The 224,960-nt window shown below is 65.5% G+C and carries 212 protein-coding genes, 9 tRNA genes and 1 riboswitch (2 of these 222 cut by a window edge); of the genes, 121 read left to right on the forward strand and 100 right to left on the reverse strand.

What is annotated here, in order from left to right; genetic code table 11:
• Positions 1–3,813, forward strand: partial view of a DNA-directed RNA polymerase subunit beta' gene (gene rpoC, locus E7T10_RS07990; protein WP_137721397.1) — the 3' portion only. The gene continues 384 nt to the left of window position 1, outside the view; the window shows 3,813 of its 4,197 coding nt (coding positions 385–4,197); the start codon falls outside the window, past its left edge; its stop codon occupies positions 3,811–3,813.
• 122 nt (positions 3,814–3,935) lie between these two features.
• Complete coding sequence (locus E7T10_RS16025) at positions 3,936–4,067, forward strand: hypothetical protein (protein ID WP_256371837.1); 132 nt, start codon at positions 3,936–3,938, stop codon at positions 4,065–4,067.
• A gap of 3 nt (positions 4,068–4,070) precedes the next feature.
• On the opposite strand, the gene E7T10_RS07995 is transcribed toward E7T10_RS16025, so the two are convergent.
• Positions 4,071–4,826: a hypothetical protein gene (locus E7T10_RS07995; protein ID WP_137721398.1), complete on the reverse strand. Its 756-nt coding sequence runs from the start codon at positions 4,824–4,826 to the stop codon at positions 4,071–4,073.
• 454 nt (positions 4,827–5,280) lie between these two features.
• Here E7T10_RS07995 and rpsL point away from each other — a divergent pair, with 454 nt between their 5' ends.
• The 4 genes from rpsL to tuf all read left to right on the forward strand — a co-directional run bounded on the left by rpsL (position 5,281) and on the right by tuf (position 9,735).
• Positions 5,281–5,655 carry a 30S ribosomal protein S12 gene (gene rpsL, locus E7T10_RS08000; protein WP_008260482.1) on the forward strand — a complete coding sequence of 125 codons (375 nt, stop codon included), beginning with the start codon at positions 5,281–5,283 and terminating at the stop codon, positions 5,653–5,655.
• An 81-nt stretch (positions 5,656–5,736) separates the two neighbouring features.
• Positions 5,737–6,210 carry a 30S ribosomal protein S7 gene (gene rpsG / locus E7T10_RS08005; RefSeq protein ID WP_017506744.1) on the forward strand — a complete coding sequence of 158 codons (474 nt, stop codon included), beginning with the start codon at positions 5,737–5,739 and terminating at the stop codon, positions 6,208–6,210.
• 146 nt (positions 6,211–6,356) lie between these two features.
• Entirely contained in the window at positions 6,357–8,435 is a 2,079-nt protein-coding gene (gene fusA, locus E7T10_RS08010; protein ID WP_039248504.1) for an elongation factor G, read from the forward strand.
• A gap of 109 nt (positions 8,436–8,544) precedes the next feature.
• Positions 8,545–9,735, forward strand: coding sequence for an elongation factor Tu (gene tuf, locus E7T10_RS08015; RefSeq protein WP_017506879.1), 1,191 nt, complete (start codon positions 8,545–8,547; stop codon positions 9,733–9,735).
• A 264-nt stretch (positions 9,736–9,999) separates the two neighbouring features.
• On the opposite strand, the gene E7T10_RS08020 is transcribed toward tuf, so the two are convergent.
• The 3 genes from E7T10_RS08020 to E7T10_RS08030 all read right to left on the reverse strand — a co-directional run bounded on the left by E7T10_RS08020 (position 10,000) and on the right by E7T10_RS08030 (position 14,046).
• The gene (locus tag E7T10_RS08020; RefSeq protein ID WP_137721399.1) at positions 10,000–10,887 is read right to left on the reverse strand and encodes a pentapeptide repeat-containing protein; all 888 of its coding nucleotides are present in this window, start codon (positions 10,885–10,887) and stop codon (positions 10,000–10,002) included.
• 81 nt (positions 10,888–10,968) lie between these two features.
• On the reverse strand, positions 10,969–11,460 hold the full coding sequence (locus tag E7T10_RS08025; RefSeq protein WP_137721400.1) for a pentapeptide repeat-containing protein: 492 nt from the start codon (positions 11,458–11,460) through the stop codon (positions 10,969–10,971).
• 57 nt (positions 11,461–11,517) lie between these two features.
• Positions 11,518–14,046, reverse strand: a complete 2,529-nt coding sequence (locus tag E7T10_RS08030) for a TSCPD domain-containing protein (protein ID WP_137721401.1) — start codon at positions 14,044–14,046, stop codon at positions 11,518–11,520.
• A 205-nt stretch (positions 14,047–14,251) separates the two neighbouring features.
• Here E7T10_RS08030 and E7T10_RS08035 point away from each other — a divergent pair, with 205 nt between their 5' ends.
• The 3 genes from E7T10_RS08035 to E7T10_RS08045 are packed head-to-tail and all read left to right on the forward strand — an operon-like array spanning position 14,252 to position 15,659.
• On the forward strand, positions 14,252–14,644 hold the full coding sequence (locus E7T10_RS08035; protein WP_039247905.1) for an NADH:ubiquinone oxidoreductase subunit NDUFA12: 393 nt from the start codon (positions 14,252–14,254) through the stop codon (positions 14,642–14,644).
• A gap of 2 nt (positions 14,645–14,646) precedes the next feature.
• Positions 14,647–15,294: a DUF2155 domain-containing protein gene (locus E7T10_RS08040; RefSeq protein WP_246845965.1), complete on the forward strand. Its 648-nt coding sequence runs from the start codon at positions 14,647–14,649 to the stop codon at positions 15,292–15,294.
• Positions 15,295–15,320: 26 nt separating this feature from the next.
• Positions 15,321–15,659, forward strand: coding sequence for an EF-hand domain-containing protein (locus E7T10_RS08045; protein WP_055808511.1), 339 nt, complete (start codon positions 15,321–15,323; stop codon positions 15,657–15,659).
• On the opposite strand, the gene lepB is transcribed toward E7T10_RS08045, so the two are convergent.
• The 5 genes from lepB to aroQ all read right to left on the reverse strand — a co-directional run bounded on the left by lepB (position 15,656) and on the right by aroQ (position 19,653).
• Positions 15,656–16,420 (reverse strand): signal peptidase I, encoded by a 765-nt coding sequence (gene lepB, locus E7T10_RS08050; protein WP_137722589.1) that lies wholly within the window; start codon positions 16,418–16,420, stop codon positions 15,656–15,658. The genes E7T10_RS08045 and lepB overlap by 4 nt on opposite strands.
• 78 nt (positions 16,421–16,498) lie before the next feature.
• Positions 16,499–17,179: a leucyl/phenylalanyl-tRNA--protein transferase gene (gene aat, locus E7T10_RS08055; protein WP_137721403.1), complete on the reverse strand. Its 681-nt coding sequence runs from the start codon at positions 17,177–17,179 to the stop codon at positions 16,499–16,501.
• A gap of 132 nt (positions 17,180–17,311) precedes the next feature.
• The gene (gene accC / locus E7T10_RS08060; RefSeq protein WP_137721404.1) at positions 17,312–18,664 is read right to left on the reverse strand and encodes an acetyl-CoA carboxylase biotin carboxylase subunit; all 1,353 of its coding nucleotides are present in this window, start codon (positions 18,662–18,664) and stop codon (positions 17,312–17,314) included.
• A 3-nt stretch (positions 18,665–18,667) separates the two neighbouring features.
• Complete coding sequence (gene accB / locus E7T10_RS08065) at positions 18,668–19,159, reverse strand: acetyl-CoA carboxylase biotin carboxyl carrier protein (RefSeq protein WP_055808514.1); 492 nt, start codon at positions 19,157–19,159, stop codon at positions 18,668–18,670.
• A 47-nt stretch (positions 19,160–19,206) separates the two neighbouring features.
• On the reverse strand, positions 19,207–19,653 hold the full coding sequence (gene aroQ / locus E7T10_RS08070; RefSeq protein ID WP_137721405.1) for a type II 3-dehydroquinate dehydratase: 447 nt from the start codon (positions 19,651–19,653) through the stop codon (positions 19,207–19,209).
• 351 nt (positions 19,654–20,004) lie between these two features.
• Here aroQ and thiS point away from each other — a divergent pair, with 351 nt between their 5' ends.
• Both thiS and E7T10_RS08080 read left to right on the forward strand, forming a co-directional pair.
• Positions 20,005–20,205, forward strand: a complete 201-nt coding sequence (thiS, locus tag E7T10_RS08075; RefSeq protein ID WP_210416065.1) for a sulfur carrier protein ThiS — start codon at positions 20,005–20,007, stop codon at positions 20,203–20,205.
• Positions 20,206–20,266: 61 nt separating this feature from the next.
• Positions 20,267–21,049: a HisA/HisF-related TIM barrel protein gene (locus E7T10_RS08080; protein WP_039247919.1), complete on the forward strand. Its 783-nt coding sequence runs from the start codon at positions 20,267–20,269 to the stop codon at positions 21,047–21,049.
• A 128-nt stretch (positions 21,050–21,177) separates the two neighbouring features.
• Here E7T10_RS08080 and udk read toward each other — a convergent pair whose 3' ends face one another.
• The gene (udk, locus tag E7T10_RS08085; protein ID WP_039247924.1) at positions 21,178–21,825 is read right to left on the reverse strand and encodes a uridine kinase; all 648 of its coding nucleotides are present in this window, start codon (positions 21,823–21,825) and stop codon (positions 21,178–21,180) included.
• A gap of 170 nt (positions 21,826–21,995) precedes the next feature.
• Between udk and E7T10_RS08090 the strand changes: the two genes are divergently transcribed.
• Positions 21,996–23,624 (forward strand): long-chain-fatty-acid--CoA ligase, encoded by a 1,629-nt coding sequence (locus tag E7T10_RS08090; RefSeq protein ID WP_137721406.1) that lies wholly within the window; start codon positions 21,996–21,998, stop codon positions 23,622–23,624.
• Between the two features lie 18 nt (positions 23,625–23,642).
• Positions 23,643–24,311, forward strand: a complete 669-nt coding sequence (locus tag E7T10_RS08095) for a DUF1499 domain-containing protein (RefSeq protein WP_137721407.1) — start codon at positions 23,643–23,645, stop codon at positions 24,309–24,311.
• On the opposite strand, the gene E7T10_RS08100 is transcribed toward E7T10_RS08095, so the two are convergent.
• Entirely contained in the window at positions 24,308–25,210 is a 903-nt protein-coding gene (locus E7T10_RS08100) for an MBL fold metallo-hydrolase (protein WP_137722591.1), read from the reverse strand. The genes E7T10_RS08095 and E7T10_RS08100 overlap by 4 nt on opposite strands.
• 65 nt (positions 25,211–25,275) lie before the next feature.
• Here E7T10_RS08100 and E7T10_RS15735 point away from each other — a divergent pair, with 65 nt between their 5' ends.
• A complete protein-coding gene (locus E7T10_RS15735) occupies positions 25,276–25,422 on the forward strand; it encodes a hypothetical protein (RefSeq protein WP_165116191.1) in 147 nt (48 codons plus the stop codon).
• A 4-nt stretch (positions 25,423–25,426) separates the two neighbouring features.
• Here the strand turns inward: E7T10_RS15735 and E7T10_RS08105 are convergent, their stop codons facing one another.
• Positions 25,427–25,966: a hypothetical protein gene (locus E7T10_RS08105; protein ID WP_137721408.1), complete on the reverse strand. Its 540-nt coding sequence runs from the start codon at positions 25,964–25,966 to the stop codon at positions 25,427–25,429.
• A 253-nt stretch (positions 25,967–26,219) separates the two neighbouring features.
• On the opposite strand from E7T10_RS08105, the gene E7T10_RS08110 reads away from it, so the two are divergent.
• Both E7T10_RS08110 and E7T10_RS08115 read left to right on the forward strand, forming a co-directional pair.
• Positions 26,220–29,177, forward strand: coding sequence for a TonB-dependent receptor domain-containing protein (locus E7T10_RS08110; protein WP_371275310.1), 2,958 nt, complete (start codon positions 26,220–26,222; stop codon positions 29,175–29,177).
• A gap of 142 nt (positions 29,178–29,319) precedes the next feature.
• Positions 29,320–29,874, forward strand: a complete 555-nt coding sequence (locus tag E7T10_RS08115; RefSeq protein WP_055808523.1) for a hypothetical protein — start codon at positions 29,320–29,322, stop codon at positions 29,872–29,874.
• Positions 29,875–29,919: 45 nt separating this feature from the next.
• On the opposite strand, the gene metH is transcribed toward E7T10_RS08115, so the two are convergent.
• Genes metH through E7T10_RS08135 form a run of 4 tightly spaced genes read right to left on the reverse strand, consistent with a single transcriptional unit; the run spans position 29,920 to position 35,593 of the window.
• The gene (gene metH, locus E7T10_RS08120) at positions 29,920–32,586 is read right to left on the reverse strand and encodes a methionine synthase (RefSeq protein ID WP_137721410.1); all 2,667 of its coding nucleotides are present in this window, start codon (positions 32,584–32,586) and stop codon (positions 29,920–29,922) included.
• Entirely contained in the window at positions 32,587–33,681 is a 1,095-nt protein-coding gene (locus E7T10_RS08125) for a homocysteine S-methyltransferase family protein (protein WP_137721411.1), read from the reverse strand.
• Entirely contained in the window at positions 33,678–34,634 is a 957-nt protein-coding gene (metF, locus tag E7T10_RS08130) for a methylenetetrahydrofolate reductase [NAD(P)H] (RefSeq protein WP_137721412.1), read from the reverse strand. Before metF ends, E7T10_RS08125 begins: the two co-directional genes overlap by 4 nt.
• Positions 34,634–35,593 (reverse strand): metalloregulator ArsR/SmtB family transcription factor, encoded by a 960-nt coding sequence (locus E7T10_RS08135; RefSeq protein WP_137721413.1) that lies wholly within the window; start codon positions 35,591–35,593, stop codon positions 34,634–34,636. Before E7T10_RS08135 ends, metF begins: the two co-directional genes overlap by 1 nt.
• Positions 35,594–35,712: 119 nt before the next feature.
• Here E7T10_RS08135 and E7T10_RS08140 point away from each other — a divergent pair, with 119 nt between their 5' ends.
• On the forward strand, positions 35,713–36,102 hold the full coding sequence (locus E7T10_RS08140; RefSeq protein WP_137721414.1) for an EF-hand domain-containing protein: 390 nt from the start codon (positions 35,713–35,715) through the stop codon (positions 36,100–36,102).
• A 2-nt stretch (positions 36,103–36,104) separates the two neighbouring features.
• Here the strand turns inward: E7T10_RS08140 and E7T10_RS08145 are convergent, their stop codons facing one another.
• The gene (locus E7T10_RS08145; protein ID WP_137721415.1) at positions 36,105–37,031 is read right to left on the reverse strand and encodes a 2-hydroxyacid dehydrogenase; all 927 of its coding nucleotides are present in this window, start codon (positions 37,029–37,031) and stop codon (positions 36,105–36,107) included.
• Between the two features lie 29 nt (positions 37,032–37,060).
• Positions 37,061–38,728, reverse strand: a complete 1,668-nt coding sequence (gene ettA / locus E7T10_RS08150) for an energy-dependent translational throttle protein EttA (RefSeq protein ID WP_017506497.1) — start codon at positions 38,726–38,728, stop codon at positions 37,061–37,063.
• Positions 38,729–38,948: 220 nt separating this feature from the next.
• Here ettA and E7T10_RS08155 point away from each other — a divergent pair, with 220 nt between their 5' ends.
• On the forward strand, positions 38,949–40,352 hold the full coding sequence (locus E7T10_RS08155; protein WP_026108432.1) for a Do family serine endopeptidase: 1,404 nt from the start codon (positions 38,949–38,951) through the stop codon (positions 40,350–40,352).
• Between the two features lie 4 nt (positions 40,353–40,356).
• On the opposite strand, the gene E7T10_RS08160 is transcribed toward E7T10_RS08155, so the two are convergent.
• Positions 40,357–40,779 (reverse strand): VOC family protein, encoded by a 423-nt coding sequence (locus E7T10_RS08160; RefSeq protein ID WP_137721416.1) that lies wholly within the window; start codon positions 40,777–40,779, stop codon positions 40,357–40,359.
• Positions 40,780–40,853: 74 nt separating this feature from the next.
• On the opposite strand from E7T10_RS08160, the gene E7T10_RS08165 reads away from it, so the two are divergent.
• The 8 genes from E7T10_RS08165 (at position 40,854) to E7T10_RS08200 (ending at position 47,724) form a co-directional block, all read left to right on the forward strand.
• Entirely contained in the window at positions 40,854–42,170 is a 1,317-nt protein-coding gene (locus E7T10_RS08165) for a replication-associated recombination protein A (RefSeq protein ID WP_137721417.1), read from the forward strand.
• Positions 42,171–42,241: 71 nt separating this feature from the next.
• Positions 42,242–42,685: a hypothetical protein gene (locus E7T10_RS08170; protein WP_137721418.1), complete on the forward strand. Its 444-nt coding sequence runs from the start codon at positions 42,242–42,244 to the stop codon at positions 42,683–42,685.
• Between the two features lie 39 nt (positions 42,686–42,724).
• Positions 42,725–43,447 carry an RluA family pseudouridine synthase gene (locus E7T10_RS08175; protein ID WP_137721419.1) on the forward strand — a complete coding sequence of 241 codons (723 nt, stop codon included), beginning with the start codon at positions 42,725–42,727 and terminating at the stop codon, positions 43,445–43,447.
• A gap of 64 nt (positions 43,448–43,511) precedes the next feature.
• On the forward strand, positions 43,512–44,000 hold the full coding sequence (locus E7T10_RS08180; RefSeq protein WP_039247208.1) for a hypothetical protein: 489 nt from the start codon (positions 43,512–43,514) through the stop codon (positions 43,998–44,000).
• Positions 44,001–44,040: 40 nt separating this feature from the next.
• Positions 44,041–44,436 carry a fluoride efflux transporter CrcB gene (crcB, locus tag E7T10_RS08185; protein ID WP_137721420.1) on the forward strand — a complete coding sequence of 132 codons (396 nt, stop codon included), beginning with the start codon at positions 44,041–44,043 and terminating at the stop codon, positions 44,434–44,436.
• Positions 44,433–45,458, forward strand: coding sequence for an RluA family pseudouridine synthase (locus tag E7T10_RS08190; protein ID WP_137721421.1), 1,026 nt, complete (start codon positions 44,433–44,435; stop codon positions 45,456–45,458). Before crcB ends, E7T10_RS08190 begins: the two co-directional genes overlap by 4 nt.
• A complete protein-coding gene (locus E7T10_RS08195; RefSeq protein WP_137721422.1) occupies positions 45,455–46,954 on the forward strand; it encodes a putative 2OG-Fe(II) oxygenase in 1,500 nt (499 codons plus the stop codon). Before E7T10_RS08190 ends, E7T10_RS08195 begins: the two co-directional genes overlap by 4 nt.
• Before the next feature lie 17 nt (positions 46,955–46,971).
• Positions 46,972–47,724 (forward strand): ATP12 family chaperone protein, encoded by a 753-nt coding sequence (locus E7T10_RS08200; protein WP_137721423.1) that lies wholly within the window; start codon positions 46,972–46,974, stop codon positions 47,722–47,724.
• A gap of 23 nt (positions 47,725–47,747) precedes the next feature.
• Here the strand turns inward: E7T10_RS08200 and E7T10_RS08205 are convergent, their stop codons facing one another.
• Positions 47,748–48,527 (reverse strand): pseudouridine synthase, encoded by a 780-nt coding sequence (locus E7T10_RS08205; protein WP_137721424.1) that lies wholly within the window; start codon positions 48,525–48,527, stop codon positions 47,748–47,750.
• A gap of 366 nt (positions 48,528–48,893) precedes the next feature.
• Between E7T10_RS08205 and E7T10_RS08210 the strand changes: the two genes are divergently transcribed.
• Positions 48,894–49,298, forward strand: a complete 405-nt coding sequence (locus E7T10_RS08210; RefSeq protein ID WP_210416066.1) for a hypothetical protein — start codon at positions 48,894–48,896, stop codon at positions 49,296–49,298.
• On the opposite strand, the gene E7T10_RS08215 is transcribed toward E7T10_RS08210, so the two are convergent.
• A complete protein-coding gene (locus tag E7T10_RS08215) occupies positions 49,299–49,934 on the reverse strand; it encodes a DUF938 domain-containing protein (protein ID WP_137721425.1) in 636 nt (211 codons plus the stop codon).
• A gap of 195 nt (positions 49,935–50,129) precedes the next feature.
• Here E7T10_RS08215 and E7T10_RS08220 point away from each other — a divergent pair, with 195 nt between their 5' ends.
• Both E7T10_RS08220 and E7T10_RS08225 read left to right on the forward strand, forming a co-directional pair.
• Complete coding sequence (locus E7T10_RS08220; RefSeq protein ID WP_137721426.1) at positions 50,130–51,977, forward strand: phosphoenolpyruvate carboxykinase (GTP); 1,848 nt, start codon at positions 50,130–50,132, stop codon at positions 51,975–51,977.
• Positions 51,978–52,025: 48 nt separating this feature from the next.
• A complete protein-coding gene (locus E7T10_RS08225) occupies positions 52,026–53,039 on the forward strand; it encodes an FAD-binding oxidoreductase (RefSeq protein WP_246845966.1) in 1,014 nt (337 codons plus the stop codon).
• Here the strand turns inward: E7T10_RS08225 and E7T10_RS08230 are convergent.
• Complete coding sequence (locus E7T10_RS08230; RefSeq protein WP_137721427.1) at positions 53,036–53,770, reverse strand: TonB family protein; 735 nt, start codon at positions 53,768–53,770, stop codon at positions 53,036–53,038. The two genes, E7T10_RS08225 and E7T10_RS08230, sit on opposite strands and share 4 nt — an antisense overlap.
• A gap of 166 nt (positions 53,771–53,936) precedes the next feature.
• On the opposite strand from E7T10_RS08230, the gene E7T10_RS08235 reads away from it, so the two are divergent.
• Together E7T10_RS08235 and E7T10_RS08240 are read left to right on the forward strand one after the other, a co-directional pair.
• The gene (locus E7T10_RS08235; protein WP_137721428.1) at positions 53,937–54,734 is read left to right on the forward strand and encodes a transglycosylase SLT domain-containing protein; all 798 of its coding nucleotides are present in this window, start codon (positions 53,937–53,939) and stop codon (positions 54,732–54,734) included.
• Between the two features lie 88 nt (positions 54,735–54,822).
• The gene (locus tag E7T10_RS08240; RefSeq protein ID WP_137721429.1) at positions 54,823–55,962 is read left to right on the forward strand and encodes a DUF2336 domain-containing protein; all 1,140 of its coding nucleotides are present in this window, start codon (positions 54,823–54,825) and stop codon (positions 55,960–55,962) included.
• A gap of 53 nt (positions 55,963–56,015) precedes the next feature.
• Here the strand turns inward: E7T10_RS08240 and E7T10_RS08245 are convergent, their stop codons facing one another.
• The 3 genes from E7T10_RS08245 to E7T10_RS08255 form a co-directional block, all read right to left on the reverse strand.
• Positions 56,016–56,492: an Hpt domain-containing protein gene (locus E7T10_RS08245; RefSeq protein WP_168189913.1), complete on the reverse strand. Its 477-nt coding sequence runs from the start codon at positions 56,490–56,492 to the stop codon at positions 56,016–56,018.
• 61 nt (positions 56,493–56,553) lie between these two features.
• Entirely contained in the window at positions 56,554–57,306 is a 753-nt protein-coding gene (locus E7T10_RS08250; protein WP_137721431.1) for an NAD kinase, read from the reverse strand.
• Positions 57,307–57,379: 73 nt separating this feature from the next.
• On the reverse strand, positions 57,380–58,504 hold the full coding sequence (locus E7T10_RS08255) for a DUF2336 domain-containing protein (RefSeq protein ID WP_137721432.1): 1,125 nt from the start codon (positions 58,502–58,504) through the stop codon (positions 57,380–57,382).
• 173 nt (positions 58,505–58,677) lie between these two features.
• Between E7T10_RS08255 and E7T10_RS08260 the strand changes: the two genes are divergently transcribed.
• From E7T10_RS08260 to E7T10_RS08275, 4 genes are all read left to right on the forward strand, one after another.
• Positions 58,678–59,442 carry a class II aldolase/adducin family protein gene (locus E7T10_RS08260; protein ID WP_137721433.1) on the forward strand — a complete coding sequence of 255 codons (765 nt, stop codon included), beginning with the start codon at positions 58,678–58,680 and terminating at the stop codon, positions 59,440–59,442.
• A 38-nt stretch (positions 59,443–59,480) separates the two neighbouring features.
• Positions 59,481–60,212, forward strand: a complete 732-nt coding sequence (locus E7T10_RS08265) for a hypothetical protein (RefSeq protein WP_210416068.1) — start codon at positions 59,481–59,483, stop codon at positions 60,210–60,212.
• Between the two features lie 112 nt (positions 60,213–60,324).
• Positions 60,325–61,428 carry an efflux RND transporter periplasmic adaptor subunit gene (locus E7T10_RS08270; protein WP_137721434.1) on the forward strand — a complete coding sequence of 368 codons (1,104 nt, stop codon included), beginning with the start codon at positions 60,325–60,327 and terminating at the stop codon, positions 61,426–61,428.
• Positions 61,428–64,634, forward strand: coding sequence for an efflux RND transporter permease subunit (locus E7T10_RS08275; protein WP_210416227.1), 3,207 nt, complete (start codon positions 61,428–61,430; stop codon positions 64,632–64,634). Before E7T10_RS08270 ends, E7T10_RS08275 begins: the two co-directional genes overlap by 1 nt.
• 4 nt (positions 64,635–64,638) lie before the next feature.
• Here the strand turns inward: E7T10_RS08275 and E7T10_RS08280 are convergent, their stop codons facing one another.
• Positions 64,639–65,142 carry a cytochrome c family protein gene (locus E7T10_RS08280; RefSeq protein ID WP_137721436.1) on the reverse strand — a complete coding sequence of 168 codons (504 nt, stop codon included), beginning with the start codon at positions 65,140–65,142 and terminating at the stop codon, positions 64,639–64,641.
• Positions 65,143–65,293: 151 nt separating this feature from the next.
• Here E7T10_RS08280 and E7T10_RS08285 point away from each other — a divergent pair, with 151 nt between their 5' ends.
• From E7T10_RS08285 to E7T10_RS08295, 3 genes are read left to right on the forward strand one after another with little or no spacing between them, the layout of a single operon-like run.
• Complete coding sequence (locus E7T10_RS08285) at positions 65,294–65,560, forward strand: FeoA domain-containing protein (RefSeq protein ID WP_137721437.1); 267 nt, start codon at positions 65,294–65,296, stop codon at positions 65,558–65,560.
• Positions 65,560–67,428, forward strand: a complete 1,869-nt coding sequence (locus E7T10_RS08290; protein WP_137721438.1) for a ferrous iron transporter B — start codon at positions 65,560–65,562, stop codon at positions 67,426–67,428. The genes E7T10_RS08285 and E7T10_RS08290 overlap by 1 nt, the downstream gene beginning before the upstream one ends.
• A gap of 33 nt (positions 67,429–67,461) precedes the next feature.
• Entirely contained in the window at positions 67,462–68,226 is a 765-nt protein-coding gene (locus E7T10_RS08295) for an A24 family peptidase (protein ID WP_137721439.1), read from the forward strand.
• On the opposite strand, the gene E7T10_RS08300 is transcribed toward E7T10_RS08295, so the two are convergent.
• Entirely contained in the window at positions 68,223–68,849 is a 627-nt protein-coding gene (locus tag E7T10_RS08300; protein WP_137721440.1) for a TetR/AcrR family transcriptional regulator, read from the reverse strand. The genes E7T10_RS08295 and E7T10_RS08300 overlap by 4 nt on opposite strands.
• 21 nt (positions 68,850–68,870) lie before the next feature.
• A tRNA-Thr gene (locus E7T10_RS08305) sits at positions 68,871–68,946 on the reverse strand.
• A 211-nt stretch (positions 68,947–69,157) separates the two neighbouring features.
• Between E7T10_RS08305 and uxaC the strand changes: the two genes are divergently transcribed.
• The 3 genes from uxaC to E7T10_RS08320 are packed head-to-tail and all read left to right on the forward strand — an operon-like array spanning position 69,158 to position 73,542.
• Entirely contained in the window at positions 69,158–70,573 is a 1,416-nt protein-coding gene (gene uxaC / locus E7T10_RS08310) for a glucuronate isomerase (protein WP_137721441.1), read from the forward strand.
• Positions 70,570–72,039 (forward strand): mannitol dehydrogenase family protein, encoded by a 1,470-nt coding sequence (locus E7T10_RS08315; protein WP_137721442.1) that lies wholly within the window; start codon positions 70,570–70,572, stop codon positions 72,037–72,039. Before uxaC ends, E7T10_RS08315 begins: the two co-directional genes overlap by 4 nt.
• A 3-nt stretch (positions 72,040–72,042) precedes the next feature.
• On the forward strand, positions 72,043–73,542 hold the full coding sequence (locus E7T10_RS08320) for a UxaA family hydrolase (protein ID WP_137721443.1): 1,500 nt from the start codon (positions 72,043–72,045) through the stop codon (positions 73,540–73,542).
• A gap of 117 nt (positions 73,543–73,659) precedes the next feature.
• Here E7T10_RS08320 and E7T10_RS08325 read toward each other — a convergent pair whose 3' ends face one another.
• The 8 genes from E7T10_RS08325 to rhmD all read right to left on the reverse strand — a co-directional run bounded on the left by E7T10_RS08325 (position 73,660) and on the right by rhmD (position 85,448).
• Positions 73,660–76,416: a TonB-dependent receptor gene (locus tag E7T10_RS08325; RefSeq protein ID WP_168189914.1), complete on the reverse strand. Its 2,757-nt coding sequence runs from the start codon at positions 76,414–76,416 to the stop codon at positions 73,660–73,662.
• A 206-nt stretch (positions 76,417–76,622) separates the two neighbouring features.
• Positions 76,623–78,074 carry an oligogalacturonate lyase family protein gene (locus E7T10_RS08330; RefSeq protein ID WP_137721445.1) on the reverse strand — a complete coding sequence of 484 codons (1,452 nt, stop codon included), beginning with the start codon at positions 78,072–78,074 and terminating at the stop codon, positions 76,623–76,625.
• 29 nt (positions 78,075–78,103) lie between these two features.
• The gene (locus E7T10_RS08335) at positions 78,104–80,386 is read right to left on the reverse strand and encodes a hypothetical protein (RefSeq protein ID WP_246845967.1); all 2,283 of its coding nucleotides are present in this window, start codon (positions 80,384–80,386) and stop codon (positions 78,104–78,106) included.
• Positions 80,386–81,651, reverse strand: a complete 1,266-nt coding sequence (locus E7T10_RS08340; RefSeq protein WP_137721446.1) for an MFS transporter — start codon at positions 81,649–81,651, stop codon at positions 80,386–80,388. The genes E7T10_RS08335 and E7T10_RS08340 overlap by 1 nt, the downstream gene beginning before the upstream one ends.
• A 60-nt stretch (positions 81,652–81,711) precedes the next feature.
• Complete coding sequence (locus tag E7T10_RS08345; RefSeq protein ID WP_137721447.1) at positions 81,712–82,614, reverse strand: amidohydrolase; 903 nt, start codon at positions 82,612–82,614, stop codon at positions 81,712–81,714.
• 9 nt (positions 82,615–82,623) lie between these two features.
• Positions 82,624–83,376, reverse strand: coding sequence for an SDR family NAD(P)-dependent oxidoreductase (locus tag E7T10_RS08350; RefSeq protein WP_137721448.1), 753 nt, complete (start codon positions 83,374–83,376; stop codon positions 82,624–82,626).
• A complete protein-coding gene (locus E7T10_RS08355; protein ID WP_137721449.1) occupies positions 83,373–84,221 on the reverse strand; it encodes a fumarylacetoacetate hydrolase family protein in 849 nt (282 codons plus the stop codon). Before E7T10_RS08355 ends, E7T10_RS08350 begins: the two co-directional genes overlap by 4 nt.
• A 30-nt stretch (positions 84,222–84,251) precedes the next feature.
• Positions 84,252–85,448, reverse strand: coding sequence for an L-rhamnonate dehydratase (rhmD, locus tag E7T10_RS08360; protein ID WP_137721450.1), 1,197 nt, complete (start codon positions 85,446–85,448; stop codon positions 84,252–84,254).
• Positions 85,449–85,588: 140 nt separating this feature from the next.
• Between rhmD and E7T10_RS08365 the strand changes: the two genes are divergently transcribed.
• Genes E7T10_RS08365 through lldD form a run of 3 tightly spaced genes read left to right on the forward strand, consistent with a single transcriptional unit; the run spans position 85,589 to position 88,324 of the window.
• On the forward strand, positions 85,589–86,395 hold the full coding sequence (locus tag E7T10_RS08365) for an IclR family transcriptional regulator (protein WP_137721451.1): 807 nt from the start codon (positions 85,589–85,591) through the stop codon (positions 86,393–86,395).
• 24 nt (positions 86,396–86,419) lie between these two features.
• A complete protein-coding gene (locus E7T10_RS08370; protein ID WP_137721452.1) occupies positions 86,420–87,181 on the forward strand; it encodes an SDR family NAD(P)-dependent oxidoreductase in 762 nt (253 codons plus the stop codon).
• A 9-nt stretch (positions 87,182–87,190) separates the two neighbouring features.
• Positions 87,191–88,324, forward strand: coding sequence for an FMN-dependent L-lactate dehydrogenase LldD (gene lldD / locus E7T10_RS08375; protein WP_137721453.1), 1,134 nt, complete (start codon positions 87,191–87,193; stop codon positions 88,322–88,324).
• Between the two features lie 59 nt (positions 88,325–88,383).
• Here lldD and E7T10_RS08380 read toward each other — a convergent pair whose 3' ends face one another.
• From E7T10_RS08380 to kduI, 4 genes are all read right to left on the reverse strand, one after another.
• The gene (locus E7T10_RS08380) at positions 88,384–90,027 is read right to left on the reverse strand and encodes a pectate lyase (protein WP_137721454.1); all 1,644 of its coding nucleotides are present in this window, start codon (positions 90,025–90,027) and stop codon (positions 88,384–88,386) included.
• 159 nt (positions 90,028–90,186) lie between these two features.
• Positions 90,187–91,230, reverse strand: coding sequence for a sugar kinase (locus E7T10_RS08385; protein ID WP_137721455.1), 1,044 nt, complete (start codon positions 91,228–91,230; stop codon positions 90,187–90,189).
• Positions 91,231–91,251: 21 nt separating this feature from the next.
• Positions 91,252–92,010, reverse strand: coding sequence for a 2-dehydro-3-deoxy-D-gluconate 5-dehydrogenase KduD (gene kduD / locus E7T10_RS08390; RefSeq protein ID WP_137721456.1), 759 nt, complete (start codon positions 92,008–92,010; stop codon positions 91,252–91,254).
• 22 nt (positions 92,011–92,032) lie between these two features.
• Positions 92,033–92,878: a 5-dehydro-4-deoxy-D-glucuronate isomerase gene (gene kduI / locus E7T10_RS08395; protein WP_137722596.1), complete on the reverse strand. Its 846-nt coding sequence runs from the start codon at positions 92,876–92,878 to the stop codon at positions 92,033–92,035.
• A 172-nt stretch (positions 92,879–93,050) separates the two neighbouring features.
• Here kduI and E7T10_RS08400 point away from each other — a divergent pair, with 172 nt between their 5' ends.
• On the forward strand, positions 93,051–93,713 hold the full coding sequence (locus E7T10_RS08400) for an RpiB/LacA/LacB family sugar-phosphate isomerase (RefSeq protein ID WP_045811471.1): 663 nt from the start codon (positions 93,051–93,053) through the stop codon (positions 93,711–93,713).
• Between the two features lie 40 nt (positions 93,714–93,753).
• On the opposite strand, the gene E7T10_RS08405 is transcribed toward E7T10_RS08400, so the two are convergent.
• Entirely contained in the window at positions 93,754–94,803 is a 1,050-nt protein-coding gene (locus E7T10_RS08405; protein WP_246845968.1) for a LacI family DNA-binding transcriptional regulator, read from the reverse strand.
• 137 nt (positions 94,804–94,940) lie between these two features.
• Here E7T10_RS08405 and E7T10_RS08410 point away from each other — a divergent pair, with 137 nt between their 5' ends.
• The 3 genes from E7T10_RS08410 to E7T10_RS08420 all read left to right on the forward strand — a co-directional run bounded on the left by E7T10_RS08410 (position 94,941) and on the right by E7T10_RS08420 (position 98,237).
• A complete protein-coding gene (locus tag E7T10_RS08410; protein WP_246845969.1) occupies positions 94,941–95,777 on the forward strand; it encodes a 2-keto-4-pentenoate hydratase in 837 nt (278 codons plus the stop codon).
• A gap of 89 nt (positions 95,778–95,866) precedes the next feature.
• Positions 95,867–97,153, forward strand: coding sequence for an MFS transporter (locus E7T10_RS08415; RefSeq protein ID WP_137721459.1), 1,287 nt, complete (start codon positions 95,867–95,869; stop codon positions 97,151–97,153).
• 382 nt (positions 97,154–97,535) lie between these two features.
• The gene (locus E7T10_RS08420) at positions 97,536–98,237 is read left to right on the forward strand and encodes an alpha/beta hydrolase (protein ID WP_246845970.1); all 702 of its coding nucleotides are present in this window, start codon (positions 97,536–97,538) and stop codon (positions 98,235–98,237) included.
• Here the strand turns inward: E7T10_RS08420 and E7T10_RS08425 are convergent.
• Entirely contained in the window at positions 98,234–99,796 is a 1,563-nt protein-coding gene (locus E7T10_RS08425; RefSeq protein ID WP_137721460.1) for a carboxylesterase/lipase family protein, read from the reverse strand. The genes E7T10_RS08420 and E7T10_RS08425 overlap by 4 nt on opposite strands.
• A gap of 862 nt (positions 99,797–100,658) precedes the next feature.
• On the opposite strand from E7T10_RS08425, the gene E7T10_RS08430 reads away from it, so the two are divergent.
• Positions 100,659–104,852 carry a glycoside hydrolase family 99-like domain-containing protein gene (locus E7T10_RS08430; protein ID WP_137721461.1) on the forward strand — a complete coding sequence of 1,398 codons (4,194 nt, stop codon included), beginning with the start codon at positions 100,659–100,661 and terminating at the stop codon, positions 104,850–104,852.
• On the forward strand, positions 104,845–105,945 hold the full coding sequence (locus tag E7T10_RS08435; RefSeq protein WP_137721462.1) for a polysaccharide pyruvyl transferase family protein: 1,101 nt from the start codon (positions 104,845–104,847) through the stop codon (positions 105,943–105,945). The genes E7T10_RS08430 and E7T10_RS08435 overlap by 8 nt, the downstream gene beginning before the upstream one ends.
• A gap of 981 nt (positions 105,946–106,926) precedes the next feature.
• Here the strand turns inward: E7T10_RS08435 and E7T10_RS08440 are convergent.
• The 8 genes from E7T10_RS08440 to E7T10_RS08475 all read right to left on the reverse strand — a co-directional run bounded on the left by E7T10_RS08440 (position 106,927) and on the right by E7T10_RS08475 (position 112,640).
• Positions 106,927–108,116 (reverse strand): IS3 family transposase gene (locus E7T10_RS08440; protein ID WP_137721463.1). Its coding sequence is split into 2 segments (ribosomal slippage): positions 106,927–107,864 and positions 107,864–108,116, totalling 1,191 coding nucleotides; the frame shifts between segments, so codons are not numbered across the junction.
• Positions 108,117–108,344: 228 nt separating this feature from the next.
• Positions 108,345–108,434, reverse strand: a tRNA-Ser gene (locus E7T10_RS08445).
• Between the two features lie 87 nt (positions 108,435–108,521).
• Positions 108,522–109,454 carry an NAD regulator gene (locus E7T10_RS08450; RefSeq protein ID WP_137721464.1) on the reverse strand — a complete coding sequence of 311 codons (933 nt, stop codon included), beginning with the start codon at positions 109,452–109,454 and terminating at the stop codon, positions 108,522–108,524.
• A gap of 4 nt (positions 109,455–109,458) precedes the next feature.
• Positions 109,459–110,100, reverse strand: a complete 642-nt coding sequence (locus tag E7T10_RS08455; RefSeq protein ID WP_137721465.1) for a YfbR-like 5'-deoxynucleotidase — start codon at positions 110,098–110,100, stop codon at positions 109,459–109,461.
• 94 nt (positions 110,101–110,194) lie between these two features.
• A complete protein-coding gene (locus E7T10_RS08460; protein ID WP_137721466.1) occupies positions 110,195–110,992 on the reverse strand; it encodes a methyltransferase type 11 in 798 nt (265 codons plus the stop codon).
• Positions 110,993–111,065: 73 nt separating this feature from the next.
• A complete protein-coding gene (locus tag E7T10_RS08465; protein WP_017505219.1) occupies positions 111,066–111,926 on the reverse strand; it encodes a MoxR family ATPase in 861 nt (286 codons plus the stop codon).
• A 63-nt stretch (positions 111,927–111,989) separates the two neighbouring features.
• Positions 111,990–112,184, reverse strand: coding sequence for a hypothetical protein (locus E7T10_RS08470; RefSeq protein WP_137721467.1), 195 nt, complete (start codon positions 112,182–112,184; stop codon positions 111,990–111,992).
• A 12-nt stretch (positions 112,185–112,196) separates the two neighbouring features.
• Positions 112,197–112,640 (reverse strand): hypothetical protein, encoded by a 444-nt coding sequence (locus E7T10_RS08475; protein ID WP_137721468.1) that lies wholly within the window; start codon positions 112,638–112,640, stop codon positions 112,197–112,199.
• A 156-nt stretch (positions 112,641–112,796) separates the two neighbouring features.
• Between E7T10_RS08475 and flbT the strand changes: the two genes are divergently transcribed.
• Positions 112,797–113,219, forward strand: a complete 423-nt coding sequence (flbT, locus tag E7T10_RS08480; protein ID WP_045811316.1) for a flagellar biosynthesis repressor FlbT — start codon at positions 112,797–112,799, stop codon at positions 113,217–113,219.
• A complete protein-coding gene (gene flaF, locus E7T10_RS08485; RefSeq protein ID WP_039247294.1) occupies positions 113,179–113,544 on the forward strand; it encodes a flagellar biosynthesis regulator FlaF in 366 nt (121 codons plus the stop codon). Before flbT ends, flaF begins: the two co-directional genes overlap by 41 nt.
• Positions 113,545–113,795: 251 nt before the next feature.
• Here flaF and E7T10_RS08490 read toward each other — a convergent pair whose 3' ends face one another.
• The 7 genes from E7T10_RS08490 to E7T10_RS08520 all read right to left on the reverse strand — a co-directional run bounded on the left by E7T10_RS08490 (position 113,796) and on the right by E7T10_RS08520 (position 119,218).
• Complete coding sequence (locus E7T10_RS08490; RefSeq protein ID WP_210416069.1) at positions 113,796–114,560, reverse strand: exopolysaccharide biosynthesis protein; 765 nt, start codon at positions 114,558–114,560, stop codon at positions 113,796–113,798.
• 99 nt (positions 114,561–114,659) lie between these two features.
• The gene (locus tag E7T10_RS08495) at positions 114,660–114,845 is read right to left on the reverse strand and encodes a DUF3008 family protein (RefSeq protein ID WP_137721470.1); all 186 of its coding nucleotides are present in this window, start codon (positions 114,843–114,845) and stop codon (positions 114,660–114,662) included.
• A 29-nt stretch (positions 114,846–114,874) separates the two neighbouring features.
• Complete coding sequence (locus tag E7T10_RS08500; RefSeq protein WP_039247299.1) at positions 114,875–116,044, reverse strand: isovaleryl-CoA dehydrogenase; 1,170 nt, start codon at positions 116,042–116,044, stop codon at positions 114,875–114,877.
• Between the two features lie 43 nt (positions 116,045–116,087).
• Positions 116,088–117,233 carry a lysozyme gene (locus E7T10_RS08505; protein ID WP_137721471.1) on the reverse strand — a complete coding sequence of 382 codons (1,146 nt, stop codon included), beginning with the start codon at positions 117,231–117,233 and terminating at the stop codon, positions 116,088–116,090.
• A gap of 78 nt (positions 117,234–117,311) precedes the next feature.
• The gene (gene mgtE / locus E7T10_RS08510) at positions 117,312–118,730 is read right to left on the reverse strand and encodes a magnesium transporter (protein ID WP_091747315.1); all 1,419 of its coding nucleotides are present in this window, start codon (positions 118,728–118,730) and stop codon (positions 117,312–117,314) included.
• A 65-nt stretch (positions 118,731–118,795) separates the two neighbouring features.
• Positions 118,796–118,880: transfer RNA gene (locus E7T10_RS08515), tRNA-Leu, on the reverse strand.
• 86 nt (positions 118,881–118,966) lie between these two features.
• Positions 118,967–119,218 (reverse strand): FliM/FliN family flagellar motor switch protein, encoded by a 252-nt coding sequence (locus E7T10_RS08520; RefSeq protein ID WP_017505209.1) that lies wholly within the window; start codon positions 119,216–119,218, stop codon positions 118,967–118,969.
• A gap of 65 nt (positions 119,219–119,283) precedes the next feature.
• Between E7T10_RS08520 and lipB the strand changes: the two genes are divergently transcribed.
• The 4 genes from lipB (at position 119,284) to E7T10_RS08540 (ending at position 122,819) form a co-directional block, all read left to right on the forward strand.
• A complete protein-coding gene (gene lipB, locus E7T10_RS08525) occupies positions 119,284–120,000 on the forward strand; it encodes a lipoyl(octanoyl) transferase LipB (protein ID WP_137721472.1) in 717 nt (238 codons plus the stop codon).
• Between the two features lie 127 nt (positions 120,001–120,127).
• Positions 120,128–121,612 (forward strand): hypothetical protein, encoded by a 1,485-nt coding sequence (locus E7T10_RS08530; RefSeq protein ID WP_137721473.1) that lies wholly within the window; start codon positions 120,128–120,130, stop codon positions 121,610–121,612.
• Between the two features lie 76 nt (positions 121,613–121,688).
• Positions 121,689–122,183 (forward strand): peptide-methionine (R)-S-oxide reductase MsrB, encoded by a 495-nt coding sequence (gene msrB / locus E7T10_RS08535; protein ID WP_045811309.1) that lies wholly within the window; start codon positions 121,689–121,691, stop codon positions 122,181–122,183.
• A 48-nt stretch (positions 122,184–122,231) separates the two neighbouring features.
• Entirely contained in the window at positions 122,232–122,819 is a 588-nt protein-coding gene (locus E7T10_RS08540) for a hypothetical protein (RefSeq protein WP_210416070.1), read from the forward strand.
• 67 nt (positions 122,820–122,886) lie between these two features.
• On the opposite strand, the gene E7T10_RS08545 is transcribed toward E7T10_RS08540, so the two are convergent.
• Positions 122,887–122,961 (reverse strand) — tRNA-Thr (locus E7T10_RS08545).
• A gap of 119 nt (positions 122,962–123,080) precedes the next feature.
• On the opposite strand from E7T10_RS08545, the gene E7T10_RS08550 reads away from it, so the two are divergent.
• The 14 genes from E7T10_RS08550 (at position 123,081) to E7T10_RS08615 (ending at position 131,763) form a co-directional block, all read left to right on the forward strand.
• Complete coding sequence (locus tag E7T10_RS08550) at positions 123,081–123,269, forward strand: hypothetical protein (protein WP_246845972.1); 189 nt, start codon at positions 123,081–123,083, stop codon at positions 123,267–123,269.
• A gap of 102 nt (positions 123,270–123,371) precedes the next feature.
• A complete protein-coding gene (murA, locus tag E7T10_RS08555; RefSeq protein ID WP_137721475.1) occupies positions 123,372–124,661 on the forward strand; it encodes a UDP-N-acetylglucosamine 1-carboxyvinyltransferase in 1,290 nt (429 codons plus the stop codon).
• Positions 124,651–125,136, forward strand: a complete 486-nt coding sequence (locus E7T10_RS08560; RefSeq protein ID WP_017505202.1) for a DUF2948 family protein — start codon at positions 124,651–124,653, stop codon at positions 125,134–125,136. Before murA ends, E7T10_RS08560 begins: the two co-directional genes overlap by 11 nt.
• Complete coding sequence (locus E7T10_RS08565; RefSeq protein ID WP_039247308.1) at positions 125,133–125,600, forward strand: UPF0262 family protein; 468 nt, start codon at positions 125,133–125,135, stop codon at positions 125,598–125,600. Before E7T10_RS08560 ends, E7T10_RS08565 begins: the two co-directional genes overlap by 4 nt.
• A gap of 103 nt (positions 125,601–125,703) precedes the next feature.
• Positions 125,704–125,922, forward strand: coding sequence for a translation initiation factor IF-1 (gene infA, locus E7T10_RS08570; RefSeq protein WP_008261544.1), 219 nt, complete (start codon positions 125,704–125,706; stop codon positions 125,920–125,922).
• Complete coding sequence (locus E7T10_RS08575; protein WP_137721476.1) at positions 125,923–126,504, forward strand: nucleoside triphosphate pyrophosphatase; 582 nt, start codon at positions 125,923–125,925, stop codon at positions 126,502–126,504.
• Positions 126,501–127,535 (forward strand): ribonuclease E/G, encoded by a 1,035-nt coding sequence (locus E7T10_RS08580; protein ID WP_137721477.1) that lies wholly within the window; start codon positions 126,501–126,503, stop codon positions 127,533–127,535. The genes E7T10_RS08575 and E7T10_RS08580 overlap by 4 nt, the downstream gene beginning before the upstream one ends.
• Positions 127,536–127,538: 3 nt before the next feature.
• Positions 127,539–127,739 carry a DNA gyrase inhibitor YacG gene (locus E7T10_RS08585; protein ID WP_137721478.1) on the forward strand — a complete coding sequence of 67 codons (201 nt, stop codon included), beginning with the start codon at positions 127,539–127,541 and terminating at the stop codon, positions 127,737–127,739.
• Between the two features lie 35 nt (positions 127,740–127,774).
• Positions 127,775–127,850 (forward strand) — tRNA-Phe (locus tag E7T10_RS08590).
• 533 nt (positions 127,851–128,383) lie between these two features.
• Positions 128,384–129,265 (forward strand): MotA/TolQ/ExbB proton channel family protein, encoded by an 882-nt coding sequence (locus E7T10_RS08595; protein ID WP_017505197.1) that lies wholly within the window; start codon positions 128,384–128,386, stop codon positions 129,263–129,265.
• 5 nt (positions 129,266–129,270) lie between these two features.
• The gene (locus tag E7T10_RS08600; RefSeq protein WP_017505196.1) at positions 129,271–129,705 is read left to right on the forward strand and encodes a biopolymer transporter ExbD; all 435 of its coding nucleotides are present in this window, start codon (positions 129,271–129,273) and stop codon (positions 129,703–129,705) included.
• A gap of 14 nt (positions 129,706–129,719) precedes the next feature.
• Entirely contained in the window at positions 129,720–130,439 is a 720-nt protein-coding gene (locus tag E7T10_RS16070; protein WP_017505195.1) for an energy transducer TonB, read from the forward strand.
• A gap of 150 nt (positions 130,440–130,589) precedes the next feature.
• Positions 130,590–130,666 (forward strand) — tRNA-His (locus tag E7T10_RS08610).
• A 110-nt stretch (positions 130,667–130,776) separates the two neighbouring features.
• Positions 130,777–131,763: an aldo/keto reductase gene (locus tag E7T10_RS08615; protein ID WP_137721479.1), complete on the forward strand. Its 987-nt coding sequence runs from the start codon at positions 130,777–130,779 to the stop codon at positions 131,761–131,763.
• Positions 131,764–131,836: 73 nt separating this feature from the next.
• On the opposite strand, the gene E7T10_RS08620 is transcribed toward E7T10_RS08615, so the two are convergent.
• Together E7T10_RS08620 and ligA are read right to left on the reverse strand one after the other, a co-directional pair.
• Positions 131,837–132,259: a DUF2147 domain-containing protein gene (locus E7T10_RS08620; RefSeq protein ID WP_091747281.1), complete on the reverse strand. Its 423-nt coding sequence runs from the start codon at positions 132,257–132,259 to the stop codon at positions 131,837–131,839.
• A gap of 116 nt (positions 132,260–132,375) precedes the next feature.
• Complete coding sequence (gene ligA, locus E7T10_RS08625) at positions 132,376–134,715, reverse strand: NAD-dependent DNA ligase LigA (RefSeq protein ID WP_210416071.1); 2,340 nt, start codon at positions 134,713–134,715, stop codon at positions 132,376–132,378.
• 120 nt (positions 134,716–134,835) lie between these two features.
• Here ligA and E7T10_RS08630 point away from each other — a divergent pair, with 120 nt between their 5' ends.
• From E7T10_RS08630 to E7T10_RS08640, 3 genes are all read left to right on the forward strand, one after another.
• Positions 134,836–135,792, forward strand: a complete 957-nt coding sequence (locus E7T10_RS08630; RefSeq protein ID WP_137721481.1) for a M28 family peptidase — start codon at positions 134,836–134,838, stop codon at positions 135,790–135,792.
• Positions 135,793–135,803: 11 nt separating this feature from the next.
• Positions 135,804–136,286 carry a hypothetical protein gene (locus E7T10_RS08635; RefSeq protein WP_246845973.1) on the forward strand — a complete coding sequence of 161 codons (483 nt, stop codon included), beginning with the start codon at positions 135,804–135,806 and terminating at the stop codon, positions 136,284–136,286.
• 79 nt (positions 136,287–136,365) lie between these two features.
• Positions 136,366–137,028: a sugar transferase gene (locus E7T10_RS08640; RefSeq protein ID WP_210416072.1), complete on the forward strand. Its 663-nt coding sequence runs from the start codon at positions 136,366–136,368 to the stop codon at positions 137,026–137,028.
• Here E7T10_RS08640 and rpiA read toward each other — a convergent pair.
• Complete coding sequence (gene rpiA, locus E7T10_RS08645; protein ID WP_137721483.1) at positions 137,025–137,708, reverse strand: ribose-5-phosphate isomerase RpiA; 684 nt, start codon at positions 137,706–137,708, stop codon at positions 137,025–137,027. The genes E7T10_RS08640 and rpiA overlap by 4 nt on opposite strands.
• Positions 137,705–139,057 (reverse strand): bifunctional UDP-N-acetylglucosamine diphosphorylase/glucosamine-1-phosphate N-acetyltransferase GlmU, encoded by a 1,353-nt coding sequence (gene glmU / locus E7T10_RS08650; RefSeq protein WP_137721484.1) that lies wholly within the window; start codon positions 139,055–139,057, stop codon positions 137,705–137,707. Before glmU ends, rpiA begins: the two co-directional genes overlap by 4 nt.
• Before the next feature lie 64 nt (positions 139,058–139,121).
• On the opposite strand from glmU, the gene E7T10_RS08655 reads away from it, so the two are divergent.
• The 3 genes from E7T10_RS08655 (at position 139,122) to E7T10_RS08665 (ending at position 141,356) form a co-directional block, all read left to right on the forward strand.
• Positions 139,122–139,835 carry an HAD-IA family hydrolase gene (locus E7T10_RS08655; RefSeq protein ID WP_137721485.1) on the forward strand — a complete coding sequence of 238 codons (714 nt, stop codon included), beginning with the start codon at positions 139,122–139,124 and terminating at the stop codon, positions 139,833–139,835.
• Between the two features lie 100 nt (positions 139,836–139,935).
• A complete protein-coding gene (locus tag E7T10_RS08660; RefSeq protein ID WP_137721486.1) occupies positions 139,936–141,225 on the forward strand; it encodes a dicarboxylate/amino acid:cation symporter in 1,290 nt (429 codons plus the stop codon).
• Positions 141,226–141,281: 56 nt separating this feature from the next.
• Positions 141,282–141,356 (forward strand) — tRNA-Val (locus tag E7T10_RS08665).
• A gap of 13 nt (positions 141,357–141,369) precedes the next feature.
• Here E7T10_RS08665 and E7T10_RS08670 read toward each other — a convergent pair.
• Positions 141,370–142,308 (reverse strand): ROK family protein, encoded by a 939-nt coding sequence (locus tag E7T10_RS08670; protein WP_137721487.1) that lies wholly within the window; start codon positions 142,306–142,308, stop codon positions 141,370–141,372.
• Positions 142,309–142,551: 243 nt separating this feature from the next.
• On the opposite strand from E7T10_RS08670, the gene E7T10_RS15740 reads away from it, so the two are divergent.
• From E7T10_RS15740 to E7T10_RS08685, 4 genes are all read left to right on the forward strand, one after another.
• The gene (locus E7T10_RS15740; RefSeq protein WP_168189915.1) at positions 142,552–142,692 is read left to right on the forward strand and encodes a hypothetical protein; all 141 of its coding nucleotides are present in this window, start codon (positions 142,552–142,554) and stop codon (positions 142,690–142,692) included.
• 66 nt (positions 142,693–142,758) lie between these two features.
• The gene (locus E7T10_RS08675; RefSeq protein WP_045811290.1) at positions 142,759–144,129 is read left to right on the forward strand and encodes a class II 3-deoxy-7-phosphoheptulonate synthase; all 1,371 of its coding nucleotides are present in this window, start codon (positions 142,759–142,761) and stop codon (positions 144,127–144,129) included.
• 90 nt (positions 144,130–144,219) lie between these two features.
• Complete coding sequence (locus E7T10_RS08680; protein ID WP_137721488.1) at positions 144,220–144,795, forward strand: prephenate dehydratase domain-containing protein; 576 nt, start codon at positions 144,220–144,222, stop codon at positions 144,793–144,795.
• A gap of 318 nt (positions 144,796–145,113) precedes the next feature.
• Complete coding sequence (locus E7T10_RS08685) at positions 145,114–145,836, forward strand: chorismate mutase (RefSeq protein WP_231868790.1); 723 nt, start codon at positions 145,114–145,116, stop codon at positions 145,834–145,836.
• A gap of 42 nt (positions 145,837–145,878) precedes the next feature.
• On the opposite strand, the gene panC is transcribed toward E7T10_RS08685, so the two are convergent.
• Positions 145,879–146,751, reverse strand: coding sequence for a pantoate--beta-alanine ligase (gene panC / locus E7T10_RS08690; protein WP_137721489.1), 873 nt, complete (start codon positions 146,749–146,751; stop codon positions 145,879–145,881).
• Positions 146,752–146,826: 75 nt separating this feature from the next.
• Between panC and E7T10_RS08695 the strand changes: the two genes are divergently transcribed.
• The 11 genes from E7T10_RS08695 to E7T10_RS08745 all read left to right on the forward strand — a co-directional run bounded on the left by E7T10_RS08695 (position 146,827) and on the right by E7T10_RS08745 (position 157,254).
• Positions 146,827–147,486, forward strand: a complete 660-nt coding sequence (locus E7T10_RS08695) for an SPOR domain-containing protein (protein ID WP_137721490.1) — start codon at positions 146,827–146,829, stop codon at positions 147,484–147,486.
• Positions 147,487–147,615: 129 nt separating this feature from the next.
• Positions 147,616–148,452, forward strand: coding sequence for a division plane positioning ATPase MipZ (locus E7T10_RS08700; protein WP_137721491.1), 837 nt, complete (start codon positions 147,616–147,618; stop codon positions 148,450–148,452).
• A gap of 7 nt (positions 148,453–148,459) precedes the next feature.
• Positions 148,460–148,888: a molecular chaperone DnaJ gene (locus E7T10_RS08705; protein ID WP_137721492.1), complete on the forward strand. Its 429-nt coding sequence runs from the start codon at positions 148,460–148,462 to the stop codon at positions 148,886–148,888.
• Positions 148,889–149,019: 131 nt separating this feature from the next.
• The gene (fabD, locus tag E7T10_RS08710) at positions 149,020–149,976 is read left to right on the forward strand and encodes an ACP S-malonyltransferase (protein ID WP_137721493.1); all 957 of its coding nucleotides are present in this window, start codon (positions 149,020–149,022) and stop codon (positions 149,974–149,976) included.
• A gap of 81 nt (positions 149,977–150,057) precedes the next feature.
• Positions 150,058–150,798: a 3-oxoacyl-[acyl-carrier-protein] reductase gene (gene fabG / locus E7T10_RS08715; protein ID WP_055808649.1), complete on the forward strand. Its 741-nt coding sequence runs from the start codon at positions 150,058–150,060 to the stop codon at positions 150,796–150,798.
• A gap of 171 nt (positions 150,799–150,969) precedes the next feature.
• Entirely contained in the window at positions 150,970–151,209 is a 240-nt protein-coding gene (locus E7T10_RS08720; RefSeq protein ID WP_008264317.1) for an acyl carrier protein, read from the forward strand.
• Positions 151,210–151,360: 151 nt separating this feature from the next.
• The gene (gene fabF / locus E7T10_RS08725; RefSeq protein ID WP_137721494.1) at positions 151,361–152,632 is read left to right on the forward strand and encodes a beta-ketoacyl-ACP synthase II; all 1,272 of its coding nucleotides are present in this window, start codon (positions 151,361–151,363) and stop codon (positions 152,630–152,632) included.
• A gap of 1 nt (position 152,633) precedes the next feature.
• Entirely contained in the window at positions 152,634–153,794 is a 1,161-nt protein-coding gene (gene mltG, locus E7T10_RS08730) for an endolytic transglycosylase MltG (RefSeq protein ID WP_137721495.1), read from the forward strand.
• Positions 153,791–154,675 (forward strand): YicC/YloC family endoribonuclease, encoded by an 885-nt coding sequence (locus E7T10_RS08735; RefSeq protein ID WP_137721496.1) that lies wholly within the window; start codon positions 153,791–153,793, stop codon positions 154,673–154,675. The genes mltG and E7T10_RS08735 overlap by 4 nt, the downstream gene beginning before the upstream one ends.
• On the forward strand, positions 154,665–155,306 hold the full coding sequence (gmk, locus tag E7T10_RS08740) for a guanylate kinase (RefSeq protein ID WP_039247959.1): 642 nt from the start codon (positions 154,665–154,667) through the stop codon (positions 155,304–155,306). Before E7T10_RS08735 ends, gmk begins: the two co-directional genes overlap by 11 nt.
• Before the next feature lie 196 nt (positions 155,307–155,502).
• Complete coding sequence (locus tag E7T10_RS08745; RefSeq protein WP_137721497.1) at positions 155,503–157,254, forward strand: ATP-binding protein; 1,752 nt, start codon at positions 155,503–155,505, stop codon at positions 157,252–157,254.
• An 11-nt stretch (positions 157,255–157,265) separates the two neighbouring features.
• Here the strand turns inward: E7T10_RS08745 and E7T10_RS08750 are convergent, their stop codons facing one another.
• The 7 genes from E7T10_RS08750 to E7T10_RS08780 form a co-directional block, all read right to left on the reverse strand.
• A complete protein-coding gene (locus tag E7T10_RS08750) occupies positions 157,266–158,390 on the reverse strand; it encodes a pyridoxal phosphate-dependent aminotransferase (protein WP_137721498.1) in 1,125 nt (374 codons plus the stop codon).
• On the reverse strand, positions 158,387–159,196 hold the full coding sequence (gene rsmA, locus E7T10_RS08755) for a 16S rRNA (adenine(1518)-N(6)/adenine(1519)-N(6))-dimethyltransferase RsmA (protein ID WP_137721499.1): 810 nt from the start codon (positions 159,194–159,196) through the stop codon (positions 158,387–158,389). Before rsmA ends, E7T10_RS08750 begins: the two co-directional genes overlap by 4 nt.
• A gap of 8 nt (positions 159,197–159,204) precedes the next feature.
• A complete protein-coding gene (pdxA, locus tag E7T10_RS08760) occupies positions 159,205–160,209 on the reverse strand; it encodes a 4-hydroxythreonine-4-phosphate dehydrogenase PdxA (protein WP_137721500.1) in 1,005 nt (334 codons plus the stop codon).
• A complete protein-coding gene (locus tag E7T10_RS08765; RefSeq protein ID WP_246845974.1) occupies positions 160,206–161,573 on the reverse strand; it encodes a peptidylprolyl isomerase in 1,368 nt (455 codons plus the stop codon). The genes pdxA and E7T10_RS08765 overlap by 4 nt, the downstream gene beginning before the upstream one ends.
• 72 nt (positions 161,574–161,645) lie before the next feature.
• On the reverse strand, positions 161,646–164,084 hold the full coding sequence (locus E7T10_RS08770) for an LPS-assembly protein LptD (protein WP_137721501.1): 2,439 nt from the start codon (positions 164,082–164,084) through the stop codon (positions 161,646–161,648).
• Between the two features lie 33 nt (positions 164,085–164,117).
• Positions 164,118–165,254, reverse strand: a complete 1,137-nt coding sequence (gene lptG, locus E7T10_RS08775) for an LPS export ABC transporter permease LptG (RefSeq protein ID WP_137721502.1) — start codon at positions 165,252–165,254, stop codon at positions 164,118–164,120.
• Entirely contained in the window at positions 165,251–166,387 is a 1,137-nt protein-coding gene (locus E7T10_RS08780; RefSeq protein WP_137721503.1) for an LptF/LptG family permease, read from the reverse strand. Before E7T10_RS08780 ends, lptG begins: the two co-directional genes overlap by 4 nt.
• Positions 166,388–166,530: 143 nt before the next feature.
• On the opposite strand from E7T10_RS08780, the gene E7T10_RS08785 reads away from it, so the two are divergent.
• The 4 genes from E7T10_RS08785 (at position 166,531) to E7T10_RS08800 (ending at position 169,118) form a co-directional block, all read left to right on the forward strand.
• Positions 166,531–168,006, forward strand: a complete 1,476-nt coding sequence (locus tag E7T10_RS08785; RefSeq protein ID WP_137721504.1) for a leucyl aminopeptidase — start codon at positions 166,531–166,533, stop codon at positions 168,004–168,006.
• Between the two features lie 21 nt (positions 168,007–168,027).
• Positions 168,028–168,486: a DNA polymerase III subunit chi gene (locus E7T10_RS08790; protein WP_137721505.1), complete on the forward strand. Its 459-nt coding sequence runs from the start codon at positions 168,028–168,030 to the stop codon at positions 168,484–168,486.
• A gap of 101 nt (positions 168,487–168,587) precedes the next feature.
• Entirely contained in the window at positions 168,588–168,800 is a 213-nt protein-coding gene (locus E7T10_RS08795; RefSeq protein ID WP_039247977.1) for a hypothetical protein, read from the forward strand.
• 21 nt (positions 168,801–168,821) lie between these two features.
• The gene (locus tag E7T10_RS08800) at positions 168,822–169,118 is read left to right on the forward strand and encodes a hemolysin (RefSeq protein WP_137721506.1); all 297 of its coding nucleotides are present in this window, start codon (positions 168,822–168,824) and stop codon (positions 169,116–169,118) included.
• A gap of 3 nt (positions 169,119–169,121) precedes the next feature.
• Here E7T10_RS08800 and E7T10_RS08805 read toward each other — a convergent pair whose 3' ends face one another.
• Positions 169,122–170,048, reverse strand: a complete 927-nt coding sequence (locus tag E7T10_RS08805) for a LysR family transcriptional regulator (RefSeq protein ID WP_137721507.1) — start codon at positions 170,046–170,048, stop codon at positions 169,122–169,124.
• A 120-nt stretch (positions 170,049–170,168) separates the two neighbouring features.
• Between E7T10_RS08805 and E7T10_RS08810 the strand changes: the two genes are divergently transcribed.
• Complete coding sequence (locus E7T10_RS08810) at positions 170,169–170,882, forward strand: pirin family protein (RefSeq protein WP_137721508.1); 714 nt, start codon at positions 170,169–170,171, stop codon at positions 170,880–170,882.
• Positions 170,883–170,954: 72 nt separating this feature from the next.
• Positions 170,955–171,353 carry a DoxX family protein gene (locus E7T10_RS08815; RefSeq protein WP_055755196.1) on the forward strand — a complete coding sequence of 133 codons (399 nt, stop codon included), beginning with the start codon at positions 170,955–170,957 and terminating at the stop codon, positions 171,351–171,353.
• 47 nt (positions 171,354–171,400) lie between these two features.
• Here the strand turns inward: E7T10_RS08815 and pip are convergent, their stop codons facing one another.
• From pip to E7T10_RS08840, 5 genes are all read right to left on the reverse strand, one after another.
• Complete coding sequence (gene pip, locus E7T10_RS08820; RefSeq protein WP_137721509.1) at positions 171,401–172,381, reverse strand: prolyl aminopeptidase; 981 nt, start codon at positions 172,379–172,381, stop codon at positions 171,401–171,403.
• A 26-nt stretch (positions 172,382–172,407) separates the two neighbouring features.
• Positions 172,408–172,770 (reverse strand): DUF423 domain-containing protein, encoded by a 363-nt coding sequence (locus tag E7T10_RS08825; RefSeq protein ID WP_091747203.1) that lies wholly within the window; start codon positions 172,768–172,770, stop codon positions 172,408–172,410.
• Between the two features lie 48 nt (positions 172,771–172,818).
• Positions 172,819–173,424 carry a hypothetical protein gene (locus E7T10_RS08830; RefSeq protein WP_137721510.1) on the reverse strand — a complete coding sequence of 202 codons (606 nt, stop codon included), beginning with the start codon at positions 173,422–173,424 and terminating at the stop codon, positions 172,819–172,821.
• 72 nt (positions 173,425–173,496) lie between these two features.
• Positions 173,497–176,079 (reverse strand): tipN, encoded by a 2,583-nt coding sequence (locus E7T10_RS08835; protein WP_137721511.1) that lies wholly within the window; start codon positions 176,077–176,079, stop codon positions 173,497–173,499.
• 139 nt (positions 176,080–176,218) lie between these two features.
• On the reverse strand, positions 176,219–176,401 hold the full coding sequence (locus E7T10_RS08840; protein WP_137721512.1) for a hypothetical protein: 183 nt from the start codon (positions 176,399–176,401) through the stop codon (positions 176,219–176,221).
• 157 nt (positions 176,402–176,558) lie between these two features.
• On the opposite strand from E7T10_RS08840, the gene E7T10_RS08845 reads away from it, so the two are divergent.
• The gene (locus E7T10_RS08845) at positions 176,559–178,037 is read left to right on the forward strand and encodes a phospholipase D-like domain-containing protein (RefSeq protein ID WP_137721513.1); all 1,479 of its coding nucleotides are present in this window, start codon (positions 176,559–176,561) and stop codon (positions 178,035–178,037) included.
• Here E7T10_RS08845 and E7T10_RS08850 read toward each other — a convergent pair.
• The 5 genes from E7T10_RS08850 to folD form a co-directional block, all read right to left on the reverse strand.
• Complete coding sequence (locus tag E7T10_RS08850) at positions 178,022–178,759, reverse strand: endonuclease/exonuclease/phosphatase family protein (protein WP_137721514.1); 738 nt, start codon at positions 178,757–178,759, stop codon at positions 178,022–178,024. The genes E7T10_RS08845 and E7T10_RS08850 overlap by 16 nt on opposite strands.
• Before the next feature lie 72 nt (positions 178,760–178,831).
• Positions 178,832–179,509 carry a TPM domain-containing protein gene (locus E7T10_RS08855; protein ID WP_246845975.1) on the reverse strand — a complete coding sequence of 226 codons (678 nt, stop codon included), beginning with the start codon at positions 179,507–179,509 and terminating at the stop codon, positions 178,832–178,834.
• Positions 179,509–180,324 carry a YgcG family protein gene (locus E7T10_RS08860; protein WP_137721516.1) on the reverse strand — a complete coding sequence of 272 codons (816 nt, stop codon included), beginning with the start codon at positions 180,322–180,324 and terminating at the stop codon, positions 179,509–179,511. Before E7T10_RS08860 ends, E7T10_RS08855 begins: the two co-directional genes overlap by 1 nt.
• Entirely contained in the window at positions 180,321–181,004 is a 684-nt protein-coding gene (locus E7T10_RS08865) for a LemA family protein (RefSeq protein WP_137721517.1), read from the reverse strand. Before E7T10_RS08865 ends, E7T10_RS08860 begins: the two co-directional genes overlap by 4 nt.
• Positions 181,005–181,065: 61 nt before the next feature.
• Positions 181,066–181,989, reverse strand: a complete 924-nt coding sequence (folD, locus tag E7T10_RS08870) for a bifunctional methylenetetrahydrofolate dehydrogenase/methenyltetrahydrofolate cyclohydrolase FolD (protein ID WP_137721518.1) — start codon at positions 181,987–181,989, stop codon at positions 181,066–181,068.
• Between the two features lie 91 nt (positions 181,990–182,080).
• Between folD and E7T10_RS08875 the strand changes: the two genes are divergently transcribed.
• Positions 182,081–183,979 carry a PPC domain-containing protein gene (locus tag E7T10_RS08875; protein ID WP_137721519.1) on the forward strand — a complete coding sequence of 633 codons (1,899 nt, stop codon included), beginning with the start codon at positions 182,081–182,083 and terminating at the stop codon, positions 183,977–183,979.
• Positions 183,980–184,026: 47 nt separating this feature from the next.
• A riboswitch (yybP-ykoY riboswitch) is annotated at positions 184,027–184,170 on the forward strand.
• A gap of 27 nt (positions 184,171–184,197) precedes the next feature.
• Positions 184,198–184,770 (forward strand): manganese efflux pump MntP family protein, encoded by a 573-nt coding sequence (locus tag E7T10_RS08880; protein ID WP_137721520.1) that lies wholly within the window; start codon positions 184,198–184,200, stop codon positions 184,768–184,770.
• Positions 184,771–184,776: 6 nt separating this feature from the next.
• Here E7T10_RS08880 and hutH read toward each other — a convergent pair whose 3' ends face one another.
• The 3 genes from hutH to hutG are packed head-to-tail and all read right to left on the reverse strand — an operon-like array spanning position 184,777 to position 188,789.
• A complete protein-coding gene (hutH, locus tag E7T10_RS08885; protein ID WP_137721521.1) occupies positions 184,777–186,306 on the reverse strand; it encodes a histidine ammonia-lyase in 1,530 nt (509 codons plus the stop codon).
• A gap of 3 nt (positions 186,307–186,309) precedes the next feature.
• Positions 186,310–187,974, reverse strand: a complete 1,665-nt coding sequence (hutU, locus tag E7T10_RS08890) for a urocanate hydratase (RefSeq protein ID WP_137721522.1) — start codon at positions 187,972–187,974, stop codon at positions 186,310–186,312.
• Complete coding sequence (hutG, locus tag E7T10_RS08895) at positions 187,971–188,789, reverse strand: N-formylglutamate deformylase (protein ID WP_137721523.1); 819 nt, start codon at positions 188,787–188,789, stop codon at positions 187,971–187,973. Before hutG ends, hutU begins: the two co-directional genes overlap by 4 nt.
• Before the next feature lie 77 nt (positions 188,790–188,866).
• On the opposite strand from hutG, the gene E7T10_RS08900 reads away from it, so the two are divergent.
• The 3 genes from E7T10_RS08900 to hutI are packed head-to-tail and all read left to right on the forward strand — an operon-like array spanning position 188,867 to position 192,167.
• Positions 188,867–190,243, forward strand: coding sequence for a formimidoylglutamate deiminase (locus E7T10_RS08900; RefSeq protein ID WP_137721524.1), 1,377 nt, complete (start codon positions 188,867–188,869; stop codon positions 190,241–190,243).
• The gene (gene hutC / locus E7T10_RS08905; RefSeq protein ID WP_137721525.1) at positions 190,240–190,965 is read left to right on the forward strand and encodes a histidine utilization repressor; all 726 of its coding nucleotides are present in this window, start codon (positions 190,240–190,242) and stop codon (positions 190,963–190,965) included. Before E7T10_RS08900 ends, hutC begins: the two co-directional genes overlap by 4 nt.
• Positions 190,962–192,167, forward strand: a complete 1,206-nt coding sequence (gene hutI / locus E7T10_RS08910; RefSeq protein WP_137721526.1) for an imidazolonepropionase — start codon at positions 190,962–190,964, stop codon at positions 192,165–192,167. The genes hutC and hutI overlap by 4 nt, the downstream gene beginning before the upstream one ends.
• Here the strand turns inward: hutI and E7T10_RS08915 are convergent.
• Together E7T10_RS08915 and E7T10_RS08920 are read right to left on the reverse strand one after the other, a co-directional pair.
• Positions 192,164–192,541 carry a response regulator gene (locus E7T10_RS08915; protein ID WP_137721527.1) on the reverse strand — a complete coding sequence of 126 codons (378 nt, stop codon included), beginning with the start codon at positions 192,539–192,541 and terminating at the stop codon, positions 192,164–192,166. The two genes, hutI and E7T10_RS08915, sit on opposite strands and share 4 nt — an antisense overlap.
• Positions 192,538–194,034 (reverse strand): PAS domain-containing sensor histidine kinase, encoded by a 1,497-nt coding sequence (locus E7T10_RS08920; protein WP_246845976.1) that lies wholly within the window; start codon positions 194,032–194,034, stop codon positions 192,538–192,540. Before E7T10_RS08920 ends, E7T10_RS08915 begins: the two co-directional genes overlap by 4 nt.
• Positions 194,035–194,165: 131 nt before the next feature.
• Between E7T10_RS08920 and E7T10_RS08925 the strand changes: the two genes are divergently transcribed.
• The gene (locus E7T10_RS08925; RefSeq protein ID WP_137721529.1) at positions 194,166–195,686 is read left to right on the forward strand and encodes a carboxylesterase/lipase family protein; all 1,521 of its coding nucleotides are present in this window, start codon (positions 194,166–194,168) and stop codon (positions 195,684–195,686) included.
• A gap of 9 nt (positions 195,687–195,695) precedes the next feature.
• Here the strand turns inward: E7T10_RS08925 and gor are convergent, their stop codons facing one another.
• From gor to E7T10_RS08940, 3 genes are all read right to left on the reverse strand, one after another.
• On the reverse strand, positions 195,696–197,078 hold the full coding sequence (gene gor, locus E7T10_RS08930) for a glutathione-disulfide reductase (RefSeq protein ID WP_137721530.1): 1,383 nt from the start codon (positions 197,076–197,078) through the stop codon (positions 195,696–195,698).
• Between the two features lie 107 nt (positions 197,079–197,185).
• On the reverse strand, positions 197,186–198,697 hold the full coding sequence (locus E7T10_RS08935) for a tryptophan halogenase family protein (protein ID WP_137721531.1): 1,512 nt from the start codon (positions 198,695–198,697) through the stop codon (positions 197,186–197,188).
• Between the two features lie 181 nt (positions 198,698–198,878).
• Positions 198,879–198,954: transfer RNA gene (locus E7T10_RS08940), tRNA-Lys, on the reverse strand.
• A 158-nt stretch (positions 198,955–199,112) separates the two neighbouring features.
• Here E7T10_RS08940 and E7T10_RS08945 point away from each other — a divergent pair.
• Positions 199,113–200,525 carry an amino acid permease gene (locus tag E7T10_RS08945; protein ID WP_137721532.1) on the forward strand — a complete coding sequence of 471 codons (1,413 nt, stop codon included), beginning with the start codon at positions 199,113–199,115 and terminating at the stop codon, positions 200,523–200,525.
• A complete protein-coding gene (locus E7T10_RS08950; RefSeq protein ID WP_137721533.1) occupies positions 200,525–200,878 on the forward strand; it encodes an Hpt domain-containing protein in 354 nt (117 codons plus the stop codon). Before E7T10_RS08945 ends, E7T10_RS08950 begins: the two co-directional genes overlap by 1 nt.
• A 214-nt stretch (positions 200,879–201,092) precedes the next feature.
• Here E7T10_RS08950 and E7T10_RS08955 read toward each other — a convergent pair whose 3' ends face one another.
• On the reverse strand, positions 201,093–201,425 hold the full coding sequence (locus E7T10_RS08955; RefSeq protein WP_091747140.1) for a chorismate mutase: 333 nt from the start codon (positions 201,423–201,425) through the stop codon (positions 201,093–201,095).
• 41 nt (positions 201,426–201,466) lie between these two features.
• The gene (locus E7T10_RS08960; protein ID WP_055809056.1) at positions 201,467–202,282 is read right to left on the reverse strand and encodes a ferredoxin--NADP reductase; all 816 of its coding nucleotides are present in this window, start codon (positions 202,280–202,282) and stop codon (positions 201,467–201,469) included.
• Positions 202,283–202,391: 109 nt separating this feature from the next.
• Between E7T10_RS08960 and E7T10_RS08965 the strand changes: the two genes are divergently transcribed.
• From E7T10_RS08965 to egtB, 6 genes are all read left to right on the forward strand, one after another.
• Positions 202,392–204,641: a S9 family peptidase gene (locus tag E7T10_RS08965; RefSeq protein ID WP_137721534.1), complete on the forward strand. Its 2,250-nt coding sequence runs from the start codon at positions 202,392–202,394 to the stop codon at positions 204,639–204,641.
• A complete protein-coding gene (locus E7T10_RS08970) occupies positions 204,575–206,068 on the forward strand; it encodes an amidase (RefSeq protein WP_137721535.1) in 1,494 nt (497 codons plus the stop codon). The genes E7T10_RS08965 and E7T10_RS08970 overlap by 67 nt, the downstream gene beginning before the upstream one ends.
• Before the next feature lie 72 nt (positions 206,069–206,140).
• Positions 206,141–206,419, forward strand: coding sequence for a SemiSWEET family sugar transporter (locus E7T10_RS08975; protein ID WP_137721536.1), 279 nt, complete (start codon positions 206,141–206,143; stop codon positions 206,417–206,419).
• A gap of 86 nt (positions 206,420–206,505) precedes the next feature.
• On the forward strand, positions 206,506–206,811 hold the full coding sequence (locus E7T10_RS08980) for an SCP2 sterol-binding domain-containing protein (protein ID WP_039243606.1): 306 nt from the start codon (positions 206,506–206,508) through the stop codon (positions 206,809–206,811).
• Positions 206,812–206,916: 105 nt separating this feature from the next.
• The gene (locus E7T10_RS08985) at positions 206,917–208,128 is read left to right on the forward strand and encodes an acyl-CoA dehydrogenase family protein (RefSeq protein WP_017506190.1); all 1,212 of its coding nucleotides are present in this window, start codon (positions 206,917–206,919) and stop codon (positions 208,126–208,128) included.
• Between the two features lie 102 nt (positions 208,129–208,230).
• Positions 208,231–210,390: an ergothioneine biosynthesis protein EgtB gene (egtB, locus tag E7T10_RS08990; protein WP_137722600.1), complete on the forward strand. Its 2,160-nt coding sequence runs from the start codon at positions 208,231–208,233 to the stop codon at positions 210,388–210,390.
• A gap of 83 nt (positions 210,391–210,473) precedes the next feature.
• Here egtB and E7T10_RS08995 read toward each other — a convergent pair whose 3' ends face one another.
• Positions 210,474–210,695, reverse strand: a complete 222-nt coding sequence (locus E7T10_RS08995; protein WP_039243609.1) for a general stress protein — start codon at positions 210,693–210,695, stop codon at positions 210,474–210,476.
• A 116-nt stretch (positions 210,696–210,811) separates the two neighbouring features.
• The gene (locus E7T10_RS15745) at positions 210,812–210,973 is read right to left on the reverse strand and encodes a hypothetical protein (protein ID WP_168189916.1); all 162 of its coding nucleotides are present in this window, start codon (positions 210,971–210,973) and stop codon (positions 210,812–210,814) included.
• A 104-nt stretch (positions 210,974–211,077) separates the two neighbouring features.
• On the opposite strand from E7T10_RS15745, the gene E7T10_RS09000 reads away from it, so the two are divergent.
• Positions 211,078–211,371 carry a hypothetical protein gene (locus tag E7T10_RS09000; protein WP_137721537.1) on the forward strand — a complete coding sequence of 98 codons (294 nt, stop codon included), beginning with the start codon at positions 211,078–211,080 and terminating at the stop codon, positions 211,369–211,371.
• Between the two features lie 18 nt (positions 211,372–211,389).
• Here E7T10_RS09000 and E7T10_RS09005 read toward each other — a convergent pair whose 3' ends face one another.
• Positions 211,390–212,091, reverse strand: coding sequence for an MBL fold metallo-hydrolase (locus E7T10_RS09005; protein ID WP_137721538.1), 702 nt, complete (start codon positions 212,089–212,091; stop codon positions 211,390–211,392).
• 191 nt (positions 212,092–212,282) lie between these two features.
• On the opposite strand from E7T10_RS09005, the gene tig reads away from it, so the two are divergent.
• The 4 genes from tig (at position 212,283) to E7T10_RS09025 (ending at position 215,773) form a co-directional block, all read left to right on the forward strand.
• Entirely contained in the window at positions 212,283–213,629 is a 1,347-nt protein-coding gene (tig, locus tag E7T10_RS09010) for a trigger factor (RefSeq protein WP_082064461.1), read from the forward strand.
• 104 nt (positions 213,630–213,733) lie between these two features.
• Positions 213,734–214,639 (forward strand): hypothetical protein, encoded by a 906-nt coding sequence (locus tag E7T10_RS09015; RefSeq protein WP_137721539.1) that lies wholly within the window; start codon positions 213,734–213,736, stop codon positions 214,637–214,639.
• A gap of 93 nt (positions 214,640–214,732) precedes the next feature.
• Complete coding sequence (locus E7T10_RS09020) at positions 214,733–215,380, forward strand: ATP-dependent Clp protease proteolytic subunit (RefSeq protein WP_091747119.1); 648 nt, start codon at positions 214,733–214,735, stop codon at positions 215,378–215,380.
• Positions 215,381–215,452: 72 nt separating this feature from the next.
• The gene (locus E7T10_RS09025; RefSeq protein ID WP_045811236.1) at positions 215,453–215,773 is read left to right on the forward strand and encodes a hypothetical protein; all 321 of its coding nucleotides are present in this window, start codon (positions 215,453–215,455) and stop codon (positions 215,771–215,773) included.
• Positions 215,774–215,776: 3 nt separating this feature from the next.
• On the opposite strand, the gene E7T10_RS09030 is transcribed toward E7T10_RS09025, so the two are convergent.
• Positions 215,777–216,424: an HAD-IB family hydrolase gene (locus tag E7T10_RS09030; protein WP_210416073.1), complete on the reverse strand. Its 648-nt coding sequence runs from the start codon at positions 216,422–216,424 to the stop codon at positions 215,777–215,779.
• 194 nt (positions 216,425–216,618) lie between these two features.
• Between E7T10_RS09030 and clpX the strand changes: the two genes are divergently transcribed.
• A complete protein-coding gene (gene clpX / locus E7T10_RS09035) occupies positions 216,619–217,887 on the forward strand; it encodes an ATP-dependent Clp protease ATP-binding subunit ClpX (RefSeq protein WP_039243616.1) in 1,269 nt (422 codons plus the stop codon).
• A 71-nt stretch (positions 217,888–217,958) separates the two neighbouring features.
• On the opposite strand, the gene E7T10_RS09040 is transcribed toward clpX, so the two are convergent.
• The 3 genes from E7T10_RS09040 to E7T10_RS16030 are packed head-to-tail and all read right to left on the reverse strand — an operon-like array spanning position 217,959 to position 218,484.
• The gene (locus tag E7T10_RS09040) at positions 217,959–218,153 is read right to left on the reverse strand and encodes a hypothetical protein (protein ID WP_137721540.1); all 195 of its coding nucleotides are present in this window, start codon (positions 218,151–218,153) and stop codon (positions 217,959–217,961) included.
• Positions 218,150–218,359, reverse strand: a complete 210-nt coding sequence (locus E7T10_RS09045; protein WP_055753481.1) for a hypothetical protein — start codon at positions 218,357–218,359, stop codon at positions 218,150–218,152. The genes E7T10_RS09040 and E7T10_RS09045 overlap by 4 nt, the downstream gene beginning before the upstream one ends.
• Positions 218,356–218,484, reverse strand: coding sequence for a hypothetical protein (locus tag E7T10_RS16030; RefSeq protein WP_256371838.1), 129 nt, complete (start codon positions 218,482–218,484; stop codon positions 218,356–218,358). The genes E7T10_RS09045 and E7T10_RS16030 overlap by 4 nt, the downstream gene beginning before the upstream one ends.
• 281 nt (positions 218,485–218,765) lie before the next feature.
• Between E7T10_RS16030 and lon the strand changes: the two genes are divergently transcribed.
• From lon to E7T10_RS09065, 3 genes are all read left to right on the forward strand, one after another.
• Positions 218,766–221,162 (forward strand): endopeptidase La, encoded by a 2,397-nt coding sequence (lon, locus tag E7T10_RS09055; RefSeq protein WP_137721542.1) that lies wholly within the window; start codon positions 218,766–218,768, stop codon positions 221,160–221,162.
• A gap of 105 nt (positions 221,163–221,267) precedes the next feature.
• Positions 221,268–221,543, forward strand: a complete 276-nt coding sequence (locus tag E7T10_RS09060; RefSeq protein ID WP_017504003.1) for an HU family DNA-binding protein — start codon at positions 221,268–221,270, stop codon at positions 221,541–221,543.
• Positions 221,544–221,578: 35 nt separating this feature from the next.
• Positions 221,579–221,655: transfer RNA gene (locus E7T10_RS09065), tRNA-Val, on the forward strand.
• 58 nt (positions 221,656–221,713) lie between these two features.
• Here E7T10_RS09065 and E7T10_RS09070 read toward each other — a convergent pair.
• Positions 221,714–224,960: the 3' portion of an autotransporter outer membrane beta-barrel domain-containing protein gene (locus tag E7T10_RS09070; protein ID WP_137721543.1), read on the reverse strand. Its footprint extends 47 nt past the window's final position; 3,247 of the gene's 3,294 nt are visible here — the last part of the coding sequence; its start codon lies beyond the right edge, outside the window — the gene reads right to left on this strand; it ends in the stop codon at positions 221,714–221,716.

Consider the following 224,960-nt stretch of genomic DNA (forward strand, 5'->3'; position numbering starts at 1 on the left):
CTGGACATGGCGCTGAAGGACGTCGAGCGCGTCCTGTACTTCGAGAACTACATCGTCACCGAGCCGGGGCTGACCCCGCTGAAGCAGAACCAGCTGCTGACGGAAGACGAGTTCTATCGCTACCAGGAAGAGTTCGGCGATGACGGCTTCACCGCCGAAATCGGCGCCGAGGCCGTCCGCAACCTGCTGATGGGCATCGACCTGAACGCGGAAGCCGAAAAGCACCGCGCCGAGCTGGCCGACAATCCCTCGGAAATGAAGGCCAAGAAGGCGTCCAAGCGCCTGAAGCTGATCGAGGCCTTCCTGGAATCGGGCAACAAGCCCGAGTGGATGATCCTGACGATCGTGCCGGTCATTCCGCCGGAACTGCGTCCGCTGGTGCCGCTGGACGGCGGTCGTTTTGCGACCTCCGACCTGAACGACCTGTATCGCCGCGTCATCAACCGCAACAACCGCCTGAAGCGCCTTATGGAGCTGCGCGCGCCGGATATCATCATCCGTAACGAAAAGCGGATGCTGCAGGAGTCGGTCGACGCCCTGTTCGACAACGGCCGTCGCGGTCGCGTGATCACCGGCGCCAACAAGCGTCCGCTGAAGTCGCTGGCCGACATGCTGAAGGGCAAGCAGGGTCGCTTCCGTCAGAACCTGCTGGGCAAGCGCGTCGACTATTCGGGCCGTTCGGTCATCACCGTGGGTCCGGAACTGAAGCTGCACGAGTGCGGCCTGCCCAAGAAGATGGCGCTGGAGCTGTTCAAGCCGTTCATCTATGCGCGTCTGGACGCCAAGGGCCTGTCGGGCACTGTCAAGCAATCCAAGCGCATGGTCGAGCGCGAGCAGCCCGCCGTTTGGGACATCCTGGACGAGGTCATCCGCGAGCACCCGGTTCTGCTGAACCGCGCGCCGACGCTTCACCGTCTGGGCATCCAGGCGTTCGAGCCCAAGCTGATCGAGGGCAAGGCCATCCGCCTGCACCCGCTGGTCTGCACCGCCTTCAACGCCGACTTCGACGGCGACCAGATGGCCGTTCACGTCCCGCTGAGCCTCGAGGCCCAGCTGGAAGCGCGCGTCCTGATGATGTCGACCAACAACATCCTGTCGCCCGCCAACGGCAAGCCGATCATCGTGCCGTCGCAGGACATCGTCTTGGGCCTGTACTATCTGTCGCTGGTCAAGGACGGCGAGCCGGGCGAAGGCAAGCTGTTCGCCAACATCGGCGAGATCGATGCGGCGCTGGACGCCAAGGTCGTCACCTTGCACACGCGCATTAAGGCGCGCTGGACGGAACAGGACGCCGAAGGCAAGGAGGTGACCAAGGTCATCGACACCACGCCGGGTCGCATGAAGCTGGCCGCCCTGCTGCCGCGTAACCCGAACGTCGGCTATCGCCTGCTCGAGAAGAACCTGACCAAGAAGGAAATCGGCAATCTGATCGACGTGGTCTATCGCCACTGCGGTCAGAAGGCGACGGTCATCTTCGCCGACCAGATGATGGGCCTGGGCTTCCGCGAAGCCGCCAAGGCCGGCATTTCGTTCGGCAAGGACGACATCGTGATCCCGGCCAAGAAGGTCGAGCTGGTCGCCGAGACCCGCACCCAGGTCGAGGAGTACGAGCAACAGTACGCCGACGGCCTGATCACGCGCGGCGAGAAGTACAACAAGGTGGTCGACGCCTGGTCCAAGGCGACGGACCGGATCGCCGACGCCATGATGGGCGAGATCGCGCAACCGCGCGTGCTGATCGAGGGTGAAAACCCCGACATCAACTCGGTCTTCATGATGGCCAACTCCGGCGCTCGGGGTTCGCAGGCGCAGATGAAGCAACTGGGCGGCATGCGCGGCCTGATGGCCAAGCCGTCCGGCGAGATCATCGAGACGCCGATCACCTCGAACTTCAAGGAAGGCCTGACCGTCCTTGAATACTTCAACTCCACCCACGGCGCCCGTAAGGGTCTGGCCGACACCGCGCTGAAGACCGCCAACTCGGGTTATCTGACCCGTCGTCTGGTGGACGTGGCGCAGGATTCCATCGTCACCGAGCAGGATTGCGGCTCGACGCGCGGCATCACCCTGCGTGCGGTGATGGAAGGCGGCGACGTGCTGGTCTCGCTGGGTCAGCGCATCCTGGGTCGCTATGCGGCCGAGGACATCAAGGAGCCAGGCACAGACACCGTCCTGTTCCCCGCCGACACCTATCTGGTGGAAGAAATCGCCGAGGCCGTCGAGGCTGCGGGCGTCCAGTCGGTCAAGGTCCGTTCGGCCCTGACCTGCGAGGCGGACGCCGGCATCTGCGCCCACTGCTACGGCCGTGACCTGGCGCGCGGCACCAACGTCAACATCGGCGAAGCGGTCGGCGTCATCGCCGCCCAGTCGATCGGCGAGCCGGGCACTCAGCTGACGATGCGGACCTTCCACATCGGCGGTACGGCCCAGGTGGCGGAAACCTCCTTCATGGAGGCGACCAACGCCGGTACGGCCAAGGTCACCGGCCCGACCGTCGTCGCGGCCCACGGCGACCTGGTGGCCATGAGCCGTAACGTCATCGTGACCGTGGTCGTGGACGGCAAGGACCGCGAGACGCACAAGGCTCCTTACGGCGCCCGCATCCGCGTCAAGGACGGCGACGAGGTCAAGAAGAACCAACGCCTGGCGGAGTGGGACCCCTACACCACCCCGATCCTGACGGAAGTCGGCGGCGTCGTGCGCTTCGAGGACCTGGTCGAAGGCCTGTCGGTCATGGAAGAAACCGACGAAGCGACGGGCATCGCCCAGCGCGTCGTCAGCGACTGGCGCGCCAGCCCGCGTGGTTCGGACCTGCGTCCGGCCATGGGCGTCACCCTGGGCGACGCCTACGCCAAGCTGTCGTCCGGTTCGGACGCCCGCTATCTGCTGCCCGTGGGCGCGGTTCTGTCCGTGTCGAACGGCGATGAGGTCAAGCCGGGCGAGATCATCGCCCGCGTTCCGACCGAAGGCGCCAAGACCCGCGACATCACCGGCGGTCTGCCGCGCGTCGCCGAACTGTTCGAAGCGCGCCGTCCGAAGGACTGCGCGGTCATCGCCGAGATGGATGGTCGCGTCGAATTCGGTCGCGACTACAAGAACAAGCGTCGCATCAAGATCACGCCCGAGCCCAACGCCGACGGCGTGCAGGGCGAACCGGTCGAGTTCCTGATCCCGAAGGGCAAGCACATCTCCGTCCACGACGGCGATCTGATCCAGAAGGGCGACTACATCATCGACGGCAACCCGGATCCGCACGATCTGCTGCGCATCCAGGGCGTCGAGGCGCTGGCCGAGTATCTGGTGAACGAAGTGCAGGAGGTCTATCGACTGCAGGGCGTGCCGATCAACGACAAGCACATCGAAGTCATCGTGCGTCAGATGCTGCAGAAGGTGGAAGTGCTGGATTCGGGTGAAACCACCCTGATCCGCGGCGACACCGTCGAAGTCGCCGAAGCCGTTCTAGAAAACGCCAAGGTCGAGAAGCGCGGCGGCCGTCTGGCCACCACCCAGCCCGTCCTGCTGGGCATCACCAAGGCGTCGCTGCAAACCCGCAGCTTCATCTCGGCGGCGTCCTTCCAGGAGACCACCCGCGTCCTCACCGACGCCTCGGTCCATGGCAAGAAGGACATGCTGGAAGGCCTGAAGGAAAACGTCATCGTCGGCCGCCTGATCCCGGCCGGCACCGGCGCCTACCTGCGCAGCCTGCAGAAGATCGCCAACGCGCGTGATGCGGAACTGACCTCGGCCCTGGAAGAGGCGATCGAGCCGCTGCCGGCCGATCTGCAACTGGAGCTGGAGAGCAGCGAGAGCTGATCTTCCGCTTCCCTAGCGAAGACCTGAAGAGGGCGGCGCCGGCGACGGCGCCGCCCTTTTCCTGTGACTTGACGCGTGCCCGGATTGCGGTGTGCTAAGTCAGGGTTGTGTGGAGGGTCGCCATGACGAAAGCCGACAAGGTGCTGTGGGGCCTAACGGCTGTGATGCTGTCGCTCCTAGTCGTCGTGGAAGCCAAGACGATGATGATCAACCTCGGCGCGGCCATGCACGACGCCTATTGCCAGGATCACTAAGGGTCAGTCTTCCCTACCTCCGATTTGAAGTCCTCCGACGCTTGCAGAAAAACCCTGGCGGCGGCGTTCGCCTCGATTGATCGTCGTCTCCGCGCCTTGACGCATGTCAACGCCGGGGACGTCAGGCAATAGGGCGCCGGCGCAGCCCGTGCCGAAGTTAGAGCCGACGCAGTCCGCCGGACCCACCACGCCGACACCGCCGGACAGAGGACGACGTCGCGCCTCCCATTCGGCCAGACGCCGTGCGCCCTCGCGCGCAAAGGCGGCGTCGCGCTCGGGGTTGCCCGTGCCGGTGATCGGGGCGGCGTTCATGCCGCGTCGCATGGCGTCCTCGCGGCAATGGGCGCGCTCGGCGGCGTTGAGCTGTTGCGGCGTGGTGCAGCCGATCAGGCCCTGACGCAGGACGCGGGACATGGCCCCGGCGCGGTCGTTCGGATTGACCGTCCAGGCATCCGGCGGCGCGGGCGCGCCCTGAGGGGTGGGCGCGGCGATCCGCGGACGGATCGGAGACGGGCGGACATCCTGCGGCGTCTGTTGAAGGGAAGGGGGCGTTTGAACCGTCGGGCGCGCGTTCCGCGCTGCGGCCGCCACGTCGTTGATTGCGCGCGCCTGGACCGGCGTTCTAGGCCGCTCGTCGGGCAGCAGGGGGCGGGGCGTGATGTCGACGTAGATCGGCGGCTGTTCGGGCGCGACGAGGTCTCCCTCTATGCCTAGGGCCGTGAACGACAGGATGGCGATCAGCGCGGTGTTGATCGCCACCGACGCCGTCGCCAAACCCGCTTTTCGCCAGTCGAGGCGTCGGTCGGGTCGCGTCACCTGTGCAAACGCCAATGCGTCGTCCCCCTTGCTCCAATGCAAGCTGTGCTAGAAGCATGGCCGCTTTCGGGCAGAAGGCGAACCGACGACAAGGGAAGCAACGCCTGGTTTCTGCTCTGAAGATGAGCGTCGCCTTGACCTTCGCGCCCATCGCGCGTAGAAGCCGCCCACTTTCGAGGCGTGACCGGTTCGCCGGTCACTGAGATCGTGACAATCTAACGGACGGGCTGTGCCCGCCGGAACGCCCAAAGCGCGCGTTCCGGTTTTTCTGTTTGGGTGGTCGCGCGATCAGTCTCGATGACACCCGGGCGAGGGGATGGTCCCCCGTTCACAAGAAGGCGAGAGGCGCTTCGGTCGAAAGACACACGCCTCCATCAGAAGTCGAGACGAGTTTCGAATGCCTACGATCAACCAGCTGATCCGCAAGCCGCGCAAGCCCAAGCCCACCCGCAACAAGGTGCCGGCTCTGGAGGGTTCGCCCCAGCGTCGCGGCGTCTGCACCCGCGTTTACACCACGACCCCGAAGAAGCCGAACTCGGCTCTGCGTAAGGTCGCCAAGGTCCGTCTGGCCAAGAACGGCTACGAAGCCGTGTGCTACATCCCCGGCGAAGGCCACAACCTGCAAGAACACTCGGTTGTTCTGATCCGCGGCGGCCGCGTGAAGGACTTGCCCGGCGTTCGCTACCACATCCTGCGCGGCGTTCTGGATACCCAAGGCGTCAAGGACCGCAAGCAGCGTCGTTCGCACTACGGCGCCAAGCGTCCGAAGTAAGCCATTCTTCTCCGGGCCGTCGCGCCCGGAGGCCTTTTCGAGATCATCCCGGCGCTGGTCGGGCACTGCAAGGAATACCCCATGTCGCGTCGTCACCGCGCCCAGAAACGTGAAGTTCTGCCGGATCCCAAGTTCGGGGACCTGGTCGTCACCAAGTTCATGAACTACGTCATGTACGAAGGTAAGAAGGCCGTCGCCGAGAACATCGTGTACGGCGCCTTCGATATCCTGGCCGAGAAGAAGAAGGACCAGGAGCCGGTCGCGACCTTCCACGCCGCTCTGGAAAATGTCTCTCCGTCGGTCGAAGTGCGCTCGCGTCGCGTCGGCGGCGCCACCTATCAGGTGCCCGTCGAAGTCCGTCCGGACCGCCGCCGCGCCCTGGCTATCCGCTGGCTGGTGAACGCTGCGCGCAAGCGTGGCGAGAACACCATGACTGAAAAGCTGGCCGCCGAACTGCTGGACGCTTCGAACAACCGCGGCACCGCGGTCAAGAAGCGCGAAGACACCCACAAGATGGCCGAAGCCAACCGCGCCTTCAGCCACTATCGCTGGTAATGCCTTCAAAGCGTCATCTGCGCTGACTATCTAAGGGTTTCCGGTGCGGGCGGTTTGAGCTAAATCGCCCGCACTCGCTTATCCGAACACCGACATCCTTCCGTGGGCGCCCTTAAGCGTCCTGAAAACTTTCAAGGCACGTTTCCATGGCACGTACGCACGCGCTCCAGGACTACCGCAACTTCGGCATCATGGCCCACATCGACGCGGGTAAGACGACGACGACCGAGCGGATCCTGTATTACACCGGCAAATCCCACAAGATCGGCGAAGTCCACGACGGCGCCGCCACCATGGACTGGATGGACCAGGAGCAGGAGCGCGGCATCACCATCACGTCCGCCGCGACGACCGCCTTCTGGCAGAACAAGCGTCTGAACATCATCGACACCCCAGGCCACGTGGACTTCACCATCGAAGTCGAGCGTTCCTTGCGCGTCCTCGACGGCGCCGTGACGGTGCTGGACGGCAACGCCGGCGTCGAGCCGCAGACCGAAACCGTCTGGCGCCAGGCTGACAAGTACAAGGTTCCGCGCATCGTCTTCGTCAACAAGATGGACAAGATCGGCGCCGACTTCGACGCCTCGGTCGAGTCGATCCGCGACCGCCTGGGCGCCAAGGCCGTGCCGATCCAGTTCCCGATCGGCGCCGAATCGTCGCTGTCGGGTCTGGTCGACCTGGTCCGCATGACCGGCGTGGTCTGGGACAACGACGGCCTGGGCGCTTCCTACAAGGACGTGCCGATCCCCGACGACCTGATGGAAAAGGCGGTCGCCGCGCGTCAGTACCTGATCGACAACGCCGTCGAGCTGGACGACGAGGCGATGGAAGCCTACCTCGAAGGCAACGAGCCCGACGAAGCCACCATCAAGAAGTGCATCCGTAAGGCCGTTCTTACCGGCGCCTTCTATCCGATCCTGTGCGGCTCGGCCTTCAAGAACAAGGGCGTGCAGACGCTGCTGGACGCCGTCGTCGACTATCTGCCGTCGCCGCTGGACATCCCGCCGACCCCGGGCATCGACTTCAAGACCGAAGAGCCCGTCGTGCGTAAGGCCTCGGACGAAGAGCCCCTGTCGGTCCTGGCCTTCAAGATCATGGACGACCCCTTCGTCGGCTCGCTGACCTTCTGCCGCCTGTATTCGGGCAAGATGGAAACGGGCATGAGCCTGCTGAACTCCAGCCGCGACAAGAAAGAGCGCGTCGGCCGGATGCTGCAGATGCACTCCAACAACCGTGAAGACGTCAAGGAAGCCTACGCCGGCGACATCGTCGCCCTGGCCGGCCTGAAGGAAACCCGCACGGGCGACACCCTGTGCGACCCGATCAAGTCGCCCGTCATCCTGGAGAAGATGGAATTCCCGGCGCCGGTCATCGAGATCTCGGTCGAGCCCAAGACCAAGGGCGACCAGGAGAAGCTCGGCGTCGCCCTGGCCAAGCTGGCCTCGGAAGATCCCTCCTTCACCGTCTCGACCGACCACGAGTCGGGCCAGACGATCCTGAAGGGCATGGGCGAGCTGCACCTGGACATCAAGATCGACATCCTGAAGCGCACCTATAAGGTCGAGGCGAACATCGGCGCGCCGCAGGTCGCCTATCGTGAATCGCTGGGCCGCAAGGTCGACATCGACTACACGCACAAGAAGCAGACCGGCGGTACGGGCCAGTTCGCCCGCGTCATGATCACCTTCGAACCCGGCGAGCCGGGCTCGGGCTTCGTGTTCGAGAACTCGATCGTCGGCGGCGCGGTGCCGAAGGAATACATCCCCGGCGTCGAAAAGGGCCTGAACTCGGCCAAGGACAACGGCCTGCTGGCCGGCTTCCCGCTGATCGACTTCAAGGCGACCCTGACGGACGGCAAGTTCCACGACGTGGACTCCAGCGTGCTGGCGTTCGAAATCGCGGCCCGCGCCGCCTTCCGCGAACTGAAGGAAAAGGGTTCGCCCAAGCTGCTCGAGCCGATCATGGCGGTGGAAGTCGTGACCCCCGAGGAATACCTCGGCTCGGTCATCGGCGACCTGAACGGCCGTCGCGGCATGATCCAGGGTCAGGACATGCGCGGCAACGCCACCGTCGTGAACGCCTTCGTGCCGCTGGCCAACATGTTCGGCTATGTGAACACGCTGCGCGGCATGTCGCAGGGCCGCGCCCAGTTCACCATGCAATACGACCACTACGAACCGGTGCCGCAACACGTCGCCGACGAAGTGATCAAGAAGTACGCCTAAGCTTTCCCTTTTCGGAAAGCCCGCCTATATGCGCCCGGACCGTAAGGACCGGGCGTCCTTAACCCCCAAACTGCAGGAACCCCGGTTCGGGGACCTTAGGAGCTAGAAAATGGCCAAGGAAAAGTTCGAACGGACGAAGCCGCACTGCAACATCGGCACGATTGGTCACGTTGACCACGGCAAGACGACGTTGACGGCTGCGATCACGATGACGCTGGCGAAGGCCGGCGGCGCGAAGGCGATGAACTACGCCGACATCGACGCTGCGCCGGAAGAGAAGGCCCGCGGCATCACGATCAACACCGCGCACGTGGAATATGAGACGGCCAACCGTCACTACGCCCACGTCGACTGCCCCGGCCACGCCGACTATGTGAAGAACATGATCACCGGCGCCGCGCAGATGGACGGCGCGATCCTGGTGGTGTCGGCCGCTGACGGCCCGATGCCGCAGACCCGCGAGCACATCCTGCTGGCCCGTCAGGTCGGCGTGCCGGCCCTGGTGGTCTTCATGAACAAGGTCGACCTGGTCGACGACGAAGAGCTGCTCGAGCTGGTCGAGATGGAAGTGCGCGAGCTGCTTTCGTCGTACCAGTTCCCCGGCGACGACATTCCGATCACCAAGGGTTCGGCCAAGGCCGCGACCGACGGCGTGAACCCGGAAATCGGCGAACAGCGCGTTCTGGCCCTGATGGAAACCGTCGACGCCTACATCCCGCAGCCGGAGCGTCCGGTCGACCTGCCGTTCCTGATGCCGGTCGAAGACGTGTTCTCGATCTCGGGCCGCGGCACCGTGGTCACGGGCCGCGTCGAGAAGGGCATCATCAAGGTCGGTGAGGAAGTCGAGATCGTCGGCATCCGTCCGGTCCAGAAGACGACCTGCACGGGCGTGGAAATGTTCCGCAAGCTGCTGGACCAAGGTCAAGCGGGCGACAACGTCGGCGTGCTGCTGCGCGGCACCAAGCGTGAAGACGTCGAGCGCGGCCAAGTGCTGTGCAAGCCGGGCTCCATCACCCCGCACACCAAGTTCCTGGCTGAAGCCTACATCCTGACCAAGGAAGAAGGCGGTCGTCACACCCCGTTCTTCACGAACTATCGCCCGCAGTTCTACTTCCGCACGACGGACGTGACCGGCATCGTTCAGCTGAAGGAAGGCGTCGAGATGATCATGCCGGGCGACAACGCCGAGCTGAACGTCGAGCTGATCACCCCGATCGCGATGGACCAGGGCCTGCGCTTCGCCATCCGTGAAGGCGGCCGCACCGTCGGCGCCGGCGTCGTGGCCAAGATCATCGCCTAAGACGGCATCCCTTCGGCCTAACGCGCTCACGCGCTGCTTGAGGCCGGTTGGATACAGAGTAGCGTAACAGAGCGGCCCCCGGAGCCATCCGGGGGCCGTTTTGCTGTCTGGGCGATCGGCGGACTGAATGAGCGACGGCGGCCGCCAAGACGGCATTGAGCCGCGTCTTGCTGCAGTCCGGCTAGGCTTGGGGCCGCGCCGGCTTCTGGATCGCTGACAATCTTGGTGAGCGGGTTTCGCCCTGAGGCGAGGAGCGCCTGGGCGCTAGTTCTGCGCGTTGACGAAGTTGCGCACGCGGGGCGGGACCGGCGGCGTGGGCGGAGCGCGGATTACGCGGATCGTGCTGCTGCGGCAGGCCTGGGGCGTCAGGCGGCCGGGCAGGCGGGTCGAGCCGTCGCCGCAGGCCTCGCTGATCTGCTCCTGCGTCAGGCCGCGCGCGCCCGACAGGTCGGCGCCGCGAATGTCTGTGCGACGCAGCGAGGCGTTGGAGAAGTCGGCGCGAGCGAAGGTTCCGCCGGTCAGACGAGCTCCATCCAGACTGGCGTTCGGGAAGTGGGCGCCGGTGAAGTCGCCGCCCGACAGATTGGAAGCGTTGATCTCGGCGTTGGAAAAGTTGGCGCCGGACGCCCGAACATTCGCCAGGGTGGCGCCGAACAGTTCAGAGTTGGAGAAGTTGGCGCTGGCCAAGGTGGCGCCGGTGAAGTTGACCCCGTGCATCTCGCCGCCCGACAGGTCGGCTCGGCTCAGATTGGCGCGGACGAAGGATGATCCCTGGGCTTCAGCGCCGACGATACTGGCGCCGGTGAAGTTGGCCAGGGTGAAGTTGGCGCCGACCATCTCGACGCCGCCCATGTTGGCGCGGCTGAAATCACTGCCGGTGAAGTTGGAGCCCATCATTTCGGCGCCACGCAGATTGGCGCCGACCAGGGTGGCGTTCATGAAGCTGGCGCCGGTGAAGGTGGCGCCCGACAGATTGCGGCCGGACAGTTCGCAGCGGTTGCAGGAGCCGCCCAGCGACACCGAACGGGCCACGTCGCGGTCCTGCATCGACATCTCGACCCCGGCGAAGGCGGGGGAGGCGGCGAGCGCCAGTCCCAGCGTCAGCAGGGCCAAGGTGGGGCGGACCCGGATATGTTCAGCGATCTGTTTCACGCACTCTGAATGCCTCGAAAGCCCGGCGGCACCTACTTAAATCGAGGTAACTTCATGAAATCGAGGTAACGTCGGCGCCGCTCAGCAGGCCGGAATGCGCAAGCCCCGAGGCAGGACGGTGGAGCCGTCGCCGCAGGCCCGGTTCAGTTGGGCCTGGGTCAGGCCGGTGGCCCGCGCCAGCTGGGCGCCCGACAGATTGGTCCCCGAAAGGGTCGCGCCGGCGAAGCTGGCGCCCTCCAGATAGGCGCCGACGAAACTGGCGTTGGTCAGGTTGGCGCGCGAGAAGTTGGAGCCGGAGAAGACGCCGCCGTAGGCCTCGACGTCGCGCATGTCGGCGTTGGAGAAGCGCGTGCGGTTCATGACGCTGAGGCTGAGGTCCGCCTGACGCAGGCGAGCTCCGGCTAGGTTCAGGCCCCGCGCCTCCAGCCCCGAAAAGTCACCCTGAAAAAGATTGCAACCGGCGCAGGAGGCGCCGCGTCGCACGCTGGCGATCTGGCCCGCGTTCTGGGCCAGCGCAGGCGCGGCGACGGCCAGCAGGGCGGCGATCAGGCCGAGAGAAAGTGTGCGTTTCATGGACCGGGCTCCGACGTTCGATCGTCTGTCAGCAAACCCTAGGCCATAACCCTTAACCTAGCCCTGATCGCCGCCCTGAAGCGCCGGGGCCGCCCCGCAGGTGTCGCAGACCCAGGCGGCGCCGCGTTGCTGCAGGCTGAAATCGCCGCAGGCGGGGCAGGCGACGGCCTCGCTGTTGGCGGCGGCGCGGGCTTCCGGCTCGCCCTTCTTGCCGAAGGGCAGGACGACCAGATTGTCGGGCGCGGAACCGCGAGCGAACCCTTTGGAGATGAAGCGGGCGGCGGGCACGGCCGCGTTGGCGTCGGGCTTTCCGTCGCCCAGATCGTCGGGGTTCTGCGACTCCGTTTCGGCGTTGGCCAGCTCGACGCGGTCCAAGTAGGAGACGCCCAGTTCGCGGAAGATGTAGTCCAGGATGGAGGTCGCCGACTTGATGGAATCGTTGCCAGTGACCCGGCCGGCGGGCTCGAACCGGGTGAAGACGAAGGCGTCCACGAACTCGTCCAGCGGCACGCCGTATTGTAGGCCGATCGAGATGGCGATGGCGAAGTTGTTCATCAGGCTACGGAAGGCGGCGCCTTCCTTATGCATGTCGATGAAGATCTCGCCCAGTTCGCCGTCTTCATACTCGCCGGTGTGGATATAGACCTTGTGGCCCCCGACGGCGGCCTTCTGGATATAGCCCTTGCGCCGGTCGGGCAGTTTGCGGCGCGCGCGTTCGCGCTCGACCACGCGTTCGACGACCCGTTCCGTCGGAGCCGGGCGGGGCGCTTCGCGGGCAGGTTCAGGGCGGACGGCGTCGAGCGGCGGCAGGGAGAGCAGCGGGCCGGCGGGCGGCGCGGCGCGCGACAGGCGAAGGGCGCGACGGCCGTCCAGGGCCCCCTGGCTCAACAGGCGCGCGGCCTGGGTGGAGGTCGTGCGCCAGTCCATCGATTCGATCGCGAGGTCCGGCATGTCGCTGAACGGCTCGACGGCGCGCCGCAGCTCGGCCGCCGCCGCCGCCGGATCGGCCAGCAGGGCGGCGACGCTGCCCGGCGCCTCGGGCCAGTCGCGCAGATCGCCATGACCGAAGACCCAGCGCGTCGCCGCCGTCTCCGCCTCTTCCGACACGCCCAACAGGGTCAGCAGCAGACCATCGCCGTCTTCCACGCCCAGGACGTCGCGGATAAAGCCGGGGTCCAAGACGGGGGCGGCGAAGACCGTGTCGAAATCCTCGGCCCAGCCCAGGGCGGTCTCGATGGCGGCCAGTTCGATGTCGGTGAAGCCCAGGGCGCGCAAGGCTGTGTGGTCGATGCCTGGCGCCTCGACCAGGGTGCGGCGACCGAACGTCCACCGCTCCGCCGCCTGGACATCGCCGCCCGCCGCCATGATGGCCGCAGCAAGCGCGGGGTGCAGCCGGCGACCGATCTCGCCGTCCGCCGTCTGGAACACGTCGACCGCCGCGACGCGGCCCAGGCCCAATCGCAGCCGCGCCTCTGCATCGTCGACGAGCAGGCCGATGGCCGAATGGCGACGCGGCGTCTCCGGGTCTTCCCAGTCGGGGTAGGGGCCGCGCAGGCTCGCCAGTTCGGAGGAGGTCTGGGCTGCCGTCGCCGCAACCAGTTCCGCGAACGTCTGCGCCTGAGACGTGCGGTCGTCGTCTGCCGCGAGGGCCTCCAGCAGGCCGTCCAATCCCAGCGCGATGGGACCGGGGTGGGCGGACTGTAAGTCCAGCGCCACCGTCAGCAGGCGGATCAGATCCGCCAGATTGGTCGGCATGTCTCCGTCGAGCGCCAGGACGGCGCCTAGGTCGATCAAGGCCCGCGCAGTCTGCGCCGTCGCGGCCTCCGCATCGCGCGGATCGAAGGCGACGATCAGACCGCCGTCCAGCGCCGCCGCGGCTGCCAAGAAGGCTTCGGGCGCGCCCGCCGCGATCTGGGTCCGGTCCGCCAGGGCGACCAAAGGCGCGCCTTCGGCGATCGGCTCCAGGGCCAGCGCGGGCCGTTCGCCGTCGATGGCTCTCAGGATATCGGCGTCGCTGGCGCCGCACCGCCGCGCCAGGGCCGCGGCACGGCCCAGGGCCGGATTGCGCGAAGGGTCGCCGCAGTCGCCGCGCGGGCCTTCGCAGCGATCGACCGCATCGGCCACGCCGGCCAGCGCCTCGGCCAGGGCGTCGGCCGCCCGGGCCCCCAGACGCGCGGCCGCGCGCCGCCCGGCGTGCGCCTTGAGCCGCGCCGCCGCTCCGGGATCGTTCAGGTCGACGACGCCGACGGCCGCAGGTCCGGACGCCGCCGGCGCCGCCAGGCCCAGTCTGAAGACACCCGACAGCTCTTCGACGAACGCGGCGGCCTCGGCCCGGTCGAACACGCCCTCGGCCACGCCTGTCGCGGCCAGTCGCTGCGCCCAGGCGTCGACGCCGCCGTTCAGCCAGTCGCCGGAAAGGGGCGTTGCGAACCCTTTCGCCTCGATCCAGTCCAGCCAGGCCTCGATCCGGACGTCGGACCAGCCGGCGGGGGTCAGGACCTGTTGCACGCCGGATGGGCGCTCGATGGCGCGGGTCTCCATCGCGACTCGTTCGGCGCGAGCGGCGAAGCCGGATTGAAAGCGCATGGCGGCGTCTCTCCGAAAGGTTTGGAGAAGCCTAAGATGCACACGCGACTTAGCCAATACATCTGGTGTCGCAGGGCGGGTTTGCCCACAAGATATCGATTCACCGCAAGTCGCTTGAACGCTGGACGAAGAGGGCGTGGGTTTCTATGATCCGCACCAGACGCCGCTCCCTTTCCGGCGACCCCTTACGGTTGGATTCCACGACGTGTTGAGCAAGATTTTCGGCTGGTGGGAGGGCGCCACGATCGGCACCCGGTTCACCATCGCCAAGCGCGGTCGCTTCGTCGGCCAGGACGAGAACGGCAATCGCTATTACGAGAGCCGCGACAACGTCAGCTACGACGGCCGCAAGCGTCGCTGGGTCATCTACGACGGCTATGCCGAGGCGTCCAAGGTGACGCCCGACTGGCACGGCTGGCTGCACTACACCTTCGACCAGCCGCCGACCGAGCAGCCGCTGCCGCGTCGCGCCTGGGAGAAGGAGCATCTGCCCAATCTGACCGGCACGCCCCTGGCTTGGCGTCCGCCCGGCTCGCTGGCCGGCGACGCCAAGCGCCCGGCCGCGACCGGCGACTATCAGGCCTGGACGCCCGAGTGAAAATGCGCCGCATCCTGTTGGGCGCGGCGTCCGTCGCGGCCGTGCTGAGCGCCGGCGCGGTGACCGCCAGCGTGCTTCAGGACGCGCCGCGCGATGCGCGTCCGGTCCAGGATCCGATCGGCGACATTCTGCGCACCACCCCGGCCCAGCCCTCGGTCCCGACCGAGACGCCGCCTGCGGGCGCGCCGGCTCCGCGCTCTCCGGTCGCCGTGGCCCCGCCGCCCAACGTCGTCATCGCCGAGGACGCCGCCGTCGAGGAAAAAGCCGAGGCGGAGGTCGCGGCCGAAAAGCCCGTCGCGACCAAGGCCATTGACCAGCCCGCCACGCCCGCGCGCCGCCAGCGTCGCAAGTTCGCGATCATCCAGGCCATCGACAAGGTCACCGCCGAGACGATGAAGTTCGAGGTCGAGGTCGGCGGTCGCCCCGTGCGCTTCAACCAGAATCTGATCTTCGCGGCCCGCGCGTGCGAGGTGACGACGCCCGACGAACTGACCGAAGACGCCATCGCCTATATGGACGTCTCGCTTCAGGCGCGCGGCCGGCAGGAAGGCCGCCAGATCTTCCGCGGCTGGATGTTCGCCTCGTCGCCCGCCGTCAGCGGCATCCAGAACCCCTACTACGACGCCTGGGTCGTCGGCTGTAAGAACTAAGCTCTGACGCCGCGAGGAGGCGCGCCATGGATCGCAACAAGCCGCCCAAGAAGACCGAAACGGTCGAAATCCGACTGCCTCACGCGACCAAGACCGCCTTCATGGCGCGGTGCCGTGACGAGGGGCGGACGGCCAGCGACGCCATTCGCCGCTTCATAGACGCCGAGTTGAACGCGACGTCATCCGCGCGTCCTCAGCCCCGCCTGAGCTGGCGACCTTTGCTGGCCGCCGCCGTCGCGGGCTTGGCGCTGGGCGCCGTCGCCGCGCCCTCCCTGGCCCAGTCGTCGCCCACCCGCGCCGATTTCGACCGGCTGGACCGCAATCACGACGGCGTCGTCAGCTTCGATGAGTACCGCGCACGCTAGCGGATGCGGACCAGGAATCGGTCCCACTGAAGGTTCAGCCACGTCCAGGGCTTGAACAGGCCTGCGCCCGGCTTCCATGAGGCCAGCACCACCTCGGCCCGGCCGATGATGTTTTCGGCCGGCAGCAGGCCGACGCCGATCTCGGGCGGCCAGCGGCTGTCCAGCGAGTTGTCGCGATTGTCGCCCATCATCAGATAATGGCCCGCCGGCACGCGGCGCACAGGCGTGTCGTCGCCCGGCAGACCCGGCCCGCCGTCGTAGGTGACATAGGATCGTCCATCGGCCAGGGTCTCGCGCACCTGCTGGACCCGTCGCTGCGGCGCATCGTGATCGGCGACGATATCCAGCCGGGTCTGGCGCACCGGATCGCCATTGACGAAGACGACGCCGCCCCGCACCTGAACCGTATCGCCCGGCAGGCCGACGACGCGCTTGATCCAGGCCTCGCTGGGGTCGCGCGGCAGGCGGAACACTACCACGTCGCCGCGCCTCGGTTCGCGTCCGAATAGCCGTCCCGGCGACATCGCCGGATTGAACGGCAGAGACGCCGTGCTCCAGCCATAGGGATATTTCGACACGACGATGTAGTCGCCGGTCACCAGCCCCGGCTCCATCGACGACGAGGGGATGGTGAAGGGCTGGAACAGGACGATGCGGATCGCGAGCGCCAGGATGATGGCGAAGACCAGCGTCAGGGCGATCTCTCGCACCTCGCGAAGAAAGGACGGGCGAAGCGGGGCTTTGGGCGGGGTCTGGGTCATGCCGCCATTGACCGTCAGACCGTGAGAAGACGCCAATCCGAACCTGTCGGGACAGGCCTCAAATCGTGTCCGGACAGACTAGGCGCTGGCCGAGGCGACGGCTTCTGCGCCGGTCAGGGGCGCGCGCAACGCTCTTTGGTTCGGCCTGACCGAAAGCGCCGGTTGAAGCCGCTCCAGATAGGCCGCCTGTGAGGTCTCTACCGCCCCGAACTGGCTGAGATGGTCGGTCAGGAACTGAGCGTCCAACAGGGTCCAGCCGCCCTTTCGCAGGCGCGCGACCAGATGCACCAGAGCGACCTTGGAGGCGTCGCGCTCGCGGCTGAACATGCTCTCGCCGAAGAAGGCCCCGCCCAGCGACACGCCATAAAGCCCGCCGACCAGCCGCTCGTCACGCCAGCACTCGATGGAATGGACGAAGCCCATGGCGAACAGGGCGGCGTACAGCCGCCGGATCGGGCCGTTGATCCAGGTGTCTTCGCGATCCGGCCCTTGCGCCGCCGCACAGCCGTCCAGCACCGCTTCGAAGGCGGTGTCGACCCGCACCTCGAACGGTTCGCCCCGCACGGTGCGACGCAGGCGGCTGGGGATGTGGAAGGCGTCCAGCGGAATGACGCCCCGCTGTTCCGGCTCGATGATGAAGACGCGCGGATCGTCGCGCGCCTCGGCCATCGGAAACACGCCCCGGGCGTAACAGGCCAGCAGGTCCTCGGGGCCGAAACCGCCGAAAGGCCCGCTGGCGCTGAAATCGGGGTCGGTCATCGCCTATTCCTAAAGGCCGTCATCCTCGCCCTTGTGGCGAGGATCCATACGCCCGGTGCTGCGAGCGGCACACCGCGTCGAAGACGGAGTTTATGGATTCTCGGCACAAGGCCGAGAATGACGAAAAGAAAATCAGGCGTCGCCCTTCTGACGGGCCGCCCATTTCTCCAGCCAGTGGATGTCGTAGTCGCCCGACAGGATGTCCGGCTCGGCCAGCAGCTTCTGGAACAGGGGGATGGTCGTATCGACGCCGCCGATGACGACCTCGTTCAGCGAACGCTTCAGGCGCGCGATGGCCTCTTCGCGGTCGCGACCGTGGACGATCAGCTTGCCGATCAGGCTGTCGTAATAGGGCGGGATCGAATAGCCGGCGTAGATGGCGCTATCCAAGCGCACACCCAGGCCGCCCGGTGCGTGGAAGTCGGTGATCTTGCCCGGCGACGGGGTGAAGGTCTCCGGGTTCTCGGCGTTGATCCGCACCTCGATGGCGTGGCCCTCGAAGTGGATGTCCTCCTGGGTGAAGGACAGCGGCAGACCGGCGGCGATGCGCACCTGTTCACGCACCAGATCGACGCCGGTGATCATTTCCGTGACCGGATGCTCCACTTGCAGGCGGGTGTTCATCTCGATGAAGAAGAACTCGCCGTCCTCCCACAGGAACTCGATGGTGCCGACGCCCAGATAGCCGATGGCGGCGATGGCCTTGTTGACCGTCTCGCCGATCTTCTTGCGACCCTCGGCCGACAGGGCGGGCGAGGGGGCCTCTTCCAGCACCTTCTGGTGACGGCGTTGCAGCGAGCAGTCGCGCTCGCCCAGGTGCACGACATTGCCGTGGCTGTCGGCGATGACCTGGATTTCGATGTGGCGTGGCTTCTGGAGGTAGCGCTCCATATAGACGGCGCCGTTGCCGAAGGCGGCCAGAGCTTCCGACTGGGCGGTCTGGACCGCCTCGACCAGATCGTCAGGCGTCAGGGCGACCTTCATGCCGCGTCCGCCGCCGCCCGCCGCCGCCTTGACGATCAGGGGGAAGCCGATGGACTTGGACGCCTCGATCGCCGCCTCGACGGTCTCGACCTCGCCATCCGAGCCGGGGACGACGGGGATGCCGGCGTCCTTGACCGTTTGTTTGGCGCTGATCTTGTCGCCCATGACCCGGATATGCTCGGGCTTGGGACCGATGAAGGTCATGCCGTGGGCCTCGACGATCTCGGCGAAGCGGGCGTTTTCGGACAGGAAACCGTAGCCGGGGTGGATCGCCTGGGCGCCGGTGATTTCCGCTGCCGCGATGATCGAGGGGATGTTCAGATATGACTTGGCGGCCGAGGCGGGGCCGATGCAGACGCTCTCGTCGGCCAGCCGCACCCACATGGCGCCGCGGTCGGCTTCGGAGTGCACGGCGACGGTGGAGATGCCCATCTCCTTGCACGCCCGGTGGATGCGCAGCGCGATCTCGCCGCGGTTGGCGATCAGGACCTTCGTGAACACGGCTTAGGCTTCCAGCAGGACGAGGGGTTCGCCGAACTCGACCGGCTGGGCGTCGCCGACCAGGATTTCGGCCACAACGCCGTCGCGCGGCGCCTGGATCGGGTTCATCGTCTTCATGGCTTCGACGATCAGCAGGGTCTGGCCCTTCTTGACCTTGTCGCCGGGCTGGACGAAGGCCGGGGCCTCCGGCGAGGCCTGCAGATAGGCGGTGCCGACCATCGGCGACTTCACCTCTTCGCCGGCGCGGGCGACGATCGTGGCGGGATCCGACGGCATGGCGGCCGGCGCAGCAGCGGCGGCGGGCGCAGCGGCGACCGGAGCGGGGGCGGCGGCGTACTGAACCGGGGCGGCGTTGACGGTGACTTCGCGCGCCACGCGGATGCGCAGTTCGCCGCGCTCGACTTCGACTTCCGTCAGATCGGTCTCGTTCAGGATCTCGGCCAGCTGGCGAACCAGGGCGGCGTCGATTTCGGCGTGTTTCTTGTCATCGGCCATTGCAGTTGCGCCTTGTCTTTCGTGGTCTTTGATAAACGGGACGGGGCTCAGCCGCGTTCCCGAACCTGGGTGAGGGCCGCCTGAACGGCCAGTTCATAGCCCGCCGCGCCGAAGCCGGCGATGACGCCGGTCGCTGCGGAGGACACATAGGAGTGATGGCGAAACGCCTCGCGCGCCGCCGGATTGGACAGATGCAGCTCGATCACCGGGATCGACAGCGTCTTCAACGCATCGTGCAGCGCGACCGACGTATGCCCATAGGCCGCCGGATTGAGGATCAGGGCGTCCGCGCCTTCGCGCGCTTCCTGGATCCAGTCCACCAGCACGCCTTCATGATTGGTCTGGCGAAACACGATCTGCGCCTTGCCGGCCGCCCGGACGCAGCGCTGCTCGATGTCCGCCAGGGTGTCGCGGCCATAGATGTCCGGCTCCCGAACCCCGAGCAGGTTCAGATTGGGGCCGTTCAGCACATGGATGACGGGCGTTTCGGCCATGGTTCCAGAATCGATCCGGCGCAGCGCGGCGCAAGAGGGGCCTTTTAGCGGACGCAGGGCGTGGGTCAAACGCTCGCGGCGTCGAACCTTCCCCAACGTTATGTGCGATGGCGTGGATTTCGCAGCGCCGGCCGCCATCGTCCCTGGTCGGGACAGCCTGAGGGAAGCGCCGAGGATGCGCCAGGACGGCAAACTGATCCTGAGAACCGTGGTGGCGACCTTCGCGGCCCTGGCCGTTGCGGTCGGCGCCTTCCTGTTCGAGGCGGGCTGAGCGCACAGTCTGGCGAAGCGGCCTGTCACCGTCTATCTGACGCGCGACGGTCGGCGAGGCGAAGGTCAGGGAGAACGCGCGTGCACCAGATCCATCTCAACGGCGAGCCGTGTCAGGTCCAGGCCGCCACCATCCTGGCCCTGGTCGAGGAACTGTCTTTGGATCCGCGCAAGGTCGCCGTCGAACGCAATCTCGAGATCGTGCCCAAGTCCCTGTACGCCGCCACGCCGGTGGCCGCAGGCGACCGTATTGAACTGGTCCAGTTCGTCGGCGGCGGGTGATCAGATCAAATCCGGCTACGACGGGTTCCCCCGCGCGCCTGAGAGGCCTAGGTCAGCACCTATGACCGATACAGCCAATGAAACCTGGTCCGTCGCCGGCCGCACTTTCAACTCGCGCCTGATCGTGGGCACCGGCAAGTACGCCGACTACGCCCAGAACGCCGCCGCCGCCGAGGCGGCCGGGGCCGAGATCGTGACCGTCGCCGTGCGGCGTGTGAACCTGTCGGACCCGACCCAGCCGATGCTGGTCGATTATGTGAAGCCGGACCGCTTCACCTTCCTGCCCAACACCGCCGGCTGTTTCACGGGTGAGGATGCGGTCCGAACCCTGCGCCTTGCGCGCGAGGCCGGCGGGTGGAGCCTGGTCAAGCTGGAGGTGCTGTCCAACACCGCCCACCTTTATCCCGACATGATCGAGACCCTGCGGGCGTTGGATCTGCTGATCAAGGACGGCTTCGACGTCATGGTCTATTGCACCGACGACGTGGTGATGGCCAAGCGGCTGGAAGACGCCGGCGCCGCCGCCATCATGCCCGCCGCCGCCCCGATCGGCTCAGGGCTCGGCATCCAGAACGAGGTCAATGTTCGCCTCATCGTCGAACAGGCCAAGGTGCCGGTTCTGGTCGACGCGGGCGTCGGCACGGCCTCCGACGCGACCCGCGCGATGGAACTGGGCTGCGACGCCGTCCTGATGAACACCGCCATCGCCGGGGCCAAGGACCCGATCCGCATGGCCCGCGCCATGAAGCACGCCGTCATCGCCGGCCGCGACGCCTATCTGGCCGGCCGGATGGCCAAGCGGATGTATGCCGACCCGTCGTCGCCGCTGGCGGGACTGATCTAAGCGGTCCTCACTCCACACAGGAGAAGTGGGCTGGCGTGACGACGGTTGAGGGGGCTGCTAGGGCGCAGTTTCATCGTCACGATCACGCGGCGTGCAGATAGGCCAGACCGCATCTGAGACCTGTAATCCTAATCGTCCAGCAGGGCCTGCAGCAGCGGATGGGCCAGGACCGGTGCAGCCAGACGCACCACGGCCTGCGGGTCTTCCAGGCGGACGGCGGCTGTCGCGTCGGCGACGATGAAGTCGGCGTGTGTGCGGGACGGTTCGGTCAGGCGCTCGTGGCCCGGACGCACCGTGGCCAGATATTGCGCCACGACCGAATCCGCCGACCGGCCCCGCTCGGCCTGGTCGCGCAGCAGGCGGCGGATGAAGCGGATGTCGGCGGGGGTGTCCACGAAGACCCGGATGTCGAACAGGGCGGTCAGGTCGGGGGTGCACAGAACGTGCGTGCCCTCGACGATCACCACCTCGGCCGCCGGGATCGGCTCGCCGCCCGGCTCGCGGCCGTGGTGGATGAAGGAATAGACCGGCGCCGTCACCGCGCGCCCGGCCTTCAATGCCTTCAGGTCCGCGATCATCAGGTCGTGATCGCGCGCCGTCACATCGTCGAAGTCGAAGGTCGCGGCGTCGAAGCCGGGCAGGGAGGCCGCGTCCTTATAATAGCTGTCCTCGCGCACCAGCACGGCCGACCCTTCGGGCAGGGCCGAAACCAGCGCCTCCGCCAGGGTGCTCTTGCCGGAGCCGGAGCCCCCCGTGATCGCGATCAATATGGTCATGGGCGGCCTTCTAGAGCGGTCGCGCCGCCAGCGCCACCGGCGACGATCCGCCGCGCCGCGGCTGACGCCCCAGTTGACGTTGGGTCACGTTGCTTATCGCCGATCACCGATGTTAGCGTCGGTGCAAGCGTCGCATCAAAGCAGACGCATCCAAGGGACAAGGATACGACATGCTGGGCTTGATGCAGGACTGGCCGCTGACGGTCGACAAGATCATCGACCACGCCAAAAACTGGCATGGCGAGCGCGAGGTGGTGACGCGCTCGGTCGAGGGGCCCATCGTCCGCACGACCTACGCCCAGATTCACGACCGGGCCAAACGCGTGTCCAGCGCGCTGAAGGATTGGGGCGTCCAGCCGGGCGACCGCGTCGCCACCCTGGCCTGGAACACCGCCAACCACATCGAGGCCTGGTACGGCATCATGGGCATCGGCGGGGTGTGCCATACCCTGAACCCGCGCCTGTTCCCCGAACAGCTGGTTTACATCATCAATCACGCCGAAGACCGGATCATTTTCGTCGACCTGACCTTCGTGCCGCTGCTGGAAGCGATCCTGCCGCATATCCCCAAGGTCGAGCGCGTCGTCATCATGACCGACGCCGCCCATATGCCGCAGACGAAGCTGCCCAAGGCCGTCGCCTATGAGGACGCGATCGCCGGTCAATCGACCGACGTGGTCTGGGGCGACTTCGACGAACAGACGGCCTGCGGCCTCTGCTACACCTCCGGCACGACGGGCAATCCGAAGGGGGTGCTGTATTCGCACCGCTCCAACTTCCTGCACACCTTCATGGGCCTTCAGGCCACGGTGATGGGCGCCACGCCTAAGGAGGTGATCCTGCCGGTCGTGCCGATGTTCCACGCCAACGCCTGGGGCATCGCCTTCGCAGGCCCCGCCGCCGGCACCAAGCTGGTGATGCCGGGCGCCAAGATGGACGGTCAGTCGATCTATGAGCTGATCGAACAGGAGGGTGTCACCTTCTCGGCCGCCGTGCCGACCGTCTGGCAGGGACTGTTCGCCCACATGAAACAGAACGGTCTGGGCTTCTCGACCCTGAAACGCGTGCTGATCGGCGGCTCGGCCTGCCCCGAAAGCCTGATCCGCGGCTTCCAGGACGATTTCGGCGTCGAGGTGACTCATGCTTGGGGCATGACCGAGACCTCGCCCATCGGCACCATCGCCAACCTGCCGCCCGAAATCCTGAAGCTCTCGTACGACGAGCAGATGAAATACCGCCTGAAGCAGGGCGTGCCGCCGCTGGGCGTCGAGTTGAAGCTGAAGGACGAGGCGGGCGCCGAACTGCCTCACGACGGCGCGACCTTCGGTCGTCTGATGGTCAAGGGGCCGACGATCAGCCGCGCCTACTTCAAGGAAGACGGCTCGATCCTGGACGACGAAGGCTTCTTCGATACCGGCGATGTGGCCACGGTCGACGACCTGGGCTTCATGCAGATCACCGACCGCGCCAAGGACGTGATCAAGTCGGGCGGCGAGTGGATCAGCTCCATCGAGATCGAGAACATCGCCGTGGGTCACCCCAAGGTCGAGATCGCCGCCGTCATCGGCGCGCCTCACCCCAAATGGGACGAACGGCCCGTGCTGATCCTGAAGCTGAAGCCCGACGAGACGCTGGACAAGCAGGAGCATCTGGACTTCCTGACCGGAAAGATCGCCAAATGGTGGATGCCCGATGACGTGATCGCCGTGGACGACATCCCGCTGGGCGCAACCGGCAAGATCGACAAGAAGCTTCTGCGCGACCGGATGAAGGACTATCGTCTGCCGACCGCTGCCTAAGTGAGAACCGGAGCCTGAATGCCGACCAGAAAGCCCGTTCCCGCCATTCTGCCCTGGCTGACGGCGCTTGCGGCGGCGCCCTTCGTGCTGGTCGTGGCGGCCGTTACGGCGACGCGGTTCGGCGGGCTCGATTTGGCGATCGGCTATGACCTGCTGACCTGGACCGTGGCGCGCCTCCTGGCCTGGGTCGGCTTGGCGGCGGCTCTGACGGCGGCGGTGCTGGCGCTGCGCGATCTGAAGGGCAGGGGGATCTATGCGTTGGCGGCGCTGGTTCTGGCGGGCGGGACCGTCGCCGGCTTCGTGCTGCGTCAGGGCCAGGATGCGACGCCTCATCCACGTGACGTCAGCACCAATCTAAATGAGCCCCCCGCCCTGCCGCGCGCCGCCGGCGTGCGCAGCGGCGCGCCGCAGACCTGTGACGGCGTGGACGCCATCCCGACCCAGGTTCTGGCCCAGCAGGCGACCTCGGCGCTGGTCGACGCCGGCTTCGTCGTCACCCGCGCGACAACCTTCCAAGTCGAAGCCGTGCACGCCGGCGCCTGGTTCGGCTTCGCCACCGACGCGGTCGTTCGGATCCGCCCCGGCCGCACCGACATCCGCGTCGCCGCACGCGGCAGCCGTCCCGACGGCGGCGCCACCTGCCGCCTCGCCGCGAAGATCACCCGAAACCTGGAAGCGGCACGCTAGGCAAGCCGGAACTGCGCCGACAGGCCGGGCGCGCCGTCGCTGATCGCCGCGCCGTCCTCGACCAGCTTGATCAGATGCGCCAGGACCGACAGCGACGCCGCCGGCCACAGCCTTTGATCCACGGCCGCATAAAGGACCGGGATCATCTCGGCGATCATGCGATCCCCCGCCGCCAGCCGCTGAAGCACTTGCGCCTCCCGCTCCAGCCGATGCGCGCGATAGGCCTCCAGAAACGGCCGCACCTGCCTCACCGGCGCTCCATGCGTCGGCCACAGCACGTCGAAGTCGCGTGCGATCACCGCGTCCAGGCTGGCCATATATTGGCGCATGCTCCCATCCGGCGGGGCCACGACCGTCGTCGACCAGCCCATGACATGGTCGCCGCAAAACAGCGCGTTCTCCTCGCTCAGAGCGAACGCCATGTGATTTGACGCATGGCCGGGCGTGAACATCGCCTCGATCGTCCAGCCGTCGCCCGCGATCATCTCGCCGCCCGTCAGCACCACATCGGGCGCGAAGTCGGCATCGTCATCTTCATCGAGCGCACCCGACGCATGCGTTTCCCGCACCGGAGGCCGAGCCGCCCCAATCTGTGCTCCGGTCGCCTCGGCGAACGGCCGGGCCAGCGGCGCATGATCCCGATGCGTATGCGTCACCAGAACATGGCTGACGCGCCGCCCCTCGACCGCCGCCAACAGCGCCGCCAGATGCGCTTCATCCAGCGGCCCCGGATCGATCACCGCGACCTCGGCGCCTGCCTCCGGCCGGCCGACGATATAGGTCCCCGTCCCGGTGAAGGTGAAAGGCCCCGGATTGTCGGCGATCACCCGCTGGATCAAAGGCGACACCTGATCGCGCCGCCCATAGGCGAAGTCGAACGTCCTTACGAACGGGATCATCGTCACGGCCGCGTTTGGCGCAGAGCTTGCGTTAACGTCTCGGTAATCATGCCTGGAGCGCCCCAATGGCCCGTTCGATCGCCAACGCTGTATCAAATCGGCTTCCGTTCGTCGCGGCGGCGATCCTGTGTCTCGCCGCGGTGCAACTGATCGCCGCCTCCTGCACGCCGGAGCCCGCACCCTATGCGGCGCGAGTGATGATCCAACGCTAGCGACCTATTCGCGGCGGACCCGGAAAGGCGGATCGTTCGCCACCTTCATCATGTAGCTTCCCAACGCCGCCCTGCGCACGGTCACCGGATACTGCCGGTTCGCCGAAAATAGCACATCCACGCCGTCGGTCTTTCGCCATACCGAGCCATCATCCAGCGTGATGGACCATTCGCCCCGGCCGAGGTTTCGGGCTGATGTCATCGTCGCCGAGATGGACTGCAATTCTTCGGATTCTCCTGAGCCGCCGAAGGGGTTCAAGCCCGTAACGTTGAAGCCGAACAGTCGACGTTGATTCTGTTCCACATCCTGCCGGCTGACGATCGCAACCTCGCCGGCGGCCGACAATCGAGCCGCGGCGGCGTCGAAACACGCCAGTCGGGCGGCATCGGCCGCGATCGTCGTGCATTGCGTCACGGCTCCGACCAAGTCGCTCCCTGACGAAGAAAAACCTTGCTGCGCTAGAGCTTGGTTTGACGCAAAAATAACCGATGCAACCGATAGAACGGCGATTTTTTTGGCGTGTCTTTCGTATGGACGGGGCATAATCTTCTTCGTCTGATTAAGTTGGCGGCCAGTATATCACTAGAATTCGGGTCGTGTCCGATGTCGCTGTGGCGACTATGGTGTGTCGTCTTTGCGACAGGCGTGTCTCCAATGTGTTCAAGCGCCACCTTCTCGCTGGACTTGCTGCCTGCGTTGGTATGCTCTCGCGCCCAACCGATCGCATGGTCGGCAAATGGCTAATGTATTGAGCAGTTCGTTTCTTACGATCTTGGCTCTTCTGGGAGAACAAGCCTTGAACACCAACAGATATCGTCGCGGCCTGCTGGCAACCACGATCATCGGCGGCGCCGCCTTGGCGATGGCCGCTACGCCCTCGTTCGCACAGTCGGCTGACGACCAAGCGACCGACGTCGGCGAGATCGTCGTTACGGGTTCGCGCATCGCGCGTCAGGACTATCGTTCGACCAGCCCGATCGTCACCGTCGATGCCCAAGACTTCCAGGCGACGGGTTCGGTCACGATCGACACCCTGATCAACGATCTGCCGCAGTTCACACCGTCGATCTCGTCGACCTCGAACAACCCGTCCAATGGCGGCCAGGCCAACATCAACCTGCGTAACCTCGGCTCGAACCGCACGCTGGTTCTGATGAACGGCCGTCGCGTCGTGCCGTCGAACTCGGACGGTTCGGTTGACGTCAACCTGATCCCGACTGCCCTGATCAAGAACATCGAAGTCATCTCGGGCGGCGCTTCGGCGGCCTATGGTTCGGACGCCCTGGCTGGCGTCGCGAACTTCATCCTAGACGAGAACTTCTCGGGCGTTCAGGTCGACGCCCAATACGGTGAAACCGATCGCAGCGACGGCAAGACCGAAAGCTACTCCGTCACCGTCGGCGGCAACTTCGACGATGACCGCGGCAACATGGTGCTGTCGCTCGGCCGTTCGACCCGCGACGTGATCTTCAACGCAGCACGTGACTTCTCGGCGGTGTCGGGTCCTTCGGGCACCTCGCCCCTGGGTTCGACGATCTTCGATAGCAACAACCTGCCAAGCCTGGCTTTGGTCAGATCTTACTTCAACAGCCCGACCCTGGTCGAAACGGGCGCGTTCGGTTTCAACGATGACAACACCCTGTTCTCGTATACCGGCAAGCTGAACGTCAAGAATCCGGCTGGAGCCGGCGCGGAATACACGGCGCCCGGCGCCAACTATACGTTCAACACAGGTCCGCTGAACTATCTGCAACTGCCGCTTGACCGTTACAACGTCTACGGTGGCGGCCGTTACAAGATCAATGACAACGCTGAGGTCTATGCCAATGCGCTGTTCACCCAGTATGTCGCCGACACCGAACTGGCGGCTAGCCCTGCGGCCAGCGGCACCGGCTTCCGCGTCCCGGCGACTAATCCGTTCATCACGGCTGATCTCCGAACGTTTTTGAATTCCCGTGCCAATCCGAACGGCTCCTTCCTGCTGAACAAGCGCTTCACCTCGCTGGGCGGTCGCCACTCGACGGAAGAGTACAACATTTATCAGATCACCACGGGCGTCCGTGGTCAGGTTCCGCAAAGCACCTGGACTTACGACGTTTACGGTTCGTATGGCCGCGTTTCCAATACGACCACTCAAACCGGCAACGTGTCTCGCTCGTCGGTTCAGCGACTGCTGGACGCTGCGGACGGTGGTCGCAGCCTTTGCGCGGGCGGCTTCGATCCGTTTGGCGTGACGGACCTGTCGGCGGAGTGCATCAACTACATCGGTCGTTCGGCGCGTAACTCGACCGTGACCGAACAACGCGTCATTGAAGCGTCGCTGCAAGGCAAGGCGTTCGATCTGCCGGCCGGTGAAGTTCGTGTCGCCCTCGGCGCTCAGTATCGCCAAGACGACTTCGCCTTCGGCGCGGACTCCTCGCTCGCTCAACAGAACGCCGTCACGCCTCACTTGGGCGCAAATGGCCAGCCGGACGGCGGCAACGTCGGTGGTTCGGAAATCGCCGGCTTCAACCCGACGCCTTCGCTGAGCGGTGGTACGAACTCCAAGGAACTGTTCATCGAAGCGCTGGTCCCGCTGCTCTCGGATCTGCCTTTTGTCGAGCAACTGGATCTGAACCTCGGCTATCGTTACGCCGACTACAGCACCGCTGGCGGTACGCAGGCCTATCGTGCGGAGCTAGACTGGACTGTCGCTGGCGGCCTGCGCGCACGTGGCGGTTATAGCCGCTCGGTCCGTGCACCTTCGATCGGCGAACTGTTCGCCACCGCAAGCACGAACTTCCCGAGCATCGGCGCGCCGTCGGCGACGGGCACGGGCGGTGATCCCTGCGACATCCGCAGCAGCTTCCGCCAGGGGTCGAACGCCGCCGCCGTCCGTGCACTGTGCTTGGCGCAAGGCATTTCGGCTCAGGCGATCGATCGCTACACCTTCTCCAACAACCAGGTCGAAAGCCGCACCGGCGGTAACCCGAACCTGTTTGAAGAGACGTCGGACAGCTGGTCGGCCGGTCTGGTGTATCAATCGCAGTTCGCGTCGCCCTGGCTGTCGGGCTTCTCGGCTTCGATCGACTACTACAACATCGAAATCACCGACGCGATCGGATCGATTGCGGCCGACGACTCGCTGGCCGGCTGCTTCAACGTCACCGGCGAAAACCCCACCTTCAGCAACGCCAACAGCTATTGCCAGCTGTTCAGCCGCGATCCTCTTTCCGGCAACATTGTCGGCGCGATTGAAAATCAGGCCAACCTTGGCATGATCAAGACGTCTGGCGTCGACTTCCAGGCCGACTGGGCCGTCAACATCGCCGACATCGGTGGTGGTGACTGGGGTCGTCTGAAGTTCAACACGGTCATCAGCTGGCTGGAGAACTATGAAGACAACGTCGTCGAAGGCGGCGCCTTCACTGACCGTACGGGCACCATCGACAGCACCTTCGGCAACACCTTCCCGGAATGGAAAGCCCTGACCTCGGTGACCTGGGCGAGCGGTCCGTTCTCGGTCGGCGCACGCTGGCGTCGGGTTGGCGAAATCACGGTGATCAACACCACCGAGGTTCTGCCTTCCATCGACTACTTCGATCTGAACGGTTCGTGGTCCATCAACGACACGGTGTCGCTGCGTGGCGGTGTGAACAACCTGACCGACGAACAGCCGAACGTCTTCGTTCCGGGCGTTCAGGCCAACACCGACCCGTCGACCTACGACGTGCTGGGTCGCCGTTACTACGTCGGTCTGACCGCCAAGTTCTAAGGCCGGTCAACGACACAAGACTGAGGCGGCGGAGCAACGCTCCGCCGCCTTTTTCGTTTAAGCGGCGCCGTAGAAAAACCATTCGGGCAGGCGAGCGTTATGGATCGTCGCCTGTTTGCGGCGCGCTCCTTCAAGGAAGATCATGCTGAAATTTGTCGTTCCCGGACTGTCGGTCCTGTCGCTGCTGGCTGCCGGCGCGGCGGTCGCTCAAACTCAGGACGGACCGATCGTGACGGGTAATCGCTCGGGCGAGACGGCCGACGCGTTGAAGACGCGCGAAGCCATCGCCTATGCACGGCCGTTGCCGCGGGGCGCGCCGAGCGCCGACTATCCGCTGGTGGCGTGGTGCGATGCCCTGGTGACGGGCCATGCCGATCTGGGCGAGACGCTGACGTCGCGCGCGCCTGAGGATGTCGAGCTGGTGCGTCTGGGCCGTCTCGAAGCCCAGGATTTCCGCAGCGCCCTGGCGGCGGCCGCGCCGCGCCAATCGGCGGCTTCGAAGGCCGAGGCCGAGCAGGCCGTCGCCGCCGTCAAGGCGCAGTGGGCCCCGCTGATGGCGAACCCCGACGCCGAGGCGCGCAGCCAGTCGTTCGGCCTGTTCTTCGGTCTGCCGGGCCGCTGCGAGCACGCCGCGCGCCGCCTGCGCGACAACATCACTACGCCGCCCGCCACGCTGGAGAGCGTCGGCATCAACTGACCGGTTCGGCGGTTACCCGATGACAGACGGCGGCTTGAGCCCGGCTCAAGCCGCCGTTTCGCGTTTGGCGGCGTAGGGATCGTAGTTGAGGATGGGCGCCAGCCAGCGCTCAGCCGTGGGGACGTCCCAACCCTTGCGGCGGGCGTAGTCCTCGACCTGGTCCAGATCGATCTTGCCGACGCCGAAATAGTGGCTGCCGGGATGGCCGAAATAGAGGCCCGACACGGAGGCCGGGGGCGTCATGGCGAAGCTTTCGGTCAGGGCCATGCCGGCGTGGTTTCCGGCGTCGAGCAGGCGGAAGAGGGTGGCTTTTTCCGTGTGATCGGGCTGGGCCGGGTAGCCGGGGGCAGGTCGGATGCCCTGATATTGTTCGGCGATCAGAGCATCGATATCGGCCGTCTCATCGGCGGCATAGCCCCACAGGGTGGTGCGGACCTCTTTGTGCAGCCGTTCGGCGAAGGCCTCGGCCAGACGGTCGGCCAGGGCGGTGGCGAGGATGGCGGAATAGTCGTCACCGGCGTCCTTGAACCGTTTGGCGATTTCCAGCTCGCCGTGACCGGCGGTGACGGCGAAGGCGCCGATATAGTCGTCGCCCTCATCCGCGATGAAGTCGGACAGAGCCAGGTTCGGTTTGCCGTTCGACTTCTTGATCTGTTGGCGCAGGGTATGGAAGCGGGCGATCTCGGCGTCGCGGCCTTCGTCGGCGAAGACGATGACATCGTCGCCGTCGGCGCGCGCAGGCCAGAAGCCGACGACGCCTTTGGCCGTGAACCACTTCTCGTCGATGATCCGCTTCAGCATGACCTGCGCGTCGGCGAACAGGTCGCGCGCGGCCTCGCCGACGATCTCGTCGTCCAGGATCAGCGGATAGCGGCCGATCAGCTCCCAGCTGGCGAAGAAGGGCGTCCAGTCGATGTGGTCGGCCAGATCCTGCAGGTCCCAGGCGTCAAACGCCTTCACACCAAAGAAGGCTGGCTTGCCGGGCATGGGCTGGGCGGGGTCGATGCGGAAGCGGTTCTCGCGCGCCTGAGCCAGGGTGGCGCGGGCCTTCACCTCCTGGCCGCGGGCATATTGCTCGCGGATGCGAATGTATTCGTCGCGGGTGGCGGCTTCGTTCTTCGCGCGCTCGGTCTTGGACAGCAGGCCCGAAACGACGCTGACGGCGCGCGAAGCGTCGACGACATAGGTGGTCGAACCCCGGCGGTAGGCGGGCTCGATCTTGACCGCCGTATGTGTGCGGCTGGTGGTGGCGCCCCCGATCAGCAGGGGTATGTCGAAGCCGCGCCGCTCCATTTCGGCGCCGACGAAGACCATTTCGTCCAGCGACGGCGTGATCAGGCCCGACAGACCGATGATGTCGACGTTGTGAGCCTTGGCCTCGTCCAGGATGCGGTCGGCCGGGACCATGACGCCCAGGTCGATGACCTCGTAGTTGTTACATTGCAGCACGACGCCGACGATGTTCTTGCCGATGTCGTGGACGTCGCCCTTGACGGTCGCCATCAGAATTCGACCCGCCTGCTCTCGCGGCTTGCCGGCCTTTTCGGCCTCCATAAAGGGCTCCAGCCAGGCGACGGCCTGTTTCATTACGCGGGCGGACTTCACCACCTGCGGCAGGAACATCTTGCCCGAGCCGAACAGGTCGCCGACGACGTTCATCCCGTCCATCAACGGGCCTTCGATGACGTGCAGCGGGCGCTCGCACGCCAGGCGCGCCTCTTCGGTGTCGGCCTCGATGAACTCGGTGATGCCGTTGACCAGGGCGTGTTCGATCCGCTTGCCGACCGGCTGCTCGCGCCATTTCAGATCGACGACGCGGGCCTGGCCCTTCTCGCCCTTGTAGCGGGGCGCCATGTCGACCAGCCGCTCGGTGTTCGAGACATTGGTCCGCTGCGGCCGATTCAGGATCACATCCTCGACCGCCTCGCGCAGCTCGGCCTCGATGTCGTCATAGACCGGCAGGTCGCCGGCGTTGACGATGCCCATGTCCATGCCGGCGTTGATGGCGTGGTACAGGAAGACGCTGTGAATCGCGCGGCGCACCGGCTCGTTGCCGCGGAAGCTGAACGAGACGTTCGACACCCCGCCCGAGACGCGAGCATAGGGGAGAGTGCGTTTGATCTCCCGCGTCGCCTCGATGAAGTCGACGGCGTAGTTATCATGCTCCTCAATCCCGGTCGCCACGGCAAAGATGTTGGGGTCGAAGATGATGTCCTCGGGCGGGAAGCCGACCTCGTTGACCAGAATGTCATAAGCGCGTGTGCAGATTTCGATCTTGCGCGCGGCGGTGTCGGCCTGGCCCACCTCGTCGAAGGCCATGACCACGACGGCGGCGCCGTAGCGCAGGCATTTGATCGCATGGTCGCGGAAGGCCTGTTCGCCCTCCTTCATGCTGATCGAGTTGACGATGGGCTTGCCTTGGACGCACTTAAGGCCCGCCTCGATCACCTCCCACTTGGAGCTGTCGATCATCACCGGCACGCGGGCGATGTCGGGCTCGGCCGCGATCAGGTTCAGGAAGGTCCGCATGGCGACGACGCCGTCCAGCAGCCCTTCATCCATGTTGACGTCGATGATCTGGGCGCCGGCTTCGACCTGTTGGCGGGCGACGTCCAGCGCCGCCGAATAGTCGCCCTCGACCACCAGCTTGCGGAATTTGGCCGAACCGGTGACGTTGGTGCGTTCGCCGACGTTGATGAAGACAGGACGCACTTACGCTACCAATTCAAAAGGTTCGAGGCCGGACAAACGCAGGGCCACCGGTCGTTCCGGGATGGCGCGGGGCTTCAGCGGCGCGACCTCTTCGGCGACGTGACGAATGTGGTCCGGCGTCGTGCCGCAGCAGCCCCCGACGATATTGACCAAACCCGACGCGGCCCATTCCTCGATGAAGTGGGCGGTCTCGTGCGGTTCTTCGTCGTACTGGCCCATGGCGTTGGGCAGGCCGGCGTTGGGATAGGCGGCGACCAGGGTGTCGGCGACGCGGCTCAGCTCGGCGATGAAGGGGCGCATCAGGTCGGCGCCCAGGGCGCAGTTGAAACCGACGGCGAAAGGTTTGGCGTGGCGCACGCTGTTCCAAAAGGCCTCAGCCGTCTGGCCCGACAAGGTGCGGCCCGAGCGATCGGTGATGGTGCCGCTGATCCAGATGGGCAGGGCGTCTAGCCCCTCGTCTTCCAAATCCTTGATCGCCTTGATCGCGGCCTTGCAGTTCAGCGTGTCGGTGATGGTTTCAATCAGATAGAGATCGACCCCGCCTTCGTTCAGCGCCTTCACCTGATGGCGATAGGCCTCATAGACCTGGTCGAAGGTCACGCTGCGGGCGCCGGGGTCGTTCACGTCGGACGACATCGACAGCATCTTGTTTAGCGGGCCGATGGAGCCGGCGGCGAAGCGCGGCTTGTGCGGCTCTCTTTCCGTCCAGCGATCGGCCGAGGCGCGGGCGAGCTTCGCGCCCTCCAGATTGATGTCCCATACCGCCTGGGCGTCTAGGGCGTAGTCCTCCTGGGCGATGGTGGTGCCGGAGAAGGTGTTGGTTTCGCTGATGTCGGCGCCGGCGGCGAAATACTGGTCGTGCAGGTCGGCGATGACATCGGGCCGGGTGATGCAGAGGATGTCGTTGTTCCCCTTCATCTGGTGTTTCTCGTCATAGCCGTTGGCGGCGACGAAGCGGTCCGCACGAAAGTCCGCCTCGTCCAGCCCGCGACGCTGGATCATGACACCCCAACTGCCATCGAGGACCAGGATGCGTTCCTTGGCCGCCTGATGCAGGGCGGCGATGCGTTCTGCCCGAGTTAGAGAAGCGGTCATTGAGCTGCCGCCGTCTCGCGCACGCCCAGAACGCGACAGATCGCATAGACCAGGTCGGCGCGGTTCAGGGTGTAGAAGTGGAAGTCCGAGAAACCCTCTTCCTGCAGGCGCGCGCAGGTCTCGGCGGCGACCGAGGCGGCCAGCAGTTTGCGGGTCTCAGGATCGTCGTCCAGGCCGTCGAAATGCGCTTTCAGCCAGTCGGGAATGCTGGCGCCGCACGCGCCGCACATCCGCTGAAGACCGGCGAAGTTGGACACCGGCATGACGCCGGGGATCAGGGGGATGGTGACGCCCGCCGCCCGCACCCGGTCGCGGAACCGCAGGAAGGCGTCGATATCGAAGAAGAACTGGCTGACCGCGCGCGTGGCGCCGGCATCCACCTTGGCCTTCAGCACCTCGATGTCGTAGTCGATGGATGGGCTTTCGGGGTGGCGTTCGGGATAGGCGCCGACCGTGACGTCGAAGCCGCCGATGCGGTTGATGGCGGCGGTCAGTTCGGTGGCGTTGGCATAGCCGTCGGCGCGCGGCTGATAGACCCCGCCGATGCCGGCGCCGCCGGGCGGATCGCCGCGCAGGGCCACGATGTGGTCGACGCCGATAGTCTTATAGCCTTCGATGACCTCGTCGACTTCTTCCCGGCTGGCCTCGACGCACGTCAGGTGGGCGGCGGGGCGGAGCGAAGTTTCCGTGATGATGCGCTGAACTGTGCGGTGGGTCCGCTCGCGTGTCGAACCGCCGGCGCCGTAGGTAACCGAGACGAAGGCGGGGATGAGAGGCTCCAGACGGCGGATCGCCTTCCACAGATTGGCCTCGGCCTCATCGGTCTTGGGCGGAAAGAATTCGAACGAGACACGCACGGCGTCGCGGTTCGATCCGGCGCGGGCGACGGGGCCAAGCGGCGACAGCAACAGGGCGCGGGCGTCGGCCAGGTTGAGGGAGGCGGAGGAGGCCATCAGGCGGTCTTTCTGTCCTGGACGCGGCGTTCCGCCGTCCAGATGGTCACGGTCAGGCCCTCGGCGTCGTGGGGCAGGGCGATGGGGGCCGATGGCGTCAGGCCGCCGTCGACCAGCCAGCCGTTGATCTCGCTGTCGGAGAAGCCCAGGCGGCGATGCTGATGCGCCTCACGCATATGTTCGAAGTCGTGCGGGGCGAAGTCGATGATGACCAGGCGGCCGCCCGGGCTGACCAGACGCGCGGCCTCGGCGACGGCGGCGGACGGATCGGACAGGTAGTGCAGCACCTGATGCACGATTACCAGATCGGCGCTGGCGGCAGGCAGGCGGGTGGCGAAGATGTCGCCGTGGCGCAGTTCGACCTGCTCCACGCCCGCCTTGGTGACGTTGGTGCGGGCGATGTTGAGCATGTTCTGGCTGAGGTCCAGCCCGACCGACATCTTGGCCTTCTTGCCGAACAGGGTCAGCATCCGACCCGAGCCCGTGCCCAGATCGACGACGCGTTCGAAGGGGCCGGGCCCCACAGCCTTTTCCAGCGCCGCCTCGACAGCGCTTTCGCTTACGTAGAGCGAACGCAGCCGGTCCCACTGGGGCGCGACCTGTTCGAAATAGCTGGCGGCGGCTTCCTCGCGGTCCTTGCGGACTTCGTCCAGTCGCCGATGATCGGCCTCGCCGGCATCCTCGGCCAGGATGTCCAGCACCGTGTCGATCAACCGGCGCGCCTGGGCGTCATGCGACAGACGGTAATAGACGCGGGCGCCGTCGGGAAAGCGCTCTATCAGCCCGGCGTCGGTCATCAGCTTGAGATGGCGAGACACCCGAGGTTGGCTCTGGTCCAGAATGCGGGACATTTCCATGACCGACAGTTCTTCGCTCGCGAGCAGCGACAGAAGGCGTAAACGGGTGGGTTCGCCGGCGGCGCGGAGGGCTTCGACAGTCTGATCGGCGGACAAGCTCATATGCTCATATAAAGATATCCTTATATGATTTGGCAAGTGAAATCGGTTTCTTGGAAACGCGTCGACGGGAATGGTTCGTGCGCGCGTTAAAGCCAGCAGACCCGTCTTGGAGTGATCTCATGCGTAGCCTGTTTATCGCCGCTCTTGCTGTCGCCGCCGCCGGTCCGGCGTTGGCCCAGAGCGACTTTCCGGAAACGCCGGCCTCTGAAATGTCAGGACGGCCCATGGGCGGACAGATGCGGCCGCCGGAGCGCGAAAATCTTGCCCAGATGCAGGCGCGCATGACCCAGATGTTCAACCGCCTGGACGCCAATGAAGACGGCGTGGTCGACGCCAGTGAACTGGCCAATGCGCGCGGCGGTCGGGTGCTGGCGCGCTTCGACGCCGATGCGGATGGACGCATCACTCGCGAGGAATTCGATGTGGGCCTCGCCGCGGCCTTCAAGGCGATGGACAAGAACGGCGACGGCGTGGTGACGGCGGACGAGCGGCCTCAGCGTCCCCGCTGAACTCAGACGACGGGCGTCTTCAGCGGTTCGCCCGCGAAGTGCGCCTGCAGATTTTCGATCAGCAGCATCAGCATGCCCTGCACCCCGGCGGTCGTTGCCCCGGCGGTGTGGGGCGTGAGAATGACATTGGGAACGTCGGCCCAGCGGGCTGGATCTGTCGGCTCCTCAATGAAGACATCCAGGGCCGCCTGACCCAGTGTCCCTGATTTCAGGGCGGCGATCAGGGCGTCTTCGTCCACGACCTGGCCGCGCGAGACGTTGACCAGCAGGCCGTCGGGGCCAAGCGCCTCGAGGATGTCCCGTGAGATCAGGCCGCGATTGGTCTCGTCCGCCTTGCAGGCGACGACGAGGATGTCGCTGGCCTTGGCGAGCGTTAGCAGGCTGTCGGCGCGTGGCCATTCGGCGTCGTGCGGCCGCGGCCCCCACCAACTGACCGCCATTCGGAAGGCCTCGGCGCGATGGGCGACGGCCTTGCCGATGTGGCCCAGACCGACGATGCCCAGCTTCTGCCCGGCGAGCGACGTCGTGATGGTGCGCGTCTCGAAGGTCCAGCCGCCGGCGCGGACCTGACGGTCGCCGGAGGCGATCTGGCGACGCGCGGCCAGGATCAGGCCCAGGGCGTGATCGGCGACATCCTCGTGATTGACGCCAGGCGCGTGGGTGACGGGCAGGCCGCGCCGGCGGCACCAGTCGATGTCGATCCCGTCATAGCCGGAGGTGAAACAGGCGATCAGGTCGAGATTGGGCAGGCGTTCGATCAGCGCCTTGTCCAGCGGCGCCTCGCCGGCGACGACCATGACGCGGATGTCGTGGGCGGCCTCGATCGGCGGACCTTCCCAGAAGCGATAAACATCGTAGGCGCTCTCCAGAAATCCCGAGAGCGGGGCGAGATGCCGCTGCATGATGAGAACGGCGGGGCGTTGGGTCATGCAGCGGCTCCTCTTGTCAGGTCAGGCGATCAGCGGCCGAACTTCTGGTGCTGGATGCGCTTGGGAATGATGCTGTCGGCGCCCAGGCGACGCATCTTGTCCTGTTCGTAGGCTTCGAAGTTGCCCTCGAACCATTCCACATGGCCGTCGCCCTCGAAGGCGAGGATGTGGGTGGCCAGGCGGTCGAGGAACCAGCGGTCGTGGGAGATGACCACGGCGCAGCCCGCGAACTCTTCCAGAGCCTCTTCGAGGTTCTGCAGCGTTTCGATGTCCAGGTCGTTGGTCGGTTCGTCGAGCAGGATCAGATTGCCGCCCGAGGCCAAGGTCTTGGCCAGGTGGACACGGTTGCGCTCACCGCCGGACAGCTGGCCGACCTTCTTCTGCTGATCGCCGCCCTTGAAGTTAAAGCTGCCGACATAGGCGCGGGTGTTGATCTCGCGCTTGCCGACCATCATCACGTCGGTGCCGCCCGAGATGGCCTGCCAGATGGTTTCGTCTGGCTTCAGGTCGTCGCGCGACTGGTCGACATAGGCCAGTTTGACCGTCTCGCCGACGCGGATCGAACCGCCGTCTGGCTGTTCCTGGCCGGTGATCAGCTTGAACATGGTCGACTTGCCGGCGCCGTTCGGGCCTATGACGCCGACGATGCCGTTGGGCGGCAGTTTGAAGGTCAGGTTGTCGAACAGGGTCTTGTCGCCGAACGACTTCTGCAGACCCTCGACTTCCAGAACGACGTTGCCGAGGCGCGGTCCGGGCGGGATCTGGATGTGAGCGTGCGTCTGGGCGCCGCGCATCGATTCCTGTTCCTCGACCATCCGTTCGTAGGCGGCCAGACGGGCCTTGGACTTGGCCTGACGGGCCTTGGCGCCTGAACGGACCCATTCCAGTTCGCGGGTGAGGGCGCGCTGACGCGCTTCGGATTCCGACTGCTCCTGCACGACGCGCTTCTGCTTGGCTTCCAGCCACGAGGAATAGTTGCCCTCGTGCGGGTGGCCCTTGCCGCGGTCCAGCTCCAGCGTCCACTTGGTGACCTGATCCAAGAAGTAGCGGTCGTGGGTGACCAGGATGACGCAGCCGGGGAAGTTTTCCAGGTGGTGCTGCAGCCAGGCGACGGATTCGGCGTCCAGGTGGTTGGTCGGTTCGTCCATCAGCAGCATGTCGGGCTTGGACAGCAGCAGACGGGCGAGCGCCACGCGGCGCTTCTCACCGCCGGACAGGTTGGTGACTTCCCAGTCGTCGGGGGGGCAGCGCAGGGCGCCCATGGCCTGGTCGATCCGGGCGTCGATGTCCCAGACGTCGCCGGCGTCGATCTTTTCCTGAAGGGAGGTCATCTCCTCCATCAGTTCGTCGGTGTAGTTCTCACCCAGTTCGGCGGCGACTTCGTTGAAGCGGTTGACCCATTGCTTCTCTTCGCACCAGGCCTCGACGTTCTGGCGCACGTTCAGGGCCGGATCGAGCTGGGGCTCCTGCTCCAGATAGCCGCGCTTAATGCCGTCGGCGGCGCGGGCCTCGCCGTTGAACTCGTTGTCCAGGCCGGCCATGATCTTCAGCAGGGTGGACTTACCCGAGCCGTTGACGCCGACGACGCCGATCTTGGCGTCGTTGTAGAAGCTGAGCCAGATGTTCTCGAAGATCTTGCGGCCGCCGGGGAAGGTCTTGGTCAGACCCTGCATCTGGAAAATATATTGCTGCGCCATGAGGTGCGGTGCGCCCTTCGGGTTTCGTCGGATTGGGAGGTTTGGCCGGATGTAGCGATCCTGCGCGCGAAGGGCAAATATGGCGGGCAGGGGGCCGAACGGAACGGCTGTAAAGCTTGTCCGTTGATGACAGTCCAACGCCTTGATCCGGCCCGAAACCGGGTGCGGAATGTCGTCGCTTTACGCCTGCCAGTCTCGGATGCCCCAGTTTCGGATGCCCATGAAGACCCGATCGATCGTGCTCGCCGCCGCCTTCGCCCTGTCGGCATGCGGCAATCCCTCGAACTCCAAGGCGCAGGAGGGCGAGTTCGCCCAGCCGACGCGCACCGCCCCGGCGGATGCGGCGGGAATGAAGTCCAGTTTCGCACCTGTGGTGCGATCCGCCGCGCCGGCCGTGGTCAATATCTCGGCACGTAGCGTGCAGCGGGTGCAGGCCGATCCCTTCTTCCAATTCTTCGGCGGCGGCATTCCCCAGGCGCGGGTGGCCGAGTCAGTGGGCTCCGGCGTCATCGTCCGCTCGGACGGGATCGTGGTGACCAACAACCACGTCATCGACGGCGCTCAGCAGATCAAGGTCGTCCTGAACGACCGGCGAGAGTTTCCCGCCACCGTCATCCTGGCCGACGAGCGCAGCGACATCGCCGTGCTGAGGCTGGAGAACGTCAGCGACCGCCTGCCGGTCTTGGCTATCGACGATCAGGAAGAGCAGCAGGTCGGCGATCTGGTCCTGGCCATCGGCAATCCGTTCGGCGTGGGCCAGACGGTGACCAACGGCATCATCTCGGCCCTGAACCGGACCGAGACCGGCATTTCCGACAGCGGGTCCTTCATCCAGACCGATGCGGCCATCAATCCCGGCAACTCGGGCGGGGCGCTGGTGGACATGGACGGCGACCTGATCGGCATCAACACCGCCATCTTCTCGCGCTCGGGCTCCTCGGCCGGGGTTGGCTTCGCCGTGCCGGCGGCCATGGTCAAGCGGGTCGTCGACAGCGCCCTGGGCGGCGCGACGGCTGTGGTTCGGCCGTGGCTGGGCGTGAAGGGCGATACGGTCACCGGCGACATCGCCGGCAGCCTGGGCCTGAGCCGGCCGCAGGGACTGGTCGTCACCGACGTCTATGCCAACGGCCCGGCCGCGCGCGCCGGTATTCGTCAGGGCGACGTCATCACCGCCGTCGATGGTCAGGAGATCAACGACCAGAACGGGCTGAACTACCGCGTCGGTTCGCGCAATCCGAACGATCAGGTGCAGGTGTCCATCCTGCGCGACGGTCGGGCTCAGACCTTGACGGCGCGAGTGCAGACCCTGCCGGGCGACGCCGATCCGAAGCAGGGGGTGACGATCCAGTCCGGTCCCTTCGCCGGCGCCGAGGTCGTGGCGCTTAGTCCCGCTCTGGCGGACCGCCTGGGCGGCGATCCGTTCGCGACGGGCGTCATCGTGACTGGCGTGTCCGGCCGCGGCTATGCGGCGCGCGCCGGCTTCCGTCAGAACGACCTGATCGTCAGCATCAACGGCCGCGCCATCGGCTCGGCCCGTGATGTCGAGGCCGCCAGTTCCGGTCGCGGCCCGTGGGAGGTCGTGGTCAACCGGGGCGGCCGTCAGATTCGCGGCGTTCTGAGATAGGTCGTCAGGCCTTCGTCGGCCCGCCGATCGACCAGGTGTGGCCGAAGGGATCGCGAAGGACGCCGTAGCGGTCGCCCCAGAACTGATCGGCCAGGTCCAGGACGGGTTCCGCGCCGCCGACGGTCATGGCGCGCGTCCACCAGGCATCGGGATCGGCGACTTGAAGGTGCAGGGTGACGCCGGCAGGGCGGACATTCTGGGAACCGCCGTATTCCGGAAACTCGTCATTCAACATGACACTGGCGCCGTTGATCTTCAGGTGGGCGTGCATCAGTCGCTCGCCGTCATCGGCCAGTCGACGGTCCAGCACCTCGGCGCCGAAGGCGATGATGTAGAAATCGATCGCCGCAGAAGCGCCGCGCGACGGGATGGTCAGGTGCGGCGTCACGCCAGAAGTCGGACCCTGGTTCGGATTGGCGTCGGTCATGGGGCGGTCTCCGTGGCGGTTCGCCATACTAACGCGTGAAAAGCCTTTGGCGAACGCCTACATAGGTCGCACCCATGAGCGACCTGTTCGAAGCCTCCGGCATTCTGCCCCCCGACGCCCCTCTGGCCGACCGCCTGCGTCCGCGCACGCTGGACGAGGTGGTGGGGCAGGATCATCTGCTGGGGCCAGGCGGGCCGATCAGGCGCATGATCGAGGCCGGGCGGTTGGGATCGATGATCCTGTGGGGCCCCCCGGGCACGGGCAAGACCACGATTGCGCGGCTGCTGGCCCAGGCCGCGGGCTATGAATATCAGGCGATCAGCGCGGTGTTCTCGGGCGTCGCCGACCTGAAGAAAGCGTTCGAGGCGGCGCGGATGCGGCGTGCGGCGGGACAGAGCACGCTGCTGTTCGTGGATGAGATCCACCGTTTCAACCGCGCCCAGCAGGACGGTTTTTTGCCGTTCGTCGAGGCGGGCGTCGTGACCCTGGTCGGGGCCACGACCGAGAACCCCAGCTTCGAGTTGAACGGCGCCTTGTTGTCGCGCAGTCAGGTCTATGTGCTGAAGCGGCTGGACGATCATGCCCTGGATCAGCTGCTGAGCCGGGCCGAGACGCATATGGACCGGACCCTGCCGCTGACGCCGGAGGCGCGGCAGGCGATTCTAGCCCTGGCCGACGGCGACGGGCGGTATCTGCTGACCATGTCGGAGGTGCTGTTCGACCTGCCGGACGGCGAAAAGCTGGACGTTCAGGGGCTGGCGGGCGTGCTGCAACGCCGGGCGCCCGCCTACGACAAGAGCCGAGAAGAACACTACAACCTCATATCCGCCCTGCATAAATCGGTTCGGGGCTCCGATCCCGACGCGGCGCTCTATTGGCTGGCGCGCATGCTGAACGGGGGGGAGGATCCGCTGTATCTGGCGCGGCGGATCGTGCGGATGGCGGTCGAGGACATTGGCGAGGCCGATCCGCTGTCGATCCTGGTCGCCAACGCGGCCAAGGACACCTACGATTTCTTGGGCAGCCCCGAGGGTGAACTGGCCCTGGCCCAGGCCGTGGTGCATCTGGCCACGGCGCCCAAGTCGGTCGGGGTCTATGAGGCGTTCAAGGCGGCCAAGAAGGCGGCCTATGAGACGGGTTCGCTGATGCCGCCCGCCCATATCCGCAACGCCCCGACCAAGCTGATGAAGTCGCTGGGGTACGGCAAGGGCTATCAATACGACCCCGACACGCCCGAGGGCTTCTCCGGCGCGAACTTCTTCCCCGACGAGATCGACCGTCGCACCTTCTACAAGCCCAAAGGCGAGGGGCACGAGGAGAAGGTCAAGGCGCGTTTGGAGCGCTGGGCCGAGATGCGAGCACGGCTGGCGGCGGACGCGTCCGGCGACTGACTGAACGCTGTTCATTGTCGCCAGTTGATAAGGCGGTTAGCGTTCCGGCCTGACATCCTTGGGAGGGGACGATGATCGAGACGGTGAAAACGCCCTGGCATCTGTGGCTGGTGGGCGTGTTGTCTTTGTTGTGGAATGGGTTCGGCGCGTTCGACTTCATCCAGACTACGACGCGGGGCGACGCCTATATGCGGGCGGCGGGTTTCGACGACGCCATGGTCGCCTATTACGAGGCCATGCCCGGCTGGATGTATGTGCCGTGGACGCTGGGGGTCTGGGGAGCGGTGATCGGCTCTGTGATGCTGCTTTTGCGCCGGCGTTGGGCGGTTCCGGCCTTCGGCCTTTCGCTGCTAGGCGCGTTGATCAGCCTGATCTATGGCAAGTTGATCGATCCTCCGCCGCCGGCGCCGCCCGAACTGGCGGCCATGAGCTGGATGCCGATCGTCATCCTGCTGATTGCGGTTCTACTGTTTGGTTATGCGTTCAATATGCGCAAACGCGGCGTGCTGCGCTGATGGGCTGACGCAGGGCGCGCCGTCGCGTATGGACGCGCCGTGACCCGCGTTCCTGCCGATCTTTCATCCGATGATATCGCCGCCGTCCGGTCGTGGGTGATCCACGAGGATGCGCACGTCATCGCCTTCTCAAAGCCGCCGGGCCTGTCCAGCCAAGGTGGGCGGATCAAGGCGCATACGCTGGACGATCTGCTGTGGGCGTTCGCGCGGTCGAACGGCAAGCGGCCGGAGCTGGTGCATCGGCTGGACCGCGACACCTCGGGCGTGATCCTGGCGGCCAAGACCAAGCCGGCGGCGAGTTTTCTGGGCAAGGCGTTGCAGATGCGGCGGTTCAGGAAACAGTATCTGGCCCTGCTGTCGGCGGCGCCTGAGCCCAAGGCGGCGACCATCGACGCGCCGTTGCGCCGCGAGGAGATCGGGCGCGAGAGTTATATGCGGGTCGTCGCCTTTGACGCGCCGGGCGCGCAAGGGTCGCAGAGCCGCTATCGGACCTTGGCCGCGGGACCGGAAGGGGCCGTGGTCGAGCTGGAGCCGCTGACCGGGCGGATGCACCAGCTTCGTGTCCACATGGCCCATATCGGTCGACCGTTGATCGGGGACGTGCGCTACGGCGGCGCGCTGACCACGTCGGTCGGGCCGGCGCCGCGCCTGATGCTCCACGCTTCCAAACTGAGCTTTCCGCATCCCGAGGGCGGGACGACGACCGTCGAAGCGCCGCCGCCCGAGGATTTCGCGACGCTGAGAACGGCGCTGGGTCTTTAGGGCGCGGGCGCTTCAGGGAACGCCGTGCGCGTTTTGGCGCTATGTCGTTGAAAGGATACCTTTGATGAAGCGTCTCGCCCTCGCCCTGACCGGTCTTTCCGCCCTGGCCCTGACCGCCTGCGCCAGCCTCGCCCCCTATGGCGCTCAGATGGGGCCGAACGGGCAGGGGTATTCGGAGCAGCGGATCGAATCCAACCGCTATCGTGTCACCTACAACGGCGTCGGCGCCGCGGGCCGTGTCGCTGATTGGGCGCTGGTGCGCGCCGCCGACCTGACCACGGAACAGGGCTACGACTGGTTCGAGGTGACGCAGAGCTGGACCGATGGTCGGCCGGGTGGCGCAGGCGGCGTCAGCCCGAGCGTCTCCATCGGCGGCGGCAGCAGCCGATATGGCGGCTATTCGGCCTCGGGCGTCGGCGTGGGCGTCGGTCTGAACTTCAGCGGACCGCAGCCAACCTCGACGACGCTGGAAGTCGTTTTGGGACGCGGCCAGAAGCCGGATCGTCCGAACGCCTATGACGCGCGCGCGGTCCAGAGCTCCATCCCGCGCTGACCATCGCTTTCGGCGCGGGCGGCGTATATATCGCCGCACGATGACACGTTTTCTTCTCGTTGCGGCAGGTGGCGCCATCGGCTCCATGGCGCGCTATGGCCTTGGCCTCGCTGCCGGGCGGCTCGCGCCCAATGCCGGTTGGCCCGTGGGCACCTTCGCCGCCAACGTCGCCGGAGGGCTGCTGATGGGTCTGCTCGTCGGCTGGCTGGCGTTCCGGGGTGGGGCGCAGCAAGAGATGGTGCGCCTGTTCGCCGCCGTCGGCGTGTTGGGCGGGTTCACGACCTTTTCGTCCTATTCGCTGGAAGCGGCGCAGATGATCGAGCGCCGCCAGATCGGCCTGGCCGCCGCCTATGTGATCGGCTCGGTGGTTCTGGCGATCGCGGCCCTGTTCGTCGGGCTGATGGTCGCCCGCCGCGCCTTTGGAGTTCCCGCTTGACCGATCAGCCGCCCGCAGCAGATACGCCCAAGCGCGAAGTCCTGACGATCTATGTCGCCGAGGACGAGGACGGCATCCGGCTGGATCGTTGGTTCCGCCGGCGCTGGCCGCACCTGTCCAACATCCAGGTGCAGAAGATGGCCCGCAGCGGTCAAATCCGCGTGGACGGCGCCCGTATCAAACCCGAAGGCCGGCTGACCGCCGGCGCCGCCGTGCGCGTGCCGCCGATCCCCAACGACACTTCTCGCCAGGCGGGCGACGCCCACACCTTGTCCGAAAAGGACATCGCCTTCGCCAAGTCGCTGGTCCTGTACGAAGACGACATGGTCATCGCCTTGAACAAGCCGCATGGCCTGGCGGTGCAGGGCGGGACCAAGACGAGCCGTCACGTGGACCGTCTGCTGTCGGCCTGGGGCGAGGGATTGGAGCGGCCGCGACTGGTCCACCGGCTGGACCGCGACACCTCGGGCGTTCTGCTGCTGGGCAAGGGGCCGGAGGCGGCCAAGCGATTGGCGGGCGCCTTTGCGCGGCGGCAGGCCAGGAAGACCTATTGGGCCATCGTCATCGGCAATCCGAAACCCTATTCGGGCCAGATCGACATGCCGCTGAAGAAGACCGGCATCAACGACTTCGAGATGATGCGCCCGGCCGAACGCAAGGACCCACGCGCCGAACCGGCCGAGACGGCGTTCTCGACCATCAGCCGCGCCTCGCACCGGGCGTCATGGATGGCCCTGCGCCCCTTCACCGGACGGACGCACCAGCTGCGCGCCCATATGGCGGGCATCGGCCACCCCATTTTGGGCGATCCGAAATACGGCGACGAGAAATCGCGCGAACTGTCGGGCCCGCTGAAGCTGCAACTGCACGCCCGCAGCATCGAACTGGACCACCCGCGCGGCGGCGTTCTCAAGGTCACCGCTCCTTTGAGCCCCGAGATGAAAGCCGGCTTCGCCCACTTCGGCTTTTCCGAGGACGAGGCCGAAGACGATCCGTTCCTGGGCGTGAAGCGAATCCGGTGACGTCGGGCCTCCAAGCGCAGGTTTGGCAGGCTACGGTCGAAAGGGCCAAGGCTCTGGCCGCCGCCGGGCGGCTGAACGCGGCCTTGGATATGCTGGCGCCGATAGCGCAGCAGGCCGATGCGCCGTGGCAGGCCTTGTCAGTGCAGGCCGATCTGATGAAGCGGGCGGGGCGTCTGGACGACAGTGCGGCGCTATCGCAGCGCCTCGTCGCCGTTCGGCCGCAGAGCGTGCCGGCGTGGCATAATCTGGCGTCCACCCTCGGCGATCTTGGGCGGGCGGCCGGGGCCGAGGTCGCCTGTCGCGCCGCCATGTCGATCGGCGGCGATGCGCCCGAAACCTGGCTGGTGCTGGCGCGGGCGTTGCAAGCGCAAAGCCGGTTCGACGAGGCCGAGGACGCCTATCGTCAGGCGCTGCTGCGGCGGCCCGGCTATGGCGACGCGCTGCGCGATCTCAGCCAGTTGATCTGGATGCGGGATGCCGATCTGGAAACCGCCTGCGCGCCGCTGGACGCCGCCATCGCCGTTTCGCCAACGACGCCTTTGCTGCGCCAGATCAAGGCGAAGCTGCTGGAATATGCAGGGCAGGGCGAGCGGGCCTACCACACCCTGGTCGCCGGGCCGCTGGATGGGCCGGGGGAACTGGCGGCGGCGCAGGCGTGCCTGACGCGGGACCCGAGCCGGGCGCTGGACCACGCGAACCGGGCGGCGGCTCTGGCCGGCGGCGAGGTCGCGGCGATCATGGTGACGCAGGCCGAATGCCTGCTGGCGCTGGGGCAGGCTAAGGCGGCGCTCGCTACCATTGAAGCGCTTAGGGCGCGCGAGCCGCTGAACCAGCATGTGCTGGCCTTTCAGGCGACGGCGTGGCGGATGCTGGGCGACCCTCGATACCGTGATCTTTATGACTACGACGCCTTCGTGCGGCCGTATCGGCTGGAGGCGCCGGAAGGGTGGGCGTCGCTGGAGGCCTATCTGGTCGATCTGGCGAAGGCGCTGCACGATCTGCACACATTGAAGACCCATCCGGTAGGCCAGTCGCTGCGCGGCGGATCGCAGACCAGCGCGTCTCTGACCCAAAGCGACGATCCGGCCATTCGCGCCTTCTTCCAGGTCATCGACAAGCCGATTCGCGACTATATGGCGGCGTTGGGCCGGGGCGACGACCCGCTGAGAGCACGCAATACGGGCCACTATCGCATCCAGGGCAGTTGGTCGGTGCGGTTGAGGCCGAACGGATTTCACGCCGACCATATTCATTCGAACGGCTGGCTGTCCTCGGCCTGCCATATCGAACTGCCGCCGGCGGTGCAGGGTGAGGGGCGCGAGGGCTGGTTGCGGTTCGGTGCGCCGCCCGGCCTGCCGAGCTTGGCGGCCGAACACTATGTGCAGCCCCAACCCGGCACGTTGGTGCTGTTTCCTTCCTATATGTGGCATGGCACCCAGCCGTTCGGCGGCGAGGCGTCGCGTCTGACGCTGGCGTTCGACGTCGTGCCGGCCTGATTCCAACGGACCCTCTGATGACCGATCAACCCGCCCCGCATCGCCCGCGTTTCGTCGAACAGTCGCCGGATCGCATCTCGCGTTTCTGGACCGAGGCGGGCGTCGGGCCGCATGCAGACGGGGGCTGGGCCGTGCTGTTAGATGGCCGTGCGCCCAAGACCCCGGCCAAAGCGCCGCTGGTTCTGCCGAACCAGGCTGCGGCGCAGTTGGTCGCGGACGAATGGGCGGCGCAAGGGCAGTTTCTGGATCCGTCGACCATGCCGGCGACGCGCTTGGCCTCGACCGCGATCGACCGGATCGGTCAGGCGCGCGATGCGGTGGCGGACGAGATCGCCGCCTATGCCGGATCGGACGTGGTCTGCTATCTGGCTGAGCATCCGACGCCGCTGGTCGAACGGCAGGCGCGGGAGTGGGGTCCGTGGCGCGATTGGGCCGCGCGCGAGATGGGTGTGGTGCTGGAGCCGGTTGAAGGCATCGTGCATCGGCAGCAGTCCCCTGACGCCATCGCAAAGGTGAAAGCGTATGCCCTGTCGCTGGACGATTTCCGCCTGACCGGTCTGGCGACGGCCGTGCCGCTGTTGGGGTCGGCTGTACTGGCCTTGGCGGTGGAGCAGGGGGCGTTGGATGGCGGGGCGGCGTTCGACCTGTCGCGGATCGACGAGCTGTTTCAGGAAGAACAGTGGGGCGTGGACGCCGAGGCCGCCGAACGCACCGAGGCGCGCCGTGCGGAGGCCCAACTGCTGGACCGGTGGTTCAGAGCGCTTGATTAGGGCGCTCGATCAGGGCGCTCGATTTAGGGCGCTGGCGGCGTCGTCGAGGCCGCGATCAGCATGGCACGTTCCTGATTGGTCAGGTGACGCCAGCGGCCTTCAGGCAGGTCGCCCAGCTCCAGCGGGCCGATGCGGATGCGATACAGATCCACGACCTCCAGACCGACCAGTTCGCACATGCGGCGGATCTGGCGATACTTGCCCTCCGTCAGGATAAAACGCAGGCTTTGCGGACCCGTCTGGGTGACGCGGGCGGGCTTTAGCGGCTTGTCGTTCAGCGACAGGCCGTGGCGCAGCTTGCTGAGATTGCCTTCGGTGATCTGGCCTTCGACGACGACCAGATATTCTTTGTCCAGTTCGGACGCCGGGCCGATCACCGCCTTGGCGACGACGCCGTCCGATGACAGCAGCAGCAGGCCGCGCGAATCTTCGTCCAATCGACCGATCGGGGGAAGAGAGGCGTCGCGGGCAGGCGTGTCGCCCTCGCCGATACGATTGGGCGTCTTCAGCAATCGCACGGCCGGGATCTTGCCGGGATCGGGCTGGCCCGAGACGTAACCTACCGGCTTGTGCAGCACCAGCGTCATGCCCGTCGCCAAGGCCGCCTGGGCGGTGTCGTTCAGGGTCAGGGTTTCGCCGGGTTGAATCTTTCGGCCGGCGTCGCTGATCGTCTCGCCATCGATGGAGACCAGACCATTGGCGATTAGGGTATCAGCCTCGCGCCGCGAACAGACGCCGGTCTGGCCCAGCCACTTGTTCACGCGAACGGGTTCGTCGCCGTCATAGGTGCGGGTGAAGGCCATGCGATTCCGTCGTCCAGTCGATGCGGCTGTCTAGAGCCGGGCGGGATCGCGAGCAAGCGGGTCGCCGTTTTCAGGATCAGCAAGGCGAGTCTGTTCGAACTGGCAGGTTGATCCGGACGAGATCATCACTATATCTGGCGGCATTCCACAAATGATCCAGAGTGCGGGACGACACGCGTCGGGCCCGTCGATTTTCGTTTTTCTGGTCATCGGCGTGGGTGGTTCGACAGCGTCGCTTGTCGGATCTAGATCAGTATTTAAACATCTCAAGGAGACGTCTTGTTCGCTCAAAACAAATCTTCCGCAGGCCCCCGTCGCACTGGCTACAACCGTCCTGTTCCTACCCGTCTGCGCATGGGGCTGGTGATGCGGCGTGACATGGCGTTTGGCGAGTTAGGCGACGTGGAGGGCGCGTTGCGGGCCGAGGGCGTGGGCCTGGCCCCGATCTCGACGGGCGACGCCAGCCTGATCGCCGGCGGCGTGACCGTGCTGGCCACCGCAACGGCCAAGGACATCGCCGAGGGGCGTCTGAAGGGTCTGGTCGTGCCAGGCGGTTCGACGGACGAGGCGTCGCTGGCGGCCGTGCGGTCGCTGATCGACCTGGCGCGCGCCAACGGCCTGACGGTCATCGCCTTCGCGGACGGCGTCGCGCTGGCGGCCGATAGCTTCGGCGTGTCAGTCAATGCCGAGGGCGCGGTGTTCAAGGACGGGGGAGTGACCCTGCTGAACGAGCGAGCCGAGTTGTCGAAGCTGGTCGGCGCGATCGTCTGATCAGACGGCGCGAAACAGCAGGATCAGGTTGTTCGCCGGCATCTGAACCCGCAGCGTGGCCGCAAGGCCATGCGAGCGTGCGAGGGCCTCGACCATTTCGCGATCACGCAAACCCCAGTCTACGTTTCGCGCCTTCAGACTGGCGTCGAAGACCGCGTTCGACTCCGCCAGCGGAACCTCGAACTCGCGGTAGGGGCCATAAAGCGCCAGCAGGCCGCCGGGGCGTCTCAAGACCCGACCGGCCAGATCCATCAGCCCCTCGGTCGCCGACCAGGGGCTGATGTGCGTCATGTTCGCACAATAGAGAGCGTCGAACGTCTCGGTCGACCAAGTCATCGGGTCGCCGGCGTCGAGGGCCAGCGGCGGGTTCAGGTTCGACGCAGCGAGTTGGCGGCTCCAGGCGGCGATGCTGTCGCGGGCCTGGTCGCTGGGGTCGCTAGGCGTCCAATGGAGATCCGGCAGGGCGGCGGCGAAGGCGGCGGCGTGTTCGCCCGATCCGGACGCGATCTCGAGCACCGATCCACGCGCCGGCAGATGGGCGCGGAGCACGCGAAGAATCGCCTCGGCGTTTCGGCGCGCGGCCGGCGAGGTAAGCGCGCCGTCAGGCAGGACAGTGAGCGAATCCAGTGTTTGCACAGGCCCTTCTATCGCTCCGACGGCGCTCTCGCATCTGCGATCTTTTGCCGAAGACACCGGTGGACATCGGCGCTTTCGTGCGTGGTTTGACGTGGCGGAAACGACGGCGCATTCCGCTTGTAACAGTGCGTGATCGTTATGTGTCGAGTCATGGCGGCGTCAGATCGCCGGGCTCTTTTTGCTCAGGAGACGTCCTTGTCCAATCCTTCCACGCCCGGCTTGCGCCCGGCGCCCACCGCTCATGCCGGGCTGATCGCCTGGGTCGAGCAGATCGCCGCCCTGACCAAGCCCGCCAAGGTCCATTGGTGCGATGGCTCCGAGGCCGAGAAAGACGCCATCACCGCCGACCTGCTGGCCAAGGGCACGCTGAAGGCGCTGGATCAGACCAAACGGCCGGGCTGCTACTACGCCGCCTCCGATCCCCGCGACGTCGCGCGCGTCGAGAGCCGCACCTTCATCTGCTCGGATGACCAAGCTGACGCCGGCCCGACCAACAACTGGGCCGATCCGATCGAGATGCGTGAGCGTCTGGACGGTCTGTTCGACGGCTGCATGGCCGGGCGGACGATGTATGTCGTCCCGTTCTGCATGGGCCCGCTGGGGTCCGAGATCAGCGCCCTGGGCGTCGAGATCACCGACAGCGGCTATGTCGCCCTGTCGATGGGGGTGATGACCCGGATGGGCAAACCGGCGCTGGATCAGTTGGGCGACACGGGCGTCTTCGTACCGGCCGTCCATACGCTGGGCGCGCCGCTGGCCGACGGTCAGGCGGACGTCGCCTGGCCGTGCAACGACGACAAGTGGATCGTGCATTTCCCGGAGACGCGGGAAATCTGGTCCTACGGTTCCGGCTATGGCGGCAACGCCTTGTTGGGCAAGAAATGCTACGCCCTGCGCATCGCCTCGATCATGGCCCGCGACGAGGGGTGGCTGGCCGAGCACATGCTGATCCTCAAGCTGACGGATCCGAAGGGCCGGGCGAAATACGTCGCCGCCGCCTTCCCCAGCGCCTGCGGCAAGACCAACTTGGCCATGCTGCAGCCCAGCCTGCCTGGCTGGACCGCCGAGACCATCGGCGACGATATCGCCTGGATGCGGTTCGGCGATGATGGGCGGCTGTATGCGGTCAATCCCGAGGCCGGCTTCTTCGGCGTCGCGCCGGGCACCAGCCGCAACACCAACCATAATGCGCTGGAGACCTTGGCCTCCAACACCATCTTCACCAACACCGCCCTGACCAGCGATGGCGATGTATGGTGGGAGGGTCTGACCAAGGAGACGCCCGAAGGCCTGACCGACTGGAAGGGCCGTCCGCACGATCCCGCGTCCGGCGAACCCGCCGCCCACCCCAACGCCCGTTTCGCTGCGCCCGCCAGCCAATGCCCGGCTATCGCGCCCGAGTGGGAAGATCCCAAGGGCGTGCCGATCGACGCGATCCTGTTCGGCGGCCGCCGCGCCAGCGCCGTGCCGCTGGTGACCGAAGCCTTCGATTGGGAGCACGGCGTCTTCATGGGCTCGACCGTGGCGTCTGAAGGCACCGCAGCGGCCGAGAATAAGGTGGGCGAACTGCGCCGCGATCCTTTCGCCATGCTGCCCTTCTGCGGCTACAACATGGGCGACTATTTCGCCCACTGGCTGAAGATGGGGCAAGGGCGAGACGCCTCGAAACTGCCGCGCATCTTCTTCGTCAACTGGTTCAGAAAGGATCAGGACGGCCGCTTCGTCTGGCCCGGTTTCGGCGACAATGCGCGCGTGTTGAAGTGGATCAGCGAGCGGATCGACGGCGAGGCCGAGGCGGTCGATACGGCGGTCGGGCGCGTGCCGTCAGTCACGGCCTTGGACCTGTCAGGCCTGGACCTGACGCCGGCGCAGTTGTCGACCCTGCTGGACGTGGATGCGGCCGTCTGGGCCGAAGAGGCGGCGCTGATCCCCGACTTCTATCGCCAGTTCGGCGATCGACTGCCGACCACCCTGTGGAACCAGCACGCGGCCCTGGTCGCGCGTTTGGATGACGCCGGCGCGGCCTCGATGGCGGCGGAATAGGCGAAAGCCATCTTGCAATAGGGGCGTCGCGGGTCGATCAGACGGCCCGTGACGTCTTCCTCTCCCATCGTGATTATCGGCGCGGGCGTGCTGGGCCTCTGCACGGCGTTCGAACTGCATCGGCGCGGGCGGACCGTGTTGGTGGTCGATCCCGGCGAGGTGAACGCCTCGCTCGTGGCTGCGGGGATGATCGCCCCGGCGATGGAATCGGCCATCGACGACGCGTCGGTTGATCGCGCGCGGCTGTTTAGGGCAGGCCGTGATTTGTGGCCCGCGTTCGCGACGGCGGCCGACATCGCTCTGGCGCATCGACCCGCCGAATGGCGAGGCGGCGATGTGAAGGGGATGGAGACGCGGTTGCGCGCGCTGGGCTTCGACGCGCGGCGCGATGGCGCCAGCGTCACGACCGATGACGATTATCAGGTCGAGCCGACACAGGCTCTGGCGGCGCTAAGGCAGGCGCTGGGCGAGGCTGTCGTAGCTGGGACGGTGACGGCAATCGCCCGCACCCATGGCGGCTGGCGGCTCGAAGTCGGCGATCAGTGGCTGGATGCGGAGGCGGTCGTACTGGCCACCGGCGCCGGGGACGCGATCGCCGGTCTGCCCCAGACCGCGCGCCGTTTGATCGCGGAGATCCAGCCGATCCGGGGACAGATCGGCGTGGCAGCCGGACATCTTGTCGATCATGTCTTGCGCGGGCCGGGCGCCTATGTCGCGCCAATGGCGTCTGGCGCGGTCATCGGAGCGACGATGGAGCCGGGGCGGCGGGACACGGCGCCGGACGCCGAGACGTCCGAACGCCTGACCCAGGCGGCTTGGGCTGCGCTGGGTCGGTCGCCTGAGCCGCTGTCTATCGAATGGCGCGTCGGCATCCGGGGCGCGACGGCGGATGGTCTGCCGCTCGCGGGCGCGGCGCCTGGTGCAGAGGGTCTGTTCATGGCCTTGGCTCCGCGTCGAAACGGCTGGCTGCTGGGGCCCTTGGTCGGCGCCGTGGTCGCCGATGCGATCGAGGGGCGGACGGCGTCGCCGCACGCCCGCGCCCTCGACCCTGGTCGGTTCTAGCCCTCCATCGCGAACCGGACGGTGAAGTTGACGGTCGCGCCGTCGACGGGGCGACCGTCCACGGTGCGCGGGTTCATGCGGAACGACCGCGTCAGGCTCTGCGCGGCGCGGCCGAAGCCCTGGCCGCTCGGTGTCTCTCCCACGACCCGGCAGCCGTTCAGGCCGCCGTCTGCATTGACCACGCAACTGAGCGTGGCTGAACCCGGCGTGCCGTTCTCTGCGGCGCGGGTCGGATAGGCGCGCGCCATCTGCGCCGCCGAAGGCCGGCTGGCCCAAGACGGATTGTTGATCACCGACGGCGGACGCGGCGGCGTCTCGACGGTCGCCGTGCCGCCCTCGACGCCGGTGGGGGCAGTGCTGACGATCACTTGTCCGGGCGGCGCCGTGTTGAACGAGTTCTCTGGCGGGGTGAGTGCGATTGTCGGCACATCGACAGGAACGGTCAGCGCCGGCTTGTGGATTGGCGTCGGCGGGGCGGCCGTAACCGTGGGTGGGAGCGGCTTGGGCTCTGGCAGCCTTTGGAAGACGATATCGATGGGATCATCGGGCTTCACTGTTGGCGTCAGCCCGCTCAGCTCGAACCGTTGATTATAAAGCGCCACCCCCGCCGCAACGTGCAGGACCACCGAGATGCCGATGGCGCCCAGCATCCATCGCGGGATAGGTTTCTTGCGTTCCCCGAAGTCGATCGGGCTGATCAAGCCGGGACCACCGGCAGCACGGATCATCATAACGTCACTCCCTCGTTCACCGCCCCCGCAGCGCCCGTAACTGGAAGTTGAGCGCGCAGCTTGTGGCGGCTTTACGGCGAAGTTTTCGCGTTCGACGAAGGTCGAGGCGTTAACGCGGCCGTTAAGAATTAAGAGTTGGTTAACTACGTTCGCCGACTCTTCGCACATGGGTATCGGAGCGATTCCATCGACAGGCGGGGTAGAGGCGGCCATCCGGCGCGCGTCGAACACCGTCGGCGTGGACTATGACTTCCTTGTCAAGACCGCGCGGCGCGAGAGCGCGATGAACCCATCGGCCAAGGCCCCGACCTCGTCGGCCGCCGGCCTGTTTCAATTCATCGAGCAGACCTGGCTGGGCACGGTCAAGCAGCATGGGGCCCAGCACGGCTATGGCCAGTACGCCGATCTGATCCATCGCGGGTCGGACGGACGTTGGCGCGTCGAGGGTTCGGCGCGCAACGTGGTGTTGGACCTGCGGTTCGATCCCCATGCCGCCTCGACCATGGCTGCCGAGTTGACGGCGTCCAACGCCGCCTATCTGCGCGGCCGCACGGGCAAGGAACCGGGCGCGGGCGATCTGTATGCGGCTCATTTCCTGGGACCCGCTGGGGCCGCCGGGTTGATGGAGGCGATGGATCGCAATCCGGGCGGCAGCGCCGCAGCCCTGTTCCCGGACGCCGCGCGGGCCAATCGCAGCATCTTCTATCGCAATGGACGCGCCGCCACGGTCGCCGAGGTCCACGCCAATCTGCAGCGCACAGCCGGCGACGGCGCACCCGCAGCGGGGGCGGGCGAGGCGAAATACGCCGTGCCGAACCTGAGCGACAAGGACCAGATGCTGGCCGCGCGTCTGGATCGGCTGAAGCAGGATCAAGGGCTGCTTGCGCTACTGCTCGGTCAGGACGGATCGTCGAGCAGCGGCTTCGGCGGCGCTTTCTCGCCAAATGGCAAGGGAACAACCTGAGTCGTTGCATTGCAACCGATGGTAAACCGCCCGTTAAGCATGGCAGTCTCATTCTGGGATCAACGTCCGATTCCATCATGAGCCGTCCATGACCGCCTTCCGCGCCCGCCTGACAGAAGTGGACATTCGACGCCTGATTAAGGCGACGGACGACGATGAGCGGGCCGAGGCGGCGCACAAGCTGTGCCGCAACATGGAGCGCGCGGAACTGAATGAGGACGACCGGGCGGCGGCGCAGAAAATCCTGCGTCTGCTGGCCAATGACGCGGCCGAACTGGTGCGTCGCGCCATGGCCGTCACGCTGAAGGCGTCCGATCTGATTCCCAATGACGTGGCCCGCAAGCTGGCCGGCGATCTGGACAGCATCGCCCTGCCGATCATCGCTTCCTCGCCGGCGTTCAGCGACGAGGATCTGATCGAGATCGTGCGCGCCGGATCGGTCGTGCGTCAGGTCGCCGTGGCGGGGCGGGCGCGGGTGTCGCGCGATGTCGCGACCGTGCTGGCGGCCGAAGGATGTGAGCAATCGGTTCGCACCCTGGCGGCCAACGACAACGCCGACCTGTCCGAAGGCGCGCTGGCCACCGTCGTCGATCGTTTCGCCGAAGCGCCCGAAGTCCTGACCGCCGTGGCCTATCGCCAGGTCCTGCCGCTGCATGTGACAGAACGGTTGATCCAACTGGCCAGCGAGGCGGTGCGCGAACATCTGATCAGCCATCACGCTGTGGCGCCGGAAACCGCGATCCGTCTGGCCCAATACTCTCGTGAGCGGATGACGGTGGATCTGGTCGATCAGGCCAGCGTCAGCACCGATCTGGCGGCCTTCATGGCCCAGCTGAACGCCCGTCGCGTCCTGAACGCTTCTCTGCTGTTGCGCGGACTGGCGCGGGGTCAGATGGCGATGTTCGAATATGGGCTGGCCGAACTGGCCAACACGCCGCACCACCGTGCCTGGTTGATGGTGCATGACGCCGGTCCGCTGGGGCTGAAGGCCATCTATGATCGCGCGGGTTTGCCGCCGCGCCTGTTTCAGGCCTTCCGTGCGGGCGTCGACACCTGGCGTGCGCTGGCGGCGGAGGGGATCGATACGTCGAGCGCCTATTTCCGTGATCAGATGCTGGAGCGGTTCCTGACCCAGCGTCCGGCCGTCCTGCGGGATGATCTGGCCTATCTGATGGAGCGGCTGGATCAGTCGCCGTCGCTCAGCCTGGCCGCCGCCAACGCGGCCTAAGAAAAAAGGCCCGCCGGAGACGACGGGCCTTTCGCAAACGGCTGGAGGGACGATCAGCCTGCGAGGTGATCTGCGACGCGGGCTTCCAGAGTCTCGGCCAGAGCGCGGCCGGTCGGATGTTCGTCGGTCTTGATCTGGTCGCGGACGACGGCGCGGATGGCGTCGATGTGCGCGTCCAGGATGGCGATGGGCGCAGTCATGCGGCGATCGGCGTCGTCCAGCATCTTGCACAGCGAACCGGCGATGCGCGTCACCAGCGGATACTCATAGGTCGTGCCCAGGCCCTTCAGATCATGAGCGCGGAAATACAGGGCCTCGGCGGTGGCGGGGGTGTAGCCCTGCTCACGGATGTCGGCCTGGGCCTTGTCCAGCTTGACGATCTCGTCGTTCAGCCATTGGCCGAACTGGGCCGACATGGCTTTCAGCGCCTCCTCAGCCTTGGCGATGGCGTCGGCGTTGATGCCGAAGCCGCCGCCGACCTTGAGCCGCAGCGAGTTGGTCGGAGGGGTGATCTGCGCCGGATTGCTCATGGCGGGCTCCATAGGACGTTCAGGCCAAGATACGGTAGCGGGCTTAAGAAGCCGTGACCAATCAGTTGGCGAACTGTTCGGCCATCACCCGTTCGTCGAACGACCGGCCCGCATCGAAGAGCATGGTCAGGGTGACGTCACGACGCTCGCGCACCTCGACGCGGGCGACGCGGCGGACCTCGAAGTTGTCGGCGGTCGCCGAAACCGGGCGTTTGTCGGCCTCCAAGACCTCGAACCGCACCTTGGCGCCGTGCGACAACAGGGCGCCGCGCCAGCGACGGGGCCGGAAGGCGCTGATCGGCGTCAGGGCCAGGATGCGGGCGTCCAGAGGAATGATCGGGCCGTGTGCGGACAGATTGTAGGCGGTGGATCCCGCCGGCGTGGCCACAAGGCAGCCGTCGCAGGACAGTTCTTCAAGCCGCACGCGCTCATCGACGGTGATCCGCAGTTTGGCCGACTGGCGTGTCTGGCGCAGCAGCGAAACCTCGTTGATGGCAAGGCCGGTGTGGACCTCGCCGCTTTCGGTCCAGGCGTCCATCTGAAGCGGGTGGATGACCGTTCTTTCGGCCGTCGCGATCCGCTCCAGCAGACCGTTCTCGTCATAGTCGTTCATAAGAAAGCCGACGGACCCCCGGTTCATCCCGTACACCGGCGTGCGCATGCGCAGGTTACCGTGAAGGGTTTCCAGCATCTGCCCGTCGCCGCCCAGGGCCACGATCACATCGGCCTCGTCTTCGGGCACGGCGCCATAGCGAGCGATCAAAGCCTTGCGCGCCGCCTGGGCTTCGGGCCGGTCGCTGGCGACGAAGGCCAATCGCGGCGATGACGGCAGGGGAGTGGAGCTTGACTGAGTCACTTGGCGACGTGGCCCGAGCTTGGGCGCAGAGTCAAACGGTCGCGGGCTTGTGCATCATCTGATGGAAGGCGCGAGAGGCGGCGTGCGCGCTCATCGGCGTCGCCTTCCAGCCGCCGTCGGCAGGCATTCCGCCCGAAAGCTTGCGCACCTCGACCAAGAGGGAGGCGAAGACGGCCTTGTCCACGCCCACGGCGATGCAGGCTAGGTAAAGCGGCTCGGCGGTCGGCGCGCGGATGGCGTGATGCACCTGGGCCTCGCTGAAGCCGCCCAGGACCGCCAGGGTTTGTTCAAACAGTTCGAAACGCTGTTCTCGCAGCGCGCGGACCAGCAGGCCGGGACGCAGCTGGCCGGCGGATTGAAGCTTTTCCACCAGTCGTCGTTCCGCGTCGATACGTGTGCGATCCTCGGTCATCCGGGCGGGCATGGCGCGCCAGTCCGGGCTGCCGACGGCCTTCGCCGCCGCGTCCTGAACCGCCGCGTTCAACTGGGCGTCGTCGATGCGGAAGCGTTCGCCGATCGATTGGCGCAGAGTCTGGCCGACCCATTGATAAAGCTGCTGAGCCAACTGTTCGTTCAGCCTGGGGTGGCGCGTCAGCGGCGCGCGCAGGCCCGCGATGCGGCGGGAGTGATCGACCAGCTTGCGCATGGCCTCCTCGCCAATGTCGGCCGTGCGGTTGGACGCCAGCGCCGTCATGGTGACGGGTTCGGCGCGATCGACGATCGTGTCCACGACCGGCCGCGCCAACTGCGGGCGCCGGGCGACGGCGATCTGATGCTCCAGCGTCGCCTCGATCAGCAGGCGTATCAGGTCGGCGTTTTGAAGAAGCGGGCTGGAGGTGATGACCGGGCGGGCGATCTCGATTTCATCCAAGGCCAGCATATTGACCAAGGCGGGCGGTGCCCAGTCGACGCCCGCGATCCGTTCGGACAGGGCCAGTCGAATATCCCGCTCGGCCTGGGCCGTCAGAGCGAGGAAGATGTCACTGAGAAGCGGCGCGACCTTGGGCGGCGGCGGATTGGATTCACACAGCGCGGTGACCTTCAGCAGCAAGCGCTGACGGTCGTCGGCCGAACGGCTGCTGGCCAGCGCCAGAAGCTCAGACACAGTCCGGTCGTCCCAGGCGTCGCGGGGCGGCTCCAGTTGAACGACAGACAAGGCGGCTCCCCGAACCGACGACGATGCTTAACCATATGCTTGCGTGATGAAGACCGGGTTAAGCAAGGCGGCTGCAGCGGGTGACGTGACGTCAACGGCGGCCGTGTCGGCTTGACGACGCGACCGCGCGGGGTGACGGTTTGTGAAAGCCCATCCAGAGGCAGGAGGAAATCATGGCGGACGGCACCAGTCCCTCGATCAAGTCGCGCGTGTCCGAAGCTGAATGGCAGGTCCGCGTCGAGCTGGCGGCCCTCTATCGGCTCGTCGCCCTGAACGGTTGGGACGACATGATCTTCACCCATATCTCGGCGCGCGTGCCCGGGCCGGAGCATCATTTCCTGATCAATCCCTACGGCTTCTACTTCGACGAGATCACGGCCTCGTCGCTGGTGAAGGTCGATCTGGAAGGGAATATCGTCCAGGACACGCCCTATTTCATCAATCCGGCAGGCTTCACGATCCACTCGGCCGTACACGCCGCGCGCGAGGACGCCAAGTTCGTCATTCATCTGCATACGGTGAACGGGGTGGGCGTTGCGGCTCAGGCTGATGGTTTGCTTCCCGTCAGTCAGAACGCGTGTTTACTACAGCATCAGGTTGCGTATCATGGGTACGAGGGGTTGGCCCTGAACCATGACGAGCGCGAACGTCTGGTCGCCGACCTGGGGGACAAACCGCTGATGCTGCTGCGAAACCACGGCACGCTGGCGGTCGGGGAAACGGCGGCTCAGGCATGGATCGGCATCTTCTTCCTGGAGAGGGCCTGCGCGCAGCAGGTTGCAGCGCTATCCGGCGGGCGCGAGCACATCTTGTTGGCGCCGGACGAGGCGCAGGCCGAGACCAAGGAACAGGGGCGCGGCATCGGCTTCATCTCTTCGCTGGCTTGGCCGGGCGCGCTGCGCCAGCTGGATCGCAAGTCGCCGGGCTACGACGCCTAAATCCCTTCGTCGCGGGGGCGCTGGCCCTTGCGGCGTTGATGCCGACCCAAGCGCTCGCCGGCGCCTGGACCCAGCCGAAGGGCAGGGGCCAGGCAATCGTCAAATACGAGCGGCTGAGCGCCGACACCGGCTTCGACGCTGCTGGCGAGGAACGTGATCTGCCTGGGCGGCGGCGTGACGCGACATTGGGCGTGTTCGCCGAATACGGCGTGTCGGATCGGCTGACGCTTCAGCTGAAGGCTGACTGGCAGGACGGCGAGGACGCCTTCGTCGATTACAGCGGGCGCGGCCCCATCGAGATCGGCGCGACCTGGCAGGTCTGGCGCGACGATCGAAACGCGGTCAGCCTTTACGGCGGCTATACCCAGGCCGGAGAGGGGCGCAATGCCGGCTATGCCGCGCCGGGCGTCGGCGATCACGATTGGGAAGCGCGAGTCTCGGTTGGCCGGTCCCTCGGCGACATGGGCGAGCGCTGGGGAATGGACGGCGCATTCGTCGAGCTTCAGGCCGCACGCCGTCTTCGCGACGGCCTGCCGGATGAAACCCGTATCGACGCCACGGCGGGCGCCCGGATCGGCGAAGATTGGATGGTGCTGGGTCAGGCGTTCGGCGGCGCGGCCGACGGCGGCGCGCGTTGGCTGTCGCTGGAAGCCTCGGTCGTGCGCGATTTCGGTGCGTGGAGCATGCAGGCCGGATGGAGACAAACCGTCGCAGGCCAGGAGATCCCCATCAGTCGCGGGCCCGTTCTTGCGATCTGGCGAAGATTTTAGGGAAGATTTCTGCGACGGAAAATGTGATCCGGCACGTTACTGATACGTAACATTGCGCGCACTTCATTACCCGGTAATGCATGCGGCGTCCCCCTGATCGAGAGACCCCCGCGTGATCAAACGTCACTTCTTCCTTGTCGCCGCCGCTGTCTTGCTTGCTCTGATGGTCGTCGCCGCCATCGTCAAAGTCTCCGCTGGAGATGAAAAGAAGGCGGCAGGGCCGGGCGGCGGTCGCGGACGCGGGGCGCAGCAGGTGTCCGAGGCCGTCGTGGCGCAGCGACCCTTCTCGGACCAGGTTCGCGTCTTGGGCGTGGCGCGCGGCGAGCGCTCGGTGAACGTCACTTCCTCGACCACCGAACTGATCACCCGCGTCCTGTTTGCGGACGGCCAGTACGTCTCGGCCGGCGCACCGTTGGTCGAGCTTCAGGCGCGCGAGGAAGACGCGGCCATTATCGAGGCCCGCGCCAACGTCAATCAGGCCCAGCGTGAATACGATCGTTACAAGGCCTTAGCCGACCGGGGCGTCGCGCCCCAGGTCATGCTGGAACAGGCCGAGACCGCGCTCGAAACCGCCCAGGCGTCGTTGCAGGCGGCCCAGGCCCGTCGCGGCGACCGGGTGATCCGTGCGCCCTTCTCCGGTCGTGTCGGTCTGACGACGGTGACGCCCGGCACGCTGATCAACCCGGGCGCGGTGATCACGACGCTGGATGACACCTCGACGATCCGCGTCGATTTCCCCCTGCCTGAGCGTTATCTGAACCTGCTGCGTCCCGGCGCCCAGTTGACCGCGACGGCAGACGCGTATGGCGACGAGCCGTTCACGGGTCGGATCGCCCTGATCGACACGCGCGTCAACGAAACGACCCGCGCCGCAACCGCGCGCGCGGAGTTCCCCAACCCCGGCGGTCGCATCCGTCCCGGCATGTTGATGCGTGTGGCGGTCCAGCAGGGCCAGCGTCAGAGCGCCGCCGTGCCCGAGTCGGCCGTGCAATATGAAGGCGCCGGCGCCTTCGTCTATCGCATCGCGCCCGGCCAGAACGGCTCCACCGCCCAGCGGGTCGAGGTCGAGACCGGGGCCGTCGAGAACGGCTTTGTTGAAATCCTGTCCGGCATAGAGGCCGGCGACCGCATCGTCGGATCGGGCCTGAACCGCATTCAGCCGGGCGCGCCAGTCAGCGTGGGCGGCCAGGGTCGCAAGTCGGGCGCCGGCAAATGATGCTGTCCGACGTCTCGGTCCGGCGGCCCGTCTTCGCGGCCGTCGCGGCCATCGTGCTGTGCGTCATCGGCGCCGCGGCCTTCTTCTTCCTGCCCGTGCGCGAACTGCCGGACGTCGATCCGCCCATCGTGTCGGTCAACACCAGCTACGCCGGCGCCTCGGCCGAGGTCATCGAGAGCCGCATCACCGAGCCGGTGGAGCAGCAGATCGCCGGCATCCAGGGCGTCGAACGTATCAACTCGACCAGCCGCGACGGACGCTCCAATGTGAACATCGAGTTCTCGCTGGACCGCAATATCGACGACGCCGCCAACGATGTGCGCGACCGCGTCAGCCGCGTGGTCGGCCGCCTTCCGGACCAGGCCGACCCGCCGGAGGTGGCCAAAGCCGATTCCGACAGCCAGCCGATCATCATCGTCTTCCTGCGCTCGACCAGCATGAACCGGCTTCAGCTGACCGATTACGCTGACCGCTATCTGATCGACCGGATGGCGACGGTGCCCGGCGTGGCCCAGGTCAACATCTATGGCGAGCAGCGCTATTCGATGCGCATCTGGCTGGATTCCGCGGCCATGGCGGCGCGGGGTCTGACGGTCAACGACGTCGAGACGGCCCTGACGAACCAGAACGTCGAACTGCCCGCCGGCTCGCTGGAATCAACAGACAAGGACTACACCGTCCGCGTGGCGCGCACCTACGCCCTGCCGGAGGACTTCCGCCAACTGCCCATCGGCACGCGCGGCGCGGCCTCGACCTCGGCGACGGTCGCCACAGGAACGGGCAGCGGATCGTCGGCCATCATCCAGGGGCAGCCCACCTATGTGACGCGGCTGGGCGATATCGCCCGCGTCGAGGAAGCGCCAGAGGAAGACCGGCGTCTGTTCCGCGGCAACGGCATGGATCAGATCGGCTTGGCGGTGACTCGTCAGGCGCAGTCGAACGACCTCGCCATCTCGGACGGGGTCCACAAGATGATCGAGGAAATCCGGCCGACCTTGCCGCCGGGCGTGACCATCGAGGTCGGATCCGACAACTCGGTCTTCACCTCGCACGCGATCGACGAGGTCTGGATCACCATCGGCATCTCCATGGCCCTGGTGGCCCTGGTGAACTTCATCTTCCTGGGCAGTCTGCGGGCCGCGCTGATCCCGTCCATCGTGGCGCCGATCTGTCTGCTGGCGACCTTCATCGTCCTGGCGCCTCTTGGCTTCTCGCTGAACCTGCTCACGCTGCTGGCCCTGGTTCTGGCCATTGGTCTCGTGGTCGATGACGCCATCGTGGTTGTCGAGAACATTCAGCGTCGTCTGGACCACGGCGAGCCGCCGCTGGTCGCCGCCGAGCGTGGCGCGCGCCAGGTCTTCTTCGCGGTCGTGGCCACCACCATCGTCCTGCTGTCAGTGTTTGCTCCGCTGCTGTTCCTGCCGGGCTATGTCGGACGTCTGTTCGTCGAACTGGCCGCAGCGATCGCGGCGGCTGTGGCCTTCTCCGCTTTTCTGGCCCTCAGCCTGTCGCCGATGCTGGCCTCCAAGATTCTGCGACCTGCACATGGCGGCGGCTGGGTGGCGCGCAGGGTCGATTGGGGCATGGATCGGCTGAAGTCGTCTTATGGTCGGTCGCTGGACATGCTGTTGGGCCGTCGCATCGCCGTGATCGGCGTCGGCGCCCTGATCCTGCTGGTGGCCGCGGGCGCGGGCGGCATCTTCCTGACCCTGCCCAACGAACTGGTGCCGGACGAGGATCGCGGCCGGGTCACCGTGCGCGTCGCCGGTCCCGAAGGCGCGGGCTTCGACTACACCCGCAAGATCATGCTGGGGCTGGAGCCTCTGCTGGCCGAATACAAGACCAGCGGCGAGGCCGACAGCTATCTGGTGTCCGCGCCCGGCTTCGGCGGCGGCAGCTTCAACTCCGGCAACGCGGTCCTCACGCTCGCCGACTGGTCCAAGCGCGACCGCTCGGCGGCCGAGATCGCTCAGGAACTGAACGGCAAGCTGCGCGGCCAGACGGGCGCCCAGGTCAACGCCTCGACCCCCGGCGCCTTCCAGCGGGGCGGCGGCAACTCCAACTCCATCGAGCTGATCGCGACCGGCAGCGACTATCAGCAGATCTACGCCTGGCTTCAGCCCATGCTGGCCGCCGCCCAGGCCAACCCCGGCTTCTCGCGTCCACGCTTGAACTATGAGCCGAACTCGCCGCGTCTGCTGGTCGATGTCGATCCGCAGAAAGCCGCCGCGCTGGGCGTTTCGTCCCAGTCGATCGGCCGCACGCTGGAGACCATGTTCGGCTCTCGCCGCGCCACGACCTACATCAAGGGCGGTCAGGAATACGATGTCATCCTGCAGACCGAGCGCGACAATCGTCGCGAGGTCGCCGATCTGGAAGCCCTGTATGTCGCGACCGGGGGTGGCCAACTGGTGCCCCTGTCGGCCGTCGTCACGACCAAGACCAGCGGCGACACCCCGGACCGTCGCCGTCTGGATCGGCAGCGCGCGATCTCCCTGCAGGCCGACCTCAATCCCGGCACCACGATCGACGACGCGATTCAGTTCCTGAACGCCGAGGCTGCCAAGCAGCCGCAAGGCGCCGTCGTCACCCAGTGGGGCGGCGCGGCGCGCGACCAACAGGAGGCGGGCGGGGCGGTGCTCGCGGCCTTCGGTCTGGCGCTTTTGCTGGTCTTCCTGGTTCTGGCGGCCCAGTTCGAAAGCTGGATCACGCCTGCGGTCATCATGCTGACGGTGCCGCTGGCGGCGGCGGGCGGGCTTTTCGGCCTGCTGATGGCGGGCTCCAGCCTGAACATCTACAGTCAGATCGGCCTGATCATTCTGATCGGGGTGGCGGCCAAAAACGGCATTCTGATCGTCGAGTTCGCCAATCAGCTGCGCGACCAGGGCCGCTCGATCCGTGAGGCGATCATCGAGTCGTCGTCCTTGCGTCTGCGTCCGATCATCATGACCTCGATCGCAACCGCATTCGGCGCCCTGCCGCTGGTGCTGTGGCAAGGCGCGGGCGCAGGCAGCCGTCAGACAATCGGCGTGGTGATCTTCACCGGCGCCATCTTCGCCACCGTCCTGACCCTGTTCGTGGTCCCGGTGATCTATGGCGTTCTGGCGCGCTTCACCAAGTCGCCGGAATGGACCGCCCGCAAGATCGAGGAGTGGGAAGCCCAGGAACTGCGCGAAGGCGGCCCCAAGGAACTGCCCGAGGCCTGACGGATCAGGAGGCGGGCGCCGGCTCTGCCTTGTAGCCCGTCTCCACCTTCAGGAAGGCGATCACGTCGCGGCGATCCGTGGCGTCGGGCAGGCCCGGGAAGGTCATCTTGTTGCCGGGCAGGAAGGTGCGCGGGTTTTCCAGCCAGTGATCCAGCTTCTCAGCGTCCCAGGTGAAGGTCGCCGTGCGCATGGCGTTGGAATAGTTGTAGCGCGGACGATCGCCCGCCTTGCGGCCGAACACGCCGTACAAGTTCGGACCCGCCATGTCCGGCCCGCCTTCGCCAATGGTGTGGCAGGCGCGACAGCGCGCAAACGCCCGACGCCCGTTCTCGAGATCGCCCGCATTGTAGGGGGCGGGAAGGGAGGCCAGCAGTGTCGCCTTTTCCGCATCCGTCAGCACGTGAACTGGCGCGGCAGGCGTGGTCGCGGACGGCTCGCCCTGGCCACAGGCGGCAAGGGTCAAAAGCGGGGCCAGAAGAAGGGGGGCGACGAGGGCGTGGCGGGTCATGGCGGCTTCCTGTTTGCCTTGTGATAGCGCAACGCACCGGCGCGGCAATTGGTCAAGCTGTCCTGCTGGACGTAGCCCCCTCGCACCTGATAATCAGTGTCAAAGAAACGCGGAGCCGTGGGGGAGCGGCCTCGCCCGTGCGAGCGTAGAATTGACCGACACCATCAAGTTGAGCCAGGCCCGACGCGGCGATCGCGGCGTCATCGTTCAGGTGGGCGCCCATTGTCACCATCAGGGCGAGGCGGTCGAGCTGGAACGCCGTCTGCTGGAACTGGGCTTTGTCGAAGGCGCGCAAATCGAACTGCTGCACGAAGGTCTGTTCGGACGCGACCCCATCGCCATGAAGGTGGACGACATGCGCGTGGCCCTGCGTCGCCACGAGGCGGAAAGTCTGTCGATCCGGCTGGACGCCGCCTGATGGACGTTGCGCTGAAGACGGCTCGCGTCGCGCTGGTCGGCAATCCCAATAGCGGAAAGACGGCTCTGTTCAACGCCCTGACCGGCGCCCACCAGAAGGTCGCCAACTACGCGGGCGTGACGGTGGAGCGCAAGGAAGGCCTGATCCGCGCCGCCTCGGGCCGCACGATGTCGGTGCTGGACCTGCCCGGCACCTATTCCCTGCGCGCCCGCAGCCCGGACGAGGAGGTCACGCGCGACGCTGTGCTGGGGCGATTGGTCGGCGAGACGCCGCCCGACGTGGTGGTCTGCGTCGCCGACGCCACCAATCTGCGCCTGGTCCTGCGCCTGATTCTAGAACTGAAGGCCGTCGGTCGGCCGATGGTTCTGGCGTTGAACATGTACGACATCGCTCAGCGCCAGGGCCTGCGCATCGATCTGGATCGACTGCGCGCCGAACTGAGCGTGCCGATCATCACCACCGTGGCCACGCGCAAGCGCGGCATCGACGATCTGGTCGCCGCGATAGAGGACCAAGCCGCCGTCGCGGCCGTGACCGAAAGCGAATGGCGCAGTCCGGACGCCGCCGAACTGCGCGCCGCCGCCCGCGAAGCCGAGCGCATCATGAAGGCCTGTGTCCGTCCGCCTGAACGGCCGGATACGCTGACCGGCAAGATCGACTCGGTGCTGCTGCATCCGGTCGGCGGGCTGCTGATCCTGTTCGCCCTGCTGTTCGTGATGTTCCAGGCCGTGTTCAGCTGGGCCGCGCCCGTAATGGACGGGATTGAGGCCGGCATCGCCGGGTTGGGCGGCTTGGTCGCCAACGTCCTGCCTGACGGTCTGCTGCAAAGCCTGATTGTGGACGGGATCATTTCCGGCGTCGGCAGCGTGCTGGTGTTCCTGCCGCAGATTCTGATCCTGTTCCTGTTCATCATCGCGCTGGAAGACTTCGGCTATATGGCCCGCGCGGCCTTCCTGATGGACAAGATCATGGGCGGCGCGGGGTTGCACGGTCGGGCCTTCATCCCGCTGCTGTCCAGTTTCGCCTGCGCCATTCCCGGCGTCATGGCGGCGCGGGTGATCGATTCTCGGCGCGACCGCCTGACCACCATCCTGGTCGCCCCGCTGATGACCTGCTCAGCGCGCATCCCGGTCTATACGCTGATCATCGCCGCCTTCATTCCGAATGAGACGGTCTGGGGCTTCGCCAATCTGCAGGGCGTTGTGATGTTCGGCCTCTACGCCGCCGGCATCGTCAGCGCCCTGATCGTCTCCCTGCTGATCCGCAAAGTGTTCTGGCGAGGGGCGGTCGAGCCCTTCATGATGGAGCTTCCGGCCTATAAGACGCCGGACCTGCGCAGCGTCGGCTTCAATCTGTGGCTCCGGGCCAAGATCTTCCTGAACCGCGCGGGCCGCATCATCCTGCCGTTGGTGATCATCTTGTGGGTGCTGGCGACCTTCCCCTATCCGCCCGAGAACGCGACCCTGCCGGCCATCGACTATTCGTTCGCGGGCATGATCGGCCGTGCTCTGGAGCCGATCTTCGCGCCCATCGGCTTCAACTGGCAAATGGTGATCGCCCTGATCCCCGGCATGGCGGCGCGCGAGGTCGCGGTGGCGGCGCTGGGCACGACCTACGCCATCGCTGACGCCGAGAATGCGACGGGCCTTCTGGCTTCGACACTGGCGTCGCAATGGTCGCTGGCGACAGCCTTGTCGTTCCTGGCCTGGTACATCTTCGCGCCCCAGTGCGTGGCGACGCTCGGCGTCGTACGGCGCGAGACCAACTCGCTGAAATGGACCTGGATCATGATCGGCTACATGTTCGGTCTGGCCTATCTGGCGTCGCTGGTGACCTATCATGTGGCGGTGGCGCTCGGAGGCGGTTAAGCCTGAGCGGTTCGTTGCCGTCTGGACGCCCTGATGAATCCTGTACTCGCCGCCGCCGTCATGGGCGGGCTGGGCCTGATTGTCGGCAGTTTCATCGCCGCCGTCAGCGTTCGCCTGCCGCGCGACGAGGACATCGTCGTCGCCCGCTCGCGATGCCGGGGCTGCGATCAGACGCTACGTTCCTGGGAGCTTGTGCCGGTCTTCAGCTGGCTTGGTTTGCGCGGGCGGTGTGCGCGATGCCACACGCGGATTTCGCCGCGTTATCCGCTGATCGAGTTAGCTTCGGCCGGCGTCGGCATCTGGGCCGGGGTGTGGGGCGCGACAGGCGGCGCCTCGACATTCATGATCGCCGCCACGGCCGTTCTGGGTTGGCAGCTGTTGCTGATCGCCATCGTCGATGGCGAACATTTCTGGCTGCCGGATAGTCTGACGCTGCCCTTGATCTCGACCGGCGTCACGGTCGCGCTGATTCTGGATTGGGGCCTCGGCTTTTTCCATCTGATTGGCGCGGCGGTCGGTTTTGGCGGACTTTGGCTGGTCGGTTGGCTGTACCAACTCGTCCGCAAGCGTCAGGGACTGGGGGGAGGCGACCCCTTCCTGTTCGCGGGGGCAGGGGCCTGGGTCGGCTGGATGGGCCTGCCCAGCGTGCTGCTGTGGGCCTGCGCGGTCGGGCTCAGTCTCGTCTTCGGTATTTTGGTGGTCCGGCGCAGCGTCAGCGGATCGGAGAAGCTGCCCTTCGGCGTCTTCCTGGCCGTCGGAATCTGGTTGACCTGGCTTTATGGGCCCTTGGGCCTCTAGCGTCCCGTCGTCAGCTTCACGATAATGATGGCCGCCGTATCCAGAATGGCCTCTGGCGTATCGGCCCGCCGCAACAGATCGAAACTGGCCGCCGTCGATTCGGCGATGGAGGCGATCTGGTAGGACGCCAGACGTGGATTGTAATCCCTGGGATGGAGGCCGCTGGCGTGGGCCTGGGCCACGCGCCGTTCGATGGACAGGTGCAGCCGGCGCAAACGGCGCACCCGGCTTTCGACGAAGGCGGCGTCGCCATTGTCGGCCAGCATATGTTCGACACGCAGCACCTGACCGTGGCTGCGCCAGATGGCCATCACGTCCAGAATGAAGGCGCGCGCGATGACGAAGGCCTTGTCGCCCGGCCAGTCGGCCTGGAAATGCGCCGCCAGCCCCTGAAAATCCGTCGCGGCGATCTCGCACAACGCCAGAACAGGTTCTTCGACCGTCTTGAAATAGGTGTAGAAGTTGGAAGGCGATACACCGGCGGCCGAGGCCAGATCGGCGACGCGGATTTCACCGTAATGCCGCTCGTTCAACAGGCGTTGGGTCGCGTCGAGGATCGCCTGGCGGGTTCTGCCCCCTCGCGCACCGATCTTGTGGCCCAGCTTGTTGGTGGTGTCGGCCATGTCCCCGATGGTCGAAAGGCGTGGTGCCGGCTGCAGGAATCGAACCCGCGACATCCAGTTTACAAAACTGGCGCTCTACCAACTGAGCTAAGCCGGCCCGCACGGGCGGTGAGCGGCCCTTATGTCCAGCCTCGCGCCCGGACGCAAGGCGCCAGCGCAGGCTTGCGAAAAATCCGACGTACGACGCTCAATAACAAGCTGAGGCTCGATGAAGGTAACCGGTGTCTTTTTGAGGCCCATGTTGTAGGTTTGTTGGATCAAGATCGAGAGGCGAACCAAGCCTCCGCCACGAGGCCATGAGGAACGCTATGGTTCATCCGCTCAAACTGAACCCCGATCGCCTGTTTCCGGCGGAAGCCGACACCCGGGCGATCGCGCGTCGTCTGTATGGTGAGATCAAGGGGCTGCCGATCATCAGCCCGCATGGCCATACGGACCCGAGCTGGTTTGCGTTGAACGAACCCTTCGCCAATCCGGCCGAACTTCTCATCACGCCCGACCACTACGTCTTCCGCATGCTGCACTCGCAGGGCATGGCGATGGAGGATCTGGGCGTGCCGCGCGCCGATGGCGGGCCGGTCGAGACCGATCCGCGCAAGATCTGGCGGCGCTTCGCCGAGAACTATCACCTGTTCCGGGGGACGCCTTCGCGGATGTGGCACGATTGGGTCTATGCCGAGGCCTTCGGCATCGACGTTCGCCTGTCGGCCGAGACAGCGGATCACTACTACGACGTGATCGATGCGACCCTGAAGACGGACGCCTTCAGGCCGCGCGCCCTGTTTGATCGTTACAATATCGAGGTCCTGACCACGACCGAGAGCCCGCTGGACACGCTGGAGCATCACAGGACCATCGCAGCCTCGGGCTGGAAGGGAAGGGTGCTGACCGCCTATCGCCCGGATCCGGTTCTGGATCCAGACTATGAAGGTTTCCGCGACAATCTGAAAATCCTGGCCGAACAGACCGGCCGCGATACGCTGAGCTGGGACGGATACTTGCAGGCCCTGCGCGACCGGCGCGCCTTCTTCATCGAAATGGGCGCCACCTCGACCGATCACGGCCACCCGACAGCCTTCACTGCCGATCTGCCCAAGGCCGAAGCCGAGGCCCTGTTCCGGCGTGTCTCGACCGCCCCTGCCAGCGCCGCCGACGCTGAACTATTCCGCGGCCAGATGCTGACTGAAATGGCCGCCATGTCGGTCGAGGATGGTCTGGTGATGCAGCTTCACCCCGGCAGCTTCCGTAACCACTCGGCCACCGTCTTCAACCGCTTCGGCCGTGACAAGGGCTGCGATATCCCGACCCAGACCGATTACGTCCGCGCGCTGAAGCCGTTGCTGGATCGGTTCGGCTCGGACAACCGTCTGTCTTTGATCCTGTTTACCTTGGACGAGACCACTTACAGCCGCGAAATTGCGCCGCTTGCCGGCCACTATCCGGCGCTGAAGCTGGGGCCCAGCTGGTGGTTCCATGACAGTCCCGAGGGGATGCGTCGCTTCCGCGAACAGGTCACCGAAACGGCAGGCTTCTACAATACGGTCGGCTTCAACGACGACACTCGCGCCTTCCTGTCCATACCCGCCCGCCACGACGTGGCGCGGCGCATGGACTGCGGCTTCCTGGCCAAGCTGGTGGTCGAACACCGGATGGAGGAGGACGAGGCCCACGAACTGGCTCACGCTCTGACCTATGGCCTGGTCAAGGCGGCCTACAAGCTGTGAGCAGACTGAACCAGGCCACTCTGACGGGTCTGCCCGCCGACGTCGCCGTCCCCGGCTACGACCGCGCCCAGGTGAAGACGGGTGTCGTCCATCTGGGCATCGGCGCCTTCCACCGCGCCCACCAGGCGGTCGTGTTCGATGATGCGATCAGGTCGGGCGATCTGCGCTGGGGCGTGCTGGGCGCTTCGCTTCGGTCGCCCGGCGTACGCGATCAGCTGAATCCGCAAGACGGGCTGTACACCCTGGTCGTGCGTGACGGATCGAACGAGCATCTGCGGGTGATCGGCGCCTGTGCGGGCGTGATGGTCGGGCCGGAGAACCCCGCCGCCTTGGTCGCCGCCATGGCCGACGCCGATGTCCATATCGTCACCCTGACCGTGACCGAGAAGGGCTATCGCCTCGATCCGGCGACCGGCGACCTGCTTTTGAGCGACGCTGATGTCTCGGCCGATCTGGTTGACATCGCCGCGCCCCGTACCGCGCCTGGATTCATCGTCGCGGCGTTGCAGGCGCGAAGGGCGGCGGGGCGGAAGCCCTTCACCGTCATCAGTTGCGACAACCTTCCCCATAATGGCAAGCGTATCCGTGCCGGAGTCATCGCCATGGCGCGCCGGATCGACCCGTCGCTGGCGGACTGGATCGAGGCCGAGGGAGCCTTCCCCCAGACGATGATCGATCGGATTGTCCCGGCGACCACCTCCGACGACATCGTCCGGCTGACCGCGCGTCTCGGAGTCGAGGACCGGGGCATGGTCAAGGCCGAACCCTTCACCCAGTGGGTGATCGAGGACTGGTTCGCCGGCGAGCGGCCCGACTTCGCGTCTCTCGGCGTGCAACTGACCGACGCGGTCGAGCCGTGGGAGGACGCCAAGCTGCGCCTTCTGAACGGCGCACACTCAGCCATCGCCTATCTGGGCGCCTTGTCGGGCTATGAACATGTCCACGAGGTTGTCGCGGCGCCGGCTTTTCGCGCCTATGTCGAGGCCCTGTGGGACGAGGCCGAAACCACGCTAAACCCGCCGCCAGGTCTGGACATCCCCGCCTATCGTGAGGCGCTGATGGCCCGGTTCTCCAATGCGGCCCTGATGCACCGCACGCGCCAGATCGCCATGGACGGCTCGCAGAAACTGCCCCAGCGCCTGCTGGCCGGGGCCGCCGAACGTCTGGCGGCGGGGCAGGGTATCGACGCCATGGCCTTGGGTGTCGCCGCCTGGATGAAATGGCAATTGGGCGTGACCGAAAGCGACGAAATCTTCGTCGTCGACGATCCTCTGGCGGGCAAAACCTCTGAACTGTTGGCCGACGCTCACACTGATCAAGCGCGCGTTTCGGCCTTACTGAGCTTGTCCGCCGTCTTCCCGCCCGCGCTGGCGGGTGGCGACCGGTTCGCCGTAGCGGTCACGTCCGCCTATCTGTCGCTCAGCCAGAACGGCGCCGCCGAGGCCGCGCGTCTGGTCGCGGAGTAGTCTATGTCTCGCGTCCTGATACTGAACCCCGCCGATGACGTCGCCATCGCCCTGGACGACATCGCCAGCGGCGATACGCCCGATGGCCTGAACGCCTCGGCGCGCGCTGACATCGCGACCGGCCATAAGATCGCCCGTCACGCGGTGGAGCCGGGTGGTCTGGTCCGCCGCTACGGTCAGGTGATTGGGCGCGCGAAGGTCGCCATCGCTGCCGGCGATCATGTCCATATTCACAACCTGGCCATGGCCGAGGAAGGACGTGAAGCTGAGGTCGGGGCCGACTTGCGTCCGCCGGCGCCGTTGTCTGGCGCGACGTTCAACGGCATCGTTCGCCCGGACGGTCGAGTCGGCACGCGCAACTACATCGGCGTCCTGACCAGCGTGAACTGTTCGGCCACCGTGGCGCGCCGCATCGCCGACGCCTTCCCGGACTCCAGCCTGCCTGCGGGCGTCGATGGCGTGGTCGCATTCACCCATCAGGGAGGTTGCGGCGGCTCGTCACTCAGCAGCGACGTGACGCTGCTGCAGCGGACTTTAGCGGGCTATGCGAAGCATCCGAACTTTCATGCCATCCTGATCGTGGGTCTGGGCTGTGAGGCCAATCAGATTCCCGCTTGGCTGGCTAACGAAGGCCTTCAATCCGGCCCGCGGCTGCGCACCCTGACGATCCAGGAGGCGGGCGGCACGGCCCGGGCGATCGAGGCCGGGATCGACATCGTTCGCGACCTGGTCGCCGAGGCGGCGCAAGTCCAGCGCCAACCTGTTTCCGCATCTCACCTGACTGTCGGTCTGCAATGCGGGGGTTCGGACGGCTGGTCCGGCGTCACCGCCAATCCGGCCTTGGGCGCAGCTGTCGATCTGCTGGTTGCGCACGGCGGCTCGGCCATGCTGTCGGAAACGCCCGAGATCTGGGGGGCAGAACATCTGCTGCTTAGGCGTGCGGCGTCTCAGGATGTGGCGGACAAGCTGAACGCGCGTCTGGCGTGGTGGCGCGATTATGCGGATCGCCATCAGATGGAGCTGAACAACAATCCGTCGCCCGGCAATCTGAAGGGCGGCCTGACGACCATTCTTGAGAAATCGCTAGGTGCGGTGGCCAAGTCCGGTTCGACCCCGCTGGACGACGTGATCGGATACGCCGAACCGCTTCAGGCCAAGGGCCTCAGCTTCATGGACAGCCCCGGTTACGATCCGTGCTCGGCGACGGGCCAGATCGCCTCGGGCGCGAATCTGATCGTCTTCACCACCGGCCGGGGCTCGGTCTTCGGCGCCAAGCCCGCCCCGTCGATCAAGGTCGCCTCCAATGCCAAATTGGCGAACTGGATGGACGAGGACATGGACATCGACGCCTCGCCCGTCCTGACCGGGACTAGCCTGGCCGAGGCCGGCGAAGTCATCTTCCGCAAAATGCTCGATGTCGCGTCAGGCGAGCCGTCCAAATCCGAGGCCCTCGGCATCGGCGACAACGAGTTCGTGCCCTGGCAGGTGGGAGCGTATTTGTAGAGGCGGCGAGGGATCCGAAAACCTCAATCGTCGCTTTTTGCCTGAGTAAAAAGAAGGCCCGGAGCCGTTCGCTCCGAGCTTTTAGTTTGTCACGCTGGAGGCGTCAGGGAGGGAAGCTCAATACTTCCAGCGCAATCCCACGGCGATCTCTCGGCCGGTGTGACGGTAGTCGGACACGCGGTTGGTCACGTCGACATAACGGTCGGTATAGGCGTCCGTCAGATTGATGCCTTCAAGCGAGAAGGTCAGGTTCGGCGTGAACTCGTAGGACATGGAGGCATCGACATTGGTGGTGTCGTTGACGCCTTCTTCGGAGTTGCCGTTCGCGCCGGGGAAGGACAGCAGATACTGGCTGCGGTGTGCGATCGAGACGCGGGCCTGGAACGGGCCATCCTCATAATACAGGGTCGCGTTGGCGGTGTTCTTCGACTGGCCCGTCAAACGGTTTTTGCCGGCCGAGCCGTAGCTGACTTCGGAATCAACCCATGTGACGTTTCCGGTGAAGCCGAAGTTGGACCAAAGACCGGGCAGGAAGGTGAAGGGTTGCTGATACTGGATTTCGATCCCCTTCAGCGCGCCGCCTTCGCCGTTCAGGCGGCGTGTGACCTGGAAGATATCGGTCGGGCTTGCAGCGCCCTGAAGCAATTCGTTGGGCAGGCCCAGCTGGTTGTAGGGGATGCCGACTGTTTCGGATGTGATGAAGCTGTCGATGTCTTTGTAGAAGACGGCGGCGGCCAAAAGGCCCTCAGTCTGGAAATACCACTCGACCGAGAAATCGTAGTTGGTGGCGCGGAACGGGTCCAGAAGCGGATTTCCGTAGGACACGGTGCGGGTGGTCGGTGAGACGCTGCCGCCCGGGGTCAGATCGCCGAGGGTCGGACGGGACATCACCTTGGCAGCGCCCAGGCGAATCACCACGTCGTCGCGCGGCTCCAGCGCCAGGTTGAAGGACGGCAAGACGTCGTCATAGTCGTTGTCGGTTGTCACATAGTCATAGGTCGTGACCGGCGGCGTCCCCACTGCGATGGTTTGCCAGCCTTTGGCCGTGACCTCGGTCTGGGCGTAGCGGATGCCGGCATTGCCGCGCAGGACCATGCCTCCGACAGTCGTATTGAAGTCGGCTTGGAAGAAGACGCCCTTATCCGTTTCGTCCACCTCACGCTCGCTGCGATTAGCGACCAAGGGATCGTCATAGAAGCTGAGGAAATCAGCAATCTTGGAAATGTCCGGAACGATGAAGCTGAGATCAGAGCGTAAGCCGGCGCTTACTCCATCCCCGATGCTGACGACGCGTCCGATGCTGTCGACCCCGGTCAGTCGATCGGCGCCGGTCGGAGACGTTTTGGTCCGCGTCAGGCCAAAGGTCTCGAACCCATAGGTGCGATACTCGCCGCCGATCTTGAAGGTCAGGGAGTCGGACCAGTCGTAGGCCAATGAGCCGGCGCCGACCTTATTGTCAAAGTTGCCGCCGGCGTTGCTGCGCGTCGCATTGACCAAGGTGAAGCGTTGACCCGAAGTGACGTCAAAGCCGTAGTTGATGCGGGGCCGGCGATCGTCCTCGCGGAAGTCAAAGGTGTAGCCGTTCACGCCCGCGGCCTCGAACGCATAGGCGACATTGAGCGGCGTACGGGCTTCGGATCGGTTGGCGCCGACCTTCAGATTGCCATGCAGCCGGTCGCTGAAATCGTGGCGGACGTTCAGAGAGGCTTGGTAGAAGTTGCTTTCGTTGCGGGTGAAGCCGTTTTCGGCGCGCACCAGCATGTTGTCGAAGACGCCGTAGGACAGGATGTTCTTGTCGGCGTCGATCGCATAATCGCGCACGACGACGCTGTTGACGTTGGCGCGACTGAACGACCAGGCTTCGATGTTCGGGCTTTCCAGTTCCGAGTTGAACCGCGACCACAGGACGTCCAGCACCGCCTCGGTGCGGTCGCTTGGCCGCCATTGTAGTGCGCCCGTCATGCCCAGGCGGTCTTCCTGAGTATTGCCCAAGGTGTAGCGCGGGATGCGGGGATAGAAGGCGTTCAGCACGGCGTCACGTTGCGCCGTCGTGGTGCAGGGAATGCAGCCGCCAAAGTTCTGGCCGCGCCCATAGGGGTTGCCAGCGGCGTTGACGTTTGACGGGTCGCCCTTTTGCCAACGCGTCGTGTTGAAGCTGCCAAGGATTGGCGACCGCTCGGAGTAGGCAACCGAAACCAAAGCGCCGAAAGTCCGGTCCTCGTTCGACCAGCTCAGCAGACCCGCGAGCCGCGGCACCGTCTTCTCAGACAGATCGTTATAGGAGCCCTGTACAGACAGGGCGGAGTTCAGGCCGCTGCCGCCGAAGTCCAGGGGGCGACCCGTCTGCAGATCGACCGTGGCGCCCAGCGAGCCCTCCTCGATTTCGGCCGATTGCGTCTTGCGAACCTTGATGCTGTTGAACAGTTCGGACGCGAACATCGAGAAGTCGAAGCTGCGGTTGCGGTTGCCGCCAGACGCAGCCTGGGCTTCCAGGCCGTTGATGCGGGTGCGGGTGAAATCGGAACCCAAACCACGCACCGAGATGGTGGTGCCCTGGCCGTTGACGCGGTCGATGGTCACGCCGGGCAGGCGCTGGATCGCTTCGGCCAGGTTCTGATCGGGGAAGTCGGCCATGTCTTCAGCCAGGATGGCGTCCACCGCTCCGGCTTCGCGGCGCTTGATGTTCAGCGCCTGTTGCAGGCTGGACCGGAAGCCGGTGACGACGATTTCATCGACCACGGTTGCATCTTGGGCGGCGTCTTGCGTGATGGGTTCTGAGGCAGGAACCGCCTGAGCCGCAGCCGCCGACGCACCCATCAGGGCCGCCAGGGATACGCCAACCGCGCACAGGGTCCGGGTGTTGATCCGTCGCATTCGTTCTCTCCCCATCCCGGCGTCCGTCTGGCACCGGTGTCATTTTGTGGCATGCCGTCGCGTATATTCGGATTGGCGACGTGTCGTTTATTGCAACAGCTTCCCGCATTTTGCAACAAAATGATGTGGGGACGAGAGATTCCGCTGAGTACGTCGATAAATCCTCGACATCTCAGGCTTTAGGAGCCGAGCGATTGGTGATGTCTCTAAGCGCTACGGTCGATTTCGACAGCATAGACGTGGTTGGCGCCGTGCATGTTCGACACGAAGACGATCCATTTTGCGTCCGGCGTGAAGGTCAGATTCGGCTCCAGCCGGTAGTCGTGGTTGGACAGGTCCACCAGACGTTCCGAGCGCAGATACTCCACGAAAATCTGGTCGTCCTTGTCGCTGGACGGATCTTCATCGACGATCGGTTCGGGGCGCAACAGGACGAGCCATTTACCGTCGGGCGCATGAGCGACCATGTCGCCGTCGCCGCCGTCGCCAGCGAACAGGCTGCCGTCCGGCGAGACGTTGTAATGGACCGACCAGTCATTCTGCTCGACCTTGCGATAGACCCGGCGGCCCGTCTCCAGATCGACCGAGGCGACCCAGAAGACCTGGCCGCGCGGGGTTTGCAGGTCATAGAGCACCTGTTTGCCGTCCGGGCTAAACCATTCGTGGCCGAAGATCTCGAAGTTCATCGTCCGCTGATGGGTCTTTCTGAGGCCCGTGCCATCGGCGCGGATAGCCCACATTCGATCCACGCGGTGCCAAGGCCCTTCATGGCAAAAGATGATCTGCTGGGGGTCGGTGGGGGAGAACTGCGTGTGGCCGATCCATTCGTTGGTCTTGTGGATCACGCTTCGCTCGCCCGTGGTCAGGTCGATGACGAAGATTTCCATCGGATAGCGCGCGGCCCAGCGTTGAAGCATCCGGACGCCCTTGGCGCGGGCGAAGTTCAGCGGCTTTCCGTCCGGCCCATCAGCTTCGTATTCGGCCTGATCGAAGCGGCGGTTGCGCGGGTCGGGCACCGTCGGCTGTAGCGGTTGGCTGTCATAGGCCACGAAGCCCAGGAGCAGGCTCTCATCGGCATTGACCGAATTGATCTGACCGTTCGGTATCCGGCCGATCTCGCGACGGTGCTTGGTGTCGACGTCGATGACGAACAGGGTCTTGGCGCGGTCCATCAACTGGCCTTCGCCAGGCGCGGTCACCGAATAATAGACGTTTCGCCCCTTGCGGCCCGTGAACATCAGGTCGGCGTCATGGCCGGGCACCAGAACCTCGACGGCCCAGGTCGCCAGATTGACGGTCGAGATGCCCTGAGGCGTCGAGATGACCATCAGGTCGGGCGCCCCGACCTCCTTGGGCAAGAACATGTTCTTGTAGAAATAGGGCTTTCCGCCCCCGCCATCGGGCGAGACGCGGCGGATGCGATGGCCGGTCTTCGGATCGACCCACTCGGTAGGCACCGGGCCGTCCCAGCGCGGCCGCTCGACCGGCGTCTCTTGAGTCGAGGGCGGGGCGGTGTTGGGCGCGGGCCAGGCGGGGGTCTGTCCCGGCGCCGGTAGGACGGCCGGTGTGGCCTGCCCGTGAACGGTCGTCGTGGCGAAGGCGCCGACGGCTGGGGCGCTGAGCAGGGCCTTCAGGGCGGTGCGTCTCGAGGTCGTCATCGGGGCGGTCCTCTCGGGTTTTTTATGGATTACGGCGCGGGGGTCAGGCCTTCGACGCGGACGGTCCAGCCTTCCTTTGGGAAACCGGGCGCGTGGCCGCTGGACCCGTCCCAACCCGACGCCATCAGACCGACGGCCATCAGCAGCGACCCGTTGGACGGGAAATAGGTCTCGGCTGCGCGGCGATAGCCCGGACCATCCGGATTGACCGCCATCGTCACGCCGCCGGCGCCGGCCGAGACGGGGACCAGTTCGTCGGCGTGTTCATCCAGGTGAACGCGAGGCGTCATGCCGGTCACGCCCCATTGATTGTTCTTCAGGTCGGCGAACAGCCAGTTCACCGCCTTGTCCGGTTCGCCAAGGCGAGCCGCCGTCATCGCCATCATCGGGAAGTCCCAGCCCCAGGTCTGACGGACGTCCCAGTTCTGCTCCACCGCTTCAAACGTGCGGCGCATGGCGGCTGGATCGATCCGCGCGCCCGGAATGAAGCCATAGGCCATCAGGAAGGAGGGATGGTCGCGGTTCTTGCACTGAGCCGCCGCTGCGTGTCGGCGACAGGCGTCGGACATGGCCGTCTCCCAGAAGTCCGGCACGCTCTCGACGGGCAGATACAGGCCGTCCTTCATCGGCGGCGGCGCGATCTTGGCTAGGGCCTGATCCCAGTCGGCGCGGCGGGCCTGACCCCTGCGTTCGCGCCATTGCTGCGCGGTTTCGAGAGCCCAGCGGAAATACTCGACTTCGAACGTCGGGTTCACAGTGGTCAGGGGATCATAGTTCTCCTGCGCCGGGATCATCGGCGTGCCCAGGTTCAGCCGGCCGTCGCGTTCGATAGGCCAGGTGGCCAAAAGATCGGCCGTGGCTTCGACCACCTCGCCGTATCGATCCAGCACGGCAGGATCCTTGTCGGCCCGCCAGACCAGTTCGGCCAAAAGGATTGGATGCGGCTGCTGCCACATGATGAAGGGCGAGACCAGGCTGGGACTATTGCGACCCTCTGGCCCCCCCATCTTGGGCCACCAAGCGCCCTTGACCTGGTGACGGGCGGCCTCGGCGCGCGCGTTGTCCAGATTGCCGACGTACCAAGGCAGGCTGCGTTCAAGCATGTCGGGGTGGCCCCACATGGCCTGCCAGCCAGCGTGCCAGGGGTGCATTTCGAGGTGGAACTTGCCGTACCAGCTGTTGGAGAACAGGCCTTCTTCTTGCGGCGGCAGTTCGCCGGCGCCGTTCACCGCTGACAGGTACTGCGACAGGACGACGCGACGTTCGAGTTCTGCCGCTCGCGGATCGGTAGAGCCCGTGAAATCAACGGCGCCGCCCTGGGTCCAGAAACTGTTCCAGTGTGCAGTCGTCGCCTGGACGCTGGCGGAGTAAGCAGGCGTCTTCTCAACGGGCTCTTGCTCACCGAAGCGGACCATGACGGTCAGCCTGTCGCGACCAGCAGCGCCCACGCGAAAGGCGTCGGGGCCGCTTTGTTCGATCTTACCGGATGCGGTGATGCCGGAATAATAGGTGGTGTCGTCCAGGGTGCGGCGAATATGGACGTCGCCTGTGTCGGAGGCGACGATGTTCAGGCTCTGGTCGCCATCGCGGTCGAACGTCGTCGGGTCTGGATTGATGGCGGGGTTCACGCCCGGATAGCGGACCTGGACGCCCAGGCCCTGAGAGGAAACGAGAGGCGAGGCGATCTCGACCATGACCATGTCCAAGGTCGGGTGGACGCGGGTCACGATCTCGACCGACTGGCCATCGTAGGTGAAGCGGCTGGTCAGGGCGCCGGACCACAAGTCTAGCGTCTGGTGCGTGCCTGCAATCTTTGCAAAGTCCAGCGCTGTGCCGTCGGCGAAGGTCAGGCCGATGCGACTAAGCGAGAACCGATGCGGATTGGCCCGCAGCCAGGTGTAGGCGGGTTGCGTCTCGGCCACGGACCACGACTTCATCCAGGCATAGGGCTGTTCGCCCCGGCCCGGCACGGGCACATCGATCAGGCCGTCCTGTTCCGTATAGCCGTTCGGATTAGGAAAGCTGTGCCAGGCCCATTGGGCCATGGTCAGCAGAGGCGCGAGTTCCGAATACTGCTCGGGAAAGGTTTGAAGCCCGGTGATGTCGGCGGTGAAGCCCAAGTCGCCGTTGCCCAGCATGATCGGGGCATGGCGATCGACGGCGGTCAGAGTCACGTTGTGGCGCGTGACCAGGGCGTGGCGGTCGATGGGAGACGCCGGCGCCAAGGCGGCGGTGGGTGCGACCGTTTCGGCGCAGGCGGTCGTGGAACTGGCTAACAGCGTGAAGGCGAGGAGGGCTGTGCGAAGACGCATCACTTCGCCTCCGCCTTCAGCCCCAGTCCCGCACCTTTCCAGCCGTACCAGGCGACGACGGCGAAGCAGGCGGCCGGCAGCAGGAAGGCGACATTGGCGCCGTAGAGGTCGGCGATCCTGCCCATGGGCCAGGGCAGCAGAACGCCGCCGCCGATCGCCATGACCATGAGGGACGAGGCCTTCTTGGTGCCGGCGCCCAGGCCGGCGGTACCCAGGGCGAAGATGGTCGCGAACATGGTGGACATGAAGAAGAAGACGGCCAGCAGGGCGATGGGCGAGACCTTGTCGATACCGGCGGCGACAATCAGCGTCAGCACGACATTGATGACGCCGTAGGCCGTCAGAAGCACGCGTGGCTTGATCTTCAACAGCAGGGCGGTGGCGAAGAAGCGCCCGACCAGATAGCCGATCGCCGCCAGCGACAGCATGAAGGCGCCCTGCTGCGACGTCAGACCCTGCCAGTTGTGCGTCACCAGATTGATGAAGTAGGCGCCGATGCCGACCTGGGCGCCGATATAAAGGGCTTGGGTAATCACGCCGGCGACGAAGTGCGGCTGCTTGGACAGGGGCAGGGCAGGGGCGTCGCCTTGCATCGCGCCGCCGTGGTCGGACAGGCCGGTCTCCGGCAAACGGGCGCGCCAGACGGCAAGGGCGAACAGGACCACGCCGACGGCGATCAGCCCGTAGACAATCTGGATCGACCGGGTCGCGCCGCCCAGGGCTTCGGTCGTCGTCGGGCTGAAAAAGACCGCGCCGCCGATCAGGGGACCGAAGAAGACGCCAAGCGCATTGAACGACTGGGCCAGGTTCAGCCGCTGTGAGGCCTTGGCCGGATCACCCAGGACGTTGACGTAGGTGTCCGCGCTGGTCTCGAGGATGCACAGACCGGCGGCAAGAACGAACATCGAGCCGACGAAGGGCAGGAAGGCGCCGGCGCCCGCGGCCGGGATGAACAAAAGGGCGCCGACGGCGGTGACCGCCAGGCCCGACACGATGCCGAACTTGTAGCCCCGCGCATGCAGCAGCATGCCTGCCGGAATCGACAGCAGCAGATAGGCTCCGAAATAGGCGATCTGCAGCCAGGCGCTGTCAGCCTGGCTGATGCTCAGCGTCTCCTGGAAATGCTTGTTCAGCACGTCCAGCAGACCATAGGCCAGGCCCCAGATCAGGAAGCAAGCGATGGCGAAGGCCAGCGGGCCCTTCAGCGACCCGGCGGGCTTGGCCAAGCCCCCGGGTGGGTGGGCGGCGTCGGTCTCGATGACCATGGGGGTACTCTCCTGGTGTTCCTCGGGCCTCGCCGTCTTGGTGCGGCTTTGGCGGATGGGTCAGATACGGTAGATCGCCTCGGCATTGGCGGCGAACAGGCGGTCGCGTTCGTCGGCCGAGAAGTCGGCCGTGATCGCGTCGAAGGTGGAATAGAAGGCGTCGAAGGTTCCGTGGACGCTTTCGACGGGAAAGTCCGAGGCGAACATGGCGCGCTCGGTGCCGAAGGCGTCGATGCATTCGAGGACGGTCGGGCGGATGCTGTCGGGCGTCCAGGCACGGTCGGTGATTCCCAGGCCCGAGATCTTGATCGAGACCTGCGGCTGGGCGGCGAGCAGGCGCAGACCTGTGCGCCACCGCTCCATCCCCGCCGCGTTCCGGTCGGTCGGCAGGCCGGCGTGGTTGACGATCATGGGTATGTCGGGGTGGCTCGCGGCGATGATGGCGGCGGTCGCCATCTGTGCCGGATAGAGCTGGAGGTCGAACGACAGCCCATAAGGCGCCAGCTTGGCGAAGCCCTCGACCCATTTCGGATCACGCAACAGATCGCGGTCGGTGTAGGTCTTCAACGGATCCTCGTGCCAGCAGACGATCTGGCGCACGCCGCGGACGTTCGGCCGGGCGGCGTGGGCCTCCAGCAGGGCGTCCAGATCGGGATCCAGCATATCGGCGCCGGCGACGATGGCGTGTGGGTAGCCGGTGTCATCAGCGATCGACTGCAGCCAGTCGGTCTCGGCCAGCTGCTTGCCCACAGGCTGGCCGGCCTCGACGTGAACGATCTTGTCCACGCGCCAGCCCGCCGTGTCCGCCAGGTAGTCGTCCAGCAGATAGTTTGCGTTGGCGATGGGCGACATGTCTCCCGCCGGATTGTTCGGCAGGGGGGCGTCCTGAAGCCAGCCATAGCGCGCACGCGACAGGTCCCACAGGTGGACGTGCCCGTCGACGATGCGAAGGTCCGAAGCCACGCGTGCGTCCTAATAGGTCGTTCTGCCGCCCGACGTGTCGAACGTCGAAGCGGTGGTGAAGCTGCACTCTTCGGAGGCCATGAAGCAGACCATGGCGGCGCTCTCCTCGACCTCGCCCAGGCGTCCCATGGGGATCTTGGAGCGCATGTAGTCGACCTGGCTCTGGGGCAGCTGCACCAGGATCGGGCTTTCGAAGGTGGCGGGGGTCAGGCTGTTGGCGACGACGCCCTTGCCGGCCAGTTCCTTACCCAGCGACTTGGTAAAGCCGATCACACCGGCCTTGGAAGCGGAATAGGCTGAGGCATTGGGGTTGCCTTCCTTGCCCGCGACCGAGGCCACATTGACGATCCGGCCGTAACCGTTGGCCAGCATGAAGGGCACGATGGCGCGCGAGCAGTAGAAGACGCCGTTCAGATTGATGTCGACGACCCGCTTCCAGCTGTCGATCGGAAACTCCTGCACCGGGACGGTGGCGCCGGTGATGCCGGCCGAGGCGACCAGGATGTCGATTCGGCCCTCCAGCACCTGGGCCGAGGTCTCCGCGGCGGCGGCGACGGCGTCGGGGTCGGCGACGTCCAGGGCCATCACATGGGCGGCCCCCACCTCGGCGGCGGCGGCCGTCAGCGCCTCGGCGTTGAGGTCCCACAGCACGACCTTGCCGCCCTCGGCGACGATGCGGGCGGCGGCGGCCTTGCCGAGGCCAGAGGCGCCGCCGGTGACGACGGCGGTGCGGCCCGCGAAACGGCCCTGATAGGCGCTCATCGGGTCCACTCCACGAAGGTCTGACCCTGTTCACCCAGCTTCTGGATGCCCAGACGGACCGTGTCGCCAGCCTTGAGATAGAGCGGCGGCTTCTGGCCCAGACCCACGCCGGGCGGGGTGCCGGTGGTGATCAGATCGCCGGGCTCCAGCGTCATGAACTCCGACAGATACGACACGATTTCGGCGACCCCGAAGATCATGGTCCGGGTGTTCCCGGTCTGCATCCGCTTGCCGTTCAGATCCAGCCACATGTCCAGGTTCTGCACGTCGCCGACCTCGTCGGTGGTGACGATCCAGGGGCCGACGGGGCCGAAGGTGTCGCAGCCCTTGCCCTTGTCCCAAGTGCCGCCCCGCTCGGTCTGATAGGCGCGCTCGGACACGTCGTTGATCAGCACGTAGCCGGCGACGTGATCCAGGGCCTCGGCCTTGGAGACGTAAGAGGCGGGCTTGCCGATGACGATGCCCAGCTCGACCTCCCAGTCGGTCTTTTCCGAGCCGCGCGGGATGACCACGTCGTCGTTCGGTCCGTTCAGACAGGTGATGGCCTTGGTGAACAGAACCGGCTCGGCCGGGATCGGCAGGTTCGATTCCGCCGCGTGGTCGGCGAAGTTCAGGCCGATGGCCAGGAACTTGCGCACGCCGGCGATCGGCACGCCATAGCGCGGCTGGCCCTCGACCAGGGGCAGGGTGGTCGGGTCGATGGCCTTCAGTGCCTCAAGCGCCGGGCCATGCAGTTGGTCGGGCGTGATGTCGGAGATAGCGCCCGACAGATCGCGGATGCGCCCCTCGGCGTCCAGCGTGCCCGGCTTTTCCTGGCCCTTGGGGCCGTAACGCAGCAATTTCATAGTGGCGGAGAAGCTTTCGTCTTGGCGAAGTTAAGGTCGCGCGTACGGGCGATGCAGATCGATGTCGGGGTTCAGTTCGACGCCGAAGCCGGGGGTTTCTGGAACCTTCAGGCGGCCGTTTACGGGGACGGGTTCGCCGATCAGTTGCGGATGGAACATCGGCACGACCTCGTCGGCGCCGGGGGCCATCATAAGGAACTCCGCGAACGGGCTGTTATGGCGCGTCACCACGAAGTGGTAGGAATAGACCGACGAGCCGTGAGGGATCATCAGCACGCCCTTCGCGTCCGCCAAGGCCGAAATCTTCTGCAGTTCGGTGACGCCGCCGCACCAGCCCACGTCCGGCTGGATGATGTCGCAGCATTCCATTTCCAGCAGCATGCGGAAGCCCCAGCGGGTGGCCTCATGCTCGCCGGTCGTGACCAGCATTCCCTTGGGGGCGTTCTTCTTCAGCGCCTGATAGCCCCAGTAGTCGTCGGGGCTAAGCGCCTCCTCGATCCACTTCAGACCCAGCTTGTGGGCTTCGTGGGCCAGACGTGTGGCGTAGTTGAGGTCCAGCGCCATCCAGCAGTCGAACATCAGCCAGAAATCGTCGCCGCAGGCGTTCCGCATGGCTTCGAGTTCAGCGATGTTCTTGTGCAGGCCTTCTTCGCCCTCGGCCGGGCCATGGTGCAGAGGCATCTTGCCGCCGATGAAGCCCAGTTCCTTGGCTTTGTCGGGTCGCGCGCCGGTGGCGTAGAAGGTCAGTTCGTCGCGCACCGCGCCGCCCAGCATGGCGAATACCGGCTCCTGACGCAGACGACCTAACAGATCCCACAGCGCCAAGTCGACGCCGGAGATGGCGTTTACCACCAAGCCTTTGCGGCCATAATACTGGGTCGAGAAATACATCTGGTCCCAGATCTTCTCGACCTCGGACGGATCGCGCCCTTCGAGGAAGCGGGCCAGGTGTTTCTCGACGATATAGGCCGCCGGTTCGCCACCTGTCGTGACTGCAAAGCCGACGACGCCGTTCTCGGCTTCGATCTCGACCACCAGGGTGCCCAGGACATTGATGCCAAAGCTGCGGCGGCTCTGGCGATACTCGGGATATCTCGCCATCGGCGTGGCGATGTGGTCGTCGATCCAGTGGCCGTCGCCCTGATCGTGATAGTCGGCGCCGCCGCCGGTTCCGTCGTTTTTCACGACGAAGGCGCGGACGTGTTTGATGCGAGGCAGGCGGCTCATGGCATAATCACCAAAGACTGGTGATCCGCTCCCATAATGCGGGATTTCACTGGCTTTCCTCCGTGCGTCACGTCAATGTCCCCCGTGTAGCCCCAAACGACTTGCGCGTTTTGCTACATTCTGAGAATGAGGATTACGAAATGGGACGATCGGCGTCAATCAAGACCGTGCAGGTTGATGGGGAAGAAGAGGCGGGGGCCAAGGCGTCCGGCAGCCAGACCCTGCTGCGCGGTCTGGACGTCATCGACGCCCTGATCGACGGCGCCCTGCCGCTGGCTGAACTGTCGGAAAAGCTGGAGCTGACGCGCAGCACGACCCACCGTCTGGCCTCGGCGCTGGTCGAGCGTCGCTTGCTGTCGTTCCGCCCGCGCGAGGGCTATTCCCTCGGCCCCAAACTGCTGGAACTGGGCCACGCCGCCAGCCAGCAGATGCATCTGCCGCGCGTGGCCCGGCCTTGGCTGGAGCAACTGTCGGCCCAGACGGACGACACGGTGCACCTCGGCGTGCTGGACGGCCGCCATGCGCTCTATCTGGACAAGGTCGCCGGCCGGCGTCGCATCAACATCGGCTCGCGTCTGGGCGAGCGGCACCCCATTGCCTCGACAGGGCTGGGCAAGGCGCTGATTCTGGACAAGACCGAGCCGGAATGGATCGACTTCTACGCCGAGCCGGGTGCCGCCTTCGACTCGTCGGCCCGCGCAGTCTGGCTTGAGCGGATGCATGGCTACGCCCGGAAGGGCTACGCTTTCGATCTGGAAGAGAATGAGGATCAGATCCGCTGCGTCGCCGCTCCGATCCGGTCGGTGAACGGACAGATCGTCGCCGCCCTGAGCGTTTCCTCGGCCGCGCAATACATGTCCGATGCGCGGATGGCCGAACTGACCAAGACCGTCACCGACGCCGCCAACGCCATCAGCGCCGACCTCGGTTGGTCGCCCAAATCCTGAAACCGATCTACCGCCGGAGCCCGCATGCTGCTTGAAAACAAGGTCGTCCTGATCACGGGCGCATCGCGGGGCATCGGGCGGGCGACGGCGATCGAGGCCGCGCGTCAAGGGGCGGATGTCGCCCTGAACACCTTCCGAGACGAGGCAGCCGCCACCGAGGTGGTTGCCGAGATCGAGGCGCTGGGCCGCCGGGCCATCGCCGTCGACGGCGACGTGGCCCAGCCCGAGAGCGCTACAGCCTTCGTCGCCGCCGCCGTTCAGGCGCTGGGCCGGGTGGACGTCTTTGTCTCGAACGCCGGCATCTGTCCCTTCCACGCCTTCCTCGACATGCCAGTCGAGATCCTGCGCCGGACGATGGAGGTCAATCTGCACGGCGCCTATTACATGGTGCAGGCCGCCGCCAATCAGATGGTCAAGCAGGGGGAGGGCGGCGCCGTCGTCGCCATCAGCTCGATCTCGGCCCTGGTCGGCGGCGAGATGCAGACCCATTACACCCCAACCAAGGCCGGGGTGCACAGCCTGATGCAGTCCTGCGCTGTCGCCCTGGGCCGCCACGGCATCCGCTGCAACTCCGTCCTGCCGGGCACCATCGCCACCGACATCAACAAGGACGACCTCGCCGATCCGCAGAAGCGCGAATATATGGAAGGGCGCATTCCGCTGGGGCGTCTGGGCCGGCCCGAGGACATCGCTTCGGTCGTCGCCTTCCTGGCCTCGGACATGGCGGGCTATATGTCCGGCGCGGCGCTGCTGGTGGACGGCGGCGCCTTCGCCAACTTCCAGTAGGATGAGCGCGTGATCATTTCGTCGCCGAGCGATTATCGGGAAGCCGCGCGGCGCAAGCTGCCGCCCTTCCTCTTCCAATACATCGACGGCGGCACCTATGCCGAGCAGACCCTGCGCCGCAACATCGAGGACTGGCAGGCCATCGCCCTGCGCCAACGCGTGCTGCAGGACATGACCAGCCTCAGCCTGGAGACCCGTCTGTTCGACGAAACGCTGCGCTTGCCGATCATTCTGGCGCCCGTCGGCCTGACCGGCATGTATGCGCGCAGGGGCGAGGTCCAGGCGGCCAAGGCGGCGGCCTCGCGCGGCGTGCCGTTCACGATGTCGACCGTGTCTGTCTGCCCGATCGAGGAGGTCGCGCCGGTCATCGACCGACCCATGTGGTTCCAGCTCTATGTGTTGCGCGATCGTGGCTTCATGAGGAATGCGCTGGAGCGGGCTAGGGCGGCGGGTGTGAAGACCCTGGTCTTCACCGTCGATATGCCGACGCCTGGCGCTCGCTATCGTGACGCCCATTCGGGCATGAGCGGCCCCAATGCCGAAATCCGCCGCATGGTCCAGGCGATGACCCATCCGGCCTGGGCCTGGGATGTCGGAGTGCGCGGCACGCCGCACGATCTGGGTAATGTCTCGGCCTATCTGGGCAAGCCGACGGGGCTGGCCGACTACATTGGTTGGCTGGCCAATAACTTCGATCCGTCGATCTCGTGGAAGGACCTCCAGTGGATCCGCGACTTCTGGGACGGGCCGATGATCATCAAGGGCATCCTGGATCCGCAAGACGCCCGCGACGCCGTTAGCTTCGGCGCAGACGGCATCGTGGTGTCGAACCACGGCGGGCGTCAGTTGGACGGCGTGCTGTCCTCGGCCCGCGCCTTGCCCGCCATCGCCGACGCGGTGAAGGACGAGCTGAAGATTCTGGTGGATTCCGGCATTCGCAACGGCCTGGACGTGGTTCGCGCCATCGCGTTGGGCGCCGACGCTGTCCTGCTGGGCCGGGCCTTCATCTACGCCCTGGCGGCGAACGGGCAGGCCGGCGTCGAAAATCTGCTCGACCTGTTCGAAAAGGAAATGCGCGTCGCCATGACCCTTACCGGCGCCAAGTCGATCGCGGGCATGACCCGCGAAATGCTGGCGATCTGACGCAGGATCAGTGCTCATCCCCGCCGTAAAAGCGGGGACAGCGCACATCTTCGCAAGTCCTAAGCCCCCAACGCCTCGATCAGGTCGCCCATGTTGCGGATGAAGACCGAGGTGGAAACGCCTTCGACCGGGAAGTCGGTATTGTAAGGCGAGGTGTCCCACAGGTCGCCGACGCGGGTCATCTGGTATTCGCCGCCTGTCACGGCGGTGGGGGAGGGCCCTTTGTACGGATTTGACGTCGTGGTCAGCGGCGTGGGCCAATAGCCGCGCGCATTTAGCCCGGCCATGACTTCGGCGGCGCGACCGGCGTGAGGCGCGGTCGGGCGACGAGCGTCGCTGGACATGTCCCAGACATCGACGTCCTGAAGCGTGAAATACTTGGGCAGGTTCAGCGAGCCGGGGCGAGCCTTCAGCGGCGAACCGCGCGTGGCTTCATCGACCGGCATGGCCGACAGACGCGCATAATCCGCGCGCAGGGCCGGGGTGTCCACATTGCGGAACGAACCGTAGTGGACGATCAGATTGGTGGGGTTGTCGTCGGCGTAGTACTGGCCGTTGGCGATGTTGGACCCGCGCCGGTGGATGTAGATCGGGGTGTTGGCGCCTTCCAGGATGAAGGTTGGGTGCGTGCGGCCCGGCGTGTTCAGCGGCGGCTTGGCCGCGACCTGATCCAGCCAGTCCATGGCCTCGGGCAGGCGGGCCAGATACTTGCGGTCGCCCGTCAGGCGATAGAAGCCCATCATCGACTTGATATTGGTGCCGGTCGTGTGGGTGACGAAGGCTTGCGGTTCAATGGTGCGGGCGCCCGCCGGCTTCAGCGTGTCGGGGAAGTGCTGCAGGCCCCAGGCGGGTTGCGGCTGCGGCTGCTGGGTCTTTACGAAGATGTCCATGCCGCGATTGATGGCGTCCAGAATCCTCGCATCGCCCCGGCCGTTCCGTGCCAGGCCGTGATAGGCGTAGATCAGGAACTCCAGGTTCTCGCCGGCCACGTCGTCGTTGAAGGTGATGTAGGGCGTATAGTCCGCATGGCCGTGCAGGCCGCCGTTCTCGACGAACGGATAGCGCTGGGGCCAGCCGCCGTTTTCATACTGGCTCTCCAGCACGAAGCTGATCGCCTTGTTCAGCGGCGCCAGATATTTGCGATCCTTCTTCTCAAGGTAGATGCGCAGCAACAGTTGCGACGCCTCGGCTGTCCCCGCGTCGTCGAACGTCGCGTTGCCGTAGTAGTGGTGGAATTCCTCCAATCGCCAGGCGTTGGCGGCGACCGTGCCGTACCACTGCTTCAGCGACTCCTCGCCGGCGGTGTCGATCACATAGTTCCAGCCGCCCAGCGGGTGCTGGCCCTTGACCAAGGCGTCCGCAGCCTTCTTGGCCGCTTCATAGTAAAACTCGTCGCCGGTGGCGTGATAGGCGTCCAGGAACAGATGGCCCACGGTCGCGGTGCCCGGCGGCTGGACCCAGATCATCGTCGGGTTGGCCTCGAGCTCACCCCAACGGCGCGAGAAGTCGGGCAGATATTGCCAGACATAGCCGCCTTCGACGGCGGCCTCTTCGCTCATGAACCGAGCGGCGCGCTTCATGGTGTCCAGAATGGCGGCGCGCCCTGGCGAAGCCTGGGCCAGGACGGGGCCGGACGCGGCGACGAAGGTGGCGGCGGCGCCGGCGGCCAGAAGGGCGCGGCGGTTCATGGACGTGACGGACATGGGAACTCCTTGTGTGACCTCTCTCGCACGGTTTCTTCTGACCGTTTAGCATCGTCACTGAAGCATGATTGACACCGGTTTCCTAGTCCTACGGCGCCATTGAAAAAGGCCGCATGGACTTCCCCATGCGGCCTCCACACGATCTCAATGTTAGCAGCCTCAGCGGCGGATATCGAACCCGCCGTCGCCCATAGCGGCGCGCACATCGTCGGCGGAGAACAGGTTGAAGTCGCCGGGGATCGAATGTTTCAAGCCGGCGGCGGCGAGGCCGAAGTCGAGGGCCTCCTGGTCCGACCAGCTGCTCCACAGGCCGAACAAGACGCCGGCGGCGAAGGCGTCGCCGCCGCCGACCCGGTCAACGACGCCGGCCATGTGAATGGCCTCGGCTCTGGTCTCGATCACGTCGTCGCCATTGCGCGTCAGCATGGCGGCCGACAGGGCCTGGTCGGCGACGCTGTCCTGAACCCGCAGGGTGCAGGCGATGCGTTGCAGGCGCGGGAAGGCGGCGAAGGCGGCCTTGGCGGCTTCACGACGACGCACAGCCGGGTCGGGGCTGTCGAATGTCGCCTTCAGCGCCAGGGCGAAGTCGCGGTCGTCGGCGAAGGCGACCGTGGCGCCGGCCAGCATCTTGCCGAGCGTGGCCGGCGGATCGCCATCCCATTGTTCCCACAACTTGCCGCGGAAGTTGCCGTCGTAGCTGACCTTCACGCCGTTCTTGACGGCGGCCTCGATGATTGCGACGGCGGCGGCCGAGCCATTCGGGCCCGTCGCCGGCGTCACGCCCGAAGCGTGCAGCCATTCGACGCCGTTCAACATCTGGTCCCAGTCGAAGGCCGTATCGACATGTTCGACGAAGGCCGATCCGGCGCGGTCATAGAGGACTTCCGACGGACGACGTACAGCGCCGGGTGTCAGGAAATACAGGCCCATACGGCCGGGTTTGAAGACGACCTGAGAGGTGTCGACTCCGTGCTTGCGCACCTCGTCACGCACGCCGCGGCCCAGCGCATTGTCGGCCAGGACCGTCGCCATGCCGGTCGGCGCGCCGAAGCGGGCCAGCGACACGGCGACATTGGCCTCGGCGCCGGCCGGACGCACAGTCAGGGCAGGGGACTGCATCAGCAGTTCGTTGGCGTTGGGCGAAAACCGCAGCAGCATCTCGCCGAAGCAGAGGATGCGGCGGGAAGATGCAGCCTGGGTCATGATCGCAACGCTAGCCCCGGATCAACGCGCCTGCCAGCCGCCGTCGACCGGCAGGATGGCGCCCTGGACGTAGTCGGAGGCCCGGCTGGCCAGGAACACGGCCGCGCCGCCCAGGTCCGACGGCTCGCCCCAACGCCCGGCCGGGATGCGGCCCAGGATTTCGGCCGAACGCACCGGGTCCTCGCGCAGAGCCTGGGTGTTGGCCGTGGCGAAATAGCCGGGGGCGATGGCGTTGGCGGTGATGCGGTGCGGCGCCCATTCGTTGGCCATCAGTTTGGTCAGGCCGGCGACGCCCGATTTGGACGCCGTATAGGACGGCACGCGGATTCCGCCCTGGAAGGACAGCATTGAGGCGATGTTGATGATCTTGCCGCCGTCGCCCTGTTTGATGAACAGACGGGCGACCGCCTGGCTCATGAAGAAGACGGTCTTCAGGTTGATATTCATCACCAGGTCCCAGTCCGCCTCGGTGAAGTCGACGGCGTCGGCGCGGCGAATCAGGCCGGCGTTGTTCACCAGGATGTCGATCCGGCCCATGGCGGCCAGAGTTTCCTGCACGACGCGTTCGACCGGATCTATCGAGGTCAGGTCGGCGCTGATAGCGTGGGCGCGACGGCCCATCGCCTGTACCTTGGCGACCGTGTCGTCAGAGTCCGACAGGGCGACCGAGACGATGTCTGCGCCCGCCTCAGCCAAAGCCAGGGCGATGCCTTGGCCCAGGCCCACATTGCCGCCGGTCACCAGCGCGACCTTGCCGGTCAGGTCGAATGGATTGCTCATGCTTTTCTTCCTCTTGTCCTGATTACTTCAGCTGGCAGATGTCGAGTTTGTACATGTCGGTATAGTCGAGGTTCTCGCCGCCCATGCCCCAGATGAAGGTGTAGTTCGAAGTGCCTGCGCCGGTATGGATCGACCACGGCGGGCAGATCACGGCCTCCCCGTCGGCGATGACGATGTGGCGCGACTTGTGCGGTTCGCCCATGAAGTGAAAGACTCGGTCGTCTCCGCCCAGGCCGAAATACAGATAGGCTTCCGAGCGGCGGTCATGGATGTGAGGCGGCATGGTGTTCCACACCGAGCCGGGCTTCAGCACCGTCACGCCCAGCAGTAACTGGCAGGACTTCACCTTCGCCGGCACAACATACTGGTAGATGGTCCGTTCGTTCGATGTCTCCAGCGCGCCCATTTCGAGCGGCACGGCCTCGTCGATCGAGATCTTTGTCAGGTCGTAGCGGGCGTGGGCGGGCGTGGCGACCAGATAGAATTTCGCTGGTTCGGCCGGGTTCTGGGAAGCGAAGCTGACTTCGCTCGATCCCATCGGCACATAGAGGCCGTCACGGAAGCCCAGTTCGATAGTTTCACCATCCACCGTGATTGAACCGGGGCTGCCGATATTGACCACGCCCAGTTCACGGGTCTGCAGGAATGGCGCGCCGGCCAAGGAGGGCGGCTCCGACTGCGTGGGCAGGTTCAGGGCGGTCTCCGCCGGGGTCGCGCCGCCGATGATCATGCGCTCGTGGTGGGAGTAGTTCAGGTTGACCTTCCCCGGAACGAACAGGCCCTGGATCAGATAGCGATCGCGCAGCTGCTGGTTCGAGGCCCCGTCCATCATGTCGGGATGGGTGGCCTGATAGACTTTGTCGTACATGGGGTCGTACATGCCGGTCTCCCTGGGAACTCGCAGCGCGAGCCACCGAGACGGATCTTGCGCCCGTCCTTCTGTGGACTAGGTAACCGGTGTCATATAATGATGCAATCGATTAGACCAACGCCGTCCACATATGTCGGCATCGCTTCGCCACCGTCTTGAGGATTCCCCCATGAAGATCGCTCTCATCATCGAAAACAGCCAGGCCGCCAAAAGCGAGACGGTGCATTCCGCTCTAACCGCTGTCGCCGAACCGCTAGGCCATGAAGTTTTCCACTATGGAATGTACGCGGCCGACGATAAGGCCTCGCTGACCTACGTCATGAACGGCGTGCTGACGGGCATTCTGTTGAACTCCGGCGCAGCCGATTTCGTCGTCACCGGCTGCGGAACCGGCATGGGCTCGATGCTGGCCTGCAACAGCATGCCGGGCGTCTTCTGCGGTTTGGTGATCGACCCGACCGACGCCTTCCTGTTCGGCCAGATCAACGACGGTAACGCCATCTCGATGCCCTATGCCAAGGGCTTTGGCTGGGCTGCTGAACTGAATCTGCAGGACGTGTATCGCAAGCTGTTCGAGGGCGAGCGGGGCCTGGGCTATCCCAAGGAACGCGCCGAGATCATGCGCAAGAATCGCGGCGTGCTCAGCGACCTGAAGTCGGTAACCTGCCACGACATGCTGACGGTTCTGAAGACGATGGACCAGGACTTGCTGAAGGCCGCCATCGCCGGCGAGAAATTCCAGGACTACTTCTTCGCCAACGCCACCGACGAAGGCATTCGCGACTATCTGAAGGGCGTTCTCGCCGCCAAGCCTGCGCTCGAAACGGCCTGAGGCAGAGCGGTCGGCGCGCGATCACGCGCGCCGACCCGACTCAGCTTGCCGAGATTGCCGACTTGCGCACCACCAGGGCCGGTCGAACTTCCGGCTGCTGCATCTTGGCTGGATCGACGCCGCGCATCGGCGCCAGCAGCTTTTCAGCCGCCATCCGTCCCATGTCGCGGATCGGCAGGCGCACCGAAGTCAGGTTGGGCCAAACCCGCGCCGCCATCGGCAGATCATCGAAGCCGACGACGGACAGGTCGCGCGGCAACTCAAGGCCGCGATCTCGCGCCGCCTGCATAACCCCGATGGCCATGTCGTCGTTGAGGGTAAAGATCGCGGTCGGCGGCGTTTCCAGCGCCAAGAGGGCGTGGCCCGCCTCCACACCTGATTCGAACGTATAGGCGCCTTTGAAATCGTAAGCCGGGTCCAGCGGGATTCCGCGCTCGGCCAGAGCGTCGAGGAACCCCTTGCCCCGCACGGCCGACGACCGGAACAGGTCCGGCCCGCGCACGAGACCGATTCGCTTGTGTCCCAGGTCGGCCAGATGCGCCGCCGCCTCGGCCGCGCCGATCCAGTCATTGGTGACCACCATCGCCTGAGGTTCATCCAACGCCACCGAGGCGATGCGAACATAAGGGCAGTCGAAATCACGCAGCAGGTCGATGACCTGTTCGTCCTCGGACACCGACGGCGGCATGATGACGCCATACAGACGTTGGCGCTCGACGAAGCCCCTGATGTCTTCCAGCAGGGTAGGGGAGTTGCGATTACAAGGATGAACGACCAGTTCCAGGCCGGACCCTTTCAGCGCATCCAGCACGCCTTGCTGCATGTTCACGACGTAGGTCGGGCTGGGGTTGTCGTAGATCAGACCAACGAGGAACGAGCGTCGAAAGGCTAGGCCGCGCGCCTGTGGATCAGGCGTGAACCCCAGAGCCTTGATGACGGCGTTGACCTTTTCGCGCGTGTCTTCCTTGACGAACGGCGACTGATTGATGACCCGTGAGACGGTCTTCTTGGAGACCTGCGCCTCACGGGCGACATCGTTGATGGTTGCCCGCTTGCCCGGCTTGCCGGATCGCGGATCGTCTTGAGCCAAGGCTCGGCTCCTTCCCTGTGTGCAGCTTGAAGGCATAGCCGCGACTCGCGGCCGACGCCATGGGGCTCGGTGAAAGCGCATTGACACCGGTTTCCTTCGTCGCTCTTATCGCAGCCTATTCACGAGGCGACACACCTTTGACTTCGACCCCCTCACTTGCGAGCCAGGCCGACGCGCTGTCGGCCGACCCGGCGGCGATCGCACAGCAGTTCGTCGCCGCGCGTCTGGCGGCGCGCAACACGCCAGACTATCCGGGCGTGATTCCCCAGAGCATGGCCGAATCCTACGCCATCCAGGACGTCGCCATCGGTCTGTTTCCCGATGAAGTCGTGGGTTGGAAGGTGGGCGGTGTGCCGCCTGAGCAGCAACCGAAGCTGGGTATTCATCGTCTGGCCGGCGCCATTTTCGCGCGCAACGTCTGGCCGGCGCCCGGCGACACGGTCGTTCCTTTGCCCGAAATCGAGGGCGGGTTCGCAGCGGTGGAAGCCGAGTTCATTGCTCGGATCGGCGCCGACGCCGATCCCGCCAAGACCGACTGGACCATCAAAGACGCCATGGGCGTCGTGGACAAGGTGTTCATCGGCGTTGAGCTTGCCGGTAGTCCGCTTTCGACGATCAACGACCTGGGATCAGCCGTGGTCGCCTCCGATTTCGGCAACAATGGCGGACTGATGATCGGTCCCGAGGTCGAGAACTGGCGCGAGCGTCTGCACAGCATTGAGGTCGAGACGGTGATCAATGGCGCCAGCGTCGGCACCGGAGGGTCGCAGTCCCTCGCGGGCGGCGCGATGGAATCTGTGCGGTTCTTGCTGGAACACTGCGCGCGCTGGGGCCGTCCTCTGAAGGCGGGCGCGCTGGTTTCGACCGGCGCTGTCACCGGCGTTCACCGTGTCCACGCGGGCGACGAGGCCGTGTGCATCTTCAGGGGTATCGCAGAACTTCACTGTTCGGTCGTCAGGGCCGAAGCCCAGTAACATCATCTGACGCCCAACCCCGCCGCCGTACAGGGACGGAAAAGAGCAGGGACGCGTCGAGGAATATTCAGGAACGGGTTTTCATAACCATGTCAGACGCCTCCGCCGCGCCGCCGATCCAGATCAAGGCGCCATCTCCCGGCAAGTATCGCTGGATCATCATGTGGCTGCTGTTCGCAGCCATGGTCATCAACTACGTCGATCGTCAGATGATCGGCTTCCTCAAGCCGACGCTGTCAGCCGAGTTCGGCTGGTCCGAAACGGACTATGCCGACATCGTCTTCTGGTTCCAGGCGTCCTACGCGGTCGCCTACCTTCTGTGGGGCCGGATCATGGACCGGATCGGCGCGCGCTGGGGTCTGGGGATCGCCTTCGGAATCTGGCAGATCGGCCATATCATGCACGGTGCGGCGCGAGACCTGTCACACTTCATGATGGCGCGGATGGTGCTGGGCGTCGGTGAGGCCGGCGGTTTCCCTGGCGGGATCAAGGCGGTCGCAGAGTGGTTTCCCAAGAAGGAACGCGCCTTCGCGACGGGCCTGTTCAACGCCGGCACCAATATCGGCGCCATCGTCACCCCCCTGATCGTTCCGGGCCTCGTGCTGGCCTTCGGCTGGCAGATGGCCTTCGTCATCACCGGGGCCTTGGGCCTGATCTGGCTGCCGATCTGGCTCTTGGTCTATCGCAAGCCGCGTGAGCAGAAGAAGCTGTCCGCGGCTGAACTGGCCTATATCGAGCAGGACCCGGCCGACGTTGTCGAAAAGGTCAAATGGACCAAACTGCTGACGGTCAAGGAAACCTGGGCCTACGCTCTGGGCAAGTTCCTGATCGATCCGATCTGGTGGATGTTCCTGTTCTGGCTGCCGGACTTCCTGGGCAAGACCTATGGGCTGGACCTGAAGACCTTCGGCCCGCCGCTGGTCGCCATCTATCTGCTGTCCGACATCGGGTCGGTTGGCGGGGGCTGGCTTTCGTCGCGCTTCATGCACAGGGGCATGAGCATCAACAAGGCTCGCAAGATCACCATGTTGATCTGCGCCCTGTGCGCCGTGCCGGTGGCCTTCGCGGCCGAGGCGTCAAACCTTTGGCTTGCGGTCGGCATCATCGGACTGGCGACGGCGGCGCACCAGGGTTTCTCGGCCAATCTCTATGCGCTGCCGGGCGATGTCTTCCCCCGTTCGGCCGTGGGATCGGTCGTCGGCATCGGCGGCATGCTGGGCGCCATCGGCGGCATGGCTATGGCGAAATACGCCGGCTACGTCCTGGAAAAGATCGGCACCTATACGCCCATCTTCATCGTGGCGGCCTCGGCCTATCTGATCGCGCTTCTGGTCATTCACCTGATCACGCCGAAATACGAACTGGCCAAGGTCTGACGAAAGGCTGAGTGGCTCAGCGCCGCTACGTCATCAAGGATTGCGGCCGGGCGAGCGATCGTCCGGCCGTCGTCTTTTCAGGAAGAGAGAACCGTGATGGATGTGGAACGCAGGACGCTTTTAGGTCTGGCGATGGTGGCCGTGGTTGGCGCATCCGGGGCGAAGGCGCAGACAGTGGGGGACAGCGGCCGCGTCGCACCGCCGGACCCAACCGAGATCATCCGCCTATGGCCCGACGGCGCGCCGGGCGGGCAGGGTGTGACCGTCACGCCGGTTGTGCCAGAGCGGTCGACCGATCCCGCTTTCCACGACCGTTACGCGCAATATACGACCGACCCCATCCTGACCGTCTTTCGGCCCCGAGCGGCCGAACGGTTCGGCGATGCTCCTCATCCCCGGCGGCGGCTATCGCTGGGCGGTGCTGGACAAGGAGGGGTATGACGTCGCGCGCGTCTTCGCGGCCAGCGGCACGACCTGTTTCGTCCTGCGCTATCGCCTGCCGGCCGACGGCTGGGCGGCCGGGGCCGATGCGCCCCTTCAGGACGCCCAGCGTGCGATCCGGCTGATCCGCAGCCGCGCCGCTGACTATGCTGTCGATCCGCATAAGATCGCCGTGCTGGGGGCCTCGGCCGGCGGCCATCTGGCGGGGTTGGCCAGCGTCCGGACGGACGCGACCTATAAACCGGTCGACACGGCCGACAGCACATCCTTGCGACCGAATCTGACTGTTCTGATGTACCCGGTCGCGACCATGGCGAACCCTTACGTCCACGCCGGATCGCGGACGCACCTGCTGGGCGATACGCCGTCGGCCGAGCGGATCGCGGCCTATTCTCTGGAGCAGATGGATTGGCGCAATGCAGCGCCCGTCTTCCTGCTGCACGCCGTGGACGACGCGTCCGTGCCGGTGGAGAACAGCCTCCAACTGCTGACCACGCTTAAAGCCGCCGCTGTCCCCACCGAGGCGCATCTGTTCCAGGAAGGCGGCCACGGTTTCGGCGTCCGCCTGATCCAGGGCAAGCCCGCGCAGGTCTGGCCCGATCTGGTGCGCGCCTGGGCCGCCCGGCTGGATTTTCCGCTCTAGGTTCCCGGCTGGATATAGGGAATGGCCGAGAAGAAGGCCCGCTCGTCCCCGCGCGGATCGTCGACCATGCGCGGCTGGATATCCATCAACATCGTCTGTCGGCGAGGCAGCTCATAGCGGTCCCAGCGCGGCAGTCCGGCATGGTTCGGATCGCCGTCGCGAGCCAGGGCGATGAAGCCGTCGCTCATCCGGTCCGACATGATTTGCGCGCCCGGCCCGCGCGTCCGCGAGCCGGACGCCTCGACATTGTCGAACACCAACGGAATGTCGGCGGTATGGAAGGCGCCCTTGCGACCCGAGGCAAGTTCGCCAGGGAAGTCGAGTTGATAGACCCAGGCGGGGGCGCCGGCCTTCGCGCGCTCCTCGGCCTCGATCACCGCGCCGCGCCAGGACCGCCCGGCCGTCGTCGCGGCTATCAGCACCTGGTCGGGCGACCATTCAGGATGCATGGCGAGATAGCCGGCGATCACGGCTTCGGGCGTGATGTCGATCCGCATGACGCCGGGCGACAGTCGCGCCGCTAGGGTGTCCCACGTCAGGCCGACATTCTTCGGGTCGTTGCCCATAAATCCTAGCGTTTCTTCGCGCGTGTTGCCGATGATCATGGGGATTGACCGGCCCAGCGGCGCCGCGTCGGGATAGAAGGGGTGGCGGGGCAGGGTGCGGAAATCCAGCACCGGCCCGAAATACAGGCCGCCAAAGCCCAGGATCGGATCCTCGGCGCTTTGCGCTTCGAGAAGCCGCGCGACCGGCATCGTCGCCGCCTCGGCCGCCCGATCCGGCGTCAGGCCCAAGGCCTTCAGCCATGTCGTGGCTCGCGTCGTGGCGTTGATCGGCCCGGACGCGGTCACCTGCTGACCGCTCATGGTCGCGGCGCGGTGGAACAGACCTTGCGCCGCCGGCGTCGCCATCAGGGTGGCGATCTTTGCGCCCCCGCCGGACTGACCGAACAGCATCACCCTGGACGGATCGCCGCCGAACGCTGCGCTATTGTCGCGTACCCACTGCAGCGCCAGAATCAGATCCAGCTGGCCGACGTTGCCCGAATCTTCGAACCCCGGCGCCAGTCGCGCCAGATAGGCATAGCCGAAAACATTCAGCCGGTGGTTCAGCGTCACCACCACGACATCGCCGCGCGCCGCCAGACGCGTGCCGTCATACAGCGGGTCCGATCCCGATCCGCTCGAATAGGCGCCGCCGTGGATATAGACCATCACTGGCCGCCGACCCGCGTCGGTCCCCGGTGTCCAGACGTTCAGAAACAGGCAGTCTTCGCTTTGATTCGGCTCATCGCCGCGCTGCGGACTGGCCGCGCCGTAACGTGTTGCACGAACCGGGTCGCGCCAAGGCGTCGGCTTCTCCGGCGGCTGAAACCGTCGGGTCGGCGCTCCATATCGCACGCCCTTGAAGACGCTGATCCCGTCCTGTCGCAGACCGATGACCGGCCCGGCTGTGGTCATCACGCGATTTGGCGCCGTCGCCGCAAAAACGCCGGAGGGCGCCGAAAGCAGACCTGCGGTCGCCAAGCTGCTCAGCAGCGCCTTACGTCGCGTGATCATCGATCGTCGCCCATCTGATATCCAACAAGAGTGACCCTGACACCGGTATCATGATCATTCAATGCGCAATGCTTGAGAGCCCGAGATGCAGGCGCAGAAACCCGACGACAAAGGCCGAAGCCTCGTTTCGATAATGTTGGAACTTGGGCTAGGCCTTCGTCAGGCCGGTGGCGGTGCTGCCAGTCCAACGCTAACTTGTCTCCACTGCCGGCTGTATGAAGCAGCTGATCTGGGGCGTGTTTGTTCAAACCGATATCGTTCAAGCGCTAACGCCTTCTAGCGGACGTCATCTGTCATACCGTTTGGCTCTAATTTCGCTTCACTCTCAGCTTTCGCGACGTCGAGGAAATGTTGGCGGCCCGCGGCGCCGACGTCAGCTACGGACCATCCGCCGCCTGATGATCAAGTTCGGTCCGCAGATCGCCAGAAACCTGAATCGGAAAGTCCGAAACTGTCACCACGCTGGCAGTTGGATGAGGTCGTCTGCAATATCGGGGGCTAGCGCGTGTCCCTCTGGCGGGCCGTGGACGACGAGGTGAAGCTGCTAAATGAAAAGGTGCAGAAGCGACGCGACCACGCCGCGGCCCTCGCCTCGATCAGAGCAGGGTTAGGGCGTATCCCAACTTGGCCCTGATACCCTGATAACGCCGATTAACTAACCTCGGCCAGTTGCTACCGAAGCGTGCTTTGAAGGTTCGCGCCTCCCTCGGACCCCCTGAGAATCTCTGTGCGAGCGGGAGCGCGAGGTGATGGACGACCAGCGCTTTGTCAACTTAGCTAGAAAGTTAGCCGGAATTACTTTACTCGCACTGCGCTTGGCCGTGTCCTTGCCTTAAGTTGAATTGCACGGCTAAGAGAATGAATGAGCAAGGATCGCAACGTGAAAAAAAAAACTAAAATCGACGCTCACGAATCGGGGCTCGTTCACTCGACGGTTATCGTCGGATTTGTAGAGGAAGTTTCCTCGACGGCAGTGTCTGGCTGGGCGAAGGCGGAAGGTCGCGACGAGTTCGTAACGGTTGTTGCGTACCAGGACGGGCTTGAGCTTGGTCGCTCAACAGCAGACCATTTCCGTCAAGACTTGCTTGACGCAAGCTTTGGTTCAGGGTCTCACGGCTTTCGCATTGATTTTGTGCAGCCGGTAGAGAGCACTGATAATGTTTCTGTGCAGATCGAGAGCGATTCCAAAGCCGTCACGTTGCCCTTCTCTAATAGGGTCATCGATGCAGAGCAAGTGCTTCCCACCCCGCACGACGTGATCTGTAATATTGACTTTATATCTCAGCGCAACATCACGGGCTGGGCGCGGTCGAACCTGTTCCCCGATGCAAAGGTAATGGTGGAATTTTACCATCAAGAAGAAAAAATTGGCGAGGGGCTAGCAGCACAATTTCGATCAGACCTATTCGACCACGGTCTAGATGACGGCCACTTCGGTTTCTCTGCCCAATTTCGGAATGATTTACCTGCCGAATCTATAGTTGAAATACGGGTCCTAATCCCCGCGAAGCCTTCGCTAGGCGTTGTTAGTACAAAGTTTGTTCCCTTGGCGGCTGAGCCGAAGGGAGTCATGCCGCAACTGCATTTCGCCGGACATGTTGACCATTGTTCTCGCACTGAGGCTTGGGGGTGGGCTTGGTGCAAAGACCATCCAGACCGCTCGGTCTTAGTTCAGGTTTTTGACGAAGGCGTCTTCAGGGGGGAAACGATCGCCGATATGCCGCGCGAGGACCTCATCGGCTGGGGCGTCGGCGATGGCCAATACGGCTTCCGCATAAAGTTTGACCGGCCTTTGACGGGAAGCGAGCAGCCGAAGTTCCGCCTAAGCCTCACTTCGCCTGTCGATTTGGAGCCGGAGCAAATGTTATCGCGGAAACAGGCTAGACATAGCGATCAAGCAAATAGTGAATCTTCACATGAACTCATAAGCTGGCATTCATTCTACTCAAATGCCGGCCCTCGATATGAAGACCAAGAGCAGCTGATAACGCCGATTGAGATGCGTCAAGCTGATGTATTGGCCTACTATCTGCCACAGTTTCATTCGATCGAAGAAAATGATGATTTTTGGGGTCGTCGCTTTACTGAGTGGCGACAGTTGCCGCGCTCGATCCCGCGTTTCCCTGGTCATTACCAACCGCGCATACCCAGAGATCTAGGCTTCTATGATTTGGAAGACGGCTCGGTTTATCGCGAACAGAGCGAACTTGCTAAAGCTGCAGGAATTACGGCTTTTGGAATCTACTATTATTGGTTTGACGCCAAACGTGTTTTGGAAAGGCCGCTGGAGGCCATACTCCAAGGCACAGACGGTCTTCCGTTTTTCCTAGTTTGGGCCAATGAAAATTGGACCCGAACCTGGGACGGATCAGAAAAAGAGGTCTTGCTTGGCCAGAACTATTTATTAGAGGACGACGAAGAGCTGATTGCAGACATCAGCAGGCATCTCGTTCACAAGAACTACTATACTATCGATGGCCGCCCGCTATTCATAATTTATAGGCCCGGCTCTATCCCGGAAGCCGCTTCTAGGATAGCGCATTGGCGGACGATACTGTCTGAAAAATACAACTTGAAGCCGTTGATCTATATGGCTCAAGCTTTCGGGGATACTGATCCCAACGATTTTGGTCTTGATGGCGCGATTGAGTTCCCTCCGCACAAGCTCTCTCAATTTGCTCCATCACGCCCAACCCCGGATGCTTACTCCAAGGAATTCGATGGCCGGGTCATCTCGTATGACCACTTCGTTAGCCGATCGTTAGGCGAGGTAAATCCAGCGTTCCCCCTGATCAAGACAGCGGTGCCAAGTTGGGATAACGACTGTCGAAGACCCAATCGGGGCCTGACATTGGAAAACTCTTCGCCAGAGAAGTTTCAGGCATGGATTTCCGCCCTAGTAGCAAAAAACGCCCATCCTCTGTCGAACGGAAGGGCTGTCATCGCGGTGAATGCCTGGAACGAGTGGGCTGAGGGAGCTTATCTCGAACCGGACGTTCATTACGGCTTTGCATACTTGAACGCACTTAGCCGTGGGAACGCGGGTAGACCAGCGTTGACCAAGCCGTTGCCCAAAGTTACCGTAATTTGCCCCTGCTACAATCACGCTGAGTTCATCGAAGCCCGTCTGTCATCGATTATCGGCCAGACAGTCGCACCTCATGAAATCATCTTTCTTGACGATTGCTCCACTGACGACAGCGTATTGCTTGCTGAGAAAGTGCTTTCTAAGTGTTCTATTCCATACACCATCGTACGCAATGGTACGAATGGCGGCGGACCTTTCCCGCAGTGGCTAAAAGGTATGGATCGAGCCAAGCATGATGTGATTTGGATTGCGGAAACTGATGACTGGTGCGAACCGAACTTCTTAAGAGAGCTGCTGCAAACCCTTGAGGAGACTCCAGGCTGTGTTGCCGCCTTTGGGCGTTCTTCTTGCATCAACGAGTTGTCCGATCCACTCATTGATTTAGATGATTATTATGAGGGACTAGATGGCGTAACGTGGACGTCGCCTTGGAACATGGCCGGCAGCAAGCTTTTCAAAGATAGTTTTGTCGCGCGAAACATCATACCCAATGCGTCATCTCTGTTATTCCGCCGGCCTATTCTATCGCTTAAGGAACGAGATATATTTCAGTCTTTCAGTTTCGCTGGCGATTGGTACTTCTATGCACTGATGCTTAGGGGCGGCACCCTTGCGTATAATCCGGCCGCCGGCTCATTCTTTCGAGTGCGCGCTTCAAGCGCATCTCGTGATAGATTGCTGACGGAAAAGCATCTAGAGGAGCATCGCGTGATCCTTCGGGAGATCGCCAACATTTATAACCCAAAGGTAGAGGCGCTCCAGAAACACGTAGAAATTCTGTCAAGCGTATTTGGGCGGCCACTGGAGTATGAGGATATAACCTCTCTCATTAGCTATTCGCAGCGGTCTGGATCGCTTCGTATTTGCATTGCTGCACATAGTCTGGCGATCGGCGGCGGGGAGATCGTCCCGATCATGCTTGCCAATGCGCTGGTGGAGATGGGTCACTCCGTCACTTACCTAATAGTCGACAGCGCAGAAGATGGCGCTAAGAAGCGTCTGAGACCCGACATCACGGTTTATTATCTAGAGGATGTCATTGACGACTTCGGCGGATTTGTCTCTCATCATCGGTTTGATGTTATCAACTCCCACAACATTAGCGTTGATTATGCTTTGTATCTTCGCCGTATTTCGATAGGCTGCCCCTTTGTATCCTCTTTGCATGGTGGGTATGAGCATGCGGCGCATTTAGTCGATGACCAGTTCCGATCCTATCTTCATGAAACGGTCAACAGATGGTTGTATCTATCTGACAAAAATCTAGAGCCCCTGAAGCTTGGCGACGGTGACAGCGAGGCTTTAGTCAAGGTTTTCAACGCGGCACCGAGGGTACCCGCGGAAAGCCTAGTAACCTATCGAGCTGATCATGGGATTGGCGAAGAGACCTGCCTCTTTGTTCTCTGCTCCAGAGCAGTGGAGGGCAAGGGCTGGGACATTGCCATCGAAACTATTAGAGATGTCGTTCTACGTGGGGGCGATGCCCACCTTCTGTTGATCGGAGATGGTCCGCAGCTTGATCATTACCGGTCCCTCGCCGATGGCTATTCATTCGTGACGTTTGCGGGCTCCGTGGCGGCACCTCTGCCGGTGATGGAGCAATGTGACGTGGCGATTTTTCCGTCGACCTACGCCGGTGAAACAGCTCCCTTATTCTTACTCGAGGCATTCTCCTGTGGGTTGCCTGTGATAACAAGCGACATGGGAGAGATACCGGCTATGATGGGGGAATGTGATGTTATGCCTGGATTTGTCCTGAGCTCAGACGGCTCCCGAGAAGCCTGGGTGCAACTGTTTGCAGATGCGGCTGAGGCAGCGCTGTCGGTGGAGTTGCGTAACGAATTTCAAATTCGGAGCAAGGCCCGCGCTGCGAAATTTGATTTGGACGTGCTGGTGCAGCTTTATACGCGCGTGTTTTCCGAGGTGGCACCGCGAGCTTCGCTTAAGCAGGATCTAACTAATGTTTAAAAACATTGCGGTGATGGGTGTCAAAGACCTGGCAGCGTGGGACGATGTTACAACTGTCTCCCAGGCTCTCGCGGACCTCGGCAACAACAGTGGTAATCTGATGTTCACTCATGCGCTCCAAAGCGTTGTGCGTGGATCTGTATCGGTTGGATTCAACCCGGATCAAAATATGCTGTCGTCTTGCGAGGCAATAATAATAGCGGCGGCTAATTGGGTTAATGAGTTCGAAGACTTCGGCTGGCTTTATTCAAAGCTCAAGACTACCAAGGTTCCCATATTTCTGGTGGGGATCGGTGCCCAGGCTTCTACGACTGGGCTTGCTCCTAACGTACCCGAGGGCACTAGAAAACTGCTTAGCCTCGTTAGCGAACGATCGTACTCAATCTCTTGCCGGGGCGATTATTCTGCTGAAGTCCTCGCATCTCTGGGAATAACAAATGTGGCGGTGACTGGGTGCCCCTCGCTCTTGACGGCTGGCATAAAGGGTCCATCCCTTACAAACAAACGGATACTTAAGCCTTCAGATATTGTTATCCATGGCACGCGCCATTTTTTCCAAAGAGCTGACATCTTTCAGGAAAGTATATATCGGACGGCCTTTAACAATGGACATGACCTCATCATCCAGTCGGAACTTGCTGATATATACTACGCGCTTGAGCGAAAAGGGAACGCAGATATCCTGAGCCGTAGCGCTGCGGTTCTCCCGGATGTGTACGGCGCTGACATTGACTTAATCGACAAATATCTCCGATCTCACGGTCATTTTTATACGAACGTAGCGGACTGGGCTGCTTATATGGCTGGAAAGTCGTTTTGTATTGGGACACGCATACACGGGACGATTGCTTCTCTTCTTGCAGGCACTCCGGCGGTTCTGATTGCTCACGACTCAAGAACGCGAGAGATGGCCGTATCAATGTCAATCCCTTCGATTGACACCCGGCAGGCGGTAAGCTTTAATGAAGATCTGATAGAAGAAATCGTGTCTGGGTTTGAGAGTGCTAGCTTTCTGGCCTCTTACGATAGTTACTACGCCAGCTTTTCGGACTTCTTTTCTGCAAACGGCCTATCGATCCGTCATTCTTTTTGAAGGTATCCATAATATGCGGTTCGAAGTTCACAGCCCTGAGCTCCATAGCTTGGCAATACAAGCTGGTATTTCTTCGGAAAAGGTCCTAACTTCTGATGGAGAGGTGGTTCGCTTAACTCAGGTTTCCAACCCCCTCGAGATTGAGTTCGTTGCTGTGAAATCTGGCGCAGTTACAGTCGAAGTCGTAGGTAGACAGTCCTCATCTGAGGTTTCCGCCAAGGAGATTTATCTGTCCCTTGATAACGCTAATTCGGACATTGGTGACAATGTTATTAAACTAGGGGGTAAGTTGACGAAGCGCATTAAACGCCTTCAATCCCTGGTGCCGGGAACTTATTCTCTGAAGTTGGCCGCTCAGAATCACCGGCCATTCGTTCTCAGTAGGGTTACTATCACCGCCGCCTAACCGGTGTCTACGCGCTGGCTCGCGCGCATAGTGATCGAGAGGGCAGGGGCAAAGCTTCTGGAGGGTCATTCCTCAGTCGTTGCTTTCCATGGTGTTGCTTTAGACTTAGGGCCGATTGTACGATCGATACGCTAAAGCGTCCACACGGAAGATCCGGACGGAGTTGTGGAACGCGGGTTATAAACAAACGCTTTTTCTGGCGTCATGGGAACGAGCCAGACGATTGTTTCACGCTCAGTTTGGGGATGTCGACGAGTTGCTGGCGGCGCGGCACCGACGTTAGCTCCGAGACGATCCGTTGTTGGACCATCAGGTTTGGTCCTCAGATCGCCCTCAACCTGAAGCACAACCGCTGGGCACCGGCGCCATGCTGGCACCGGGACTAGTTCGTCTGCACAATCGGCGTCAAGTAGATGTATATTTGGTGCGTCTATGACGAGGGCGAAGTGTTAGATGTGGTGGGGCAGAAGCGGCGTAACAACGATGCGGCGATGACTTTGCTGAAATGCCCGCTGCGCAAGCCCGAACCCCGAATCTTCACATCGCGTTCTTCAAGCTGACGTGCCCCCCGTTTCTCATCCAGCCATAACAAGAGTCCGAGGTTGATCTGGGTAGAGATTGGTTGGGTTGGCAATAGGGCGGCCTGCGCAGCCGTCAACCAGCGCAGCAGGCCGCCCGGCGTTTCCAGCAAGGGCTTGCGCGTAGGCCTGCGGCGTCAGCCAGCCTAGCTTCGAGTGCGGTCGCCGTTCGTTGTAGTCACGCCGCCAGGCCTCGAGCACCGCGCGCGCGTGCGGCAGGGATCGAAACAGCGTCTCGTTCAGCAGCTCGTCACGCAGGCGCCCGTTGAAGCTCTCATTGAAGCCGTTCTGCTTGGGCTTGCCCGGCGCGATGTAATGCCAGCCGACACCGGTGTCGTCGGCCCACGCCAGGACGGCGTTCGAGGTGTATTCCGTGCCGTTGTCGCTGACGATGGTGTCGGGTCGGCCCCGCTGCCGGATGACGGCGTCCAACTCTCGCACCACCCGAGCGCCCGACAGCGAGGTGTCGGCCACCAACGCCAGGCACTCGCGGGTGCAGTTGTCGATCACCGTGAGGATGCGGAAGCGCCGCCCGTCCGTCAGCTGGTCAGAGACGAAGTCCAGCGACCAGCGCTGGTTGGCCACCAGCGGCAGGTCCAGCGGTCGCCGCGTGCCCATTGCTCGCTTCCGCCCGCCGCGCCGGCGCACCGTCAGCCGTTCCTCACGATAGATCCGCTGAACCCGCTTCTTGTTGACCGCATGGCCCTCGCGCCGCAGCAGGACGTGCAGGCGGCGGTAGCCGAACCGGCGACGCTCCTGGGCGAGGGCCCTCAGCCGGTCGCGCAGAGCGCCGTCGTCCGGGCGCGTCGCCTGATAGCGCACGCTCGTCCGATCGACGCCCAGAACACGGCACGCCCGCCTTTCGCTCATCTCGTAGGCGGCTTGCAGATGACCAGCCGCCTCGCGCCAGCCGGCGGGCGTCATCACTTTTTTCCCAGCAGATCCTTCAGGGCCACGTTGTCCAGCATCGCGTCCGCCAACATTCGCTTGAGCCGGGCGTTCTCGTCTTCAAGCGTCTTCAGCCGCCGAGCCTCCGACACGTCGAGCCCGCCGAACTTGGCCTTCCATTTGTAAAGGGTCGCCGAGCTGACCCCGTGACGCCTACACACCTCCGCCGTCGTCACTCCGGCTTCCTGCTCCCGCAGGATCCCGATGATCTGCTCGTCCGTGAACCTTGATCGCTTCATTCTGTCCGTCCTTCGTTAGGGCGGACTCTAGCTATTCCTGGAGGAGTTTCAGGGGGTCACGTCACTCCGATTGCAGATCGGGCGGAGACTGGGCCGCGCATGGGCGCGGATGATGGACGGAAGGAAGGGGGATCGGGTGGCTGCCACAGGACTTTGGGCCGGCCAAAGGGCCGCGACGAGCCACCAGCTGGCGTGTGGGGGTAAGAGAGACAAGCTAGCTGGGGTCGGTGGCGGAGAGGGTGGGATTCGAACCCACGGTACCCTTCCAGGCACGCCGCATTTCGAGTGCGGTACATTCGACCACTCTGCCACCTCTCCGCGGCGCCGATATCGCTTGGTCGAGCGAGGGGCTTCTCTAGTCGGAGCCGCAGCGCTTCGCAACCCGTCTGTGAAAGAAATCCGACGCTATCTTTGCGCGGGCAAAGACAGGCCCGGCGCGGCGCCGGTCTGGGCGTCCACGCCTTTGAATCGAAACAGTTCGGCAGGCCGGCCGCCCGTGGTGGAAGACAGCTGTCCGGTGGGTTCGACCAGCCCTGTCCGTTCCACGCCGCGCCGGAAATTCTGCTTGTGAAGACTGAGACCCGACACAGCCTCGGCGCCCGCCTGAAGTTCAGACAGGGTGAAGACGCCAGGTGTCAGATCGAACAGGACTGGGCGGTATTTCAGCTTGCTGCGCAGCCGGCCGAGCGCGGTCGCCAGGATGCGCCGGTGATCGGAGGACATGATCCGGCCCGGCATGGGCTGCGTGGGCGACAGGTCGGCGTCGCGCCACGCCTCGGCGACCAGACGCGCTTCGTAGAGCAGTTCATAGCGCTCCAGGACCCGCTCCTCGTTCCAGCGGTGCTCGGGCGTCAAGGCGAACAGCGCGCGGGCGCGGGCCAGGCGGTGCTCGTCGCCATCGGCCCAGGCGTGCAAGCCTTCTGTGATTCGCGCGTCGTGACCGCCGCGCCGGTCTTCCCAAGGAAAGAATTCGAACACAGCGTCCCAGCGGGCGTCGTGGGTCTGGCCTTCCGTCGCGTCAGGCGTCAGGGCCAGGTAGCCGACGGACACCTCTCTGTGACGGCCAGGACCGGGGGTGGCGCGCGGCGAGGCGCGGCCCGCGTCGCCGAACGTGTAGAGCTGTTCGACGAAGCCGAGCCGAAACCCGGTCTGGGCGGTTACGAAGTCCCGCAGAGCGCGTTCGAAGGTGCGGTCGCGCACCGGATCGAACGGCCCGAAGGGCAGGGCGCGCGAACCGTCCTCGGTCGGAGTCGTCAGGACGACGGCCTGTCGGTCTTTCAAGGTCATCACGACCGCCGACAGACCGATGCGAACGCCGTCCTCCGCCCCTTGGGTCATTGCGCTATTCCGTGTGCCAGGCGTCGTCGGCGGGGATCAGGCCGACGGCGCCCGCCAGAACGCGGTAGCGTTCCAGATAACGGGCCTGAGCGACCGGAGCTGGTTGCGGCTCGATCGTCAGGCTGTAGCCCTCGGGCGGGCTGCCGAAGAAGCCCAGCGATTCCTTTTCGGTGAAACCCGCCAACTGCGTCGCCTCGAAGAAGGCGCAGGCCTTGTCGGCCTTCTTGATCAGGGTCTTGATCGTTTGCGGCGTCTTGGGCGGCAGGCCGTAGCGCAGGTGGATCGCGGCTTCCAGCTTGGCCTCAAAGTCCTTGTAACCGGCCCCGAGCGCCGCCTTGAACGGCGAGATCATGTCGCCGATGACGTATTCCGAGGCGTCGTGCAGCAGGGCGGCCAGACGCCATTTCGGATCCAGGCCGGGCTTGATGTGGGCGGCGATCTCTTCAACCACGCACGAATGCTGGGCGACGGAAAAGGCGTGCTCGCCGATGGTCTGACCGTTCCAGCGGGCGACGCGCGCCAGGCCGTGAGCGATGTCCTCGATCTCGATGTCGAACGGCGACGGGTCCAGCAGATCCAGGCGACGACCGGACAGCATGCGCTGCCAGGCGCGGGGGGTGTTCTTCTTGTTAAGGCGCTCGGCCAAATCGCGTGTCCTGATCGCTTGTCGGCTGGTCAGGTGACGCAAAGATACGCCGGGATCAAGCGGGAGGGACCAGACGGCACCGGAAATCGCCGCGTCAGCGTCCGACGTTCAGCGTAACCAGTTCCTTGGCGTCATCGAAAATGCCGTCGTTTCGGCGATCCTTGGACCTGACCACGGCGATGACGATCGGACCGCCGCTGGGGCCGCGCGCCTCGAAGCCGACCTGTCGCCAGCCCGCATCGCCGGGCTGATCGTCAGCGAGGACATAGGTCATGCGCGTCGCCGCGCCCGGCGCACGGGTGCGCACGCGGGTGGAGTTGTCGTTGGCGTCCACGCTGACCGTCGAGGTTTCGGTGCGGACGTTTTGTCCGTCCTTGGACTGGATGTTTATGCCGCCGATGCGGACGCTGGCGTTATCGCCCTGAGTTTCGATCTTCAGGCCGAGCAGGCGGACCGAGGCGTCTTCGCCGCGCGTCTTGATGTCGACCCCAGGCGCTTGGACGGTAGTCGTATCGCCTGCCTCGATCGCTGGCGGCGGCGCATCTTCGGCTCCGGGAGCAAGGCGCGCGACCGTATGGGGCAGATCGGCGCTGGCGCGCGCTTCGAAATCCCGCAGCACGTCATCGACGGAGCGATCATCCAGCTTGACCAGATGCAGCACGACGTCGGCGCCCTTGGGGCCGCCATAGACGCAGTTCGCGCCGCCCGCCGCCGCCAGGCCCTTCCGCGTCAGGACGCCAAGACTGTCGGGGCATTGCAGGGCGTCGATCACTTTCAATACGCCCGCGCTCTGATCGTCGCTGGAGGAGGTGGTGGTGATGCGGACCGAGTTGTCGCCGTCGCAGGCGGCAAGGCTGGCGCTGAGGGCTAGATAAAGCAGGATATGACGCATGGTCGAACCTCTCTCGGCCTCCATTCTGCCCGCTGCGGCCGCGTGATCCAGTGAAATCGCGGTAATCACCGGGTCAGCCGCCGGGGCGCGAGCCTTCGCGGCGATTCAGGAACGCCAGGCGTTCGAACAGATGCACGTCCTGCTCGTTCTTCAGCAGCGCGCCGTGCAGCGGCGGGATCAGCTTGTTCGGTGTCTTCTCACGCAGGGTCTCGGCGTCGATATCTTCAACCAGCAGCAGCTTCAGCCAATCCAGAAGCTCCGAGGTGGACGGCTTCTTCTTCAGGCCCGGCGTGTCGCGGATTTCGTAGAAGGTCTTCAAAGCCTCGGAAACCAGGCGCGGTTTGATACCGGGGAAGTGCACGTCGACGATAGCCGACAGGGTCTCGGCGTCGGGGAAGCGGATGAAGTGGAAGAAGCAGCGCCGCAGGAAGGCGTCGGGCAACTCTTTTTCATTGTTGGAGGTGATGATGACGATGGGACGCACTTCGGCGCGGATCGTCTCGTCCGTTTCCTGGACGTAGAACTCCATCCGATCCAGTTCCTGCAGCAGGTCGTTGGGGAACTCGATGTCGGCCTTGTCGATCTCGTCGATCAGCAGGACGGGGCGGGCAGGGGCGGTAAAGGCTTCCCACAGCTTGCCCTTCTTCAAATAGTTGCGCACGTCATGGACGCGTTCCTCGCCCAACTGGCTGTCGCGCAGTCGGCTGACCGCATCATACTCATACAGGCCATTATGGGCCTTGGTCGTGGATTTGACGTGCCAGGTGATCAACGGCGCATCGAAGGCCTTGGCGATCTCATAGGCCAGGACCGTCTTGCCTGTGCCGGGCTCGCCCTTGATCAGCAGGGGACGCTCTAATGCGACTGCAGCGTTCACCGCGACCTTGAGGTCGCTCGTGGCGATATAACGGTCCGTGCCCTCGAAACGGCTCATAGAAAAACCCACTCCGTGTTTCCACGGAGTGGGTTAGCGGATCGTCCGCGTCGTGAACAGCGATCAGGTGATGCGCTTGGCCGAGACCGGATCGCTGGCGGGGAAGGTTTCTTCCAGACCCTCATCTACCAGCGCCTCCTGGCGGCTTTCGGACTTGTCGATCTTGTCGAGCTGGTCCGGCACGCCGTCCTGCGAGGTCGTGCGCTTGGCGTGCGGGGCGTCGGGCGACGCGTCGTGACGGGCTTTGTCGTCGGTCATGTCATTCTCTCCTTATCGCGCCGAAGCGTCTTGATCCCCGTCCGGGCCGTATCCCAGGTCTGTGATGTCGTCATCCGAGAGCCGTTTGGCCTCCCAATGTGCGGCGCTGGCCTGGGCGCCGCGTTCGTTTTCCATCAGGCCCGAATAGACGAGCTCGACTTCATCCGGCGCTGACGCAGGTTCGCCTTCGGCGTCGATTTGATTGCGATTTTCGCCATCGACGCCCAACAGGGCGTCGGCTTCGCGTTCGATGCCGTCGAGCGCCAACTGGTCGTCGAGATCGATCTCTGCGTCCTCGTCGAAATCCTCGTCGTCGGCGTCGCCATCGGCCTGGGTCACGTCCAGCACCTGGTCGGCTTCATCCAGTAGGAATTCGCCGTCGCCCTCGTCGTCCAGATGGGTTTCGTCGAACGTCTCAGACTGTTCCTGATCGTCCTGGTAGTCGTTGTCCGGCATGGTCGTCTCCTCTTCGACAAGCCAACGCAACGGCGACGATACGCGTTCCAGCGGATCGATCTCACAAGGGATGGTTAACCGATGCCGGGGTAGGGTCTGATTCACTCGGAGCTGTCGTGTGCGACCGGCTCGACCATGACTGGAGTACGGTCCTCAATGGCCTTGAAGCTGTCGCTGAAACCCGGCGAGAAGTTCGTTTTGAATGGCGCCGTGGTCCAGAACGGCGATCGTCGCGGCGTGCTGATCCTCCAAAACCGCGCCAGCGTCCTGCGCGAGAAGGACATCATGCAGGCCGAGGACGTGACCACGCCCGCACGCCGCATCTATTTCCCGATCATGATGATGTATCTGGACGAGAGTTCGGCGTCGAAGTTCTTCGACGAACTGGCTCTGCGGATCACCGAATTCATGGGCGCGACGCAGAACCCGGACATCCTGGCTGAATGCGTCTCGGCCTCGCGTCATGTGCTGGCGCGCGAATACTATAAGGCCCTGATGTCGGCGCGTAAGATTGTCGAGTATGAAGAGAGAGTGCTGAATGTCGCTTCAGGCCTACACAGCGGCGACAGCGAGGGCTGAGAGCCCGCGCGACCTGGAGTACCGGCTGTTCGGTCAGGTCACGCGCGCTCTGGTTCACGCCTCGACCGTCGACGAATCCGACATCGCCACCCGTATCGACGCGCTGGACTGGAACCGGCGCCTTTGGTCGACGCTGGCCGGCGAGTGCAGCGACCCCGGCAACGCCCTGGGCGCTCCGATGCGCGCGCAAATCATTTCCCTGAGCCTGTTCATCAACCGCCATTCCTCGGCGATCATGCGGGGTGAAGAAAGCTTCCAGGATCTGATCGATATCAATCGCATGATCATGCAGGGCCTGTCCGGCGGGGCGTCGCCGACGCAGTAGATCGGGACGCGTTCACGAAAGCGCGAAACCCATTGGCGCAAAGCGTTGAGCCGTCTTATGTTTCACCTCCCTGTTCAACAGTCGAAAGGAGGTGATCCAGTGTCTCATTGTCATCAATCGCGAGCGGCGACCGCGACCCTGGCCCTCGGAGAGGGTCTGGTCTGAGCCTTTCAGACTGAGTTGCGGCCGGACCGTTCGCGGTCAGGCAATGAAGGGTCGTCGGGGAAACCCGGCGGCCCTTTTTGTCGCCGTCAGTGCAGCAGCTTGGCGAACCAGCTGGTCAAGTGCTGGGCCACCTCGACCACCGTCGCCCAGATCAGGAACAGATAGAGGGCGCTGGCGGCGGTGGCGACGACGCCGAGCAGGATGGCGACGCCGTCGCGCTGCATCATGCCCAGGGCGAACAGAACCAGTGCGATACCGGGCAGGGCGTCTCCGAACGGAATGGGCAAGGCCATGATCAGAGCCAGCACGACGCACACCAAGCCTGTGAAGGTGTCGGCGACATCGCCGGTCAGCAGCGGCAGGCGTGGGCGGGTCAAGCGTTCGATGGCGCGGACCATCTTCAGGACGCTTAGGCCATTCGGCCGTCTGCGAACGGCGCGCCTCACGCCGTCGGAAAAGATGTAGCGGCGCCCGGCGATCCGTACCCTTGCCGACAGCACCCAGCGACGCAGCCAGGCCGGGGCTGCGAACGGCGTGGCGATCAAGGACGTGTAGGCGGCGCGGGACACCGAGGCCTTCAACATCCAGTGCGGCAGCCAGACGCTCTGTCTTTGGAAGGCCAGTTCCAGAGACATCAGGATGATCGGCACGGCGAAGACCGCCTTGCCGCCGGGCGGCCAGGGCAAAAGCGCCAGCAGCGACAGGATCAGGATCATGGCCCCGAATCCGCGCTCGCCGAACGAAGCGACCAGTTCGGACATGGTCAGCTTGGGCTCGGGGGCGTGGCCGAGGTCTTCAAGGACGTCGGAGAACCGCCGCAGGTCGTCGTTCGGAGGCGGTTGGGCGGGCATCAGGCGGGGCGCTCGGCTGGAGATTGCGCCCATCTAGGCGGTCGGCGCGTGGATCGCCACTTACAGAACGGACAGGCGATCAGATAAATCGACTGTGTCTCAGTCCTGCACTTGCTCGGGTTTGCCCTTGCGCTTGGTCTCGGCCAGGTCTTCCAGCTGCTTTTCCGTCATGGACTCGACCATGGACTTGGACGCGCCCTTCAGCTTCGACTTCGGCGTGTCTCCACGCTTGGCCGACAGGGCGGCGCCGGCGGCCTTTTGCTGAGCGGCGGATTTTGCGGGCATGGTCTGTCTCCTTGTTCGGAGACAAGCCGTCAGCCGCCCAGCAGTTCCCGTCCAATCAGGAAGCGGCGGATCTCGTTAGTGCCGGCGCCGATGTCATAAAGTTTGGCGTCGCGGACCAGGCGTTCGACCGGCCATTCCTTGGTGTAGCCGGCGCCGCCCAGGGCCTGAACGGCCTCCATCGTCACCTTGACCGCATTTTCGGACGCCAGCAGGATCGCACCCGCCGCGTCGTAGCGCGTGGTCAGGCCGGCGTCGCAGGCGCGGGCGACCGAATAGACATAGGCGCGGGCGCTGTTCAGGGCGACATACATGTCGGCGATCTTGCCCTGCATCAGCTGGAACGAGCCGATCGGCTTTCCGAACTGCTTGCGGTCGCGGACGTAGGGCAGGACCACGTCCAGCGCCGCCTGCATGATGCCAAGCGGACCAGCGGCCAGAACGGCGCGCTCATAGTCCAGACCGCTCATCAACACGCCTGCGCCGCCGCCCAGCGGACCCATGATGTTCTCTTCCGGCACCTCACAGTCCTCGAACACCAGTTCGGCGGTGTCCGAGCCGCGCATGCCCATCTTGTCCAGCTTCTTGGAGACGCTGAAACCCTTCATGCCCTTTTCGATCAGGAAGGCGGTGCAGCCCTTCGATCCCGCATCCGGATCGGTCTTGGCATACACGACAAGGGTGTCGGCGTGGGGCGCGTTGGTGATCCAGAACTTGGTGCCGTTCAGGACGTAGCGATCGCCCTTCTTTTCAGCGCGGGTGCGCATCGACATGACGTCGGAGCCTGATCCGGCCTCGGACATGGCCAGCGAGCCGACATGTTCCCCGCTGATCAGCTTGGGCAGATACTTCTGCTTCTGCTCGGGCGTGCCCCAGCGGCGAATCTGATTGACGCACAGATTGGAGTGGGCGCCGTAGCTCAGGCCGATCGAGGCCGAGGCGCGCGACACTTCCTCCATCGCGACGACGTGTTCGAGATAGCCCAGGCCGAGGCCGCCGAACTCTTCCTCGACGGTGATTCCGTGCAGGCCCAGTTCGCCCATTTCGGGCCAGAGCTCGCGTTTGAACGCGTTCTTTTCGTCGATCTCGGCGGCCAGCGGCGCCAGGCGATCGGCGGCCCAGCGGGCGGTGGTGTCGCGGATGGCGTCGGCGTTATCGCCAAGGCCGAATTCCATGGATTGGGGCGCGAAGGGAATGCTCATGCGCTAGGGCGTAGCATCGCGCACGGCCTTTCGCCAAGCGCTGTCAGACGCGGTCAGCCCGTCCCCAGCGCCGATAGCAGTTGTAGCCTGATACGCCGAGGCAGGCGGCGGCGACCAGGATCAGCACCCAGGCGACCGTGGCGGTGTCGCTGCTGTTCGATAGCGATGCGCGTCGAAAGGCGGCCATGGCGACGCCGAGACACAGGGCGCCAAGGCCGCCCATGATGACGAAGGTCAGGGTTTCTCCCAGCCGCGAGCGCCGCTTGGCCCGAGCGCGGGCCACGACCTCGCGCGTGCTCAGCACGTCTTCACCGGATGCTGCGTCGCCCTCGATGCCCGGTTCGACGGGGCTGTCGGCGGGCGTGGCTTCGGCCAGGCCTGGCGCGGTCAGCACCACGCTGGTCTTCTGCGCATCGGTGAAGCCCGACGGCGTCTCCGGCTGCTTGACCTCAACCGGCGCGTAGATGTCGTTGGCGGCGATGATCGGCGCAGCGACGGAGACGCTCTCCAACTGCCCGGTCAACGGCACGACGTCCGGGACCGGACCGACAGCCGTCGCGGCATAGACGTCGGGCGGCTGGGGCGCGGTGGTCGCTTGAGCCAGCACCACGCCATCCTGGGCCGGGAAGGGGGCGACGGCCTCATCCAGGGCGCCGTCGACGGCGGGAAGGGTCGGCTCGTCCGTCTCGAAAAGAGACGGCAGGGGCGCGGCCAAAAGGTCCGCCAAGGTGAGCGGCGCGCCGGGCGCGGCGTTGAACAGCGCGTGTTCAGCCGAACGACGGCGGGTTGGGGTCTCGGCGGCGGCTTCATCGGCCCAGGCGCTCATGGAGGCGGACGCCTGACGCGCAGATCCCGCGTTCAACTGCTCGACCACGTCGGAGGCGGCGAACCTGTCTGCGCCGATGGAGAAGGCGAAACTGGCCAGGGCGTCGAACTGATGCTGGTTGAGAGGAACGCGGACGTGATCGGTCACAGCCTTCACGACCGGGATCAGGTCGTATTGCATCAGCAGTTCGGCCTCGGCCTCGGACACCCTCGCGCCCTCGCGGGCCGACTGGGTGTGGCCATAGCCGATGACCCAGCGACCGTCGCTGCGCTGCATGGCCCGAGGCCGGAAGCCTTCGAAACTCTTGATCAGCAGGACGCCCTCGCGGGACACCTTGCTGGGTTTGGGGAGGACGTCAGACACAGTTGACCCAATTGGAAACAGGCGCGCGGCGCTCGCACCGCTCCCAGCAAGGGCCGCGCCGCATATTCCGCGTCGTGTCTAGAGCAGCACCAGTGTGGCCAGACCAAGGAAGATCAGGAAGCCGAAGAAGTCGGTGGTCGCCGTAACGAACACCGCCGACGACACGGCCGGGTCGAACTTCAGCTTGGACAGGGTCAGGGGCGTCAGGACCCCGATCGATGCGGCGACCAGCAGATTCAGGATCATGGCCGCGCCGATCACCAGGCCGATCTTCCAGTCTTCGTCCCGGAACCAGAAGCCGGCCGCGATGCCGATCAGGGGCGCCAGGATCAGGCCGTTGGCCAGGCCCACCACCATCTCGCGCCAGAAGGTGCGCGGGGCGTTCGAACTGTTCAGCTCGCGCGTCGCCAGGGCGCGCACGGTCACGGTCAGGGCCTGGGTGCCCGCATTGCCGCCGATGGCCGAGACGATCGGCATCAGGACGGCAAGAGCGACGATCTGCTGGATGGTGGCCTCGAACAGGCCGATGACGCTGGCGCCCAAGGCCGCCGTCGCCAGATTGATCGCCAGCCAGGGCACGCGACCGCGCACGATCTCGGGCACAGACGAACCGCGGTCCTCGTCGGCGACACCGGCCAGACGCAGGATGTCCTCGCGGTTCTCTTCCTGAATGATGTTGACGATGTCATCGACGGTGATCTGGCCGACCAGCCGACCGGCCGCGTCCACGACGGGCGCCGAGATCAGGTGGTATTTCTCGAAGATGTAGGCGACTTCTTCCTGATCCTGATCGACGGCGATCTCGTTGATCGGCTCCATCAGATCGGTCAGGGCGATGGTGCGGGCGGCGCGCAGCAGGCCGCTGATCGGCACGCCGCCGACCGGGCGGTTCAGCGGATCGACAACATAGATGTCGAAGAACAGCTCGGGCAGGTCGTCGCCCTGTTTGCGGATGTGGTCGATAGTGTCGCCCACGCTCCAGAACTGGGGCGCGGCCATCACCTCGCGCTGCATCAGGCGGCCGGCGGATTCTTCCGCATAGCCCAGGCTGCTTTCGATGGCGGCGCGATCGACTTCGGGCATGGCGGCCAGAACGCGTTCGCGCTGGTCGTCCTCCAGGTCTTCGACGACGGCTGCGGCGTCGTCGGAATCCAGTTCCTGCAGCGCCTCGGCCAGGGTGCCGTGCGGCACGCGCTCCAGCACCTCCTCGCGGATATTGTCGTCCAACTCGGGCAGGGTTTCGGCCAGAAGCTCGGGCGGCAACCACAGGACCACGACGGCGCGGTGTTCCGCCGTCAGAAAGCCCATCAGGTCGGCGACGTCGGCCGGGTGCAGGTCTTCCAGCAGCGAGCGCAGCCGCATCCCGTCGCCGTCGTCGGCGGCGTCCACGACTTTCTCGACGAATTGAGGGGTGAGGACATAGTCCTCGTCCAGGGCGGCGTGGTCTTCGTTATCGAGCGTCTCGTCTGGAGCAAAGGCGGTGTCCGTGGTGCTCACGTGGTCGCCTCCCTTGGTAGAATGTCCAGCCGTACTTAGCCGATGAATCGCCCTGTTTAGCCAGATGGTGCGGTCGAGAAGACTCGAACTTCCACGGGTTGCCCCACAGCGACCTCAACGCTGCGCGTCTACCAATTCCGCCACGACCGCTCGCATCGGAGCGGCGGCGAATAGACGAAGCCGTTGGAAAAGGAAAGGGCGAAATGAGCGACGCAAAGACGTCGCGGATCAAAGTCTCAGGCCGACCCGGCCATGAAGTCGTACACGTCCGCCTGGCGGGTGACGGTGATGGCGATACGGTCGTCTCGGATCTCGATTTCGCCGCGCGCGACAGGATAGTTGTTGGCCAGGATCCAGACCTCGTCGCCCTCTGCAGCGTCCAGGGGAATCACCGCGCCGCGACCCATGCGCAGCAGTTGCGACATCGGCAGCACCGAGCGACCCAGAACCACGGAGATTTCGACATCGACGGCGTTAATCTGGGTCACGTAAAGCTCTCTTCACTAGAGGGCCGTCTCTTGCAGAAACGCCCTGGCGACCACATTGAAGCGTCATGCTTGCTGAGCCGTTAAGCCCGTCCCTTCAGAAACTGCGTCTCGACGATGACCGACCGGTCGAATGGGCCGTGTCGAAAGGCTACGTCGACTATGCGGCCGCAGAGGCCTTCATGGAGGCGCGCGTCGCGGCCATTGCAGCCGGCGAAGCGAATGAGATGGTTTGGTTGCTGGAGCATCCGCCGCTCTACACCGCCGGCGTCTCCGCCAAGAACGACGACCTTCTGGATGCCGGCCGGTTTCCGGTGCATCGCACAGGGCGGGGCGGGCAGTTCACCTATCACGGCCCGGGACAGCGCGTGGCCTATGTGATGCTGGACCTGAACCGGCGAGGCAAGGACGTCCGGTGTTTCGTGCGCGGGCTTGAGCTGTGGCTGATCGGCGCCCTGGATACGTTCGGCGTAAAGGCCGACATCCGGCCCGGTCGCGTGGGCGTGTGGGTCGAGCGCAAGGGGGCGGGCTGGTCGCGCGAGGACAAGATCGCCGCCATCGGCGTCAAGGTCCGCAAATGGGTCAGCTTCCACGGCATCAGCCTGAACGTGGAGCCGGATCTGGATCATTTCGGCGGCATCGTCCCGTGCGGCATTCAGGAACACGGCGTCACCAGCCTGGTCGATCTCGGCGTTCTGGCGACGATGGACGAGGCGGACGAGGCCTTGAGGCGCAGCTTCGATCGGATCTTCGGCGCAGCGGTCGAGGCGTCGGCGCCGCTTTGATACGCGCCGCATCGCCGCAGCCCATGTGACAATCGGGCGAAATCCCGCGCGGCGGGGTTGGCAAGCGCTGGACGCATGGGGTTTAACCTTTCCCACGAGCTTGAAATCAAAGGCCGCAGGAAACCCCATGAACCGAATGATCGCCGCCGCTTCGGCCGCCGTTCTGTCGCTGACCGTCGCCGCCGGCGCCGCTGTCGCACAGGATTTTCGCGCTCTGGCGCAACAGGACCTTCAGGCCGCGCATGACGCCCTTGCCGCCAACCACCCCGCCGCCGTGATTCCCGGCGCGCCCAGCGAAGCGTTTCGCAGCTGGATCGATGCCGGCCTGACGGATGCGCAAGGCAAGGTTGGCCGCGTGAACAGCGGCGACAGCCACGCCTATCTGATGCGCTACTACGCCAATGGCTTTCGCGATTCGAACATCGCGATTCGCCCGACCTACGAAGGCCTCGGTCCCTTCTTCGCGACCAGCTGGCCGGGCGTGACCACGGCGTGGCGCAACGGCGAATATGTCGTCTCCTATGTGAAGCCCGGCGTTCGCAACGTGCCGCCGCTCGGGGCGACCCTGGTCAAGTGCGGCGACAAGACCGCCGCCCAGTTGGCCGAAGAGCGGCTGGACCGGTGGGAAGGCGACCTGACGACGGAAGCCGGACGTGTCCGCACCGCGCCCTATCTGCTGTGGAACCGCAACAATCCCTTCACCGGCGGCGTGCCCTCGCTGTGCACCTTCAAGGTCGGCCGTCGTGATCGCGACTTCCAGATGCAGCCCCAGCCGGCCGACGCCGCCAGCCTGGAAGCCGCCTATCGCGCCACCGTCTACACGCCGGGCGCCAATCCTTTGTCGGTCGAGACGGTCGATGGCCGTCCGTGGATCAATGTTCACACCCTGGCTGACGACGCCGGATGGGACGCCTTCTACGCCGCTGTCGAAGCCCAACTGCCCGCCATTCGCGGCGCGCAGGGGCTGGTCATCGATCTGCGCGGCGCAAACGGCGCTTCGCTGAATGCGACGGGCAAGGGCTATGGCCTGGCCAACCGCATCTGGACGCCCGAGTTCACCGTCAGCCGTCAGCCTGAAGCCGGCTCAATCACCTACCGCGCCACGCCCGCAAACCGTCAGTGGTTCGCCAACACCCTGGCGCGCATGCAGGCCGACCCGCGCTTCGTCGCTGAATCCGGCCCGGTCATCGAACAGACCCAGGCCATCGTCGCCGCCTTCGATTCGGCCCTGGCCGCCAATCAGCCGACCTTCACAATGCCCGGTCGCCCGTCGGTGGCGGACGCGGGCGCGGCAAACCCCGTGGCGGGTCCGGTCGTGGTCTTGGTCGACGGCGGCTGCACCAGCGGGTGCCTGGATACGCTGGACCTGCTGACGCGCCTGCCGAACGTGCGCCTCGCCGGATCGGTGACGGCCGAGGATTCGATCTTCATCGAGCCGACCGTTCTGCGCCTGCCGTCGAACTATGCCGAGCTGACCTATGGTCATAAGGCCTGGACCACGCGCCAACGCGGCAACGATGCGCCCTTCACCCCGGCACAGGGCCTTGCCTATACCGGATCGGCGACGGACGAGGCGGCCGTGCGCGCCTGGGTCGGGACGCTGTTCCAATAAGTAAGGACCGGTCGGTCGAATGAACGAGGGGCGGGCAGGGGTGGAACCCTTGGCCCGCCCTTCTTATTTGCAGTCCATGACCGATCTCGCCCAAACCTCCGAATCCCTCCGTTCGCCGTCGGGCTATGACCTGACCCCGCCGAACGCCGAAGAACGCGCCCGGCTCGAAGCCGATCTGAACCCCGAGGAAAAGCGCGTCCTGCTCTCCCATGGCACTGAGGCGCCCTTCTGCGGCACGCTGCTGGGCGAGAAGCGGGCCGGCGTCTTCTGCTGCCGCGAATGCGGCCTGCCGTTGTTCAAGAGCGGAACCAAGTTCGAAAGCGGCACCGGCTGGCCCAGCTTCACCCAGCCGGTCGATGAAGCGCACGTCCACGCGATCCGCGACACCAGCTACGGCATGATCCGGATCGAGACCCAATGCGCCCGCTGCGGCAGCCACCAGGGTCACGTCTTCCCAGACGGCCCGCCGCCCACCGGAAACCGCTATTGCATCAACTCGGTCGCCCTCAGTTTCGTAGCCGAGGGCGAGGCTCTGCCGGACCCCCTCAACCGCGGCGACGGCATCGCCTGACCTTGGCCTCAATCGCTGTGCTAGGATGATATCGAACGGAGGTGGCCTATGCTGATCGCAAGTCTCTTGGCGGGTGTGGCTCTGGCGGCGTCGGACGGTGATCCGGACGGCGTGGTCACTACGGCGCCGACAAACGCGCCCACCCTGGCTCAGGCCCTGGCGGCGGCGCCTGAGGCGTCGTTGACTGCGCCGACGGCTCAGGACGCCGCCCCGCACGGCCTGACCACCGAACAGCAGATCCAGAACTGGATCAGCGCGCGCACGCCGGGCGCAACCTTCGACGAAAGCGCAGAGCCGGGCGCCCCGGCCGAGCGCAAGATGCATGGCATGGTCGAGGCCGGAATCGGCACAGGCGGCTATCGCAGCTATGGCGCGGCCGTTTCCTTGCCTGTCGGCGAGAACGGTCGCCTGGACCTCGCCTACCGCGAAGGCCGCAACGAACCTTGGGGATACGGCTACGGCGGCTATGGTCTGCGCGGACCGGGCTTCTACTCGCCCTATGGCGGCGGCTGGCGCGGTCGAGGCTATGGGGCCGACACTACGACCAAGTCGATGTCGATGGGGTTCAGCTGGAGCAAAGACGGCGATGCGGATGACCGCGATCCCTATCGCCGCGGCCTTTACGGCTACGACTGAAGACTTTTCCGTCCGCTCTGGAAGATCGAAAAGGCCCGGCGAAAGCCGGGCCTTTTCAAGTCTCAGATGGTGCCGCCGGGGGGAATCGAACCCACGACCTCAGCCTTACCAAGGATGCGCTCTACCACTGAGCTACGGCGGCCCCGACTGAGGAAGCGGCCGTATAGCCAAACCCTTCCGGGGATGGAAGCGGCTTTTTGACGATCTGAAAGAAAGTTTGGACATGGCCCGTGATCACGGCATCATCGCACCATGACTCGCATGCCGCATGACGCCGATACGCCCTCCGCCGCCGCGCAGGCGACGCCGATCGTCGAATCGGGGCCTGAATTCGAGAAAGCGCGGGCTAAGGCGGAAAAGGCCATGCGGCTGGCCTCGGCGCTCCGGGCCAATCTGCGGCGGCGCAAGGCGCCGGCGCGGACGCCGGCCGCGCCACGCGACAGCAACTGAAAGTCATCGGCTCGCGATCACGCAGCCCTTTGGCAAGCGCCCGCCGGCTTGCTAGAGAACCTTCCCCCCGAGGCGTTGGCCTCGGGCGCGCTTAAGGACGTCATGGACAGCATCGCCATTCAGGGCGGCGCCCAGCTTTTCGGGGACATTCCCGTCAGCGGCGCCAAGAACTCCGCCATCAAGCTGATGGCCGCCTCGATCCTGACGGATCAGCCCTTGCTGCTGACCAATATGCCGCGTCTGGCCGACACCCGGTTCCTGGGTCAGTTGCTGCGCCAGTTCGGCATCGAAGTGACCGAGCGTGACGGCGCGGACGGGCAGGAGAGCCTGTTTCACGCCAAGGGCCTGACCTCGACCTTCGCCCCCTATGATCTGGTGCGCCAGATGCGGGCCTCGTTCAATGTGCTGGGGCCGCTGCTGGCGCGCACCGGCGAGGCCAAGGTCTCGCTGCCGGGCGGCTGCACCATCGGCGCGCGTCCGGTCGATCTGCACCTGCAGGCGCTGACGGCGCTAGGCGCCGAGATCGAGCTGGACGAAGGCTATGTCACCGCCCGCGCGCCCAAGGGTCTGAAAGGCGCCGAGATCGAGTTCCCCTTCGTTTCGGTCGGCGCCACCGAACATGCGCTTCTGGCCGCCGTGTTGGCTGAGGGCACGACCGTCCTGCGCCGTGCGGCGCGCGAACCCGAGATCGGCGATCTGGCCCACTGTCTGACGGCCATGGGCGCCAGGATCGAGGGAATCGACACCGACGTCCTGACCATCACCGGCGTCTCGTCGCTGAACGGGACGACCTGGTCGGTGATTCCCGACCGGATCGAGATGGGCTCCTACGCCGTCGCCGCCGCCATGGCGGGCGGAGAGGTGCGCCTGACCAAGGCGCGGGCCGAATTGATCGGTTCGCTGACCGACAAGATGGTCGAGGCGGGCGTCGAGGTCTCGCCGACCGCCGACGGCGTGCTGATCGAGCGCGACCCCAAGCAGCGCCTGAAGGCCGTGGATGTCGAGACGGCCATCTATCCGGGCTTCGCCACCGATCTGCAGGCCCAGTTCATGGCGCTGATGACGACGGCGGAAGGCGTCAGCACGGTTCGCGAGACGATCTTTGAAAACCGCTTCATGCATGTGCCGGAGTTGGCGCGACTGGGCGCCGACATTTCGGTTCATGCCGGAGAGGCGCACGTCACCGGCGTCGAAGTTCTGCACGGCGCACAGGTTATGGCCACGGATCTTCGGGCCTCGATGTGCCTGGTCATCGCGGGCCTTGTCGCCGAGGGCGAAACGACGGTCGGACGCGTCTATCATCTGGATCGCGGTTTCGAGCGTTTGGAAGAAAAGCTCGGCGCATGCGGAGCCGACATCCGCCGCATAAAGGGAACAGGTGATGAGCACTGAGATCGACGGCGTCATCTCCGAAGCCAAGGCGCCGGTCGAACCGCTGCGTCTGTTGGCCGAGGATGCCGACGATCTTCAGATCATCTCCGCCGCGCTCCAGGACGCCATCCTGCGGCCCGTCGATATCGTCTGGGAAAAGGCGGCCCGGACCCTGACCATCGCCTTCAGCCGCTTCTGCTGGGAGTGCGGCGGGACGCGGGTGATGTGCGCCATGCAGTTCGGCGACGTTCTGGCGGTCAAGAGCCGTCGACTGTCGCGCAGTCCCGACGCCTCGCTCGAACTGCTCGCGCTCGACTTCATTCCGACCGAGGACCTGAGCGGGCGCGTCATCCTGATGTTCGCCGGCGGCGGTGATCTGCGAATCGACGTGGAATGTCTGGACGCCGTGGTCACGGACATTTCCGACCGCTGGCCTGCACGGATCGCGCCGACCCACCTGGACACGCCCGAACTGGACGAAGGGACTGCGGCATGAGCGCCGATCATAAGCTGGCCTCGGTCGAACTGGACGCCGCGACCCTGCCGGCGGCGACGGCCGAGATCGAGCACGAGCGTCGCGTCGCCATCTTTGATCTGGTCGAGAAGAACAGCTTCGAGCCTGTCGGCGCCGAGGGCGGACCCTACAGGCTGAAGCTGTCGCTTCAGGACAATCGTCTGGTGTTCGACATCGACGGCGACAACTTCACGCGCACCTACGCCATCAGCCTGACGCCGCTGAAGGGTGTGATCAAAGACTATCTGATGATCTGCGACAGCTACTATGAGGCGCTGCGCGGATCCTCGGCCAGCCAGATCGAATCGGTCGACATGGGCCGGCGCGGCCTTCACAACGAAGGGGCCGAGCAGCTGAAGACGCGGTTGGACGGCAAGATCGTGGTCGATCACGAGACGTCGCGGCGCCTGTTTACATTGCTCTGCGCCCTCTACCGTCGCGGCTGACCTCGACTATCTCTGTGTTTTCGGGCATTAGGCCCGTCCATTCCGCCCCTCGCGCCCGCCCGGCGTGGGGTCGAACGCATATTCAACGGGCGTGAGAGGCCGCATGGCTAAGGAAGAACTGCTCGAGTTTCCCGGCACCGTCAGCGAACTGCTGCCGAACGCCACCTTCCGCGTGACGCTCGAGAACGACCACGAGATCATCGCCCACACCGCCGGCAAGATGCGCAAGAACCGCATCCGCGTCCTGGCCGGCGACAAGGTGCTGGTCGAAATGACCCCCTACGACCTGACCAAGGGTCGCATCACCTATCGCTTCAAGTAAGTGGCTGCGGGTCGCCCCGAACTGGTGCTGGCTTCGGCCAGCCCGCGCCGCATCGAACTGCTGGCGCAGGTCGGGATCACGCCCGACCATATCGATCCCGCCGACATCGACGAGACGCCTCTGAAGGGCGAGACCCCGCCGCGTCTGGCCGAACGACTCGCCACCTCGAAGGCGCAGGTTGTCGCAGAGCGCCGCCCCGAGGCGGTGGTCATCGCCGCGGATACGGTTGTCGCTGTCGGGCGTCGTTTTCTGGAGAAGGCGGCGGACGAGGCCGAGGCGACACGCTTTCTGAAACTGCTGTCCGGCCGCAATCACCGCGTCTTCACCGGCGTCGCCGTCTGGCGCGACGGAAAACTATCGTCGCGCGTCAACGAAACCCGCGTGACCTTCAAACCCTTGTCGGACCACGAGATCGCATCCTACGTCGCCACGGGCGACTGGCGCGGCAAGGCCGGCGGCTATGGCATCCAAGGCCCGGCGGCCGCCTTCATCCAGCGCATCGTCGGCAGCCATCCGTCCGTGATGGGCCTGCCCGTCTATGAGGCCGTCCGGCTTCTGCACGGCGTCGGCTGGCGTTCATGAGCGGCGCAGTCGGGGTCTTCCTCGACGAGACGCCTGGCGAGACGCGTGCCGCCATCATGCGCGACGGCCACTACACCCATCTTCTGATCCACCGCGACGATGATGTGGCGCAGACCCGGCTCGGCGCCCGCTCGGTGGGGCGTGTCATCGAGGTGAACCCCGGCTTGCGCGGCGCCTTCGTCGATATCGCCGCACCGACCGCCGCCTTTCTGCCCTTCCCGAGAAACGACCGAATTACCCAAGGCCAGCGGATGGAAGTCGTCGTCACCGCCGAACCTCGTGCCGGGAAAGGGGCGGCAGTTCGGTATGTAGGACCGGGGGAGGGGACGCCCCGCCTGATTCAGCCCGCACCCACCATCGCCGAACAGTTGCGCGAGCTCGCGCCCGGCGCGGAATCGGTCACCGGCATCGCCGCTATCGACGCCGTGGTCGAGGCGGAGGAGGAGGCTCTGGCTCATTCGATCGTTTTCGCCTCGCATGGAATCGATCTCGCCGTCGAACGCACGCGCGCCTTAGTGGCCGTGGACATCGACTTCACGTCCACCCCCGGTCGTGATCCGAAACAGGCCAGGGCGGCTGCGAATCGCGAGGGGGTGAAACAGGCGGCGCGGCTGATCGGCTTGCGGAACTGGGGCGGCCTGGTCGTCATCGACATGGTCGGGGACGGTCAGGACGCCGAGGCGCAGTCCAAAGTCGCGCGGGCCGCGTTCGGTCATGAACCCCAGGCCGTCTTCGGACCCGTCAGTCGATTCGGCCTGTTGCAGATGTCGCTTCCCTGGCGTCGCACGCCGCTCGAGGAGCTTCTGCTCGACGCTGGCCGACGGCCCTCGGTTCAGACGCGGGCCATATCTGTCGTACGCGCTTTGCGGCGACAGCTTCTGGCCGATACCTTATCGCCACGCATCACCGCGCGTTGCGCGCCCGAAGAAGCCCTGATCGCTGATCCACTGGCGTCCTATCTGGGACCGCGAGCGGTGATCCAGGCCGATGCCGCGATCCCGCCAGGGCGCGGACGAATAGAAGAGGGTTAAGCCGTGGCTTCCTGTCCCATCTGCCGCAAGGCCGACGCCGATCCCAAGTATAAGCCCTTCTGCTCACGCCGCTGTTCCGACGTCGATCTTCAGCGCTGGTTCACCGGCGCCTATGCCATTCCGGTCGCCCTGGACGAGGGTGCGCAAGATGATGACGAAAAGGACGGATTGGGCGCTGGACAGGCGGAAAAGCCTCCCCTATAGACCCGCCTCTCGCGACGTCGCGACGTCGCGTCGGCGCCTGGATAGCTCAGCTGGTAGAGCAGCGGATTGAAAATCCGCGTGTCGGTGGTTCGAACCCGCCTCCAGGCACCATCTTTTCCCACACCGTAAAAATCGATTGTTTTGAACGCATGACCCTGCGCTGCGGCCTTTGCGCCGCCCTTGGGTTTAAGCCAGCCTGCAGCGATCAGCCCTACAATTCGCCATATCGGGAAATGATCGCGCTCAGGATGGCCGTTTTGAACAAACTTGCTTCATCTGACGTCAGATCATCATCAAAATGTCGCGCGGCTGCACTCTAATGCGCCGGTTGGTGGAACTTTTCTCCATGTCTCTCGACGGGTTAAAAGCCCCTCTTGTCCCTTGACGCTCCGGTAAGGGTTCGTCAAAGGGTTGAGGCGCCTTCGCAAGAAGACGTTAATGCGGATCGCCGGAGACGTGTCTCCGAAGGTTCGACCAGCGGAGACGAGGCGGGCGACCGTTTCGATCTCCACCGAAGATTTCAGCGAGCTCTGATCCTCGAAAGGACGGGCGCGTTGAAGGAAACATTTCAGGTTGGGGGGCGGTCGCTGACTATGGCCGCACCTTTGGTTCCACGAGTCAGACCAAGCAGGAACTGGCGAATTATGCTGAACAGCAAAAAGACGAATATCCTTCTCGCCATGGCCGGCGCCGCCGCGCTGATGGCGAGCTCGCCGGTCCTGGCCCAGGCCCCGGCCGAGCCCACCCCGGCCGCCTCGACTGCGGCTCCCGCAGCCGCCGCTCCGGCTGCCGGCGAAGCTGACCCCGCAACGGTGAACGACGCCGTCGGCGGCGGTCACGGCGACATCACCCCGATCTCCATGTTCATGGAAGCCACGGTCGTCGTTAAGGTCGTCATGGCCGGCCTGCTGCTGGCCTCGATCCTGTCGTGGACCCTGCTGCTCATCAAGCTGTTCGAGTTCGGCGCTCTGAACCGCAAGACCGACAACTTCCTCGAGAACTTCCGCGGCGCCCGCACCATCGCTGACATGCGCGCTGTCTCGACTCAGGAAGAGTTCGACGGCAACCCGCTGGCCGACATGGCCGCCGCCGCCACCGAGGAAATCGAACTGTCGCGTCAATCGGGTCTGTCGGTCACCGGTGATCACCTCGACTCGGCCATGGCCCGCGCCCAGTCGGCTGTCGCCGCCGTCCAATCCGGTCTGGCCCTGCGCCTGTCGGGCGGCCAGCAGTTCCTGGCGTCGGTCGGCTCGATCGGTCCGTTCGTCGGTCTGTTCGGCACCGTTTACGGCATCATGAACTCCTTCATCGGTATCGCCCAGTCGAACACGACCAACCTGGCCGTCGTGGCTCCGGGTATCGCTGAGGCTCTGCTGGCCACCGGTATCGGTCTGTTCGCCGCTATCCCTGCCGTTGTGTTCTACAACTACTTCAACACCCGCATCGCTGCTTACGGCACGCGCGCCGACGGCTTCGCCGCTGAGCTGCTGAACGGCATCTCGCGTCAGCTCGACAAGGGGGCGTAAGACGGATGGCCGCCAAGATTAAATCGGGCGGCGCTGGCAACCTGCCTCAGGCCAACAGTGATATCAACGTTACGCCTTTCGTTGATATCATGCTGGTTCTGCTCATCATCTTCATGGTGGCGGCTCCGCTAGCCTCCGTGTCGGTGCCTGTTGAGTTGCCAATCGCCGTCGCCAAGGCGGCCCCGAACCCGCCCAAGCCGGTCTATATTTCGATCCAGAATGACGGCGACGTCTATGTGGGCGATTTCCGGACCGACGTCGGAGCCCTGGGTGAAGATCTGAAAAAACAGATCGGATCCCGGAACCCGGCCGATGAGCGGATCTTCATTCGGGGCGACCAGAACACCCGTTACGGCGACTTCATGCAGGTCATGAATGCGCTGCAGGATAACGGCTTCTATAGCGTTGCGCTGGTCGGCGAAGACCAGGCGACGAGTTAGGATGCGGAGATAGTATGACAGACGTCGAATATCATCGCAGTCGCTACGACGTACCCAAGAAGAAGGGCTTCATGGGGGTGTCCTACCCCGTGCTGATCGTCTGCCTGATGGTGGTCAGCATCTTGTTCGCGTTGCTGATCTTCTTTGTTCAGCAGTCCAAGTTCAAGCTGAAGGAGTTCAACTACGTCGACGAGTCCGTCGAGGTCGAGTTGGTCGAGCCGGTTCCGCCGCCTCCGCCGCCTCCGCCCCCGCCGCCTCCGCCGACGGATACGCCTCCGCCGCCGAAGCTTCAGGTGCGCGTGCCGGCTCCGGTCCCGAACATCGTTCCCCCTCCGCCGGTCAACATCACGCCGACGAAGAAGGAAGATCGGGTTGAATACACGGGTCCGCCCGTCAATATTCCTGGACCGCCGCCTCCGCCCGCACCCCCGGCTCCGCCGCGTCCGTCGACGATCACGAACGTTCAGTGGTCGCGCCAACCGCGCCCGACAGCTGATGACTTCCCGGCGCGTGCGCTGGAGCGTGAAATCAGCGGTTCGGCTACGGTCGAGTGCACGGCGCGCTCCAACGGATCTCCGGCGAACTGCCGCGTGGTGTCCGAAGAGCCTGCCGGAATGGGCTTCGGCCGCGCCGCCATTCGGGTGGTTCAGCGTGGACAACTGTCCCCGCGGACCGTCGATGGCGCCGCTCAAGACGCGACCTTCCGCGTCCGGGTGCCCTTCACCCTCGGGTGATCGTCACGGCAACAGACAAGACGCCTCGGAGAGCAATCTTCGGGGCGTTTTTGTTTGGGCGGTCACCCGCGAAATCTCCTGACGAAATATGAGGAAGGCGCTTGATCGCCTGCCGCAGGCCCGGTAGAGAACGCGCCTCGCGATGCGCGGGCCGCCTTAGCTCAGTTGGTTAGAGCGCCGGTTTGTGGAACCGGAGGTCCTCAGTTCAAGCCTGAGAGGCGGTACCATCGCAAAGCGCGGCCGGGCTTGCAGCCCGCCGTCGCCGCGACCATCTCCTGATCGTCGGCCGTCCTATCCGTTTTTAGGCCGATCCCCACATCGACAGGAGAAGGCCCCGATGAAGACGCGCAAGCTGGGTGCGAACGGCCCCGAGGTTTCGGCCATTGGCCTGGGCTGCATGGGCATGAGCGCCTTCTACGGCGGCGCCGACGAGGCCCAGTCCATCTCCGTCATTCATCGCGCGCTCGATCTGGGCATCACCCTGTTCGACACCGCAGAGATGTACGGCCCCCACACCAACGAGGTGCTGGTCGGCAAGGCGCTGAAGGACCGGCGCGACCAGGCCTTCATCGCCACCAAATTCGGCATCAACTACAATGCCGACCGCACCAGGCTGATGACCGACGGCAGCCCGGCCAACGTCCGTCGCGCCATTGAAGGGAGCCTGCAACGCCTCGGCGTGGACCACGTCGATCTCTACTATCTGCACCGCGTCGATCCGGACACGCCGATCGAAGAGACCGTCGGGGCGATGGCGGAACTGGTGAAGGAGGGCAAGGTCCGCTTCCTGGGTCTGTCCGAGGCCGCGCCCGACACCCTGCGCAAGGCGCATGCGACCCATCCGATCACGGCGCTGCAGACGGAATACTCACTGTGGAGCCGCGAACCGGAGGACGAACTGTTCTCGGTCGTGCGCGAACTGGGCATCGGTTTCGTGCCCTACAGCCCGCTGGGCCGCGGCTTCCTGTCGGGCGACATCACCGCGATTGATGACCTGGACGCGGACGACTTCCGCCGCACCAATCCGCGTTTCATGGGCGAGAACTTCCAGAAGAACCTGGATCTGGTCGAGGCCGTGAAGGCCATTGCGTCGGACAAGGGCATAACCGCCGCTCAACTGGCGCTGGCCTGGGTGCTGGCGCAAGGCGAGGATCTGATCCCGATCCCCGGCACACGTCGGATCGCGACTCTTGAGCAGAATGCGGCGGCCGTGGACGTCGTTCTGACGCCTGAGGACCTCGCCCGGATCGAGGACGTCTTCCCCAAGGGCGCAGCGACAGGGCATCGCTACGCCGAGGCGGCGCGGGCGGCGCTGAATCGCTGAGCTACAAGCCAAATTAAAAAGGCCCGGTCGGATCGCTCCGGCCGGGCCTTTCATATGTGGGGCGTCCCTGATCCTACTGGATGCGGGTCCAGGTCTGGGTCTTGCAGAGCGGAGCCACGATGCAGCCGCGCAGACGCAGGCTGTTGTCGTTCGTCATGGTGATGGTGCCGCGATAGGTGCCGCCGTCGGCCGGGTTATAGACCGAGCCGTTGCGCCATTCCGTCGGACCGCCGGTGAAGCCCGTAAGCATGGGCAGATTGCGCAAGGTGCGGTTCCGCAGCGAGGCGTCGCGATTGTTGGCGTCGCGCGCATTCGCGTCCCGGCGAATGTGGTCCGAGGTCACCAGCGTGCCGCACAGCGCTTGGCCGCAGCGCGCGATCCGTACCTGACCGCCATTCGTCGGCGTCTGCCACAGGCCGGTCGGGTCGCCCGCCAGGGCCGGAGAGGCGAGGGCGCCCGCCAGGGCCGCCGCGGCCAGCATGATCTTGATCTTCATAGTCGTTCCCTTTCGTCGGGTCGGTCGCACCGCCCATTGAAGCGGACGTTGATCGCGGTTTCGGTTGAAAACAAGGCCTAAACCCCGGCGATCGCCAACGAAAACCGACCCTTAGGTCAACTTCCGTCGCCGATAAGGGCGAGCCATTCGTCCTCGGTCAGCACATGGACGCCATGTTTCTCGGCGTCCTTGAGCTTTGAGCCTGCTCCGGGGCCGGCGACGAGATAGTCGGTCTTTTTCGACACCGAACCCGACACCTTGGCGCCCAGGCTTTCAGCGCGGGCCTTGGCCTCGTCGCGGGTGAAGCGCTCTAGGGCGCCGGTGAAGACGACGGTCTTGCCGGCGACCGCCGTGTCGGACTTGGGGCGTTCGGCGTCGAGGATCTGGGTCAGTTCGGCTTCCAAAGCCTCTACGACCCTCAGATTGTGCGGCTCGTGGAAGAAGTGGGCCAGGGCCTCCGCCGCGACGGGGCCGACCCCGGTGACGCCGGCGATCTGGTTCAGGATTTCGGACGGACCGTCCTCGCGCGCGACACGGGCCAGTTCGACCAGCCCGGACCAGTCGTTCGCCATCGTCGCCAGAGACCGGCGGGCCGGGGCGGCCATGCCGGGGAAGGCCTGGCTGATCTTCATGTCCATCGTCGCCTCGGGCCAGGGATCGACGGCGGGGGGCTTAGCCTCGGCCATCAGGGCCAGGACGCGGGGCGATATGGCGTGGGCGGCGGCCAGTTCGGTCCAGGCGTCGGACGGCACACCCGAAGCGGCCTGGAGGCAGGCGGCCTTCAGCGCGGGCCAGCTCTCGAAGGCGCGGGCCAGGACGATGGACGTCTGTTCGCCGATGTCGCGGACTCCCAAGCCGAACAGGAATCTGTCCAGCGAAATGACGCGGCGGGCGTCGATGCCGGCGACCAGATTGCGGATGCTCGTCTCGCCATAACCGTCGTCGCGTTCCAGCGCCTTCAACCGCGCCTCGTCGCGCGCCAGACGGAAGATGTCGGCCGGCTCCTTGATCCAGCCGCGCGCATTGAAGGCGATCAACTGTTTCTCGCCCAGACCCTCGATGTCAAAGGCGCGGCGGCCGACGAAATGCTTCAGCCGTTCGACGATCTGGGCGTCGCAGATCAGGCCACCGGTGCAGCGACGCTTGACCTCGTCGCCTTCGCGCACGGCTTCCGAGCCGCAGACGGGGCAGTGTTCAGGGAAGGCATAGGGGACGGCGTCGGCGGGACGTAACTCCGGGACCACGCCCAGGATCTGGGGGATGACATCGCCGGCGCGTTGCAGGCGGACGGTGTCGCCGATGCGGACATCCAGACGCTCGATCTCGTCTTCATTGTGCAGGGTGGCGTTGCGCACCACGACACCGCCGACGGTGACGGGATGCAACCGGGCGACGGGGGTCAGGGAGCCGGTGCGGCCGACCTGGATGTCGATGCCCTCCAGCACAGTGGTGGCCTGCTGGGCCGGAAATTTGTGGGCGATGGCCCACCGGGGGCTGCGGGCGACGAAGCCCAGCCGGCGTTGCCAGTCGATGCGATCCACCTTGTAGACCACGCCGTCGATGTCATAGCCCAGGGTCGCGCGATCGCGTTCCAGCTCACGATAGACGGCGATCAGGCCCTCGGCGCCCTCGACCCGGCGCGAGCGGGCGTTGACGGGGAACCCCCAGGCCTTGAGCTTTTGCAGGGCGTCCCACTGGGTCTCGGCGAAGTCGCTGGAGTGTTCGCCCCAGGCGTAGGCGAAGAAGTTCAGCGGACGTTTGGCGGTGATCCGGGCGTCCTTCTGGCGCAGGGAGCCGGCGGCGAAGTTGCGGGGGTTGGCGTAGGTGCGGCGCCCTTCGGCCTCGGCGGCGGCGTTGAAGGCGGCGAAGGCGTCGTTGGGCGCATAGACTTCGCCACGCACCTCGATCCGGTCGGGCCAGTCGTCGCCGGCCAAAGTCTGTTGCACATCGGCGATGGTGTTCAGATTGGCGGTGACGTCCTCGCCCGCGCGGCCATCGCCCCGCGTGGCGCCGATCGTCAGTCTTCCATCGACATAGAGCAGATTGGCGGACAGGCCGTCGATCTTGGGCTCGGCGACGAAGGCAATCGGTTTGTCGGCGGGCAGTTTCAGGAAACGGGTGATCCGGGCGACGAAATCGCGCACCTCGCCCTCGTCGAAAGCGTTGTCCAGCGACAGCATGGGCACGCCGTGGCGCACCTCGGCGAACTGGGTTGAGGCGGCGGCTCCAACCTTGTTCGACGGCGAGTCGGGGCGGACCAGATCAGGGAAGGCGGTTTCGATCGCCAGGTTGCGCGCACGCATGGCGTCGTAGTCGGCGTCGGAAATCTCGGGCGTCGCCTCGTTGTACAGCGCGTCGTGACGGGCCATTTCGGCGGCCAGCCAAGCCAAGGCCTCGGCGGCCGTTTCGGCGGTGAGGTCTTCGACGGGGACTTCGAGAGGAATCGCGTTGGCCATGGCCGTCGTCATATCATCTGACGCGCCGCCCGTGCATCGCGCAAAGCCGATGATGACAGAACCGTAGGCTGACGCGCCGTCCGCTCTTCGCTAGGTTCGCGCGTCCTTATCGGAGCCTGTATGACTCGTTCGACCCTCTGCCTCTTCGTCGCTGGCGCCGCCCTGATCGTCAGCGGCTGCGCCGCCGTTCCCGCAACGGCGCCGACTGCTCCGAGCGCCGTCGCGCCGGTTTCCAGCCAACTGCTGGAGGACGTTCGCATCCTGTCCGCCGACGACATGCAAGGCCGCGACACAGGCTCGGAAGGCGGCAAGCGGGCACGCGCCTACATCGTCTCGCGATTGGAGGCCATGGGCGTTCAGGCCCCGCCGTTCGGGCGTTTGCAGCGGTTCGAGGCGCCGGGCCGCACGCGCGAGGGGGTGAAGACCTTCAGCGGCGTCAACATCGTCGGCCTGATCCCCGGAACCCGCGTCGCCGACCGCTATATCGTCGTGACGGCCCACTACGACCATGTCGGCGTCAATGACGGCCAGATCTTCCACGGCGCCGACGATAATGCCTCGGGCGTGGCGACGATGCTGGAGCTGGCGGCCCGACTGAAGGCCCAACCGCCGGAACACAGCGTGCTGATCGTGGCGCTGGACGGCGAGGAGCGGGGGCTGCTGGGCGCTCGCGAGTTCGTCAAGGCGCCTCCGGTGCCCCTGTCGTCACTCAGCCTGAACCTGAACTTCGACATGACGGCGCGGGCGGAAACGGATGGCCATCTATGGGTCACCGGGACCTACCAGCACCCCAATCTGCGCCCCGTGCTGGAGGCCGTTGTGCCGAACGGAGCGGTGTCCTTCGCCTTCGGCAAGGACACCCCGCAGGATACGGGCGAGAACAACTGGGTCGACGCCTCTGATCATGGCGCCTTCCACGAGGCGGGCGTGCCCTTCCTGTACATGGGCGTCGACTATCATCCCGATTATCACCGACCAAGCGACACCTTCGACCGGATCACGCCGTCGGTCTTCACCAGTGCGACCGAAATCGCCATCGCCGGGTTCCGCGCCTTGGATCAGGCGCTCGATCGATGAAGTCCTCATGGGTGGTCGTCGCGGTCGCGGGCTTGCTGAGCCTAGCGGCATGCGAGCGGCGCGACGCTGCGACACCGACGTCGACGCCGGAAGCGACGTTTCAACATCGTCTAAGCGGCGATATCTCGGGCGACTATCGCCCGACAGGTGAGGCATCCATTCAGCCCGTGGCATCGCTGTTCATCGGACAGGATGAGGCCTTCGCTGCCTGGGAGGGCGGGTCCCGCGCTTCGCCGCCGCTGATCCTGTCGCTGACCGGGCCGCAAGGCGAGGCCAGGGTCTTGCCGAGCGCCTATGTCGTGACCGACGATCGGATCCAGATGCGCGGCTCCGTGCCCGGCTTGGGCCCGGTGGAGTTGTCGGGGCGGATTGATCAGGGCGCTTTGGCGACGGCGCGCCGGAATCTCGGCGATCAGACGCCAGTCGTTACCGGGACGGTTTCGGTCAACGGTCGTCCCACGCCTTTCACGCTGAGTTGGTGGGGCGGCGACTGATCTGAGCAATCTGTGTTGGCGCCGCGCCAAGATTGCCAACCGTGCAATCCCAGGTCATGGTGACGCTTGGGGGCGCTGAATGTCGATATCGGAATTGGCCGGGTGCGATGTGACGTCGACACGCGACGCCATTGCGTCTCGACGCCGCGTTCGTCTCGACCCGACCCGCGCCATGGATGTCGTGTTCGCCCTGATAGGGCTGCTTCTGACCTGGCCGCTCTTCGTTTTCATCGCCCTGGGCGTCAGGGCGCAGGACGGAGGGTCTGCGATCTTTCGCCAGCAGCGGATCGGGCGCGATGGCCGACTGTTCGACTGTCTGAAGTTCCGTTCGATGACGTTGGGTGCTGAGCAAGCCTTGCCGTCAGCCTCTGATCCGGAATGGCAGGCGAAGCGAAAGCTGACGCACGATCCGCGCGTCACGTCGCTGGGCCGCGTGTTGCGACGGTCCAGTTTTGATGAGCTGCCTCAGCTGATCAATGTGTTGAGGGGGGAGATGTCTCTGGTCGGCCCCCGACCGATCGTGATCGATGAGGCGGCGCGATACGGACGGCGACTGGCCGACTACTGCGCGGTGCGCCCGGGCCTGACGGGCCTGTGGCAGGTCTCGGGGCGCAATGCCGTGCCCTATCCGCGCCGTGTGGCGATGGATGTCTGGTTGGTCAGAAACCGCACCATCGGCGTCTATCTGGCGATCCTGGCGCGCACGATCCCGGCGGTGCTGAGCCGACGGGGCGTGTCCTAGGGAAGACGCTCCTCAAAGCCCTCGTCCGTGCCGATGATGGCGAGGTCCGCGAGATCCAGGAACAGGCCGTGCTCCACGACACCGGTGATCAGTTTCAGATCGTCGGCCAGACGGACCGGATCGTGGATCGCCTTGCAGCCCGCGTCATAGATCAGATTGCCGCCGTCGGTGCGGATCAGGCCGCGATCAGCCTGACGCACGCGCGCCGGCTGGTTGATGTCGTGGTCGATCAGCACATCGGCGATGCGGTTGGCCGTCGTCTTGTGACCGAAGGCGACGACCTCGATCGGCAGGGGGAAGGTCCCCAGCACAGGCACCACCTTGGCCGCGTCGGCGATGACGATGCAGCGGGCTGAGGCCTCCCACACCAGCTTCTCGCGCAGCAGGGCCGCGCCGCCGCCCTTGATCAGCGCCAGGCCCGGCCCGATCTCGTCGGCGCCGTCCACGGTCAGGTCAATGCGCGGCGTGTCTTCCAGCGTCGACAACGTCAGCCCGAGTTCGCGCGCCAGGTCTGCAGTCTTCTCCGATGTCGGCACGCAGCGCAGGTCGGGCAGCTTGCGCGCCGCCAACGCCTTGACGAACCAGGCTGCGGTGGACCCGGTGCCCAGGCCGACGATCATGCCCGCCTCGACGTGGGCGGCGGCGGCCTCGCCGGCATTCTTCTTCTGGAGGTCGCTCATTTGGATTTCGCAGCCTTCTTCGCTTCGGCTTGGACACGGAAGGCAGCCGCCGCCTCGGGTTTGACGGTCTGGCGCGCGCGGCCGAACGCCATGGCGTGGGCGGGCACGTCCTCGGTAATGACAGAGCCGGAGGCGATCAGGGCGCCGTCGCCGATGACCACCGGGGCCACCAGGCTGGAGTTCGATCCGACGAAGGCTCCGGCGCCGACCTGGGTCTGCGCCTTGTTGAAGCCGTCGTAGTTGCAGAAGATGGTCCCTGCGCCGACGTTGGCGCCCGCGCCGACCGACCCGTCGCCTAGATAGGCCAGGTGATTGGCCTTGGCGCCTTCCGCCATCTTCACGTTCTTGACCTCGACGAAGTTGCCGACCTTGACCCCGGTCGCTAGGTCCGCGCCGGGACGCAGGCGCGCGTAAGGACCGACTTCGGCCCCGGCCGCGACCCGCGCGCCCTCGATATGGCTGAAGCTGCGAATGCGCGCGCCGGCATCGATCACCGCACCAGGGCCGAAGACCACGAAGGGTTCAATCACGGCCCCGCCGCCGATCTGGGTGTCCCAGGCGAAATGAACGGTGTCGGGCGCAGCCATCGTCACGCCGGCCGCCAGGAAGGTGTCGCGTTGCACACGCTGGAACAAGGCTTCGGCCTGAGCCAGCTCGGCCTGGGAGTTGACGCCCATTACCGCGTCCTCAGCGGCGAAGACGGCGCGGGTCGGGTGGCCGCCCTGGCGTGCCAGAGCGACGACATCCGTCAGATAGTATTCGCCCTTGGCGTTTTCGTTCTTCACCTCGGCCAGCAACGAGAAGAGCAGGGCGGCCGGCGCAGCCATGACGCCCGAGTTGCAGGCGGTGATGGCGAGAATCTCGGCCGACGCCTCCTTGGCCTCGGTGATGGCGGTCAGGGTGTCGCCTTCGACGATCAGACGGCCATAGGCGCCGGGATCGCGCGCCTCGAACCCGATGACGGTGACGCCATCCGCGTTGAAAACCGGCTCGATGTCGGCGGCTTTCAGCAAAGGGACGTCGCCATAGGTGACGACCACCTCGCCATCGAAACCGGCCAGCGCCTGTTCGGCGGCGCGCACCGCGTGTCCGGTGCCTAGCGGCGGGTCCTGGACCGCAATGGCGGCCTCGCCCAGCCGTTTGACCACATGGGCCCGGACCTCCGGCGAGTGATTGCCGACCACGACGACGATGCGTTCGCACCCCAGGCCTTCCGCCGCATCGATGGCGTGGTCCAGCATGGCGCGGTGGGCGACGGGGTGCAGCACCTTGGGCAGCGGCGACTTCATCCGCGTGCCCTGGCCGGCGGCGAGAATGATGGCGGCGCGGGCGCGCGTCTGGCTGGTCATGAATCGTCTCGCAGTCTAGTCGTCCTGCGATCTAGCCCATCATGCGGGCCAGCGGGAGATGTGGATGAGCGATCGCGACCTGGAAGGCTGGACCATCGCCTTCGACCTTGACGGCACGCTGGTCGATTCCGCCCCGGACCTGATCGGCACGCTGAACCGGATGCTGGTTGAGGAGGGGCTGCCGCCCGTGCCGATGGAGTCCGCCGCGACCTTGATCGGATCGGGCGCGCGGGCGCTGCTGGTGTACGGCTTCGGAGCCGCCGGCGCGCCGGTCGAGCGGGCCAAGTCCGACGAACTGTTCGAGCGGTTCCTGGTCGATTACGCCGCCCACATCGCCGACGGTTCGCAGCCCTTCGAGGGCGTGGTCGAGACGCTGGAGCGGCTCAGCGAGCGGGGCGCTATCCTGGTCGTGGCTACCAACAAGCGTTCGGACCTGTCGGAGTTGTTGTTGGGCAAACTGGACTTGACCCGACATTTCGCCGCCATCGTCGGCCCGGATCGGGTCAGCGCGCGCAAGCCCTCGGGCGCCCATCTGAAGGAGGCCGTCGTGATCGCAGGCGGTGATCCCGAACGGGCCATCATGGTGGGAGACGCCGCGCCGGACGCGGATGCCGCCAAGGACGCCGGCATGCCCTGCATTCTGACGACCTTCGGCTTTACGCCGACACCCGTCGAAGACCTGGGCGGGGACGTGCTGATCGACGCTTTCGAGGACGTCGAAGAGGCGATCGACGGCATCCTCTCCGACTTCTACGTGCGGCGGGCGCTGAAATTCTGAAGCCAGCCGACAGGAAATCTGTCGGCTGAATGATCGCTGCTGCGGTTGCGGATCGCCATGGCGATGGACAGATTGGCGCACCCCTGTTGAAAGTGCCGTCATGCTCGCTCGCTTTTTCAAGATCCCGCTGTGGCAGCGGACCGCCGCCGGCTTCATCCTCGGCATCATCGCCGGGCTGATCCTGCGCGAGCGTGCCGAGACCTGGCTTCAGCCGATCGGCGACGTTTATCTGAACCTGATCCGCATGGTGGTGGCGCCGCTGGTGCTGTTCACCATCGCCAGTTCCATCGCCAAGCTGGGGGAAGGGGCGGGGGCCGTGCGGCTGGGGGTGCGAACCATCGCCTGGTTCGCCATCACCTCGCTGCTGGCTGTGCTCGTCGGCTTCGCCTTCGGTCACATCATCAATCCGGGCGTCGGCCTGTCCAACCTGCCGCTGGGCGAGGTTAAAGAGCGCATAATCCCGACCCCGTTGGAAGTCTTGATCGGCGTCGTGCCGACCAATCCGTTCGCCGCCCTGGCCGAAGGCAAGGTGTTGCAGATAATCTTCTTCTCGGCCCTGGTCGGCATGGCCCTGGTGGCGCTGGGCGACCGGGCGCAGGGCGTTCGGCGTCTGGTGGATGAAGGCGCGGCCATCATTTTCCGCATCACCCGCTGGGTGATCCAGCTGACGCCCATCGGCGTGTTCGGCCTGATCGGATCGGTCGTCGGCGGCTACGGCTGGGAGGCGCTGCTGCCCCTGGTGAAGTTCATCCTGGCAATCTACGCCGCCTGCCTGTTCCACATCCTGATCGTCTATTCGGGCCTGCTGAAGGTGCATGGCCTGAAGGTGACCAGCTTCTTCCGCGGCGCCTTCGCGGCCCAGCAGACCGCATTTGCGACCTCATCCTCGCTGGGGACGTTGCCGATCACTCTTCGCCAGACGGTCGAACGGCTGGGCGTGCCCCAGGCCTACGCCGCCTTCGCCGTGCCCCTGGGGGCCAATGTGAAGATGGACGGGTGCGGGGCCATCTATCCGGCCATCGCCTCGATCTTCATCGCTCAGTATTTCAAGATTGATCTGACGCTGACCCAGTACGTCCTGATCGGCCTGACGGCGGTGCTCGGGTCGCTGGGAACGGCCGGCGTGCCCGGCACCAGCATCGTCATGCTGACCCTGACCCTGTCGACAGCCGGCCTGCCGCTGGAAGGCATCGGCTATATCGTCGCCATCGACCGGATCATCGACATGATGCGCACCGCGACCAACGTCACCGGACAGATGCTGGTGCCGGTGCTGGTCGCCAAGGAAGAGGGCATCCTCAACCAGGACATCTACAACGGTCACGTCGCCTGGCTGCCGGGCGACCCGGAAGCCGATACGCCCGAAGGCGTTCGCGCCGCCGGAATCTGAAACAGGCGCTTGCGCGGGGGCGGCGACCGGGCTATGTCGCCGCCTCCGCAAGGCAAGGACGCGTAGCTCAGCGGGAGAGCACCTCGTTCACACCGAGGGGGTCACAGGTTCAATCCCTGTCGCGTCCACCATCTCCACTTCAATCTAATCCCGGCCTTGCGTGCCCCAGTCCTTGGGCCACGCGCCCGTGACGGAACGGTGGGCGAGGGCCAATGCGCCGATCAGGCCGGCGGACACGCCCGCGCTCGGCGCCGCGATGTAGGTCTGCATATCCAGACCTTTCAGGCTGGCGTCGTAGCCGCCGAGCTGTCTCACCAGCGCCTGTCTGACCAGATCGTACATGTGCGGCTGCATTACGCCGCCGCCGATGATGATTCGCTCTGGCCGCAGCGTGTAGGTCAGGTTGGTGCACAGACCGGCGATATACTCCGCCGTCATCGGCCAGGCCGGATGATCGTGAGAAAACGTCTCGGCCGGCGCGCCCCAGCGCGCTTGCAGCGCCGGCCCGCTCGCCAGGCCTTCCAGGCAGTCACCGTGGAAGGGACAAACGCCCGAGAACGTCTCGTCGCCCTTGGCGCGGGGCAGCCGGATATGACCGGCTTCGGGATGGTTCGCCCCGCCATGCGGCGCGCCGTCGATCATCACCCCCACCCCCACGCCCGTGCCGACCGTGACGTAGCAGAAGCTCTCCAGTCCTTGCCCGCTGCCGAACAGGCGTTCGCCCACGGCCGCGCCGTTCACATCGGTGTCCAGCGTCATGGGAACATCGAGGCGCCGGCGCAGACGGGCCAACAGGTTGACGTCGCTCCAGCCGGGCTTGGGCGTGCTGGTGATGGCGCCGAAATCCGGCGCGTCGGGCTTCAACGACAGAGGGCCGAAACTGACGATCGCTAGAGCAGAAAGCCGGTCGTGTTTCGACTGTGCGTCGACGAAGAAGGCCGCGACCGCATCCAGCGTCTCGTCGGGCGACGTCGTCGGGATACGGATCTGGTCGATGATCACGCCGTCGGCGGCGGCGACGCCGCAGATGAACTTGGTGCCGCCGGCTTCGACACCGCCGAGGAGGATGGATTGGGTCGACATGGGCGCCCGCCTTTCGGGTGCGACGAAGGTTCGCGGGACTGAACATCGAACAGGGCCAAGCGTTCAGAGCCCATGACCCTTCTAGCCCGCCTGTTCATCGCCTTCGACGCCGCCGCCAAGATTTTGACGCGCAAGGAAAGACTGCTGTGAGCCGCCTTTGCAGGGTGCCGGATTTGGCGATTGCGTCGGGCTCCCTGCATCGCCACCTTCACCGCCAGAACACGAGATGAGACGAGGACGCCGATGGCTCGCAAACCCAACTACAGCTTTGAGCGTCAGGAACGTGAACGCGCAGCAGCGCAGAAGGCGGCCGAGAAGGCGGCGGCGAAGGCTGAACGCAAGGCCGAAGCTGCGGCGGAAAAGTCGCCTTCTTCGGAAGACTGACATTTCGCGGCAAAATCCTCCTGGCTTTTCGTTGTTTGAATAGGCGCGAAGTCCTATTCTTGCGCGATGACACGCTGGACCCCCGAAAGCTGGAGAACCAAGACCGCCCTGCATATGCCGGCGGACTATCCGGATCCTGCCGCCCTCGCGCGGGTGGAAGACGAGCTGCGCGCCTTGCCGCCGCTGGTCTTCGCAGGCGAAGCGCGGCGCCTGACGTCGAAGCTGGCGCAGGTCGAGCGGGGCGACGCCTTCCTGCTGCAGGGCGGCGACTGCGCCGAAAGCTTCAAGGAGTTCTCGACCGACAATATCCGCGACACCTTCCGCCTGATCCTGCAGATGGCGGTCGTCCTGACCTTCGCCGGACGCAAGCCGGTGGTGAAGGTGGGGCGGATCGCGGGCCAGTTCGCCAAGCCTCGCTCGTCGCCGCTCGAAGAGATCGACGGCGTCGAACTGCCCAGCTATCGCGGCGACATCATCAACGGCATGGGCTTCACGCCGGAGGAGCGCGCGCCCGATCCGCAGCGTCTGATCCGCGCCTACAACCAGTCGGCCTCGACGCTGAACCTGCTGCGCGCCTTCGCCGGCGGCGGCTATGCCGACCTGTACAACATCCATCGCTGGACCCTGGGCTTCGCGGGCGACAATGCCGCCGGCGCCCAGTACCGCGAGCTGGCCGACAAGATCACCGAGGCCCTGGCCTTCATGGAGGCGGTCGGCGTCACGCCCGAGACGCATCCGGATCTCAGCCGAGTCGAGGTCTTCACCAGCCACGAGGCCCTGCTGCTGAACGTCGAAAGCGCCCTGACGCGTCTGGATGGCGGTTCCGGCGAGTGGTTCGACACCTCGGCCCACATGCTGTGGATCGGCGAGCGCACGCGTCAGCTGGACGGCGCCCACGTCGAGTTCATGAAGGGGATCAAAAACCCCATCGGCGTGAAGTGCGGGCCGACCATGACCGCCGACGACCTGCTGCCGCTGATCGACGCCCTGAACCCGGACAATGTCTCCGGTCGTCTGACGCTGATCGGACGCTTCGGTCACGACAAGGTCGGCGAGCGCCTGCCCAGGCTGATGCGCGAGGTGAAGGCCTCGGGCCGCAAGGTGATCTGGTCCATCGACCCGATGCACGGCAACACGCTGAAGGCCGGCAACGGCTACAAGACCAGGCCGTTCGACCGCATCCTGGGCGAAGTCCGGACCTTCATCGATGTGGCTGAGGCCGAAGGCGTCCACCCCGGCGGCGTCCACCTGGAAATGACCGGTCAGAATGTCACCGAATGCATCGGCGGCGCCCAGGCGGTGACGGAGGACGATCTGTCCAACCGCTATCACACCCACTGCGACCCGCGCCTGAACGCCGACCAGGCGCTGGAGCTGGCCTTCCTGGTGGCTGAGCGGCTGAAGGCCGGACGGGTGGCGCAGTCGGCGGCGGCCTAGCCGTCGTCAGCGCCCCAAATGCGGGCCGATCCGGTCATGGTGACGCCACCGAGGCAGCGCCAGATCGATCCGAGACCGAGGGAGTGATCGATGCAATCAGCGTCTCCAACTGAGGAGAAGCCCGGCCGGGTCGCCTATCAGGGCGCGCCCGGTTCGTTCAGCCATGAGGCCTGTCTGGCCCTGCGTCCGTGGGACGAGGCTGTGGCGTTCGAAACCTTCGACCAGGCCCTGGATGCGCTGCGCGCCGGCGACTGCGGTTGCGCCCTGATCCCTGTCGAGAACTCGACCATCGGCGTGGTCGAGCCGGCGGCGACGCTGGTCGGTGCGCTTGGCGTGGAGCCGGTCGCTCAGGTCTGGCGGCCGATCCGTCATGCGCTGATGGCGATCGACGGCGCGCGTCTGTCCGATATCCGAACCGTCGAGAGCCATCCCATCGCCCTGGCCCAGTGCAAGGAAACGCTGGCCGGTTTGAATGTCGAGGTGGTCGAGCATTTCGATACCGCAGGCGCGGCGCGCGATGTCGCCGAAGCGGGCGATCCGACACGGGCGGCCATCGCCCCGGTCGGCGCCGCCGAGGTGTACGGCCTGTCGATCCTGCGCAACGACTTGCAGGATTCCGGTGATAATCAGACGCGTTTTGTCCTGTTGAGCTTTCCAGAGGGTTGACGGCGCACGGTCTTTGCGTCCTTAAGACACCTACGGGTCGCAACACGATCCGCATAAACCGGAACCGGACCATGTCCCGCCTGCGCGCTCTCTCTGTTTCTTTCGACCGTTCGCGCGCGGTTTCCGGCCTCTATTTCGGCTACGGCTTTTACGGCTTTCGATACGCCGGCTGAGGCGTCGGGCGCACTCCGTCCCTGACTGCTTCACCGGCGACCGCTCTGGACCAGAGCGGCTGTTCGCTCCTGCACATATCGAATCCCAGAATGCCGAAAGCCCTTTTCCATGCCCCATTCCAATCTTCAGCAAGTCTGGCCTGACATGGCCGACCTGACCCCCGAACAGCAGGCGCTGGCCGCCCTGCGCGCCGAAATCGACGGCATCGACGACCAGATCCTGGCGCTGTTCGAGCAACGCCTGGCCATCGCCGCCACCGTCGGCCGGGCCAAGGACGCGCCCACCGGCCCGCACACCAAGCTGCGTCCCGATCGCGAGCAGACCGTCCTCTCGCGCATGCTGAAGCAGGCCAAGCCCGAGAACGCCGAGGCGGTCGAACATCTGTGGCGCGAGATTGTCGGCTGGGGCCTGGCGCGCCAGGGTCGGCTTCAGGTTCAGGTCTGGGCGCCCATCGAACCGACCCGCGCCTATGACGGCGCGCGCCTGCGTTTCGGGGCCGCCGCCGACATCAAGATGGTGCGCGATCCGCAAAAGGCCCTGGCTTTCGCCGCCGAGGGCCACGGGATCGCCGTGCTGGCGATCAACACAGAAGACGCCTGGTGGATGGGCCTGCGTCGCGAGTGGTCGATGCTGAGCGTGTTCGACGGCTACGGCGGCGAGACGCCGACGTCTCTGGCGGTGGGCAAGATCGATCCGCCGGCTCTGCCCAAGGGCCGGCGCGTGGTGGTCACTGCGGGTGGGGACGCCGGCGACGGCGGCGGCGCCCGCCGCTGGGGCCTGAACACGCATCACGGCTGGACCATCGCCCTGACCGACGCCGATCTGGCGCCGGGCGACGCAGAGGGCTGCGTCGGCGCGATCGGCTGATCGGACACGGCCGCATCCGGAGAACGGATGCGGCCCTTCTTTTCAGACCGCCATATTGTCGATCAGTCGCGTCTTGCCCAACCAGGCGGCGGCCAGGATTCGCGCGGGAGCGTCGACGATGTCGTTGCGGAACGGCGTCAGGTCCTCGGCGTGGCGAATGGCGACGTAATCGACCCGATCAAACCCAGCTTTCAGAAGGGCGGCATAGGCTTCACGCTCGACACCGGGCAGGGGGCGACCGCCTGAGGCATGGACGCCGGCCTCCGCCAGAATGCCGTTCAGCCGGCGCGCGGTCTCAAGCTCAGTCTCCGACAGATAGGCGTTGCGTGACGACAGGGCCAGGCCCCAACCGTCCCGCTCCGTCGGCGCACCGACGATCTCGACCGGCAGGTCCAGATCGCGCACGAACCGCCGTACGACCATCAACTGTTGATAGTCCTTCTCGCCAAAGACCGCGACATCAGGCTGCACCTGGTTGAACAGCTTGGTGACGACCAGGGCGACTCCGCCGAACATCTGCGGCCGGAAGTCGCCTTCTAGACCCAGCGCCGGGCCGGCGACGGCGACGGTTGTCGCAAAGCCTTCCGGGTACATGGCGTCGGCTGAGGGCGCGAACATCAGATGGCAGCCGGCGCCGGACAGCAGACGGGCGTCATCCTCCTGCTGGCGGGGATATTTGCCCAGATCCTCGTGCGCCGCGAACTGGGTCGGATTGACGAAGTTGGAGGCGACGACGCGGTCAGCGCGGCGCGCGGCCTCACGCACCAGGGTCAGGTGGCCTTCATGCAGGGCGCCCATGGTCGGAACCATGCCGACGCTCAGGCCTTGACGTTTCCAGTCCCGGACGATCGCCCGCAGATCGGCGACAGTGCGGACGACGGCCAAAGAAGGGAACGGGGGTGCGGCGTCTATCATGATGAAGCGATTAACCTTTCCGCTTAAGCCTGTTGATGCACCAGACCGCAAATTTTGGGCTCTAGGGTCGTGCTTATGACGCCCGCAGAAGCGACCCGTCCAGTTCTGATCGCCCTGGCCTTCGCCAGCAGCCTCGCCGTCGCCGGCTGCGGCGCGGTGGACAGCGATCCCCATCGATTCAGTACGATGGCCGAGAACGTCGCGGCGATCGACATTCCGCTCTCGGCGCGCGATCGCGAAACCCGGCATGACGTGGCTGAAAAGGCCGGACTGCGGCCCGTGCGCTTCACGCCGGTCAAGGTGGCGGTCATGGATCCTCACGCCATGTGGGACGCCCGAGACGTCCAGGCGGGCCTTCGCCCCGTCGGCGACGATGCAGGCCTGCGGGACGCAGTCGTTCGGGCTGCCTCGCCCGCGGTCGTCAAAGCCGTGGCGGATGAAGAGATCTCGCAGGTTCAGCCGCCCGTGTTGCGTCCCGCCCGCCTTACGGCGGCGCCGGAAACCGGGCGAACGATCCAACTGGGCGCCTATTCCAGTGCGGCCGGCGCGCGTCAGGCCTGGGATCGGGTCAAGGCCAAATCAGACCTGTCCGGACTGTCGCCGATCTACCAGGAGGTCGACGTGGGCGGCCGTCGGCTGACGCGGCTGAAGGTCGGGCCGGTCTCGACCGAAACCGCCGCTGCGGTCTGCCGCTCCGCCGCTGTCGGCGACGCCTGGTGCGCGCGCAACAGCTGACCGACCCCGGTTCGCCGTCCACAGGTCTGCGTTAAGGTTCCGTTGACGTTTGGCGCTTTCAGGCCGAGTCTCGCCGGACCTAGGACCGCAAAGTTTGAGTCGCGCGGTCGGCACAGAGGATTCCCGCGAATGACGCAGCCGCATGTGATCGTCCTCGGCAACGAAAAGGGCGGGGCGGGCAAGTCCACCCTGGCCATCCACATCGTCACCGGCCTGCTGCACGCCGGACGCTCGGTGGCGATCATCGATCTGGACCTGCGCCAGCGCTCGATGCAGCGCTTCTTCCAGAACCGCGCCGCCTGGCTGGCCGCGAACGGTCATGAGCTTCCCCAGCCCTTCGTGCCCGACATGGGCGACGGCAAGGCCTTGGCCAAGGCGGATGCGGCCGACCAGATCGCCACCTTCGAGCGCGCCTTCGAAGAGGCGGCGGCGCAGGGCGTCGATTGCATCCTGATCGACACCCCCGGCGGAGACACGGCCGTTTCAAGCGCCGCCCACGCCCGCGCCGATCAGATCGTGACGCCGATGAACGACAGCTTCGTCGATTTCGACCTGCTGGGCGATGTCGATCCGGTCACCCTGGAGCTGCTGAAACCCTCGATCTATTCCGAGAGCGTCTGGGAGGCGCGCAAGCAGCGCGCCATCGCCCAGGGGCGCCACGCGACGATCGACTGGCTGGTGGTCACCAATCGCCTCGCCGTCGCCGAGGCGCGCAACCGCAAACGCCTGGAAGAACGGATGACCAAGCTGGCCAAACGCGTCGGCTTCCGCGTCGGTCCCGGCCTGCGGGACCGGGTCATCTATCGCGAGCTGTTCCCCTTCGGCCTGACGGTGGCCGACTTGTCGAACGACATCCGGCCGGTCGCGGTGTCCCTGGCCCACGTCGCTGCGCGCCAGGAGATGCGCAATCTGATGATGGCCATGGGTCTGGAGCAGGTCCTCAGCCCTTTGGACGTCGCGGCCTGATCGCCTGATGGGTTTGATCTGGCTGGCCTTGGCGGCGATCGCCGTCTGGGCGCTGGTGCGGCTGGGGCGACAGACCGAGCGACGCGGACGCGCTCACTGGCGCGTGACGGCGACCCTGCTGGGCGCAGTTCTGCTGGCCGGCGGCGCGCTTGCGGCGTTTCGTGGGGCGTGGCTGGCGGCGGCGGCGTTGGCCGGGGCAGGGCTCTATCTGGCCTGGTCGTCCCGGCAGCGACCGATCATCCGATCCGAACCCGTCAGCGAGGCTGACGCACGCGCCGTGCTGGGTGTCGGACCAGCCGCGACTGAGGCCGAAATCCGTTCGGCATGGAAACGCGCCATGGCCCGCGCCCATCCCGATCAGGGCGGCACGGAAGGGCTGGCGACGCGCGTCAACGCCGCGCGCGATCGACTGCTCGCAAAATACCGGCGCCGCTAGGCGCTCTCAGGGCGGCATCCCTGCGGTCTTGGAAATGGTCCGATGCAAAAGCACCCACCACCTCCGCTTGCCCTCGGGTAAGTCTGGGCTTACGGGTCCGCGCTCTTGATCAATGATTCAGGGAGCGGTCGATGACCCTCGCACTTCTGTTTCCGGGACAGGGCAGCCAGGCCGTCGGCATGGGCGCGCAACTGGCCGACGCCTTCCAATCCGCCCGCGACGTCTTCGCGGAGGTGGACGAGGCGCTGGGCCAGAAGCTGTCGGTGCTGATGCGCGAAGGCCCCGAGGACCAGCTGACCCTGACCGAGAACGCCCAGCCCGCGCTGATGGCGGTGTCCGTGGCGGCGATCCGGGCGTTGAAGGCCGAGTTCGGCTTTGACGTGGCGAGTGCGGCCTATGTGGCCGGTCACTCGCTGGGCGAATATTCGGCGCTGGCGGCGGCGGGCGCAATCTCGCTGTCGGATACCGCGCGACTGCTGAAGCTGCGCGGCCAAGCGATGCAGCGCGCCGTGCCGGTGGGGCAGGGCGCGATGGCCTCGCTGATCGGACCTAAGACCGATCTCGCGCTGGCGGAAGCGGCGGCGGCGGCCGGGTCGGAGGTCGGCGTTTGCGTGGTCGCCAATGACAACAACAACGGCAACATCGTCATCTCGGGCGAGAAGGCCGCTGTGGACCGAGCCATCGAGAAGGCTAAGGAACTGGGCGCGCGGGCGATCCCGCTGAACGTCTCGGCGCCCTTCCACTGTCCGCTGATGCAGCCGGCCGCCGACGAGATGGCCGCCGCCCTGGCCGAGGCGAAGATCGTCGCGCCGGTCGTGCCCGTCGTCGCCAACGTCCTGGCGCGGCCCGAGAACGATCCGGAAGTCATCCGCCGCCTGCTTGTCGAGCAGGTCACCGGCCGGGTACGTTGGCGCGAGAGTATGGAGTGGATGGCGACCGAAGGCGGCGTGACCCGCTTCGTCGAGATCGGCTCGGGCAAAGTGCTCACCGGCATGGCCAAGCGGATCGCACCGGACGCCGAGGCCCTGCCGCTGAACACGCCGGAAGAGCTGGAAGCCTTCGCGACGGGAGTGGCGAGTGGTGAGTGACGAGTGGCGAGCTGTTCGCCTCGCCTCGTTGCTTTTCCTCGCTCCTCGACACTAATCACTCGCCACTTCGGAGAGACATAAATGTTCAATCTTGCAGGCAAGACCGCGCTGGTGACCGGCGCGACGGGCGGGATCGGCGGGGCGGTCGCGCGGGCGCTGCACGCCCAGGGCGCGACCGTGGTGCTGTCGGGCACGCGCGAGGCGGTGCTGGCGGATCTGGCCAAGGAACTGGGTGAGCGGGCGCATTTCGCCACGGCGAACCTGTCGGATCCTGAGTCGGTCGACAATCTGGTCAACGCAGCCGAAACGGCGGCGGGCTCAGCCCTGGACATCCTGGTGGCCAACGCCGGCATCACCAAGGACGGTCTGCTGATGCGGATGAAGGACGAGGACTTCCAGTCCGTCCTGACCGTCAATCTGGAAAGCTATTTCCGCCTGACCCGCGCGGCGGTGAAGGGAATGATGAAGCGTCGTTCGGGGCGAATCATCGGCGTCACCTCGGTCGTCGGCGTGACTGGCAACCCGGGCCAGACCAACTATTCCGCGTCCAAGGCCGGGATGATCGGCTTTTCGAAGTCGCTGGCGCAGGAGGTCGGTTCGCGCGGCATCACCGTCAACTGCATCGCGCCGGGCTTCATCGCCTCGCCGATGACCGATGTGCTGAACGATCAGCAGCGCGAGACCATTCTGGGCCGGATTCCGGCGGGCCGTCTGGGTTCGGGCGACGAGATCGCCGCCGCCGCCGTCTATCTGTCGTCCGACGAAGCCGCCTATGTGACGGGCCAGACCCTGCACGTGAACGGCGGCATGGCGATGATCTGATCGTCATCACGTCACGCAACAGACTATTTCCTGCCCGAAAGGCTGTGCTAAAGGGCAGGGATGCATTGTCGATCACAGCCTTCGGGCTTGCGTCGCCAACGCTGCCGTGAGACGGCGATTTCTGAGCCACCCCCGCCTCTACGGCGATTTCAAACAGGCAGAGAGACACTCATGTCCGACACCCTCGAGCGCGTTCGCAAGATCGTCATCGACCATCTGGACGCCGATCCGGACAAGGTCACCGAAAAGGCCAGCTTCATCGACGACCTGGGCGCCGACTCGCTCGACAACGTCGAGCTGGTGATGGCCTTCGAAGAAGAATTCGACATCGAGATCCCGGATGACGCCGCCGAGCACATCCAGACGGTCGGCGATGCGGTCAAGTTCATCGACGAAAAGTCGGCCGGCTGATCTCAGTCGCCGATATCGGCCGAACAGGCTGACGGTTCACAGGGCCGCCCGGCGCTCCTAGCGGAGACGCCCGGCGGCCTTTACTGTTTCTGACCCGCGCGAATCCGCGATGATTCCGAAGGGTCGGGCTGGAGATAAGGGAGCACGCACCATGCGCCGCGTCGTCGTTACGGGCATCGGTCTGCTGACCCCCCTGGGTTGGGGCGTCGAGAAGAGCTGGAAAGGCATTGTCGAGGGACGGTCGGGCATCGGTCCGATCACGGCCTTCGACACCGAGGGCTATGGCTGCACCATCGCCGGTGAAGTGCCGAGCGTGGATGGACGCGGCGGCGGCGGCGAAGGCGACTTCGACCCCGACAAGATCATGTCCGCCAAGGACAGGAAGCGCGTCGACGACTTCATCCTGTACGCCATCGCGGCGGCGGACGAGGCTCTGGCGGATGCGAACTGGAAGCCCGAGACGAACGAGGACAAGGAGCGCACCGGCGTGATGGTCGGCTCCGGCATCGGCGGCCTGGGGCCCATAGCCGACACGGCGATCGTGCTGAAGGAACAGGGCGTGCGTCGCGTCAGCCCCTTCTTCATCCCCAGCGCCCTGATCAACCTCGCCGGCGGCCAGATCTCTATTCGCCACGGCCTGAAGGGGCCGAACCATGCGGCGGTGACCGCCTGCGCCACCGGCGCCCACGCCATCGGCGATGCGGCGCGGATGATCGCGCTGGACGACGCGGACGTGATGGTGGCGGGCGGGGCCGAAAGCTCGATCGTGCCGATCGGCATCGCGGGCTTTCTGGCCTGCAAGGCCCTGTGCACCGCCTATAATGACACGCCCGAGAAGGCGTCGCGTCCCTATGACCGTGGCCATGCGGGCTTCGTCATGGGCGAAGGCGCCGGCATCCTGGTGCTGGAAGAATATGAACATGCCAAGGCGCGCGGGGCCAGAATCTATGCCGAGGTCGTGGGCTACGGCATGAGCGGCGACGCCTATCACATCACCGCCCCTTCCGAGGACGGCGAAGGCGGGGTGCGGGCCATGAAGGCGGCGCTGAAGCGGGCCGGTCTGCAGCCGTCGGACCTGGACTACGTCAACGCCCACGGCACCTCGACCATGGCCGACTGGATCGAGTTGAAGGGGATCGAGGGGCTGGTCGGCGATCATGCGCAAAACCTGACCGTCTCCTCGACCAAGTCGATGACGGGACACCTGCTGGGTGCGGCGGGCGCCATCGAGGCGGCCTTCTGCGTGCTGGCGATCCGCGATCAGATCGCGCCGCCGACCATCAATCTGGACGACCCCGAGATGGAGACGCCTATCGACCTGGTCCCCAACACCGCCAAGCCGATGAAGATCGATGTGGCCATGTCCAACAGCTTCGGCTTCGGGGGCACCAACGCCTCGGTGATCTTCAAGAAGGTCGACTGAGATGTTCGGGCGCGGGCGGGTCGAGAAATCCAGCGGGCGGTCGGGCTTTACGGTCTCGCTGCTGACCGCGTCTGCGACCTTCGGCCTGTTCCTGCTGGTGGCGCTGATCGCCGTCTGGGCGGTCTATTATGCGCCGGGGCCGACCGCGCGGCAGGGCCAGACGACGGTCGTCACCCTGCCCAGCGGGTCCGGCGTCTCGGCCATCGCGGCGCGGATGAAGGCGGCGGGCGTGATCCGTTCGACGGACCTGTTCCGTGCGGCGGCCACCTTGACCGGCGCGGATCGTCGGCTGCGGGCCGGCGAATACGAGGTGCCGTCCGGTACGTCCCTGGCCGGGGTGCTGAACCTGCTGGTCGAGGGGCGGGTGGTACGCCATTTCGTGACCCTGCCGGAGGGTTGGTCGTCGTTGCAGGCGGTGGACATCCTGAACAAGGAGGCCGTGCTGACCGGGATGGTCGCCGAGACGCCCGAGGAAGGCAGCCTTTGGCCCGACACCTATGAGGTTTCGCGCGGCGACACCCGCCAGTCGGTGATCGACCGGATGCAGCGCGCGGCGACCGAGAATCTGCGTCTGCTGTGGAGCCAGAGGTCGCCCGCGACCGTGGCGCGTACGCCGGAAGAGGCGGTGATCCTGGCCTCCATCGTGGAGAAGGAAACGGCGCTGGCGGCGGAGCGGCCCCGCGTGGCGGCGGTGTTCTCCAATCGTCTGCGGGCCGGGATGCGGCTGGAGAGCGATCCGACCATCGTCTACGGCGTGACCAAAGGGCGCCCGCTGGGGCGGGGCATCCGGCGCTCGGAGCTGCTGGCCCCGACGCCTTGGAACACCTACCAGATCAACGGGCTGCCGCCGACGCCGATCGCCAATCCGGGCAAGGAGGCGGTCAAGGCGGTGTTGAACCCGCCGGCCGATCCGGCCCTGTTCTTCGTGGCCGATGGGTCCGGCGGACACGCCTTCGCCCTGACCTATGACGAGCATCTGCAAAACGTCGCGCGGTGGCGTCAGATCGAGCGCCAGAAGGCGGGCCTGCCGCCGGAAGCGACGCCGCCCGCCACGCCGGGAACCAGTGCGGCGCCGATGACGAGCGAGCCGGCCGCCGCGTCGGTCGAGAACGGTCAGGCGACGATCACCCTTCCGGCCGGCGCGACGCAGGGGGCCCGATGAGCCCCCTATCTGGCATGACCGGCTTCGGCCGGGCCGACGGGGCCGGCGAAGGCTGGACATGGTCGGTCGAGGCGCGCTCGGTCAACGGGCGCAATCTGGAGGTCCGGTTTCGGGGGCCGAACGGTTTCGACGGGCTGGAGCGCGCGGCCAAGGCGGCCGGCCAGGCGCGGTTCGCGCGGGGCCAGGTCACCATCGGCGTTCAGGCCAAGCGAGCCGAAGCCGGCGAGGCGGCGGTCACGATCAACGCCGCCGTGCTGGCGCGCTATCTGACGCTGGCGAACGAACTGGCCGAAGACGGCGCAACGCCGCCGTCCGCCGACGGCCTTCTGGCCCTGCGCGGCGTGATCGAGGCGCCCGAAGAGGCGGACGATCCCGAGGCGCGGGCGGCGGTCGAGGCGGCGATGACCCGCACCGTCGAAGAGGCGCTGGATGCGCTGAAGGCGTCACGTCAGAACGAGGGCGCGCAACTGACGCCGGTGCTTGACGAATTCATCGCTCGGATCGAGGCGCTGGTCGCCCAGGCGGAAGGCGAGGCGGCAGCGCAGGTCGAGGCTATTCGTGATCGCTTCACCCGCCGAATCTCCGAACTGGCGCCCGATGCGCCGGGGCTTGAGGACCGAATCTTCCTGGAAGCGGCCGCTCTGGCGACCAAGGCGGACGTGCGCGAGGAACTGGATCGGTTGACCGCCCATGTCGCTTCGGCGCGCCAGCTTGTGGCCGCGGCGCCCGCCGGGCGGAAACTCGACTTTCTGATGCAAGAATTCATGCGTGAGGCCAACACGCTGTGCTCGAAATCCGCTACGACCGCGCTCACCGGAATCGGCCTGGAGCTCAAGGCCGTCATCGAACAGTTGCGTGAGCAGGTCCAGAATGTCGAATGAACGCAGCCCCCGCCGGGGCGTCCTCCTGATCGTCGCCAGTCCCTCGGGCGCCGGCAAGACCTCGCTGTGCCGCCGGTTGATGGCCGATCACGGCGGGCTGGAGCTGTCCGTCTCCATGACCACGCGCGGCATCCGGCCTGGCGAGGTGCATGGGCGCGACTACAACTTCGTCGGCCATGACGAGTTTCAGCGCCTGATCGACGAGGACGCCTTCCTGGAATGGGCGGACGTTCACGGCAATCGCTACGGCAGCCCGCGCGGGCCCGTGGATAAGGCGCTGGCCGAGGGACGCGACGTGCTGTTCGACATCGACTGGCAAGGCGCGCGTGATGTCGCCGAGAAATGCCCGGAGGACGCCGTGCGCGTCTTCATCCTGCCGCCCAGCCTGGAAGAGCTGCGTCGTCGTCTCGTTACTCGCTCACAGGACGCCGACGACGTGATCGAGCGCCGCGTGGCCAACGCCAAGGGCGAGATCGAACACTGCGACGCCTTCGACTATGTGCTGGTGAACGAAGACTTCGATCGATCCTACGCCGAACTGGCCCACATCTATCACGCCGAGCGTTCGCGCCGGTTCAGGAACCTGTGGGTCGGCGACTACAAGGCCGCCCTGCTGAACGAAGCCGTCTGAAAAAAACAGCGCCACAGGCCGTGGGGACCTGCGGCGCTGTGGGGTACTCAACGCTACGCTACTGACGCTGTTTTGCGGCCCAGAAGATTTCGGACGGTAAACGCGGCCATAGGGAATGTTCCGTAGCGCCTCGATATCGCAGGTTTACGACCTGTTCGCCCTCTTGACCTAACGTCAGGCGGTGAACGGGGGTATCATGGGTTTTCTTCATTCGATCGCGCCTCTTTTGGCCAGCAGCGCCAGGGAGAGGGTCAAGCAGGTCCCCGTCAGGCTTTTGCTGGCCGCCCTGGTCGGTTGGGCGATGACCGAAGCCGGAATGCTGCAATGGGTCCCGCTGTGGCTGGCGGTCGCGGTTGTGGTTCAGGCATTCGAACTGTGGGCCATGACGCCGTTCAGACGCGCCGAGCCGTCACAAAGGCCGCTGTCCGTGTTTGTGGCCCTGGCGTCCACCACCGTGATGGCGACGACCTATGCCGTCATGGCCTTGGTGATCTGGTCCACCAATCACCCGGCGCTTGTGACGCTCGCCGCCCTGACGATGGCAGGCGGTCTGTTGACCAATGTCGCGTCCGGCATCGCTTCACGAACGATTTTCTTCATCGGCGGCAGCCCTTATCTGGCGGCGCTGGCCTTGATGCCGGCGATCAAGGTGATCCAGGGCGACACCCGCGGGGTCGTGGTCATGACCCTGTCCGCCGTTCTGTTCGTCGGCATGGTGCTCAACATCTACTGGCGGGTGCACGGATCACGTGAAGCCGAGGTAAAATCCCGGGCGGAGGCGGAAACGCGGCTGGAACAGGCGCAGGCGGCCATGGCCGACCGCGCGGCGATGGCGGCGATCGTCAGCCACGAACTGCGCACGCCCGTCAGCGCCATCTTGGCCGGCGCCCATGTCATTCGTGACGGCGAGTCGCCCGAACACCGCGAGGAGACGGCCGACCTGATCATCGACGCCGGACGATTGATGACCGGCATGCTGAACGACCTGCTGGACCATTCGAAGATGGAAGCGGGCGCGATGACGATGGAAAGCCGCGATTTCGAGCTGGGCGATCTGATGCGCGACACGGTGCGGTTCTGGACCGCGCCGGCGGCGGACAAGGGACTGACGCTGGACATGTCGGGCGTGGACAGCGAGGCGGTGTGGCTGCGAGGGGATCCCTATCGTCTGCGCCAGATCATCAACAACCTGGTATCCAATGCGATCAAGTTCACATCGACAGGCGCGATCCGCCTCGAAGCCTCGGCGCCGCGTGTCGATGGAAAACATTGTCTGACCCTCACCGTCACTGACCAGGGGGCCGGCATCGCGCCGGAGGCGATGAGTCGGCTGTTCACACCCTTCGCCCAAGGGTCCGCCGAGGTCGCGCGCACCTACGGCGGGACAGGCCTGGGCCTGACCGTCAGTCGGGAACTGGCGCGGTTGATGGGCGGCGACCTGACGGTCGAGAGCACGCCGGGGCAGGGCGCCGCCTTTACCCTTTGCGTCGATCTGCCGGCGGGTCAGCCGACGCAGGCTTTGGACGGGCAGGAAATGGCGGCGCCCGTTCTGGCCCGGCGGCTTCGCGTCCTGGCCGTGGACGATCATGAGATCAATCGCCGCACGATCTCGCTTGTGCTTCAGCCTTTGGATGTCGATCTGACCACGGCCTCGGACGGCCATCTGGCGCTGGCGCTGTTGTCGGAGAAGGCGTTCGACGTGGTGCTGATGGATGTGAATATGCCCGGCATCGACGGCAACGAGACGACACGGCGCTTGCGCGCATCGGACGGGCCCAACGCCGCCGCCCCGGTGATCGGCTTCAGCGCCGGCACGGAAGCCGAACAGGTGCAGGCCTGCTATGCGGCCGGCATGACGGACTGGTTGGCCAAGCCGCTGGAGCCGAAGAAGCTCTACGACGCCTTGCACCGGGCGACATCGGCCGCGGCACAGGCAAAGGCGGCTTAAGCCAAGGCAACTTATCCGAGAGCTGCGAACCAAGGCTGCAGACGGCTCAAGGCGTTCTCGATTTCGGGCGTCGAGACGGCGAAGCTGAAGCGGATGAAGTGGTGGCCTTCGACAGGATCAAAGTCGACGCCGGGCGCGGTGGCGACGCCGGTGTCGCGCAGCAATTGCTCGCAGAAGGCCACGCTGTCGTTCGTCAGATGGCCGATGTCCGCCCAGATGTAGAAGGCGCCGTCGGGCGGCGCGATCTTGCGCAGACCGAGCGCGGGCAGAGCGTCCAGCATCAGCTGGCGGTTGCGCGCGTAGGTCTGGATATGGCCTTTCAGCTCATCGATCGCGTCCATGGCCACCAGCCCGGCATGCTGGCTGAGGCTGGGCGGAGTCAGGAACATGTTGCCGATATAGGCGCGGGCGGCGTCGATGCGCGTTTCCGGAACCAGCAGCCAGCCGAGGCGCCAGCCCGCCATGCTCCAGTATTTGGAGAAGCTGTTGATGACCACGGCGTCGGGCGCAAACTGCAGCATCGAGGGCGTTGGGCCGACGTAGCTGAGGCCGTGGTAGATCTCGTCCGAGACGATGGCGATGTTGCGTGTGCGGCAGACCTCGGCGATGGCGGCCAGTTCCGCATCGGGGATGATGGTGCCGGTCGGATTGGCGGGGCTGGCGATGATGACGCCGGCAGGGGCGGGATCCAGCGCCTGCAGTTGGGCGGCGGTGAGCTGGAACCGGGTGTCGGGACCGCAGGCGATCTCCACCGGCTCAAGATGAAGGGCGCGCAGCGTGTTGCGATAGGCGACGTAACCGGGCCGGGCCAGGGCGATCCGGTCGCCGGGTTTGAACTGGGTGCTGAGCGCCAGAACTAGGGCCGGGGAAGCGCCGCAGGTCAGCAGGATGCGGTTGGGATCGACAGCGACGCCGTACCGCTCGTCGTACAGGCGCGCGATACGGCCGCGTAGATCGGGACTTTCCCAATAGCCCATGGCGTCGGCGTCCAGCACCTGATGCGCTCGCGCGATGGCGGCGGCAGGCGCCCCGGTCGAGGGCTGGCCGAACTCCATATGGATGATCGAACGGCCTTCGCTCTTGAGCTGATGCGCCAGGCGGCTGACGGAGATGGCGCGGAACGGTTCGACGGTCATTGAAGAGCATCCGCCAGTCGCAGGAAGCCCGCGACATCGATGGTTTCGGCGCGGGCGTCGGGCTCAATGCCGGCGGCCTCGCACAGGGCGGCGCCGCCCAGCTGTTTCAGACTGGACCGCAGCATTTTGCGGCGCTGGCCGAAGGCGGCGGCGGTGACGCGTTCCAGCTTCTTCAGGCGTTCCGGCGACGGGCGCTCATCCAGCGGAACCAGATGGACGACGGCCGAGGCCACCTTGGGCGGCGGGGTGAAGGCGGCGGCGGGCAGATGCATGACGATGCGGGCGGTGCAGACGGCCTGGGCGATGACCGCCAGACGGCCGTACGCGTCCTCGCCTGGGCCTGCGGCGACGCGCTCGGCGACCTCCTTTTGGAACATGAGCGTCAGGCTGTGGGGCAGCCATGAGCCGGTCAGCCATTTGATCAGCAGGGCGGTGCCGACGTTATAGGGCAGGTTGGACACCAGATGGGTCGGGCCGGAGACCAGATCGGCCTCCTTCACCTTCAGCGCATCGGCTTCCACGAGGGTCAGACGGCCGGAGCCGTCGTCCAGTTCGGTCAGCAAGGGAATGAAGCGCGGATCCTTTTCCACCAGGACCACGGCGCCGGCGTCTGATTCCAGCAGGGCGCGCGTCAGGCCGCCGGGGCCGGGGCCGACCTCGATCACCGCGCGACCGTCGAACGGACCGGCCAGACGCACGATCTTGCGGGTGACGTTCAGGTCCAGCAGGAAATGCTGGCCGAAGCTCTTCTTGGCCGAAAGGCCGTGGGCGTCGAGGGTTTCGCGGAGAGAGGGAAGGTCGGTCACACGCCCTGTTAGCGCGCGGCGCGGGCCTCCGCCATCTCCGATGCCAGGCGAATGGCGGCGATCAGGCTGTCTGCACGCGCGACGTCCTTGCCGGCGATGTCAAAGCCGGTCCCGTGATCAGGCGAGGTGCGGATGATGGGCAGGCCCAGGGAGACATTGACCCCGCCCCAGAAGTCTAGCGTCTTGACCGGGATCAGGGCCTGGTCGTGATACATGCAGATGGCGGCGTCATAAGTCGCGCGCGCCTCGTCATGGAACAGGGTGTCGGCGGGTCGGGGGTCGGTGATGTCGATGCCCTCGGCGCGAAGCTGTTCGGCGATGGGGATCAGGATGTCGCGTTCCTGCAGACCAAGGGCGCCGCCTTCGCCCGCGTGGGGATTGAGGGCCGCCATGGCCAGTCGCGGGCGAGCGATGGCGAAGTCGCGTTTCAAACTTTCGTGGACGACGCGGGCGGTGCGGGCGACGCGCTCGGCCGTGACCAGTTCCGGCACCTGGTCCAGGGCGACGTGAATGGTGACGAGGCAGGCGCGCAGGTCTTGGGCCGTCAGCATCATCACGGGCCCGCGCGTACCGGCGTATGGCGCATCGGCCGTCAGTTCGGCGATGAACTCGGTATGGCCGGGAAAGCGAAAGCCCGAGGCGTACATCGGCGCCTTGGCGATCGGGGCGGTGACGACGCCGGACGCCTCGCCGGACAGGGCGAAGCTTACCGCCTCCTCGATGCCGTCCGCGACGGCCGAGGCATTGGCCGGATCGGGCGACCCGACCAGGACCGGCGCGGGGAGGGGGCGATGGATGATCGGGAGGGCGGATCCGAACAGGCCGCCGGCCTCGCCGGGAACCCCAATCTCGGCCACGGGAACACCCTGCGTCCGCATCAGCGCCGCGTCGCCGATGACGGCGAAGGCCGTCTGGTCGGCACGCAACGCTTTCCAGGCGGCGGCCACGATCTCCGGCCCGACGCCGGCGGGTTCGCCCAGCGTCAAAACCAGAGGCGCGACCGCTGGGGTCATTTGAACTCGATCAGGGCGTCGCTGCGCAGGTCGCGCAGATAGCGGCGCTCCAGCACGGCCAGGTTCTGGGCGCGCAGACGGTTTTCGACCTGCTGACGGTTGGGCGCTTCCGGCCCGCCGACCCGACGACCGCAGACGGCGACCAGGTGCAGGCCCAGCGGGGTGCGGATCGGCGTCGAGACCGAACCGATTTCTCCCGTGCGCGCGAACTGCTGGAACTGGGGCGCCAGGTTGGCGACGTCAGATTCACCGAGATCGGCGCCCAGGACGCCCTGCGTCGCGCGGGCTTGGGAGATGATGTTGTCGCAGGTCAGGCCATTGCGGAGACCTTCCAGCTTGGCGGTCGCGGCCGCGACATCGGCTTCCGATGCGGTTTCTGGCAGTTCGACCATGACCTGCTTCAGCGATACCAGGCTGGTGGAGGCGCCGTCACGCTTGTCGCGGAGGTAGAGGATATAGACGCCGCCATCGACGACGATGGGGTTCGACAGCTGGCCCGGCTGGAGCTGTTCCAACACCGACTGCACAGCCGGCTGAAGCGAATCCTTGACCACCCAGCCTGCATCGCCCGGCACGCGGGCGCTGGCCGAGGGGGCGGCGGAGAACTGCTGCGCGACGGCCTGGAACGGCGCGCCCTGGATGATCTGCTGCACCAGCTGGCGGGCGCCGTTCAGGGCGGCCTGGGGGCCGCCGACGCGCGCGGCGTCGATGTAGATTTCCCCGAGCAGGAACTGGGGCTTGGAGGCCGCCTCGTTCAGACGACGGACTTCCTGATCGACCTGAAGAGTGCTGGCGCGGGCGCGGCTGTTGAAGCGACCCGGGATCAGCTGGCTCCAGCCGATCTGGGTGCGTAGGTTGTCGCGGAAGGCGGCGGGCTGGATGCCGCCCTGTTGCAGAAACTGCACATAGGCCTGCGGCGTCGTGCCAGCGGCGCGGGCCATTTCGGCGATCTCGCCGTCGACTTCCTCGTCCGTGACCTTCAGGCTCTCGAACTTGGCCATCTCCTGATCCTTGAGGCGATCCTCGATTAGGGCATTCAGGGCGGCCTGCTGAATGGCGGGCAGGTTTTGCTCGGTCGGCTGAACCTGGGACGAGGCGATAAGCATCAGCATGCGCTGACGCAGATCAAAGCCGGTGATGATCTTGTCATTGACCGTGGCGACGATGCCGTCGGCCATTTCGAACTGAGGGGCGGGCCGCGCCGTCGTCGGGGCTTCCTCCGCCGCAGGATTGGGCGCGCCGGCCGCAGGACCTTGCGCGGCCGTGGGGGTCTGTGCCGGAGCGGGCGCCGTCTGGGCATAGGCCGAACCGGCGAGGAGGACTGCCGCGAGCGCAGCCCCCGTCGAATAACGCATCAAACCCATTGGTCGTCCTGATTCCTCACAGCGGTCCGCCAGCCAGGCCGGCAGGCGGTCGCGCCCCGTAAAGCGTCATGCTCAACGCATATCGCCCTGTCCATAACCTGAACCTCCGAAAGTGGCGAGGTTTAGGCGCACATAGATGCCTTCCGACGGGCCGCCGGGCCGGGCGCGGGTGTTGTCGCGCCGATAGCCCAGTTCGAACCGCAGGCAGTCGTCGTCGAACAGCACGCCGACTTCGGATCGCGTAATCTCATTCTGGTCCAGATCGGCGATGCCGGCGACGGTGAAGCCCCAGTTCTGGAAGACGAACTGCTGGCCGGCCAGCTGGACGAACTCGTAGTTGCGGTTCAACGGCCCGTCGACGGGATTGGACTGATCCAGAATGTAGCTGACGGTGGCCAGGTTGCGGCGCCCCCAGCGGCCGTCCAGCGCCGCTTCGGCGCGGCGTACCTCGCCAGAACCATCCACCGTGGCGTGGAACCAGCTGCGGATGCGATCCGACGGCGAGAAGTCGCCCTGGACCACCCAGTCGGAGGTCTCGGAGGCCAGACCCGTGGGGTCATAGAGACGCGCGGGATCGTCGGGAATCGATGTCTTAAAGTCGTCCTGCTGGTCGAAACGATAGCTGCGTCCCACGAACAAGCTGGCCTTGCGACCTTCAGCCCAGCGGATCGTGGCGCGACCGCCCGCCGTCACGCGCGCGCCGCCTTCCAGCAGATCGTAGCCGGAGAAGCGATCCATGCGAAACAGCGACGACTCGTCCAGTTCCAGCACCTGGGAGTCCTCGATGGGGATGCGGCGATCCAGGCTGACCTTGTTGGAGACCGAGACCTGACCCACCGGCTCCAGGATGATGTCGGCGTCTGCGATGCGCTTGATCAACGGATAGGTGACGTCCACGCCCGCGCTGAACCTGGACCGACTGACCGTTTCGTCGCTGTCGACGCCCATCATCGGCGGCAGGTCGGACATGGAATAGAGATCGACCCGCGTGTCGACGAACGGTTCCACGCGAACCCCGACCGGCAGGATGATCGCCCGTCGCCATTCCACCTGGCCCGTGATGCGGCGGCTGTCCACGCCGGCCAGACCTGTCGTGACGGGGGGGACGATCTCCGGGTTCAGGATCGGTGCGCCGACGAAAGCGTCGCGATAAAGAGACACGGCCGAGCCCTTCAGGCGCAGCCGGCCGCCGAAGACGAGCTCACGCGGTTCCCAGCGGGCGTCGATCAGCGGAGCGACCAAAGGCAGGGTGTCGTCGTCCTCGAACACCTTGAAGCCGTTGGCGTCGCGGAAGTCCGTCGCGGCGAAGGCCGGGTTCAGGCGCAGGCTCTGGATCGAGAAGGCTGCGACCGAAACATAGGACCGATCGGTCTGATGTTCGGCGTAGATCTGGCTGATCAGACGACGGCGGTCGCCGTAGTAGAGGCCGTTGTCCTGATATGGAGAGCGCACGTCATAGCGGTCGAACAGCGTCTTGTCCGAGGTGCGCTCGGCCGTGAAGCCGAACCGCCATGGGCCATCCGGATCGAACTCGCCGTGCGACAACAGATAGCTGCGGTGTTCGCGATCGCCGAACTTGACGTTGTTGTCGAAGTCGCCGTCGCCGTTCAGATCGAAGTCGCCGAACTCGCGCTCGTAGGTATAGCCGCCGCGCGCCACGATCATGCCGTTGGCGAACCGTCGGCGCCATTGCAGGTTCAGCAGCGGGGCGACCCTGGTGTTGATCTGCGGGCTGATCAGCCAGTCCTCGGACGGCGATACGACGTGCAGATAGGGAACCTCGACGGAGACGCCGCGACCCTCGTCATAGTTGACGATGGGCACCAGGAAGCCCGAGGCCCGCTCCACCGAGGGATCGGGGTGGGCGAAGAAGGGCGTGTAGAAGACGGGCACCGGCCCGATGTAGAAGACGGCGTTGCGGTACAGGATCGCCCGCAACTGCTCGTCCTGCGTCACCTTTTCCGCCTGGATCGAGATCGTCGGCGTCTTGGGACCGCCGTCGTCGCAGATCGGGCAGGGGGTGAAGCGGGCGTAGTTCAGCTCGCTGACATTCTCGCTTCGACGCACAGCCGTTGCGGCCATCAGACTGGCGCCGTTGGCCAGACGCGTGGCGAAATCCACGGCGACGCCGGTCTCCAGGTTTTCATCCAGCTCGAGACGGCTGGCGTAGACCACGGTGCCGTCTGGCGCGATGGCCTCCACGCGGCCTTCGGCCGTCGCCGAACCGGCGTTCAGATCATAGGACAGGTTCTCGCCGCGCAGCATATGGCCGCGCGTGCGGACATAGGCGCGGTTCTCGGGCGTGCCGCTGACGATGATGTTGTCGCCTTCGCGGCGTGCATTGTCGGCATCGACAAAGACCGCTTCGGGCGGCAGGCCGTCGGAAGGCGCGGCAGCGGCTGGCGGGGTCGTTTGCGCCCATGCGGGCGTCGCCAAGGGCGCGCAGGCGACCAGGGCCGCACCGGCGAGAAGCCTTGCTTTGAAAGCGTCGAAGCGCCGATCACCCTGCATAGGCCATCCGTAGTCTGAGAAGCGAGCGCCCGATTAGCCGTCTTCGGTATAGAACAGCAAGGTCAAGGCTGCGAGCGCCGTAAGAACAGGCGGCAGCCAGGCGGCGACGAAGGGCGCCACGACCTCGGCCGATCCCATCGCCGACGAGAACTGGTTCAGGAAGAAGAAGGCGAAGCCCAGCACCACGGCCGCCACGCTCATGCGCGCAAGATCGCCCAAACGCATCAGCCGCAGCGAGAAGGCGGCGGCCAGGATGGACATGGCGGCAAACACCAGCGGCGTGGCCAGAAGTTGCTGGAAGCGCAGGCGATAGGCGGTGGAGGTGAAGCCCGCGTTCTCGATTCGGCTGATCTGGTTCGGCAGCGACCAGAAGGGCGTGGCCTGCGGTCGGGCGAAACGATCGAAGGCCTCGTCGTCCGCCAGGCTGGAGACCAGGGTCAGGCTGGAATAGGTGACGGCGCGCTGGCCGATCTGGGCGCCGACCGCATCGGTCAGGCGCCAGCTGCCAGCGTTCAGAGAGGCCGACTTGGCGTCGATCCGCTCGGAGAAGGTGCGGCCGCCGCCGGGCGCGGTCGTATAGATGAAGAAGCTGACGTTCAGCAGTCGGGCGTTGGCGCGGTCCTGCTGGCCGGCGCGGATGATCATCTGGCGCTGATCGTCGCCCTCGCGCAGCCAGATCGCCTCCTTGGGATCGCCGCCGGGCGCCGTGCCGGAAATCCGTGCGCGCTCGCGTTGCCACAGACCGTCGCCCGCCGAGGCCATCGGACCCAAGACCGTGACGGTCAGCACACCCAGCACAAAGGCCATGCCGGCCGCCGGCAGGACAAACCGCCAGGCGGAAACGCCCGCCGCGCGCATGGCGATCAGTTCGCTGCGGCGGTTCAGGCTGATGAAGGCCGACAGGGTGCCGAACAGGAAGACGAACGGCATCAACTGCACGATGACCGACGGCGACTTCAGCAGCACAAGGCCGAAAATGCGCACAGCCGACAAATCCTGGGCTGAGCCGACGCCGCGCGAGACCTCGACAAAGTCGATCAGCATAACGAGGGCCGAGATCACGGCCAGGGCCACGCCCAGCGACTTCAGCTGCTGGACCAGCACATAGCGTTCGATGCCGCCGAGACGGGGGATGTGCGGCGAGCGGCGGGCGGCGGCGACGGCGGTCATGCGAACTTGGCCTTCAGATCGCGCAGCGCAGCGTTTGTTCGGCTGCGACGCGGCTTCAGCGCGCGGAACAGAACCCGCAGGGCGACGACGATAGCCACGATCGGCACGACGTACTGGAGCACGTTCATCCAGCCGTTCCAGGCGCTGGCGGCGACAAGGCCGTAGCCAACGACGCGCAGGACCAGAAACAGGCCCGCCGCCTTGGCGATGCGCAAGGTATAGCCGGTGCGGCTGAAGGCGCCGCCCAGGATGGCCGAAAGCGCCAGGGCCATGGCGACCATGGCGTAGAGCGGCGAGGCCAGCCGCGAATGCGCCTCCGCCAGCAGCTCGCCGCGCGAGCCGGCGACCTCAAGCACCTTGGCCGTCGGGTTCAGCAGCTGGCGCAGATAGAGGTCGGTCGGCTTGTAGCGAATGGTGTCGGTCACCCCGACGAAGGGCGCGAGAGAGAAATCGTATCGCCCGAAAGACAGCGTCTCCAGCACGCCGCCCGACGAGTAGCGTTGGGCCGAGCCGTCGATCATGGTCAGGATCGGAATGCCGCCGGCGTCGCGGCTGAAGCGCGCCTCCGACGCGTTCCACGTCGTGACCTTGTCCTTGTCGTCCAGATAGACGAACAGGTTCTTCAGCAGTCCGTTCTGCTCGATCTGTTGCACATAGACGGTCAGGCCGTCAGGCCCCTGAACGAACTGGCCCTCCTCGACCAGAAGCGCGGCGAGGTCGGTGCGGATGTCGAACGCCTGACGCCGCGCCTCCTGCTGCGCCCAGGGCAGAATGAAGACATTGACCAGCAGAGTGACCAGGGCGACCAGCACGGCGATACGGGCGGCCGGCGATATGACCTGCCATCGGGTCATGCCGCCCGCGAAGGCCGCCGTCAGCTCCTGCTCGCGTTGCAGACGGGTCAGGGCGATCAGTGCGCCGACAAAAAGGCCGATCGGCAGAATCACCGACAGCAGTTGCGGCAGGGCGAGCAGGGTCAGCTTGACCATGATCCACACGCTCTGACCCCGCTCCACGATGACCTGGAGTTGGTCGAGGCTCTGGCTCAGAATCCCGATTCCCGCCAGCGCTGCGCAAGCGGCGATCACAGGGAACAGGATCTGGCGAAAAAGGTATCTTTGAATCAGGGTCATGGGCGGATGGACTTCGCCCGGTTGCAGGCGGCGACATTGAGGCGCATCTAGTAGCACATCAGGGCGCGTCCGCGACAAGCAGACGCGCCGTTGTCATTTTGCTGTTTGCAGACGCCGGGTGGGGCCTGGCTGGAGTTGATTGAATGAAGATCGAATTCGTCGCCGCCGTGGACGCCGCCGAAATCCTGGCCGTACCGGTTTTTGAAGATCGCACCTTCACCGCCGCCGGGACCGCGCTGGACGGCAAGGCCAACGGCGCCCTGACCAAGGCGGCGGGCAAGGGTCGTTTCACGGGCAAGGCCGGCCAGAGCCTGAGCATCGCCGCGCCGTCGGGTGTCGAGGCGGACGCCGTGCTGCTGGTCGGCGTGGGCGCACAGGACAAGCTGGACGATCTGGCTGTCGAGGCCTTCGGCGGCAACGCCTATGCGGCGGTCAAGCTGTCGGGCGCCGAGGTGCTGACGATCGACGCTTCGGACCTGTCGCCCGAGCAGGCCGCCCGCGTCGGTTTCGCCGCGCGTCTGGCCGCCTATCGCTTCGACAAATATCGCACGACGCAAAAGGCCGACAAGATTCCGTCGATCACCACCATCCGCGTGGTCACAACCGACCTGCGGGGCGCGGAAGCCGCGCTGGAACCGCTGTCGGCCGTCGCCGACGGCGTGATCTTTGCGCGCGATCTGGTGTCCGAACCCGCCAACGTCCTGTATCCGGCCGAGTTCGCCAAGCGGGTGAAGGCGCTGGAGAGCCTGGGCCTTGAAGTCGAAATCCTCGGCGAGGCCGAGATGGAGAAGCTGGGCATGCGCACCCTGTTGGGCGTGGGCCAGGGCAGCCGTCGCGAAAGCCAGCTGGCGATCATGAAGTGGAACGGCGGCGAAGCCGGCGCTCAGCCCCTGGCCTTCGTCGGCAAGGGCGTCTGCTTCGACACCGGCGGCATCTCGATCAAGCCGGCCGAAGGCATGGAAGACATGAAGTGGGACATGGGCGGCGCCGCCGCCGTGACCGGAACCATGATCGCCCTGGCCAGCCGCAAGGCCAAGGCCAATGTCATCGGCGTTCTGGGCCTGGTCGAGAACATGCCGGACGGCAACGCCCAGCGTCCGGGCGATGTGGTCGTGTCCATGTCGGGTCAGACGGTGGAGGTCATCAACACCGACGCCGAAGGTCGCCTCGTTCTGGCCGACGCCCTCTGGTACACCCAGGAGCGTTTCAAGCCGAAGTTCATGATCGACCTGGCCACCCTGACGGGGGCCATGATCGTCGCCCTGGGTCTGGATTACGCCGGCGTCTTCTCGAACTCCGACGATGTCGCCGATCCGATCCTGGCGGCGGCCAAGAAGGTCGGCGAGAACTTCTGGCGAATGCCGATCCCGGCCATCTACGAGCAGCACATCGATTCCAAGATCGCCGATGTGAAGAACACCGGCAACGGCCGCGCCGGCGGCTCAATCACCGCCGCCCTGTTCCTGCAACGCTTCACCAACGGCGTGCCGTGGGCGCACCTGGACATCGCGCCGACGGCCTGGGCCAACAAGAGCCCCAGCCCCACCGTGCCGGAAGGCGGCGTCGGCTTCGCCGTGCGCACGCTGGACCGGATGGTCGCGGATTCCTACGAAGGCTGATCGGCCGGGAGGTAGAGCCGGGTGAGCGACAAGCCCGAAATCTGGTTCTATCACCTGGAGCGTTCATCGCTGGATCAGGTGCTGCCGACCCTGCTCGAAAAGACGATCGAGCGGGGCTGGCGGGCCATGATCAAGTCATCGCATTCGCATCGACTGGACGAGGTCGACGAGACGCTGTGGACGTTTCGCGATGACAGCTTCCTGCCGCACGGCCGGGCCGATCAGCCTTATCCCGAACGGCAGCCTGTGCTGTTGAGCGAGACGGGCGAGAACCTGAATGGCGCTCAGGCGCTGTTCATAGTCGACGACGCAGAACTGGGCGGGACGGAAGGGTTCGAACGATGCTTCATTATTTTCGACGGTCGCGACGAGCCGGCTTTGCAACACGCGCGGGGACGTTGGAAGGCGCTGAAGGGGCAGGGGGCGAACCTGGCCTACTGGCGTCAAACGGACGAAGGGCGCTGGGAAAAGGCGGCCTGATCGCACTGGTTCTGCTGGCTGGCTGTTCGACGCCGGTCTCCGAGGCGCCCGCGCCGCGCGCGGTCGAGCAGGCGCAGTTGAACCCACCCGTCGGCAGCCGGATGCCGACCGCCCAAACCGAGGACGTCTGCAAGGCCGGCGAGATGCAATATCTGGTCGGCAAGTCCCGGACCGAAATCCCGGTGCCGGTGGATGTCGTCAATCGGCGCGTGACCTGCACCACCTGCCCGGTAACGCAGGACTTCTCCGCCTATCGTCTGAACATCTTCTACAACGAACAGACCGGCATCATCGAACAGGTCCGCTGCGGCTGACCCCGACGCAAGGAGACGACCATGAAGATCATCGTGAGCACCCTTTTGGCCGCCGGCGCCTTGGCCATGTCGGCCTGCGCGCCGGTCCAGACCGCCGAGCCTTCGCCCGGATCGGACACCGCCTTCAAGGCGTGCAAGGTTTCGGATTATCAGAGCTATGTGGGACGCAACCGTTCGGCCATCCCGACCGCGCCCGCCGGCCAGAGCTTCCGCGTGCTGTGCACCACATGCGCCGCGACCATGGACTATCGCGAGAACCGGGTGAACTTCGTCTATGACGAGGCGACGAACATCGTGCGCGAAGTGAAGTGCGGCTGAGTTTTAGCGCCCCACCGTATCGCCCGGCCACAGCGGTCCGCTGAATTTCGCCGCCAGATAGTCCATGAAGGCTGTGACCCTGGCCGGACGCGGTCCGCCGCTGGGCGCCACCAGATGCAGGGCGATGGGCGGCAGCCGCCAGTCGGTCATCACCGTCTCGAGATGGCCGTCGGCGACGTCCTTCCAGTAGATGAAGTCCGGCTGGGGAAAGAGCCCCAGACCCGCGCACAAAGATGCTGTCAGGGCGTCGGAGTTGTTGGCCCGCAGCGGCCCGCGCGGATGCACGACCACTTCTTCACCCGCCGCATTGCTGAACCGCCATGTGTCGGGGCTGGGCATGTAGGCGTAGCCGAGGCAGGCGTGACGGGCCAGATCGTCGGGATGAGTGGGGCGACCCCGCTGATCCAGATACGAGGGCGAGGCCACCAGGGCGCGGGCCACAGGCCGCAGCTTGCGCGCCGTCAACGAGGAATCGGCCAGGGCGGCGATCCTCAGCGCGCAATCGAAGCCGCCGCCGACCAGATCGATCACCTCGTCCGACAGATGCAAATCGATCGATACGTCGGGATGGGTGGCTAGGAACTCGGGCAGGGCCGGGGCCACATAGGCCATGCCGAACGACATCGGCGCCGCTAGTCGCACCAGGCCGCGCGGCGTGACTGACATATCCAGCGCCTCCGACACCGCGCCCTCGGCCTCGGCCAGCATGTGGGCGGCGCGGGCGGCCAGAGTGCGCCCTGCATCGGTCAGGGCGAAGCGCCGCGAGGTGCGGTGGAGCAGGGTGGTCTTCAACTGCTGTTCGAGACGCGTGACCGCCTTGGACACGGTCGCCTTGGACAGGCCCAGCGTTTCGGCTGCGCCGGAAAAGGACTGGCTGTCGGCGACCTTGGCGAAGATGGCCAGGGCCTCCAGATCGGGCAGGCGGGACATGGGCGGCCTTGCGTCCTGAAACGATGAGTTTCGGTTGTTTCTATTTCTGATCGGTCGCCGATCTCTATCTTGGCGTCAAGCAAAGGCGTCGGACGGTTCCGACGCGAAAGGACGAGTGCGATGATCGAGCGCAGACCATTTGAATCCCTCGGCGGCGCCAACCACGGCTGGCTGAACGCCAAACACCATTTCTCCTTCGCGAACTACTATGATCCCAAGCGGATGAGCTGGGGCAATCTGCGGGTCTGGAACGACGACGAGATCGCCGCTGGCACGGGCTTTCCGCCGCATCCCCACGCCGACATGGAGATCATCACCTATGTCCGCGACGGTGCCATCACCCATGAGGACAGTCTGGGCAACAAGGGCCGCACCGTCGCGGGCGATGTGCAGGTGATGAGCGCCGGAACCGGGATCCGGCACGCCGAATACAACGCTGAGCCGGACCTGACGCGGATCTTCCAGATCTGGATCGAGCCGACCCGGCGCGGCGATGCGCCGAGTTGGGGCACGAAACCCTTCCCCAAGGGCGAGCGGTCAGGCCAGTTCGTGGTCCTGGCGTCGGGCTTCGAGGGCGATACGCTTGAAAGCGGTGGGGACGCCCTGCCGATCCGCACCGATGCGCGGATTGTGGCGGCGACGCTGAAGACGGGCGATAGCGCCGACTATCCGCTGGGCGGCGCGCGGCGGGCCTATCTGGTCCCGGCGAAGGGCGAGGTCGAGGTCAATGGCGTCCGACTGAACGCCCGTGACGGCGCGGCCATCGCTCAGGAGGATGTCGTGACGGTCAAGGCGCTGTCCGACGCCGAGGTCGTGCTGGTGGACGCCGCCTGATTTTCGGAACAAGCTTCACGGTCGGACCCGATCCGACCGTGAACAACCGCATCAAAAAGGCGAGGAAAGAGAATGTTCAATCAAGTGAATGGCTGGTCTTCCCGCGCCCTGGCGGCGCTCAGGATCGTCGCCGGTCTGTTGTTCCTGGCGCATGGCGTCATCAAGGTCTTCGGCTTTCCAGCCGGGGCCGAGCCCGGTCAACAGGAGCTGCTGTCGCTGTTCGGCATCGGCGGGGTGATCGAGCTGATCACGGGCCTGCTGTTGATCCTGGGCCTGTTCACGCGTCCGGCCGCCTTCATCGCCTCGGGCCAGATGGCTGTGGCGTACTGGATGTTCCATTTCCCCAGCAGCCCCTATCCGGCGGTGAACGGCGGCGACGCGGCCATCCTGTACTGCTTCATCTTCCTGTACATCTTCACCGCCGGTCCGGGCGCGTGGAGCATCGACAATCGAACCGCAAAGCGGTTCTGATCTGTAGAAATGGAAAGGCCGCCGCGCTGTCCTGCGCGACGGCTTTTTCATGCCTGAAGGCTTGCGGCCCAGTCGGCGGCGCGCACCAGGCTGTCGATGATGCCGGGTTCCGACGAGGCGTGGCCGGCGTCGCCGACGATGTCCAGACGCGCCTCGGGCCAGGCGCGGTGCAGCGCCCAGGCGCCTGAGATCGGCGTCACCACGTCGAACCGGCCCTGCGCGATCCAGCAAGGGATATGCCGCATCCGGTCAACATTCTTCAGCAGCCAGCCGTCTTCCTCGAAGAAGCCGGCGTTGGTGAAGAACCAGTTTTCGATCCGGGCGAAGGCGACGGCGAAGTCGGGCTCGGCGAACTTGTCCGGCCGGGCGTTGGGGCCCTCGACACTGACGGTCTCGCCCTCCCAGCTGGACCAGGCGACGGCGCAGCGTTCGCGCTCGGCGACATCATCGCCGATCAGCCGCTTGTAATAGGCGGCCATCAGGTCGCCGCGCTCGGCCTCGGGGATGGGGGCGATGAAGCGTTCCCAGGCGTCCGGGAAGATCATCGAGGCGCCGTCCTGATAGAACCAGTGCAACTCCTTCTTCGTTAGCAGGAAGATTCCGCGCAGCAGCAGCGCGATGACCCGCTCGGGATGGGTGATGGCGTAGGCCATCGACAGGGTCGAACCCCAGGACCCGCCGAACACCACCCATTTGTCGACACCGCACAACACGCGTAGACGCTCGATATCGTCGATCAGGGTCCAGGTCGTGTTGTCTTCCAGCGAGGCATGCGGCCGCGACTGACCGCAGCCGCGCTGGTCGAACATGATGATGCGATAGACGGCGGGATCGAAGAAGCGGCGCATGCCCGGATTGACCGCGCCGCCAGGCCCGCCGTGCAGAACCAGGACCGGCAGGCCGTGCGGATTGCCGGATTCCTCGTAATAGATTTCATGCACGCCTTCGGTCGGCATCCAACCCGAGGCATAGGCCTCGATCTCGGGGTGGAGTACACGACGCGGCTCGGCGGGCGTGGGGAAGGCCATGGATGCTTAATCTTTCTACGAGGAAATCAGGGGCGAGAACGCAAGGCCGCAAGGGCCAGGCAGAGCCAACCGGCGATCATCAGAAGGCCGCCGATCGGGGCCACGGCGCCGAACGCCGGCACGCCGAGAAACGCGATCGCCGCCAGGGCAAGGCAGAAGATCAGGCCGCCGATCGATCCGAGCCAGCCAGCAAGGCGCGCCAGCCCGCCGCCCCCTGTCCATTGGGCGCAGGCGAAGGCGAAGACGGCGTGGACGATCTGATACTGGGCGCCGGTGGTCAGCAGGGTCTTGATCTGCGGCCCGGCGCCATGCGCGGCGAACGCGCCCAGCGCCACGGCCAGGGCGCCATTCAGGGCGGCGAAGACGATCAGGTTCCGACTCACTGTCATTTCCAAACCCTAGACCGCCAGTTCGTCGATGTCTGCGAACCAGGAAGGTTAACCGACACGCGGCAGCGGCGTCAGGTGGCTGGCCATGGCCGAGGCGGCGGCCTTGACGCCCTTGCGCACGGCCGCCTCATTGGCTGGGGCGGGTGCGCGCAACAGGCCGATCGACGGCGTCAGAGGGCCATCCGGCAGGTCAGAGAGCACGCGATAGAGCAGGTAGGAACCCGCGTCCTCCTCGATGTCGGACGAGGCGTCAGCCTGCAGCCCGGCGGCGGTCAGTGCGCGAACCATGTCGGCGACGGGCGCCGTGGTGCGGGCCACGCCAGGCCCGGTGCTGGACAGGCGGTGCTTGTAGTCGAGGGTGCGGTTCTCGGCACGCATCTGGACCCGGAAGCCGGCGCCTTTTTGTGTGCGCCCGACCAGAAGGACGGCCCGGCATTCTCCGCTCCCGAGACGGGCGGCCAAGGTCGAGGCGAGTTCGTCGGGATCGGCGGCGGCGATGGGCACGGCGCGAGCCCCGCTGGGACTCCAGATCTCGCCCGACAGATCCTCGACCAGATCCCATCCGTCATCGTCGCCGTCATAGGCGCAGATGATGATGCCAGGGCGGCGATCGCCGCTCGTCCGACTGTCGATTTCGTTCATCGTGCCAGCCATAGCCCCATCCATGACAGTTCGGTGACGTGCAAGTGGCTGTAACTTCCCGACGCCGTCAAGTCCGCAAAAGTCTTAGCCCAGGTCGCCGACGGCCGCGTCCAGCAACATGAAGGCGCGACCGCTGTCGGATGCCAGGCTGGACTGCACCGCCGCGCTGTCTCCGGCGCGAGCCGAAGCGTTCAGCATGACCGCGAAGTTGCGGACATAGCGTTCGGCGTCAGCGCGCAGTTCGGCGTCGCTGAGGACGCGGCGAGACACGCTGCGGACGGCGGCCGGGGCGACGCGACGCACGATCTGACGCGCGGCGTCGGGGTCGCCATTGCTGAAGGCGCGGGCGGCCTCTTCGACTCGCGAGCGGGGCAGGAGGGCGTTGGGATCGACCCCCATGCGCCGGATAGCCGCGGCGACTCGGTCGGACAGGGCTTCGGCCTCGGCAGGCGAAGGGGAGGGCGTGTCCAGCTCCAGCGGGGCCTCGTTGTCGTCGTCGCCGTCGATCAGATCGCTCCAGTCCAGGCCCTTGTCCGTGGACGGCGGCGGCGTCTCTGCGGGCTCGAGGCGCAGGCGGCTGCGTAGACCGAACCGGCGCTCTTCGGCAGGCGGCGAGGCGGGAGCTGTCGGGCGATCGATCCGGCGCTCGGGACGAGGTTCGGGCCGGGCTTCGATCTCTGCGGCCGGCTCGCGACGACGCGCCGGCGTCGTATCGCCCGACACCACGCCCATCAGACGCACGGCCTCGGTCAGCATGTCGTAGTTCCGGCGCACGCGATCCTGGAAGCCGACATCCAGCGCCTCGGTGTCCTCGGCCGCCTTGCGCGATGCGGCGGAAAGGGAAGCGAGGCCTTCCTCGACCGTGGCGCGCACGGCGTCGGCGCGGGCGCGGGCTTCCTGAGGCAGGCGCGCGGCGCGCTCGTCGATGTCGGCGACGGCGGTGTCGATTTCCGACAAGGCGCTGTTGAGACGTGCGACTAAGGTTTCCAGCCGGCTGACCATCCGCTCGCCGGTTTCTTCGACCAGGCCGGACGTTTCGGTGACGATGCGGCGGGCGTCGGCAATGCGGGCGTCGGCGGCCGTGTCGGCCTTCTGGGCCGCGTCGAACAAGGATTCGCCCAGGCGATCGGTGCGAAGGCGCGCCTGTTCGGCGGCGTCGGCGGCGGCGGCGCGGGAATCTTCGGCCGTGGCGCGCATCTGCTCCAGAGCGCGGCGCGTCTCTTCCATCAGGGCGTCACGCGCCTCGGCGGCCAAGGCTTCGAAGCGATCCAGGGCGAGCTTGGTGGCGGAATCGAAGCCGTCGGCCTCGCGTTGCGACATGTCCACCAGGGCGCGGAACTGGTCGGTGGCGGCCTCGACCAGATCGCGCATGGACTCGACCGAGGTCTGGGTGGTGCGATCCAGATCGCCTGCGGCGCTGCGCGTGGCGGACAGGTGTTCGATCAGTTGAGCGCGCTGGCTTTCGACCTGGGCGGAGAAGTCCTCCTGATCGGTGCGAAGGGCGTAGGCGGCGGTGACCAAGGCGGCGCGCTGCTGGCTGAGGCCTTCCTCGACGGACTGGATCTGCTCGGCGACGCCAGAGCCGGCATTCTCCAGTCGAATGGTCTGGCGCGCCAGATCGTCGGAGGCCACGCGGGCGGCGTCCTGCGCTTCTCCTGCGGCGGCGGCGAGGTCGGCGGCGCGCGCGGCGAGGGCGGCCTCGGCTTCACGCAATTGCGCCTGAGCCAGATCGGAGGCGTCCGCGACCATGCGCGACTGCCGCTCGACCGCGTCGATGACGCCCGACGCCTGCGTATCCAGGTGGATGCCCAAGGTCTGCATCTGGTCGCGCTCGCGGCCCAGGTTTTCGGTGAGACGTCGTGCGGTGCGGCCGGCGTTCTCGGCCGCCTCGTTCAGGCGCGTTGTCTCCTGGGCCAACGCCTCTCGAAGCAGGGCCATGTCGTTGCGTGCGCGTTCCGCCGCCAGGGTGGCGTGATCGATGTCAGAACGCAGCGACTGAAGCACCTCGCCGGTCTGCTGGGCGGCCAGGGCGGTCGGGGCCACCAGGGCCTCGGCCAGTTGGCGGGCGCGGCGCGTCTCTGCGGCCAGACCGGCGCCCTGTCGGACGGCATGGGCCAGCATGATGGCCAGGCCCGCAGGGGCCAGGGCGATCAGGGCGTAGATGGCGATCCGCAGCGGGTCCAGTTCGGCCCCGCCGGCGCCGAACTCGTAAGCGGCCCAGGAGGCGACGCCGCCGATCCACAGGGCGGAGGCGACGCCTGCGATCACATAGGCGTGGCGCCCGGACGGCTCGGGCTGGGCCTTGGCTTGAACGGTTTTCACAGCCGGTGGCCTGGACAACTCGAACGGCGCGGGCGGCTGACCCGCGGTGACGGCCATATCGACAGGAGTGTCTGCTGTCGGTTCCGCATTGACAGGGGCGGCGTCCCTTTCGGCGGCAAGGGCGCGTTCTTCGGCCTGCCGCTGCTCTTCCAGCAGGCGACGGCGACGACGCTCCGACATCGGGGGCTCAAACGTCGGCTGCACGATCTCGAAATCAGGCTCGGGAATCGGGTCGAGCGACGGTGTCGCCTCCTGGACCGACATTTCATCGGAGGCCGAAAGATCGACCGGCGTGACGGCCTCGTCGTCGGTCAGCTTCAGCGGCGGCCGTTTGGGAGACTTCATAAGCTCAAAAACTCGATCTCTACGCGGGCGTCCGACAGCGCCGAGGAAACCCTAGAGCATGATCGATGCGGACGAAACCGACTCAAGTCCGCAACCTGTCGATGAACCGCGTCATGCAGCGCGCAAAGCGCCGCAGCGTTCAGCAGTCGCGCTTGGATTCGGAAAGCAGCGTGGCGTTGGAGCCGGCGTCCCGACACTCCACCACCCGGCGCACTTCGCGGTCGCCGTGGTTGGGGTTGTGCGTGTCGACGCCGAACTGCGTCAGGACAGCGGCGGCCAGCAGGGCGATGAAGCCAGCGATCAGTTCGACAAGCGCCTGCATACTACCCTCCCTCGCAGCCTGTATGGCTACGCTCCTTATGCGCCAAATCGGCGAACGTCACAATCCCGCCCTGAAAGATTGACCGACGGACACGCGCGTGGAACGGAGGATGCAGGCGCTTCGACACCATGTCACGCGAATCAGACAGATAGGTCGCATGACTTTAGCCGGCGACAGTTACGAAGGCAGCCTGCTGGAGCCTGGGCCCGCGCTGTGGACGTCCGCCGTCGCGCACCGCTTTTCGGTGCTGATGGAAAACGAGGCCTATTTCGACGCCCTGTCGTCCGCGATTCATAAGGCTCAACGCTCCATCGTGCTGCTTGGATGGCAGTTCGATCCCCGCACCCATCTGGATCCGGAAACGCGGCCCGGCGACAAATCGGCGGAAATCGGTCGCCAGCTGCGGATGCTGGTCAAGAAGAAGCCGGACCTGGATGTGCGACTGCTCATCTGGAAATCGCCGCTGCTGATCGCCGCGTCGCAGGGCTTCTATCCGCACAAGGCGCAGCGCTGGTTCCGTAAGCGGATGGTGGAGTTCCGGCTCGATTCCCCCGGCCCTATCGGCGCCTGTCATCACCAGAAGATCGTTGTCATCGACGACAAGGTGGCCTTTTGCGGCGGCGGCGACATCTCGACCGATCGCTGGGATTCCGACGAACATCTGGACGGCGACCCGCGTCGCGCCCTGCCTAGCGGCCTGATCTGCAAGGCGCGTCACGAGGTGATGAGCGTGATGGACGGCCCTGCGGCGCGAGCGCTGGGCGATCTGGCGCGCGAACGCTGGTTCAAGGCGACGTGGGAGCGCACCATCCCGGATGAAGTCGAGGACGATCCCTGGCCCGACGGCGTGCCGGTGCAGATGACCGACGTGCCCGTCGGCATCGCCCGCACAGAGCCGAAATGGTCGGGGCGTCACGAGGTGCGCGAGAGCGAAGCCTTGCATCTGGAATCAGTTCGGCGCGCCAAGCGGCTGATCTATATCGAGAACCAGTATTTCACCTCGCCGGTCATCGCCGCCGCATTGGCCGAACGTCTGGCCGAGGTGGATGGGCCGCAGGTCATCGTCATCTCGACCGCCAAGAGCCCGAGTTGGTTCGACAGCATGACCATGGACACGGCCCGGGCCGAGGTGCTGCACCGGCTGGAACAGGCGGACAAATACAACCGCTTCTTCGCCTTCGCCCCGCTGACCGCCGACGGCGACCGGATTATCGTCCATGCCAAGGTGACCATCATTGATGATCGGTTGCTCAGGATCGGGTCTACCAATCTGAACAACCGGTCGATGGGCCTGGATACCGAATGCGACATCGCCGCCGAGCCTGTCGATGCGGCGGGTCGGGCCTTCATCACGGCGTACCGTCACCGGACGATCGCCCATTGGTTAGGTGTCGCGACGGAGGACTATGCGGCGGTCGAGGGCGTCTTCGGCTCGGTGGGGCAGGCGATTTGCAACTTCGAAACCGATCGGCTGAAGCCGCTAGGCTCAGAGCCGCCGACGCGTATCCAGCGGATGTTCGCGGAATGGCAGTTGGGCGACCCGACGTCGTCCAGCGACGCCTGGCGCCCGTGGAAGCGTCTGAACCGTTCGCAGCGCACGCGACCGGCGTCAGAGGGCGGTCACGCGCCGGGTTGAACGACCTCGAAATCGACGATCAGCGGCAGGTGGTCCGAGGCCACGCGCGCCAGGGGCGAGAAGGCGGATTGCACCGCGCGGATGCGGATATGCGGGCTGACGAAACAGTGGTCGATGCGAATGGCGGGGAAGGCGGACGGGAAGGTCTTCACGCTGGGCTTCTGGCCCAACTGACGCTGGCAGTCCTGCAGGCTGCGGCACAGGGTCTGATAGGGGCGAGTGATGGAGGTGGCGTTGAAATCGCCGGCCAACAGGATCGGTCCCTCGCATGCGCCGACCCAGCCGGATCCGGCTAGAGCGGCGGCCTGAAGCCGCTGCTCGCGTGGGACCAGGCCCAGGTGGGTGTTCATGACGTTGACGGCCGTGCCGTCGATCTCGAGTTCCGACCAGATCGCCCCGCGCGGTTCCAGGCCCGGAATGCCGCTCACGGTCGGCAAAGCGCCGGCGCGGATCAGCCGTTCGGGATGCGGGGTCAGGATGGCGTCGCCGTACTGTTCGGCCTCGACCCGCATCGCCGGGTGAAAGCGTGAGGTCATGGCCAGACCGTCGGCGATCGCCTCGGCCTGATCGACCCCGCCTGTGCGCGCGCGGCCGACATCCAGTTCCTGCAGGCAGACGATGTCCGGCTCGAACTCGGCGATGACGGCGACGATCCGGCCAACATCCAGGCGACGATCCGTGCCGACGCAGCGGTGGACGTTGTAGGTGAGAAGGCGAGGCATGAGCTGGCGATTGGTTGAACGTTGACCGTGGGCTAGGCCTTCTGGCGCGCGAATGCGACCCCGATGCGACGATCAGAGCAGGATCAGATGATCGGGCAACTCGTTGCGATTGTCGGCGCGCGGCGGAAAGTGGCGGGCCAGAACCTCGCCGCACAGACCGATGGCGGCGGCAAAGCCATCGACGGGGCGGTCGGCGCGCAGTTCGCGGGTCAGGACAGCGACGGCCTGAGCCCAGGCGTCCTCATCGACCTTGGCGTAGATGCCTTCATCGGCGATCAGTTCGACCTGATGTTCGTCCATGGCCGCGAAGATCAGAACGCCCGTGCGTTCCTGCGTGACATGGACGCCTTGGGCCATGAACTGCTGCAGGGCCGCCTCCCTGACGCGGCCGCGCCTGACGCCGGCGGGCGTCACGAGGCGGCGCACGGCCGGGATACGGCTCATCAGAAAAACGCCGACGAAGACGACGGCCTGCGACAGGCCGTAAAGGCCCAGAGCCTGCGCCGTCGTGGCGTCCTGCGCGGCCTGGTGCGCCGCCTCCCAGCCATCGCTGGGCCAGTGAAGATCCAGCACGAAAGGAACGAAGACGATCGGGGCCACCAGCGCCATCGCCGCCGCCCAGGCCAGGCTGACGTCCACATAGGTCGAAACCCGGCGCGCGACGACGCAGAAGATTTCGCCCGATGTCTGACGCTCGGCGGCCGCTATGGCGTCGGCGATGCGGGTGCGGTCGTTGTCCGTGATCTGCATCACCATCCCCCCGAGGCGCCGCCGCCACCGAAACTGCCGCCTCCGCCGCCGAACCCGCCGCCGCCGCCGCCACCCCAACCGCCGCCGCCTCTGCCGGAGTTCCGCAGCGCCTCGGACGCCGCCCACAGCAGGACCGAACTGACATTGCTGCGTCGTCCGCGTCCGGACCGCATGGCGATCAATAAGATGAAGAGGAAAAGCCCGGCGATGATGACCAGCGGAATGATGGAGTCGCCCTTGGTGTCGGCTTGCTCGGCAGCGGCGGCCTGGGCGCGCGCCTGCGCTTCTGCGGGGTCGAGCGAAAGCTGGGCGATCAGGGCGTCGACGCCCTTGATCACGCCCGTCTGATAATCGCCGTCGCGAAAGGACGGCAGAAGGTCTTTGCGAATGACCTGGGACGAGAAGGCGTCGGTCAGAATGGGCTCCAGTCCGTAGCCGACCTCGATACGCACCTTGCGTTCGTTCGGCGCAACGATCAGCAGGGCGCCGTTGTCGTTTTCCTTCTGGCCGATGCCCCAGGCGCGACCCAGCTGATAGCCGTAGTCCTCGATCTCCTGATCCTGAAGACTGTTGACCGTCACGACGACCAACTGGTCGGTCGAACTGGCTTCCAGCGCCGCGAGCTTCTCGGTCAGGGCCTGTTCCGTGGCCGGATCGAGCAGATTGGCTTGATCGACCACGCGGCCGGTCAGGGGCGGGAAGTCGATCTTGCTCTGCGCCGCCGCCGGCAGAACCAACAGCAGGGCGATGACAAGGCTGAAAAAGAGGGCGGCGACGCCCGGCGAACGCCGCGCCGCCGCTTGACGGTTTGTCACTGGGCGGGCGGGGTCGCGCCCGGCGCCACGGCCGGTGCGCCGCCGCCGGGCGCCGAGGCGTTGGCGGGCGGGGCGTTCAGGTTGAAGTTGACCTGGGGCGCCGACTGGGCGGCGGCGGCGGCGGTGAACAACTGCATCGGCTGCGACCCGCCATGCAGGGTCTTGGCCCAGATCACCTGTGGGAAGGTGCGCAGGGTGGTGTTGTAGTCGCGGACAGCCTCATTGTAGTCGCGGCGCGCGATCTGGATGCGGTTTTCAGTCCCTTCCAGTTGGGACTGCAGGGTCAGGAAGTTCTGGTTAGCCTGAAGTTGCGGGTACGCTTCGACCGTCACCAGCAAGCGTGACAAGGCGCCGGACAGCTGGCCCTGGGCTTCCTGATATTGCTGGAAGGCCTGCGGATTATCGAGGTCGTCGGCCGAGACGTTGACCGAAGTGGCGCGGGCGCGGGCGTTGATGACGTCCGTCAGGGTGGTGCGTTCCTGGATCGCGGCGCCTTGAACCGTCGCGACCAGATTGGGGACCAGGTCGGCGCGGCGCTGATACTGGCTCTGCACATCGGCCCAGGCGGCCTCGGCGCGTTCCTGCTTGGTTGGAATGGTGTTGTAGCCGCAGCCCGCCACGGCGGGGACGATCATCAGAGCGCCGGTCAGAGCGACGGCGCGAGCGTTGAAGCGGACCATGACATCTCCCGTTCGGCGATAGCGCCGTTCAGCGGGACTATTCACCGCCCCAATGAATGCATCAAGCGTCCAATGGCTCCGGTTGGAGATTGTTGAGGCGGCAGGCGGCCGAATAGGTGTTGGCCAGCAGACAGGCGATGGTCATCGGCCCGACGCCGCCCGGCACCGGGGTGATGCGGCCCGCGACATCGGCCGCTTCCTTGAAGGCGACGTCGCCGACGACGCGGGTCTTGCCCTCGGCGGCCTTGACGGGATCAGCCGAGGGAACGCGGTTGATGCCTACGTCGATGACGGTGGCGCCCGGTTTGATCCAGTCGCCCTTGATCATCTCGGGCCGACCGACGGCGGCGACCAGAATGTCGGCGCGACGGCAGACGTCGGGCAGGTCCCGCGTGCGCGAATGGGCGATGGTGACGGTGCAGCTTTCGCCCAGCAGTAACTGCGCCATCGGCTTGCCGACGATGTTCGAGCGACCGACGATGACGGCGTTCAGGCCCGACAGATCGCCGAGTTGATCCTTCAGCAGCATCAGACAGCCCAGGGGCGTGCAGGGGACCAGACCCGGCAGGCCGACGGCCAGACGACCGGCGTTCACGACGTGAAAGCCGTCCACATCCTTGTCCGGCGAAATGGCGTCCAGAACCACCGTCGCGTCGATGTGGGCGGGCAGGGGCAGTTGGACCAGGATGCCGTGAATGCCGGCATCCGCATTCAACTGGGCGATCAGGGCCAGCAGTTCATCCTGGCGGGTCGATTCGGCCAGGCGGTGGGTGTCGGAGCGCATGCCGGCGCGCAGCGTCGTCTCGCCCTTGTTGCGGACGTAGATCTGGCTGGCCGGGTCCTCGCCGACGATGACGACGGCCAGGCCGGGTTTGACGCCGTGCGCGGCTTCCAGCCGGGCGACGGCCGCCCCGACGCGGTCCACCAGTGCGGCCGAGAAGGCCTTGCCGTCGATCAGGGTCGCAGGCGTGGATTGGGCCGACATGGCAGCTCCGTCTGGTGGGAAATCAGGATGCGGCGATTTACAGCCGTCACGGTTCGGCGTCTATGATCCGCAGCCTATGCTGGAGGAATTCATGAACCGTCCGTCGCTCGCCGCCGCTGTCAGCACCCTGGCCCTCTTGTGGGCGGTCGCGCCGGCCGTGGCCCAGGACGCGCAGACGTTGCGCATCGGCGCCGACGTGAACGGCGCCCTGACGGACGGCGACGCGAAGGCGGCAGATGACGAATATCGCTATGACGACTATCGGTTTGAGGCGCGCGCAGGGCAGCGGCTGGAAGCCACGCTGAGATCGGACGCTTTCGACGCCTATCTGGAAGTCTACGCCGATGGGGCTGCGGGCGAGCCGCTGGCGTCCGACGACGACGGATTGGGAGACGGCACGAATGCGCGGCTGCGCTTCACGCCGGAACAGGCGGGGACCTATGTCCTGAGAGCCCGGACGCTGAGCGGACTGGACGGCGGCGACTATCGTCTGTCGTTGCAGGAACGCCCGGCGCCGCCGCGCGCGCCGCGACCCGGCGGCATTCGTGTCGGGGCGACCCAGAGCGGCGAACTGACGGCGCGCGATCCTGAGCAGGAAGACGGCGGCCGCTATGACGCCTACGCCTTCCGCGCCAACGCCGGCGATCGGTTTGTGGTGACGTTGGATTCCGAGGCCTTCGATCCCCTGGTGCGGGTGGGGCGGATGAACGGTCCCGATTTCCTCGAGATCAGCTCGAACGACGACGCGCCCGGCGGCGGGCTGAACTCGCGGCTGACCTTCACGGCGCCCACGGCCGGTGAATATGTGATCCGGGCCACGTCGCTGGAAGACGGGCTGGGTCGCTACGAACTGGGCTTGGCCGAGGCGCCGCCCGCGCCGCCGTCGAAGCCCATCGCGATCGGTGACGAGATCAAGGGTGAGCTGGGCTCGGACAGCGCCACGAACGACGGCGGCCAGCGCGCAGAAACCTATCGCTTCACCGGAACGAACGGCCAGCGCGTCGCGATCGAGATGAAGTCGAGCGAGTTCGACGCCTATCTGACGCTTCGCCGCGCTTCGGACGATACGGTATTGGCTGAAGATGATGACGGCGCCGGCTCGGGCACCGACGCCCGCATCGCGCGCACCCTGGACGCCGACGGCGACTACATCATCGAGGCGCGCGGGTTCAGCGACGAGGCCGAGGGCGATTATACGCTGAAGCTGACCGAAACCGCGCCGCCGCCGCCGCCGACCACGGCGACCCTGGGTCAAACCGTGGAAGGCGAGATCACCGACGAGGATCCCCAGGGCGACGATGGTAAACGCTATGACGCCTATGTCTTTTCCGGAACGGAAGGCCAGCGTGTCCAGGCGATCCTGCGGTCCGGCGACTTCGACGCCTATCTGGAGATCGGCAAGGCCGACGGTGAGTTCGAGGCCCTGGCCAGCGATGACGACGGCCTGGCGGAGGGCACGGATTCGCGGCTGAACTTCACCCTGCCTTCGGCCGGGAACTATGTGGTCCGCGCCATGCCGCTGGATGCGGAGGGCAAGGGCCTTTATTCGCTGGAACTGCTGGATCGCGGGCCAGAGCCCAAGCCCGGCAGCCTGCTGATCGGGTCGACCGTGCGCGGAACCCTGTCGAACAGCGCTGCGCTCAGCGACGAAGGCGCCTTTTTCGACGCTTACCGCTTCCAGGCCAAGAAGGACGAGAAGCTGCGTCTGACGATGGTGTCGAACGCCTTCGACTCCTTCATCGACCTGGGCAAGGAAGACGAAGACGGCGATTTCACCAGCTTGGCGACCGACGACGACAGCCTGTCCGACGCGCATGCCAAGCTGGATTGGACCGCGCCGGACGACGGCTGGTACGTCGTGCGCGCCCGCGCCTATGGGCCCAACCAAATGGGCGCCTATGCCCTGACGGTCGAGCGCCAACCGGCCGGCGCATCGACCTCGGCCCGCGATGATGCGCCCGCCGCGATGGCGCCCAAGTCGGGCGGCTGATCGACCTGCGAGGTTGCCAAGCGCGGGAAGCGGCGTGTAGAGAGCCGCCTCCTGTTGGGGAGTAGCTTCCGGCATTCGTCGTCGGGATCGCGTCAACATACTCGCGCTTCGGCGCGTGGCGCGATCAGCGGAACCACCGCCTAGCGAGACCAGCGTGTCCTGACGCCGCGACCGGCCGGTGCAGGACCGCTGTCACGCGTCCGGTCGAGTGCTGTTTCATGACCCCAGGCGCCATCGCCATTCTCTCGCTCAGCATGTCCACGGACGCCTTTGCGGCCGCCGTCGGACGCGGGGCGTCGCATCGACCCGCCGTCAAGGACGCCGTCAAGGCCGGTCTGGTCTTCGGCGTGATCGAGGCGATCACCCCTCTGATCGGCTGGGGACTGGGCATCATCGCCGCCGGCCTGGTCGAAAAGGTCGATCACTGGATCGCCTTCACCCTGCTGCTGATCGTCGGCGGCAAGATGATCTGGGAAGGCGTTCAACCTCGCGGCGCGGAGGAGGATGAGGCGCCGCGCCGGTCCGGCCCCTGGGCGCTTGTGGCGACGGCGGTCGGCACCAGCATCGACGCTGCGGCCGTCGGCGTGGGTCTGGCCTTCATCGGCGCCAATATCTGGGTGATCGCCGCCTCGATCGGCTTCACCACCTTCGTGTTGACCACCATCGGAATGCTGATCGGCAAGGCCGTAGGCACGCGCTTCGGCAAGACGGCCGAGATCATCGGCGGCATCGCCCTGATCGGTCTAGGCTCGGCCATCCTGCTGGAACACCTGGGCGTTCTTGGCGGCTGAGCCGGATCAGGCCGAGGGCAGCAGGTCCGCCGCGAAGGGTCGATAACGACCGGCGCGCACGGCGTCGGTCGCGCGAGCGATGTCCGGGGCGAAATAGTGGTCGCTGGCGTAGGGGGCGGCAGCCTCGCGGACGATGGCGAAGACCTGTTCCAGCGCCGGCGAGCTAGTGAGCGGCCGATGGAACTCCAGTCCCTGCGCCGCCGCCAGAAGCTCGATGCCGACCACCGTCGCCGTGTTCTCGGCCATGTCCAGCAAACGGCGGGCGCCGTGTGTGGCCATGCTCACGTGGTCTTCCTGGTTGGCGCTGGTCGGCACGGTGTCCACGCTGCACGGGTGAGCGACCATACGGTTCTCGGCGATCAGGGCCGCAGCCGTCACCTGGGCGATCATGAAGCCGGAGTTCAGGCCGCTTTCCCTGACCAGGAAGGCCGGCAGTTCGCTCATCTTGGGATCGACCAGGATTGATGTGCGGCGTTCCGAGATATTGCCGATCTCGCAAAGCGCCATGGCGATCTGATCGGCAGCGAAAGCAACGGGTTCGGCGTGGAAGTTGCCGCCCGAAATGACGTCTCCATCCTCGATGAAGACCAGCGGATTGTCGGTGACGGCGTTCGCTTCGCGCGCCAGCGCAGCGGCGGCGCTGGTTAGCACATCGAGGATCGCGCCCATGACCTGAGGCTGGCAGCGCAGGGAGTAGGGATCCTGGACCTTGGAGCAGTCGTCGCGGTGGCTGTCGCGGATGGCGGAGCCCGCCATCAGCTCGCGCAGGCGGGCGGCGACGGCGATCTGGCCCGGCTGACCGCGCAGGGCGTGGATACGATGATCGAACGGGGCGTCGGACCCTTTCAGCGCATCGACCGCCAAGGCGCCGGCGGCGATGCCGGCCGCGAACGCCGCCTCGGCCGCGAACAGACCGGCGAGCGCCAGCGCGGTCGAGCACTGGGTGCCGTTCAGCAGCGCCAGGCCTTCCTTCGGGCCCAGCGTCAGAGGCGTCAGGCCGACCTTCGCCAGAGCCGCTTCGGCCTCCAAGGTCGCGCCGTTCAGCCGCGCCTCGCCCACGCCGATCAGGACGCAGGACATATGGGCCAGCGGCGCCAGGTCGCCCGAGGCGCCGACCGATCCCTTGGATGGAATGCAGGGCAGGACGTCCGCGTTGACCAGGGCGATCAGGGCCTCCAGCGTCTCGCGCCGAATGCCCGAGGCGCCGCGCGACAGACTGGCGATCTTCAGCACCATCAAAAGACGCGTCACCGAATCCGGCAGCAGCGGCCCGACGCCACAGGCGTGGCTGAGAACCAGATTACGCTGCAGCGTCTCCAGGTCTTCAGGCGCGATGGACGTGTTGGCCAGCAGGCCGAAGCCGGTGTTGACGCCATAGACGGTGCGCCCCTCGGCGACGATGGCGGCGATGGTCGCTGCGCCCCTTTCCACATCGGCCCAGGCGGCGGGCGTCAGTGAGACGATAGCAGGGCCCTCCAGCACCGCACGAAGCTGAGTAAGCGTGAGAGGCGACTGGCCGAGAGTAATCGCGGTCATGGTTCAGGCCTTCAGGCTCGGAAGGTTCAGTTCGTGCTCGCGCGCGGCAGCGCGGGCGATCTCATAGCCGGCGTCGGCGTGACGCATGACGCCCGTGGCGGGGTCGTTCCACAGCACCCGCTCAAGCCGTTGGGCGGCCTCCGGGGTCCCGTCCGCGACGATGACGACGCCCGAGTGCTGGGAATAGCCCATACCGACACCGCCGCCGTGGTGCAGCGACACCCAGCTGGCGCCTGAGGCCGTGTTCAGCAGGGCGTTCAGAAGAGGCCAGTCGGAGACGGCGTCCGAACCGTCCATCATGGCCTCGGTCTCGCGGTTCGGGCTGGCGACCGAACCGCTGTCCAGGTGATCGCGGCCGATGACGATGGGGCCGGACAGTTCGCCCGACGCCACCATGTCGTTGAACATCAGGCCGGCGCGGTGGCGATCACCCAATCCGATCCAGCAGATGCGGGCCGGAAGGCCTTGAAAGGCAATGCGCTCGCCCGCCATGTCGAGCCAGCGATGCAGACCTGCATTGTCGGAAAACAGGCGCTTCATCGCCGCGTCTGTCTTTCTGATATCGTCCGGATCGCCGGTCAGGGCCGCCCAGCGGAACGGACCGATGCCTCGACAGAACAGCGGGCGGATGTAGGAGGGCACGAAGCCGGGGAAGTCGAAGGCGTTGGAGACGCCTGCGTCGAAGGCGACCTGACGAATGTTGTTGCCGTAGTCGGTGGTCGGCACGCCCATCGCCTGGAAGTCCAGCATGGCCTTCACATGAGCGACGATGGAGGTGCGGGCGGCAACGGCGACGCTGTCGGGATCGCTGACGCGCTTGTCTTCCCACTCCGCGACGGTCCAGCCCGAGGGCAGATAGCCGTTGATCAGATCGTGCGCGCTGGTCTGGTCGGTGACCAGATCGGGCCGGATGCCGCGCCGGACCATTTCAGGCAAAAGATCGGCTGCATTGCCCAACAGGCCGATCGACAGGGGTTTCTTGTCCCGGAACGATTGCTGCAGCAACGCCAGGGCCTCATCCAGGGTTTCGGCCATGACGTCGACGTAGCGTGTACGTAGTCGGAACTCGATGCGGCTGCGTTGGCATTCGATCGTGATGCAGGATGCGCCGGCCATGGTCGCGGCCAGAGGCTGGGCCCCGCCCATGCCGCCAAGACCTGCGGTCAGGATCCATTTGCCGGACCAGTCGCCGCCGTAGTGCTGGCGGCCGGCCTCCATGAAGGTCTCGTAGGTGCCTTGGACGATGCCCTGGGTGCCGATGTAGATCCACGAGCCGGCGGTCATCTGGCCATACATGGCCAGGCCTTTGCGATCGAGCTCGTTGAAATGCTCCCAGGTCGCCCATTTCGGCACCAGGTTGGAGTTGGCGATCAGGACGCGCGGGGCGTCGGCATGGGTGCGGAAGACACCGACCGGCTTGCCGGATTGAACCAGCAGGGTCTCGTCGGCCTCCAACGTCTTCAGCGTCTCGACGATCCTGTCGAACGCGGCCCAATCCCGCGCCGCCTTGCCAATGCCGCCATAGACGACGAGGTCCTGGGGCCGCTCGGCCACCTCAGGATCGAGGTTGTTCATCAGCATCCGCATGGCCGCTTCGGCGGCCCAGGTCTTGGTCGTCTTTTCCGGGCCGCGCGGGCTGCGGACGATCCGGGCGTTGGGCGTGTTCATCGTTGGCTCTCGGCGAAGGCGATGCAGGCGGTCAGGACGCGGCGCAGATGGCCGCGCATCGGCTCGGCGCGGTCCGGCTGGTAGGGGCTGGGCCAGTTGTCGGGCGACACCGGGCCGGCGGGATCGAGGATGTAGCCCCGGTCCGCCAGTTCCATCTGGATGGCGTGGACGCCGGTTTCAGGACGGCCATAATGGCGCGTGGTCCAGCCACCCTTGAAGCGGCCGTTGACGACGACGCTGTCGCCGCTGATCGCACAGGCTTTTCCGACAGCCTGCGTCAGCTCGCCGGCGCAGGTGGCGCCGTCGTTGTCGCCGATGTTGAACTGAGGCAGTTCACCCTCGAACAGGCGTGGCACGACAGACCGGATCGAATGGGCGTCGTAGAGGACGACCGGACCTCGGCTGCGCAGTCGCTCCAACTGGCCCTGCAGGGCGGTGTGATAGGGATCGAACCAAGTCGCCCGTCGCTCCTCCGTTTCGGCCGCGTCGGGCTCCTGACCTGCCTGATACAGCGGCTCCCCGTCGAAGGTTTCAGTCGGGCACAGGCCGGTCGTTGTCATGCCGGGGTAGAGGGAGACGCCCGACGGATCGCGATTCACATCGATGACGCTGCGCGACACGCCCGTTCGCACCAGGGTCGCGCCCATGTCGATCGCGAAGTCGTACAGCCGATCCACCCACCAGTCCGCATCCTTGCGGGCCAGCCAGGGCGAGGTCATCCGCGCCTCGATGGCAGCCGGAATGTCGGTGCCCGTGTGCGGCAGGCCGACCACCAGCGGCGCCGAACCTTCGTGGATGGTCAGCCAGTCCTGCATCCGTTCGGCCTCCCTCGCCAAATCGATCCATCGTGGTATGTCTAGACATATTGATCGCAACGACACGGACCTGTCCAGTGACCCTTCAGCCGCAGCCTGTGGATCGCACCCTCTGGTTCGAGTCGGCCCTCTTGCCCAACGGCTGGGCGCGCGATGTCCGCATCGGCATCGCGAGCGGGCGGATCGTCAGTTTGGAAACCGGCGTGGCGCGCAGCCAGGCGGACGAGGGGGGCCGTGTCGCCCTGCCGGGCGTCGCCAATGTCCACAGCCACGCCTTTCAGCGCGCCATGGCGGGCCTGACCGAAGCGCGCGGGCCTTCGGACGACGACTTCTGGACGTGGCGCGAGCTGATGTACCGCTTCCTGGATCGGGGCGGGCCGGAAGAGATCGAGGCCATCACCGCCCTGGCCTTCATGGAAATGCTGGAGGGCGGCTTCACCCGCGTCGCCGAGTTCCATTATCTGCACAACGACCCGTCAGGTGCGGCCTATTCGGACCGGGCCGAGGTCGCCGCGCGGATCGTGGCGGCGGCGCAGGCGACGGGTGTCGCCCTGACCCTGCTGCCGGTTTTCTACGCCCATGCCGGGTTCGGGGGACAGCCGTCGGCGCATGGACAGCGGCGCTTCATCAACGATCTGGACGGTTTGGCCGATCTGGTGTCGCGATGCCGGACCCTGACCGACGATCTGCCCGACGCCGTGGTCGGGGTCGCGCCGCACAGCCTGCGCGCCGTCAGCCCGGACGAACTGGCGGCCATGCCTGCGCTGGCGGGCGACGGGCCGATCCATATCCATGTCGCCGAACAGACCAAGGAGGTTGCGGACTGCCTGGCGTGGTCAGGCGCGCGGCCGGTCGAATGGCTGCTTGCCAACACGCCGGTCGATCCGCGTTGGTGCCTGATCCACTCCACCCATGTGACTGAGACCGAATGGCGCGGCGTCGTCGCGCGCGGCGCCGTCGTCGGCCTGTGCCCGATCACCGAGGCCAATCTGGGCGACGGCGTCTTCCCGGCGGTCGATTTCACGCGCGCCGGCGGGCGGTTTGGCATCGGGACCGATTCCAACGTGCAGATCGGCGTCGCGGAGGAACTGCGGATGCTGGAATACAGTCAGCGGCTGGCGCTGCGCGGTCGCGCGGTCATGGCGGACCCTGAACGCTCGACGGGCCGCGCCTTGTTTGATCGCGCGCTGGCGGGCGGCGTCCAGGCGACGGGCGCGGCGTCGGGTCTGAGCGTCGGGGCGTCTGCGGACATCGTGTCGCTGGACACCAGCGGCGTCGCCTTTGCGGGACGATCGGGCGATGCGGTGCTCGACAGCTGGATCTTCGGCGCGCCGACGGGCTCGATCCGTTCGGTGTGGCGCGCGGGGCGGGAGGTCGTGAAAAACGGCCGCCATATCGCGCGAGACCGCATAGAGGCGCGCTATGGCAAGGCCTTGTCGACGGTGTTGGGGTGAGCCTGCATCGCCGCATTTACGCCGATCTGGAGGGGCTTATCCTGTCCGGCGAGCTATCGCCCGGCGACCGCATTCCGTTCGAGCATGAGCTGACCGAACGCTACGGCTGCTCGCGCATGACGGTCTCCAAGGCCATCTCGGAACTGGCGGGGCGTGGGCTGGTGACGCGCCGACGTCGCGCCGGCACCTTCGTCGCCCAGCCCAAGGCCCACGCCGCCGTCCTGGCTATTCCCGATCTGCGGGCCGAGGTGATCGAGCGCGGGCAGGCTTACGGCTATGTCCTCCTGGAGCGGATCGAACGCGAGCCGGACGGCGAGGACGAAGTCGAACTGGCGTCGGGCGGTCGTCTGCTGGATCTGACGTGTCTGCATAGCGCCGACGGCGCGCCCCTGGCCTTGGAACACCGGCTGATCGCGCTTGGCGCGGCCCCTCAAGCCATAAACGTGGATTTTCATACGGTTCCGCCGGGAAGCTGGCTCTTGGACTCCGCGCCGTGGACCGAGGCGGAAAACCGCATTTCAGCGATCGCGGCGGACGCCCGCGCTGCCCGCCTACTGGAACTCAAGCCCGGCGCCGCCTGTCTATGCGTCGAGCGGCGGACATGGCGGGACGGGCAGGGGGTGACGCGGGTGTGGCAGACCTTCCCCGGCGACCGCTACGATCTGGTGGCGCGCTTCTCGTCAGCCCATTCACCCGTTCTGGCCAAGGAGCCTCGCCGATGAAGGCCGACCGTCTGCTGATCGACTGCCATGTCGCCACCATGGTCGAGGGACCGGTCCCTTATGGCGCCATCCAGGACGCCGCTGTGGTCGTCGCCAATGGCCGCATCGCCTGGGTGGGACCGCGCGCTGACCTGCCGGCCGTAGAAACGGCTGAAACCCAGCGTCTGGAGGGGCGATGGGTCACGCCTGGCCTAATCGACTGCCACACCCACCTGGTGTTCGGCGGCGACCGTTCGGCCGAGTTCGAACAGCGGCTGGGTGGCGCGACCTATGAGGAGATCGCGCGGGCCGGCGGCGGCATCGTCTCGTCCGTGAAGGCCACGCGCGCCGCGTCGGAGGATGACCTATTTGCCTCCGCCATGACACGTCTGGCGGGGCTGAAGGCCACCGGGGTCAGCACCGTCGAGATCAAGTCCGGCTATGGTCTGGACCTTGAGGCGGAGCTGAAGATGCTGCGTGTTGCGCGTCGGATCGGGCGCGAGGGCAGGGTGCGTGTCCGCACCAGCTATCTGGGCCTGCATGCCGTGCCGCCTGAATATCGCGACGACAGGGCGGCCTATGTTGATTTGGCTATCGAAGACATCCTGCCCGCCGCCCATGCCGAAGGTTTGATCGATGCGGTCGACGCCTATTGCGAGCCCATCGCCTTCTCGACTGCAGAAGTGTCGCGCCTGTTCGACAAGGCCCGCGCGCTGGGCCTGCCGGTCAAGCTGCACGCCGATCAGTTGTCCAACGGCGGTGGTGCTGCCCTTGCGGCGCGGTATCAGGCCCTGTCGGCCGATCACATCGAACATGCGACCGAGGAGGGCGTCGCCGCCATGGCCGCCGCGGGCGTGGTCGCCGTCCTGTTGCCGGGCGCCTATCTGATGCTGCGCGAGACCAAGGCCCCGCCGATCGATCTCCTGCGCCGCCACGGCGTGCGTATGGCCGTCGCCACCGACTGCAATCCGGGCACCTCGCCCGTCGCTTCGATGACCACTGCGCTCAATCTGGCCTGCGTCCAGTTCCGTCTGACGCCGGAAGAGGCTTTGGCCGGCACAACGCGGGAGGCGGCGAGGGCGCTGGACCTGCTGGACGAAATCGGCACTGTGGAACTGGGCAAGGCTGCCGACATCGCCGTCTGGGACATCTCGCGGCCGGCCGAGCTTTGCTATTGGGTCGGCAAGCCGCTCCTTTATAGCAGCACTGAAGCAGGTCTCTAAACTTCGGCGACGCCCATGGCCTTCATCAGGGCGTCGCGGATGGCGGCTTCGGTGAAAGGCTTCTGAATCGTGGGTTGGCCGCGCCATTCGTCGGGCAGTCCGCCTTCGCCGTAGCCGGTTGAAAAGACGAACGGCACGCCGCGTTCCTTCAACGCCTCCGCCACGGGAAAGACCTGACGACCGGCGACGTTCACGTCCAGCAGAGCGGCGTCGAGATTGTCCGTCTCTCGAGCCAGTTTTTGGCCGTCGTCCACATTGGAGGCGGGACCGATCGGCACGCATTCCATGTCTTCCAGAATGGTTTCCAGAAGCATGGCCACGAGGGATTCGTCTTCGACCACGAGGACACGGCGACCGGTCAGAGGTTGAGTCATTGTGCGGCCGTCCTGTCCAGTGGAACCGTCAGTTCCGCGATCAATCCATCGGCGGCGTAGACCAGATCGATCTCGCCCGCCAGATCATGTCGAATGTTTCGTTCAATCAAGCGGCTACCGAAGCCTCTTCTTTCCGGAGCCATAACCTTCGGGCCGCCGATTTCGCGCCAGCTCAGCTTCAGTTTCCGGTCGCGCTGATCCGCCAGGCCCCAGTCGATGAGGACGCGACCCTCCGGGGTATGAAGCGCGCCATATTTGGCGGCATTCGTCGCCAGCTCATGGAAGATCATGCCCAAAGACAATACGACGGCCGGCTCCAGCGACACCGGCGGTCCGTTCAGGCTGATGCGGGTCGGTCCATAAGCCTCAGTCTCGTGCTCCAGAATGGCGCGCAGGTCGGCGCCCTCCCAATGGCTTTGCGTCAGCAGATTGTGGGTGTGCGACAGCGCCATGATCCGGGACTGGAAGGTCTCGGCGAAGCTTGCAGGGTCGGTGTTGGAGCGGGCCGTCTGGATCGCGATGGACTGCACCGTGGCCAGGGTGTTCTTCACGCGATGGTTCAGTTCGTCGATCATCAACTTCTGACGCTGGGCGGCCAGGACGTTTTCGGTGATGTCGTGGCCCTGAACGAAGATGCCCACGACCGCTCCCGCGTCGTCGCGGATCGGTTGATAGATGAAGTTGAGATAGACGGTTTCGAGCAGCCCGTCGGGCTTGCGCTGCAGCTGGGCCGCGCTCTCGCGGCCTTCATAGGGTTCGCCTGTGGCGAAGACGCTGTCGAGAAATTCGTAGAAGCCTTGGCCTTCCAGTTCCGGCAGGGCCTGCCTGACGGGCTTTCCGGCGATATCCCTGTGACCGATGAGTTGGCTGTAGGCGTCGTTATGCATCTGGAACCGGTGATCCGGCCCGGACAGGATGGCGACGAAGCCGGGCGCCTGCATGAACATTTCAACGAGACGATTGCGCTCGGTCTCCAGGCGACGATTGTCCTCCTGCACCGACTGGGCGCGACGCAGGACCGAGCCGCCGACGATGGCGTCCAGCGCGGTGGTTGGCTCATCTGGGCGGATGACGGGCGCGAGGTCCGTCACATCCGTGGTGTGCTGAAGCAGCATGACCACTTCGCCGTCGGCGTTCAGGATGGGCGTATGGGTGGCGCTCCAGAGACGCTCTTCGAAAACCTCGCTGCCGTCCGGCTGGGCTCGAGGCATCGAAAAGCGCACGACCGCCAGATGATCGCGTTGGCGGGTGTCGCGCGCCTTTTCCAGTGAGGCACGGACTTGTCGGACGTTCTCCGGGGCGTCCGAGCCAGGGCCCGAGTCGAAGGTCGAGAATAGGGGCTGACCGACCATGTCGCCACGCTTGGCGCCTGTCACATCTATGTAAGCTTGGTTGACCTCGGCGATGCGCAGGTCAGGCGTAATCAGCACGTAAGGATTGGGCGAAGCCTGGAAGGCCGCGCCCAGATCGACGGTCAGGTCGCTTGATTTCACTGTTTCGTTCAACGCCTACCCCGCACAGCGTGGCGATAACGCGCCACATCGAAATCGGTTCTCTCGTCACGTGTCGTGAACTGTGATCGCAAGTTTATTGGCGAGACGCCGGAATTTGCTAATCAGCGCGCATGACAATCGCCGGCGTTTTCGCCACCCTCTCGCTCATGATGGCGCCCGCAGCCGACCAGCCGACCGTCCGCATTTCGCAGGGCGTCCTGAACGGACGCGCGGATGCCGATGTGGCGGCGTTCAAGAACATTCCCTATGCCGCGCCGCCGACGGCCGAGCGACGTTGGCGACCGCCCGGTCCCGCGCCGACCTGGCAGGGCCAGCGCGACGCCTCGGCCTATGGTCCGCTGTGCATCCAGGCGCCGCCCAACGGCGACCCTGGCGTCGGTCCCTTGCCGATGAGCGAGGATTGCCTGAACCTGAACGTCTGGCGCCCCATCAGCGCGGCTCAGCCCGCGCCGGTCATGGTCTGGATCCACGGCGGCGGCCTGGTGAACGGGTCGGGAACCGCGCCGCTGTATGACGGAACGAACCTGGCCAAGCGCGGCATGGTCGTGGTGACGCTGAACTATCGACTGGGGCGGCTGGGCTTCTTCGACCATCCGGCGCTGGCGGCCGAGCGGCCGGCGGGGGAGGCGGCGGGCAACTACGGTCTGATGGACGTGACGGCCGCGCTGAAATGGGTGCGGGCCAATATCGCGGCCTTTGGCGGCGACCCCAAGAACGTGACCATCTTCGGTGAATCGGCGGGCGGGGCGATCGTCACGCGGCTCATGATCTCGCCGCCGGCGCGCGGTCTGTTCGACCGGGCGATCGTTCAATCCGGCCTGGGCCGGGAGTTGCAGACTCCACTGGACCGCAAAGGCGCCTATGGCGCGCCTTCAGCGCGGGAGCGCGGCGAGGTCTGGGCCTATGGCGCGGGATTGCGAACGGCGGCGGATTTGCGTGCGGCGCCGGCCGATCTGTTCCTGACGCCGCCGCCGGTCTTCGCCAACGGCGACCTGACGCTGATCGACGGGCGGGTCGTGCCGTCCACGGTGGAGGCGGCGTTCAAGGCGGGGCGGCAGGCCCCGGTGCCCTTCATCATCGGCAGCAACAGCGCCGAGTTCTGGTGGATGCGGCCGACGGATCGCAACGGCTATGGTCAGATCGACGACGACATGACCTGGCTCGAGCGCGCCGACGCCGTTCAGGCCTATGGCGGGCTGGAAGCGTTCGACAAGCTGGCGATCACGGATCTGGTGTTTTCCGAGCCGGCCCGGATGCTGGCGCGGCTGCATACGAAGGCGGGCCATCCGGCCTGGCTCTATCGGTTCGATATCTCGTCGCCGCAGAATCCGGAGCCGCATGGCGGCGCGACCCATGCGATCGAGCGGCCCTATGTGTTCGGCACGTTGAACACCCTGCCGTATCCGGTCGAGGATCGGGACCGGAAGGCGTCGGAGGCCATGATGGGCTACTGGACCGCCTTCGCGCGCTCGGGCGATCCGAACGGCGTCGGGCGGCCACGCTGGCCCACGGCGACATCGAGGGACACCCGGCTGATGAACTTCCTCAATTCGGGACCGACCGTGACGCCCGTGCCGTTCAGCGCCCGGCTAGACCTGCTGGAACGGTTCCGCGAGCGGCCCAGGCCTTGAGCGCAAGCGTCAGCCGGCGGAGGTCGCGCCCGACTGCTTCTCCTTCAGCGTGACCAGCTCTTCGGCCATGGTGGGGTGCACGGCGCAGGTGGCGTCCCACTGCGCCTTGGTCAGGCCCGCCTTCACCGCGATGGCGGCCAACTGAATCATCTCGGGGCTGTCGGGGCCAACGATATGGACGCCGACCACGCGCTGGCTGTCGGCATCGACCACCAGCTTCATCAGCACCCGCTCGTCCGAGCCGGTGAAGGCGTATTTCATCGGCCGGAAGCGGGTGACGTAGACATCGACGCCGTTCGAGCAGGAGCGGCGGGCCTCCGCCTCGCTGAGGCCCACGACCCCGACCGGCGGCTGACTGAAGACGGCGGTGGCCACGGCCTCGTAGTCGAAGTGCTGGGGATTGTCGCGATAGACGGTCTGATGGAAGGCGACGGCTTCGCGGATAGCGACGGGCGTCAGGTTCATCCGGTCGGTGACGTCGCCGATGGCCCAGATGTTGTCCGCCGTCGTCCTGGAATAGGGATCGACCTTGATGGCGCCCGCTTCATTCAGCTCGACGCCTGCGGTCTCCAGCCCCAGATCCTTGACGTAAGGGACGCGGCCGGTGGCGAACATGACCACGTCCGTCTCCAGCTTCATCCCGTTTTCGAGGTGGTTGACCAGGCCGGTGTCAGTCTTTTCGATCTTCTCGTGCTGGCAGCCCAGGATGACCTTGATGCCGCGCTTTTCGATCTCTCCGGCCAGGTGCGCGCGCACATCGTCGTCGAAGCCGCGCAGGATGTTGGGGCCGCGATAGATCAGGGTCGTCTCCACGCCCAGGCCTGCGAAGATGCCGGCGAACTCCACCGCGATATAGCCGCCGCCCGCGATCAGAATACGCTTGGGCAGTTCCGGAAGGTGGAAGGCTTCTTCGGACGTGATGGCGTGCTCGATCCCCGGCAGTTCGTCCGGCTTCCAGGGGCGGCCGCCCGTGGCGATCAGGATCTTCTCGGCGGTGATGGTGCGATCCTTGCCGACAATCTCGACCGTGTGGACGTCTTTCAGGACCGCCCGCCCGTGGACCAGTTCGACCCCGGCCTTGCCCAGATTGGCGGCGTAGATGCCGGACAGGCGCGCGATCTCGACGTCCTTGGCCTCAAGGAAGGTGGGCCAGTCGAACCTGGCGTTGTCGAACGACCAGCCGTAGCCCTCGGCGATCTCGAGCGCGTGGCTGACCTCGGAGGCCATAACCATGAACTTCTTGGGCACGCAGCCGCGAATGACGCAGGTGCCGCCGACCCGATATTCCTCGGCGACCGCGACCTTCTTGCCATCCAGCGCCGTCAGCCGCGCCGCCCGCACCCCGCCCGAACCGGCGCCGATGACGAAAAGGTCGTAGTCGTAGTCGGCCATAGGTCGGATTCCGTTCAGCAGCAGGCATCGGCATTTAAGCCGCGCCGCGCGAAATCCAAGAGCTCAACGGTCTGTCCAGACCTAATCAGGTTGGTCGCGTCGGTGATTCAATTGACCGGCGGCGCCTTGCAGTTGGCGGCGATGAAGGCCTCGTGGGTCGGCATTCGCGCCACGCCCTGCTGGATCATCGCCTTCATCTTCTGCAACCATTGCTGGACCTGCTCCAGAGGAATGGTCTCCGTGATCGGATCGTGCCGCTCGGGGATGACGCCCTGGCCGAGCAACACGGCGATCCAGCTCGTCTCCTGAAACAGTTCGTCCTCGTAGCGGAAGATGCGACCCCGGCTGCGGAACTGATCCATCTTCTGCTTCAGCGTCTCGGGAATCGGCATGGCCCGCGCGTGGCGCCACAGGGGCGAGTCGTCGCGCGCCGTGGCGTGATAGTGCAGGATGATGAAGTCGCGGATGCGCTCGGTCTCCAGCCGCATCATGCGGTTGTAGTTGTCGATATCGGCCTGGGCGAAGCCGGTGTCGGGGAAGTGCAGCAGCAGTTTGGAGATGCCGGACTGCACCAGATGGATGCTGGTCGATTCCAGCGGCTCCAAAAAGCCTGACGCCAGGCCCAGGGCCAAGCAGTTCTTGTTCCAGGTCTTCTTGCGGCGACCGGTGGTGAACCGCAGGAAGTTGGGTTCCGCCATCGCCTCGCCGTCCAGGGAGGCGCGCAGCCTGGCCTGGGCCGCGTCATCGGAGATATAGGGGCTGCAATAGACATAGCCGTTGCCGGTGCGGTGCTGCAGCGGAATGCGCCAGCGCCATCCCGCCTCAAGGGCCGTCGATTGGGTATAGGGCGTCGGATCGCCGACCCGAGTGCAGGGCATGGCCACAGCACGATCCGCTGGCAGCCAGTGGGTCCAATCCTCGTAGCCCGTCTTCAGCGCCCCTTCGATCAGCAGGCCGCGGAAGCCCGAACAGTCGATGAAGAAGTCCGCCTCCAGCTCGCGGCCGTCGTCCAACCGCACCGACTGGATAAAGCCGTCGCCGTCGCGCAGGCGCACGTCGGCGATCTTGCCCTCATGCCGCACCACGCCATTCGCCTCGGCGCGCTGACGCAGGAACCTGGCGTATAGGCCGGCGTCGAAATGGAAGGCGTAGGTCATCTGCGAGGCGGCGCCGCGCGGGTCGGTGTCAGGCCGGGTGAACCGACCCATGCGCGCCGCCATCGTCGTGACGGAATAGGCGTTCAGATCGTCGTCCAGCCCTGCCTTGTTCAGTCGCAGCCAGTATTGGTGGAAGGAGGCGGCGTCGATGCGCGTGCCATAGGTTCCGAACGGATGGAAGTAACTGTGGCCCTTCTGGAACCAGTCGTTGAACTGGATGCCCAGCTTGTAGGTGGCCTGGGTGGCGCGGACGAATTCGTTCTCGTCGATGCCCAGCAACTGGTTGAACAGCAGGATCGGCGGAATGGTGGCCTCGCCGACGCCGACCGTGCCGATGACCTCAGACTCGACTAGTTCGACCTTCACCGTGCCGCGCGTGACGTGCGCCAGTGCGGCGGCGGCCATCCAGCCGGCCGTGCCGCCCCCGACGATCAGAATACGTTTGAGCGGAGCAGGGGTCATTGGGCGTAACTGGTGAAGAGGCGAAGTGATCGGGCCAGGGCGGCGCCTTGTGCGATCAGTCGCGCGAACTGGCCGAGTTGTCGATCCTCGTTTTATGAGGCCTCGAAACCAATGCTCGAGACTGCAATCAAGCCCGCCGCAATGCGTGACTGTTGAATGTATGTTTTATGAGAAGCGACGATGGTGGGTGATCACAGGTTCGAACTGTGGACCCGCTGATTAAGAGTCAGCTGCTCTACCGACTGAGCTAATCACCCACACCGATCGTCGTGTCTTCGGCGGGGCCAACGCCATCGCCGAAGGGCGCTCCTACTACCCAGCGGTTCGAGGGTTGGCAAGCGCTTTCGCAAACTTTCTGCGACGGAGTATGGTCCGCGTGGAATCAGCTGCGGCAAGCGGCGGGGGAGCGAACAGCATGGCCTTCTGGAACCGGCGTCGATCGATCGACGCGATGATGGCGCCGCACGACGGACCGCGGCTGAAGCCGACGTTGAGCTGGCCGCACCTGCTGGCCCTGGGCGTTGGGGCCATCGTCGGCACCGGCATCCTGACGCTGATCGGGGTCGGGGCGGGGTTGGCGGGCCCGGCGGTGTTGATCAGCTTCGGCCTTGCGGGACTGGTCTGCGCCTGCGCGGCTTTGGCCTATGCCGAGCTGTCGACCATGATGCCGACAGCGGGCAGCGCCTACACCTATTCCTATGCCGTGCTGGGCGAGTTGATCGCCTGGATCGTGGGGTGGAGCCTGATCCTGGAATATTCGCTGGTCGTCAGCGCCGTGGCGGTAGGCTGGTCCGGCTATGCGGTCGGTTTCCTGAGCGGGCTGGGGATCGATCTGCCGACGGCGCTGGTCGCCGGGCCGCATGCCGGGGGGATCATCAACTTGCCGGCCGTGGCCATCATCGGGGTGATCACGGGCTTGCTTCTGCTGGGAACCAAGGAGAGCGCGACGCTGAACGCGGTGCTGGTCCTGATCAAGATCGCGGCGCTGGTGGTGTTCGTCGCCATCGCCCTGCCGGCGTTCAAGCCCGAGCATTTCACGCCCTTCATGCCCAATGGATTCGGCGCGCCCTTCGTCCAGACCGGGGTGATGGCGGCGGCGGCGATCATCTTCTTCGCCTTCTACGGGTTCGACGCCATTTCGACGGCGGCGGAGGAGACCAAGAAGCCCGAGCGTGACCTGGCCATCGGCATCGTCGGCTCCATGCTGGTCTGCACGGCGCTGTATCTGGTGGTCGCGGCCGCAGCCATCGGCGCGCGGCCGGTCGCGACTTTTGCCAGCAGCCCCGAGCCTCTGGCCCTGATTCTGCGTCAGATGGGGCAGGGGACGGCAGCCCAGTGGATCGCCGCTGCGGCGGTGATCGCGCTTCCGACCGTCCTGCTGGCCTTCCTGTTCGGCCAGAGCCGCATCTTCCTGGGCATGGCGCGCGACGGCCTGTTGCCGCGCCGCCTGGCCAAGGTGTCGAGCCGAGGCGTGCCGGCGGTGGTGACGGTGTTCACCGCCATCGTCGTGGCGATCCTGGCGGGGCTGCTGCCGCTGGACGAGTTGGCGTCTCTGGCCAACGCCGGGACGCTGGCGGCCTTCTGCTCGGTCGGTGTTTGCCTGATCGTGCTGCGTATCCGCGAGCCGGGTCGCAAGCGGGTGTTCAAGGCGCCGCTGTGGCCGGTGGTCGGAGCCATCAGCGTGATCGGCTGCCTGGTCTTCTTCCTGAGCCTGAAGCCGGTGACGCAGATCGGCTTCGTCGTCTGGAACGTGGTCGGCGTGGCGATCTATCTGCTCTGGTCGTCGCGGAACTCGCGCCTGGCCAAAGGCGAGGAGACGGCGGCCTGATGGCGCTGCGCGATCTGACGGGCGCGGTCGATTTCGCCGTGCTGAACGGCATGACGGGCGGGGACGACGCCATCAACGAGGAAGTGTTGGGCCTGTTCGTCAATCAGGCCGGCCTGTGGTCCGTCATGCTGGACCCCAAGGTCGAGGGCTGGCGCGACGGGGTTCATACGATCCGGGGCGCGGCGGCGGGCATCGGCGCGCGGGACCTGGCGGCGATCTGCGCCGAGGCGGAAGCGGTGGATCAGAAGCTGGCCGCCCCGGCGGTCGAGCGGGTCCGTGATGGTCTGGAAGCGGCGCTGGCCGATGTCGCGGCCTATCGGCATGAACTGATGCTGCGCGGTCTCAAGGGCTGAGGCGAAGCGGATGAAATTGCACTGCACTCCGAAAACGCGTGCAAAATACAAGAAAGTGCAATTTCGGCAGGCGAGGCGAGCCGCTGTGTCAAAGACCGGACGCCCATTATACGGCGCCCTGAAAGAGCGGCGGGGTGATTGACGCTGCTGCGACCCAATCGGTTGAACGTAGGCCGAACTTTTTCCGCGGATAGGATGGCAAGCGTGCGCCGTCCTAGCTGCGAGTCCGGTCGTAGGTGGCGAACTCGTGGGCGATGCAGCGGTCGATGAGCAGGCGCCAGACGGGTTCGGCGATGTCGGGTGACAGATCGTGGGCCTCGGCCGAGACCAGAACCTTGGCGACCACGTCGTCGATGCGGGCCTGGTCGAAGACGGCGTCGCGGTCGGGCTTGATGCGGGCGGCGGCGTCCATGTAGCGCTGGCGCTCGGCCAGCAGGGCGACCAGCGCGCGGTCCAGGGCATCGACGCCTTGGCGGACCTCGGCCATCGACTGGCATTCGGCGGGATCGACGCGCGCGTCGACGGCGACAAGAGCAGGCTTTGACATGGGCGTGGGGTTAGCGGGTCAGACCGCCCAAGCCAAGGCCGTCAACCGACGAAGGCCCGCTCAAGCACGTAGTCCGCCGGTTCGGCATTGGAGCCTTCCTTCAGGCCATAGGTCTCCAGCAGTTCGCCGGCTTCCTTGATCATGGCCATGGAGCCGCACAGCATGGCTCGGTCGCGGGCCGGGTCGAACCCTTCGGGCAGGCCCAGGTCGCGGAAGAAGTCGCCGGACTTGATGCGGTCGGTGATCCGGCCCGGCGTCTCGAAGGCTTCGCGGGTCACGGTGGGGTAATAGGTCAGCTGGGCCTTGGCCTCGTCGCCGATCAGAGGATCGTCGTGGATCTCGCGGGTGAAGAAGTCGCGGTAGGCGAGGTCGGCGACGCTGCGGACCGTGTGGATCACATAGACATGGCCGAAGCGGGAGTAGGTCTCTGGGTCGCGCGCGACGCTGAGCCAGGGCGCCAGACCCGTGCCGGTGCCGATCAAGAACAGACGCTCGCCGCCGGTCAGGGCGTCAAGAACCAGGGTGCCGGTCGGCTTCTTGCCCATCAGAACCGTGTCGCCGGGCTGGATTTTCTGCAGGCGCGAGGTCAGCGGGCCGTCGGCGACCTTGATCGAGAAGAACTCCAGCTCCTCGGCCCAGCAGGGGCTGGCGATGGAATAGGCGCGCAGGACAGGCTTTCCGCCGTCTTCGCCCGGCAGGCCGATCATCACGAACTCGCCCGAGCGGAAGCGGAAATCCTCGGGCCGCTTGACGCCAAAGCTGAACAGGCTGTCGGTCCAGTGGCGCACCCACAGAACCTCAAGCTCGTTAAACGGACTGGCTTTCACGGGGGCGGGGGAGAGGGCGGCGTCTGTCATCGTGCCGTCTCTCTAATCTGAGAACCCCTCGCAGGGAAGGACAAGCCTTTCACCCGGCGACGACATTTCCTCGTGACGGCTTGCAGAAGCACCGCTAGCGTCCCGACCCATGCGCACCCTTCTTCTTGCCTCGACCATCCTCCTGTCCGCCAGCTCGGCGCTTGCGCAGGAGACGCCCTCCAACATCCTGACGCCCGAGCGGGTGTTTTCCAGCCCCAGCCTGAACGGGCCGGTGGCCAAGGGGGTCAGCCTGTCGCCTGACGGCCAGTTGGTCGCCTTCCTGCGCTCGCGCGAGGACAATGTGGATGTGCAGGACCTTTGGGCCGCGCCGACGGGTGAGGGTGAACCCTACAAGCTGATCGATGCACGGGCGCTGGTTCCCGACGCCGGCGAACTGTCGGAGGCCGAGAAAGCTCGGCGCGAGCGGATGCGGATCAGCGCACGCGGCGTGGTGGAATATTCATGGGACCAGCAGGGCCGCTACATCCTGGCGCCGCTGGAAGGCGACATCTTCCTGGCGAACCGGGCGGACGGCAAGGTGCGCCGCCTGACCGAGACGCCCGCCGACGAGATCGACGCCAAGGTGTCGCCCAAGGGCAGCTATGTCTCCTATGTCCGCGATCAGAATCTGGTCGTCTATGATCTGGCGAGCGGCAAGGAGACGCCGATCACCGACGACGGCGCGGGCCTGATCACCTGGGCCACGGCCGAGTTCATCGCCCAGGAGGAGATGGATCGCGACACCGGATACTGGTGGAGCCCCGACGAGCGCTACATCGCCATGACGCGCGTGGACGAGAGCCCGGTCGATGTCGTGCCGCGCTTCGAGATCACCGGCGGCGGCGCGACGATGGTGGAGCAGCGCTATCCTCGCGCAGGGCGGCCCAATGCGGTGGTCGAACTGTATGTGCGCGACCTGCAGGGCGGGGGACGGGTCAAGGTGGACCTAGGGTCCAACACCGACATCTATCTGGCGCGGGTGAACTGGTCCGGCGACGGCAAGACCCTGTATGTCCAGCGTCAGTCGCGCGACCAGAAGACTTTGGATCTGCTGAGCGTCGATCCGACGACCGGCGCATCACGCGTGATCCTGAGCCAGAAGGCGCAGGCCTGGGTCGATCTGAACGACGACTTCCGCGTCCTGTCTGATGGCCGGTTCATCTGGTCCAATGAGGATTCGGGCTGGCGGCACCTGTATCTGTACGACCGCAACGGGCGTCGCCTGCGGGCCATCACGCGCGGCGACTATCCGGTCAAACATCTGGACGGCGTCAACGAACAGACCGGCGATGTCTATTTCACCGCCTCGATGCGCGACGGCAAGGAGCTGCCGATCGAGCAGCAGATGTTCCGCGCCAATCTAAACCGCACGGTCGATCCGGTCGCGGTGACGCCGGGCGGCGGCTGGTGGACGGTGTCGGTGAACGGGCCGGCGACGGCCTATGTCGGCAACTATTCGGACCCGGCGACGCCGACGCAGTCGGCCCTGTACCGTATCGACGGCACGCGCGTGCGCTGGATCGAAGAGAACAAGCTCGACGCCAGCCATCCGTTCGCCCCTTACGTCTCGCGCCTGCGCACGCCCGAGTTCGGCACGATGCAGAGCCACGGCCAGACCCTGGTGTGGCGCATGACCACGCCGCCCGACTTCAATCCGTCCAAGAAGTATCCGGTCGTGATGCAGGTCTATGGCGGGCCCGGCACCGGGGCGGGCGTGCAGAAGAGCTGGCAGCCGCTGACCAACCAGTTGCTGACAGAGGCGGGCTACATAGTCTTCCGCGTCGACAATCGCGGCGAAGGCGACCGGTCGCAGGCGTTCGAGACCAGCATCTATCGCCGTCTGGGCATTCCGGCGGTCGAGGATCAGGCCCAGGCCGCGCAATGGCTGAAGACCCTGCCTTACGTCGACGCCGACCATATCGCGGTGATGGGCTGGAGCTTCGGCGGCTTCCTCAGTCTGCTGACACTGACCGACAAGGACGCCGGCCTGGCCTCGGCCCTGGCGGGCGCAGCGCCGACGGAATGGAGCCTTTACGACACCCACTATACCGAACGGTATATGTCCACGCCTCAGGCCAATCCGGAGGGCTATGCCGCCACCGACGTCCTGCCGCGGCTGGACGACATGACGGGGCGGCTGCTGCTGCTGCACGGCATGGCTGACGACAACGTCATCTTCGGCAATGCGACGCGCGTCATCGACGCCTTGCAGGCCAAGAGCGTGCCGTTCGAGATGATGCTCTATCCCGGCCAGCGGCATGGCGTCCGCGGCGATCCGAGGCAACTGCAACAATGGCGCACCTATCTCGACTTCCTGGACCGCACGATCGGCAAGCGGGCCGAACCCAAGGCCGACTGAGTCTGGCGGCTGCGGTCGCGCTGGCCCTTGCGGGCTGCGCGACCGGGCAGGGCGCTTATCCAACTGCATCCGCCGTGGTCTCGGCGGGGCGGGCAAACGACAGCGCCCATTCGGTGCTGGTCTGGACCGCGACATCACCCAGCCGGGGCGTGTCGGCGATTTCCGGCATGCCGATCCTGCTGAAGGACAATATCGAGACGGCGGACATGCCGACCACAGCCGGGTCGTTGGCGCTGGCGAACAATGCGCCGGGACGGGACGCGCCGCTGGTCGGGCGACTGCGCGCCGCCGGGGCCGTGATCATCGGCAAGACCAACCTGTCGGAGTGGGCCAATATCCGCTCGTCGGACTCGATCAGCGGCTGGAGCGCCGTCGGCGGCCAGACGCTGAATCCCTATGATCCGGCGCGCACACCGTGCGGATCATCGTCCGGCAGCGGGGCGGCGGTGGCGCTGGGGCTGACGCCCGTCGCCATCGGAACGGAGACGGACGGGTCGATCACCTGCCCGGCGTCGGTCAACGGCGTGGTCGGGTTCAAACCGACCGTTGGCCTGGTCTCGCGCACCCACATTGTGCCGATCAGCCATTCGCAGGACACGGCCGGGCCGATGGCGACGACCGTCAGGGATGCGGCCAGGGTGCTGACGGTCATCGCCGGGACCGATCCGGCCGATCCGGCGACGGTCGAGGCCGATGCGCGCAAGGTCGACTACGCCGCCGGGCTGGACGCCAACGCGCTGCGTGGTGCGCGGATCGGGGTGATGCGGTTCCTGAAAGGCTACTCGCCCCAAACCCAGGCGGTGTTCGAGCAGAACCTGAAGGCCCTGCGCGATGCCGGCGCCGTTCTGGTCGACCTGCCCGAGGGCCCGGATGGCCGGGTCATAGGCGCAGCTGAGTTCAAGGTGCTGCTCTATGAGCTGAAGCACGATCTGAACGCCTATCTGGCCTCGACCGACCCGCAGCAGGTCCGCACCCGCACCCTGGCCGACGTCATCGCCTTCAACGCCGCCGAACCGCGCGAGACGGTGCTGTTCGGTCAGGACATCTTCGAGCGCGCCCAGGCGATGGGGGATTTGACCGACGCCGACTATCTGGAGGCGCGCGCGACCTCGCTCAGACTGGCGGGGCCGGAGGGCATCGATCGATTGATGAGGGACAATGGCGTGATCGCCCTGATCGCGCCCACTACGTCGCGCGCCTGGACCAACGATCCCAAGGACGACGACGATATGCAGGGATCGGCCAGCCAGCTGGCCGCCGTCGCCGGTTATCCGCACCTGACCGTGCCGATGGGCTTTGATCGGGGAATGCCGGTGGGAATCAGCTTTCTCGGTGGGAAGTGGGACGACGCGCGCATCCTTTCGCTGGGTTACGCCTTCGAACAGGTGACCCAGGCCAGACGGCCGCCGCCTGGCGTTCGACGCTGACATCCTTTGGGGCGGCCGCTGAGAGTGCGGCATGTGCAGATTTAGCCTCAACGTCATATCGACGATCACGGCATGAGCGACCTGATCGCCAATATCGTCGGCTCAGCGGCTGCGATCTGCTCGATCACCAGCTTCGCGCCTCAGGCGATAAAGATCTGGAAGGAGCGCGACGCGTCGTCGGTCAGCTTGAAGACCTACTCCCTGACGGTGACCTGCTTCGTGCTGTGGGTCGTCTATGGCGTCATGACGCAGGCCTGGCCTGTCACGGTCGCCAACGCCTGCGCGCTGGTGATGGCGTCGGGCGTACTGGTAATGAAATGGCGGTTCCGCGACGGCGATCCGGAGAAGTGATCAGACCTTTCCCCAACGTGATCTTGGCGCCCCCGCCGATGCGGGCTAACCCATAGTCCACAAAGTCCAACAGGGAGACGCCCCCAATGCCCGATCTCGCACAAGTCACCGAACACATCCGCGGCGCCGTCGGCGACAACTCCGGCCTCGGCAAGACCGTGAAGCTCGACCTCGGCGACGAGGGCAAGATCTTCATCGACGGCGCCTCCACGCCGAATACGGTGACGAACGAGGACAAGCCCGCCGACGCCACCGTCTCGATGAAGTGGGATGACTTCATGGCTCTGTCGGAAGGCAAGCTGGACCCGATGATGGCCTTCATGCAGGGCAAGCTGAAGATCGCCGGCGACATGATGATCGCCCAGAAGCTGGCGCCGCTGCTGAAGCGCTGATGCCGGTCTGAACGACCAGTTATGGCGGCGCGGCTCCCGACCAGGGGCCGCGCCGTTTTCGTATCGAGCGCTCGACAGAAGCGCGAACGGAAAAGAGGAAACGACATGGACTTCAAACATTCCGACCGCGCCCTGGATTGGCACGCCCGCGTCCGTCGCTTCCTGGACGAGCAGGTCATCCCGCGCGAAGCCGAATATTTCGCCCAGGTGCGCGAGGATTCGAACCGTCAGCCGCCGGTCATGGAGACGATGAAGGCGGCCGCGAAAGAAGCCGGGCTGTGGAACATGTTCCTGCCCGGCGAGCACGGAGCGGGTCTGACGAATCTGGAATACGCGCCGCTGGCCGAGATGATGGGACGGCATCTGTGGTCGGCCGAGGTGTTCAACTGCAATGCCCCCGACACCGGCAATATGGAGGTGCTCCATATGTACGGGAACGCCGAGCAGCAGGCGCGCTGGCTGAAACCCCTGATGGCGGGTGAAATCCGTTCGGCCTTCCTGATGACCGAACCTGAGGTCGCCTCATCCGACGCCACCAATATCCAGACCCGGATCGAGCGCGACGGCGACCACTATGTCATCAACGGCCGCAAATGGTGGTCGACCAATATGGGCCATCCGAATCTGGCCGTGACCATCGTCATGGGCAAGACGGATCCGGACGCCGCATCCCACGCCCAGCAGTCGCAGATCATCGTGCCCGCCGACACGCCGGGATTCCGCGTCGAGCGGATGCTGTCGGTGTTCGGCTATGATGAAAAGCCGATCGGCCACGCCGAGGTTGTGCTGGAGAACGTCCGCGTGCCTGTCGAGAACCTGATCGCGGGCGAGGGCAGGGGCTTCGAGATCGCCCAGGGGCGGCTTGGCCCGGGCCGTATTCACCACTGCATGCGCACCATCGGTGCGGCCGAGCGGGCGCTGGAACTGATGGTGACGCGGCTGCTGAACCGGACGGCGTTCAAGAAGCAGTTGGCCGAGCATTCGGTGTGGGAACAACGCGTCGCGGAGGCGCGCACCAACATCGAGATGTGCCGCCTGCTGGTGCTGAAGGCCGCCTGGATGATGGATCAGGCGGGGGCCAAGAACGCCCGCTCCGAGATCGCCCAGATCAAGGTCGCTGCGCCGAAGATGGCCTTGCAGATCATCGACGACGCCATTCAGGCGTTCGGCGGCGCCGGGGTCTCGGGCGACACGCCTTTGGCCGAGCTTTACGCGGGTGTCCGCACTTTGCGCATCGCCGACGGCCCGGACGAGGTCCACAATCGCACCATCGCGCGGTTGGAATACGCCAAACATGGCGGCCGCCCGATGCGCTGATGTGCGGTTTCGGACACCAAGTCGTTGGGAACCTTAGCCTTGTTGGTGCGTTTGGAATTCACTGACAAGGCGCTGGGGCTGGTGTCGGACGGGACAGCTGACATGAATGCGCGCTCCGAGCCCGAACCGCGGGTTGCGTCAGACGTGGCGCGGTTCAAGGCCGTGCGTGCACGCATGATCGCTCTGGCTGAAGGTTTGTCTGCCGAGGATATGTCAGCCCAGTCGATGGCGGATTGCAGCCCCGGCAAATGGCATCTGGCGCACACCAGCTGGTTTTTCGAGGCGATGATCCTGTCGTCCGATCCTGAATACCAGCCTGTCGATCCGCGTTTTCAGCAGTTGTTCAACTCCTACTATGAGGCCTTGGGCGAGCGGGTCAGGCGTGACCAGCGCGGACTGATGACCCGGCCGTCCGTCGACGAGGTCCTGGCTTATCGACGCGAGATCGACCGCCGCATGATCGCCTGGCTGGCGCAGGGTGAGACCAGCGGCCATCAACGCTATCTGTTCGAGCTGGGTCTGCACCATGACCAGCAGCATCAGGAGCTTTTCCTGATGGATGTGCTGAACCTGATGTCGCGCTCTCCGCTCGACCCCGCCGCCTATGAGATCGAGCCCAGAGCCGAGACGCTCCAGATCACGCGCGGTGGAACGGTGGCGTTCGACGGCGGTCTGGTGACGATCGGCCATGACCAGGCGGGCTTCGCTTTCGACAATGAGGGTCCTCCGCACCGTGTCTGGCTGGAGCCGTTCGCTCTGGCTGCGGATCTGGTGACGAACGGCGACTGGATCGGCTTCATCCAGGATGGCGGCTATTCGCGTTCCGACCTGTGGCTGTCGGACGGCTGGGCGACGATCAAGGCTGAGGGTTGGACTGCGCCGCTTTACTGGCGTTTCGAGGATGGCGATTGGACCGTGATTGGTTTGACCGGGCGTACACCTGTCGATCCTGCCGCGCCGGTTCGCCACATCAGCTTTTACGAGGCTGACGTCTATGCCCGATGGGCCGGCAAGCGCCTGCCGTCCGAGGCGGAATGGGAACATGCCGCCGCCTCTTCGCCTGACGCGTTCTCGAACCTTGCTGGCGAAGTGTGGCAGTGGACGTCCAGCGCGTATGCGCCCTATCCCGGCTTCCAGCCGACGCCGGGCACCGCCGCCGAATACAACGGCAAGTTCATGGCCAATCAGATGGTGTTGCGGGGCGGATCATTCGCCACGCCGCCGGGCCATGACCGCATCACCTATCGCAACTTCTTCTATCCCCAACAGAGGTGGGCCTTCATGGGTTTGAGACTGGCTGAAGACCGGACCGTGGCGCGAGACGCCGCCGTGGACGACGCCCAAACCGCCGCCTTTCGAAAGGATATGATCGAAGGGCTGTCGCGGGCGCAAAAGGCCGTGCCGCCGAAGTGGTTCTATGACGCGGACGGGTCGCGACTGTTCGAAGACATCACCGTGCTGCCCGAATACTATCCGACCCGGCAGGAAATGGTGCTGTTGCGAGATCGCGCAGCGGAGTTGACGGCCGACTTCGGCCCCGACGCGGTGCTGGTCGAATTCGGATCCGGCGCCAGCGAGAAGACGCGGATCTTGTTGGACGCCGCCACCGATCTCGGCGCCTACGTCCCCCTCGACATCAGCGAGAGCGCCTTGATGGACGCCGCCATTCGCGTCCGCGCTGATTATCCGACGCTGCGCGTGCAGCCGGTTCTGGGAGACTTCGAGCATTTGGCGCCGCTGCCCGATGACCTGCCGTCGGGGCGACGGATCGGCTTCTTCCCCGGCTCAACCATCGGCAATCTGCAACCAGACGAGGCCGAAGCATTCCTGGCCGCGGCGCGTCGGATGCTGGGCGAGGGGGCGTTGTTCATTTTGGGCGTCGATCTGGTCAAAGACCCTGCGATCCTGGTCGCCGCCTATGACGACAGTCAGGGCGTGACGGCGGCCTTCAATCGCAATGTTCTGATCCGCGCCAACACCGAGCTGGATGCTGATTTCGATGTGGACGCCTTTGTTCACCGCGCCGTGTGGAACCCGGACGCCTCGCGCATGGAAATGCATCTGCAAGCGATTGCGCCGACGACCGCACGCATCGGAGACCGGACGTTCCGCTTCATGACCGGCGAGACGATCCACACCGAAAGCTCGCGCAAGTTCACGCCTGAATCGATCCAAACCATGGCGGCCGCCGCCGGCTGGACGGTCGTCCGCATCGATACCTCTCCGGCGCCGAGCGTGGCCTTGGCGGTGCTACGCACCTGAGCCGAAAGCGCGGCTGATCGCGAACAAGAAAAAGGGCGGCGCATCGATCGATGGGCCGCCCTGTTTGTATCGAGTTTCGCCGACTATTGCCCGTCGGCTGCGTCCGCATCTTTCTTCGTTCCGTGCGACGCCTCGCCACCCTTGCGGCCGGCCTGCGCAGCGAGGCTGCGGTCCTGCGAGAAGCTGCGTTTTTCGCTGGGGACGCTGGCGCCCCCCTTGCGCGCGATTTCGCGCTGCCGTTCGGGATCCATGGAGGCGAAACCTCGCTTGGAAACGCCGGAGGGGCGTGTGGGTTGGCTGTCCATCGTGTTCCTTTCAGTGCTGCCGTTGCGCTTGCTGAAGTGAACCCAGTGACTGGGTGACGGTTCCGTCGGGAACTCCGTTTTACTGTTGCGATCCTCAAGCGCGCGTAGGTTTGACTTTACCCAGCGCCATAAGGCCGCGAATCACCTTCGCCGCCACCATCCGGTTCCATCGGCGGAACTTCATCGGGCGTGTCCGAAGGCTGTATTTCCGGCTGCTGCGACGGTTCAGGCTGGATTTCGGGTTGCGGCGTGGTCGGAGTGGGTTCGATATAGGTCATGAGCGGCTCCTTGTGCGATCAACCAACGCACCCTGATCGCCCGCGTTCAAAGAAGGAACCATGGGTCGCAACGCCGGTTTGTTCAGCGAACCACGGAGATCGACATGACCAACACCCCGATAAGCGCGACATCACCCGACGACATCGTCCTAGAGGACGATGACCGGACCCAACGTCTGGACCGACAGGCGGACGCAATCCTCGCGCAAGGCGAGGGTCGTAGCTTTGGCAAGACCACGTCGGTCCGTCAGGCCGTCAGAGAAGACGCCGGTCTGGTGCGTGAGAAGATTTCCGGACGCGTTCATCGCGTGCAGGAAGACATTCAGGACAATCCGATGAAGGCGACGCTCTATGCGTTGGGCATCGGCGTCATCATCGGCATGATCCTGCGCCGATAAGCCACACGATCAGCAGGCTCAGGCAGGCCCCAACGGCTCACGCTGGATCGGGGCCTGTCGCATTGCGGCGTCAGACACGAACGGATTGGTCCGTCGCTCTTCGCCAAAGGTTGAGATCGGCCCGTGGCCCGGCACAAAGGTGACGTCGTCGCCCAGCGGCCAGAGCTTTTCGATCACCGAGCGGATCAGGGCCGGCGGGTCGCTCATCGGGAAGTCGGTGCGGCCGACCGAACCCTTGAACAGAACGTCGCCGACCTGAGCGAATCGCGCCGCGCGATTGAAGAAGATGACGTGCCCGGGCGTATGGCCGGGGCAGTGACGCACCTCCCAGATCGTTTCCCCCAACGATACCGTATCGCCATCCTCCAGCCAGCGGTCGGGCGTGAAGGGGCGGGCGTCGGGCAGGCCGTACATCCGGCCGCTCTCCACGATTCGGTCGATCCAGAACTGGTCGGCCTTCTGAGGGCCTGTGATCTGGACGCCGGTTTTTTCCTGCATTTCGGCTGCGCCGCCCGCGTGATCCAGATGGCCATGGGTGATCCAGATCTGATCCAGCGTCAGGCCGCGCCGCGTGACCTCGCCCAGCACCGCATCGACCGAACCGCCCGGATCGATGACCGCGGCCTTGTTGGTGGCGGTGCACCAGACGGTCGTGCAGTTCTGTTGAAGCGGGGTGACGGGCGTGACGAAAACGCCGATGGGGGAGGCAGGTTGGCTCATTTGGTCAACATAGCCACGCAAAGGCCGCGAAACCACCGGCTCTGACCACGCCCGCGTTGACCTTTCGGGCCCTTCTCGACATAAGGGCGGGCTTCGAGGCGCCGCTCCACACGGGGCGGCCTTCTTGCTTTATCCATTCCGCGCCGGCCGTCTCGATGGCTCATGCGCCCCAGAGCGTCAGAATCCCGACCATGCAAGTCGTCGAAAAGTCGAACGAAGGCCTCAGCCGCGTGATCGCGGTCACCATTCCCGTCGCGGAGCTGAACGAAAAGCTCGAAGCCCGCGTCAAGGAAGTCGCCCCGCAGGTGAAGCTGAAGGGCTTCCGTCCGGGCAAGGTGCCGGTCGCCCACGTCAAGAAGACCTTCGGCCGTGAGTTCATGGGCGAGATCATCAACGCCGAGCTGAACGAAACCAGCCAGAAGGCCCTCGACGAAGCCAAGATCCGCCCGGCCGCGCCCGCCGAGATGAAGCTGACCTCCGACATGGACAAGGTCATCGCCGGTCAGGAAGACCTGGCCTACGAAATGTCGCTGGAAATCATGCCGGACTTCGAGCCGGTCGATCCCAAGACCCTGAAGCTGGAACGCCCGACCTATGAAGCGTCGGACGCCGATCTGGACGAGGCCCTGACGGAACTGGCTGGTCAGGCCAAGACCTACGAAGACAAGAAGGGCAAGACCGTCAAGGCCGCCGAGGGCGACCAGCTGACGATCGACTTCCTGGGCAAGCTGGACGGCGAGCCCTTCGAAGGCGGCGCCGCTGAGGACGCGGACCTGGTGATAGGCTCGGGCCGCTTCATCCCCGGTTTCGAAGAGCAACTGACGGGCGCCAAGGTCGGCGAAGAGAAGACCATCGAGGTCACCTTCCCCGAGAACTATCAAGCCGCCCATCTGGCCGGCAAGAAGGCCACCTTCGACATCAAGGTGAAGGCCATCAAGGCGGAAGCCGAATCCAAGATCGACGACGATTTCGCCACCCGCATCGGTCTGGAGTCGCTGGACAAGCTGAAGGAACTGCTGAAGTCCAACCTGGACCAGCAGTACGCCGGCGCCGCCCGTTTCAAGCTGAAGCGCGCTCTGCTGGACCAACTGGATGAGGCCCACGACTTCCCGCTGCCGCCGAAGATGGTGGACGCCGAGTTCGACGGCATCTGGCAGCAGGTCGAGGCCGACAAGGCCGCCGGCCGCCTGCCGGAGGACGACGCCAAGAAGTCCGACGACGAGCTGAAGACCGAATACCGCAAGATCGCCGAGCGCCGCGTGCGCCTGGGTCTGGTGCTGGCCGAAATCGGCCGCGCCCACAACGTCCAGGTCACGGACCAGGAGTTGAACGCCGCCATCCTGCAGGAAGCCCGCAACTATCCGGGCCAGGAACAGGCCGTCCTGAACTTCTACCGCCAGAACCCGAACGCCGCCGCCCAGATGCGCGCGCCGATCTATGAAGAGAAGGTCGTCGACCTGATCGTGGGCGTCGCCGACGTGACCGACAAGCCGATCACGAAGGAAGAGCTGCTGAAGGAAGACGAGGACGAGGGCTAATTTTCCGCTCGATTACACGACCGTAACTGGCGGTTGTGGTGTCTGGATTGTAAGTGGAATGGGTCCGCAGTGCGGGCCCATTTTGCTTTTCAGGTATGTCTTCTATGTCTTTTTCCGCTGTCGCTCTGGCCGCCCTCATCACCGCAGGCGCGCAGGCGCAGGATCCGGGACAGCCGCCTCCGACAGATCTGGAGGAGATCACGGTCGAGGGGCAGTCGCCGCGGCAGGCCGCGCGCCAGTTTGTTCAGCGCGTCGCGACCGCGCCCGCCGGTGCTCGGCTTGGACGATGGAATACGCCGCTGTGCGTCAGCGTCGCCGGATTGAAGGCGCCCTACGGTCAGATGCTTGCCGATCGCATCGGCCAGATCGCGCATGACCTTGAAATTCGGGTGGGTGAGCCTGGTTGCTCGGCCAATGTGCTCATCATCGCCACAGAGGGTGGTCCCAGCGTCGCATCGGCGCTGGTGGAAGGTTGGCGTCTTCGCTTCCGTCCTCCGATCGACAACACCAACATGGGTTTGGCGGCGCTGGAACGGTTCAAAACCAGTAATGCGCCGGTGCGATGGTGGCACATTTCCCTGCCAGTCTCAGCAGACACGGGTCAACTGGCGGCCCGTGTCTCCGGTGGAGAGCCCCCTTGGATTGCATCGCGCAACGTCAGCCGCATGAGGTCGCCACTGCGGTACGACCTGAACTCTGCGACCGTCGTCATCGATATGACCAAGGCCAATGGCGTGCTTTTGCCGGCTTTGATGGACTACGTCGCGATGGTCGTCCTGGCCCAGGTCGATCCCCGCGCCGACTACTCCGATCAGCCCACGGTGCTGAATCTATTTGGTGATTCCCAGAACGTGACCGGCCTCACGGACTGGGATCGCGCCTATCTGCAAGCTCTTTATGAAGCGGAGCCTGATCGCGCATCCGCCGCTGCACAGGAGGCCGCCGTGGCGGAACGGCTGCAAAAAGGCCGTCGTGCAGCGGCGAACCAGCAAGACGCGCAGTCCGAATGAGCCGGGCGTCTTGCGCAGGGTGTCATCGAACGCGATATGCACCATAACCGGCTGACGACATTGAATCGTCGCCACTGCATCCGAGAAGGCTAAATGCGCGATCCGATCGAACTGATGAACATGAACCTGGTGCCGATGGTGGTGGAGCAATCCAGCCGCGGCGAGCGCTCCTTCGACATCTTCTCGCGTCTGCTGCGCGAGCGGATCATCTTCCTGACGGGACCGTTCGAGGACGGTATGGCGTCGCTGATCTGCGCCCAGCTGCTGTTCCTTGAATCGGAGAATCCGAAGAAGGAAATCAGCATGTATATCAACAGCCCCGGCGGTCAGGTGACCTCGGCGCTCGCGATCTACGACACCATGCAATACATCAAGAGCCCGGTTTCGACCGTGGTGATGGGCATGGCGGCCTCGGCCGGTTCGCTGATCCTGACGGCCGGTGAGGCAGGCCAGCGCATCGCCCTGCCGAATGCGCGGGTCATGGTGCACCAGCCGTCGGGTGGTTTCCGCGGCCAGGCGTCGGACATCGAACTGCACGCCGCCGACATCCGCTACACCAAGCGTCGTCTGAACGAGATCTACGTCCACCACACCGGCCGCACGTATGAGGAGGTCGAAAAGACGCTGGACCGCGACCACTTCATGTCGGCCGAGGAAGCCAAGGCTTGGGGCATCGTGGATCACGTGTACGATCGCCGCGAACAGGCCGACGCCGACGGCGTGAAGACGCCCGGCAACTAAGACGGCTGTCGAAAGACGAGAAGGCGCGCCCGTTGCGGCGCGCCCTTTTCATTTTGTGCTATCGGAGCTGTCATGCAGTTCACACGAGATCAAAGCGGCACGGTCGATGTCGATGGCGAAAGCTACGTCTGGGAGCTTCGTCGCCAACCTCAGCCCAAGGGGGGGAATGTCTGGGAGGGCATGGCCGTTTCCCTTCGCCACGCGGACTTCAAGCGCGAAGCCATCGTGCAGTTCCCGCCGCCGCTTCGGCCCAACGGCCGGCCGGACGTGGAAAAGCAGCGCGTCAACGTCGACGCCGTCCGTACCGCCGTCGCCTCGGCGATCGAGGCCGGTTGGGACCCCACGTCACGCGGCAAGGCGATGGTGTTCGACGTGGACGCCGACGGGAACTGAACGTCAGGGCTTCTGACGGAAGACCCGAAAACCTGACTGCTGGGCTATCGCCAGCATTTCGGTATCGCCCGAAGTGTCGCCATAGGCGGCCGTCAGGGTCACGTCTTCGCCATAGGCCGCCTTCAGCCGCCGCACCTTTTCCCGACCCCGACAATTCGGACCGGCGAAGTCGCCGGTTATCCGGTCATCGGCGTCGAAGACGAACTCCGTGCCCAGCAGGGCCTCGGCCCCCAGCTTTCGGGCGAATGGCGCGACGGTCGTCGTGGGCGACGCGGTCACGATGACGCGATGCGCGCCGCGTCGGCCCCAGTCGTTCCACACCTCAAGCGCATCGGGGCGCATGAAGCGGGGCCAGATCGCTTCGGCGAAGGCTGCGGCTTCCGTTTCCAGCGTCTGGCGGCTCACGCCAAGCAGAAACTCCCTGACGGAGGCCGCCTTAATCCGTCCCCGGTCGCGATCCTTGGCGTAGGCGGCCAGCGCCGGAGCCAGCTTGACCAGTCCCAGCGCCCAGGCGCCCGGACCAGCGCGCCAGCGCAGGAACTCGGTGAAGCTGTCGCGAATCGTCAGCGTACCGTCGAAATCGAAGGCGACGATGACACGTCCATTTGCCGTGGACTGGCGTAAATCCTGCACAATACCCATGTCAGACATTCGCCTTGATCCCCGTCGACACTGATCCATCCACGCACTGCAACAATCCCCTGCCGCCTTCGGGGTTGTTCCGGAACGTGTGATGGGTGATTGTCATTTTTTGAAGACCTTCGCATCCAGAGTGCTGGAATCAATGTGAGGGAAGCGCGTTTCGGGCCATTTCGGTCCGCCCCGCGGGAGTGAGATAAGGGTCTATGACCAAAGCAGCCGGCACCGACGCCAAAAGCACCCTCTACTGCTCGTTCTGCGGAAAGAGCCAGCACGAGGTCCGCAAGCTCATCGCGGGCCCGACCGTCTTCATCTGCGATGAATGCGTCGAACTGTGCATGGACATCATCCGCGAAGAGCACAAGATCGGCTTCAAGAAGACGACCGACGGCGTGCCCACGCCCAAGGAAATCCGCGACGTGCTGGACGACTATGTCATCGGCCAGGCGCACGCCAAGAAGGTGCTCTCGGTCGCCGTCCACAATCACTACAAGCGCCTGAACCACGCGACGAAGAACAACGACGTCGAACTGGCCAAGTCGAACATCATGCTGATCGGGCCGACGGGCTCGGGCAAGACGCTGCTGGCTCAGACGCTGGCGCGCATCATCGACGTGCCCTTCACCATGGCCGACGCCACGACGCTGACCGAGGCCGGTTATGTGGGCGAGGATGTCGAGAACATCATCCTGAAACTGCTCCAGGCGTCGGATTACAACGTCGAGCGGGCCCAGCGCGGCATCGTCTACATCGACGAGATCGACAAGATTTCGCGCAAGTCGGACAACCCGTCGATCACCCGCGACGTGTCGGGCGAAGGCGTGCAGCAGGCCCTGCTTAAGATCATGGAAGGCACCGTCGCCTCCGTGCCGCCGCAGGGCGGCCGCAAGCATCCGCAGCAGGAGTTCCTGCAGGTGGACACCGCCAACATTCTGTTCATCGTCGGCGGCGCCTTCGCCGGCCTGGAAAAGGTGATTTCGGCGCGTGGATCCGGCGCGTCGATCGGCTTCGGCGCCAAGGTCAAGGAGATCGACGAACGCCGCACGGGCGATATCCTGAAGGGTGTCGAGCCTGACGACCTGATGCGGTTCGGCCTGATCCCCGAATTCATCGGCCGCCTGCCTGTTCTGGCGACGCTGGAAGACCTGGACGAGACGGCGCTCGTCACCATTCTGACCGAGCCGAAGAACGCCTTGGTCAAACAGTACAAGCGTCTGTTCGAGATGGAGAATGTCGAACTGACCTTCACCGACGACGCGCTGATCGCCGTCGCCAAGAAGGCCATCACCCGCAAGACCGGCGCGCGCGGCCTGCGCTCGATCCTGGAAGGCATTCTACTGGAGACCATGTTCGAGCTGCCGACCTTCGAAGGCGTCGAAGAGGTGGTGGTCAACGCCGAGGTCATCGACGGCAAGGCCCAGCCCCTGCTGATCTACTCGGAAGCCTCCAAGAAAAAGGCCGACGGCGCCGCCTGAACCGGCGAAAACTCCCGAAATGACGAAGGCCGGAGCGATCTCGCTCCGGCCTTTTTCTTGATCTGAGGCGATCAGGCGGGTTCGGCCAACATCAGGACATGGCCTGGGTGCGCCTCGGCCTCCGCTCTGGCGCATCGGACGGCGCTTTTGGCGTCGGTGAAGACGCCTTCGAACAGGCCGTCGCTTGAGGTGATGCGCCAGCGATCGCCGACAGGCTGTATCGTCAGGATTTCGATGGCGGGTGGCGAGGCTAGGGGCGTTATCATTGTGTCAGGCGATGTTGGTCGCGGTTCAGGCGGTCGGCCTCGGCTTGAAGTCGGGCGGCGAGACGTTCGGCCGAGATGCGATCGGGCAGGGGGCGGGTGCAGGCGTTGTTGACCGCCACGGCCCAACCGCTGGCGCGAGGCACGACCCGATAGCGTCGGGGAGGGGCGGCGCGTGTCACGCCGCCCTCGACATGGCCCTGCATCATAGCGCGCGGCCCTTGCGGATCGGGGCGCCGAACAGGGCGCCGATGAAGGTCATCGCCATCTGAAGGGTTGTCGGCGCCGCGACGGGACGTTTCAGGGTCTCGGCCAGCAGGTGGGAACGGCTCATGGTCATCTCCTTGGAGCCGCAGAAGACGCCAAATCCCCGTAAAGTCGCCATGTCGAAAGCGTCGCCGGGCGTAATGCGGACCTAAAGCGGCGCGATCGGAAGGGCTTGTGGCCACGCAGATGTGGGCCGTTCCGCGGTCACGCTTGAACCGCGGGTCTTTCAAACCACATACTCATCCGAACGCCGTCGGAATCGACGGGCCGTCATGCGCCGGTCGGGCCTCTTGCCCGGCGGACCCTGGCGGCGGGCCGGAGATGATCAATGGCCCAGGAGTACGCATCATGACTGAACCAAAAATCCTGCCCGTCCTGCCGCTGAGAGACATCGTCGTCTTCCCGCACATGGTCGTGCCGCTCTTCGTCGGACGCGAAAAGTCGGTGAAGGCGCTGGACGAGATCATGAAGGGCGAAAAGCAGATCCTGCTGGCGACCCAGAAGAATAGCGTCGATGACGATCCGTCGCCGGACGCCATTTATCCCATCGGCGTGCTGGCCTCGGTGCTGCAACTGCTGAAACTGCCCGACGGCACGGTCAAGGTGCTGGTGGAGGGCAAGGGCCGCGCGCGCCTGACCCGCTTCACCGACCGCGAGGAGTATTTCGAGGCCGAGGCCGTCGAGATCGAGGACGAAGCCGGCGACGCCTCGCAGGCCGAGGCCATGCTGCGCGCCGTGGTCGAGCAGTTCGAAAACTATGTGAAGTTGAACAAGAAGGTCCCGCCCGAGGCCCTCAGCTCCATTCCCCAGATCACCGACGCCTCCAAGCTGGCGGACTCGGTCGCCGCTCATCTGTCGGTCAAGATCGCTGACAAGCAGGGCCTGCTGGAAACCTTCGACGTGCCCAAGCGACTGGAGAAAGTCTATGGGCTGATGGAGGGCGAGATCTCGGTCCTTCAGGTCGAGAAGAAGATCCGCTCGCGCGTGAAGCGCCAGATGGAGAAGACCCAGCGCGAATATTATCTGAACGAGCAGATGAAGGCGATCCAGCGCGAGCTGGGCGAGACCGACGACGCGCGCGACGAGATCATGGACCTGGAAAAGCGCATCCGCAAGACGCGCCTGTCCAAGGAGGCGCGCACCAAGGCCGAGGCCGAGGTCAAAAAGCTGCGCAACATGAGCCCGATGTCGGCGGAATCGACGGTCGTGCGCAACTATCTCGACTGGCTGCTGTCCGTGCCGTGGGGCAAGGCCAAGCAGAAGCCTATCGATCTGGCCAAGGCCGAGGACATCCTGGAAGAGGATCACTTCGGCCTGGAGAAGGTCAAGGAACGGATCATCGAGTATCTGGCCGTCCAGGCCCGCACCGGCAGCCTGAAGGGTCCGATCCTATGCCTGGTCGGCCCTCCTGGCGTCGGCAAGACCTCGCTGGCCAAGTCCATCGCCAAGGCGACGGGGCGTGAATACGTCCGCATGTCGCTGGGCGGCGTGCGCGACGAGAGCGAGATCCGGGGTCACCGCCGGACTTACATCGGCTCCATGCCCGGCAAGATCATCCAGTCGATGAAGAAGGCCAAGACCACCAACGCCTTCGTCCTGCTGGACGAGATCGACAAGCTGGGGTCCGACTGGCGCGGCGATCCGTCGTCGGCCCTGCTGGAGGTGCTGGACCCGGCGCAGAACTCGACTTTCGGCGACCACTATCTGGAGGTGGACTACGACCTGTCCCAGGTGATGTTCGTGACGACCGCGAACAGCCTGAACATGCCGCAGCCGCTGATGGACCGGATGGAGATCATTCGGGTCTCGGGCTATACCGAAGATGAGAAGGTCGAGATCGCCAAGCGCCACGTCCTGCCCAAGCAGTTGGCGGACCATGGTCTGAAGGACGGCGAGCTGATCGTGCCGGAAGACACGATCCGCGATCTGATCCGCTATTACACCCGCGAGGCGGGCGTGCGTTCGCTGGAGCGCGCTCTGGGCGGGCTGGCACGCAAGGCCGTGCGCGAGATGGCCAAGACGGGCGCCAAGTCGATCACGGTCGATGAGGCCAAGCTGGCCGACTATGCGGGCGTGAAGAAGTTCCGATACGGCGAGACGGACGAGGAGGATCAGGTCGGTATCGTTACGGGTCTGGCCTGGACCGAGTTCGGCGGCGACATCCTGACCATCGAGGCGATTAAGATGCCGGGCCGCGGGCGCATGACCGTGACCGGCAATCTGAAGGACGTGATGAAGGAGTCGATCTCGGCTGCGGCGTCCTATGTGCGGTCGCGGGCCCTGGCCTTCGGCGTCAAGCCGCCGGTCTTCGAGAAGACCGACATCCACGTCCACGTGCCGGATGGCGCGACGCCTAAGGACGGCCCGTCCGCCGGCGTAGCCATGACGGTGGCGATGGTCTCGGTCCTGACCGGCATTCCGATCCGCAAGGATATCGCCATGACCGGCGAGATCACCCTGCGCGGCCGGGTCACCGCCATCGGCGGCCTGAAGGAGAAGCTGCTCGCGGCCCTGCGCTCCGGCGTCAAGACGGTGCTGATCCCGCAGGAGAACGAGAAGGATCTCGCTGACGTGCCGGATAATGTGAAGTCGGCGCTGGAGATCGTACCGATCTCCACGGCGGACGAAGCGCTGAAGTGGGCGCTTGTCGGCACACTGACGCCGGTGGAGTGGGACGAGGCGGCCGAACCCCTGCCGGCCCCGGTCGCGGCTCCGGAAGGACCGGCGGCGGCGGTCAGCCACTAACGCCGAGTTGAACAGCGAGCGCCGCCGGTGACCCCACCGGCGGCGTTTTCGTTTTTGACGCAACCGCCGATCTGTCCTTTAGTGATTCGTTCTAGAGGGGGACGGATGACAAAGGCGGAACTGATCGGCCGGATGGCCAGTGCGGCGAACATCAGCCGCGACCAGGCCAAGACGGCGCTGGAGGCGTTTACCGACGGCGTGACCGAGTCGCTGACGCGGGGCGCGGATGTGAAGCTGATCGGTTTCGGCAGTTTCGTCGCCGTGGACCGCAAGGCCGGCGTTGCGCGCAATCCGCAGACCGGCGCGGCCGTCGCGCGCCCGGCCTCGCGCACCGCGCGCTTTCGTCCGGGCGAAGGTTTGAAAAGCGCCTTGAACGGTTGAGGCGCGACGGGCATAAGCCCGTCTCTGCCCTTTGGGGGCGGCTAGCTCAGCTGGTCAGAGCATCTCGTTTACACCGAGAGGGTCGGCGGTTCGAACCCGTCGCCGCCTACCAAACAAAAAGGCCGCCGGATCGCTCCGGCGGCCTTTCGTTTGTCTGGATCGGGCTGTGATCAGAAGCGGAAGCTGGCCCGCAGCAGCAGCGAGTAGCGGACGTAATCTTCCAACAGCTCGGCGTCGCCGGTCAGCGACAGCATGCCCAATTCGTTGCCGAAGTTCAGGCGGAAGCCCAGGATCGGCCCGCCGCCTTCGATGGCGTCCGGCGACAGGATGAAGTCCGGGCCACCGCTGGCGAAGCGGGCGATGGTTTCGCCGGCGTCGACCGAGATGTTCTGACGATAGCCGACGCGGAGCTCTGGACGGATCCAGCCATTGCGGCCGAAGCCATAGCCGACGTTCATCGCCGCCACCGCCGAGAAGATGTGGCTGTCGCGCGAATCGATGTCGAGATCGAAGCCGTCGCCGCCGCCCTTCTCGCTGCGCGAGCCTTCCGACAGGCTGAAATACTCGCCGTAGATTTCGGGGCGGATGTTCAGACGGCCGAAGTTGCGCTCATACGAGGCGCCGCCGGCGACCGCCGCCGTCCAGCCATGCCAGTCGGACTTGTTGTTCAGATAGACGCCGGTGGCGACCAGCGAGCGATCGGCGCTGAAGGAGGCGTAGCCCCCCGCCGCACGGGCCCAGGTCGTCCAGTATTGACCCTGAGCGCGCCAGTACAGGCCCAGTTCCAGCAGGTTGGCGGACAGGACCTCTTCGGCCTCGGCCTCGGGGTCCTTGATGTCGGACGAGGTGAAGGCGGCCGAGATGCCGACGGCGCCCAGGCTGGTGCCCTTTTCGACGCCGCCGGCGACGCCGAAGCCTTCGGACCGGAATCCGTAGGAGTCGGTCTTGTCCTTGTCGGCGTAGAAGTTGATCTCCTGCACCCAGGCGCTGGTTTCACCCGGCGCAGCGGCGGCGTTGCGGCCGGTCAGCGCGCGGGTGACCGCATCGACGCCGGCCGACAGCGACATCAGCGGCCCGCCCGAGTGGTCAGGCAGCATCTGCTCATAGGCGTCGATGAAGCCGTCGCGCGACGTCTGCGACAGGAACAGGTTGCGCAGGGCCTCATTGGACCCCAGCGCGCCATAGACGGCGTCGTAGGCGGACGCTTCGACGGGGATCAGCCCGGCCTCGGCAGCGGTGCGGCGACGGGCGTCGACATAGACGGTGTTGCCGGCCACGCCGCCCTGCACGACGTAAAGATAGGGCGAGTTGTCCGACAGCAGGGTCTGGTTGATCTGACCCACATTCAGCGTGCCGGCCGTGATGACGTTGAACCGCTCAGGCTGATCGATCAGCGACGAGAAGCGGACGCCCAGAGTGGAGCCTGTCGCCAGGGTCGCATTGCCGCTGACATTGAAGCCGCCGGCGCGGTCGTTGGCGGGGTCAAGATTGACCAGCAACGTCCCTTCGGCGCCGATGTTCAGGTTGGAGATCGCCGTGGCGCCGGTCTGGGTGGCGGCGAGGGTGCCCTTGGACACGTTGATGTCCAGCAGGCCGTCGCTGTTGGCGATGGCGCCGGTCACGACGGCGCCGCCGCTGATGTTCAGCCGGTCGGCGCCGGCGCCGAAATCGATGTCGCCGTTGACGACGCCGTTCTCGATATTGAGCGTGTCGGCGCCAGAGCCCAGCTTGATCGCGCCGACGATGGCGGGTTCGTTCGCGTCCGGCACGCCGTCCTTGTCCGTGTCCGTCGCCGTGCTGCCGGCAGCGGCGGGGATGCCGTACTGCCGCAGGGTGACGCCGGTCGTGTTGGCCGAGACGTCGATGGCGGTCACCTTGCCGGTGACCGGATTTGTATCGTCGGTGTTAGGGGTGAGCGAGCCGATGATCGAGCCGGCGTTGTTCAACTGGGTCAGGCTGCCGGATTGATCGCGAATAACGGTTGCTGAACCCTGATTGCCGCCGAAAGAGGCGACGAGGTTGCCGGTGTTGGTCAGGGAGCCGACGTTGGCGCCTGCACCAATCAGAATGCCGGTCGCGCTCTGGGTCTGCTTGCCCGAGGCGACGGCCTGAATGGCGCCCGAGTTGTTGATTGTGGGAGCGGTCACGCCCGAGCCGATCCAGAGACCCGTGGCGTTGGCATCAACGGCCGTGGACGAGATGCCGCCCTCGTTGCGGACGCCGCCAGTAACATTCACGGCCTGGCCGCCGGTCACGCCGAGTTGCACGGCGCGCGATTCCACGCCGGAGTAAAGGCCGGATCCGACAATGGTGCCGCGGTTGATCAGACCATAGGCCGCATCGCCTGTACCGACGGCGCCGAGGGTCACGGTGTTCGCCGTCGAGCCGATCAGCAGCGCAGGCGCGCCGCCCAGGGACGTGATGGAGGCGGCTGTCTCGCTGGCGTCCGGGATGCCGTCGCCGTCACGGTCCGGATCGTCGCGGTTCTTGATGCCGTCGCCGTCATCGTCCTCGTCGCCGTTCTTGACGCCGTCCTTGTCGTCGTCGCCCTCGATGCCGGCCTCGGAATAGGCGAGCGCCTTGTCCAGCAGCACGCCGCCGGCGACATTGGCGCCGACGCGCACGGCCGGTCCCCCTTGCAGCAGATCGTCTGCGTCGAGTTCGTCGAGGAACAGGGTCGTGGCGTTGTCGAACGTGCCGGTCGTTGGACGCGCGGGCGGCGGGGTGGTGTAGCGATAGCCGGTGGCCACCACGGAGGAATGGATCTTGAGCGCCCCTCCGACATCGCCTTCGATGGAAACGCCCGTCGCATTGGCGCCAAGCGCGGAGATGGTGCCGGCGAGATCGACGTTGCCGGAAATCGGACCCGTCGTGCGGATGGCGGTGCTGTCGTTGCCGGTCACCCGGACCGTTCCCAGGCTCTGAAGCTTGCCGTTCAGGGCGGATTCGACGGACAGGCCGTAGGAGTTATTGCCCTCGACCGCGATCGCGCCCGTGCCCTCGACCAGGATGTTGCCGGTGAAGGGCGAGGCGCCGGTGACCCGCACGCCGTAGCGGCCGGTTCCGGTGGCGAACGGGCCGTCCAGATCACCGTCGCCGTCGGTATCCTTGATGTCTGCCGCTTCCAGCGTGTCGTTGACGGTGATCGAGCCGCCGACGATCACCGAGCCGGTGTTGCCGCCGTTGACCAGAAGACCCGTCGAGCCGTCGGCCGACTTGTCCATCGTGATCGAGCTGCCGCTATCCAGATCGACCGTGTTGTTGCTGTTCAGGGTCACCGCCGCGCCCGAGGCGACGGCGACGCTGCCGCCGCTGGCGATGCGGATGTTGTCGGCGGCCGTGCCCGTCGCGTTGGCCGTCTGGATCGGCGTGGTCCGGGCGTTCGAGATGACGATCTCGGCCTGGGATCCTGTAGCG

The sequence above is a fragment of the Brevundimonas sp. SGAir0440 genome, from assembly GCF_005484585.1.
Taxonomy (GTDB): domain Bacteria; phylum Pseudomonadota; class Alphaproteobacteria; order Caulobacterales; family Caulobacteraceae; genus Brevundimonas.

Coding starts and splice junctions, on each gene's coding strand:
- E7T10_RS08735 (WP_137721496.1), top strand. CDS start 153,791: ATGAGCCCCCTATCTGGCATGACCGGCTTCGGCCGGGCCGACGGGGCC.
- E7T10_RS15735 (WP_165116191.1), top strand. CDS start 25,276: ATGGCCCGTTCGATCGCCAACGCTGTATCAAATCGGCTTCCGTTCGTC.
- pdxA (WP_137721500.1), bottom strand. CDS start 160,209: ATGACCCCAGCGGTCGCGCCTCTGGTTTTGACGCTGGGCGAACCCGCC.
- E7T10_RS08530 (WP_137721473.1), top strand. CDS start 120,128: ATGAACCGAATGATCGCCGCCGCTTCGGCCGCCGTTCTGTCGCTGACC.
- E7T10_RS09025 (WP_045811236.1), top strand. CDS start 215,453: ATGCAGTTCACACGAGATCAAAGCGGCACGGTCGATGTCGATGGCGAA.
- folD (WP_137721518.1), bottom strand. CDS start 181,989: ATGTCGGCCCAATCCACGCCTGCGACCCTGATCGACGGCAAGGCCTTC.
- E7T10_RS08830 (WP_137721510.1), bottom strand. CDS start 173,424: ATGGCTGGCACGATGAACGAAATCGACAGTCGGACGAGCGGCGATCGC.
- E7T10_RS08560 (WP_017505202.1), top strand. CDS start 124,651: ATGAGCACTGAGATCGACGGCGTCATCTCCGAAGCCAAGGCGCCGGTC.
- uxaC (WP_137721441.1), top strand. CDS start 69,158: ATGGTTCATCCGCTCAAACTGAACCCCGATCGCCTGTTTCCGGCGGAA.
- E7T10_RS08140 (WP_137721414.1), top strand. CDS start 35,713: ATGCGTAGCCTGTTTATCGCCGCTCTTGCTGTCGCCGCCGCCGGTCCG.
- E7T10_RS09060 (WP_017504003.1), top strand. CDS start 221,268: ATGACAAAGGCGGAACTGATCGGCCGGATGGCCAGTGCGGCGAACATC.
- E7T10_RS08675 (WP_045811290.1), top strand. CDS start 142,759: ATGACACGCTGGACCCCCGAAAGCTGGAGAACCAAGACCGCCCTGCAT.
- E7T10_RS08400 (WP_045811471.1), top strand. CDS start 93,051: ATGAAGATCGCTCTCATCATCGAAAACAGCCAGGCCGCCAAAAGCGAG.
- E7T10_RS16070 (WP_017505195.1), top strand. CDS start 129,720: ATGACAGACGTCGAATATCATCGCAGTCGCTACGACGTACCCAAGAAG.
- E7T10_RS08380 (WP_137721454.1), bottom strand. CDS start 90,027: ATGTCCGTCACGTCCATGAACCGCCGCGCCCTTCTGGCCGCCGGCGCC.
- lipB (WP_137721472.1), top strand. CDS start 119,284: ATGCTTGCTGAGCCGTTAAGCCCGTCCCTTCAGAAACTGCGTCTCGAC.
- E7T10_RS08615 (WP_137721479.1), top strand. CDS start 130,777: ATGAAGACGCGCAAGCTGGGTGCGAACGGCCCCGAGGTTTCGGCCATT.
- infA (WP_008261544.1), top strand. CDS start 125,704: ATGGCTAAGGAAGAACTGCTCGAGTTTCCCGGCACCGTCAGCGAACTG.
- kduD (WP_137721456.1), bottom strand. CDS start 92,010: ATGAGCAATCCATTCGACCTGACCGGCAAGGTCGCGCTGGTGACCGGC.
- E7T10_RS08965 (WP_137721534.1), top strand. CDS start 202,392: ATGCGCACCCTTCTTCTTGCCTCGACCATCCTCCTGTCCGCCAGCTCG.
- E7T10_RS08980 (WP_039243606.1), top strand. CDS start 206,506: ATGCCCGATCTCGCACAAGTCACCGAACACATCCGCGGCGCCGTCGGC.
- gmk (WP_039247959.1), top strand. CDS start 154,665: ATGTCGAATGAACGCAGCCCCCGCCGGGGCGTCCTCCTGATCGTCGCC.
- kduI (WP_137722596.1), bottom strand. CDS start 92,878: ATGTACGACAAAGTCTATCAGGCCACCCATCCCGACATGATGGACGGG.
- E7T10_RS08960 (WP_055809056.1), bottom strand. CDS start 202,282: ATGACAGACGCCGCCCTCTCCCCCGCCCCCGTGAAAGCCAGTCCGTTT.
- E7T10_RS08705 (WP_137721492.1), top strand. CDS start 148,460: ATGGGTTTGATCTGGCTGGCCTTGGCGGCGATCGCCGTCTGGGCGCTG.
- E7T10_RS08135 (WP_137721413.1), bottom strand. CDS start 35,593: ATGAGCTTGTCCGCCGATCAGACTGTCGAAGCCCTCCGCGCCGCCGGC.
- fabF (WP_137721494.1), top strand. CDS start 151,361: ATGCGCCGCGTCGTCGTTACGGGCATCGGTCTGCTGACCCCCCTGGGT.
- E7T10_RS08280 (WP_137721436.1), bottom strand. CDS start 65,142: ATGACCCGCCACGCCCTCGTCGCCCCCCTTCTTCTGGCCCCGCTTTTG.
- E7T10_RS08160 (WP_137721416.1), bottom strand. CDS start 40,779: ATGACCGACGCCAATCCGAACCAGGGTCCGACTTCTGGCGTGACGCCG.
- E7T10_RS16025 (WP_256371837.1), top strand. CDS start 3,936: ATGACGAAAGCCGACAAGGTGCTGTGGGGCCTAACGGCTGTGATGCTG.
- E7T10_RS08235 (WP_137721428.1), top strand. CDS start 53,937: ATGGGTATCGGAGCGATTCCATCGACAGGCGGGGTAGAGGCGGCCATC.
- E7T10_RS09040 (WP_137721540.1), bottom strand. CDS start 218,153: ATGATAACGCCCCTAGCCTCGCCACCCGCCATCGAAATCCTGACGATA.
- E7T10_RS08695 (WP_137721490.1), top strand. CDS start 146,827: ATGACGCCCGCAGAAGCGACCCGTCCAGTTCTGATCGCCCTGGCCTTC.
- E7T10_RS08230 (WP_137721427.1), bottom strand. CDS start 53,770: ATGATGATCCGTGCTGCCGGTGGTCCCGGCTTGATCAGCCCGATCGAC.
- E7T10_RS08565 (WP_039247308.1), top strand. CDS start 125,133: ATGAGCGCCGATCATAAGCTGGCCTCGGTCGAACTGGACGCCGCGACC.
- E7T10_RS08295 (WP_137721439.1), top strand. CDS start 67,462: ATGAATCCTGTACTCGCCGCCGCCGTCATGGGCGGGCTGGGCCTGATT.
- E7T10_RS08685 (WP_231868790.1), top strand. CDS start 145,114: ATGGCCGACCTGACCCCCGAACAGCAGGCGCTGGCCGCCCTGCGCGCC.
- E7T10_RS09015 (WP_137721539.1), top strand. CDS start 213,734: ATGTCTTTTTCCGCTGTCGCTCTGGCCGCCCTCATCACCGCAGGCGCG.
- E7T10_RS08385 (WP_137721455.1), bottom strand. CDS start 91,230: ATGACCCAGGCTGCATCTTCCCGCCGCATCCTCTGCTTCGGCGAGATG.
- E7T10_RS08435 (WP_137721462.1), top strand. CDS start 104,845: ATGTTTAAAAACATTGCGGTGATGGGTGTCAAAGACCTGGCAGCGTGG.
- E7T10_RS08855 (WP_246845975.1), bottom strand. CDS start 179,509: ATGCAGATCACGGACAACGACCGCACCCGCATCGCCGACGCCATAGCG.
- E7T10_RS08320 (WP_137721443.1), top strand. CDS start 72,043: ATGTCTCGCGTCCTGATACTGAACCCCGCCGATGACGTCGCCATCGCC.
- E7T10_RS08840 (WP_137721512.1), bottom strand. CDS start 176,401: ATGCAGGCGCTTGTCGAACTGATCGCTGGCTTCATCGCCCTGCTGGCC.
- E7T10_RS08540 (WP_210416070.1), top strand. CDS start 122,232: ATGCTGATCGCAAGTCTCTTGGCGGGTGTGGCTCTGGCGGCGTCGGAC.
- fusA (WP_039248504.1), top strand. CDS start 6,357: ATGGCACGTACGCACGCGCTCCAGGACTACCGCAACTTCGGCATCATG.
- lptG (WP_137721502.1), bottom strand. CDS start 165,254: ATGACCGCCGTCGCCGCCGCCCGCCGCTCGCCGCACATCCCCCGTCTC.
- hutH (WP_137721521.1), bottom strand. CDS start 186,306: ATGACCGCGATTACTCTCGGCCAGTCGCCTCTCACGCTTACTCAGCTT.
- E7T10_RS08245 (WP_168189913.1), bottom strand. CDS start 56,492: ATGAGCAATCCGGCGCAGATCACCCCTCCGACCAACTCGCTGCGGCTC.
- E7T10_RS08205 (WP_137721424.1), bottom strand. CDS start 48,527: ATGGCCTTCACCCGCACCTATGACGGCGACGAACCCGTTCGCGTGAAC.
- E7T10_RS08460 (WP_137721466.1), bottom strand. CDS start 110,992: ATGCGTCATATCCTGCTTTATCTAGCCCTCAGCGCCAGCCTTGCCGCC.
- E7T10_RS08090 (WP_137721406.1), top strand. CDS start 21,996: ATGCTGGGCTTGATGCAGGACTGGCCGCTGACGGTCGACAAGATCATC.
- E7T10_RS09020 (WP_091747119.1), top strand. CDS start 214,733: ATGCGCGATCCGATCGAACTGATGAACATGAACCTGGTGCCGATGGTG.
- E7T10_RS08600 (WP_017505196.1), top strand. CDS start 129,271: ATGGCCGCCAAGATTAAATCGGGCGGCGCTGGCAACCTGCCTCAGGCC.
- E7T10_RS08945 (WP_137721532.1), top strand. CDS start 199,113: ATGGCCTTCTGGAACCGGCGTCGATCGATCGACGCGATGATGGCGCCG.
- E7T10_RS08785 (WP_137721504.1), top strand. CDS start 166,531: ATGAAGATCGAATTCGTCGCCGCCGTGGACGCCGCCGAAATCCTGGCC.
- fabG (WP_055808649.1), top strand. CDS start 150,058: ATGTTCAATCTTGCAGGCAAGACCGCGCTGGTGACCGGCGCGACGGGC.
- E7T10_RS08800 (WP_137721506.1), top strand. CDS start 168,822: ATGAAGATCATCGTGAGCACCCTTTTGGCCGCCGGCGCCTTGGCCATG.
- E7T10_RS08655 (WP_137721485.1), top strand. CDS start 139,122: ATGAGCGATCGCGACCTGGAAGGCTGGACCATCGCCTTCGACCTTGAC.
- E7T10_RS08330 (WP_137721445.1), bottom strand. CDS start 78,074: ATGACGACCTCGAGACGCACCGCCCTGAAGGCCCTGCTCAGCGCCCCA.
- E7T10_RS08425 (WP_137721460.1), bottom strand. CDS start 99,796: ATGATCACGCGACGTAAGGCGCTGCTGAGCAGCTTGGCGACCGCAGGT.
- E7T10_RS08420 (WP_246845970.1), top strand. CDS start 97,536: ATGCTCCTCATCCCCGGCGGCGGCTATCGCTGGGCGGTGCTGGACAAG.
- E7T10_RS08880 (WP_137721520.1), top strand. CDS start 184,198: ATGACCCCAGGCGCCATCGCCATTCTCTCGCTCAGCATGTCCACGGAC.
- E7T10_RS08340 (WP_137721446.1), bottom strand. CDS start 81,651: ATGGTCATCGAGACCGACGCCGCCCACCCACCCGGGGGCTTGGCCAAG.
- E7T10_RS08200 (WP_137721423.1), top strand. CDS start 46,972: ATGACCGATCAACCCGCCCCGCATCGCCCGCGTTTCGTCGAACAGTCG.
- E7T10_RS08260 (WP_137721433.1), top strand. CDS start 58,678: ATGGCGGACGGCACCAGTCCCTCGATCAAGTCGCGCGTGTCCGAAGCT.
- E7T10_RS08805 (WP_137721507.1), bottom strand. CDS start 170,048: ATGTCCCGCCTGCCCGATCTGGAGGCCCTGGCCATCTTCGCCAAGGTC.
- E7T10_RS08850 (WP_137721514.1), bottom strand. CDS start 178,759: ATGCCTCGCCTTCTCACCTACAACGTCCACCGCTGCGTCGGCACGGAT.
- E7T10_RS08970 (WP_137721535.1), top strand. CDS start 204,575: ATGGCGCACCTATCTCGACTTCCTGGACCGCACGATCGGCAAGCGGGC.
- E7T10_RS08745 (WP_137721497.1), top strand. CDS start 155,503: ATGGGTTTTCTTCATTCGATCGCGCCTCTTTTGGCCAGCAGCGCCAGG.
- E7T10_RS08975 (WP_137721536.1), top strand. CDS start 206,141: ATGAGCGACCTGATCGCCAATATCGTCGGCTCAGCGGCTGCGATCTGC.
- E7T10_RS08180 (WP_039247208.1), top strand. CDS start 43,512: ATGAAGCGTCTCGCCCTCGCCCTGACCGGTCTTTCCGCCCTGGCCCTG.
- lon (WP_137721542.1), top strand. CDS start 218,766: ATGACTGAACCAAAAATCCTGCCCGTCCTGCCGCTGAGAGACATCGTC.
- E7T10_RS08370 (WP_137721452.1), top strand. CDS start 86,420: ATGCTGCTTGAAAACAAGGTCGTCCTGATCACGGGCGCATCGCGGGGC.
- lepB (WP_137722589.1), bottom strand. CDS start 16,420: ATGACCCAGACCCCGCCCAAAGCCCCGCTTCGCCCGTCCTTTCTTCGC.
- E7T10_RS08105 (WP_137721408.1), bottom strand. CDS start 25,966: ATGCCCCGTCCATACGAAAGACACGCCAAAAAAATCGCCGTTCTATCG.
- E7T10_RS08080 (WP_039247919.1), top strand. CDS start 20,267: ATGACCGATACAGCCAATGAAACCTGGTCCGTCGCCGGCCGCACTTTC.
- pip (WP_137721509.1), bottom strand. CDS start 172,381: ATGGCCTTCCCCACGCCCGCCGAGCCGCGTCGTGTACTCCACCCCGAG.
- E7T10_RS08030 (WP_137721401.1), bottom strand. CDS start 14,046: ATGCGCTTTCAATCCGGCTTCGCCGCTCGCGCCGAACGAGTCGCGATG.
- E7T10_RS08795 (WP_039247977.1), top strand. CDS start 168,588: ATGCCGACCGCCCAAACCGAGGACGTCTGCAAGGCCGGCGAGATGCAA.
- E7T10_RS08915 (WP_137721527.1), bottom strand. CDS start 192,541: ATGACTCAACCTCTGACCGGTCGCCGTGTCCTCGTGGTCGAAGACGAA.
- E7T10_RS08470 (WP_137721467.1), bottom strand. CDS start 112,184: ATGACCGACGACAAAGCCCGTCACGACGCGTCGCCCGACGCCCCGCAC.
- E7T10_RS08550 (WP_246845972.1), top strand. CDS start 123,081: ATGCCGCATGACGCCGATACGCCCTCCGCCGCCGCGCAGGCGACGCCG.
- E7T10_RS08490 (WP_210416069.1), bottom strand. CDS start 114,560: ATGCCCGCCCAACCGCCTCCGAACGACGACCTGCGGCGGTTCTCCGAC.
- metF (WP_137721412.1), bottom strand. CDS start 34,634: ATGGCCTCCTCCGCCTCCCTCAACCTGGCCGACGCCCGCGCCCTGTTG.
- udk (WP_039247924.1), bottom strand. CDS start 21,825: ATGACCATATTGATCGCGATCACGGGGGGCTCCGGCTCCGGCAAGAGC.
- E7T10_RS08985 (WP_017506190.1), top strand. CDS start 206,917: ATGGACTTCAAACATTCCGACCGCGCCCTGGATTGGCACGCCCGCGTC.
- E7T10_RS08950 (WP_137721533.1), top strand. CDS start 200,525: ATGGCGCTGCGCGATCTGACGGGCGCGGTCGATTTCGCCGTGCTGAAC.
- E7T10_RS08450 (WP_137721464.1), bottom strand. CDS start 109,454: ATGACCCAAGGGGCGGAGGACGGCGTTCGCATCGGTCTGTCGGCGGTC.
- ligA (WP_210416071.1), bottom strand. CDS start 134,715: ATGGCCAACGCGATTCCTCTCGAAGTCCCCGTCGAAGACCTCACCGCC.
- rhmD (WP_137721450.1), bottom strand. CDS start 85,448: ATGAGCCGCCTGCCTCGCATCAAACACGTCCGCGCCTTCGTCGTGAAA.
- E7T10_RS08670 (WP_137721487.1), bottom strand. CDS start 142,308: ATGTCGACCCAATCCATCCTCCTCGGCGGTGTCGAAGCCGGCGGCACC.
- E7T10_RS08770 (WP_137721501.1), bottom strand. CDS start 164,084: ATGCAGGGTGATCGGCGCTTCGACGCTTTCAAAGCAAGGCTTCTCGCC.
- E7T10_RS08875 (WP_137721519.1), top strand. CDS start 182,081: ATGAACCGTCCGTCGCTCGCCGCCGCTGTCAGCACCCTGGCCCTCTTG.
- E7T10_RS08495 (WP_137721470.1), bottom strand. CDS start 114,845: ATGCCCGCAAAATCCGCCGCTCAGCAAAAGGCCGCCGGCGCCGCCCTG.
- fabD (WP_137721493.1), top strand. CDS start 149,020: ATGACCCTCGCACTTCTGTTTCCGGGACAGGGCAGCCAGGCCGTCGGC.
- E7T10_RS08100 (WP_137722591.1), bottom strand. CDS start 25,210: ATGATCCCGTTCGTAAGGACGTTCGACTTCGCCTATGGGCGGCGCGAT.
- E7T10_RS08865 (WP_137721517.1), bottom strand. CDS start 181,004: ATGGTCCGCTTCAACGCTCGCGCCGTCGCTCTGACCGGCGCTCTGATG.
- E7T10_RS08430 (WP_137721461.1), top strand. CDS start 100,659: ATGAGCAAGGATCGCAACGTGAAAAAAAAAACTAAAATCGACGCTCAC.
- E7T10_RS08325 (WP_168189914.1), bottom strand. CDS start 76,416: ATGCGACGGATCAACACCCGGACCCTGTGCGCGGTTGGCGTATCCCTG.
- E7T10_RS08045 (WP_055808511.1), top strand. CDS start 15,321: ATGGATCGCAACAAGCCGCCCAAGAAGACCGAAACGGTCGAAATCCGA.
- E7T10_RS08580 (WP_137721477.1), top strand. CDS start 126,501: ATGAGCGGCGCAGTCGGGGTCTTCCTCGACGAGACGCCTGGCGAGACG.
- aat (WP_137721403.1), bottom strand. CDS start 17,179: ATGACCGACCCCGATTTCAGCGCCAGCGGGCCTTTCGGCGGTTTCGGC.
- E7T10_RS08935 (WP_137721531.1), bottom strand. CDS start 198,697: ATGACCCCTGCTCCGCTCAAACGTATTCTGATCGTCGGGGGCGGCACG.
- E7T10_RS08660 (WP_137721486.1), top strand. CDS start 139,936: ATGCTCGCTCGCTTTTTCAAGATCCCGCTGTGGCAGCGGACCGCCGCC.
- E7T10_RS08995 (WP_039243609.1), bottom strand. CDS start 210,695: ATGGACAGCCAACCCACACGCCCCTCCGGCGTTTCCAAGCGAGGTTTC.
- flaF (WP_039247294.1), top strand. CDS start 113,179: ATGTCGCTTCAGGCCTACACAGCGGCGACAGCGAGGGCTGAGAGCCCG.
- E7T10_RS08095 (WP_137721407.1), top strand. CDS start 23,643: ATGCCGACCAGAAAGCCCGTTCCCGCCATTCTGCCCTGGCTGACGGCG.
- rpsG (WP_017506744.1), top strand. CDS start 5,737: ATGTCGCGTCGTCACCGCGCCCAGAAACGTGAAGTTCTGCCGGATCCC.
- E7T10_RS08500 (WP_039247299.1), bottom strand. CDS start 116,044: ATGAGCATTCCCTTCGCGCCCCAATCCATGGAATTCGGCCTTGGCGAT.
- E7T10_RS08275 (WP_210416227.1), top strand. CDS start 61,428: ATGCTGTCCGACGTCTCGGTCCGGCGGCCCGTCTTCGCGGCCGTCGCG.
- accB (WP_055808514.1), bottom strand. CDS start 19,159: ATGGCCGATGACAAGAAACACGCCGAAATCGACGCCGCCCTGGTTCGC.
- mltG (WP_137721495.1), top strand. CDS start 152,634: ATGTTCGGGCGCGGGCGGGTCGAGAAATCCAGCGGGCGGTCGGGCTTT.
- E7T10_RS08355 (WP_137721449.1), bottom strand. CDS start 84,221: ATGAAATTGCTGCGTTACGGCCCCAAGGGCCAGGAAAAGCCGGGCACG.
- E7T10_RS08115 (WP_055808523.1), top strand. CDS start 29,320: ATGCTGAAATTTGTCGTTCCCGGACTGTCGGTCCTGTCGCTGCTGGCT.
- E7T10_RS08640 (WP_210416072.1), top strand. CDS start 136,366: ATGTCGATATCGGAATTGGCCGGGTGCGATGTGACGTCGACACGCGAC.
- E7T10_RS08815 (WP_055755196.1), top strand. CDS start 170,955: ATGTTCAATCAAGTGAATGGCTGGTCTTCCCGCGCCCTGGCGGCGCTC.
- E7T10_RS08680 (WP_137721488.1), top strand. CDS start 144,220: ATGCAATCAGCGTCTCCAACTGAGGAGAAGCCCGGCCGGGTCGCCTAT.
- E7T10_RS09005 (WP_137721538.1), bottom strand. CDS start 212,091: ATGAGCCAACCTGCCTCCCCCATCGGCGTTTTCGTCACGCCCGTCACC.
- tig (WP_082064461.1), top strand. CDS start 212,283: ATGCAAGTCGTCGAAAAGTCGAACGAAGGCCTCAGCCGCGTGATCGCG.
- E7T10_RS08125 (WP_137721411.1), bottom strand. CDS start 33,681: ATGACCGCTTCTCTAACTCGGGCAGAACGCATCGCCGCCCTGCATCAG.
- E7T10_RS08365 (WP_137721451.1), top strand. CDS start 85,589: ATGGGACGATCGGCGTCAATCAAGACCGTGCAGGTTGATGGGGAAGAA.
- E7T10_RS08825 (WP_091747203.1), bottom strand. CDS start 172,770: ATGACAGTGAGTCGGAACCTGATCGTCTTCGCCGCCCTGAATGGCGCC.
- E7T10_RS08620 (WP_091747281.1), bottom strand. CDS start 132,259: ATGAAGATCAAGATCATGCTGGCCGCGGCGGCCCTGGCGGGCGCCCTC.
- E7T10_RS08210 (WP_210416066.1), top strand. CDS start 48,894: ATGCGGCGTGACATGGCGTTTGGCGAGTTAGGCGACGTGGAGGGCGCG.
- E7T10_RS08240 (WP_137721429.1), top strand. CDS start 54,823: ATGACCGCCTTCCGCGCCCGCCTGACAGAAGTGGACATTCGACGCCTG.
- E7T10_RS08765 (WP_246845974.1), bottom strand. CDS start 161,573: ATGGGTTTGATGCGTTATTCGACGGGGGCTGCGCTCGCGGCAGTCCTC.
- E7T10_RS08835 (WP_137721511.1), bottom strand. CDS start 176,079: ATGAAGTCTCCCAAACGGCCGCCGCTGAAGCTGACCGACGACGAGGCC.
- E7T10_RS08955 (WP_091747140.1), bottom strand. CDS start 201,425: ATGTCAAAGCCTGCTCTTGTCGCCGTCGACGCGCGCGTCGATCCCGCC.
- E7T10_RS08925 (WP_137721529.1), top strand. CDS start 194,166: ATGACAATCGCCGGCGTTTTCGCCACCCTCTCGCTCATGATGGCGCCC.
- E7T10_RS08475 (WP_137721468.1), bottom strand. CDS start 112,640: ATGCCGGACAACGACTACCAGGACGATCAGGAACAGTCTGAGACGTTC.
- E7T10_RS09045 (WP_055753481.1), bottom strand. CDS start 218,359: ATGATGCAGGGCCATGTCGAGGGCGGCGTGACACGCGCCGCCCCTCCC.
- E7T10_RS08025 (WP_137721400.1), bottom strand. CDS start 11,460: ATGAAACGCACACTTTCTCTCGGCCTGATCGCCGCCCTGCTGGCCGTC.
- E7T10_RS15745 (WP_168189916.1), bottom strand. CDS start 210,973: ATGACCTATATCGAACCCACTCCGACCACGCCGCAACCCGAAATCCAG.
- E7T10_RS08845 (WP_137721513.1), top strand. CDS start 176,559: ATGACTTTAGCCGGCGACAGTTACGAAGGCAGCCTGCTGGAGCCTGGG.
- E7T10_RS08300 (WP_137721440.1), bottom strand. CDS start 68,849: ATGGCCGACACCACCAACAAGCTGGGCCACAAGATCGGTGCGCGAGGG.
- rpsL (WP_008260482.1), top strand. CDS start 5,281: ATGCCTACGATCAACCAGCTGATCCGCAAGCCGCGCAAGCCCAAGCCC.
- E7T10_RS09030 (WP_210416073.1), bottom strand. CDS start 216,424: ATGTCTGACATGGGTATTGTGCAGGATTTACGCCAGTCCACGGCAAAT.
- murA (WP_137721475.1), top strand. CDS start 123,372: ATGGACAGCATCGCCATTCAGGGCGGCGCCCAGCTTTTCGGGGACATT.
- aroQ (WP_137721405.1), bottom strand. CDS start 19,653: ATGGCCGAAACGCCCGTCATCCATGTGCTGAACGGCCCCAATCTGAAC.
- E7T10_RS08780 (WP_137721503.1), bottom strand. CDS start 166,387: ATGACCCTGATTCAAAGATACCTTTTTCGCCAGATCCTGTTCCCTGTG.
- E7T10_RS08350 (WP_137721448.1), bottom strand. CDS start 83,376: ATGAGCGCCTATCAGGGCCGTTTCGCGGGCCGCACCGCCGTCGTCACC.
- E7T10_RS08750 (WP_137721498.1), bottom strand. CDS start 158,390: ATGACCGTCGAACCGTTCCGCGCCATCTCCGTCAGCCGCCTGGCGCAT.
- msrB (WP_045811309.1), top strand. CDS start 121,689: ATGACCGATCTCGCCCAAACCTCCGAATCCCTCCGTTCGCCGTCGGGC.
- flbT (WP_045811316.1), top strand. CDS start 112,797: ATGGCCTTGAAGCTGTCGCTGAAACCCGGCGAGAAGTTCGTTTTGAAT.
- E7T10_RS08700 (WP_137721491.1), top strand. CDS start 147,616: ATGACGCAGCCGCATGTGATCGTCCTCGGCAACGAAAAGGGCGGGGCG.
- panC (WP_137721489.1), bottom strand. CDS start 146,751: ATGATAGACGCCGCACCCCCGTTCCCTTCTTTGGCCGTCGTCCGCACT.
- E7T10_RS08335 (WP_246845967.1), bottom strand. CDS start 80,386: ATGCGTCTTCGCACAGCCCTCCTCGCCTTCACGCTGTTAGCCAGTTCC.
- E7T10_RS15740 (WP_168189915.1), top strand. CDS start 142,552: ATGGCTCGCAAACCCAACTACAGCTTTGAGCGTCAGGAACGTGAACGC.
- rpiA (WP_137721483.1), bottom strand. CDS start 137,708: ATGAGCGACCTCCAGAAGAAGAATGCCGGCGAGGCCGCCGCCGCCCAC.
- E7T10_RS08155 (WP_026108432.1), top strand. CDS start 38,949: ATGAAGACCCGATCGATCGTGCTCGCCGCCGCCTTCGCCCTGTCGGCA.
- egtB (WP_137722600.1), top strand. CDS start 208,231: ATGAATGCGCGCTCCGAGCCCGAACCGCGGGTTGCGTCAGACGTGGCG.
- E7T10_RS08265 (WP_210416068.1), top strand. CDS start 59,481: ATGCCGACCCAAGCGCTCGCCGGCGCCTGGACCCAGCCGAAGGGCAGG.
- E7T10_RS09000 (WP_137721537.1), top strand. CDS start 211,078: ATGACCAACACCCCGATAAGCGCGACATCACCCGACGACATCGTCCTA.
- E7T10_RS08170 (WP_137721418.1), top strand. CDS start 42,242: ATGATCGAGACGGTGAAAACGCCCTGGCATCTGTGGCTGGTGGGCGTG.
- E7T10_RS08720 (WP_008264317.1), top strand. CDS start 150,970: ATGTCCGACACCCTCGAGCGCGTTCGCAAGATCGTCATCGACCATCTG.
- E7T10_RS08165 (WP_137721417.1), top strand. CDS start 40,854: ATGAGCGACCTGTTCGAAGCCTCCGGCATTCTGCCCCCCGACGCCCCT.
- E7T10_RS08465 (WP_017505219.1), bottom strand. CDS start 111,926: ATGAGCCGTTTCGAGGGCACGGACCGTTATATCGCCACGAGCGACCTC.
- E7T10_RS08290 (WP_137721438.1), top strand. CDS start 65,560: ATGGACGTTGCGCTGAAGACGGCTCGCGTCGCGCTGGTCGGCAATCCC.
- hutG (WP_137721523.1), bottom strand. CDS start 188,789: ATGCAGGACTGGCTGACCATCCACGAAGGTTCGGCGCCGCTGGTGGTC.
- E7T10_RS08040 (WP_246845965.1), top strand. CDS start 14,647: ATGCGCCGCATCCTGTTGGGCGCGGCGTCCGTCGCGGCCGTGCTGAGC.
- hutU (WP_137721522.1), bottom strand. CDS start 187,974: ATGAACACGCCCAACGCCCGGATCGTCCGCAGCCCGCGCGGCCCGGAA.
- tuf (WP_017506879.1), top strand. CDS start 8,545: ATGGCCAAGGAAAAGTTCGAACGGACGAAGCCGCACTGCAACATCGGC.
- ettA (WP_017506497.1), bottom strand. CDS start 38,728: ATGGCGCAGCAATATATTTTCCAGATGCAGGGTCTGACCAAGACCTTC.
- E7T10_RS16030 (WP_256371838.1), bottom strand. CDS start 218,484: ATGAGCCGTTCCCACCTGCTGGCCGAGACCCTGAAACGTCCCGTCGCG.
- E7T10_RS08595 (WP_017505197.1), top strand. CDS start 128,384: ATGCTGAACAGCAAAAAGACGAATATCCTTCTCGCCATGGCCGGCGCC.
- crcB (WP_137721420.1), top strand. CDS start 44,041: ATGACACGTTTTCTTCTCGTTGCGGCAGGTGGCGCCATCGGCTCCATG.
- E7T10_RS08810 (WP_137721508.1), top strand. CDS start 170,169: ATGATCGAGCGCAGACCATTTGAATCCCTCGGCGGCGCCAACCACGGC.
- clpX (WP_039243616.1), top strand. CDS start 216,619: ATGACCAAAGCAGCCGGCACCGACGCCAAAAGCACCCTCTACTGCTCG.
- E7T10_RS08145 (WP_137721415.1), bottom strand. CDS start 37,031: ATGACCCAACGCCCCGCCGTTCTCATCATGCAGCGGCATCTCGCCCCG.
- hutI (WP_137721526.1), top strand. CDS start 190,962: ATGAAGGCCGACCGTCTGCTGATCGACTGCCATGTCGCCACCATGGTC.
- gor (WP_137721530.1), bottom strand. CDS start 197,078: ATGGCCGACTACGACTACGACCTTTTCGTCATCGGCGCCGGTTCGGGC.
- glmU (WP_137721484.1), bottom strand. CDS start 139,057: ATGACCAGCCAGACGCGCGCCCGCGCCGCCATCATTCTCGCCGCCGGC.
- E7T10_RS08415 (WP_137721459.1), top strand. CDS start 95,867: ATGTCAGACGCCTCCGCCGCGCCGCCGATCCAGATCAAGGCGCCATCT.
- E7T10_RS08630 (WP_137721481.1), top strand. CDS start 134,836: ATGACTCGTTCGACCCTCTGCCTCTTCGTCGCTGGCGCCGCCCTGATC.